This is a genomic window from Saccharothrix tamanrassetensis (genome assembly GCF_014203665.1).
GTDB lineage: Bacteria > Actinomycetota > Actinomycetes > Mycobacteriales > Pseudonocardiaceae > Actinosynnema > Actinosynnema tamanrassetense.
In genome coordinates this window covers 170,612-351,941 of sequence record NZ_JACHJN010000010.1, presented here as the reverse complement: position 1 = coordinate 351,941, position 181,330 = coordinate 170,612, and the positions used below count along the sequence as shown (strand labels likewise).

Annotated in this window: 168 protein-coding genes, 1 rRNA gene, 2 pseudogenes and 1 riboswitch (1 of these 172 only partly in view); of the genes and pseudogenes, 101 read left to right on the top strand and 70 right to left on the bottom strand. The window is 72.0% G+C overall.

Translation table 11 applies throughout. The features are described from left to right. Positions 1 to 91: ribosomal RNA gene (gene rrf, locus FHS29_RS29345) — 5S ribosomal RNA — on the top strand; the annotation flags it as partial. A gap of 51 nt (positions 92 to 142) precedes the next feature. Here the strand turns inward: rrf and FHS29_RS29340 are convergent. After that, positions 143 to 2,101, bottom strand: coding sequence for a hypothetical protein (locus FHS29_RS29340; RefSeq protein ID WP_184696127.1), 1,959 nt, complete (start codon positions 2,099 to 2,101; stop codon positions 143 to 145). Positions 2,102 to 2,146: 45 nt separating this feature from the next. Here FHS29_RS29340 and FHS29_RS29335 point away from each other — a divergent pair, with 45 nt between their 5' ends. The 14 genes from FHS29_RS29335 to FHS29_RS29270 all read left to right on the top strand — a co-directional run bounded on the left by FHS29_RS29335 (position 2,147) and on the right by FHS29_RS29270 (position 15,768). Further along, a complete protein-coding gene (locus tag FHS29_RS29335) occupies positions 2,147 to 2,887 on the top strand; it encodes a tetratricopeptide repeat protein (protein WP_184696125.1) in 741 nt (246 codons plus the stop codon). Between the two features lie 166 nt (positions 2,888 to 3,053). Then, positions 3,054 to 3,863 carry an HAD-IIA family hydrolase gene (locus tag FHS29_RS29330; RefSeq protein WP_312865149.1) on the top strand — a complete coding sequence of 270 codons (810 nt, stop codon included), beginning with the start codon at positions 3,054 to 3,056 and terminating at the stop codon, positions 3,861 to 3,863. A gap of 4 nt (positions 3,864 to 3,867) precedes the next feature. Continuing rightward, positions 3,868 to 4,041 carry a hypothetical protein gene (locus tag FHS29_RS29325; RefSeq protein WP_184696123.1) on the top strand — a complete coding sequence of 58 codons (174 nt, stop codon included), beginning with the start codon at positions 3,868 to 3,870 and terminating at the stop codon, positions 4,039 to 4,041. Between the two features lie 4 nt (positions 4,042 to 4,045). Continuing rightward, positions 4,046 to 4,852: a TlyA family RNA methyltransferase gene (locus FHS29_RS29320; protein WP_184696121.1), complete on the top strand. Its 807-nt coding sequence runs from the start codon at positions 4,046 to 4,048 to the stop codon at positions 4,850 to 4,852. An 11-nt stretch (positions 4,853 to 4,863) separates the two neighbouring features. Next, entirely contained in the window at positions 4,864 to 5,757 is an 894-nt protein-coding gene (locus FHS29_RS29315) for an NAD kinase (RefSeq protein ID WP_184696119.1), read from the top strand. Between the two features lie 69 nt (positions 5,758 to 5,826). Continuing rightward, positions 5,827 to 7,605: a DNA repair protein RecN gene (gene recN / locus FHS29_RS29310; RefSeq protein ID WP_184696117.1), complete on the top strand. Its 1,779-nt coding sequence runs from the start codon at positions 5,827 to 5,829 to the stop codon at positions 7,603 to 7,605. Continuing rightward, positions 7,602 to 8,369 carry a hypothetical protein gene (locus tag FHS29_RS29305; protein ID WP_184696116.1) on the top strand — a complete coding sequence of 256 codons (768 nt, stop codon included), beginning with the start codon at positions 7,602 to 7,604 and terminating at the stop codon, positions 8,367 to 8,369. Before recN ends, FHS29_RS29305 begins: the two co-directional genes overlap by 4 nt. After that, positions 8,366 to 9,019 (top strand): hypothetical protein, encoded by a 654-nt coding sequence (locus FHS29_RS29300; protein ID WP_184696113.1) that lies wholly within the window; start codon positions 8,366 to 8,368, stop codon positions 9,017 to 9,019. The genes FHS29_RS29305 and FHS29_RS29300 overlap by 4 nt, the downstream gene beginning before the upstream one ends. Next, complete coding sequence (locus FHS29_RS29295; RefSeq protein WP_184696111.1) at positions 9,016 to 9,705, top strand: hypothetical protein; 690 nt, start codon at positions 9,016 to 9,018, stop codon at positions 9,703 to 9,705. The genes FHS29_RS29300 and FHS29_RS29295 overlap by 4 nt, the downstream gene beginning before the upstream one ends. Before the next feature lie 71 nt (positions 9,706 to 9,776). After that, the gene (gene steA, locus FHS29_RS29290; RefSeq protein WP_184696109.1) at positions 9,777 to 10,961 is read left to right on the top strand and encodes a putative cytokinetic ring protein SteA; all 1,185 of its coding nucleotides are present in this window, start codon (positions 9,777 to 9,779) and stop codon (positions 10,959 to 10,961) included. Then, entirely contained in the window at positions 10,958 to 11,896 is a 939-nt protein-coding gene (locus tag FHS29_RS29285; protein ID WP_184696107.1) for a copper transporter, read from the top strand. Before steA ends, FHS29_RS29285 begins: the two co-directional genes overlap by 4 nt. 830 nt (positions 11,897 to 12,726) lie before the next feature. Beyond that, entirely contained in the window at positions 12,727 to 14,427 is a 1,701-nt protein-coding gene (gene pyrG, locus FHS29_RS29280) for a CTP synthase (protein WP_184696105.1), read from the top strand. Beyond that, on the top strand, positions 14,424 to 15,041 hold the full coding sequence (locus tag FHS29_RS29275) for an NUDIX domain-containing protein (RefSeq protein WP_184696103.1): 618 nt from the start codon (positions 14,424 to 14,426) through the stop codon (positions 15,039 to 15,041). The genes pyrG and FHS29_RS29275 overlap by 4 nt, the downstream gene beginning before the upstream one ends. A gap of 355 nt (positions 15,042 to 15,396) precedes the next feature. Beyond that, positions 15,397 to 15,768 carry a DUF2752 domain-containing protein gene (locus tag FHS29_RS29270; protein WP_184696101.1) on the top strand — a complete coding sequence of 124 codons (372 nt, stop codon included), beginning with the start codon at positions 15,397 to 15,399 and terminating at the stop codon, positions 15,766 to 15,768. On the opposite strand, the gene FHS29_RS29265 is transcribed toward FHS29_RS29270, so the two are convergent. Next, positions 15,757 to 16,335 carry a DUF1707 domain-containing protein gene (locus FHS29_RS29265; RefSeq protein ID WP_184696099.1) on the bottom strand — a complete coding sequence of 193 codons (579 nt, stop codon included), beginning with the start codon at positions 16,333 to 16,335 and terminating at the stop codon, positions 15,757 to 15,759. The two genes, FHS29_RS29270 and FHS29_RS29265, sit on opposite strands and share 12 nt — an antisense overlap. 69 nt (positions 16,336 to 16,404) lie before the next feature. On the opposite strand from FHS29_RS29265, the gene FHS29_RS29260 reads away from it, so the two are divergent. The 12 genes from FHS29_RS29260 (at position 16,405) to FHS29_RS29205 (ending at position 29,092) form a co-directional block, all read left to right on the top strand. Beyond that, complete coding sequence (locus FHS29_RS29260) at positions 16,405 to 17,193, top strand: alanine dehydrogenase (protein WP_184696097.1); 789 nt, start codon at positions 16,405 to 16,407, stop codon at positions 17,191 to 17,193. Between the two features lie 5 nt (positions 17,194 to 17,198). After that, positions 17,199 to 18,071, top strand: coding sequence for a site-specific tyrosine recombinase XerD (xerD, locus tag FHS29_RS29255; RefSeq protein WP_446689071.1), 873 nt, complete (start codon positions 17,199 to 17,201; stop codon positions 18,069 to 18,071). Between the two features lie 138 nt (positions 18,072 to 18,209). Further along, on the top strand, positions 18,210 to 18,530 hold the full coding sequence (locus tag FHS29_RS29250; protein WP_184696093.1) for an ArsR/SmtB family transcription factor: 321 nt from the start codon (positions 18,210 to 18,212) through the stop codon (positions 18,528 to 18,530). 94 nt (positions 18,531 to 18,624) lie between these two features. After that, positions 18,625 to 19,599: a ParA family protein gene (locus tag FHS29_RS29245; protein WP_221456760.1), complete on the top strand. Its 975-nt coding sequence runs from the start codon at positions 18,625 to 18,627 to the stop codon at positions 19,597 to 19,599. Further along, entirely contained in the window at positions 19,596 to 20,042 is a 447-nt protein-coding gene (locus FHS29_RS29240; RefSeq protein WP_184696090.1) for a hypothetical protein, read from the top strand. The genes FHS29_RS29245 and FHS29_RS29240 overlap by 4 nt, the downstream gene beginning before the upstream one ends. Beyond that, the gene (locus FHS29_RS29235; protein ID WP_184696088.1) at positions 20,039 to 20,872 is read left to right on the top strand and encodes a segregation and condensation protein A; all 834 of its coding nucleotides are present in this window, start codon (positions 20,039 to 20,041) and stop codon (positions 20,870 to 20,872) included. The genes FHS29_RS29240 and FHS29_RS29235 overlap by 4 nt, the downstream gene beginning before the upstream one ends. Next, positions 20,869 to 21,573: an SMC-Scp complex subunit ScpB gene (gene scpB / locus FHS29_RS29230; protein WP_184696086.1), complete on the top strand. Its 705-nt coding sequence runs from the start codon at positions 20,869 to 20,871 to the stop codon at positions 21,571 to 21,573. The genes FHS29_RS29235 and scpB overlap by 4 nt, the downstream gene beginning before the upstream one ends. Next, on the top strand, positions 21,566 to 22,306 hold the full coding sequence (locus FHS29_RS29225) for a pseudouridine synthase (protein ID WP_184696084.1): 741 nt from the start codon (positions 21,566 to 21,568) through the stop codon (positions 22,304 to 22,306). The genes scpB and FHS29_RS29225 overlap by 8 nt, the downstream gene beginning before the upstream one ends. A gap of 362 nt (positions 22,307 to 22,668) precedes the next feature. Continuing rightward, entirely contained in the window at positions 22,669 to 26,403 is a 3,735-nt protein-coding gene (locus FHS29_RS29220) for an nSTAND1 domain-containing NTPase (protein WP_184696082.1), read from the top strand. 241 nt (positions 26,404 to 26,644) lie between these two features. Beyond that, positions 26,645 to 27,412: an ABC transporter permease gene (locus FHS29_RS29215; RefSeq protein ID WP_184696080.1), complete on the top strand. Its 768-nt coding sequence runs from the start codon at positions 26,645 to 26,647 to the stop codon at positions 27,410 to 27,412. Further along, complete coding sequence (locus FHS29_RS29210; protein ID WP_184696078.1) at positions 27,409 to 28,206, top strand: ABC transporter permease; 798 nt, start codon at positions 27,409 to 27,411, stop codon at positions 28,204 to 28,206. The genes FHS29_RS29215 and FHS29_RS29210 overlap by 4 nt, the downstream gene beginning before the upstream one ends. A 1-nt stretch (position 28,207) precedes the next feature. Continuing rightward, positions 28,208 to 29,092, top strand: coding sequence for an ABC transporter ATP-binding protein (locus tag FHS29_RS29205; protein ID WP_184696076.1), 885 nt, complete (start codon positions 28,208 to 28,210; stop codon positions 29,090 to 29,092). A gap of 109 nt (positions 29,093 to 29,201) precedes the next feature. Here the strand turns inward: FHS29_RS29205 and FHS29_RS29200 are convergent, their stop codons facing one another. Continuing rightward, a complete protein-coding gene (locus FHS29_RS29200) occupies positions 29,202 to 30,356 on the bottom strand; it encodes a 4-hydroxybenzoate 3-monooxygenase (protein ID WP_312865148.1) in 1,155 nt (384 codons plus the stop codon). Between the two features lie 233 nt (positions 30,357 to 30,589). Here FHS29_RS29200 and FHS29_RS29195 point away from each other — a divergent pair, with 233 nt between their 5' ends. The 4 genes from FHS29_RS29195 to FHS29_RS29180 all read left to right on the top strand — a co-directional run bounded on the left by FHS29_RS29195 (position 30,590) and on the right by FHS29_RS29180 (position 36,094). Then, positions 30,590 to 31,615: an ABC transporter substrate-binding protein gene (locus FHS29_RS29195; RefSeq protein ID WP_184696071.1), complete on the top strand. Its 1,026-nt coding sequence runs from the start codon at positions 30,590 to 30,592 to the stop codon at positions 31,613 to 31,615. Positions 31,616 to 31,863: 248 nt separating this feature from the next. Continuing rightward, entirely contained in the window at positions 31,864 to 35,025 is a 3,162-nt protein-coding gene (locus FHS29_RS29190; RefSeq protein WP_184696069.1) for a sensor histidine kinase, read from the top strand. Beyond that, positions 35,022 to 35,444: a roadblock/LC7 domain-containing protein gene (locus FHS29_RS29185; protein WP_184696067.1), complete on the top strand. Its 423-nt coding sequence runs from the start codon at positions 35,022 to 35,024 to the stop codon at positions 35,442 to 35,444. Before FHS29_RS29190 ends, FHS29_RS29185 begins: the two co-directional genes overlap by 4 nt. Positions 35,445 to 35,503: 59 nt before the next feature. Further along, the gene (locus FHS29_RS29180) at positions 35,504 to 36,094 is read left to right on the top strand and encodes a GTP-binding protein (RefSeq protein WP_184696065.1); all 591 of its coding nucleotides are present in this window, start codon (positions 35,504 to 35,506) and stop codon (positions 36,092 to 36,094) included. 186 nt (positions 36,095 to 36,280) lie between these two features. Here FHS29_RS29180 and FHS29_RS29175 read toward each other — a convergent pair whose 3' ends face one another. The 6 genes from FHS29_RS29175 to FHS29_RS29150 all read right to left on the bottom strand — a co-directional run bounded on the left by FHS29_RS29175 (position 36,281) and on the right by FHS29_RS29150 (position 43,672). Then, positions 36,281 to 38,386, bottom strand: a complete 2,106-nt coding sequence (locus FHS29_RS29175) for a diguanylate cyclase domain-containing protein (protein ID WP_184696063.1) — start codon at positions 38,384 to 38,386, stop codon at positions 36,281 to 36,283. Positions 38,387 to 38,514: 128 nt separating this feature from the next. After that, positions 38,515 to 39,321: an SAM-dependent methyltransferase gene (locus FHS29_RS29170; protein ID WP_184696061.1), complete on the bottom strand. Its 807-nt coding sequence runs from the start codon at positions 39,319 to 39,321 to the stop codon at positions 38,515 to 38,517. Between the two features lie 286 nt (positions 39,322 to 39,607). Continuing rightward, a complete protein-coding gene (locus tag FHS29_RS29165) occupies positions 39,608 to 40,807 on the bottom strand; it encodes a S8 family peptidase (RefSeq protein ID WP_184696059.1) in 1,200 nt (399 codons plus the stop codon). A gap of 533 nt (positions 40,808 to 41,340) precedes the next feature. Continuing rightward, positions 41,341 to 41,799 carry a hypothetical protein gene (locus FHS29_RS29160; RefSeq protein ID WP_184696057.1) on the bottom strand — a complete coding sequence of 153 codons (459 nt, stop codon included), beginning with the start codon at positions 41,797 to 41,799 and terminating at the stop codon, positions 41,341 to 41,343. Beyond that, positions 41,771 to 42,397 carry an RNA polymerase sigma factor gene (locus FHS29_RS29155; protein WP_184696054.1) on the bottom strand — a complete coding sequence of 209 codons (627 nt, stop codon included), beginning with the start codon at positions 42,395 to 42,397 and terminating at the stop codon, positions 41,771 to 41,773. The genes FHS29_RS29160 and FHS29_RS29155 overlap by 29 nt, the downstream gene beginning before the upstream one ends. A gap of 72 nt (positions 42,398 to 42,469) precedes the next feature. Further along, on the bottom strand, positions 42,470 to 43,672 hold the full coding sequence (locus tag FHS29_RS29150) for a S8 family peptidase (protein ID WP_184696052.1): 1,203 nt from the start codon (positions 43,670 to 43,672) through the stop codon (positions 42,470 to 42,472). A gap of 76 nt (positions 43,673 to 43,748) precedes the next feature. Between FHS29_RS29150 and FHS29_RS29145 the strand changes: the two genes are divergently transcribed. Beyond that, positions 43,749 to 46,361, top strand: coding sequence for a CHAT domain-containing protein (locus tag FHS29_RS29145; protein WP_184696050.1), 2,613 nt, complete (start codon positions 43,749 to 43,751; stop codon positions 46,359 to 46,361). 65 nt (positions 46,362 to 46,426) lie between these two features. After that, the gene (locus tag FHS29_RS29140) at positions 46,427 to 46,855 is read left to right on the top strand and encodes a nucleoside deaminase (RefSeq protein ID WP_184696174.1); all 429 of its coding nucleotides are present in this window, start codon (positions 46,427 to 46,429) and stop codon (positions 46,853 to 46,855) included. A gap of 183 nt (positions 46,856 to 47,038) precedes the next feature. Here FHS29_RS29140 and FHS29_RS29135 read toward each other — a convergent pair whose 3' ends face one another. Together FHS29_RS29135 and FHS29_RS29130 are read right to left on the bottom strand one after the other, a co-directional pair. Beyond that, positions 47,039 to 47,398, bottom strand: coding sequence for an STAS domain-containing protein (locus tag FHS29_RS29135; protein WP_184696048.1), 360 nt, complete (start codon positions 47,396 to 47,398; stop codon positions 47,039 to 47,041). 14 nt (positions 47,399 to 47,412) lie between these two features. Continuing rightward, positions 47,413 to 48,546, bottom strand: a complete 1,134-nt coding sequence (locus tag FHS29_RS29130) for a carboxylate-amine ligase (protein ID WP_184696046.1) — start codon at positions 48,544 to 48,546, stop codon at positions 47,413 to 47,415. A gap of 76 nt (positions 48,547 to 48,622) precedes the next feature. Between FHS29_RS29130 and FHS29_RS29125 the strand changes: the two genes are divergently transcribed. Further along, positions 48,623 to 49,585 carry a DNA topoisomerase IB gene (locus FHS29_RS29125; protein ID WP_184696044.1) on the top strand — a complete coding sequence of 321 codons (963 nt, stop codon included), beginning with the start codon at positions 48,623 to 48,625 and terminating at the stop codon, positions 49,583 to 49,585. A 151-nt stretch (positions 49,586 to 49,736) separates the two neighbouring features. Here the strand turns inward: FHS29_RS29125 and FHS29_RS29120 are convergent, their stop codons facing one another. The 5 genes from FHS29_RS29120 to FHS29_RS37865 all read right to left on the bottom strand — a co-directional run bounded on the left by FHS29_RS29120 (position 49,737) and on the right by FHS29_RS37865 (position 53,173). Continuing rightward, positions 49,737 to 50,603: a baeRF2 domain-containing protein gene (locus FHS29_RS29120; RefSeq protein WP_312865147.1), complete on the bottom strand. Its 867-nt coding sequence runs from the start codon at positions 50,601 to 50,603 to the stop codon at positions 49,737 to 49,739. Between the two features lie 100 nt (positions 50,604 to 50,703). Continuing rightward, complete coding sequence (locus tag FHS29_RS29115) at positions 50,704 to 51,075, bottom strand: hypothetical protein (protein WP_184696040.1); 372 nt, start codon at positions 51,073 to 51,075, stop codon at positions 50,704 to 50,706. A gap of 20 nt (positions 51,076 to 51,095) precedes the next feature. After that, positions 51,096 to 51,839: a SigB/SigF/SigG family RNA polymerase sigma factor gene (locus tag FHS29_RS29110; RefSeq protein ID WP_184696038.1), complete on the bottom strand. Its 744-nt coding sequence runs from the start codon at positions 51,837 to 51,839 to the stop codon at positions 51,096 to 51,098. Further along, positions 51,836 to 52,168: an ATP-binding protein gene (locus FHS29_RS29105; protein ID WP_246440934.1), complete on the bottom strand. Its 333-nt coding sequence runs from the start codon at positions 52,166 to 52,168 to the stop codon at positions 51,836 to 51,838. The genes FHS29_RS29110 and FHS29_RS29105 overlap by 4 nt, the downstream gene beginning before the upstream one ends. Positions 52,169 to 52,420: 252 nt before the next feature. Next, positions 52,421 to 53,173 carry an NPCBM/NEW2 domain-containing protein gene (locus FHS29_RS37865; RefSeq protein ID WP_184696034.1) on the bottom strand — a complete coding sequence of 251 codons (753 nt, stop codon included), beginning with the start codon at positions 53,171 to 53,173 and terminating at the stop codon, positions 52,421 to 52,423. Between the two features lie 338 nt (positions 53,174 to 53,511). Between FHS29_RS37865 and FHS29_RS29095 the strand changes: the two genes are divergently transcribed. The 19 genes and pseudogenes from FHS29_RS29095 (at position 53,512) to FHS29_RS29010 (ending at position 74,033) form a co-directional block, all read left to right on the top strand. Next, a complete protein-coding gene (locus FHS29_RS29095) occupies positions 53,512 to 54,120 on the top strand; it encodes a Pvc16 family protein (RefSeq protein WP_184696032.1) in 609 nt (202 codons plus the stop codon). Continuing rightward, positions 54,117 to 56,108, top strand: coding sequence for an ATP-binding protein (locus FHS29_RS29090; protein WP_184696030.1), 1,992 nt, complete (start codon positions 54,117 to 54,119; stop codon positions 56,106 to 56,108). Before FHS29_RS29095 ends, FHS29_RS29090 begins: the two co-directional genes overlap by 4 nt. Positions 56,109 to 56,258: 150 nt before the next feature. Beyond that, positions 56,259 to 56,975 (top strand): eCIS core domain-containing protein, encoded by a 717-nt coding sequence (locus FHS29_RS29085; RefSeq protein ID WP_184696028.1) that lies wholly within the window; start codon positions 56,259 to 56,261, stop codon positions 56,973 to 56,975. Between the two features lie 391 nt (positions 56,976 to 57,366). Then, the gene (locus FHS29_RS29080) at positions 57,367 to 58,881 is read left to right on the top strand and encodes a phage tail sheath family protein (protein ID WP_184696026.1); all 1,515 of its coding nucleotides are present in this window, start codon (positions 57,367 to 57,369) and stop codon (positions 58,879 to 58,881) included. Positions 58,882 to 58,894: 13 nt separating this feature from the next. After that, the gene (locus tag FHS29_RS29075) at positions 58,895 to 59,338 is read left to right on the top strand and encodes a contractile injection system inner tube protein (RefSeq protein ID WP_184696024.1); all 444 of its coding nucleotides are present in this window, start codon (positions 58,895 to 58,897) and stop codon (positions 59,336 to 59,338) included. A 4-nt stretch (positions 59,339 to 59,342) separates the two neighbouring features. Beyond that, a complete protein-coding gene (locus FHS29_RS29070; protein WP_184696022.1) occupies positions 59,343 to 59,777 on the top strand; it encodes a hypothetical protein in 435 nt (144 codons plus the stop codon). Beyond that, positions 59,774 to 59,932, top strand: coding sequence for a DUF6760 family protein (locus tag FHS29_RS29065; protein ID WP_184696020.1), 159 nt, complete (start codon positions 59,774 to 59,776; stop codon positions 59,930 to 59,932). Before FHS29_RS29070 ends, FHS29_RS29065 begins: the two co-directional genes overlap by 4 nt. A gap of 1,812 nt (positions 59,933 to 61,744) precedes the next feature. Beyond that, on the top strand, positions 61,745 to 62,092 hold the full coding sequence (locus tag FHS29_RS29060) for a hypothetical protein (RefSeq protein ID WP_184696018.1): 348 nt from the start codon (positions 61,745 to 61,747) through the stop codon (positions 62,090 to 62,092). Between the two features lie 12 nt (positions 62,093 to 62,104). Then, positions 62,105 to 62,536: a phage tail protein gene (locus tag FHS29_RS29055; RefSeq protein ID WP_184696016.1), complete on the top strand. Its 432-nt coding sequence runs from the start codon at positions 62,105 to 62,107 to the stop codon at positions 62,534 to 62,536. Positions 62,537 to 62,540: 4 nt separating this feature from the next. Further along, positions 62,541 to 63,299: a CIS tube protein gene (locus FHS29_RS29050; RefSeq protein ID WP_184696015.1), complete on the top strand. Its 759-nt coding sequence runs from the start codon at positions 62,541 to 62,543 to the stop codon at positions 63,297 to 63,299. After that, the gene (locus tag FHS29_RS29045; protein WP_184696013.1) at positions 63,289 to 65,106 is read left to right on the top strand and encodes a VgrG-related protein; all 1,818 of its coding nucleotides are present in this window, start codon (positions 63,289 to 63,291) and stop codon (positions 65,104 to 65,106) included. The genes FHS29_RS29050 and FHS29_RS29045 overlap by 11 nt, the downstream gene beginning before the upstream one ends. A gap of 12 nt (positions 65,107 to 65,118) precedes the next feature. Beyond that, positions 65,119 to 65,400 (top strand): PAAR domain-containing contractile injection system baseplate protein, encoded by a 282-nt coding sequence (locus FHS29_RS29040; RefSeq protein WP_184696011.1) that lies wholly within the window; start codon positions 65,119 to 65,121, stop codon positions 65,398 to 65,400. 1 nt (position 65,401) lies between these two features. Beyond that, positions 65,402 to 65,812 (top strand): gp25 family contractile injection system sheath assembly initiator, encoded by a 411-nt coding sequence (locus FHS29_RS29035; protein WP_184696009.1) that lies wholly within the window; start codon positions 65,402 to 65,404, stop codon positions 65,810 to 65,812. Further along, positions 65,812 to 67,752 carry a putative baseplate assembly protein gene (locus tag FHS29_RS29030; RefSeq protein WP_184696007.1) on the top strand — a complete coding sequence of 647 codons (1,941 nt, stop codon included), beginning with the start codon at positions 65,812 to 65,814 and terminating at the stop codon, positions 67,750 to 67,752. Before FHS29_RS29035 ends, FHS29_RS29030 begins: the two co-directional genes overlap by 1 nt. After that, the gene (locus FHS29_RS29025) at positions 67,749 to 68,288 is read left to right on the top strand and encodes a phage tail protein (protein ID WP_184696005.1); all 540 of its coding nucleotides are present in this window, start codon (positions 67,749 to 67,751) and stop codon (positions 68,286 to 68,288) included. Before FHS29_RS29030 ends, FHS29_RS29025 begins: the two co-directional genes overlap by 4 nt. After that, positions 68,285 to 68,350 (top strand): annotated as a pseudogene (locus FHS29_RS38540) (zinc-ribbon domain-containing protein); the annotation flags it as partial. The gene FHS29_RS29025 and the pseudogene FHS29_RS38540, both read left to right, overlap by 4 nt. Positions 68,351 to 68,563: 213 nt before the next feature. Beyond that, complete coding sequence (locus tag FHS29_RS29020) at positions 68,564 to 69,379, top strand: zinc ribbon domain-containing protein (protein ID WP_184696003.1); 816 nt, start codon at positions 68,564 to 68,566, stop codon at positions 69,377 to 69,379. 7 nt (positions 69,380 to 69,386) lie between these two features. Continuing rightward, positions 69,387 to 72,638, top strand: a complete 3,252-nt coding sequence (locus tag FHS29_RS29015; RefSeq protein ID WP_184696001.1) for a DUF11 domain-containing protein — start codon at positions 69,387 to 69,389, stop codon at positions 72,636 to 72,638. Between the two features lie 90 nt (positions 72,639 to 72,728). Next, on the top strand, positions 72,729 to 74,033 hold the full coding sequence (locus tag FHS29_RS29010) for a COG1470 family protein (protein WP_184696000.1): 1,305 nt from the start codon (positions 72,729 to 72,731) through the stop codon (positions 74,031 to 74,033). An 89-nt stretch (positions 74,034 to 74,122) separates the two neighbouring features. Here the strand turns inward: FHS29_RS29010 and FHS29_RS29005 are convergent, their stop codons facing one another. From FHS29_RS29005 to FHS29_RS28995, 3 genes are all read right to left on the bottom strand, one after another. Further along, the gene (locus FHS29_RS29005; RefSeq protein WP_184695998.1) at positions 74,123 to 74,746 is read right to left on the bottom strand and encodes a helix-turn-helix transcriptional regulator; all 624 of its coding nucleotides are present in this window, start codon (positions 74,744 to 74,746) and stop codon (positions 74,123 to 74,125) included. A gap of 65 nt (positions 74,747 to 74,811) precedes the next feature. Beyond that, positions 74,812 to 75,489, bottom strand: a complete 678-nt coding sequence (locus FHS29_RS29000; protein ID WP_184695996.1) for a response regulator — start codon at positions 75,487 to 75,489, stop codon at positions 74,812 to 74,814. 7 nt (positions 75,490 to 75,496) lie between these two features. Then, complete coding sequence (locus FHS29_RS28995) at positions 75,497 to 76,135, bottom strand: sensor histidine kinase (RefSeq protein WP_184695994.1); 639 nt, start codon at positions 76,133 to 76,135, stop codon at positions 75,497 to 75,499. 194 nt (positions 76,136 to 76,329) lie between these two features. On the opposite strand from FHS29_RS28995, the gene FHS29_RS28990 reads away from it, so the two are divergent. Continuing rightward, the gene (locus FHS29_RS28990; RefSeq protein WP_184695992.1) at positions 76,330 to 77,334 is read left to right on the top strand and encodes a radical SAM protein; all 1,005 of its coding nucleotides are present in this window, start codon (positions 76,330 to 76,332) and stop codon (positions 77,332 to 77,334) included. A 55-nt stretch (positions 77,335 to 77,389) separates the two neighbouring features. Here the strand turns inward: FHS29_RS28990 and FHS29_RS28985 are convergent, their stop codons facing one another. The 4 genes from FHS29_RS28985 to FHS29_RS28970 form a co-directional block, all read right to left on the bottom strand. Continuing rightward, positions 77,390 to 78,385, bottom strand: coding sequence for a PHP domain-containing protein (locus tag FHS29_RS28985; protein WP_184695990.1), 996 nt, complete (start codon positions 78,383 to 78,385; stop codon positions 77,390 to 77,392). Between the two features lie 328 nt (positions 78,386 to 78,713). After that, positions 78,714 to 79,301, bottom strand: a complete 588-nt coding sequence (locus tag FHS29_RS28980) for a nucleotidyl cyclase domain-containing protein (RefSeq protein ID WP_184695988.1) — start codon at positions 79,299 to 79,301, stop codon at positions 78,714 to 78,716. Continuing rightward, positions 79,298 to 79,762, bottom strand: a complete 465-nt coding sequence (locus tag FHS29_RS28975) for a hypothetical protein (RefSeq protein WP_184695986.1) — start codon at positions 79,760 to 79,762, stop codon at positions 79,298 to 79,300. Before FHS29_RS28975 ends, FHS29_RS28980 begins: the two co-directional genes overlap by 4 nt. After that, positions 79,759 to 80,073 carry a PadR family transcriptional regulator gene (locus FHS29_RS28970; protein ID WP_184695984.1) on the bottom strand — a complete coding sequence of 105 codons (315 nt, stop codon included), beginning with the start codon at positions 80,071 to 80,073 and terminating at the stop codon, positions 79,759 to 79,761. Before FHS29_RS28970 ends, FHS29_RS28975 begins: the two co-directional genes overlap by 4 nt. A gap of 404 nt (positions 80,074 to 80,477) precedes the next feature. Between FHS29_RS28970 and FHS29_RS28965 the strand changes: the two genes are divergently transcribed. The 3 genes from FHS29_RS28965 (at position 80,478) to FHS29_RS28955 (ending at position 82,744) form a co-directional block, all read left to right on the top strand. Continuing rightward, positions 80,478 to 81,389 (top strand): DUF1996 domain-containing protein, encoded by a 912-nt coding sequence (locus FHS29_RS28965; protein ID WP_312865146.1) that lies wholly within the window; start codon positions 80,478 to 80,480, stop codon positions 81,387 to 81,389. A gap of 114 nt (positions 81,390 to 81,503) precedes the next feature. Continuing rightward, positions 81,504 to 82,055, top strand: a complete 552-nt coding sequence (locus FHS29_RS28960) for a sigma-70 family RNA polymerase sigma factor (RefSeq protein ID WP_184695979.1) — start codon at positions 81,504 to 81,506, stop codon at positions 82,053 to 82,055. Beyond that, positions 82,052 to 82,744 (top strand): anti-sigma factor family protein, encoded by a 693-nt coding sequence (locus tag FHS29_RS28955; protein ID WP_184695977.1) that lies wholly within the window; start codon positions 82,052 to 82,054, stop codon positions 82,742 to 82,744. The genes FHS29_RS28960 and FHS29_RS28955 overlap by 4 nt, the downstream gene beginning before the upstream one ends. Before the next feature lie 165 nt (positions 82,745 to 82,909). On the opposite strand, the gene FHS29_RS28950 is transcribed toward FHS29_RS28955, so the two are convergent. The 3 genes from FHS29_RS28950 to FHS29_RS28940 all read right to left on the bottom strand — a co-directional run bounded on the left by FHS29_RS28950 (position 82,910) and on the right by FHS29_RS28940 (position 85,636). Further along, on the bottom strand, positions 82,910 to 83,878 hold the full coding sequence (locus FHS29_RS28950; RefSeq protein WP_184695975.1) for a zinc-binding dehydrogenase: 969 nt from the start codon (positions 83,876 to 83,878) through the stop codon (positions 82,910 to 82,912). A gap of 188 nt (positions 83,879 to 84,066) precedes the next feature. Next, the gene (locus FHS29_RS28945; RefSeq protein ID WP_184695972.1) at positions 84,067 to 84,447 is read right to left on the bottom strand and encodes a hypothetical protein; all 381 of its coding nucleotides are present in this window, start codon (positions 84,445 to 84,447) and stop codon (positions 84,067 to 84,069) included. Between the two features lie 142 nt (positions 84,448 to 84,589). Beyond that, positions 84,590 to 85,636, bottom strand: a complete 1,047-nt coding sequence (locus tag FHS29_RS28940) for a polysaccharide deacetylase family protein (RefSeq protein WP_312865145.1) — start codon at positions 85,634 to 85,636, stop codon at positions 84,590 to 84,592. A 391-nt stretch (positions 85,637 to 86,027) separates the two neighbouring features. On the opposite strand from FHS29_RS28940, the gene FHS29_RS28935 reads away from it, so the two are divergent. The 4 genes from FHS29_RS28935 (at position 86,028) to FHS29_RS28920 (ending at position 90,692) form a co-directional block, all read left to right on the top strand. After that, positions 86,028 to 87,332: a putative glycoside hydrolase gene (locus FHS29_RS28935; protein ID WP_246440933.1), complete on the top strand. Its 1,305-nt coding sequence runs from the start codon at positions 86,028 to 86,030 to the stop codon at positions 87,330 to 87,332. A gap of 63 nt (positions 87,333 to 87,395) precedes the next feature. Then, positions 87,396 to 88,460 carry a DivIVA domain-containing protein gene (locus FHS29_RS28930; RefSeq protein ID WP_184695966.1) on the top strand — a complete coding sequence of 355 codons (1,065 nt, stop codon included), beginning with the start codon at positions 87,396 to 87,398 and terminating at the stop codon, positions 88,458 to 88,460. Then, positions 88,457 to 89,302 (top strand): DUF3152 domain-containing protein, encoded by an 846-nt coding sequence (locus FHS29_RS28925; protein WP_184695964.1) that lies wholly within the window; start codon positions 88,457 to 88,459, stop codon positions 89,300 to 89,302. Before FHS29_RS28930 ends, FHS29_RS28925 begins: the two co-directional genes overlap by 4 nt. A gap of 673 nt (positions 89,303 to 89,975) precedes the next feature. Next, on the top strand, positions 89,976 to 90,692 hold the full coding sequence (locus tag FHS29_RS28920) for a DUF4383 domain-containing protein (RefSeq protein WP_184695962.1): 717 nt from the start codon (positions 89,976 to 89,978) through the stop codon (positions 90,690 to 90,692). 99 nt (positions 90,693 to 90,791) lie between these two features. Here FHS29_RS28920 and FHS29_RS28915 read toward each other — a convergent pair whose 3' ends face one another. Next, entirely contained in the window at positions 90,792 to 91,736 is a 945-nt protein-coding gene (locus FHS29_RS28915; RefSeq protein ID WP_312865144.1) for an aldo/keto reductase, read from the bottom strand. Between the two features lie 58 nt (positions 91,737 to 91,794). Between FHS29_RS28915 and FHS29_RS28910 the strand changes: the two genes are divergently transcribed. From FHS29_RS28910 to FHS29_RS28895, 4 genes are all read left to right on the top strand, one after another. Beyond that, positions 91,795 to 92,451 carry a M50 family metallopeptidase gene (locus tag FHS29_RS28910; RefSeq protein ID WP_184695957.1) on the top strand — a complete coding sequence of 219 codons (657 nt, stop codon included), beginning with the start codon at positions 91,795 to 91,797 and terminating at the stop codon, positions 92,449 to 92,451. 173 nt (positions 92,452 to 92,624) lie between these two features. Further along, positions 92,625 to 93,593: a TIGR03557 family F420-dependent LLM class oxidoreductase gene (locus FHS29_RS28905; protein WP_184695956.1), complete on the top strand. Its 969-nt coding sequence runs from the start codon at positions 92,625 to 92,627 to the stop codon at positions 93,591 to 93,593. Then, entirely contained in the window at positions 93,590 to 93,802 is a 213-nt protein-coding gene (locus FHS29_RS28900; RefSeq protein ID WP_184695954.1) for a hypothetical protein, read from the top strand. The genes FHS29_RS28905 and FHS29_RS28900 overlap by 4 nt, the downstream gene beginning before the upstream one ends. 92 nt (positions 93,803 to 93,894) lie before the next feature. Beyond that, positions 93,895 to 94,188 carry a WhiB family transcriptional regulator gene (locus FHS29_RS28895; RefSeq protein WP_184695952.1) on the top strand — a complete coding sequence of 98 codons (294 nt, stop codon included), beginning with the start codon at positions 93,895 to 93,897 and terminating at the stop codon, positions 94,186 to 94,188. Positions 94,189 to 94,505: 317 nt separating this feature from the next. Here FHS29_RS28895 and FHS29_RS28890 read toward each other — a convergent pair whose 3' ends face one another. Together FHS29_RS28890 and FHS29_RS28885 are read right to left on the bottom strand one after the other, a co-directional pair. After that, the gene (locus FHS29_RS28890; RefSeq protein WP_184695950.1) at positions 94,506 to 95,294 is read right to left on the bottom strand and encodes a SigB/SigF/SigG family RNA polymerase sigma factor; all 789 of its coding nucleotides are present in this window, start codon (positions 95,292 to 95,294) and stop codon (positions 94,506 to 94,508) included. Then, positions 95,291 to 95,716, bottom strand: a complete 426-nt coding sequence (locus FHS29_RS28885; RefSeq protein WP_312865143.1) for an ATP-binding protein — start codon at positions 95,714 to 95,716, stop codon at positions 95,291 to 95,293. Before FHS29_RS28885 ends, FHS29_RS28890 begins: the two co-directional genes overlap by 4 nt. 127 nt (positions 95,717 to 95,843) lie before the next feature. On the opposite strand from FHS29_RS28885, the gene FHS29_RS28880 reads away from it, so the two are divergent. Then, positions 95,844 to 96,653 (top strand): ATP-binding protein, encoded by an 810-nt coding sequence (locus tag FHS29_RS28880; RefSeq protein ID WP_184695947.1) that lies wholly within the window; start codon positions 95,844 to 95,846, stop codon positions 96,651 to 96,653. Here FHS29_RS28880 and FHS29_RS37860 read toward each other — a convergent pair. Then, positions 96,589 to 97,017, bottom strand: coding sequence for an STAS domain-containing protein (locus tag FHS29_RS37860; protein WP_184695945.1), 429 nt, complete (start codon positions 97,015 to 97,017; stop codon positions 96,589 to 96,591). The two genes, FHS29_RS28880 and FHS29_RS37860, sit on opposite strands and share 65 nt — an antisense overlap. Before the next feature lie 438 nt (positions 97,018 to 97,455). On the opposite strand from FHS29_RS37860, the gene FHS29_RS28870 reads away from it, so the two are divergent. From FHS29_RS28870 to gcvP, 8 genes are all read left to right on the top strand, one after another. Then, entirely contained in the window at positions 97,456 to 97,695 is a 240-nt protein-coding gene (locus tag FHS29_RS28870; RefSeq protein ID WP_184695943.1) for a hypothetical protein, read from the top strand. Positions 97,696 to 97,984: 289 nt separating this feature from the next. Continuing rightward, entirely contained in the window at positions 97,985 to 98,569 is a 585-nt protein-coding gene (gene clsA / locus FHS29_RS28865; RefSeq protein WP_184695941.1) for a cardiolipin synthase ClsA, read from the top strand. A 39-nt stretch (positions 98,570 to 98,608) separates the two neighbouring features. Beyond that, positions 98,609 to 99,010: a glycine cleavage system protein GcvH gene (gene gcvH, locus FHS29_RS28860; protein WP_184695939.1), complete on the top strand. Its 402-nt coding sequence runs from the start codon at positions 98,609 to 98,611 to the stop codon at positions 99,008 to 99,010. Between the two features lie 113 nt (positions 99,011 to 99,123). After that, complete coding sequence (gene garA / locus FHS29_RS28855; protein ID WP_184695937.1) at positions 99,124 to 99,588, top strand: glycogen accumulation regulator GarA; 465 nt, start codon at positions 99,124 to 99,126, stop codon at positions 99,586 to 99,588. After that, positions 99,585 to 100,400, top strand: a complete 816-nt coding sequence (gene ftsR, locus FHS29_RS28850) for a transcriptional regulator FtsR (RefSeq protein WP_184695935.1) — start codon at positions 99,585 to 99,587, stop codon at positions 100,398 to 100,400. The genes garA and ftsR overlap by 4 nt, the downstream gene beginning before the upstream one ends. Before the next feature lie 143 nt (positions 100,401 to 100,543). After that, entirely contained in the window at positions 100,544 to 101,017 is a 474-nt protein-coding gene (locus tag FHS29_RS28845; protein ID WP_033427967.1) for a bifunctional nuclease family protein, read from the top strand. A 776-nt stretch (positions 101,018 to 101,793) separates the two neighbouring features. Then, positions 101,794 to 102,360 (top strand): MerR family transcriptional regulator, encoded by a 567-nt coding sequence (locus FHS29_RS28840; protein WP_184695933.1) that lies wholly within the window; start codon positions 101,794 to 101,796, stop codon positions 102,358 to 102,360. A 110-nt stretch (positions 102,361 to 102,470) separates the two neighbouring features. After that, positions 102,471 to 102,563, top strand: a riboswitch (glycine riboswitch). Between the two features lie 153 nt (positions 102,564 to 102,716). Next, complete coding sequence (gene gcvP, locus FHS29_RS28835; RefSeq protein ID WP_184695931.1) at positions 102,717 to 105,605, top strand: aminomethyl-transferring glycine dehydrogenase; 2,889 nt, start codon at positions 102,717 to 102,719, stop codon at positions 105,603 to 105,605. 39 nt (positions 105,606 to 105,644) lie between these two features. On the opposite strand, the gene FHS29_RS28830 is transcribed toward gcvP, so the two are convergent. The 4 genes from FHS29_RS28830 to FHS29_RS28815 all read right to left on the bottom strand — a co-directional run bounded on the left by FHS29_RS28830 (position 105,645) and on the right by FHS29_RS28815 (position 112,740). Next, positions 105,645 to 108,923 (bottom strand): hypothetical protein, encoded by a 3,279-nt coding sequence (locus FHS29_RS28830; RefSeq protein ID WP_184695929.1) that lies wholly within the window; start codon positions 108,921 to 108,923, stop codon positions 105,645 to 105,647. A gap of 150 nt (positions 108,924 to 109,073) precedes the next feature. Continuing rightward, complete coding sequence (locus tag FHS29_RS28825; protein ID WP_184695927.1) at positions 109,074 to 110,852, bottom strand: VWA domain-containing protein; 1,779 nt, start codon at positions 110,850 to 110,852, stop codon at positions 109,074 to 109,076. A gap of 93 nt (positions 110,853 to 110,945) precedes the next feature. After that, a complete protein-coding gene (locus FHS29_RS28820) occupies positions 110,946 to 111,821 on the bottom strand; it encodes a 3-methyladenine DNA glycosylase (protein WP_184695925.1) in 876 nt (291 codons plus the stop codon). A gap of 4 nt (positions 111,822 to 111,825) precedes the next feature. After that, positions 111,826 to 112,740, bottom strand: coding sequence for an ArsR/SmtB family transcription factor (locus FHS29_RS28815; RefSeq protein WP_184695923.1), 915 nt, complete (start codon positions 112,738 to 112,740; stop codon positions 111,826 to 111,828). A 57-nt stretch (positions 112,741 to 112,797) separates the two neighbouring features. On the opposite strand from FHS29_RS28815, the gene FHS29_RS28810 reads away from it, so the two are divergent. Further along, positions 112,798 to 114,090, top strand: coding sequence for an MFS transporter (locus FHS29_RS28810; RefSeq protein ID WP_184695921.1), 1,293 nt, complete (start codon positions 112,798 to 112,800; stop codon positions 114,088 to 114,090). Between the two features lie 42 nt (positions 114,091 to 114,132). On the opposite strand, the gene FHS29_RS28805 is transcribed toward FHS29_RS28810, so the two are convergent. From FHS29_RS28805 to FHS29_RS28755, 12 genes are all read right to left on the bottom strand, one after another. Next, a complete protein-coding gene (locus FHS29_RS28805) occupies positions 114,133 to 114,393 on the bottom strand; it encodes a hypothetical protein (RefSeq protein WP_184696180.1) in 261 nt (86 codons plus the stop codon). Positions 114,394 to 114,475: 82 nt separating this feature from the next. Then, positions 114,476 to 115,252 (bottom strand): ABC transporter permease, encoded by a 777-nt coding sequence (locus tag FHS29_RS28800; protein ID WP_184695919.1) that lies wholly within the window; start codon positions 115,250 to 115,252, stop codon positions 114,476 to 114,478. Next, positions 115,249 to 116,187 (bottom strand): ATP-binding cassette domain-containing protein, encoded by a 939-nt coding sequence (locus FHS29_RS28795; protein ID WP_184695917.1) that lies wholly within the window; start codon positions 116,185 to 116,187, stop codon positions 115,249 to 115,251. Before FHS29_RS28795 ends, FHS29_RS28800 begins: the two co-directional genes overlap by 4 nt. Positions 116,188 to 116,219: 32 nt before the next feature. Further along, positions 116,220 to 117,416 carry a cytochrome P450 gene (locus FHS29_RS28790; RefSeq protein ID WP_184695915.1) on the bottom strand — a complete coding sequence of 399 codons (1,197 nt, stop codon included), beginning with the start codon at positions 117,414 to 117,416 and terminating at the stop codon, positions 116,220 to 116,222. After that, a complete protein-coding gene (locus FHS29_RS28785) occupies positions 117,413 to 118,279 on the bottom strand; it encodes a DUF4097 family beta strand repeat-containing protein (protein WP_184695913.1) in 867 nt (288 codons plus the stop codon). The genes FHS29_RS28790 and FHS29_RS28785 overlap by 4 nt, the downstream gene beginning before the upstream one ends. A 49-nt stretch (positions 118,280 to 118,328) precedes the next feature. Beyond that, positions 118,329 to 118,820 carry a toxin-antitoxin system HicB family antitoxin gene (locus tag FHS29_RS28780; RefSeq protein ID WP_184695911.1) on the bottom strand — a complete coding sequence of 164 codons (492 nt, stop codon included), beginning with the start codon at positions 118,818 to 118,820 and terminating at the stop codon, positions 118,329 to 118,331. A 126-nt stretch (positions 118,821 to 118,946) separates the two neighbouring features. Then, positions 118,947 to 119,981 carry a hemolysin family protein gene (locus tag FHS29_RS28775; protein WP_184695909.1) on the bottom strand — a complete coding sequence of 345 codons (1,035 nt, stop codon included), beginning with the start codon at positions 119,979 to 119,981 and terminating at the stop codon, positions 118,947 to 118,949. Continuing rightward, positions 119,978 to 121,300: a hemolysin family protein gene (locus FHS29_RS28770; RefSeq protein ID WP_184695906.1), complete on the bottom strand. Its 1,323-nt coding sequence runs from the start codon at positions 121,298 to 121,300 to the stop codon at positions 119,978 to 119,980. Before FHS29_RS28770 ends, FHS29_RS28775 begins: the two co-directional genes overlap by 4 nt. A gap of 270 nt (positions 121,301 to 121,570) precedes the next feature. After that, a complete protein-coding gene (locus FHS29_RS38685; protein WP_221456753.1) occupies positions 121,571 to 121,738 on the bottom strand; it encodes a substrate-binding domain-containing protein in 168 nt (55 codons plus the stop codon). Further along, positions 121,726 to 122,022: a hypothetical protein gene (locus FHS29_RS38680; protein WP_512700870.1), complete on the bottom strand. Its 297-nt coding sequence runs from the start codon at positions 122,020 to 122,022 to the stop codon at positions 121,726 to 121,728. Before FHS29_RS38680 ends, FHS29_RS38685 begins: the two co-directional genes overlap by 13 nt. Positions 122,023 to 122,380: 358 nt before the next feature. Further along, complete coding sequence (locus tag FHS29_RS28760) at positions 122,381 to 123,802, bottom strand: Dyp-type peroxidase (protein ID WP_184695904.1); 1,422 nt, start codon at positions 123,800 to 123,802, stop codon at positions 122,381 to 122,383. Between the two features lie 784 nt (positions 123,803 to 124,586). Beyond that, the gene (locus FHS29_RS28755) at positions 124,587 to 125,384 is read right to left on the bottom strand and encodes a serine hydrolase (protein WP_312865142.1); all 798 of its coding nucleotides are present in this window, start codon (positions 125,382 to 125,384) and stop codon (positions 124,587 to 124,589) included. 229 nt (positions 125,385 to 125,613) lie between these two features. On the opposite strand from FHS29_RS28755, the gene FHS29_RS28750 reads away from it, so the two are divergent. Further along, positions 125,614 to 126,321, top strand: a complete 708-nt coding sequence (locus FHS29_RS28750) for an SDR family oxidoreductase (protein WP_184695900.1) — start codon at positions 125,614 to 125,616, stop codon at positions 126,319 to 126,321. Here FHS29_RS28750 and FHS29_RS28745 read toward each other — a convergent pair. Continuing rightward, complete coding sequence (locus FHS29_RS28745; protein ID WP_184695898.1) at positions 126,275 to 127,234, bottom strand: helix-turn-helix transcriptional regulator; 960 nt, start codon at positions 127,232 to 127,234, stop codon at positions 126,275 to 126,277. The two genes, FHS29_RS28750 and FHS29_RS28745, sit on opposite strands and share 47 nt — an antisense overlap. Before the next feature lie 42 nt (positions 127,235 to 127,276). Here FHS29_RS28745 and FHS29_RS28740 point away from each other — a divergent pair, with 42 nt between their 5' ends. The 6 genes from FHS29_RS28740 (at position 127,277) to FHS29_RS28715 (ending at position 132,825) form a co-directional block, all read left to right on the top strand. Continuing rightward, positions 127,277 to 127,915 (top strand): alpha/beta fold hydrolase, encoded by a 639-nt coding sequence (locus FHS29_RS28740; RefSeq protein WP_184695896.1) that lies wholly within the window; start codon positions 127,277 to 127,279, stop codon positions 127,913 to 127,915. 158 nt (positions 127,916 to 128,073) lie between these two features. After that, a complete protein-coding gene (locus FHS29_RS28735; protein WP_184695894.1) occupies positions 128,074 to 129,021 on the top strand; it encodes a zinc-binding dehydrogenase in 948 nt (315 codons plus the stop codon). Further along, entirely contained in the window at positions 129,021 to 129,947 is a 927-nt protein-coding gene (locus tag FHS29_RS28730; protein WP_184695892.1) for an LLM class flavin-dependent oxidoreductase, read from the top strand. Before FHS29_RS28735 ends, FHS29_RS28730 begins: the two co-directional genes overlap by 1 nt. 60 nt (positions 129,948 to 130,007) lie before the next feature. Beyond that, on the top strand, positions 130,008 to 130,853 hold the full coding sequence (locus FHS29_RS28725) for an alpha/beta fold hydrolase (RefSeq protein ID WP_184695890.1): 846 nt from the start codon (positions 130,008 to 130,010) through the stop codon (positions 130,851 to 130,853). A gap of 131 nt (positions 130,854 to 130,984) precedes the next feature. Further along, positions 130,985 to 131,716: a nucleotide exchange factor GrpE gene (locus FHS29_RS28720; RefSeq protein WP_184695888.1), complete on the top strand. Its 732-nt coding sequence runs from the start codon at positions 130,985 to 130,987 to the stop codon at positions 131,714 to 131,716. A gap of 197 nt (positions 131,717 to 131,913) precedes the next feature. Beyond that, complete coding sequence (locus FHS29_RS28715) at positions 131,914 to 132,825, top strand: glycoside hydrolase family 19 protein (RefSeq protein ID WP_184695886.1); 912 nt, start codon at positions 131,914 to 131,916, stop codon at positions 132,823 to 132,825. Between the two features lie 73 nt (positions 132,826 to 132,898). On the opposite strand, the gene FHS29_RS28710 is transcribed toward FHS29_RS28715, so the two are convergent. After that, complete coding sequence (locus tag FHS29_RS28710) at positions 132,899 to 133,975, bottom strand: C40 family peptidase (protein ID WP_184695884.1); 1,077 nt, start codon at positions 133,973 to 133,975, stop codon at positions 132,899 to 132,901. Between the two features lie 136 nt (positions 133,976 to 134,111). Between FHS29_RS28710 and FHS29_RS28705 the strand changes: the two genes are divergently transcribed. Both FHS29_RS28705 and FHS29_RS28700 read left to right on the top strand, forming a co-directional pair. Then, on the top strand, positions 134,112 to 134,870 hold the full coding sequence (locus tag FHS29_RS28705; protein WP_184695882.1) for a lytic polysaccharide monooxygenase: 759 nt from the start codon (positions 134,112 to 134,114) through the stop codon (positions 134,868 to 134,870). 81 nt (positions 134,871 to 134,951) lie between these two features. Continuing rightward, the gene (locus FHS29_RS28700) at positions 134,952 to 135,530 is read left to right on the top strand and encodes a DUF305 domain-containing protein (protein WP_246440931.1); all 579 of its coding nucleotides are present in this window, start codon (positions 134,952 to 134,954) and stop codon (positions 135,528 to 135,530) included. Here FHS29_RS28700 and FHS29_RS28695 read toward each other — a convergent pair. From FHS29_RS28695 to FHS29_RS28680, 4 genes are all read right to left on the bottom strand, one after another. Next, the gene (locus FHS29_RS28695) at positions 135,518 to 136,423 is read right to left on the bottom strand and encodes a pseudouridine synthase (protein WP_184695880.1); all 906 of its coding nucleotides are present in this window, start codon (positions 136,421 to 136,423) and stop codon (positions 135,518 to 135,520) included. The two genes, FHS29_RS28700 and FHS29_RS28695, sit on opposite strands and share 13 nt — an antisense overlap. A gap of 12 nt (positions 136,424 to 136,435) precedes the next feature. Next, on the bottom strand, positions 136,436 to 137,038 hold the full coding sequence (locus tag FHS29_RS28690; RefSeq protein ID WP_184695878.1) for a DUF4230 domain-containing protein: 603 nt from the start codon (positions 137,036 to 137,038) through the stop codon (positions 136,436 to 136,438). Between the two features lie 186 nt (positions 137,039 to 137,224). Next, positions 137,225 to 137,437, bottom strand: coding sequence for a helix-hairpin-helix domain-containing protein (locus FHS29_RS28685; protein ID WP_184696170.1), 213 nt, complete (start codon positions 137,435 to 137,437; stop codon positions 137,225 to 137,227). Positions 137,438 to 137,470: 33 nt separating this feature from the next. Continuing rightward, positions 137,471 to 138,013 (bottom strand): hypothetical protein, encoded by a 543-nt coding sequence (locus tag FHS29_RS28680; RefSeq protein ID WP_184695876.1) that lies wholly within the window; start codon positions 138,011 to 138,013, stop codon positions 137,471 to 137,473. Positions 138,014 to 138,147: 134 nt separating this feature from the next. Between FHS29_RS28680 and FHS29_RS28675 the strand changes: the two genes are divergently transcribed. The 3 genes from FHS29_RS28675 to FHS29_RS28665 are packed head-to-tail and all read left to right on the top strand — an operon-like array spanning position 138,148 to position 140,148. Beyond that, complete coding sequence (locus tag FHS29_RS28675) at positions 138,148 to 139,275, top strand: M20 family metallopeptidase (protein ID WP_184695874.1); 1,128 nt, start codon at positions 138,148 to 138,150, stop codon at positions 139,273 to 139,275. Between the two features lie 28 nt (positions 139,276 to 139,303). Beyond that, positions 139,304 to 139,654: a metalloregulator ArsR/SmtB family transcription factor gene (locus FHS29_RS28670; RefSeq protein ID WP_184695872.1), complete on the top strand. Its 351-nt coding sequence runs from the start codon at positions 139,304 to 139,306 to the stop codon at positions 139,652 to 139,654. Then, the gene (locus FHS29_RS28665) at positions 139,651 to 140,148 is read left to right on the top strand and encodes an SRPBCC family protein (protein ID WP_184695870.1); all 498 of its coding nucleotides are present in this window, start codon (positions 139,651 to 139,653) and stop codon (positions 140,146 to 140,148) included. Before FHS29_RS28670 ends, FHS29_RS28665 begins: the two co-directional genes overlap by 4 nt. Positions 140,149 to 140,317: 169 nt before the next feature. Here FHS29_RS28665 and FHS29_RS28660 read toward each other — a convergent pair whose 3' ends face one another. Then, positions 140,318 to 142,168 (bottom strand): ABC transporter ATP-binding protein, encoded by a 1,851-nt coding sequence (locus FHS29_RS28660; RefSeq protein ID WP_246440963.1) that lies wholly within the window; start codon positions 142,166 to 142,168, stop codon positions 140,318 to 140,320. A gap of 146 nt (positions 142,169 to 142,314) precedes the next feature. Continuing rightward, entirely contained in the window at positions 142,315 to 143,514 is a 1,200-nt protein-coding gene (locus FHS29_RS28655; RefSeq protein WP_246440930.1) for an FAD-dependent monooxygenase, read from the bottom strand. 89 nt (positions 143,515 to 143,603) lie between these two features. Here FHS29_RS28655 and FHS29_RS28650 point away from each other — a divergent pair, with 89 nt between their 5' ends. Together FHS29_RS28650 and FHS29_RS28645 are read left to right on the top strand one after the other, a co-directional pair. Further along, a complete protein-coding gene (locus tag FHS29_RS28650; protein ID WP_184695864.1) occupies positions 143,604 to 144,605 on the top strand; it encodes a TetR/AcrR family transcriptional regulator C-terminal domain-containing protein in 1,002 nt (333 codons plus the stop codon). Between the two features lie 24 nt (positions 144,606 to 144,629). Further along, positions 144,630 to 145,529, top strand: a complete 900-nt coding sequence (locus FHS29_RS28645; protein ID WP_184695862.1) for a proteasome assembly chaperone family protein — start codon at positions 144,630 to 144,632, stop codon at positions 145,527 to 145,529. An 85-nt stretch (positions 145,530 to 145,614) separates the two neighbouring features. Here the strand turns inward: FHS29_RS28645 and FHS29_RS28640 are convergent, their stop codons facing one another. Continuing rightward, positions 145,615 to 146,586 (bottom strand): LLM class flavin-dependent oxidoreductase, encoded by a 972-nt coding sequence (locus tag FHS29_RS28640; RefSeq protein WP_184695860.1) that lies wholly within the window; start codon positions 146,584 to 146,586, stop codon positions 145,615 to 145,617. 275 nt (positions 146,587 to 146,861) lie between these two features. On the opposite strand from FHS29_RS28640, the gene paaZ reads away from it, so the two are divergent. Further along, positions 146,862 to 148,886, top strand: coding sequence for a phenylacetic acid degradation bifunctional protein PaaZ (gene paaZ, locus FHS29_RS28635; RefSeq protein ID WP_184695858.1), 2,025 nt, complete (start codon positions 146,862 to 146,864; stop codon positions 148,884 to 148,886). Between the two features lie 92 nt (positions 148,887 to 148,978). Continuing rightward, positions 148,979 to 149,818: an aldo/keto reductase gene (locus FHS29_RS28630; protein ID WP_184695856.1), complete on the top strand. Its 840-nt coding sequence runs from the start codon at positions 148,979 to 148,981 to the stop codon at positions 149,816 to 149,818. Between the two features lie 111 nt (positions 149,819 to 149,929). Here FHS29_RS28630 and FHS29_RS28625 read toward each other — a convergent pair whose 3' ends face one another. Then, the gene (locus tag FHS29_RS28625; protein ID WP_184695854.1) at positions 149,930 to 150,583 is read right to left on the bottom strand and encodes an MOSC domain-containing protein; all 654 of its coding nucleotides are present in this window, start codon (positions 150,581 to 150,583) and stop codon (positions 149,930 to 149,932) included. 96 nt (positions 150,584 to 150,679) lie between these two features. On the opposite strand from FHS29_RS28625, the gene FHS29_RS28620 reads away from it, so the two are divergent. After that, entirely contained in the window at positions 150,680 to 151,408 is a 729-nt protein-coding gene (locus FHS29_RS28620; RefSeq protein ID WP_184695852.1) for a hypothetical protein, read from the top strand. Positions 151,409 to 151,784: 376 nt separating this feature from the next. Here FHS29_RS28620 and FHS29_RS28615 read toward each other — a convergent pair whose 3' ends face one another. The 6 genes and pseudogenes from FHS29_RS28615 to FHS29_RS28595 all read right to left on the bottom strand — a co-directional run bounded on the left by FHS29_RS28615 (position 151,785) and on the right by FHS29_RS28595 (position 159,374). After that, positions 151,785 to 152,486, bottom strand: coding sequence for a peptidylprolyl isomerase (locus FHS29_RS28615; RefSeq protein ID WP_184696168.1), 702 nt, complete (start codon positions 152,484 to 152,486; stop codon positions 151,785 to 151,787). A 27-nt stretch (positions 152,487 to 152,513) separates the two neighbouring features. Then, positions 152,514 to 155,459, bottom strand: coding sequence for a helix-turn-helix transcriptional regulator (locus tag FHS29_RS28610; protein WP_184695850.1), 2,946 nt, complete (start codon positions 155,457 to 155,459; stop codon positions 152,514 to 152,516). Between the two features lie 85 nt (positions 155,460 to 155,544). Beyond that, positions 155,545 to 155,754 carry a hypothetical protein gene (locus FHS29_RS28605; RefSeq protein WP_184695848.1) on the bottom strand — a complete coding sequence of 70 codons (210 nt, stop codon included), beginning with the start codon at positions 155,752 to 155,754 and terminating at the stop codon, positions 155,545 to 155,547. Further along, positions 155,751 to 157,325: a type 2 lanthipeptide synthetase LanM gene (gene lanM, locus FHS29_RS37855; protein ID WP_312865141.1), complete on the bottom strand. Its 1,575-nt coding sequence runs from the start codon at positions 157,323 to 157,325 to the stop codon at positions 155,751 to 155,753. Before lanM (FHS29_RS37855) ends, FHS29_RS28605 begins: the two co-directional genes overlap by 4 nt. A gap of 115 nt (positions 157,326 to 157,440) precedes the next feature. Further along, positions 157,441 to 158,679 (bottom strand): annotated as a pseudogene (gene lanM, locus FHS29_RS37850) (type 2 lanthipeptide synthetase LanM); the annotation flags it as partial. Between the two features lie 131 nt (positions 158,680 to 158,810). Continuing rightward, complete coding sequence (locus tag FHS29_RS28595) at positions 158,811 to 159,374, bottom strand: hypothetical protein (protein WP_184695846.1); 564 nt, start codon at positions 159,372 to 159,374, stop codon at positions 158,811 to 158,813. 65 nt (positions 159,375 to 159,439) lie between these two features. Here FHS29_RS28595 and FHS29_RS28590 point away from each other — a divergent pair, with 65 nt between their 5' ends. Next, a complete protein-coding gene (locus FHS29_RS28590; RefSeq protein ID WP_184695844.1) occupies positions 159,440 to 159,970 on the top strand; it encodes an enoyl-CoA hydratase/isomerase family protein in 531 nt (176 codons plus the stop codon). A gap of 115 nt (positions 159,971 to 160,085) precedes the next feature. Here FHS29_RS28590 and FHS29_RS37845 read toward each other — a convergent pair whose 3' ends face one another. After that, a complete protein-coding gene (locus FHS29_RS37845; RefSeq protein ID WP_184695841.1) occupies positions 160,086 to 160,586 on the bottom strand; it encodes a MarR family winged helix-turn-helix transcriptional regulator in 501 nt (166 codons plus the stop codon). A 48-nt stretch (positions 160,587 to 160,634) separates the two neighbouring features. On the opposite strand from FHS29_RS37845, the gene FHS29_RS28580 reads away from it, so the two are divergent. After that, entirely contained in the window at positions 160,635 to 161,768 is a 1,134-nt protein-coding gene (locus tag FHS29_RS28580; protein ID WP_246440929.1) for an alkene reductase, read from the top strand. 69 nt (positions 161,769 to 161,837) lie between these two features. Here the strand turns inward: FHS29_RS28580 and FHS29_RS28575 are convergent, their stop codons facing one another. Beyond that, entirely contained in the window at positions 161,838 to 162,470 is a 633-nt protein-coding gene (locus tag FHS29_RS28575; RefSeq protein ID WP_184695839.1) for an LAVTG motif-containing sortase-dependent surface protein, read from the bottom strand. A gap of 570 nt (positions 162,471 to 163,040) precedes the next feature. Here FHS29_RS28575 and FHS29_RS28570 point away from each other — a divergent pair. The 3 genes from FHS29_RS28570 to FHS29_RS28560 are packed head-to-tail and all read left to right on the top strand — an operon-like array spanning position 163,041 to position 165,666. After that, positions 163,041 to 163,949 (top strand): amino acid ABC transporter permease, encoded by a 909-nt coding sequence (locus FHS29_RS28570; protein ID WP_184695837.1) that lies wholly within the window; start codon positions 163,041 to 163,043, stop codon positions 163,947 to 163,949. Beyond that, entirely contained in the window at positions 163,949 to 164,701 is a 753-nt protein-coding gene (locus FHS29_RS28565) for an amino acid ABC transporter ATP-binding protein (protein WP_184696164.1), read from the top strand. The genes FHS29_RS28570 and FHS29_RS28565 overlap by 1 nt, the downstream gene beginning before the upstream one ends. Before the next feature lie 11 nt (positions 164,702 to 164,712). Continuing rightward, positions 164,713 to 165,666, top strand: coding sequence for an ABC transporter substrate-binding protein (locus FHS29_RS28560; protein WP_184695835.1), 954 nt, complete (start codon positions 164,713 to 164,715; stop codon positions 165,664 to 165,666). A 286-nt stretch (positions 165,667 to 165,952) separates the two neighbouring features. Here the strand turns inward: FHS29_RS28560 and FHS29_RS28555 are convergent, their stop codons facing one another. The 4 genes from FHS29_RS28555 to FHS29_RS28540 all read right to left on the bottom strand — a co-directional run bounded on the left by FHS29_RS28555 (position 165,953) and on the right by FHS29_RS28540 (position 172,379). Then, the gene (locus FHS29_RS28555) at positions 165,953 to 166,501 is read right to left on the bottom strand and encodes a snapalysin family zinc-dependent metalloprotease (protein ID WP_184695833.1); all 549 of its coding nucleotides are present in this window, start codon (positions 166,499 to 166,501) and stop codon (positions 165,953 to 165,955) included. Positions 166,502 to 166,605: 104 nt separating this feature from the next. Continuing rightward, positions 166,606 to 170,037 (bottom strand): TM0106 family RecB-like putative nuclease, encoded by a 3,432-nt coding sequence (locus tag FHS29_RS28550; RefSeq protein ID WP_221456752.1) that lies wholly within the window; start codon positions 170,035 to 170,037, stop codon positions 166,606 to 166,608. Positions 170,038 to 170,118: 81 nt separating this feature from the next. Further along, positions 170,119 to 171,261, bottom strand: coding sequence for an aKG-HExxH-type peptide beta-hydroxylase (locus tag FHS29_RS37840; RefSeq protein ID WP_184695831.1), 1,143 nt, complete (start codon positions 171,259 to 171,261; stop codon positions 170,119 to 170,121). Next, entirely contained in the window at positions 171,258 to 172,379 is a 1,122-nt protein-coding gene (locus tag FHS29_RS28540; RefSeq protein WP_184695828.1) for an FxsB family cyclophane-forming radical SAM/SPASM peptide maturase, read from the bottom strand. The genes FHS29_RS37840 and FHS29_RS28540 overlap by 4 nt, the downstream gene beginning before the upstream one ends. Before the next feature lie 162 nt (positions 172,380 to 172,541). On the opposite strand from FHS29_RS28540, the gene fxsA reads away from it, so the two are divergent. The 4 genes from fxsA (at position 172,542) to FHS29_RS28520 (ending at position 178,658) form a co-directional block, all read left to right on the top strand. Next, positions 172,542 to 172,709, top strand: a complete 168-nt coding sequence (gene fxsA / locus FHS29_RS28535; RefSeq protein WP_184695825.1) for an FxSxx-COOH cyclophane-containing RiPP peptide — start codon at positions 172,542 to 172,544, stop codon at positions 172,707 to 172,709. A 64-nt stretch (positions 172,710 to 172,773) separates the two neighbouring features. Then, the gene (gene fxsT / locus FHS29_RS28530; protein WP_184695823.1) at positions 172,774 to 176,475 is read left to right on the top strand and encodes an FxSxx-COOH system tetratricopeptide repeat protein; all 3,702 of its coding nucleotides are present in this window, start codon (positions 172,774 to 172,776) and stop codon (positions 176,473 to 176,475) included. Positions 176,476 to 176,494: 19 nt separating this feature from the next. Beyond that, complete coding sequence (locus FHS29_RS28525) at positions 176,495 to 177,457, top strand: hypothetical protein (RefSeq protein ID WP_184695821.1); 963 nt, start codon at positions 176,495 to 176,497, stop codon at positions 177,455 to 177,457. A gap of 31 nt (positions 177,458 to 177,488) precedes the next feature. Continuing rightward, the gene (locus FHS29_RS28520) at positions 177,489 to 178,658 is read left to right on the top strand and encodes a hypothetical protein (RefSeq protein WP_184695819.1); all 1,170 of its coding nucleotides are present in this window, start codon (positions 177,489 to 177,491) and stop codon (positions 178,656 to 178,658) included. A 130-nt stretch (positions 178,659 to 178,788) separates the two neighbouring features. Here the strand turns inward: FHS29_RS28520 and FHS29_RS28515 are convergent, their stop codons facing one another. Together FHS29_RS28515 and FHS29_RS28510 are read right to left on the bottom strand one after the other, a co-directional pair. Next, the gene (locus tag FHS29_RS28515) at positions 178,789 to 181,059 is read right to left on the bottom strand and encodes an ATP-binding protein (protein ID WP_184695817.1); all 2,271 of its coding nucleotides are present in this window, start codon (positions 181,057 to 181,059) and stop codon (positions 178,789 to 178,791) included. Next, positions 181,056 to 181,330, bottom strand: the final stretch of a protein-coding gene (locus FHS29_RS28510) for an ATP-binding protein (protein ID WP_184695815.1). Its footprint extends 664 nt past the window's final position; only the last 275 of its 939 coding nucleotides appear in the window; its start codon lies off the right edge, out of view; it ends in the stop codon at positions 181,056 to 181,058. Before FHS29_RS28510 ends, FHS29_RS28515 begins: the two co-directional genes overlap by 4 nt.

Genomic DNA, 181,330 nt, shown 5'->3' with positions numbered 1-181,330 from the left:
ACCCGGTCCCATTCCGAACCCGGTAGTTAAGCCTTCCAGCGCCGATGGTACTGCACTCGTGAGGGTGTGGGAGAGTAGGACGCCGCCGAACATTCTTTCCCTGAAAGGGCTTGTGATGGGGGCACATCGAGATGTGCTCAACTCACAAGCCCTTTCGGCGTGCGTGTCCACAGTAGGAGGAGTACAGGTGTCGAGGTTCGGAGACCGGCCGGGCGACCGTCAGCGAGGCCAGGGAGACCGACCGCGCCGATCCGACGGTGGCCGCGCCGATGGAGGCCGCAAGCAGGGCAGCGCGGGACGCGACGACCGTGGCGGCTACCCGCGCCGTGACGATCGGCCCAGCCACGACCGTGGTCGCGACGACCGCGGCGGCCCGCGCAGGGACGACAACCGCTCGGAACGTCCTCGCTACGACAAGCCGCGCGACGACCGCGGCGGCTACCCGCGTCGTGACGACCGCCCCGGCTACAACCGTGACGATCGCGGCTCCAGCTCCCGCACCGGTGAGCGCCGCGAATTCCGCCCGCGCGATGACCGCAGCGGCGAGAAGCGCGAGTACCGCCCGCGCGACGATCGTGGCGGTGAGCGTCGCGAGTTCCGACCCCGCGACGATCGCGGTGGTGAGAAGCGTGAGTTCCGTCCGCGTGACGACCGTGCCGGTGAACGGCGTGAGTACCGTCCGCGCGATGACCGCAGTGGCGAGCGCCGCGAGTTCCGGCCCCGCGACGACCGTGGCGGCTACCAGTCCCGCGAAAGTCGTAGCGGTGAGCGCCGTGAGTTCCGCCCTCGCGACGACCGTGGTGGCGACCGTGGTGGATTCCGGTCCCGCGACGATCGCGGCGGTGACCGCCGGGACTTCAAGCCGCGCGATGACCGCAGCGGTGACCGGCGTGACTTCCGCCCGCGTGACGATCGCGGTGGTGAGAAGCGTGAGTATCGTCCGCGTGACGACCGTGCCGGTGAACGACGTGAGTTCCGTCCTCGCGATGATCGCGGTGGCGACCGCCGGGACTTCAAGCCTCGTGACGATCGCGGTGGGGATCGGCGGGACTTCAAGCCGCGCGATGACCGGGGCGGGGACCGTGGTGGTTTCCGTTCGCGTGATGACCGGGGCGGCTCGCCGTCTCGCGATTCCCGTGGTGGCGACCGTCGCGACTTCAAGCCTCGTGACGACCGTGGTGGGGATCGGCGGGACTTCAAGCCCCGCAACGATCGTGGCGGCGAGCGCCGGGACTTCAAGCCGCGCGATGACCGCAGCGGCGAGAAGCGCGAGTACCGCCCGCGCGACGATCGCGGTGGCGAGCGTCGTGAGTTCCGCCCCCGTGATGACCGTGGCGGTCACCAGTCCCGCCAGGGGACTACTGGCGAGCGCCGTGAGTTCCGGCCGCGTGATGACCGTGGTGGCGAGCGCCGCGAATACCGGCCGCGTGATGACCGGGGCGGGGACCGTGGTGGTTTCCGTTCGCGTGATGACCGGGGCGGCTCGCCGTCTCGCGATTCGCGCGGTGGCGACCGTCGCGACTTCAAGTCTCGTGATGACCGTGGCGGCTACCCGCGTCGTGACGACCGTGGGCGCGACGACCGTCCCCGTGACGACCGCGCCCCGCGTCGGGACGACCGGCGGGACGAGCGCAGTCGTGAGCGTGCCGCGCGGTTCCAGGACCGGGCCGTTGAGGGTGACTCGGTGCAGCACGACTCGGTGCAGCGCAGCCAGGTATCGGGCGACCAGGTGTCGGGCGACCAGGTGTCGGGCGGCGAGGCCGTTGAGCAGGCGACGGGGTCGGTCGGTGCTGTCGAGTCGGTGACGCCGCAGGCTGCCGGCTCTGAGGCTGTTCGTTCCGAGGAGGCCGGCACTGCTGGTGTCGTGGCCGAGGACGGCGCCGAGGACGTCACGGCCGACACCGGCGATGCTGCCATCGGCGACATCGACACCGACACCAAAGCCGCTGGGGCCGACAACACTGCGGCTGACGACGCTGCCGCTGATGGTGGTGTCAAGGCGGGCGAGGTCGCTGCGGTTCGGGATGGCGCCGAGGCGGTTGCCGACGACGTTGCCGACGAGTCCGAGGTCGAGTCCGACCAAGACGACGCCAATGACCACGAACGCGACGACGTTCCCGCCGGCCGTGCGGCCGACGAGACCTCGGTGCGACGGGATGACCGGCGTGACGACCGTCGGGACGACCGGCGTGACGACAGCGGCGAGTTCGCTCGGGTCCGGGCGCCTGAACTGCCCGACGACGCGGACATCTCGATCCTCGACCCCGAGGTGAAGCAGGAGCTGCGCGGATTGCCCAAGGGGCTGGCCGAGATCGTCGGACGGCACCTGGCCGCTGCGGGCATCCTGATCGACAGCGAGCCGGAGCAGGCCCTGGAGCACGCCCGCTACGCCCGCACCAAGGCCGCTCGGGTCGGTGTGGTGCGCGAAGCGGCCGGGCTGGCGGCCTACCACGCCGGTGAGTGGGCCGAGGCGTTGTCGGAGCTGCGTGCGGCTCGGCGGATGACGCACGGCGCCGGTCACGTCGCCGTGATGGCGGACTGCGAGCGGGCGCTGGGCCGGCCGGAGCGGGCCATCGAGCTCGCCCGGGAGTCGCAGGGTCTTACGCTGTCGCCGGACGAGGCGGTGGAGCTGCGGATCGTCGCGGCGGGTGCTCGTCGGGACATGGGGCAGCTGGACGCGGCGGTCGTCGCGTTGCAGGGGCCCGACCTGGAGCCGAAGCGCCGCGACCCGTGGAGTGCGCGGCTGTTCTACGCCTACGCGGACAACCTGGCCGCGGCCGGGCGCACGGACGAGGCCGTCAAGTGGTTCCTCAACGCCGCCCAGGCCGATGACGACAACGAGACCGATGCCGCCGAGCGGGCGTTCGACCTGAGCCCGCAGGAGTAATCCCGCAGGCCTGAACCCGCGGACTGGACCGCAGACCCTGGACCCGCAGGACTCTGCCGCAGGACTGAGCCCGCTGGGCTGAGTCCTGCGCGGCGGGCCGCCAGGTCCGACCCCCGGGCTGGGCACGGGAGTGGGTCCGGCAGGATCGGGTCGGCAGAACCGAGGCGTGAGAGCACTGAAACGAGGGGCCGTGCTGCTGGACCGCTACGACGCACTGCTGCTGGACCTCGACGGCACGGTGTACCGGGGTCGGGAGGTCGTGCCCGGCGCGGTGGAGGCGGTCGCCTCCGCTCGCGGGCACGGCATCGGCATCCGGTTCGTCACGAACAACGCGTCGCGGTCGCCGGAGGACGTGGCGGACCACCTCACCGAGCTCGGCTTCCACGCCGCGCTGGACGAGGTGAGCACGAGCGCCCAAGCGGCGGCGGCGATGCTGCTCGACCTGGTCCCCCAGCGGGCCGAGGTGCTCGTGCTCGGCACGGCGGCGCTGGCCGAGGAAGTGCGGCTGCGCGGGTTCACGCCCACCACCGGAGCCGAAGGGGCCGAGGCGGTCGTGCAGGGCCTGTCGCAGGACCTCGGCTGGCGGGAGCTGGCCGAGGCCGCCGTCGCGATCCGGGCGGGTGCCCGCTGGGTGGCGTGCAACGTGGACGCCACCCTGCCCACCGAACGCGGCCTGCTGCCCGGCAACGGTGCGCTGGTCGCCGCACTCCGGACCGCCACCGGGGCGCAGCCGCTGGTGGCCGGCAAGCCCGCGACGCCGCTGCTGGAGCAGGCCGCGAAGTCGCTGGGCGCACAGCGCCCGCTGGTCGTCGGCGACCGGCTGGACACCGACATCCTGGGCGCGGTGAACGCGGGCATGGACTCGCTGCTCGTGCTCACCGGGGTGTCGACGCGGGCCGAGGTCGACGGACTGCGGGAGGAGCTTCGGCCCACGTACGTCGCGGCGGACCTGTCGGTCCTCGATCGGCTAACGTGAAACCGTGAGCTTCGAGGTTCCCCTCCCCGGCCCGCCGCGTGATCCGGTGGCCGGGATCGACGACGCGCTGACCGGGCTGGACGGCCTGGAGCAGCTCGACGTCGCCGAGCACGTGGCCCGGTTCGACGACGCGCACACGGCGTTGACCGCCGCGCTGTCGAGCATCGACAAGGTGTGACCCGGTGCCACGCAGGGCTCGGCTGGACGCCGAACTGGTCCGTCGCGGTCTGGCCCGGTCGCGGGAGCACGCCAGTGAGCTGGTCGCCGAAGGACGGGTGACGGTCCGCGGCACGGTCGCGACCAAACCCGCCACCGCCGTCGAACTGGACACCGCGCTCGTGGTGCGCGACACCGACGACCCGAACTGGGCGTCGCGCGGCGCGCACAAGCTGGTCGGCGCGCTCGAAGCGTTCCCCGCGATCGAGGTCGACGGCAGGCGCTGCCTGGACGCCGGCGCGTCCACCGGTGGGTTCACGGACGTGCTGCTGCGCAACGGGGCACGTCAGGTGGTCGCCGCCGACGTCGGGCGGGGCCTGCTGGACTGGCGGCTGCGCACCGACGACCGGGTCGTGGTGAAGGACAAGACCAACGTGCGGTCGTTGACGCCGGAGGACGTCGGCGGTCCGGTCGAACTCGTCGTGGCCGATCTCTCGTTCATCTCGTTGAGGCTGGTGCTCCCCGCACTCGCCGCGTGCCTCGACGAGGAGGGCGATTTGCTGCCGATGGTGAAGCCGCAGTTCGAAGTCGGCAAGGAGCGCCTGGGGTCCGGCGGTGTGGTCCGCGACCCCGGGCTGCGCGCCGAGGCCGTGCTGGACGTCGTCGGCGCCGCCGCCGGGATCGGCCTGCGGCTGCACGGCGTCACCGCCAGCCCGCTGCCCGGGCCGTCGGGCAACGTCGAGTTCTTCGTCTGGCTGCGTCGAGGCGAGCCCTTGGACGCGGAAGCCGCCGCCGCGCTCGTGCGCACCGCCGTAGCGGAAGGACCCCAGTGACCGGGGACGCTGTGACAAGGGAGATCCTGCTCGTCGTCCACACCGGGCGGCGCAGCAACGTGCGGGTCGCCCAGGAGGTGGCGCGGCGCTTCGCCTCGGCGGGCGTGCGGCTGCGGGTGCTCAAGGACGAGGCGCCGGACCTGGACCCGTCCTGCTACGCGCGGGTGGTGACCGCCGACGACCGCGCCGCCGAGGGCACCGAGCTGGTGTTCGTGCTCGGCGGCGACGGCACGCTGCTGCGCGCGGCGGAACTGGCCCGTGCGGCGGGCGTGCCGGTGCTCGGCGTGAACCTGGGCCGGGTCGGGTTCCTCGCCGAGGCCGACTCGGACAAGCTGTCCGAGGCCATCAACCACGTCATCGAGCGCAGCTACGAGGTCGAGGAGCGGATGACGGTGGACATCACCGCGTCCGTGGACGGCCGGGTGCTGGAGAGCACCTGGGCGCTCAACGAGGCCAGCGTGGAGAAGAGCTCGCGGGAACGCATCCTGGACGTGGTGGTGGAGGTCGACGGGCGGCCGGTGTCGGCGTTCGGCTGCGACGGCGTGCTGGTCGCGACCCCGACCGGGTCCACCGCGTACGCGTTCTCCGCCGGCGGGCCGGTGGTGTGGCCGGACGTGCAGGCGTTGCTGGTGGTGCCGTCGAACGCGCACGCGCTGTTCGCCCGGCCGCTGGTGGTGTCGCCCGCGTCCGTGGTGGCGCTGGAGGTCGACCCGGGCGGGCACCCGGCGGTGCTGTGCGCGGACGGCAGGCGCAGCGTGCAGCTGCCGGCGGGCGCGCGGGTGGAGGTCGTGGGCGGTTCGACGCCGCTGCGACTGGTCCGGCTGCGCGAGGGACCGTTCACCGACCGGCTGGTGGAGAAGTTCTCGCTGCCGGTCCAGGGGTGGCGGGGTCCGTCGGCCGGTTAGAACATTTGTTCGCCCGACACTCCCACCCGAAGACACCTCCCGAAGTCCCCGCCCAGTAGTGTTCGCGCTGTGCTGGCCGAGATGCGCATCCAGGGCCTCGGTGTGATCGACGAGGCCACCCTTGAACTCGCCGAGGGCTTCACCGTCGTGACGGGGGAGACCGGCGCCGGCAAGACGATGGTCGTCACGGGTCTCCACCTGCTCGGTGGCGGTCGCGCCGAAGCGTCCCGCGTGCGCAACGGCGCGGACAAGGCGGTCGTCGAAGGGCGGTTCCAGGCACCCGCCGGAAGCCCTGCCGCGAAGGTCGCCGAGGAGGTCGGCGGCGAACCCGACGAGGACGGCAGCGTGATCGCCATCCGCACCGTCGGGTCCGACGGGCGGTCCCGCGCCCACCTGGGCGGGCGTTCCGTGCCGGTGGGCGTGCTGTCCGAGCTGGCCGAGCAGCTGCTGGCGGTGCACGGGCAGAACGACCAGCTGCGGCTGCTGCGCCCCACCGAGCAGCGCGCGGTGCTGGACCGGTTCGCGGCCGACGACGTGGGCGCGCCGCTGCGCAAGTACCAGCAGCTCCGCGACCAGTGGCTCAAGGTCGCCGCCGAGCTGACCGAGCGCACCGAACGGGCCCGGGAGCTGGCCCGCGAGGCGGACCTGCTGCGGCACGGCCTGGCCGAGATCACCGCCGTCGACCCGAAGAGCGGCGAGGACGTCGAGCTGCACGACGAGGCCCGCCGGCTGGCCGACGTCGACCAGCTGCGGGAAACCGCGTCCGGCGTGCAGTACGCGGTCGCCGGTTCGCCCGACGGCGACCCGGACAACCCCGGCGCGCTCGGCCTGATCGGCGAGGCCCGCCGCCGGCTGGGCACCTCCGAGGACCCGAAGCTGCGCGACCTCGAGTCCCGGCTGGTGGAGGCGGAGACGCTGCTGGCCGACGTGGGCGCGGAGATCGCGTCCTACCTGGAACACCTCGACGCGGACCCGGCGCGGCTGGAGCAGGTCCTCGCCCGCCAGGCCGAGCTGAAGGCGCTGACCCGCAAGTACGCCGCCGACGTGGACGGTGTGATCGCGTGGGCCGACGACGCGTCGTCCCGGCTGGCCGGCCTGGACACCTCGGACGAGGCGCTGGCCGCGCTGGCCGCCCGCCGCGACGCGCTGGCCGCCGAGCTGGCCGGGTACGCCGAGCAGATCACCGCGGAACGCGTCGCCGCCGCCGCGGAGCTGGGCAAGGCGGTGTCCGAGGAGCTGACCGGGCTGGCCATGCCGCACGCGAACGTGGAGGTGGCGGTCCGGCCGCGGGTCGCCGAAGCCGGTGACCCGCAGGCGCTGGAGGTCGGTGGGCGGTTGCTGCACGCCGGCGCGTCCGGCGTGGACGACGTGGAGCTGCGGCTCATCGCGCACCCCGGCGCGCCCGCGCTGCCCGTGCACAAGGGCGCCTCCGGCGGCGAGCTGTCCCGGGTGATGCTGGCGCTGGAGGTCGTGCTGTCGCACTCCGACCCGGTGCCCACGCTGGTGTTCGACGAGGTCGACGCCGGCGTCGGCGGTCGGGCGGCGGTGGAGGTCGGCCGCCGGCTGGCCCGGTTGGCGCGCAGCCACCAGGTCATCGTGGTCACGCACCTGCCGCAGGTCGCCGCGTTCGCCGACCGGCACCTCGTGGTGGACAAGACCGCCGACGGCGTGCTGACCCGGAGCGGGGTGCGGGTCCTGGACGACGCGCAGCGCGTGGTCGAGCTCGCGCGGATGCTGGCGGGCATGGACTCCACGGACACCGGCCGTGCGCACGCCGAGGAACTGCTGGCGGCCGCCAAGGCGGACAAGGACAGCGTCCCGGTGGTGCGGCGAAAGAAGAAGAAGTGAACCGACGGGCGGCGGGGGTCGCCCTGGCGGTCGCTTCGGCGGTGACGGCGGTCGTGGCGACGTTCCTGCCGCTGGGCCGGATGGGTATCGGGCGGGGTGACTCCCGGTTCGGGTACACCACCACCGGCTGGAGCGTCACCACCGAACCGATCAGTCTGGCCGGGTTCGCGCCCACCGCGCAGTTCGGCGTGCCGATCGTGATCGCCGCCGTGCTGCTGGTGGTCGCGGCGGCACTGGTGTTCCTGCCGGAGCACCAGAAGCAGGCCGCCCGGTACACCGCCATCGGCGCGACCGGGGTGCTGGTCGGATCGGTGTGGACGACGTTCATGGTGGTCTCGGCGTGGCTGTCGCCCTCGTTCCGCGGCGAGCGCACACCGCTGGAGTCCGAGTACGGCGCGGGGCTGTGGTTGTTGGTCGCCGCCGGGGTCGTGGCAGTCGTGGCCACGGTGCTCCTGCACGCCAAGCCTCGGCAGCCGGCTCCGGAAGGGCCGATCGTGCACCGGTTGGTGGACGACGCGGATACGGACACGGACACCCCGCCGTTCGGCACGTCGGTGCCCGTGCTGCCCGCGGGCTACCTGGAGCAGCCGCGCGAGTCCCACGGGCAGCCGGCCGACCTCCACGGGCAGTCGCCCGAACCGCACGGGCAACCGGCCGAGCCCCCAGGGCGACCGAGCGAGACTTCGGGGCCGTCGCGGGAAACGCCGGGGCAGCCGCGCGAGCCTTCGCGGCAGTCACGCGGACCCGAGGACCACAAACCGTGAGCCGGCGCGTCGCGGGTGTGGTCGCGCTGGTGATCAGCGCGCCGTTGGTGCTGGTCGCGACGTTCCTGCCGCTGTACGAGCAGCGGTGGGAGTTCACCTACGGCCACACCATGACGGTCGTGCAGACCGGCTGGGAGGTGACCAGCGACAGCGGCGACGGCGACGGCCTGTTCGGCCGGGAAGCCCTGTACGGGATGCCGATGGTGGTCGCCGCCCTGCTGCTGGTGCTCGGCGCGGTGCGTGCGGGTGCGATGTGGGGTCGGCTGGTGGCGGCGTGCGGCGCGATGCTGCTGCTCGGCAGCGCCTGGACGGTCGGGCACTTCGTGCTCGCGACGTACTTGCTGGAGCAGCCCGGCGGCGGGCTGGTCATCACCACGGACTTCGGACTCGCCCTGGCGGTGCTCGGGTTGGCGTCCGTGCTGGCCGTCGGCGGTGCGCTGATGGTGCAGGACTGGCCGTCGCGCGTGCCCGGGACGGAAGCGCCGCTCGTGTACCGGGTCGAGGGGGACGACGACGACACGCCGCCGTTCGGCATCCCGCTACCGGTCGAGCCGGGCACCGGGTCGTCGGGCGCGGCGTCGCCCGGTCACGCCCCGCCGGACTCCACCGGGTCGCCGACCGCCGAGCCCGGGGGGAAGGCCGGGACGTGAGCCGCCGCGGCGCCATCGCGGCCGGCGCGCTGCTCACCGGCGCGCTGCTCACGTTCGCCGGGGTGCTGATGGACCTGTACCGGCTCGAAGTGGCACTCCCCGAGTACCAGGGCTTCCGGCTCACCCCGTGGCAGGTCCACTACCGCCCTCCGATCGATCCGAGCAGCGACCCGCACACCCCGCAGTGGGGCTACCCGATGGTGCTCGCCGGCGTGCTGGCCGTGGTCGCCGCGCTGCTGCTGTTCCGGTCACCCCGGTTCGTCGCGGTGGGGCGGTTCGCCGCCGTGGCCTCCGCCGGACTGTTGGTGGGCACCACCTGGTCCGCTCACGCGACGGTGACCACCCTGTTCGGCCGCGAGAACCTGCCGCCGTCGTCCAGCGCGACCCTCGGGTCGGGCATGTGGACGCTGACCGCCGCGTGCCTCGTGCTGCTGGTCGGCGCGGCACTGGCGCAGGACTGGCCACCCCGCGCGCCGGAACCGACCGGGGTGTCGGTGTACCGGGTGGACGGTGACGACGACGACACGCCGCCGTTCGGCATCGCCATCCCGACCACCGCGCTCGACGTGCCGGAGGTAGCCGACCGTGCGGCCGGGGCAGCCGATGGTGATGGATCCGGGGTAGCCGATCGTGGCGCCGAAAGGCATCCCCCTACCGGGGGTAATCCGTCCACTGTGGAGCACTGACCTGGCTGACCTGCCCCGGACCCTCGGCGTGTTAGCCCGGAACCGGCCGCGGGGTGAGTCACCATCGGGTCATGAAGCTCTCCGGGTTGCTCAGCCGCACGAACCACGAACTGCCAGGTGTCACCGGCGTCGCGCGGGTCGATCGTCGGACGAGTGACCTGCTGCGGCGGCTGAGTCCAGGTGACATCGCCGTCCTGGACCACGTGGACATCGACCGCCGCACCGCCGAAGCCCTGGTCACCGCCGAGGTGGTGGGCGTGGTCAACGCGTCGCCGTCGATCTCCGGCCGGTTCCCCAACCTCGGCCCGGAGCTGCTGGTCGAAGCGGGCATACCGCTGGTCGACGGCGTCGGCACGGGCGTGCTGCGGGAGCTGAAGGACGGCACCAAGCTGCGGCTGCACGACGGCGCGGTGTTCATCGGCGACCGGGAGGTCGCGCGGGGCGTCGAGCAGGGCGCCGAGACGATCGCCGACGCGATGATCGAGGCCAAGGCGGGCATGGCGGCCCAGCTGGAGGCGTTCTCCGCGAACACCATCGAGTTCCTGCGCCGGGAACGCGCCCTGATCCTGGACGGCGTCGGCGTCCCCGAGGTCTTCGTGCCGATCCGCGACCGTCAGGTGCTGGTCGTCGCGGGCGGACCCCGGCACGCCGAGGAACTGCGCGGGCTGCGCAAGTACATCCGCGAGTACCGGCCGGTGCTGATCGGCGTCGACGCGGGCGCGGACACCCTGCACGACGCCGGGTACAAGCCGGACATCATCGTCGGCGACCCGGACGGCATCGGCACCGAGACGTTGAAAGTCGGCTCGGAAGTCGTCGTGCCCGCCCAGACCGACGGCCACGCGCCCGGCCTGGAGCGCATCCAGGACCTCGGCATCGGCGCGGTGACGTTCCCGGCGTCCGGCAACGCCGAGGACCTGGCACTGCTGCTGGCCGAGGCGCACGGCGCGTCCCTGGTGGTGACCGTCGGGTTGCGGGCGGGCCTGCGCGAATTCCTGGACCGGGGCCACTCGGGCTCCAACCCGTCGACGTTCCTGACCAGGCTGAAGCTCGGCAGCAAGCTGGTCGACGGGGAAGCGGTCGCCACCCTGCACCGCAGCCGGGTGTCGTTCGGGGTGATCTTCCTGCTGGTGCTCGCGGCCGTGGTGGCGATGGTGGCGGCGCTGGCGGTGTCCGGGGTGGGGCAGGTGTACGTCGACGTGGCGGTGGACGCGTTCCGCTCCGTCGTCGACTGGTTCAAGGGACTCTTCTCATGATCTCGATGCGGTACCACATCGTCTCCATCACCGCGGTGTTCCTGGCGCTGGCCGTGGGGGTGGTGCTCGGGTCGACGGCGATCAGCAGCCGGTTGTTGTCCGGGTTGACCGACGACAATTCGGCACTGGGCGAGCAGGTCGCCGATCTGCAGGCCGAGCAGAACGGGCTGAACGCGCGGCTGGCGGATGCGGACGAGTTCGCGACGTCGGTCGGGCCGCTGGCGGTGAAGGGATTGTTGGCGGAGCGGACGGTGGTGTTGGTGACCACCACGGACGCGAAGCCGAATGATCGCGATGCGTTGACCGAACTCCTCCGCGCATCGGGTGCGACACTGACGGGTGAATTGCAACTAACGGATTCCTTCACCGATCCGCGCAAAGCCGACCAATTGCGCGACCTGGTGGCGCGCCTGCAACCGGCGGGAACCCAGCTGCCCACCGGAGCGGACCCGGGAACGCGTGCCGGCGGGTTGTTGGGCGCGCTGCTGCTGTTGAACAAGGAGAACAACCAGCCCCAGGCCTCCCCGGACGAGACCGCCGCCGCGCTGGCCGGGTTGGCGTCGGCGGGGTTCGTGAAGCCCGGTCCGGCTTTGCGGCCCGCGCAGCTGGCGGTCGTGCTGACCGGTGGTGCGGTGGACGGGGATTCGGCCGGGGACCGTGCCGCGACGGTGGCCCGATTCGCGACTCAGCTGGACCGGTCGGGGGCCGGCGCTGTGCTGGTGGGTGGTGCGGGGTCGGCGAACGGGACCGGGGCGGTGGGGGTGGTGCGGGCGGACACCGCGGCGACTTCGGTGTTGTCCACCGTCGACAACACCGATTCGGCGGCGGGTCGGGTCGTGGCGGTGTTGGCTTTGCGGGAACAGTTGGAGGGCAAGTCCGGGCGGTACGGCGTTGCCGGCAATGCGGAGGCGCCCGCGCCGGGTACCGTCGGCTGAGCTTCGTACCGTGGCTGGGCGTCGGAAGCGGCTGGGCGTCGGAAGCGAAATGGCGGGGCGCCGATCGGTTGTCATGGTGGCGGAGATTCACTCGATTTCGCGAACCCACCCCGAACCGGCCACTATTCGACCCCGCCGTTCGTTGCCGTAAACAAACTGACGCCCCACGGCACCCGCCGCCTCGCCTGCGCCACAGAGCGTGCCTTGCAGATGGTGTTCTGCCGGTCCGGATGGGCGGAGTTCGGATCGGTGAACTGCGAATGGGCGAACTGCGGATCGGCGGACTCCGCATGGGCGGACTCCGATCCGCAGCGGGCCAGCCGACTGCAGGCGGCGTCGGGTCGGGTGGCGTCGGACCGGGTGGCGTCGGTCGGTGGGTTGGGCGGCGTCGGACCGGGCGGCGTCGGACCGGGTGGCGTCGGACCGGGTGGCGTCGGTTGGCGGCCGGGCGGCGTCGGGCGGGCGGCGTCGGGCGGGCTCGGTCGGCGTCGGGCTGCAGATGGCATCGGTCGGCATCGGTCGGTGGTCTGCGGCCCGGGGTTGGCGCTCGTGGGCGGTGCGGGTGGTGCCGGTGGTGCTCGGGCGGTGCTGATGAGTGGTGCTCGGGCGGTGCTGGTGAAGGGTCGCGGTGTCGGTTCGTGGGTTGTGGCGGCGTGGAGCCGTCGAGGGTGCTGATCGGTGGGTGGTGCTGGTCGGCCGGCGAGGGGCTACGCCATCTGAGTGATGCGACACCGGACCACCAGCGCACTCGGTGACTGGTGGCGTGTTAGCGTTAGGGCCCGTGGACAGGGCCGGTTGCCCTGCGGAACTTCAGACCACGGGGAGCTTCCTTGGTGCTTCAGGCACGTACGACCAAGCACGTTTTCGTCACCGGGGGCGTGGCCTCCTCGCTGGGCAAGGGACTCACCGCCTCCAGTCTCGGTCAGCTGCTGACCGCCCGTGGTCTGCGGGTGACCATGCAGAAGCTGGACCCGTACCTCAACGTCGACCCCGGCACGATGAACCCGTTCCAGCACGGCGAGGTGTTCGTCACCGAAGACGGCGCGGAGACCGATCTCGACATCGGCCACTACGAGCGGTTCCTCGCGCGGGACTTGTCGGGGGATGCCAACGTCACCACCGGGCAGGTGTACTCCGAGGTCATCGCCAAGGAGCGGCGCGGGGAATACCTCGGGGACACGGTCCAGGTCATCCCGCACATCACCGACGAGATCAAGCGGCGGATCCGGGCGATGGCGGAGCCCGCCGCCGACGGCGTCGCGCCGGATGTCGTGATCACCGAGGTCGGTGGCACGGTGGGCGACATCGAGTCGTTGCCCTTCCTGGAGGCGGCCCGGCAGGTCCGGCACGACGTGGGCCGGGACAACGTGTTCTTCCTGCACGTCTCCCTGGTGCCCTACCTCGCGCCGTCCGGTGAGCTCAAGACCAAGCCCACGCAGCACTCCGTGGCGGCGCTGCGCAACATCGGCATCCAGCCCGACGCGATCGTGTGCCGGGCGGACCGCGAGATCCCGGACGCGTTGAAGCGCAAGATCGGCCTCATGTGCGACGTCGACACCGACGCCGTGGTGGCGGCCGTGGACGCGCCGTCGATCTACGACATCCCCAAGGTCCTGCACGGTGAAGGGCTCGACGCGTACGTGGTGCGCCGGCTCGGGCTGCCGTTCCGCGACGTCGACTGGACGGTGTGGGGCGACCTGCTCGACCGCGTGCACAACCCGTCCGAGAGGGTGCGGATCGCGCTGGTCGGCAAGTACGTCGACCTGCCCGACGCGTACCTCTCCGTCACGGAGGCGCTGCGCGCCGGCGGGTTCGCGCACCACGCCAAGGTCGAGGTCGTGTGGGTGCCGTCCGACGAGTGCCAGACGCCGTCCGGTGCGGCGCACGCGTTGGCCGGGCTCGACGCGGTGCTCATCCCCGGCGGGTTCGGGGTGCGGGGCATCGAGGGCAAGATCGGCGCGATCACCTACGCGCGGACGCGGGGCATCCCGCTGCTCGGGCTGTGCCTGGGGTTGCAGTGCATGGTGATCGAGGTGGCTCGCAACCTCGCCGGGATCGGGGACGCCAACTCGTCCGAGTTCGACGAGACCGGGTCGCCGGTGATCAGCACCATGGCCGACCAGGAGGACGTGGTGTCCGGGCAGCGCGACATGGGCGGCACCATGCGGCTCGGCTCGTACGCGGCGAAGCTCGTGCCCGGTTCGCAGGTGGCGTCGGCGTACGGCGCGACCGAGGTCTCCGAGCGGCACCGGCACCGGTACGAGGTGAACAACGCCTACCGGGACGAACTGGCCAAGGCCGGCCTGGTGTTCTCCGGGACGTCGCCGGACGGGCGGCTGGTGGAGTACGTCGAACTGCCCGCCGACGTGCACCCGTTCTTCGTCGCCACGCAGGCGCACCCGGAGCTCAAGAGCCGCCCGACGAAGCCGCACCCGCTGTTCGCGGCGTTCGTGAAGGCGGCGCTGGACTACCGGCTGGCCGACCGGCTGCCGCTGCCCGAGCCCGAGACGGCGGGGGCGGCTGCGAAATGACGAGGCACGAGTTCGAGACCGTGTCGTCGCGCGACGTGCACGTCGGTCGGATCGTCGCGCTGCGGGTCGACGAGGTCGCGATGCCTGGTGGCGGGACGGCGCGGCGCGAGGTCGTCGAGCACCTGGGTGCGGTGGCGGTGGCCGCGGTGGACGGCGACGGGATGGTGACGTTGATCCACCAGTACCGGCACCCGCTGGGCAAGCGGATCTGGGAGCTGCCGGCGGGGTTGCTGGACTCGGCTTCGGAGGAGCCGGTGGAGGCCGCTCGGCGGGAGCTGATGGAGGAGGTCGGGCTGGCGGCGTCGGAGTGGGCGACGCTGGTCGACGTCGCCGCTTCGCCGGGGTTCACCGACGAGGTGGTGCGGGTGTTCCTCGCCCGTGGGCTCTCGGAGGTCGAGCGGGAGCAGATGGGGGACGAGGAAGCCGATCTCGAAGCGCGGCGGTTCCCGCTGGACGAGGCGGTGGGCATGGCGCTGGCCGGGGAGATCGTCAACGGCGCGGCGGTGGCCGGGCTGCTCGCGGCCCAGGCCGTGTTGGCGGGGAGGGCTCAGCCGCGCCCTGCCGACGCGCCGTTCGCCGACCGTCCCACGCGGTTCGCGGCTCGGGGCGACTGAGTCTCGGGACCGGCCGGAAGGTCGCGCGAAGCGTAAGGGTGGCTTGAAGGTGGCTTGAAACGGCTCGCCGCCCGCGAGGAATCGCGGGCGGCGAGCCGTGGCTCGTGCGGGACCGGGTGGGCGGTTCGCGTGGGACGAGGAACTCGCCGGACTGCGTGCGTGGCTTGCCCCCGACACGGGCGTGGGGTGGTGAGGCCCGGGTCGTGGTCGTCACGGGCGTGGGTGGCGAGCGCAGGTCGTGGTCGACACGGGCGCGGGCGGCGAGCGCAGGTCGTGGTCGACACGGGCGTGGGTGGTGAGGCCCGGGTCGTGGTCGACCGGTGGGCGGGACCGGCCGGCGGGCACAATGGCACGCATGGGTGTGCGTGGGCCGGTTGCTGTCGCGGTGGGGGCGGTGGCGGGCTGCGTCGGGCTGCTGGTGGTCGATCCGAACGGGCCGTCGTCGCTGTGGCCGCCGTGCCCCCTGTTCGCCCTGACCGGGATCCAGTGCCCGGCCTGCGGGTCCACTCGGATGGTGCACGCCCTGCTGCACGGGGACTTCGTCGCCGCCTGGCACCTGAACGCCGTGATGCTGGTCGCCGGGTTGCCGTTGCTCGCCTGGCTGTGGCTCCGCTGGTTCCGCGCCGCCCGCCGCAGCGAGCCGACACCCCGGCTGTCGTCGAAGGTCGGTGTTCCGGTGGTCGCCCTCGCCGCCACCTGGATGCTGGTGCGCAACCTAGTCGCGTAGCTTGCGACCCTGGCTGTCCGTACCCCCGTTGACCAGCAGGATGATGCCGTCGATCAGCGACCACACCCCGCACCCGCCGCACGTCAGCAGCTGTGCGATGCCGATCCCGGTGTCCCCGATGTAGAACCGCCCGATGCCGAACGGCAGCACCAGTTGCAGCACGCCCGCCGCGATGCGCGACTTGTCGGACAGCGGCTGACCGGTCAACGGATCCACGCCGTAGGGCGCGTTGGGGTTGAACGGGGGCTGTCCGGGCGGGATGTAGCCCGGCACGTAGCCGCCGTAGTCCGGCGTGACGCCGGGCGGGGTGAATCCCGGTGGCGGGGTGGCGTAGTCGGTCGGCGGCGCGTAGTAGGTCTGCGGTGGCGGCAGGAACTGCGGGTGGGGTTGTGGCAGGTCCTGGAACAGGGCTGACAGTTCCGCCGCGGTCTGGGCCGCCGTCGCGTAGCCGACTCGCTGCTCGTACTCGCCGATCTCCAGGCGGCCCGCCGCGAAGTGGTCGTTGAGCGCGCTGATGGCCGCTTCGCGCTGCTGGTTGCCGATGCGCACCTGGTGGGGTTCCGACACAGCCCGGAACGCTAACAGCACCTCGCCGCCCGTTCAGCCGGAACGCGCCGGCCGACCTACGCTGACCTGGTGCTGGTCGGGATTCCGGGAGAGGTCGAGAACCACGAGTACCGGGTGGCGATCACGCCCGCGGGTGTGGTCGAGCTGGTGCGGCGCGGGCACCGGGTGCCGATCGAGTCCGGTGCCGGGGACGGCAGCTCGATCCCGGACGCCGAGTACCAGGCCGCCGGGGCGCGCATCGTGCCCGATGCGGACGACGTGTGGTCGGACGCGGAACTGGTGCTGAAGGTCAAGGAGCCGGTCGCCGAGGAGTTCCACCGGATGCGGCCCGCGCAGACCTTGTTCACCTACCTCCACCTCGCCGCGAACGCGGAGTGCACGCGCGCGGTCGTCGCGTCCGGCATCGACGCCATCGCCTACGAGACGGTGCAGCTCGCCGACGGTTCGCTGCCGCTGCCGGCCCCGATGAGCGAGGTCGCCGGGCGGATGGCCGCGCAGGTCGGGGCGTACTGCCTGGAACGCACGCAGGGCGGGCGCGGTGTGCTGCTGGGCGGGGTGCCGGGCGTGCCGGCGGGCAAGGTGGTGGTGCTCGGCGCCGGGGTGGGGACGTTCCAGGTGCACGGCTCGGTGTTCTACTGCGTCGCGAACATGCCCGGGGCGGTGCCGCACACCTCGACGTGGGCGCTCACGAACGTCACACTGCCCTACGTGACTGCGTTGGCGGACAAGGGTTTTCGGCAGGCCGTGGCGGACGACCCGGCGCCGGCGAGGGGTGTGAACGCGGTGCGCGGCACCGTCGTGCGGGTCGAGGTGGCCAAGGCGCACAACCTGCCGCACGTCCCCGTGGCCCGGCTGTGAGGGACGTGATCACCGCGTTCCTGGACCACCTCGCGGTCGAGCGCGGTACCTCCCGCAACACCCTGGACTCCTACACCCGCGACCTGCGCCGCTACGCCGAGCACCTGGACGCCCGGAAGATCACCAGTCTGGATGACGTCACCGAACCCCTGGTCGGGGACTTCCTGGCGAGCCTGCGGGAGTCCGGGCTGGCCGAGTCGTCCGCCGCGCGGACCCTGGTCGCGGTGCGCGGCCTGCACAGGTTCGCCCACCTGGAAGGGCTCACCCGGCACGACCCGGCGCGCGACGTGCACCCGCCGACCCCGCCGCGCCGGCTGCCCAAGGCCCTGCCGGTGGACGACGTGCTGCGGCTGCTGGAGGTGCCCGCGAACCTGCGCGACCGCGCCCTGCTGGAGCTGCTGTACTCCAGCGGCGCGCGGATCTCCGAGGTGGTGGGTCTGGACGTGGACGACGTGGACACCGCCGAGCGGACCGTGCTGCTCGACGGCAAGGGCGGCAAGCAGCGCCTGGTGCCGGTGGGTCGCCCGGCGCTGGCCGCGCTGGAGGCCTACCTGGTGCGGGTCCGCCCCACCCTGGTCAAGCGCGGCACCCCGGCGCTGTTCCTGAACGCGCGCGGCGGGCGGCTGTCGCGGCAGACGGCGTGGCAGGTGCTCAAGACCGCGGCGGAACGGGCGGGCATCACCGCGAAGGTCTCGCCGCACACGCTGCGTCACTCCTTCGCCACCCACCTGCTGGAGGGCGGCGCGGACGTCCGAGTGGTGCAGGAGCTGCTCGGACACGCATCGGTGACCACGACCCAGGTGTACACGCTGGTCACCGTGAACACGTTGCGTGAGGTCTACGCGACGGCTCATCCGCGCGCGACCGGTGGAACATGAGCCTCCCGCAGGTACTGTGTGCCAACCCACTTGGGTGTCAGCCTTTCGGGTGACATCCCAAAGGGGGGACACCTCACTGGCCGACCACGTAGAACAACAAGCCCCACCCGGACGCGACAAGCTGGAGGAGCCGTGCCGGTGCCGAACATCGACGAGCCGGAACCCGCCGACATCGAGCTCGGTGCCGTGCTGCACGCGCTGAGCGACCCCACCCGGCTGGCCGTCGTCCTCCAGATCGAGGCCGACGGGGAGCGCTGCTGCGGCGCGCTGGCCGTGGACGTGGCCAAGTCGACGCTGTCCCAGCACCTGCGCGTGCTGCGGGAGGCCGGCATCACCCGGACCAGGGCGTGCGGCAACCAGCGGTGGGTCTCGCTGCGCCGCGACGACCTGGACGCCCTGTTCCCCGGGCTGCTCGACGTGGTGCTCAAGGCGGCCGATCGGACCGCCGCCGTCCGGTGAGAACTGCCCGCCACCGGTACGGCGGGGCGCGTTGCTGGTACTGGCCGGTGTGCCTAGGCTGCGCCCAGGCAGAGGACTAGGAATCGGGAAGGCGATGTCGACACCGGAGCACGCGGGTCGGGCGTGGGTCACCCCACCGCCGCCCACGCCACAGTCCGGTGTGCCGCGCGCGTCGGTCGAGCTGAGCCTCGCCCCGCACGCCGCGCCGGCCGACGAGGACGCCGCCGAGCAGACGGTGGGTGAGATAGGCCCCACCGGACGCCCCCTCCGCTACGTGACCGACCCGCCGCTGGTCGCCCACCACGGCCCCGCGAAGATCCTCGCGATCTGCAACCAGAAGGGCGGGGTCGGCAAGACCACGTCCACCATCAACCTGGGCGCGGCGCTGACCGAGTACGGCCGGCGCGTGCTGCTGGTCGACTTCGACCCGCAGGGCGCGCTGTCGGTGGGTCTCGGCGTGCACCCGCACCAGCTCGACCAGACCATCTACAACGTGATCATGGAACGCGACGTGACGGTCCGCGACGTGATCATGCACACCCCGGTCGAGGGCATGGACCTGCTGCCCAGCAACATCGACCTGTCCGCGGCGGAGATCCAGCTGGTGTCCGAGGTGGGCCGCGAGCACACCCTGGTCCGCACCCTGCGCCCGGTGATCGACCTCTACGACTACGTGCTGGTCGACTGCCAGCCGTCGCTCGGCTTGCTCACGGTCAACGCCCTCGCGGCGGCCGACGGCGTGCTCATCCCGCTGGAGTGCGAGTTCTTCAGCCTGCGCGGGGTCGCCCTGTTGATAGACACCATCGAGAAGGTCAGGGAGCGGTTGAACCCGAAGCTGGAGATCACCGGGATACTCGCCACCATGTACGACCCGCGCACCCTGCACTCCCGCGAGGTGATGGCGCGGGTCGTGGAGGCGTTCGGCGACGTCGTGTTCGACACGGTGATCAACCGCACCGTCCGGTTCCCGGAGACGACCGTCGCCGGCGAGCCGATCACCCGGTGGGCGCCCCGCTCGGCGGGCGCGAAGGCCTACCGCGCACTGGCGCGCGAGGTGATCGCCCGGTGACCCGACGCCCATCACTGCCGGGCGCGTCCGAGCTGTTCCGCCTCACCAGCCCCTCGGTCCTCGATGCCGCCGTGCCCGCCCAACAGGACTCGGCGCAGCAGAATTCGGCGCAGCAGAACTCGGCACAGCAGAATCCGGCGCAGCAGACCTCCGCTCAGCAGCCGTCAGCACAGCAGGCGTCCGGGAAGCAGGCACCGGCTGCCGACGAGACGCCGGGTCCGCGCCGGGGCACCGGCCGGCAGAAGCACTCCACGAAGATCACCGTGTACGTGTCGGACGAGGAGCTGCTGGCCCTGGAGCACGCCCGGCTGGAGCTGCGCGGCGGGCACGGCCTCGCGGTGGACCGGGGCCGGGTGGTGCGCGAGGCCATCGCGATAGTCCTGGACGACCTGGAGGAGCACGGCCACGACTCTCTGCTCGTGCGTAGGTTGCGCGAGCAGTGAGCGGTGACGCCCCCGCGGACGAGATCGCGCCGGAAGCGGTCTCCGACGGCCGCTTCAAGGTCAAGCTCACCAACTTCGAAGGCCCGTTCGACCTGCTGCTCCAGCTGATCTCGCAGCACACCCTGGACGTGACCGAGGTGGCGCTGCACCAGGTCACCGACGACTTCATCGCGCACATCCGGGCCCTGGGCGACAGCTGGGACCTGGACGAGACGACCGAGTTCCTGGTCATCGCGGCGACCCTGCTCGACCTCAAGGCGGCCCGGCTGCTGCCGCAGGGCGACGTGGAGGACGAGGAGGACCTGGCGCTGCTGGAGGCGCGCGACCTGCTGTTCGCGCGGCTGCTGCAGTACCGGGCCTACAAGCAGGTGGCCGCGCTGTTCGCCGAGCTGGAACAGGGCGCGTACCGGCGTTACCCCAGGTCGGTGGCGCTGGAGGTGCGGTACGAGGGCCTGCTGCCCGAGGTGATGCTCGGGGTGGACGCCCGGCGGTTCTCCGAGATCGCCGCCGCGGTGTTCCGGCCCAGGCCACCCCGCACGGTGTCCACCGCGCACGTCCACCAGCACCGGATCTCGGTGCGGGAGCACGCCGGGGTGCTGCGCGAGCTGCTGGCGGCACGGGGCACGGCGACGTTCGCCGAGATCGTGGCCGGGTGCACCGAGACGATGGAGATCGTCGCCCGGTTCCTGGCCCTGCTGGAGCTGTACCGGGAGAGGGCGCTGGCGTTCGAGCAGCCCGACCCGCTGGGCGAGCTGCGCATCACGTGGGTCGGCGGCACGGTGGAAGAGGCCGAGGCGCAGGCACGTGACGAGGACGAGGAGTACGGGTGACCGAGCCTGAGCCCACCACCGGACCGGACGGGCTGTTCCCCGAGCCCGCCGCTCCCGCGGCCGACCCCGTGATCGACCCCGCCGGCGACGCGGTCGGCGACCCCGCCGGCAGTGCCGCGGGAGGCGGGGAGGCCGCCGAGGAGTCGGGCCTGCCGGACCTCACCGACGACCGGGAGTTCGAGGGCGCGTTGGAGTCCGTGCTGCTCGTCGTGGACACCCCGATCGACGAGAAGCAGCTCGCCGGCGTGTTCGAGCAGCCGGTGAGACGCGTCACCCGGGCCCTCCGCACGATGGCCGCCCGCTACACCGAGCAGGGCAGCGGCATCGACCTGCGTAGAATCGGGGACGGCTGGCGGTTCTACACGCGGGACCGCTTCGCGCCATTCGTGGAGAAGCTGCTGCTGGACGGGCAGCGGGCCAAGCTCACCAGGGCCGCCCTGGAAACCCTCGCCGTCATCGCCTACCGGCAGCCCGTCACGCGGGCCCGGATCGCGGCGGTGCGCGGGGTGAACGTCGACGGGGTGATCCGCACGCTGGTGGCGCGCGGGCTCATCGCCGAGACGGGCACGGACTCCGACACGGGTGGCATCCTTTACCGCACGACCGAACTGTTCCTGGAGCGGTTGGGGCTGTCGTCGCTGGACGACCTGCCGCCGATCGCTCCCCTGCTGCCCGAAGTGGATGCGATCGACGATGTCTGACCAAGGACCCGAAGGGATTCGGCTCCAGAAGGTGCTCGCCAAGGCGGGCATCGCCTCACGACGCGTGGCCGAGGAGCTCATCGAGCTCGGCCGCGTCCAGGTCGACGGCGAGGTCGTGCGCGAGCAGGGCCGCCGGATCGACCCCGAGACCGCCGTCGTGCACGTGGACGGCGTGCGGGTGGTGCTCAAGGACGACGTGGTCACGCTGGTGCTGAACAAGCCGCGTGGCGTGCTGTCCACCATGCACGACGACGCGCACCGGCCGTGCGTCGGCGACTACCTGCACAACCGCAAGGAACGCCTGTTCCACGTCGGCCGGCTGGACGCGGACACCGAGGGCCTGCTGCTGCTGACCAACGACGGCGACCTCGCGCACCGCCTGATGCACCCCTCGTACGGGGTGTCCAAGACCTACCTGGCCGAGGTGCCCGGCCCGGTGGCGCGGGACGTCGGCAAGCGGCTGCGCGCGGGCATCGAGCTGGAGGACGGGCCGGTCCAGGTCGACTCGTTCAAGCTGGTGTCCTCGGCTCCCGGCCGGGCGCTGGTGGAGGTCGTGATCCACGAGGGCCGCAAGCACATCGTGCGCCGGTTGCTGGAGGCGGTCGGCCACCCGGTGCAGAGCCTGGTGCGCACGGCGGTCGGCGAGGTGCGGCTGGGCAACCAGCGGCCGGGGTCGATGCGGGTGCTCAACCGCCAGGAGGTCGGCTCCCTCTACAAGGCGGTCGGGCTCTAGCACGCCCGGCCCCGGGCGGTCCGCACTCCGGTGGCCCGCACTCCGGTGGCCCGCCCCTCGGCGTCCGGCTCCGGGCTGCGCACTCCGGCACCCGGGCTCCGCGTTCCCCGGCTTCCGTGCGCCGGGTCTGGCGGCCTCCGGCAGCCCGCGCTCTCCGCTCCCGGCCTCGTGCTCCGGAGTCCCGGGGTGGGAGGCGCCTGGTGGAATCCCCCGATTCCCGCACCAAGCGCCTCCCGATCCCCCCGTGGGAGAGCCCCTCCGGCTCACGCCCCCATTGCTACGGCACCGGGGTTGTTCAGTGTCAGCACGTGGACGCTGAACAGGCTTCTCTGAACAATCGGGCCCCGACCTGAGGGGGCGCGATGACCAGACGGGAAAGCCCGTTGCGCGAGGACGCGGGTGCGCTGGGCGAATTCGCGCAGCAGCTGCGCAGGCTGCGCGAGCAGGCGGGCAGCCCCACCTACCGGCAGTTGAGCAGGCACGCGCACTACTCGGCGGCGGCGCTGTCGGAGGCGGCGAACGGGCGCAAGCTGCCCAGCCTCGCGGTGACGCTGGCCTACGTGCGGGCGTGCGGGGGAGACGTCGCCGGGTGGGAAGCCCGGTGGCGGGAGCTGGCCGCCGCGGTGAACCCGCCCGCCGAACCGTCCGGCACCCCGCCGTACGCGGGGCTGGCCGCGTTCCAGGTCGACGACGCCGACCGGTTCTTCGGCCGGGACCGGCTGGTGAACGAGCTGACCGGGCTGGTGGCGCGGCGGCGGTTCGTCGGGGTGTTCGGGGCTTCCGGTTCGGGCAAGTCGTCGGTGCTGCGGGCCGGTCTGGTGGCCCGCGCGCGGCGGCCGGCGGTGGTGTTCACGCCCGGCGCGCGACCGGTGGAGGAACTGGCCGTGCACCTGGCCGCGTTCACCGGGAAGACCGCCGGGGCGCTGGCCGACGAGTTCGCCGCCTACCCGGAGAACCTGCACCTGCGGGTCCGGCAGCAGCTGGTCGGCTCGGACGACGACCTGCTGCTGGTCGTGGACCAGTTCGAGGAGGTCTTCACGCTGTGCCGGGACACCGCCCGACAGCACGCGTTCGTGGCCGCCCTGACCGGCGCCGCGACCACCCCGACCAGCCGCACCAGGGTCGTGCTGGGCGTGCGGGCCGACTTCCTCGGGCACTGCGGGCGGTACCCGGAGCTGGTGGAGGCGTTGCGCGGCGGGCACGTCCTGGTCGGTCCGATGGACGCCGACGAACTGCGCGAGGCGATCGTCGAGCCGGCCCTCGCGGTCGGCTGCAAGGCCGAAACCGCGCTGGTCACCCGGCTGGTCGCGGACGCGGTCGGTCGGCCCGCCGTGCTGCCGCTGGTGTCGCACGCCCTGCTGGAGACGTGGCGGCGGCGGCGCGGGGTGGCGTTGACGCTGGCCGGCTACCAGGAGGCGGGCGGCGTCGAGCACTCGATCGCGCGCAGCGCCGAGGCCGTCTACCTGGGCATGGGCGACCGGCAGCGGGCCGTCGCCAAGGAGGTGTTCCTGCGGCTGATCGCGGTCGGCGAGGGCACCGAGGACACCAAGCGGCGGGTGGCGCGGGACGAGGTCGACCACCCGGAGGTGCTGGCGGTACTGGCCGACGCCCGGCTGGTGGTGCTCGACCGGGACACCGTGGAACTCGCGCACGAGGCGTTGATCCACCGCTGGCCCCGGCTGCGCGACTGGATCGCCGAGGACCGCGCCGGGCTGCGCGTGCAGCGGCTGCTGACCGAGGCCGCCCGGATGTGGGAGTCGCTGGACCGCGACCCCGGCTCGCTGTACCGGGGGACGCGGCTGGCGCTGGCCCGGGAGTGGGCGGCCGGCGCCGGGGCCCGGATGACGCCCGCCGAGGTGCGGTTCCTGGACGCGAGCATCCGCGCCGAAGCCGCCGTGACGGCCACCGAGTTCCGCCGCACCCGTCGGTTGCGGCAGCTCATCGGGGTGATGGGCGTGCTGCTGCTGTTGGCGTCCGTCTCGACGTTCTTGGCGTTCCAGGCCGAGCGGCGGGCGAACGAGCAGCGCAACATCGCGGTGGCCCGGAAGGTGCTCAACGAGGCCGCGACGCTGCGCGAGACCCACCCGGCGCTCGCGCTCCAGCTCACCCTGGCCGCCCACCGCCTCGCGCCGCTCGACGAGACCCGCGACGCGCTGTTCGACTCGTTCGCCACGCCCTACGCGACCCGGATCGAGGGCGTCCGGAACATCGAGGTCAGCTTGGCGCGCTCGCTGATGGCCGCGGTGGACGCCGACGTGAGGGGCGACGCCCGGCTGTACGACCTGTCCGACCCGCGCCGCCCGGCCCGGCGCGGCGCGCTGACCGGGCACGTCGGCGGTGTGGACGACCTGGCGTTCAGCCCCGACGGCCGGACGATCGCCACCGCCGGCGGCTACTTCGTGCGGGTGTGGGACGCGGCCGACGCCGAACGGCCCGCGGTCGTGCACAAGCTGACCCACCCCACGATCACGGACAACCCCGTCTCGGTGACGTTCAGCCCGAGCGGCCGGTACCTCGCGGTCGGCTACCAGGACCACCCGCCCGTGCTGTGGGACCTCGCCGCCGCGCCGCAACCCGTCCTGACCGCGCCCTTCACCGGTGGACGTTCCCGGGCGGTCGCGTTCCTCACCGACGACGTGCTCCTCGCCGCCGACGGCACGCACGCGCGGGCGTGGCGGCTCGCCGAACGGGACGCGCCGGTCGAGTTCACCCCGTCCGGCGGCCGGGTGCACACGATCGCGGTCAGCGACGACCGCAGGACCGTCGCCACGGTCGACGCGGAGCGCGCGGTCGACGTGTGGGACCTCACCGACCCGGGCCGCCCGGTCCGACTCGCCACCGTCGAGCACACCGACGCGGTGATGTCGGCCGCGTTCGGAGCCGGCGGGCGCACCCTGATCACCGGCGGCGCCGACCGGACCGCCAAGCTCTGGGACCTCGCCGACCGGAACGCGCCGGTGGCGCTCTCCACCCTGAACGGCCACCTCGGCGGGGTGATGGCGGTGGCGTTCGCCGGAGACGGTCGGGTCGTCGCCACGGTCGGCACGGACGGCATCGCGCGCCTGGTGGACGTCACCGACCTGCCGTTGACGCAGCCCACGAAGGTGCGTTCGACGGCGGTCAGCTCCGACCGCGGCATCATGGCCACCGTCGACGTGGAAGGCGTGCTGCGGCTGCTGGACATCTCCGAGCCCCGCGTCCCGCGCACCGCGTGGCCGCTGCGGCACCCCGGTCGCGTCCGCACCGCCGCGCTCAGCCCCGACGGCGAGCACCTGGTCACCGTCGGGGAGGACGACTCGGTGGTCCGGGTGTGGCGGACCACCAACCCGGCTGCGCCGGACCTGGTCGGCGAGTTCCCCGACGGCTGGTCGGTGGCGTTCGCCCCGACCGGCGCGTTCTTCGCGGTGGGCGGCGCGACCGGCGGCATCCACCTGCGCGACACGACCACCCTGGAGGTCCTGGCCACCCTGCGGGAGCCCGGCGCGACGGGCAACCCGCAGGTCTTCACCAGCCCGGTCGGCGCCCTCGCCTTCCGCCACGACGGCGCCCGCCTCGCGGTCGCCAGGTGGAACGGCCGGGTCGAGGAGTGGGACGTGTCCGACCCGGCCCGGCCGGTCGACCGGTCCGGCCTCTACCCGCCGAGCGTGCAGGTCGCGTCGCTGGCCATCGGGCCCGCCGGGGAGCTGCTGACCGTGGAGGAGCAGGGCGGCGCGGTGCTGTGGCGGCAGCGGGCGGGCGCGTCCGACGCCGAGATGCCGCCGGTGCGGCTGGTGACGGACGCGCGGTCGGTCGCGGTGAGCGGTCGGTACGCGGCCGTCGCGGGCGCGGACGGGAAGGTGCGGCTGTTCGACGTCTCCGACGCGGTGGCGCCCCGGGAGCGGGCGGTGTTCTCCGGGCACGCGGGGGAGTCGGCCACGGCGGCGTTCGCGGCGGACGGTCACACGCTGGTCAGCGCGGGCGGTTCGGTGGTCCGGTTCTGGGAGACCGACGCGGACCGGGTGGAGGCGCGGATCTGCGCCACCGCCTACCCCCGGCTCACCGCCGAGGCCTGGCGGCACTACTTCCAGGACCTGCCGTTCACGCCGCCGTGCCCCTAGCGGGGTGCGGCGCCGGCGGCACGCGGCCGGACCGGCTTCGGCCCGCCGTACCGCCGACCCGGGGCCGCCGGGCAGGCCCACGGCGTTCCCGGTGACTGCAGCTGCAGGTGCGGACCGCAAGCCCCCGACCGGTGAAGATTCGTGACAGTGATTTGTCGTGCACGCATTGTCGCGATGGGGGATGACTCTCTAGATTGAGCCGGGTTGGCTGGGGTTGATCAACTGGAAGTAGGCGTTGCGCGTGCGTGCGCTCACCCGAGGACTGCTCGGTGTGGCCGGGTTCCTCGTCATCTGGGAGCTGTTCGGCCGGTCCGGGCTGGTTCCCGCGGAATACCTGCCACCGCCCTCGGTGGTGGGGGTGGAGCTGATCGGGCTGCTGGGCGACGAGGCGTTCCTGCGCGACGTCGTCGCCACGGTGCTGGCGCTGCTGATCGCGGTTGGACTGTCCATCGGCATCGCCGTCCCCTTGGGACTGGTGCTCGGCAGTGTCCCGGCCGTGCGGCACGCCACCCGCGCCGTGGTGGAGTTCCTGCGGCCGATCCCGTCGGTCGCGCTGATCCCGCTGGCGATCCTGGTGCTGGGCGTCGGGCCGGAGATGAAGATCAGCCTCGCCGTGTACGCGGCGGTGTGGCCGATCCTGTTCAACACCATCTACGCCCTCGACGAGCTGGACCCCCTGCTGGTCGAGACGGCCCGGGTGTTCGGCACCGGCCGGGTGCGGGTGCTGTTCGCGGTGGCGCTGCCCAGCGCGTTGCCGTTCGTGCTGACCGGGATCCGGCTCGCCGCGACGACCTGCCTGGTCGTGCTGGTGAGCGTGGAGCTGCTCGCGGGAGGCTCGGGCGGGCTCGGGCAGTTCATCATGGAGGCGCGCAGCGGCGCCGGCCGCATGGACCTGGTCCTCGCCGGGACCGTGGTCGCGGGCGTCATCGGGTTCGCGGTGAACGAGGGCCTGGAACGCGCGCAACGTCGTTGGGTCGCGTGGAGTTCGGTCACCGGAGGACGGTCATGACGCGGTTCCTCCAGCGCTGGGGGGTGTTCGCGGGCCTCGTCGTGGTCTGGGAACTGCTGACCTGGCTGGCCGACGACACGTTCTTCCCGCGTCCCACCGCGATCGCCGAGGCCGCCCGGGCGTTGTGGCTGTCCGGTCCGGCAGATCGGCTGTTCCTCACCGACACCGTGTTCGAGCACGTGTTCCCGAGCGTCGGCAGGCTGCTCGCCGGCTGGGGCATCGCCGCCCTGATCGGCGTCTCGCTCGGCGTGGCGCTCGGCCGTTCCGCGACGGCCATGCAGTTCGCCGGGCCCCTGCTGACGTTCCTGCGCTCCATCCCCCCGCCGGCGCTGGTGCCGGTGTTCCTGCTGGTGTTCAACATCGGTACGCAGATGCAGCTGGCCACGATCGTGTTCGGCGTGCTGTGGCCGATCCTGCTCAACAGCGTCGACGGTGCGCGCAGCGTCGACGCGACCAAGTACGAGACCTCGGCGGTGTTCCGCATCCCCAAGCCGCAGTGGGTCCTCGGTGTCGTCCTGCCGGCCGCCGCACCGAAGATCTTCGCCGGGCTGCGGGTCAGCTTGTCGCTGTCCCTGGTGCTCATGGTCGTCTCGGAACTGGTCGGCACCGACAACGGGATCGGGTCGCAACTCCTCGTCGCCCAGCGGGAGTTCGACTTCCCCGACATGTGGGCCGGGATCGTCCTCCTGGGAGTCCTCGGCTACGCCCTCAACACCGTGCTCCTCGCGTTCGAGCGCCGGGCCCTCGCCTGGCAGCCCAAGCAGGAGCGCACCCCCGCGACGGTGGAGGATTGACATGACCGCGATGCTCTCGGTGGCCGAGCTCGGCCATACCTACCAGGCGAAGGACGGTGCGCACACCGCCATCGCCGACCTCTCGTTCACCGTCGGCGCAGGCGAGCTGGTCTGCGTCGTCGGTCCGTCCGGCTGCGGCAAGTCCACGCTGCTGCGCACCATCTCCGGCCTGATCCGGCCGACGCACGGCGCCATCTCCCTGCACGGCAACGCGGTCCAGGGCGTGCCGGACGACCTGGCCGTGGTGTTCCAGGACTACAGCCGCTCGCTGTTCCCGTGGCTGTCGGTGCAGAAGAACGTGGAGTTCCCGCTGCGCCGCTCGCTGGGCCGCGCCGCGCGCCGGGCCAGGGCCGCCGAGGCGCTGGAGTGGGTGGGCCTGTCCGGGGCGACCCGCAAGTACCCGTGGCAGCTCTCCGGCGGCATGCAGCAGCGGGTGGCGATCGCGCGGGCCCTGGCCTACCGGCCCGCCCTGCTGCTCATGGACGAGCCGTTCGCGTCGGTGGACGCGCAGACCCGGTTCGAGCTGGAAGACCTGCTGCTGAAGGTCAAGCGCGAGCACGACACCACCGTCCTGGTGGTCACCCACGACATCGACGAGAGCGTGTACCTGGGTGACCGGATCCTGGTGCTGTCCGGCTCCCCGGCGTCCGTGGTGGCGGACCTGGCGGTCGACCTGCCCGCGCAGCGCGACCAGATCACCACGCGCGAGTCCGAGGCCTTCGTGGCGCTGCGCGCGGAGGTGGCGCGGCTGTTGAACGTCGGCAAGAGCACGAAGGCGCTGCGGGCCAAGCGAAAGGCGAATGAGCAGTCCGCCGCGAAATGGGCGGAAGCCGAACGCGCCGAGGTGTCCCGCGCGGAAGCGGAGGACCGCGCGACCACTTCCTGACCGCGCACCGGATCGAATCGGGGCGGGCGGTTCCCGGCTCATCGGACACCATTGTCCCGATGAGCCGGGAACCGCCCGCCCCCGCTTTTCCGGCGGGTCCGACGGCGGTTCAGGGGCCGACGTAGTTTTGCGCGAAATACCCGGCGGACGCGCCGGACCCGATGAGGTGTTCGAGCCGCGCCTGCCCCAACCGGCTCAGGAACGGCTCCGGCGACCGGTGGAGCATGAAGACCATCCACTGCGAGAACTCCTGGGCACGCCACACCCGCCGCAGGCACACCTCCGAGTACGACCGCAGCCCGCTGTCGTCACCCGTTCGGTGGTACTCGGTCAGGGCGGCGGCGAGCACCTCGGCGTCGTGCAAGGCGAGGTTCATTCCCTTCGCGCCGACCGGCGTGATGATGTGCGCGGCGTCGCCGAGCAGGAACAGGTTGCCGTGGTTCATCGGTTCCACCACGTGGCTGCGCATGTCCAGGATGCGCTTCTCGATGATCCGGCCCTCGGTCAGCGACCAGTCCGAGTCGCGCAGCGCGAACCGCTTGTGCAGTTCGGCCCACACCCGTTCGTCCGGCCAGTTGTCCACCGTGTCGTCCACCGGGACCTGGAGGTAGTAGCGGGAAACCGTCGCGCTGCGCAGCATGTGCCCGGCGAAACCGTCCGGGTGCAGCGCGTAGATCACCTTGTGGGTGGACGGCGGCGCCTCGGCCAGGATGGACAGCCACTCGATGCCGTGCTGGTGGGAGAACTCCTGGATGGCGCCCGCCGGGATGCTGCGCCGCGTCACGCCGTGGAAGCCGTCCGCCCCGCCGATGAACGAGCAGTCAAGCCGCTCCGCCGTGCCGTCGGGGGAGGTCCAGGTCAGCGCGGGCGCGGGGCCCTCGATGTCGTGCAGCTCGACGTCCGAGACGCCGAACCGGACGTCGCCGCCGCCGTCCACGAACGCGCCCACGAGGTCCCTCACGACCTCCTGCTGGGGGTAGACGTAGTGCGTCTGCCCGTCGTAGAGCGACGAGTAGTCCACCTCGTGGGCTTGCCCGTTCACCCGGAATTCGCACACCCCGTGGCGATCCGCCTCCCGGAGCAACCGGTCCGCCAACCCGTGCCGGGTCAGCATCTGCACGGCCCGGTGCTCGATGACGCCCGCGCGCGGACGGGTCTCGATGTACTCGCGGGTGCCGCGTTCCAGTACCACACAAGGGACTCCGGCCTGTTGGAGCAGGTTTCCCAGCGTCAGGCCGGCCGGTCCCGCACCGACGATTCCCACCGGACGCAGGTTGCTCTGTCCGGCCCATTGCCCATCAAGATCGCTCACCGAGTACCCCAACCTCTGGACAGCCTGTGCAAAGATGCTCACCGAAGGTAGTGGATCAGCCTTCGAGTGTCGGTCGACTGGGGTCTTGTCGAACCACCAAAGTCACTTTGAGTGGTTCCGCAGCGGCCCTGTCGCCCGTGCATCCTGCCCCCGCAATGTCGCCACTCCAACAGGAGATGCCCCCCATGACTCGTAGAGTCGGCCTCTCGGCAAGAAGGATCATCGGCGGTCTGTCCGCGATCGCGATGCTCGCCGTGGTCTCCGGCTGTGGTTTGCTCGGCGGTTCCGAGGACAAGCCCACCGACGCCGCAGCAACTCCGGGCAAGGTCGAAAAGACCAGGATCAAGCTTGGTCTGCTGCCGATCCTCGACGTGGCATCGGTGCACGTCGCGATCAAGAAGAACTACTTCAAGGACGAAGGTCTGGAGGTCGAGCCGGTGAGCATCCAGGGTGGCGCCGCGGCCATCCCGGGCCTGATCAACGGCGACATCGACATCACCTTCGGCAACTGGGTCTCGTTCTTCGCCGCGCAGGCCAAGGACGCGGCCAAGAGCGTGGACGGCCTGAAGCTGATCAACGACGGCTACCAGGCCAAGCCCGAGATGTTCCTGATCCTCACCGGCCCGGACTCCTCGATCAAGTCGCCGAAGGACCTGGCCGGCAAGACGATCGCGATCAACACGTTCAAGAACATCGCCGAGCTGACCGCGAAGGCGACCCTGGAAGCGAACGACGTGGACCCGAAGTCCGTGACGTTCAAGGAGTTCTCCTTCCCGGACATGCAGGCCGCGGTGCAGAACAAGACCGTCGACGCCGCCTTCATGGTGGAGCCGTTCATCAGCAAGGCGCAGCGCGCGATCGGCGCGGTCAGCGTGCTGGACGCCGCGTCCGGCCCGACCGACGGCATCCCGGTCGCCGGCTACGGCACGACCGGCAAGTTCGCCAAGGAGAACCCGAACACCGTCGCCGCGTTCCAGCGCGCGATGGCCAAGGGCCAGCGCGACGCCGCCGACCGCCCCACGGTCGAGCCGCTGCTGGTGGAATACGCCAAGGTCGACAAGGAAACCGCGAGCCTGGTCCACTTCGGCGAGTTCCCCACCACGCTGGACGCGACCCGGTTGCAGCGGGTCGCCACGCTGATGAAGACCTACGGCCTGCTGGAGAAGGACTTCGACGTCAAGCCCATGCTGGTCCCCGCTCCGGGCAGTTGAGCCGACGCGGCGGGGAGCCCGGCGACGGGCTCCCCGCGCGGCGTCCGGGTCGGGCGGCGGGAAAACGCGAACACGCGTTAGCGATCGTTTAGCCCGACCCGGACGGCGGTGACGACAATGGTTGATTTGCAAAATACCGCGTTCCTCGTCCGAACGGCGGTATGACGACCGGGGTTTTTCCACCAAGATCCACCCGGTTTGTAGGGAAGTGTCGTTTACTGGCTGGGGGGCTGGGGAGTGTGCTGACGGTGCGCGGTCACGATGACCACGCCTCCGGAGGAGATCCGGAGCGGACTGAGCTCGACAAGGCCGCGGACGCAGTTCCGCCCGACTCGGGTCCGGGCACAGGCACCACCGCGCCCGCCGACCGGGGCATCTCCCGGTGGCGCCTGCGCAACTGGAGGCTGCGCAGCAAGCTCGCCGTGGTGCTCCTGGTGCCCGCGCTGAGCACGCTCGCCCTCGCGGGCCTGCGGCTCGACACCCAGCTCGACGAGGTCGAGCTGTTCGGCAAGGTGCGGCAGGAGCTCCAGCTGTCCGCCCAGGCCGCCGCCGTCTCCGACGCGCTGCAACTGGAGCGCGACGCCGCGGTCTGGTTCGTCGCCGGCGGCCGGTCCGACAACAGCGCCGAGCTGGTGGCGCGGTCGGCGACGGTCGACCAGGAGGTCGGCCGGTACCGCGACGTCTCCACCCGCACCTCGGGCATCGACGAGAGCGTGCGCGGGTCGTTCGAGAAGTCGTTGCAGTCGCTGGACGGCCTGCCCTCGCTGCGCAACACCACGCTGACCACCAAGTACCCGGACATGTCGGTGTCCAGCGCGTACACCCAGATCCTCAGCGCGCTCGCCCAGGTGCACCGCGCCACGGCGAGCAGCCTGAGCAACGAGACGATCACCCCGCTCTCGGGCGCCAACCTCGCGCTGTACGGCGCGAAGGAGCAGCTGTTCCAGCAGAACGCGATCCTGCTGTCCACCGCGAAGCGCGGCGAGTTCGCGCCGGGCCAGGTCAACGCGCTGCGCGCGGCCCAGTCCCGGCTGGACGCCGCGCTCACCGACTTCGCCAACACCGCGAGCCAGGAAAACCGCCAGCGGTACTCCGACGTGGTGTCCGGCGCCTCGGTGGACGCCCGCAACCGGCTGGTGCAGCTGGCCCTGGTGCAGCAGGACGAGTCCGGCGAGGTGTCCATCTCGGACGCCGAGGTGATGCGGGTCGGCGAGGAGACCGCCGGTCTCATCCGGACGGTCGCGCTGGACATCGAGCAGCAGGCGGACCAGGCCGCGGTGGACCTCGCCGAGATCGCGCGCGGGTCGGCGTGGCGGGACGCGGCGCTGGTCGCGGTCGCGCTGCTGATCGCGTTCGCCCTGATGGCGTTCGTGGCGCGGTCGATGCTGACGCCGCTGCGGGTGCTGCGCCGCTCCGCGATGGACGTGGCCCGCAACCGGCTGCCGGAGGCGATCAAGCGCATCCGGACGCACCGCGACCCGGCCCGCGCCGCGGAGGAGTCGCTGGTGCCGGTGCCGATCCACACCACCGAGGAGGTCGGCCAGGTGGCGCGGGCGTTCGACGCCGTGCAGCGCGAAGCCGTGCGCCTCGCGGTCGAGCAGGTGGCGCTGCGCGCGAACGTCAACGACATGTTCATCAACCTCTCGCGCCGCTCGCAGGCCCTGGTCGAACGGCAGATCACCGTCATCGACCGGCTGGAGCAGGACGAGCAGGACCCCGACCAGCTGGCCAGCCTGTTCGAGCTGGACCACCTGGCCACCCAGATGCGCCGCAACAGCGAGAACCTGCTGGTGCTCTCCGGCACCACGGTCAACCGCCGGGTCACCCGGCCGGTGCCGATCTCCGAGGTGCTCGGCGCGGCCGTGTCCGAGGTCGAGAAGTACGCCCGCGTGCAGGTCGCGCCCGCGCCGGAGCTGCGGATCCAGGGCCGGGTGGTCAACGACCTCGCGCACCTCATCGCCGAGCTGCTGGACAACGCGACCGCGTTCTCCAAGCCCACCACCAAGGTCACCGTGCGGGCCATCGAGACCCGGCGCGGCGAGGTGTCCATCCGCATCCACGACCGCGGTGTCGGCATGCAGGAGCAGGACATCGTCGACGCGAACAAGAAGCTCGCCGAGCCGCCCGAGGTCGACGTGTCGGTGGCCCGCGAGATGGGCCTGTACGTGGTCGGCCAGCTGGCCAAGCGGCATGAGATCCGGGTGACGCTGACCAACAACGACGACATAGAGGGTGGGGTCACCGCCCAAGTCGTGCTGCCGGTGTCGCTGCTGCACCGCGGCCCCGAGCCGTTGCCGGGCAGGCCCGCCGCACCGGCCCTGGCGCCGCGCCAGGCGCCCCTGGAGCTGGAGGCCGGCGTGCTCGCCGGCGTGCCGAAGTGGACGCCGGACCAGCCGCCCGCGCTGCCGGCCCGCCCGGACGTGACGCCCGCGCCGTTCCCGTCGGCCGCCGAGACCACGCCCGCGCCGTTCCCGCAGCTGGTGTCCACCCCGGCGGAGGAGGGCACGAACTTCTTCGAGGTCGAGCAGACCCCGGCGGCGGACCTGTTCACCGCCACCGTGGCCGAGACCGTGCCGCCGCCCGAGGGTGCGCCCGACTACACCTACCCCGGCTCGCCGAAACCGCCGCCGGTGGTCGTGGTGGAGGAGGACGACGCGTCCACCCAGCGGCTGCCGATCTACGAGGACGTGCTGTCGCGCTGGTTCCAGGGCGGCGAGGGAGCGGACGCGGCGGTGCGGGGCGAGCCGGCCGACGACGTGCCGCCGGAGTCCCCGGCCGAGCGGACCATGTTCGCCGACCGGGTGGACCTGGTCGGCCCGGACGGCCACGACAGGCCGGCCGGTGGGGACAGGCCGGACCACGACAGGCCGGCCGGTGGGGACAGGCCCGACAGCTCGGCGGAGCAGACCGTGTACGCGGACCGGGTGGACCTGGTCGGCGACGACCAGCGGGTCGACCCGCTGCCCACGTCGGCCGGACTGCCCAAGCGGTCGCCCGCGCCGTCCCCGGTGCCCGCCGCGAACGCCGAGCCCGCACCGGGCTGGGGCCCGGCCGACGACGGCTGGGCCGCCGCCGGCAGCGTGCTCAAGTCCACTGTGGACGACACCACGACCGCGGGCCTGCCCAAGCGCAAGCCCAAGGCTCGCCTGATGCCCGGCTCGCTGAGCGCTCCGTCGCAGCGCCCGACGTCCGCCCCGCCGTCCACCAACGGCAACTCCGCCACCGCCGCCGGAGTCGGCACCACCGCCCCGCCCCGCCGGTCCGCCGACCGGCTGCGGCAGCGGTTCGCCACCTACCAGCGCGGCGTGCAACTGGGCCGCGAATCCGCCGACGACAACGGGATGCCCTGGGAGGGGCTGCCGTTCGGCAACGGAGACAACCCCGGCAACCAGACCAAGGAGCAGAAGTGACCACCGCAGCCGAAGAACTCGACAACTTCAGTTGGCTGGTCGACGACTTCGTGAGCCGGGTCGCGGGCGTGGCGCACGCGATCGTGGTGTCCGCGGACGGACTGTTGCTCGCCTCCTCGGAACGCCTCCCGATCGACCGCGCCGAGCAGCTCGCGGCGGTGGCGTCCGGGTTGGTCAGCCTGAACCTCGGCGCGGCGCGCTGCTTCGAGGCGGGCGACGTGAAGCAGACCGTGGTGGAGATGGAGCGGGGCTACCTGTTCCTGATGTCCATCAGCGACGGGTCGTGCCTGGCCGTGCTGGCCGCGCCGAACTGCGACATCGGGCTCATCGGCTACGCGATGACCCGGTTGGTGGAACGGGTCGGCGTGCAGCTCACGCCGGAGATCCGCTCGCGGCTGCACGTGGCGATGCGCGGTTAACTGTGTGCGGTGCACCTGTCGGTGCACTTTCTGGGCAACACTAGGGAAACGGAAGCAACATGAGCGGTGGTGCTCCCGAACGGCCGGGGACACCGAGCCTGTCGGTCATGTCGACCAAGATCGTGGTCGCAGGTGGCTTCGGCGTCGGCAAGACCACGTTCGTCGGCTCGGTGTCGGAGATCGTGCCGTTGACCACCGAGGCGGTGATGACCGAGGCGAGCGTCGGGGTGGACGACCTGACCAGCACGCCGAACAAGATGACCACCACGGTGGCCATGGACTTCGGCCGGGTGACGCTGGACGAGGACCTCATCCTGTACCTGTTCGGAACCCCCGGCCAGCACCGCTTCTGGTTCATGTGGGACGACCTGGTGCGCGGTGCGATCGGCGCGGTCGTCCTGGTGGACACGCGGCGGCTGTCCGACGCGTTCGCCTCGATCGACTTCTTCGAGGACCGCGAACTCCCTTACGTGGTGGGCGTGAACTGCTTCGACGGTCTGCTGCACCACCGCATCGAGGACATCCGGGAGGCGCTGACGATCGACCAGTCGGTGCCGATCGTGCCGTGCGACGCGCGGAACCGGCAGTCCACGAAGCAGACGTTGATCACGTTGGTGCAGCACGCGATGAGGCTGCCGACGTTCGCCTGAGAGCGGTGCGCGGACGGGGTCGCGGGTAGTTCCCGCGACCCCGTCCTGTGCTGGTCGGAATCGGCGGGTTGCCGGCCGGTCGTTGATGGGTCGTAGATGGGTTGTCGGCGGGCAACGGGTTCGTGGTCCGCGAGCGGTTCGGCGACCGGGATCGCAGTGCGTTCGGCGACGACAGCCGCGAGGTCGTCACCGTCGCACGGTCAGGTCCGCTCCCGGCACCTCGCTGATCACCAGCGTGCCGATCGAGCGCAGCAACGGGATCACGGTGGCCAGGGCGGTGCGTGCGATCGGCTCGTCCGGCGGCGCGTCCACCTCCACGCCGTGCAGTGCCTGTCGTTGCACCAGCGCGAGTTCGCGCAGGCCCCCGGTGAAGCTGTGCAGCAGTCGGCGCACGCCCATGTCCGCCAGGGTGGTGAGGTTGTCCTCGACCACCTCCTGGCAACCCGCCAGGCAGCCCGAGTGCAGGCTCAGCCAGAGGTGTTGCGGGGCGAGGCCGGAGGTGCGCAGCGCTTCCGCGACCACGGCGGACAGGTCGGGATCGCGGGACTGGTCGGCGGACAGCCGCACGATCACCGGCAGCTCCTCGGCCGCCGCGAAGGCGCACGCCTCCTCCAGCAGCCATGCGCCGAGCTGGTCGCTCAGGCCCAGGGTGTCGGCGAAGTCCAGGCACTCCTCGTGGTCGACGACGCCGAATTCGGGTTCGTCCCAGCGGAGGCGGGCGGTGACGGCGGTGTGTGGTGTGACTGGGTGGGGCGTGGCTGGTTGGGGTGTGGCGGAGTGGGTGTGTGGTGTGGCTGGGTGTGGTGTGGCTGGGTCGGGTGCGGCGACGGGGCGGTAGTCGATGGCGATCTCGCCGTTCTCCAGGGCACCGGGCATGGTCGCGATCAGCGCCAGCCGGGTGCGGTCGCGGGCGTCCTGGCCGGCGTCGTAGATGCCCCACTGGCCCTTGCCGCCGCTCTCCGCCCGCCGCAGCGTGCTGTGTGCCTGACGCAGCAACGACATCGCGTCCAGACCGGTGGCGGAGGTGCGCACGAAGCCCATGCCCGCCGACACCCCGACGCCGTGGCCGGACAGGTAGACCGGCTCGGACAGCTCGGTGTCGATCGCCTCGGCCAACGCGGAGATGCTGGGGGTGTCGGCGGAATCCTCGATCAGCACGACGAACTCGTCACCGCCGATCCGGGCCACCGTCGCGTCCTCCCCGGCGAACACGGCGGTCAGCCGCTGCGCCACCACCTTCAGCAGCTCGTCACCCGCCTCGTAGCCGATGCCGTCGTTGACGATCGCCACGCTGTCCACGTCCAGGTAGCACAACGTGATCGAGCCCGGCCGGTTGAGCGCCTGCTCCAGCCGGGGCAGGAAGCTCTGCCGGTTCGGCAACCCGGTCAACACGTCGTGCAGCGCCTGGTGCCGCAGGTAGTCGCGCAGCACCCGCTGCTCGGTGACGTCCTCGAACACGGCGACGCGGTACTTGGGCTGCCCGTCCGCGTCGCGCACCACGGACAGCGCCACGTTGGTCCACATCGGATCGCCCACCGGTCCGGCGAACTGCTGCTCGATCCTCGCGCTGTCCCCGGACTCCCACGCGGACCGCAGCGCTACCAGGTCACCCGGCTCGAAAAGCTTCTCCGGGTCGAGGCCGGGGTTCTCCGCGTCGTCCTCGGCGTGCCCATCGTGCCCGGCGTGCCCGTCGTCCCCGGTGTGCCCGTCGTCCCCGGTGTGCCCGGTGTGCCCGAGCATCCGCACCAGCGCGGGGTTCGCCTCGACCACCGCGCCGTCCAAGTCGAAGATCGCGATGCCCACGGACGTGGAGGAGAAGACCTGGCGGAACCGCGCCTCGCTGTCGTGCAGCTCCCGCCGGGTCTGTTCCAACGTCAGCATGAGTGCGGTGCGCACCTTCTCCTGCTCGGCGAAGATCTGCCGCCGCACGGCGTTCGCGTAGCCGGCGGCGACGGCGGCGAGCACCGCCGTGACCCGTTCCGCCGGGGCGCCCACCAGCGCGGGCAGCGCGGTGCCGAGCACCTCGATGCTGCGCTGGAGACTGGTCTGGCCGGTGAACCGGGCGGTCACCAGCCACTCGCCGACCGGTGCCGCCTCGTCCGGGCGGAACTCGTGCGCGGTCAGCAACGCGGAGAGGAGGGCGAGGTGGCGTTCGAGCGCGGCCCGGATCGCCGGACGGGCCATCGGCGCGTACGCGCCGGCGACGAGTTCCCCGGTCCACGCCTCGGCGCGCGCGGCAACGGCCTCGGAAGGCTCTTCCGAGGCTCGCACTTCCGGCGGCGTGTCGGTCATCGAAGAGTGGTCGTGCTGGATGCAGCGAAAGCTGGTCGTGCGGGGTGTGTCGAAGAGTGGTGGTGCGGAGTGAAACGGCGGAACGAATGATCAGATCCGCAAATCTTGCGTACCCGGCACGGTCCTAGTCAAGGCTTTCGGCCCACAACGGCGTACAGATTGGCGCACCCCGGGTCGGACGGCACGTCCTCGGGCGCCTCGGGGCGCCACTCGGGCGTGAACACCAGCCCCGGTGCGACGATCTCGAAACCGTCCATCATGCTCAGCACCTGCGCACGGGTGCGCGGCGTGATCGGTTCGGCGGCGCGCTCGAAGATGTCCGCGCCCGCAGCCATCTCCCGCGGCATCCGGTCGGACGTGAAGTGCGAGATCGCCAGGTGGCTGCCCGACGCGAGGAGGTCCCGGTAGCGGGCGAGCACGCCCCACGGGTCGTCGAAGTCCGGGAGGAAGTGCAGCACGCCCACCGCGAGCAACCCCACGGGGCGGCTGAAGTCCAGCAGTGACCGGCTTTCCGGCGCGTCGACCACGGCGTCGGGCTTGCGCAGGTCGGCCAGGATCGCGGTCGCGTCGGGGTTGTCCGCGAGCAGCAGCGCGGAGTGCGTGACGGCGATCGGCTCGATGTCCACGTACACCACGCGGCACGCCGGGTTCGCGAACTGCGCCACCTCGTGCACGTTGCCCACGGTGGGGATGCCCGAACCCAGGTCCAGGAACTGGGTGATGCCCGCCTCCACCATCGCGAGCACGGCGCGGCGCAGGTACGACCGGTTGAACCGGACCATGTCGCGCACCGGCAGCACGCGGGCGAGCTGTTCGCCGGTGTCCCGGTCGACGGCGAAGTTGTGACCGCCGCCGAGCAGGTAGTCGTAGACGCGGGCGGAGCTGGGCAGCGCCACGTCGACTCCGTCCGGGGACCAGCCGGTCCGTCCGGCCAACGCACACCCCCTGTTGGACGAGGGAAATTCGAATCACCCTACTGGCGCAACGGTGGGCCTGGGCGGTCGCTGAGAGCGGATCACCCGACTGGGCAAGGGGTGGCGGGTGTGTTCGCTCTGACGGCGGACGCCCCGCTGCGGAGTGTTCGCAGCGGGGCGTCCGGGTGAATCGATCGGGGGTCGCCGACCTGTGTGAATTCGAAGGGCGTCGACCCGGGTGGCATCGGGGTCGCCGATCTGTGTCATGCCACGAGCACGTCGACCAACGTCGCGGCAGGAGCCGGTGTCACGCTATGAATACACCGTAACCGGGGTGGAACTCGGCGTTGGTGAGCAGTTGGTCCCGTGCTTCCAAGGCGGACAGGCCCTGCCCGACCATCGTCGCGATCCGCCCGGCCACGTGCGGCGCGGCGAACGACGTGCCCAGCCAGTAGGCGAACCCGTCGTGGGTCTCCACCGCGGGATCGCCCTCCAGTTGCCACCGGCCCCGGAGGAACGTGCTGGTGCGGTTGCCCACCGCGCACGCGTCCACCCAGTGCCCGTGGTTGGAGTAGCACGCGGGCGCGTGGGAACCGTCCCGTTCCTCCGCGACCGCGGCCACCGCCAGCACGCGGGGCAGCGCGGCGGGCCAGCAGGGCCGGTTGGTGCCCTGGTTGCCCACCGACGCGACCACCACCACCGATTCCGGCAGCGCGGCCACCGCCCGCCGGACCGGTTCGGAGGCCACGTCGTCCTGCGTGAAGCAGCCCAGCGACAGGCTCACCACCTGCATGTGCTCGCCGAACCACGACAGCGCCCGGACGAAGTCCTCCTCGGTGCCCAGACCGTTGGGGTCCAAGGCTTTCTCCACGTCGAACCGGACGCCCGGCGCGGCCTGCCGGAGCACGCCGGCGACGAACGTCCCGTGTCCGCCTTCCAGCGCGAACACGTCGTCGTGCGCGTAGGCCGGGTCCACCTTGTCCTCGTGCGGGACGAACGCGCCGCCCAGCCGGCGCGGGTGGTCGGTCTCCGCGGCGCGGGAGATGCCGGTGTCCGCCAAGCCCACCAGCACGCCCTTGCCGTCGCCCGCCGCGTCCGGCGACGGGTCGGGCAGGGGTGGTGCGGGTTTCGGCGGCTGCACCGAGTTGCCGTGCATGTTGCCGCCGTGGCCGACGAGGACGTGGTGCGGTTGCACGAAGGGAACCCGTTCTCCCGGCCACTGCGCGGGGGTGCGCAGCAGGCGGACGATGGCGGGGATCCCGTCGTGGTGCAGTGGTAACCGCAAGCGGGCCATGCCGGCGAAGTCCTCGCCGCGCTCGTTGTCGATGTGGCTCTGGGTCAGCTTCCCGCGGACCCGGTCGACCTCCTCCGGGATGGTGAGCAGTTCTCCTGCCACGTAAAGGAATTCGCGCCCCGACTCGGCGTGCAGTCGGATGTCGGGGCGGTGTTGCACCGCGCGGGCGAACGCCTGTTGGTAGAGCTCGGCCCGGCTTGGTGGTTCGGACATGGAACACCTCTCCACAGCAGTCGTGAAACTGTCGGGGTGAGGGGGGTTCGTTCAACCTAGCAGGGTGGGAGGGGGTGGGGCTCGCTTGAAAAGCGTGCTTGCCGGAGGGGGCCTTGCTGAAGGGTGTCCTGCCGGAAGGGGTCTCGTCTGAAGGGCGTAAGGGCGTCCTCGCCGGACGGGCTGGCCGCCAAGGATCTCCACAAGAGCCCTGCAAAGCTCTTCGAGCTTTGAGGGCGGTGGGTCTGCGTGTCATCCCCGTATGGCCAGGTCAAAGACAACCACATGCGTCAAGGGCAGATCGATCATGGGTGTGCGGTGGTCGCGCGACCGATCTGCCCTTGACACATGCGGTTCCCTGCGGGCAGGCCATACGGGGATGACACGCAGAGGCAGAGGTGTGCGCGGGGCGCGCAGGCCGTGGGTGGGGCGCGGCCGAACGGCAGGTGTGCGCGGGGCGCGCAGGCCGTGGGCGGGGGTGTGCGTGGTGTGGGCAGGGAAGTGCCCCGTCGCGAACGAAGGTCGCCGCGACGGGGCTAGACGCAGACCCAGTCGGTTACCACGGTGGTGTTGTCGGTCTCGATGCGGAAGCGCACGGGGCCGGGGGGTGGTGGGCCGAGCAGGAAGCAGCCGAGCTCGTCCAGGTCGGTGTCCTCCACCGGGCCGTTCGCGGTGAGCAGCACGACGCGTCCGGGGAAGGTGGGGAGCACCTGGCCCGCCACGCCGGCTTCGGTGACCTCCACCTGTACGGAGATGCCCTCGGCGTCGAAGACGAGTTGGCGGGCGGTCAGCGCGGCTCGGGCACGGGCGGCCAGGTCGGTGTCCAGGATCGAGTCGTAGCTGGTCAGCAGCATCAGTTCGGCGTCGACGGTGCGCCACGTGTAGGCCGCGCGGCCCGCTTCGGCGAACTCCGGCGGGAGGTCGCGTGCCTCGGCCAGTGCCTCGGTCAGCTCCCTCAGCAGCACCTCATCGCTTTCCCACCCCGGACCGCTCACCGAGCACACCTCCTCCGCCGACCGGCCGCGGGTTCAGGAAACCCATCACCGCGGGTGTTTTGCGCAGCTTCTCCAGGCACCTGATGCGGGTCGGGCCGATGCTGCCGACCGGCATCGCCAGTTGTTCGCTGACGGCCGCGTAGCTGGGCGGCGGGTCGGCCATCAGCTTGGCCAGCAGTTCCCGGCACTGCTCGGAGAGCAGCCGGAAGCCGTCCCGCAGCGCCTGCCGCCGCTGCGCCGCCTCCAGCTCCTCGTCCAGGTCCGCCACCGCGTCCACCGGGCTGGCCGGCTCGTCGTCGGACATCGGGTCGTACGGCTGGACGCGCTGCTGGATGCGCAGCATCCGCAGGCACTCGTTGCGGGTGGTCGTGGAGATCCAGCCGGGTAGTGCTTCGGGATCGCGCAGCCGCCCGATCTGCTCCACCAGGCGCAGCCACAGGGTCTGGTTCACGTCGGCGGCGTCCGCGGGGCGCAGCCGGTGCTTGTAGATCACCGAGAGCACCAGCGGCGTGTAGCGGTCGACGATCTCGTTCCAGGCCCGCTGGTCGCCCTGCGCCGCCGCGCTGACCAGCGCGGCGATGGGGGGTGCAGGGGTCACGGCCCCTCCTGGGCTCAGGTCTCCTCGTTGCTTCCACACACTACGGAGGGCGGACGTGCCCGCCGGATACGTCTAATCCACGAGAATTCCGTAGCCGGGGAAGAAGGGTGCTCCGGTGAGCAGCTTGTCGCGGGCTGCGGTCGCGGACAGGCCGTGCGTGGTCATGGTCTCCGCGATGCGGCCGGCCACGTGGGGTGCGGCGAACGAGGTGCCCAGCCAGTACGCCCACCGGTCGTAGACGTCCACCGCCGGGTCGCCCGGCAGCACCCACCTGCCCTTGAGGTAGGTGCTGGTGCGGTTGCCGATCGCGCACGCCTTCACCCAGTGCCCGAAGTTCGAGTAGCACGCCGGGGCGCGGGTGCCGTCGAGCTCCTCGGCGATCGCCGCCACGCCGACCACGTCGGGCAGCGCGGCGGGCCAGCTCGGCCGGTTGGTGCCCTGGTTGCCCGCCGACGCGACCACCACGACCGACTTCGGCAGCTTCAGCAGCGCCCGGCGGATCGGCTCGGAGGCCACGTCGTCCTGGGTGAAGCAGCCCAGCGAGACGTTCACGATGTGCACCTGCTCGTCGAACGACGACAGCGCCCGCGCGAAGTCCTCTTCGGTGCCCAGCCCGGACGGGTCCAGCACCTTCTCCGGGTCGAACCGGACGCCCGGCGCGGCCTGCCGCACGACTCCCGCGACGAACGTGCCGTGCCCGCCCTCCAGGGCGAACACGTCGTCGTGCGCGTAGGCGGCGTCCACCTCGTCGGGCTTGGGCACGAACGCGCCGCCCAGCCACGCCGGGTGGTCGGTGGCGGCGGTCTTCGAGATGCCGGTGTCCAGGATGCCGACGACCACGCCCTTGCCGCGGCCCTCGGAGCCCTTCGGCGGGTCCGCGAGCGGCGTGCCGACGTGCGGCGGCTGACCGGGGTGGCCGTGCATGTTGCCGCCGTGGCCGACGACCGCGTGGTGCGGCTGCACGAACGGCACCCGCTCGCCGGGCCACTGCCGGGGATCGCGCAGCAGGCGCACGATGTTCGGGATCTCGTCCGGGTTGCGCGGCAGGACCAGCCGGACCATGCCCGCGAAATCGCGGCCCCGCTCGTTGTCGACGCGGTTGTCCCGCAGCTTCCGGCTCACCCGGTCGACGTCCTCGGGGATGGTCAGCAGCTCGCGCGCGACGAACAGGAACTCGCGACCGCGCTCGGCGTGCAGCCGGAGGTCCTTGTGCTCCCTGATCGCCTGCTCGAACGCTCTCTCGTACAGCTCGGGGCGGTTCGACGATTCGGACACGAAGGCCTCACAGCAGCGTCGACGGGTGCTGAGCTTGATCAAGCTACCACAGGGCTTCCGGTAATAAGGTGTGTCCGTGGCCGGGGTTTCCGCCGCCGCTGCCCTGGAAGCCCGGCAACGGGATCCGCACGCGGCGATCGTGATGGGCCGTTCGGCGCTGCGGGCCGCGCGGTCGGTCGGCGACGCCGGGGAAGCGTCGGTGGCGGAACGCGCGATCGGTCTTTCGTTGCGCGAACTGCACGATTTCGACGGGGCGTTGAGACACCTGCGCAGGGCGGTTCGGATCGCCGAACAAGCCGGTTCCGGACGGCTCGCCGCACTGGCGCGAGTGAGCCTCGCGTTCGTCCTGTCCAACACCGGGCGGCACGCGGAGGCGCTGCGCACGGTGAACGCGGCACTGCCCGAGCTGCGCGGCGTGGACGCGGACTACGCGCGGATGCAACGCGGGCTGGTGCTGCACTACCTGTGCCGCTACGACGAGGCGCAACGGGAGTACAACTGGGCGATCGACGCGGCCCGCCGGGACGGCGACAAGCTGGGCGAGGCCCGTGCCCGAAACAACCGCGGCCTGCTGCGCGCCTACACCGGAGGCCTGCGGGCGGCCGACGAGGACTTCGACCGCGCCGCCGCCCTGTACCGGGACCTGGACCAGGAGCTGGCCGTCGCGGACGTGCGGTGGAACGCGGGCATCTCCGCGTCCCGCGCCGGCGACGTGCCGCGGGCGCTGACCATGTTCGCCGAGGCCGAGCGCGAGTACCGACGCCTGGAGGTGCCCCGCCCCGCGCTGCTGATCAACCGGCTGGAGCTGCTGGTGTCCGTGCCGCTGCTGGAAGAGGCGCGGGCGGCGGCCGACCGGGCGTTGGCGGAACTGGGCAAGAGCCTGGTGCTGGCCCGGTCCGAGGCGCTGTTCTACCGGGCGCGGATCGCGTTGATGGAGGACGACTTGGAGCTGGCCGTGCGGCTGGCCGTGTTGGCGCGCAAGGGTTTCCGGCGCGAGAAGCGCGAGGTGTGGGAGGTCGGCGCACGGCACCTGGAGCTGCGCGCGGCGTACCTGAGCGGTGACCGTTCGCGCGGGTTGTGCACGGCGATGGCACGGGTGGCGTCCAGGTTGGACGAACTGGGTTGGCGCATGGCGGGCCTGGAGGCCCGCGTGGACGCCGCGCTGATCGCCCGCGAGCTGGGCGACGAGCGGCGCGCCCTGGTGGAGCTGACGGCGGCCGGCGCCGCCCGCCGGGGCGGCCCGGCGGCGCACCGCGTGCAGGGCTGGTACGCCGAGGCGCTGCGGCGTGACCTGGAGGGCAACGCTCGGGGCGCGCAGCTCGCGTTGCGCCGCGGGCTCGTGCTGCTCGACGAGTACCGGGTGTCGCTGGGTGCGGCGGAGCTGCGGGCGTTGAGCGGGGCGCAGGGCAAGGCGCTGGCGTTGGAGGGATTGCGGTCGGCCGTGGCGAGCGGGCACGCCGGGAGGGTGCTGAGCTGGGCGGAGAGTTGGCGCGCCGGGGCACTGCGCATGACGCCCGCGCGTCCGCCGGAGGACTCGGGCCTGGCCGACGCGCTGGCCGAGTTGCGCGCGGTGACGTCGGACATCGACGTGGCGCTGTCGGCCGGGAAGCCGACGGCGGCTCTGCGGCAGCGGCAACTGCGCGGCGAGCAACGGGTGCGCGAGCTGACCCGGCAGACCAGCGGCGGCGGCGCGGTGGACCGGGTGCCGGCGGTGCGTGACCTGGCGTGGGCGCTGGAGGACGCGGCGCTCGTGGAGTACCTCGACTTCGAGGGCGCGCTGCTGGCCGTGGTGGTGGCCGGCGGTCGCGCCAGCCTGCACCGGCTGGGGCCGGTCGAGGGGGCGGTGCGCGAGATCCGGCTCCTGCGCTTCGCGCTGCACCGCCTGGTGACCCTGCCCGAGCAGGTGGACAAGACCGCTGTGCGAGCGGGTGCGGAACACGCGGCGTCCCTTCTGGACCGCCGGTTGCTCGTGCCGCTGCGCGGACGTCTCGACGGCCGGGCCCTGGTGCTGGCGCCCACCGGGATGCTCGGCGGTCTGCCGTGGGCGGCGCTGCCCGGTTGCCGGGGACGTTCGGTGACCGTCGTGCCGTCCGCGACGGTGTGGCTGCGCGCGGCTTCGTCCTCCCGGGTGCCCCACGACCGGGCGGTGTTGGCAGCCGGACCCCGGTTGCCCGCCGCGCCGACGGAGATCGCCGCCATCAGGCCGCTCGCGGGTGAGGCGTCGGTGTTGGTGGGGGATGCCGCGACGGTCGACGCGGTGGCGTCGGCCATGGACGGCGCGCCTTTGGCGCACGTCGCGGCACACGGCTCGTTCCGCGCGGACAACCCGTTGTTCTCGGCCTTGGAACTGGCTGATGGGCCGTTGACGGTCTACGACCTGGAGCGGCTGCGCACGCCGCCTGCCCGGGTCGTGCTGTCGGCGTGCGATTCGGGGTTGTCGGCGGTTCGGCCCGGGGATGAGCTGATGGGCTTCACGGCGGCTTTGCTGGGCCTGGGCACGCGGACCCTGGTCGCGCCCGTGGTGCCGGTGCCGGCTGAGACGACCACGCCGTTGATGGTGGACCTGCATCGGCGGTTGGGCGAGGGGCAGACGCCGGCGGTCGCTCTGGCGGGGGCGCAGGAGGCGTATGCGGGCGATGGGGATTTGGCCTTCGCGGCGAGCGTGGGCTTTCTCTGTTTCGGTGCTTGACGGCCGTCCGTGGTCGACGGGGCGACCGGTGGCGACGGTAGGTTGAGGCCGTGGACGCACGAGACATGCTCGCCGTTGCCGTGGAGGAGGCCCGTGCCGGGCTGGCCGAGGGCGGGATCCCGATCGGCGCCGCGTTGTTCACCTCGGACGGGACGCTGCTCGGCCGCGGGCGCAACCGCCGCGTGCAGGACGGGGACGCGTCCACGCACGCCGAGACCGCCGCCTTCCGCAACGCCGGCCGGCGGAAGGGCTACCGGGACACGATCATGGTCACCACGTTGTCACCGTGCTGGTACTGCAGCGGCCTCGTCCGTCAGTTCGGGATCCCCCGAGTGGTGATCGGTGAGGCGCGGACGTTCCACGGTGGTCACGACTGGCTGGCCGAGCACGGTGTCGGCATCACCGTGCTCGATGACACCGCGTGCGTCGAGCTGATGGGCGACTTCACCGCCGCCCACCCCGAGCTGTGGTTCGAGGACATCGGCCGGGACTGAGCGCCACCGGTCGGGAAGACCGACACCGGTCAGGGCGACGCACGTCGGCCAGGGCTGGTCGGCGGCGGGCGCACTGCCCCCGTGGGAGCCCCTGTCGGGGGCAGTGCGCCGCGCCGTCCGCGCAGTCCGTCGAGCCCTCTGGCGTCCACCGGGCTCTCACGAGCCGGGCGAGGACGACTTCGGTCAGACCTTCGCCAAGGCCTCGTCGACAGTCGCCACGATGGTGAACACCGAGGCCAGGCCGGTCGCCTCGATCGGGCGCAGCACCGCCCGACCGGCCGCCACGACGATCAGCGGCACACCGAGCTCGTCGGCCCGCTTGCTACCCGTCACGAGCGACTCCAGGCCCGCCGAACCGAGGAACCGCACCTGGAGCAGGTCCACCACCACGGCCCGCACACCCGTCACCAGGTTGCTCTTCAACGGACTGGCCAGCTCGTCCGCGCTGCTCGTGTCCAGTTCACCCGACACGTGCAGCACCACCACGCCGTCCGACGGCTGATCGACCCGAACGGACGCGAGCGTTGCCGCGGGTTCTGGCACGCCGGTCTCCTCTCTCATCGCACACCGCCGGTGCGGTGCGTTGTCCACGGTAGTCCGGCGTGGCCTTCGGCGACGGTTTCGGCCAGCGCCAGGTCGACCAGGTCACGCGCGTCGGGCGAGGCACCGAACGCCCGGCGTTGCCGGGCCGCCCCGCTCCCGTTCGAACGCAACCATTCCAGGTGATGTTCCACGACGGACAGTGAGCCCGCATCGCTCAGCGCGTCGGCGCTGAGCGCGACCAGCTCGGCGGCCAGGTCCCGGGCCGGCAGCAGGTGCCCGGTGCGCGGGTCGACCGCCAGACCGTCCACGCCGTCGCGCGCGGCACGCCAGTAGGCGGCCCGCAGCAGCACGTCGTCCACCCGATCGGGCGGTTCGGCGGAGGAGCCGGCGGTGCGGGCGAAGGCCCGGATGAGTTCGGCGATGACGACGGCGTCCTGGGTGGTCAGCGGGATGTCCGCGACCCGCACCTCCACCGTCGGGACGTGCGACGACGGCCGCACGTCCCAGTAGACCATCTTCTCGTCGAGCACGACCTCGGTGTGCACGAGGGTCCGCACCAGGCGGTCGTAGTGCTCGGCCGAGTCCACGTGCGGCGGCGGTCCGCCGACCGGCCAGCGCGACCAGACGATCGACCGCCAGCTCGCGTACCCGGTGTCCGCGGCCTGTTCGACCGGGGAGTTCGCGCTCAGCGCGAGCAGCGTCGGCAGCCACGGTCTCAGCGCGTTCGAGACGCGGACGGCGGTCGCCCGATCCGGTACGCCGACGTGGACGTGCATCCCGCACACGCCCTGCCCGCCGAGCAGCCTGCGGTGCGAGTACTCCATCAACCGGTAGCGCGGGTCGTCGGTGCCCGGCGGGGGCCCGGCCGTGCCGACCGGCGGCACGGCCGACGCGAGCAGCCGGCAACCGACGGCCTGCGCGGCCTCGGCCAGGTGCTTGCGGCCGAGCAGGACCTGTTCGGCCAGCTCGGCGGTGGTGTGGCAGACCGGCGTCGCCACCTCGATCTGGAACGGCGTGAGCTCCCGCTGCACGTCGAACTGCTCGCCCGCGTACTGGGCGACTGCCTCGGCCTTGGGCACGGGTCGGCGCGACTCCGGGTCGACGAGCAGGAACTCCTGCTCGACGCCGACGGTCCACGGCTGCGTCATGGGCGTCCCATACCCAATCGGGGCGGCTCTCAACCCAGGAAGTTTCACCCTTCTCGGGCCTGGGCACCACGCGGGGGTGAGACTGCGCCGCAGCAACCCGCACGGTCCCGGCTGGCGCCGACAGCGCCGAGGCCGGGGCTTCAGCTACACCGATGCCGACGGCGCGGTGCCGGACGCGGAGGAGCTGGCCCGGATCAAGTCCCTGGTCATCCCGCCCGCCTGGCGCGACGTGTGGGTGTGCCCGCACGCGAACGGCCACCTCCAGGCGGTGGGCACGGACTCGGCCGGCCGCCGCCAGTACCTGTACCACGACCGGTGGCGGCAGGAGCGGGACGAGGAGAAGCACGACCGGGTGCTGACGCTGGCCCCGGCCCTGCCGGCGTTCCGGACGGAGGTGGCCCGTGCGCTGCGCGGCCGGGGGCGGAGCCACGAGCGGGTGGTCGCGGCGGCGCTGGCGATGCTGGATCGCGGCGTGTTCCGGGTCGGCGGCGAGTCTTACGCGGAGGACAACGGGACGCACGGCGTGGCGACGCTGCTGTGCTCCCACGTCCGGGTCCGCGGATCCACCCTGGACTTCTGCTACCCGGCCAAGGGCGGTATCCAGTTCACCACGAGGGTGGTCGACGGGGATCTGGCGCGGGCGGTGAAGTCGTTGCAGCGCAACAGGTCCGACGACGAGCGGCTGTTGGTGGACCAGAGCGGGCGCGGGGTGACCGCGGAGGACGTGAACGAGCGGTTCAAGCAACTGGTCGGGGACGAGTTCTCGGTCAAGGACCTGCGCACCTGGCACGCGACGGTGTTGGCGGCGGTGGCGCTGGCGCGGGAGGAGCGGCCGGGGTCACAGCGCGGTCGCAAGCGGGTGGAGGCGGCCGTGATGCGGGAGGTGTCCGAGCACCTGGGCAACACGCCGGCCGTGGCCCGGAAGTCCTATGTGGACCCTCGGGTGGTCACGTTGTTCAACAAGGGCACTGTTCTCGCCGACGTCGACGGTGATCGGGAGACCGTCGAGAAGGCTGTGGTGGAGCTGTTGACCAAGTAGGCCGACGGGTCCGGGCGCCCGCGCGGGTTTTCGCGCTCGGCCGCACTCCGGTCCGGGTGCGGCGAGACGTGCGCCGGACAGGGCGCACGCCGCCGGACGGTCCGAGCCCTCAACCGGCGAGCAATGCGCCGGGCTGGGCGCGTCCGAGTCCTCAACCGGCGAGCAGTGCGCCGACGTCCTCGTGCAGTCGCAGCGCCCCGCCCACCAAAGCGATCTCCGCGCCGTGGACCGCCGCCAGCAACGGCAGGACCTCGTCCGCCCGACCGCCGTCGGCTGCCATCCGGGATCCCACCAACGGGTCGGTCAACAGCAGCGTCTCCACCGCTCCGGCTTCCAGCGCCGCCTGCACCGCGATGACCCCGTGCACGGCCCGCCCGGTCAGCCGCGAGGACTCGTCGCGGAACCGCTGCACGACAGCCCGCCGGGCATCCTGGTTCGCCCGCCCCGCCAGGTGCAGCACGGTCCGGTCCGGCGCACCCTCGACCTCCACCACCAGGTGGTGGTACCGATCGGGCAGCGCCACCCGCAAGGACCGCCGCGAGGACAACGGCCCGGCGAGCACCAGTAAGGGGGCCTGCAACCGGTCGACCAGGGAGGTGGCTTCGTGGGCCACGTCGGCGAGTTCCAGTGCGTCGAGTCGTCGGTTCGTCCGCCGCGCCCCCACCGAGGCGACGGCCACCGGCCGGCCGCTCGGGTCCACGCCCCGCAGTTCCGCCTCGTACTCGGCAACCTGCACGACGACATGAGGCAGCAGGGGTTCCGACAAGTCCACCAGCGGCAACAGGTAGGGCAACGCGCCGAACCGCACGGTGTAGCCCGTGGGCGGCAACGGCAGGTCACGGTCGATCAGCACCCGCCCGTCGGCTGCGACCAACCCGCGCCCCACGGCGTTCGACCGGGAGTCCGATATCGCCGAACCGACTGCCTCCAGCAGTTCCGGGGCCGCCCCGGCGCCCTCCAACTGGTCGCGGATCGCACGCCACCGCAGGCCTACGTGATCACTCACATCGAGGTACACCGACACGAATGGTCCATCGATACCGACGACCTCGTGCCAGCCCGTGGTGTGCATTGGGGACCTCCCGGTTGACGACACGGGGGAAATACCCGCTAACCCGCTAGGGCAACCGTCCCGCGCGGCGGCGGTGGAGGCCCTTGGCGCGCTGTTCGCACCACACGCAGCTCTCCGCGATCGCCACCGACGCGAAGCCGAGCAGCAGGTGCGCGCCGTTGCCGAGCACGCCCGCGTCCATCGGGCCGCCCGGATCACCCATGCCGTACGCGAACACGACCAGGTACACCAGGCCGAACAGCGCGCCCGCGTGGCGGATCGCCCGCACGCGGGACGACACCGCCAACACCGCGACACCGGAGATCAGGTGCAGCACACCGAGCGGAGTCCGCCCCGCGACCAGGTCGACCAAGGCCCACACCACGAGCAGCGCGCCGAGCACCAGCGCCGCGCGCTGCGGCCACGACAGGTTCGCCACGGCGATCACCTCTCCCGCTTTCAGACGTCATCGAGCAGTGCGCGCAACCGGGCCAGTGAGCGGCTCAGCAGCCTGGACACGTGCATCTGCGACACTCCGACCGAGTCCGCGATCTGGCTCTGCGTCATGCCCCGGAAGAACCGGAGCACGACGATCCGCCGTTCCCGCCTGGGCAGGCCGCGCAGCATCGGGTCGAGGGCGTGTTGCAGCTCGACCACCTCCAGCGCGGGGTCGTCGCCGACCAGGCCGTCGGTGGTGTCCAGTTCGCCGCCGGTCATCTCGTCCAGCGACAGCAGGTGGTGCGCGGAGGTGGCGTGCAGGCCCTCGTAGACCTCGTCCACGCTGATGCCGAGGTGCCGCGCGACCTCGGTGGGCTTGGGGGAGCGGCCGGTGCGGCGGGCCAGGTCGACGCGGGCCGAGTCGATCGACGTGCACAGCTCCTTGAGCCGCCGGGGCACCCGCACCGCCCAGCCCTGGTCCCGCAGGTAGCGCCGGACCTCGCCGGTGATGGTGGGCACCGCGAACGCCAGGAAGTCGATGCCGCGGGCCGCGTCGAACCGGTCGACGGCGTGGATCAGGCCCAGTGCGGCGACCTGCCGCAGGTCCTCCACCGACTCGCCGCGCTCGGCGAACCGGTCGGCGATGTGCCTGGCCAGCGGCAGGTGCTCGGTGACCAGGCGGTCGCGCAGCTCGGCATAGCGCATCCCGTCACGCTGGGTGTTCGCCATCTCGGCGAACATCGGCTGGTAGTCGACCGCGTTCATGCCCGGCACCTCAACTCGACGTGCAACAGGCCGTCTCCGTCCACCCAGGTGGCAACCGTGTCGGTCACCGAGCTGACGACCCGCCAGTACAACGAGCGCTGGTCGGGGACGGTGACGGCCGATGAGCGGACCTGTGCGCGAAACCGCACGGAGTCGCCGTCACGGATGAACCGGCAGGCCAGCTCGGCGTGTCGGCCGGCCTTGGCGACCAGCGTGGTGCACGCCTCGTCCACTGCGATGACCAGGTCTATGGCGAGTTCGGGTGTCGATCGGGCGATCGCGCCGGCCACCGCGCGGACGGTGGACAGGCAGGCGGGAAGCGCAGCCAACCGGAGCTCTACCTCGCCGCCGTTCATGGTTGGCACATACCCGAGCCGTGAGCCGGCTACACCACGTCCACACAGGACCGCCCATCAGAATCGTGAAAGCCGGCCGGGCGGCGAACGGCCGAACATCACGGTTTGTGAACGCCGGTAGTTAACATGTGACGCGCGTCATACCGACCGCTTTCCGGGACTCGAAGTCACCGGGAGCACACATCCCGGTTCGGACTGACCGGGGAGGAGCGCCGGCCGGGACGATCACCTGGCCGGGGTCAGCAGCGGGTCGGCCCACATGCCGACGCGTTCCGGGCCGGGGCACGTGCTCGCGTCGCCGTCCGGCGGCTCGACGCCGATGGTCAGCCGCAGCGCGCCGGCCACCGGTACGGTGGCCAGTTGCGGCACTTTGCCGACCGCCGGGAAGTCCCCGACGCGATGGCCGTCGGTGAGCACGTAGAAGTCGAGTGGTTTGGTCTCGGCGGATTCGTCGGCGATCCCGATCAGCGCGGAGAACCGGTCGTATTTCCCGTCCAGAGCGAATTCGACCTCGGTGGAACCGCACCACGCCCCGGTGGCGGCGATCGCCTGGTCGTGGGTGACGCCTTTCAACCGCATCGTGCCGGTGGTCCAGAGGTTTTCGCTCGCCTCGTTCTTCACCGGCCGTAAAGTCGTCAGCGAGGTGGCATTCGGCGGTGTCGGAGGAACCGACCGGGCGGTGCCGATCGCGTCCGTCGTGGTCGCGGGGCCACTGGACGGGGATGGCCCGCCCGCCGTGTGCGCGGGGGTTGCGGGGGCCGGTATGCCCTGGTTGCTCAGCACGATGACCAGCGCCAACGTGGCGACACTGGCCGTGGACAGGAGCGCGAGCAGACCGGCCGGGGGTCTGTCCCGGTCGCGGGCGGCGGCCAGCACGGTCGCGCCGATGATGGCGCAGACCAGTGCCCCGACGATTTTCAACAGCGGGGTCGGAAAGGTCAGCACCGCGACGAGGGCGCCGGTCAGACCGGTGGCCACGCCACCCCACCGGGCCACCGCAATAGTCGTCCTGGAGGTAGTCGGCTCACTTTCGGGGTTGTCGGCGGTCCTGCGAGCCCGTTGGTGCCGACCATCCATTGCTCCCGGATCCTTTCGGAGTGCCCTGGTTGGCGCCGCACCCTAGCACCGATCAGGTCGTGATCAATACGCGCGAAACGTGCTGCCGGCAGGGCGTTTTCCGTATTAATGCGGTGGTTGTATTCGGAATCATGCACTTCGTGCGATTGCCGCCGCTGCCCTCGCGGGCAGCCGGTGCTGCCCCAAGGTCCGTCGCCGCGTCGCTGCCCCACGACCGGTCGCGACCCCATGGTGGAAGCGTGATTCACGAGGTGGACGAGGCTCTTCGCCGACTGGTCCGGGACGACGCGCTGCGCGGCACGGACGTCGAGGTCGCGTTCGACGCGCCGACCAAGGACTGGGCGGCGCGGCGCAACGCGCCCACCGTCAACGTCTACCTCTACGACATCCGCGAGGACATGCGCCGCCGGCAGCGCGGCCTGCTCAACGACTACGAGAGCGGCCAGGTCGTCTCGCGCCGCCTGCCGCCGCGCTACATCAAGCTGTCCTACCTCGTCACGGCGTGGACCCAGCGCTCGGAGGACGAGCACCGGTTGCTGTCCGAGCTGCTGGTCGGCTTCCTCCGGCACGAGGCGGTGCCCACCACGCTGCTCACCGGAACCCTTGCCGCGCTCGAACTCCCGGTGCCGATGACGGTCGCGCTGCCACCGCCGGAGGACCGCGCGTTCGCCGACGTGTGGACCGCGCTGGGCGGCGAGCTCAAGCCGTCCCTGGACGTCGTGGTGTCCTCGCCGGTCGACGCGGGCCGCGTGTTCCCGGCCGGCCCGCCGGTGGAGGACGGGATGCGCCTGGCGATGGGCGGCGACTCGGTCGCCCACCGGCCCGCCATGACACGCAGGCACCCGTGAACACCGGCAGCCTGCCGCACCTGTTCGGCCGGCTGGCCGCGCTGGAGCGGCGCATCCGGGACGCGGTCGCGGCGCGCCGCCAGGCCGACCCGAACCCGGACGACCCGTTCCGCGGCCTCTACCTGTCCGACGAGGCGGTCGAAACCCTCCTGGCGTCCCGGCGGGAACCGTTCGTGCCGTTCCAGTCCTCGGCCGCCGCCGGTCGGCTCGGCCGGCTGGCGGAGGTGGCCGGACTGTCCGGCCTGGACGTCGAACTCCTGCTGGTGGCCCTGGCCCCGGACGTGGACAGCCGGTTCGAGCAGTTCTACGGCTACCTCAACGACGACGTGACCCGGCGGCGGGCCACGGCGGGCCTGGCGCTGCGGCTCTGCGGGCTGCCCGAGGCGTCCGCCGCCGGCCGGTCGCGGCTCGACCCGTCGTCACCGCTGCTCGCCGCCGGCCTGCTGGTGGTGGAGGACCGGGAACGGCCGTTCCTGTCCCGGTCGCTGCGGGTGCCGGACCGGGTGGTCGACCACCTGCTCGGCGACGACCGTCCCGACGCGGCGCTGTCCGGCGTGGCGCGCGTGGTCGACGAACCGGTGCTGACGGCCGACGTCGGGCGGCTGGTGCAGGCGCTGCGGGCGAAGGTCCGGCTGGTGTACCTGAGGGAACGGCCCGGAGGTGGCGCGCGCGAGCTGGCGGCGGCGGCCTTGACGCACGCCGGGTTCACCGTGCTGGAGGTGGATGCCGCGCGGCTGCGCGCCGAGCCCGACCACACCGAGTTGGCGACGGCCGTGCTGCGGGAAGCGGTACTGCTCGGTGCGGGTGTGGTGCTGGGTCCGGTGGAGGACGAGCCTCTGCTGCGAACGCTCGCACACCCGTCGGTTCCGCTGCTGGTGCACGGCGTCGACGTGTGGAATCCACAGTGGAGTGTCGATCCGCCGCTGTTGCACGACGCCCTCACGTTGGCCGCGACCTCTCGCGCCGACCTGTGGCGGGAACGGCTGGACGGCAAGCTGGCGCCCGGCGTCGACCCGGCGGCGGCCACCGCGCACTTCGTGCTCGGCCCCGGCCAGATCGCCCGCGCCGCGCGGGCCGCGTCGGTCTCGGCGCTGGTGGACGGCGGTGCGGTCACCACGGCGCACCTGCGGGCCGGTGCGCGCAGCCAGAACGCGGCCGGTCTGCAACGCCTGGCGCGGCGCATCGAGCCCGCCGTGACGTGGGACGACCTGGTGCTGCCGGTCGGCGTCGTCGGCCTGCTGCACGAACTCGCCGCGCGGGCCCGGCACCGCGACCGGGTGATCGACGAGTGGCGGATGCGCCCAGGCGGAGGCCGTGGCCGGGGCGTGACGGGACTGTTCGCGGGCGATTCGGGCACCGGCAAGACGATGTCGGCGGAGGTGATCGCCGCGTCGCTGGGGCTGGACCTCTACACGGTGAACCTCGCGACCGTGGTCGACAAGTACGTCGGTGAGACGGAGAAGAACCTGGAGCGGATCTTCACCGAGGCCTCGGGCGTGAACGGCGTGCTGCTGTTCGACGAGGCCGACGCGATCTTCGGGAAGCGATCGGAAGTCCGCGACGCGCACGACCGCTATGCCAACATCGAGAGCGCGTACCTGTTGCAGCGCATGGAGACCTTCGACGGCATCGCGGTGCTGGCGACGAACCTGCGCGCCAACCTGGACGACGCGTTCACCCGGCGGCTCGACGTGGTGGTCGACTTCCCGGTGCCGGACGAGCACCTGCGGCGCGTGCTGTGGGACAAGTGCCTGGGCGACACCGCTCCGCGCACCGAGGTGGACCTGGGCTTCCTGTCGTCCGCGTTCGAGCTGGCGGGTGGGCACATCCGTTCTGCCGCGGTGACCGCCGCGTACCTGGCCGCGGAGGCCGGGCGGCCGGTCGGGATGGCCGAGGTGGTCGGCGCGGTGGCCCGGGAGTACCGCAAGCTGGGGCGACTCGTCGGCGCCCGCGAGTTCGGCCCGTACATGGACCTCGTGCTGTCGTGACCACCGGATCCGGGCGCGGGTGGTGACCGTTCCTCGTGAACTGCCCTTTCGGGCAGCCGAGACTGCCCGGACGGCGTGCGACCGAGGCTGGTTTTCGCTGCGCGCCGGGACCATGCTCTGGAGCGACACCTCTGGTATGTGGGGGCGAACATGCGCGGACACGAGCACGAGGGCGAGAGTGCGTTCCGCCCCAAGGGCGATCGGGTGGAACGCGAGGAGCACGACCTGCTGGGTCGCGCGGCGGCGGCCGGCCGGACCGACGTGCTCGGTCCGGCCGGGATGCTGGGCCTGCAACGGGTCGTCGGCAACGCGGGCACGAGCGCCTTGGTGGAGGACGAGTCCCCGGTGCACAGCGTGGTGCGCTCCAGCGGCTCGCCGTTGGACACGGGCGTGCGCGAGGACATGGAACCCCGCTTCGGACAGGACTTCTCCGGTGTCCGCGTGCACACCGACGGCGCCGCGCACGAGTCGGCCAAGTCCGTCAACGCCCAGGCTTACACGGTCGGCGAGAACATCGTTTTCCAGAACGACAAGTACGACCCGTCGTCCGACGCCGGCAAGCACATGCTGGCCCACGAGCTGACCCACGTCGTGCAGCAACGCAGCGGTCCGGTCGACGGCACGGAAGCCGGCGGCGGCGTCAAGGTGAGCGATCCTTCCGACCGCTTCGAACGCGAGGCCGGCGCCAACGCCGACCACATCATGTCGGCTCCGGCCGCCACGCCCGCCGTTCAACGGCACGAGGACCACGACCACGGTGCCGAAGCCGCTTTGCAGCGCGAGGAAGCGCCCGCCGAGGAAGAGGAAGAAGCGCCGGCGGCACAGACCTACGTGCAGCGGGAGGAAGAGGAAGAGGCCGCCGAGTAGGTCGGTCGGCCCACGTCACGGGCCCACGTCTCGGCCCCTGCGGCCGGCCCGTCGTGCCGGCCGCACGGCCGCCTCCGTCAATTCGGTCGGAGCGCGCGGCGGCAGTGCCGGCGTGCGCGGTGCGGTCGACGCGGTGCGGTCGACGCTGTGCCCACGTCGACTGCTTCCGGGCGGATGCGTAGTGCGCCCTGCGCTGTACTCCTACTGTCCGGTGATCGGAGTGCCGACGGCAACGATCACACGGGTAGTCCCCGCTGCCCCAACGGGCAGTTGCACCTTCGGGCAGCTATCGGTTCCCCCTGGCACAGCCTCGTGGTCGTTTCGCCACACCACTCACGGGCCGGAGCATCTTGCCCACAGCCGGTTCCGCACGACTCTGGGAGGCAACGCAATGCCCACCTATCTCTCGCCGGGGGTGTACGTCGAAGAGGTGGAGGCGGGTGCGCGGCCCATTGAGGGCGTGGGCACCGCCGTCGCCGCCTTCGTGGGGTTCTCCGCCCGCGGCCCCTTCAACACGCCGACCCTGGTCTCCAACTGGGCCCAGTACACGCAGACGTTCGGCGACTTCGTCGAGAACTGCTACCTGGCCCAGTCGGTCTACGGGTACTTCCTCAACGGCGGCACCAACTGCTACGTGGTGCGCATCGGCGGGGAACGCGGCAACGGCGCCGAGCCGACCGGACCGCAGGCCGCGCTCGGCAACTACCGCATCCGCGCCAAGGAGCTCGGCGCGGCGGACATCACCGTGGAGGTGGCCGACGCCACCGGGGAGAACCCGCCGGACGACCGCTTCACGCTGCTGGTCAAGCAGAACGGCAAGGTGGTCGAGACGCACAACGTGACCACCAAGCGCACCAAGGAGAACGTCGTCACGGTCGTCCAGGAGAAGTCCAACCTGATCACGATCGAGGAGACCACCTCCACCGCGTTGGCGAAGCCCGACAAGGGCGCGGTCACGCTGAAGGACACGCCCGCCGCACCGCCCGCACCGCGCAAGATCGGTGCCGACGACTACGTGGGCGACGTCGCGGACCGCACCGGGTTCGGTGGCCTGGAAGCGATCGAAGAGATCACCATGGTCTCGGTGCCCGATCTGATGAGCTCGCTGGAGCGCGACCTGATCACGTCGGAGTCGGTGAAAGCCGTGCAGCTGGCGATGATCGCCCACTGCGAGCTGATGGGCAACCGGATCGCCATCCTGGACCCGCCGCCCGCCCTCAACCCGCAGCAGGTCCGCGACTGGCGGCAGAACGAGGCGGGCTACGACTCGAAGTACGCGGCGCTGTACTACCCGTGGATCAAGGTCTTCGACCCGGCCAGTGACGAGCACGTGTTCGTGCCGCCGAGCGGGCACATGGCGGGCGTCTGGGCGCGCACCGACGGCACGCGCGGCGTGCACAAGGCCCCCGCCAACGAGGTCGTGCGCGGCGCGGTGGCGTTGGAGACGCAGTTGACCAAGGCGGAGCAGGAGCTGCTCAACCCGATCGGCGTGAACTGCGTGCGGTCGTTCCCCGGCCGGGGCATCCGGGTGTGGGGCGCGCGGACGCTGTCCTCCGACCCGGCGTGGCGGTACCTGAACGTGCGGCGGCTGTTCAACTACCTCGAAGAGTCCATCCTGAACGGCACCCAGTGGGTCGTGTTCGAACCGAACGACGACGCCCTGTGGGCCCGCATCCGGCGCACCATCAGCGCGTTCCTGGTGACCGAGTGGCGCAAGGGCGCGTTGTTCGGGCTCACCCCGGACGAGGCGTTCTACGTCAAGTGCGACCGCGAGACCAACTCCGCCGAGAGCATCGACCTCGGCCAGGTGATCTGCGAGGTGGGCATCGCGCCGGTGAAGCCCGCCGAGTTCGTGATCTTCCGGTTGGCGCAGATCTCCGGCGGCACCAGCCTCGTCAACGAGTAAAGGCGGTTGAGTCATGGCCCTTCCCGACCTCGACACCTCGGTCGGCCATTCGTTCGGGCTCGAAGTCGACGGCGTCGCGATCAAGCAGATCTCCGAGGTCTCCGGCTTGAAGATGGAGCAGGACGTCATCGAGCTGAAGCAGAACACCAACGACGGCAAGTACATGATCAAGAAGCTGCCCGGCAGGCCGAAGGCCGGCGAGGTGACGCTGACCCGCGGTCTGACCTCCGACAACAGCTTCGAGAAGTGGGTCAAGGACTCGCACTTCGGCAAGATGACCACCGCCCGCAAGGGAGGCGCGATCATCGTCTACGACTACGAGGGCCAGCCGATCAAGCGCTACAAGCTGACCAACGCGTGGCCGAAGTCGTTGGAGATCGGCACCTTGAAGGCCGGTGACACCTCCGTGCTGACCGAGAAGCTGGTCATCACCTACGAACAGCTCGAAATCGAGTGACGCCATGCGCAGGATGATGGCCGCGGTGCCGGCACCCGCTCCCGAACCGCCGTCCGCGCCGGTGGTGGAGATGCGGACGGAGTTCGCCTTCGAACTCCCGCGCGGCTACGTCGACGACGCGGGAGTCGTGCACCGGTCGGGCGTGATGCGCCTGGCCACCGCACGGGACGAACTGGTGCCGCTGCGCGACGACCGGGTGCGGGAGAACGCGGCCTACCTGACGGTGGTGCTGCTGGCCAGGGTCGTCGTGCGGATCGGCACGGTGACCGACGTGCACGCGGGTGTCGTGGAGAACCTGTTCGCGTCGGACCTGGCCTTCCTGCAGGACATGTACCGGCGGATCAACAGCGAGGGCCACACCCGCGCGGCGGTGGCCTGTCCCGAGTGCGGCCACGGGTTCAGCGTGGACGTCGCGGGCGGGCGCCTGGGGGAATCGTGACGTACGCGGCCGACCGCCTCCACGAGGAGGTCGCGTACGTGGCGTACCACTTCCACTGGTCGTGGGAGTCCATCTTGGATCTGGAACACCCGGACCGGCTGCGGTACGTGGCCGAGATCGCGCGCATCAACACACGGATAAGCCAGGGGCGGTGAACCGCGATGTGGCCATGGCGGAAGCAACCGCGTGCCGAGCCTGCGGCGCGCGCCGAACCCGTGCTGCGCGGCGAGTGGCGGACGCTGCCGCCGATCCGGCGCGTGCTGCCCGAGCACCCGTTGGTGAACCCGGTGCAGCGGTTCTCGGGGTCATTGACCTCGTGGCAGTCCCCGGCCTACCTGGCTCCGCTGGCGCACCTGGTGGAGGCGGGGGAGCCGTCGGGCGTGATCGGCGACCTGGCCCGGCCCGTCGGTGTGCCGGGTCCGTCGGTCGACATGTCGTTGGCCACGCCGCCGGCCAAGCCTCGGGCGTCGGCGGTGCAGCGCCTGCTGGGGTCGGTGCTGTCCTGGTCGGGTGAGGGGGCGGATGCGGGTGCGAATGCGGGTGCGCGGGCTTCGGCGGTGCCTGCGCCTGCGCCTGTGGATGCGACTGTGCCCGTGGATGGGGCTGTGCCTGTGGATGGGGCTGGGGCTGGGATGGCGGGGCCTGGCACTCAGGAGTCCGAGGTTCGGAGGCCTGAGGTGGAGCGGGCTCCGGTACAGCGAGCGACGGTGCAGCGGGCCGAGGAAGGGCGGCCTGCGGTAGAGCGGCCTGCGGTGGACCGAGTTGTGGTGCAGCGGGCTGACCGACCTGTGGTGCAGCGGGCTTCGGAACGACCGGCCTCGGTGCAACAGGCCTCGGTGAAACCAGTTCTGGTGAACCCGGTCCCGGTGCAACAGGCTCCGGTACAGCGGGCGTCGGTACGAGCCTCGGTGCAGCGGACCGAGTTGGCTGGTGGTCCCGAGGTGGCCGGCAATCCTGAGCTGGTGGCTGGGCCCGCTGCGGCCGAGGTTCGGCCGGCGGCAGAGGCGGCGGTGCCCGAGGTCGGCCCTGAGCCTCAGGTCGGCGCGACTCCTCTGGTCGGTGCGACTCCCGATGCCCAGGTGGCCGTTCCCGAGGAGGAGTCGCCTTCCGAGGTTTCGACGCTCGGGGTCGAGACAGAAGCCGACACGGTTCTCGCGGTGGCGGCTGATGGGCCGCCGGATGTTGCCGGGCCTCGGCCGGAATCGGATAACACCGGTTCCCTGGTGGTTTCGCGGATCGAATCGAGTCGGCCCGCTGGACTTCCGACGACCGCAACCAGTTCCTCTGGGACCGGTCCGGCTGAGCTGTGGGCCGAGCCCGGTGGCCGCGAAGGGCTCGCACAGGCTACGGACTCCGGGTTGGAGTCCCGACCGACACTGGGTGATGCCTTGGTCCAGCGGATTCCGGAAACCGCACCTGAGTCGGAACCCGACACCCCACGATCACTTGATGCAGTGGTGCCGCGTTCCGATCCGGTTGTGGCCCGCGTGACGGAATCGACGCCCGCGCCAACACTCACGCCAACGCCAACACTCACGCCAACACTCATGCCGATGCCGATGCCGATGCCGACATCAACGCCTACGCCGAAGCCAACGCCTCGGCTCGGGTTGGGTGCGCCTCGGCTCGGAGACGCTCCGAGCGTGCAGCGGGTCGTGTCCTCTGCAGCTCCGGAAACCGTTGCGCCACTGGTGGGTGCCGACTCGCCGATGACCGCGCCGGGCGATGGGTCTGATGACGTCGGGCTCGTCCACGAAGATTCCGGACCGGTGCCGGGAGCGGCATCGGTTTTGCCCGTGTTGGAAGATCTGCCGTCCGTCAGTGATTCCTGGCGCGCTGACAGCGATTCTCGGCGCACGTTGGGGGCGACGCCCATCGGTGCGACCGGCGGGGTTGTGCAGCGGGTGGTGGGGAAGGGCTCCGGGGCAGCGGCGGACGGGCCGCGGCTGGGCTTGGGTTCACCGGTGATGGCTCCGGCCCACTTCGTGCAGCGGACCGAGGTGGCACCGGGGCGGGATTGGGCGACGCAGGTCGTCGTCGCGCGTAAGCCCGACCTGGCACCGGCGGCCGACCCTCTGTCGGTGGCCGGTTCTCCACCGGCGGCCGGTCCGGCACCCGCGGCCGACCTCCCGGCGGCGGCCGAGCCCGCACCACCGGCCCAGGCGGCTCCCGCACGAGCCGGCGCCCCCGCCCCGGCCGGCCAGGAGCCGGAGGAGTTGCTCAAGAAGCTCTACGACCCGTTGCTGCGGCGGCTCAAGGCCGAACTCTGGTTGGACCGCGAGCGGCGCGGGGTGTTGACGGACCGGTGGCACTGAGAGGACTTGGCGATGGCTGAGGTGGAAGAGGCGGTTGCCGTGTGCTTCGTGGTGCGCATCGACGACGAGAGCCTCGGGTCGTTCAACAGCTGTGACGGGCTGGGTGTGGAGTTCACCGTCGAGCAGCGGGAAGAGGGTGGCAACAACGGCATGGTGTGGCAGCTGCCGACCCGGATCAAGTACTCCAACGTCAAGCTGTCCCGGCCGGTGACGAAGGAGTCCGACAAGATCATCGGGTGGATCGCCGGCATGGCGGCCGGGATCTCGCGCAAGACCGCCGTCATCGAGGCGCGCACGCTGCAGGGCACGGTGATCGCGAGTTGGGCGCTGTCGGGGGTCGTGCCGGTGCGGTGGAGCGGCCCGCAGCTGTCCGCCGACTCGCCCAAGGTCGCCACCGAGACCCTCGAACTCGCCCACCACGGCTTCCTGACGTCGGCGAGGTGACGACGTGGCCTCCCCGATCACCTTCACGTCCGCCGGTGCTTCCAAGGCCGCCAGTCATGCCGCGCCGAGCAACCTCCAGAAGGCCGTGCTCGCCGTGCACAGCCCGCCGAAAGCCGGTGGTGCGGCCAAGCCCGGCGGGATGCTGCACGAGATCACCTTCCAGTTCAACCCCAAGGAGCTCTCGCTCACCAAGAACGCCAAGTGGGAGCGCAGCCGCCAGCCCAACAACGCCAAGAGCGGGCCGCCCGAGTTCAAGGGCTCGGACCCGTCGAAGCTCGCCCTCGAACTCTTCCTGGACGCCACCGAGAAGATGGACGACAGCGTGGTGAAGAAGGTCGAGCAGCTGTTCGCCTGCTGCGTGCCCACCGAGGACAGCCGCCGGCACGGCAAGGGCTCGCCGCCGTGGGTGATCTTCAAGTGGGGCGGCATGACCGGGTTCCCGTCCTACGTCTCCAGCGTCAGCGCGAAGTACACCCTGTTCACCCCGGCGGGCACGCCGGTCCGTGCGGTCTGCACGGTCAACCTGGAGGAGATCTCCGGTGAGCAGGGCGGCCAGAACCCGACCTCCGGCGCGCTGGCCGCCCGCGACTCGCACGTGCTGGTGGCCGGGGACACGTTGCAGTCGTTGGCGTACAAGGCGTACGGCAACGCCGAGCTGTGGCGGGAGATCGCGCGGGCCAACGACATCGACGACCCCATGCGGCTGCGGCCCGGTGCGCGGCTGTTGGTGCCGGCGTTGGAGGAGATCCGCGATGGCCAATGAGAGCTTCGCGAACTCCCTCGTGGTGGAGGTGGCGGGCCGCCCGCTGCCGGAGGACGTCAAACCGCTGCTGACGCACGCCTACGTGGACGACAGCCGCAACCTGCCGGACGTGTTCGTGCTGCGCTTCCGCGACCCCGGTCACGTCGTGCTCGCCAAGGGGGGCTTCAGGATCGGTGCCGAAGTCGCGCTGAAGGTGCAGACGTCCGACCCCGGTGGGCCGCGGCCGTTGATGAGCGGCGAGGTCACCGCCGTGGGCGTGGAGCTGGACAGCAGCGGCACGTTCACCGAAGTGCGCGGCTACGACCTGGCGCACCGGCTGTTCCGGGGCCGCCGCACCGCCGCCTACCCGAACATGACCATCGCCGACGTCGTCCGGAAGGTCGCGCGGCGGGCGGGCATCCCGACCGGGGCGGTCGACGACGTGAAGGGCTTCGGCGGCAAGCCGAACACCCAGATCAGCCAGGACAACCTCAGCGACTGGGAGTTCCTGTCCCGGCTCGCCGGCGCGGTCGGCGCGCAGATCGCGGTGGTGGGCGGGAAGCTGGACTTCCGGCTGCCGGAGAGGCCCGCCGGCGCACCGGAGAAGTCGGCCAAGGCCAAGAGCAACCCGCTGGTGCTGGAGGTGCACCGCACGCTGCTGTCGCTGCGCGCCGCGATCACCGCCGCCGAACAGGTGCCGGAGGTCCAGGTGCGCGGCTGGGACTACGAGAACAAGAAGGAGGTCACCGCCGTCAAGCCGCCGAACACGCTCGGCACCAAGATCAGCGGCGTCGACCCGGTCGACCTGGCCGGGAAGTTCGGCAGCCCGCCGTTCCTGGCCACCGGGCCGTACCGGGGGCAGGCCGAGGTGAACGCGGTGGCGGCGGCGCTGGGCACGCAGCTCGGCGGGGCGTGCGCGGAACTGGCCGGGGTCGCGCGCGGCAACCCCGAGCTGCGCGCGGGCACGGCCGTGGCGCTGACCAACATCGGCGACCCGTTCGCGGGCAAGTACACGCTCACCAGCACCCGTCACCTGTTCGCCGAACAGGTCGGCTACACCACGGAGTTCACCGTGTCCGGACGGCAGGAGCGCTCGCTCTACGGTCTGGCCCACGGCGGTGGCGGTAGCGGAGGGCGCTCCGGCCTGGTGCCCGCCCAGGTCACCGACATCAGGGATCCGGCCGAGCTCGGTCGGGTCAAGGTCAGGTACCCGTGGCTGTCCGACGACTTCACCAGCGGGTGGGCGCGCACCGTGCACACCGGGGCCGGCGCGAATCGGGGTTCGCTGGTGCTGCCCGAAGTCGGCGACGAGGTGCTGGTGGGTTTCGAGCACGGCGACTTCGACGCGGCCTACGTGCTCGGCGGGCTGCACAACGGCAAGGACGCCCCGCCGAAGCTGACCAGGAAGCCGGTGGACGGCAACACCGGCGAGGTGACCACGCGCGGGTTCGTGTCCCGGAAGGGGCACAAGGTCGAGTTCGTGGAGGACGAGGGGATCCTGATCTCCAGCGGCGACGGCAAGTTCGTGGTCAAGCTCGACCAGAAGGCACAGGTCGTCGAGGTGACCAGCGGCAAGGCCGTGGTGGTCAAGGCGCAGAACGGGATCACCATCGACTCCGGCACCGGACCGCTGGAGCTCAAGGGGCAGAAGATCACCGCGCAGGCCCAGACCGACTTCGAGGTCGAGGCGGGCGCGCGGCTCAGGATGAACGGCACGGCGGGCGTGAAGGTCGAAGGCGCCACGGTCTCCGTTGCCGGCCAAGGACAGACCGAGGTCACCGCGAGCGGTGTGCTCACCGTGCGCGGCAGCCTGGTCAAGATCAACTGAGGGGAGGCGGACATGCCGCCAGCGGCCAGGGTGGGCGATCCCACCGGGCATCCCGGCGTGGTCGGGCCACCGGGCGTGCCGACGGTGCTCGTCGGCGGGATGCCCGCCGCCGTCGTGGGCAACCCGCACATCTGCTCCTTCCCGGGTCTGCCACCGCACCCGCCGACCGCGCTGATCCCGCCCGGCTGCCCGACGGTGCTGATCGGCGGGCGTCCCGCGGCGCGGATGGGCGACCTGTCCGCGTGCGGCGCGCCGATCGTCCTGGGCTGCCCGACCGTCACGATCGGAGGGTGACGTGGACTTCGTCGGACGGGGCCTGGCTTTCCCGGTCCACACCGACGCCACCGGCTCGGTGGCGCTGGTCGGCGGCGAGCGGGAGGTCGTGGAGAGCATCCGGCTGATCCTGGCCACCGCGCCGGGCGAGCGCCCGATGCGGCCGGAGTTCGGCTGCGCCATCCACGACCTGGTGTTCGCGCCCGCCGACGCCGCCACGGCGGGCCGGATCGCCTACGAGGTCAGGCTCTCCCTGGAGCGGTGGGAACCCCGGATCACCCTGGCGGACGTCTCGGTCGGGTTCGACGAGGTCGACCAGGGCACGCTGCTCATCGACATCCGGTACGCGCTGCGCGGCACGAACGACCCGCGCAACCTGGTGTTCCCCTTCTACGTCATCCCGCCGCACGAGGCCGACGAGGAGGGCGCCTGATGTCGCTGCCCGCACCGAACCTGGACGACCGCCGCTTCCAGGACCTGGTGGACGAGGCCAAGCGCCGGGTCCAGCAGCACTGTCCGGAGTGGACGGACCACAACGTGTCCGACCCCGGCGTGACGCTGATCGAGGCGTTCGCGCACATGGTGGACGAGCTGCTGTACCGGCTCAACCGCGTGCCCGACCTGCACTACCTGCGGTTCCTGGAGCTCATCGGGGTCAAGCTGTTCCCTCCCACCGCCGCCCGCGCGGAGGTCACGTTCTGGCTGTCCGCCCCGCGCGAGGTGCCGGTCGTGGTGCCGAGCGGCGCGCAGGTCGCCACCGAGCGCAGTGAGGTCGAGGACGCGGTGGTGTTCACCGTCGACCGCGAGCTGTCCATCGTGCCGTGCGCGCTGGCGCACCTGGTGACCGCGACCGGCGACCCGAACATCCCGCCCGCCGACCGCACCGACGAACTCGAGGACGGCAAGGCCCCGGAGTGCTTCGCCGACCCGCCGGCGCCCGGTGACGCCGTCCTGTTCGGACTGTCGAGCGCGGTGCCGGGCTGCGCGGTGCTGTTCCGCGTCGAAGCGCAGGCCGAGGGGCGCGGTGTCGACCCGCGCGACCCGCCGTGGGTGTGGGAGGCGTGGAACGGCGGTGGCTGGACCGGGTGCGAGGTCGACCGCGACTCCACGGGTGGTTTCAACAAGGCCGGTGACGTCGTCGTGCACGTCCCCCGCACGCATGCCGTTTCGGTCATCGCCCGTCAGCGCGCGGGCTGGTTGCGGTGCCGAGCCGTCGAACCCGCGCCGGGCCGGCCGTTCTACCAGAAGCCGCCGAAACTGCTGTCCGCGTCCGCCGCGACCATCGGCGGCACGACGGACGCCACGCACGCCGACATCGTGCGGGGCGAGACCATCGGTGTGTCGGAAGGCGTTCCGGGGCAACGGTTCGCGCTGACCCGGACGCCCGTCGTGGTGGACGACGGCACGTTGGTGGTCGAGGTGGCCACGCCGGACGGTTGGGAGCGGTGGACCGAGGTGCGGACGTTCGCCGAGTCCGGCCCGCAGGACCGGCACGTGGTACTGGACCGCGTCGGCGGTGAGGTGATCTTCGGCCCGGCGATCCGCCAACCCGACGGCAGCGTGCGCAACTACGGTGCGGTGCCGGGGAAGTCGGCCGCCATCCGGGTGCCGGAGTACCGGACCGGCGGCGGGCTGCGCGGCAACGTCGCGCGCGGTCTGCTCCAGGTGCAGCGCGACCCGGTGCCGTTCGTCAGCTCGGTGACGAACCGCGAGCCCGCGAGCGGTGGGGTGGCGGGGGAGTCGGTGAAGGACGCGGCGCTGCGCGGGCCGCTGGTGCTGCGCACCCGTGACCGCGCGGTCACCGCCGAGGACTACGAACTGCTCACCCGCGAGGCCGCGCCGGAGATCGCCCGGGTGCGGTGCGTACCCGCCGGGCCGGGCTCACCCGCCGTGCGGGTGCTCGTGGTCCCGGCGGTCGCCGCCAACGAGGAATCGGACTTCGGTGCTCTGCAACCGAGTGCGGAGGCGCGTCAGCGGATCGAGCGGTTCCTGGACGAACGCAGGTGCGTCGGCGCGCGGGTGTCCGTGGAACCACCGTTCTACCAGGGCGTCACGGTCGTCGCGCAGCTCCTGGCCCGTGCCGGCACACCGGAGGACGTGTTGCGCACGCGGTCCGTCCAGGCGCTGTACGACTACTTCAACCCGATCAGCGGCGGCCCGGACGGGGACGGCTGGCCGTTCGGCCGTCCCGTGCAGTCCGGCGAGGTCTTCGCGGTGCTGCAACGGCTCTCCGGCGTCGAGCTGGTGGAGGAGATCAAGCTGTTCGGCGCGAACCCGGTGACCGGCGAGCGCGGCAACGCGGTGGCGCGGCTGGACCTGCCGCCGAACGGGCTGGCGTTCTCCTACGGCCACCAGGTGCGGGTGGCGCGATGAGGATCGGCGGACCGACCCTGCCCACTCCGCACCCGCTGGCGGAGCGGCTGCCGGCGGTGTACCTGGAAGACCGGTTCACCCAGCGGTTCCTCACCGCGCTGGACGAGGTGCTGGCCCCGGTGTTCACCGCGCTGGACGGGTTCGCGGGCTACCTGGACCCGCGGGTCGCGCCGGAGGACTTCCTGGACTGGCTGTCGCACTGGGTGGCGCTGGACGTCGGCGAGGGCTGGTCGCCCGAGCACCGCCGGCTGCTGGTGGCGACGGCCGTGCGGCTGCACCGCCGGCGCGGCACCCGGCGCGGCCTGGTGGAGCACGTGAGCCTGTTGACCGGCGGCCGGGTGGAGGTGTTCGACAGCGGCGGCTGCACGTCCACCGAACGGCCGGGCGTGCCGCTGCCGGACGCCGGGCCGGCGCGGGTCACCGTCCGGGTGGGGGTCGCCGACCCGTCCACAGTGGACAGGGTGCGGCTGGCCGCCGCGATCGCCGACGCCGTGCCCGCGCACGTCTCGGTGGAACTGGAGGTTGGGGGATCATGATCGTCTGCGCGCAGTGCGGCGAGCGCAACGCCGATGGCGCCGAGTTCTGCGGCTCGTGCGGCACCTACCTGGAATGGGAACCGAAACCGGCCGCGCAGCCGGTGCCCGGAGCCGCCCAGGGCCCGCCGGGGTGGCCGGGTCAGGCTGCGCAAGGTCAACCGCCTCCGGCACAGCAGCCCCACGCACAACAGCCCCACGCACAACAGCCCCACGCACAACAGCTCCACGCACAACAGCCCCAGGCGCAGCAGCCGCGACCGCAGCAACCGGGTGCGATGCGGCCGACCGACGAACGGCAGGCCCCGCCCGGCCACCGGCCCCGGCTGACCGAACGCCGCGTCCCGCAGCCCGGGGACCTGATCTGCGGCCAGTGCGGCGAGGCGAACCCACCCACCCGCAAGTTCTGCGCCCGCTGCGGCACCGGGCTGGTGGAGGCGCGGGTCGTCCCGGAGAAGTGGTGGCGCAGGTTCCTCCCCCGCCGGGAACCGGCGAAGGCGGGCACCCGGCGCCGCAGGCGCGGCGGGCCGGGCAAGGTGGTCGGCCGGGTGGTCCGCTGGGCGCTGGCCGTCCTGCTGCTGGCGGGCGTTGGCCTCTACGGCCTGGTCGGCCCGTTCCGGCAGGCGGTGAACAACCAGGCCACGTCGGCGGCGCGGGACGTCGAGGACTGGTTCTCCAAGGACCCCAGGCCGGTGCGGCCGACCGGGATCACGGCGACCGCGGAGAGTCCCGGCCACGAGGCGGCCTTGGCCGCCGACAACGCCAGGAACACCTACTGGGCCGCGCCGGTCGAACCGGAACTGCCCACGCTGGTGTTGGAGTTCGACGGCCAGGTGGAGTTGGAGCGGGCCATCTTCCAGGTCGGCATCGGCGACCGGTTCCAGACCGCGCACCGGCCGGAGAAGGTGCACCTGGTGTATTCGACCGGCCGCACGTACGACCTGACGCTCGCCGACGACCCGGACCCGCAGACCGTGGAGATCGAGAACAGCGCGGGCGCGGAGTCGGTGGAGGTGTTCGTCAAGTCCCTGCACAGGTCTTTGCAGGGCAACGAGGTCGCCATCTCGGAGATCGAGTTCTTCACGGTGGAATGAGGCAGCGGTGAGCGGACGGACGGGCCGGGCGACCGCGGTGGCGGTGGTCGGCGTGCTGCTGGGCGGACTGCTGCTCGCCGACCGGCCGTCGACGGCCGAGGCGCAGGCGGAACCGCTGGAGCCGTACCGGATCGGGGCGAGCCGGGGCGGGCCCGGCGACATCTGGAGCACCGACTCGCGCGGCGGCGACCAGCGGGCCGTGACGCGGGGCGACGATCCGCACGAGAGCGACCCCGCCTACTCGCCGGACGGCACGCGGATCGCGTGGACGGAGTACCCCGGCGCGGAGGAACCCACCCGGGTCTGGGTCGCGAACGCGGACGGCTCCGACGCCCGGCGCCTCAGCACCCGCGAGGGGGAGTCGGAACCGTCGTGGTCGCCGGACGGCACCCGGCTCGCGGTGACCGACGGGGACTCGATCGGCATCGTGCGCGCCTCCGACGGCGTGCTGCTGTCGACGATCCCCCGGCCGGACCACCTGCGCAGCCAGGACAGCACGCCGGCCTGGTCGCCGGACGGCGACACGATCGCGTTCAGCCGCGACAGCCAGGGCCTGGACACCCCGCTGGTGACACCGCGCTCGGTCGGCGCGTCCACCCCGCTCGGCGGGTCCTTCACGACGTCCGCGACCCTGCGCACGCCGGCCGTGCCGAGGCTGCCGGAGATCATGTTCCTGTTGGACACCACCGGTTCCATGGGCACCGCGCTGGCGAACTTCAAGCTCCAGATCCCGGAGGTCATGAAGGCGATCACCGCCCGCGACCCCGGTGCCCGCTTCGGTCTGGCTTCGTACAAGGACACCCCGGACGGGGACCTGCGCTACGAACTGGTGGAGAACCTGACCACGCCGGACCGGATCGAAGAGGTGCTGGCAGACAAGGACAAGCTCATCGCGTCCGGCGGAGGCGGCTCCGTGGAGGAGGACTGGTTCAACGCCCTGCACCGCATCGCCCGCGACTTGGACACCTCCACCGATCACGCGGCGCACAAGGTGTTCAGAACACCCGGAGCGAGTCGGATCGTCGTGCTCGCCGGTGACGCCAGCAGCAAGAAGGCGGGTGACGCCTGCGACCCGCCGCCGGGCACCTACCCACCGGGCAGGATCCCTCCGACGTGCCCGCCGCCGTACTGGTCGTTGGACGAGATCAAGTACGACCTGACCGGCACGTACCCGCCGGTCTCGGAGCCGAGGGGCATCAAGCTCGTCGCGGTGCCGATCCTCGGCGGGGGCGACGGGCTGGACGAGTACGGCCAGGCCGGGCAACTCGTCGAGCACACCGGGGGCAAGCTGGTCGAACAGGGCGCGAAGCCGGAGGAGATCGCCGCCGCGATCGACGGTGGCATCAAGAGCCTGCCGGTGACCGTCACGCCGGTCGCGTCCTGCCCGGAGGGCGTCTCCGTCACGTTCACACCGCCGACCACGACCGTCTCCGGTGACACCGAGGTGACGTTCCAGGAGACCGTTCGACTGGACCCGCCGGGGCCGCGCGTCGGCGCGGTCGGGGACGTCTCCGGCTGCACGGTCCGGTTCCTGTTCGACGGCAGGGAACCCACCGACCGCCGCGAGCAGACGATCCGGGTCACCGAGGCCGCCGCCGGGCTGCCGACCGTGGTGGTGAACGGAGCCGCGGTGCCCAGCCCGCAGGGGGTGCCGGTACCGGTCACGTTCACCGCGACCGCCACGGCGGTGACCGGCGCGCCGCTCACCCCGGTCTGCGACGCCACGTCCGGCGCGTTGTTCCCGGTCGGCATCACGACCGTCACGTGCACCGCGAGCAGCCTCGGCCGGACCGGGCGGGCGAGTTCCACCGTGGCCGTGTTCACACCGGAGAACGTGCCGTACCGGGACCTCTGGCTGGCGACCGTCGAGGGCGGCCCGGTCGTGCAGACCGACCTGTCGGTCAGGTTCGCCCGCGGCTGCGGACGGGCGGACGCCCACCCCGACTGGTCGCCGGACGGCAACCGGCTGGTGTTCCGGCACGAGGACGGGCTGTGCCTGGCGGACGCGGACGGCACGAACGCGACCGTGCTCGTCCCGCCGGGCACCGACGCGGACGAACCGGCCTGGTCGCCGGACGGTGCGCTCATCGCGTTCTCCCGGAGCGCGGTCGACGACGGTCCGCGGCGCATCTTCACCGTGCCGCCCGGCGGCGGCACGCCGAGGCAGCTGGTGTCGTTCGGTGACCTGGACGCCCGCAGCCCCACGTTCCAGCGGCTGTCCGACCTCGTGGTCACCGGATCCGTGGTGCCCGGACGGATCGCGTTCGGGGGCAGCACGACCGCGCGGTTCCTGGTGACCAACACCGGTCACACGCTGACGCCGCAGGCCGCGACCGTGACGCTGACCGTGCCGCCGGGTCTGCGCGTCGACAGCCTCACCACCACCGTCGGTTCCTGCGACGCGGCTACGGCGAGGTGCTCGCTCGGCCGGATCCCACCGAGGACGCGGGCGGAGATCCGGCTCACCGCCACCGGGACCACGGCCGGCAACCAGGTGGTACGGGCCGAGACCGGCCCGGACGTCAACCCGGCCGACAACCGGGCCGAGGTGACGATCACGGTGGACGAGGAGATCAAGCCCCCGGTGACGCCGGGCTCGCTGTCGCTCGCGGTGGCCGTGCTGCCGACCGAGAGCTTCGTCGGCGGCGACGACATCACCGTGGTCTACAAGATGCGCAACGGCGCGGGAACGCCGATGACGGACGTCCGGGTCGTCACGTCGTTGCCGCCGCAACTGCCGGCGCCCACGGCCGTCTCGCCCGGTTGTGCGGCGGACGGCACCGTGTGCCGGATCGGTGCCCTGCAACCACTCCAGGAGGCCGAGGTGCGGATCACGTTGCCCGCCAAGGCCGCCGTGGACACCACCGCGGGCGGTTCGGTGCTGGGCACCGGCTTGGACGACGACGCCGCCGACAACACCGCCGTCGGGAAAGTCGTGGTGCGGCAACCGAGGATCACCGTCGAGCCGCTGGTCGGGCCGACCGGTTTCGTGCCGCGGGTGACCGGCAGCGGCTTCCCGCCCGGCGGCACGGTGAAGCTGACCTGGACGCTCGGCATCTCGGCCGAGCCGGGCACGGCCCCGGTGCGCGCCGACGGCACGATCGACGCCCAGGTCCTGGTGTTCGAGAACGACCTGATCGGGCCGCGCGAGCTGGCGGCGACGGCCGTCGCCGGACCCGGGTTCGGCGCGGTGCGGTCGAACCCGTTCCTCGTCGTGCCCAGAACCCTGCAACCACCCGACTTCGCGGCACGTGGCTGATCGGCTGCCCGTTGGGGCAGTGGGGAACGCACCGCACCCCACCCCTCCGCCTCGTGCCACCCAGGACCGCCAGACCGGAGGATTCACCACATGGGCGCTACCGCGACGCTGTCCGCCACGGGATTGGCCGTGGAGCCGGGATCTGAGGTCACCTGCACGGTCGTCGTGCGCAACACCGGCGAGCTGGTCGACCAGTTCGCCGTCGACGTGGTGGGCGACGCCGCCGGTTGGGCGGTGGCCGAGCCGCCGTCGGTGAACCTGGTGCCGCAGGCGTCCGCCGAGGTGGTCGTGCGGTTCGCGCCGCCGCGTGCCGCCGAGGTGGCGGCCGGGCCGGTGCACTTCGGTGTGCGGGTGACCTCCCGGGAGGACCCGTACGGCTCGGTGGTCGAGGAGGGCGTGGTCGAGGTCGGGTCGTTCACCGACCTGAGCGCGGAACTGGTGCCCTCCAAGGTGGAGGCGGGCCGCAAGGGCAAGTACGAGTTGGCCGTGGACAACGTGGGCAACCACCCGATCGGCCTGCGGTTCACACCGGGCGACCCGGACGACGAACTGGACTTCAAGCTGGACCGCACCGAGCTCGTGCTGGCGCCGGGCACCGCCGCGTTCGTCGAGCTGCTCGTCAAGCCGCGCGACACGTTCCTGCGCGGGCAGCCGCAGACCAGGCCGTTCCGGGTGGAGGTGCTGCCGGACGTCGGCAACCCGCTGGTCGCCGACGGCACGTTCGTGCAGCGCCAACTGCTGCCGAAGTGGCTGCTGCCCGCGCTGATCGCGCTGGCGGCGCTGGCGGCCGTGCTGGCGGCCCTGTGGTTCACCGTGTTGCAGCCCGCCGTGAAGTCCGCCGCGCGGGACGCCGCGACGCAGCAGGCCGGTGAGGTCAAGGAGGCCGTGCAGCGGGCCGAGGAGAGCGCGGGCCAGGCCAAGACGGACTCCGCGCAGGCCAAGGGGAACTCCGAGGCGGCGATGGAGGCGGTGGGCTTGGACCCCGGCGCGCCCCCCGGTTCGCAGCCGACCCCGAACCGCCCGCCCGCCGGTCAGGGCGGCGAGCTGACCGACTTCCGGGTGGCCACCGATGCGGCGATCGTGACCGACGCGGACGTGTTCGCGGACTTCACGTTCACGCCGCCGGACGACAAGAAGACGCTGCTGATCACCGACATCGTGCTCCAGAACCCGCGCGGCGACAGCGGGACGATCCGCGTCGTGCGCGATTCCAGCGGAACCCGCAACACGATCCTCGAAGTGGGCCTGGCCAACTTCCGCGACTCGGACCGGCACTACGTGCAGCCGCTGAGGTTCAAGCCGGGCGAGAAGATCGTGCTCGCGGTGAACTGCCAGAACCCCGAGGACAAGGGCAACTGCACGCCGTCGGTGTCCTTCTCGGGCCGGGCCGAGTGATCGACGGCCGGCCGTGTCGAGTGGACCGAACCGGGTGACCGGGCCGAACCGGGTGACCGGGCCGAGTGGACACCGACGGCGTGCGGATCTCAGATGAGGCCTTCGCGCAACGCGAACGCCACGGCGTGCGCGCGGTTGCGCAGCTGGAACCGGTTGGTGATGTCGTGCAGGATGCTCTTGACCGTCCGCTGCGAGTAGCACAGCTTGTCGGCGATCTCCTTGGTCTCGAAGCCGTCCGCGATGAGCCGCAGCACCTCGGTCTCCCGGTCGGACATGCCGGCCATTGTCCAGCCGTTCGGGTTCAGCACGTTGCGCTGCAACCGGGACACCCGGTCCAGCAGCCGGCCGAGCAGGTCCGGCGGCAGCGCGCCCTGGCCCGCCGCGGTGGCTTTCACCAGGCGCACCAACGTGTCCGGCGTGGCGTCGGAGCGGCGGATCACCGCGGACACCCCGCTGCCGACGATGTTGAGCAGCTCGGGGTCGGCGATGTCCCCGGCCACCAGGACGATGTTCGGACTGCCCTGCACCTGCAGCCTGCGCAGCAGCTGCTGCGCGGTCCCGTCCAGCTTCTCCAGCACCACCAGCGCGACCGGCGCGGGCTCGTCCGGCTCCACCAGGCGGATCTCCGGCCGCGACCGCAGCGCCGCGGTCACCCCCGCCCTGGTGATCGAGTCCGCCGCGTGCAGGACTACCGCGATCTGCTCACCGTTCACGACTTGCTCCCCGCCTCGTCACCGATGTCCCCCTGACCATCGTCGCGACCCGGTGCGTCCCGGCACTATGGGCCCGTCGTCCCGATGTGTCCCGACTCCTCGCCCAGACCGGCCTGCTTGGCCCGGGACACCGCCTGGGCGCGGTCGGCCACGTGCAGCTTGCGCAGGATGTTCGACACGTGGTTGCGCACCGTCTTGGGGCTGAGCACCAGGACGCGCGCGATCGCGGCGTTGCCCCGGCCGTCCGCCATCAGCCGCAGCACCTCGCGCTCCCGCGCGGTCAGCTCCGGGAACGCCTCCACCTCGGACTTGGCCGCCGTGCCGAAGTAGGCGAGCAGCCGCACCGCGACACCAGGGCTGAAGATGGCCTCGCCCTCGGCCACCGCCCGCACCGCGCGCACGATCTGCTGCGGCCGGGCCGCCTTGAGCAGGTAGCCCAGGGCGCCCGCGCGCATCGCGGCGAACACCGAGTCGTCGTCGTCGAACATGGTCAGCACCAGCACGCGCACGGACGGGTCGTGCGCCACGATCCGGCGGGTGGCCTCGACGCCACCCAGGTCCGGCATGTTGAGGTCCATCACGACCACGTCCGGGTGCAGCGCGGCGGCCATCTCGACCGCCGTCGTGCCGCCGGACGCCTCGCCGATCACCTCCAGGTCGGGCGCGGCGGCCAGCGCCGCCGCCACGCCGTAGCGGAACAGCGGGTGGTCGTCCACCACGAGCGCCCGCAGCGCAGGCGGCATGTCCCGCTCACACCCCACCCGCGACCGGCAGGTCGACGGCGATCCGGGTGCCGCCCGCGGCGGCGTCCTCCATCGCCCACGTCCCGCCGACCTCGCGGGCGCGTTCCCGCATCGAGTTCAGCCCCACACCGCTCCCTCCGGACTCGCCCGCGCCGCACCCGTCGTCCACGACCTCCACGTGCAGGCCGTCCGCACACCACAGCCGCACCACGCAGGTGCGCGCGCCGGCGTGCCGGACCACGTTGGTCAGCGCCTCGCAGATGATCCGGTAGGCCGCCACCTGGACCGCGATCGGCAGTTCCGGCAGCGCCTCGTCGACCTGCACGAACACCCGCACCGGGTGCCGGTCGGCCAGCGTCGCCACGTGCGCCCGGACCGCGCCGGCCAACCCCAGCCCGGCCAGTTCCGCCGGGTATGCCCCGGCCGCCAGCCGGCGGATCTCGCCGACCGCGTTGCGCATCTCGTCCTCCAGCCTCGCCAGCAGCGACCCGGCCGCCGCCGGGTCGCGGGCCACCAGGTGCCGCGCCGCGCGCAGGCCGAGCGCGATCGCGGCGAGGGACGGCCCCAGGCCGTCGTGCAGGTCGCGCAGCACCCGGCGCCGGGCTTCGTCGGCCGCATCGGTGCACACTGCGAATCTGCGGCGCACGTCCCCTCCCCCAGGCGGGCGCTCAGGCATCGCCGCCCTCGTCATCAAAGTCGCAGATCTGTCAGCCCCTGTTTCAAGAAACCGGGCAGATTCCCACGTTCGAGGGAATTGATCTCGTCATCGGTGACGCAATGACGTATCACAGCTGCGGTTGCCTGCTCCATACGGATATCAGGCACCACGGGAGGGTGGAAATGCGGCAAACGGGCGGCAGGGCGGTCGTGCAGGTCCACCCGACCAGGCTGTGCAACCTCAGATGCCTGCACTGCTACTCCAGCTCAGGGCCCGACGTCGCCGAGTCCGTGCCCATCGGGGTGCTGTCCCACGTGGTCCGGGACGCGGCGACGCTCGGCTACGACGTGATGAGCGTGTCCGGCGGCGAACCGTTCCTCTACCCGGAACTGCCCACGTTGCTGAGGAACGCTCGCGAGGCGGGAATGCGAACGACCGTCACGACGAATGCGGTCGCGCTGACCCAGCGCCGCATCGGCATGGTGCGCGGATTCGTCGACCTGGTGGCCGTGTCGCTGGACGGCGACCAGCTCACCCACGACCGCATCCGGGACCGGCAGGGGTGCTTCGACAAGGCGCTCGCGGGCATCCGGCGGCTCACCGAGGCGGGCATCCCGGTGGGTGTCGTCACCACCCTCACCCAGGGCAACGCCACCCAGCTCGGCGAGGTCGCGCTGGCGGCGGCCCGGTCCGGCGCGCTGCTGCTCCAGGTGCACCCGCTGGAGCCGGAGGGCGCGGCGAGCCGGCTGATGGCGGGGGAGCGGCCGGACGCGGTGGAACTCGCCTACGCGGCCGTCGAGTTGGGACGGATCGCCGAGGAGCACGGCCTGGCCGTGCAGCTCGACGCCGTGCCGCGCACCATGCTGGCCCGCAAGCCGGAGGCGTTCATGGCCGCGCCCGTGCCGTCCGAGCAGCCGTTGGGCAAGTGGCTCACCCCGCTGGTGATCGAGGCGAACGGGTCGGCCGTGCCGGTGTCCTACGGCTTCGACCGCCGCTACGGCCTCGGCAACGTCCACGACCGACCGCTGGCCGAACTCGCCGCGGGCTGGGACGCGGGTCCGTTCCTGGACCTGTGCCGCGGCACGTGGCGGCGGCTGGTGGACGGCCGCACCGGCCCCCTGATCCCGTGGTACGGGCACCTGGTGCGCGCTTCGCGGGCCAGTCGTGCCGCCACCGCCGGTCGCTGAGTCGGTCTCCGATGTCGGCCGCCGAGGTCGTCGTCGGTGGCCGGGCCGGCCGGGGCTAGTGCCGCCCGACGAGGTCGAGCAGGTCCTTGGCGCTGCGCGTGTTGATCACCTGCTCCGGCTGGACGCCGCACTCCTCGGCGCGTTCGCAGCCGTACGACAGCCAGTCGAGCTGGCCGGGCGCGTGCGCGTCGCTGTCGATGGAGAACGCGCAGCCGAGCTCCACGGCCAGCCGCAGCAGCCGTCCCGGCGGGTCTCGCCGCTCCGGGCGGGAGTTGATCTCCACGGCGGTGCCGTTGTCCCGGCACGCGGTGAACACCGCCTCCGCGTCGAACTCGGACTCCGGCCGGCCCTTGCCGGTGACCAGCCGGCCGGTGCAGTGCCCGAGGACGTCGATGTTCGGGTCGGCCACGGCGGTGAGCAGCCGCTCGGTCATCAGTGGCGCCGGCATCCGGAGCTTGGAGTGCACGCTGCCGACCACGACGTCCAGCTGCGCCAACAGGTCCGGGTCCTGGTCGAGCGAGCCGTCGTCCAGGATGTCCACCTCGATCCCGGTCAGCACCAGGAACGGCGCGAGTTCGGTGTTCAGCTCCGCCACCACCTCCAGCTGCGCGCGCAGCCGGTCGGCGGACAGCCCGTTGGCCACGGTCAGCCGGGGCGAGTGGTCGGTGAGCACCATCCACTCGTGACCGAGGTCCCTGGCCGCCTCGGCCATCTCCCGGATCGGACTGCCGCCGTCCGACCAGTCGGAATGCGTGTGGCAGTCGCCCTTCAGCCGCGCCCGCAGCGCCTGCCCGCCGACCACCGGTTCGCGGAACCTGGCCAGGTAGGCCGGTTCGCGCCCTTCCACGGCGTCCACGATCACGCCGGCGGTCGCCTTGCCGATGCCGTTCAGCCCGGTCAGGGTGCCGTCCGCGACCCGTCGCGCCAGGTCGCCGGGCGGCAGCGCGGCGACCACCTCGGCGGCCCGCCGGAACGCCCGCACCCGGTACGTGGGCTCGCCCGCTCGTTCGAGCTGGAACGCCACCTGCCGCAATGCCCAGAGGGGATCCACCCTGTCCTGTCTACTCCGGTCGGGTCGGAAACGCGCGCCAACCGCCGGACGCCTCGGTGACGCGCCGCCCCTCGCACTCCCCGCCGGTCCGGTGCGTGTCGCCCGGCGGACCGGCAGGGGTCTCGAGGGCCACCGCCGACGCGTCGCCGTTCGGGGCGTCTTGGGCTTTGTGCCGGATCGGTCCCGAATCCCGGAGTGGCGGACCCACGGACCTGTACTGCGCGCCGCCGCCCGCCCCCCCGCGACACCGACCCGCTGATGCGCGAGTTCCGGAGCCGGAGCAGGGCGGTGCCGGTGTTGCTGTCCACAATGGACTCTGCGTGCGCCGTCAGGACATCTGCGCGACCCACGCCGGTGCGCGGACTTCCTTCTCCGCGATCTCGACCCGGCTGAACGCGGCCGGGTCGACCCGGCGGTACCCGTGCCGGACCACGCTCTGGTAGAGCACGTCCGAGACGACCAGCACGGCGTCACCGGCCAGCTTCGCGCGCACCGGATCGGCGTCGGCGAGCCGGCACGCGGTGTTCAGGTCGCTGCCGACCCAGCCGTGCGCGTCCCGGTGCACCTCGCCCGCGTGCAGGCTGAGCCGGACCCGGATGCGTGGCGCGGCGGTCTCGTTGTGCCGCCGGAGCCGGGCGGTGAGCCGCGGCAGGAACGGGTCGAGTATGTCCACTTTGGACACTTGGCCGGGGATGAGCACCATCATGCCGTCACCCCGGTCCTGCACGCCGAGGTCGTTCCAGCGGATGCCCGCGACCCGGAACGCATCCCGCACGGCGTTGGTCAGCACGTCCCGCGCCACGATCTGGAGCGGGTTGGACCACCTGCCGAACCCGGCGATGTCCACGACGAAGATGGACCGGTACTCGGGAACGGGGGTGTGCCGGAACCGGCGCCACGGCAGCTCGACGGTCATCGCCCGACCACCTGCAACGCGCGGCGCAACGTCCACGACCGGCTCAGCAGTCGCAAGGCGTGCGGAACCCGCCGGGACGGCGGCAGGTCGGCCAGCTCCGCGCGGAACTCCTCCTGGTAGCGGGCCTGGTGACTCGGCGGCAGCACCGCTACCGCGAGGCCCAGCAACCGGCTGTCCGGATGGGGCTCCAGCTCCAGCCGGATGATCCGGGCGGCGGCCACCATGGGCTCGAAGCTGGCCGTGGCGAGGTAATTCCGCTCCACCGCGAACTCCAGCCACAGCACCCGTTCGTAGACTTCGCGCAGCCGCACGTCCTTATTGCGCTCCAACGCCCGCCGCAGTTCCAGTGCGAGGTGGTGCGCGAGCTTGCGGTCCAGTATCCGGTCGAGCTTGCCGTCCAGCACGGCTTCGAGGTCGTGGGCCAGCAACCTGATGCGCGCCAACCGATCCCGCCGAGTCATATGCCACCTGCCGCGTGAGGTCGCAACAGGCCGAGCCGCCCGACGGCACCCCGAGCCCGTGCCATCGCCGCCCGGGCCACCGCGATGCTGTCCGGATCAACCCGGTAGTACCGGCGCCGCGGCCGACCGCGCTCACGGGGATCGGCGTCCTCCCACCGGCTCCGCACCCACCCGCACTGCTCCAGCCGGGCGAGGATCGGGTGCACCGTCCCGCTGGGCAACCCGGCGACCTGACCGATCTCCAACCCGTACCGCTCCAGGGCCGGGTCTTCCAACAGCACACCCAGCACCAACTGGGTGGGCAACGTCATCTTCGGACCCTTCCGCGCCGCAACCATGGTCTAACTCTACCTAGGGTCGGTGGTCGGCGGCCCGCCGAAGAGCGGGAATCACCCGGTCGGCGGTGGGCAACCGGGTTCCGCAGCTGTGCCGGACCCCGTTGAACCGATCGCCCGAGGGGTCCGTGTCAGGGGTGCCCACCTGCAACGAGAGGTCGTCCCCGATGAACCGTCCCCGCCGCAACCCGTCCCCGCTGGGCACCCGGCGCGCAGCCTGACCGGACCCCGAGGCGCAGAACGAGCACAGGCGGAACCAGGACAGGCAGAACTAGGACAAGCACCCTGGCCGCCGCCGGGTGGCCCGCGCACCGCACGTTCACCGCGCCGAGCCCGGACGGATGCACCTGCGCCGCACCGGGAATGGCAAGCTTGTGCCCGTGACGCGGTTGCTCCCACTGCTTCTCGTCGTCCTCCTCGCCGGGTGCGACGCCGACGAGCGGTTCGTGGCCATCGACGAGGTACCGGTCCCGGCGGACGCGGTGGCCGTCGGCGAAGGCGCGTCGACCGGCACGTTCACCGTCGACTGCGGCCGCAACGAGACCAGGCACCTCAACGCCGACAACATGGTGATCGCGCCGGGCAAGCCGTTCGGCGCGCACCACACCCACGAATACGTGGGCAACGTGAGCACCGACCACACCAGCACCGACCAGTCGCTCGCCGCCGCGCCGACCACCTGCGCGGGCGGCGACCTGTCCACCTACTACTGGCCCGTGCTGCGGCTGACCGACCGCGGCGGCCACGACGCGCACGCCCCCGGCGGCGGCGCGCACGGCAACACCGGCGAGGTGCTCGCACCGGCCACCGTGGCGGTCTCGTTCACCGGCAGCCCGGTCGGCAAGGTCGTGCCGATGCCCCGGTTCCTGCGCATGATCACCGGTGACCCGGCCGCGCTGACGTCCGGCAGCGGCACCGCGAAGTGGAGCTGCACCGGGTACGAGGACCGGCACACCGACCGGTACCCGATGTGCGGGGACGGCCGCCGAGTGCTGCGCACCTACGACTTCCCGAGCTGCTGGGACGGCCGCAACACCGACAGCGCCTCGCACCGCGCGCACACCGCGTTCCCGGCCGCCAACGGCGCCTGCCCGCAGGGCACGTTCCCGATCCCGCGGCTGCGGGTCCGGGTGGCCTACGACGTGCCGTCCGGACGGCCGTTCGCGCTGGACAGCTTCCCGGAGCAGAACCGCGACCCGCGCACCGACCACGCGATGTTCGTCAACGTCATGCCGGACGCGCTGATGGCGCGGATCGCGGCGTGCCTCAACCAGGGCGGGACCTGCTCGTAGTCGGCAGTCGCCACCCCGGCCGCCCCTCCGGCCGACTTTTTTCGCCCCGCTTTGAACCGGAGCCGGCCGGGAGCCGTGTCTGCGGTGGGGGAGTTGACGAGAGGAGTGGGGTGGATGGCGGCTTTGTGGTCCCGGAAACGGGAGACCGCAGCCGACGAGGCGCTGATCCGGTCGCTCTACGAGGAGCACGGCCGGGCGCTGCTCGCCTACGCCACCAGGCTCACCGGGGACCGCGCGGCGGCGGAGGACGTCGTCCAGGAAACCCTGGTGCGCGCGTGGCGACACCCGGACGCCCTGGTCAACGGCAGGGGCTCGGTGCGCGGCTGGCTGCTCACGGTGACGCGCAACATCGTCACCGACCGGATCAGGGCGCGGGCGGCGCGGCCCCGGGAGGTGGCGGAGACGCCCGCGACGCCGCCGGTGGAGCGGGACCACGCGGACTCGGTGGTGAACTCGGTCGTGGTGCTGGAGGCGCTCGACCGGCTGTCGTCGGACCACCGCGACGTGCTGGTGGAGATCTACTTCCGCGGCCGGACGGTGACCGAGGCGGCCCAGGCGTTGGGCGTGCCGCCCGGCACGGTCAAATCGAGATCGCACTACGCGTTGCGGGCCCTGCGGGAGACGTTCGTCGGACAACAGGTCGCGCTGAAGGGGGTGGCCGGATGACCACGAACCACGATCCACAGCTACTGGGCGCCTACGTACTGGGCGTTCTGGAGGAGCAGGAGGTGCGCGCGGTGGAGGAGCACCTGGTGGCCTGCCCGCAGTGCCGCACCGAGTTGGCCGGGCTTCGGGCCGTGGAAGACGCCATGGGTGACGTGCCGCCCGAGATGCTGCTGGACGGGCCGCCCGAGGGCGGGGACCTGGTGTTGCAGCGGACGTTGCGGCGGGTGCGCGCGGAGCGCGGCGGTCAGGTGCGGCGCCGGCGGGTCGGGCTGGGGCTGGTCGCGGCGGCCGTCGTGGCGGTCGTGCTGGGTGGCGGCTTCGCGGTCGGCCGGAGCACCGCGCCGACCGATGTCGGGGCGGTGGTGACGCCGACGGTCGACCCGAGGACCGTGGTCGCGACCGGGGTCGACCCGGAGACCGGCGCGCGGATGACCGTGCAGATCAGGCCCGCCGCCGGGTGGGTGCGGGTGAACGCGGCCGTGGCGGGCATCGCGAAGAACGAGAAGTGCAAGCTCGTCGTGGTCGCCAAGGACGGCACGCGGCAGGAAGCCGGCAGCTGGCTGGTGTCGGCGCTCGGCGAGAAGGAGGGCACCAACCTGGACGGCTCGGCGCTGGTCGCGCCGGAGGACGTGGCGGCCGTGGAGATCCGCGACTTCGACGGCGACCACATCGTCACCGTCCGGGTCTGAAGCTCGCAGGTTGACCGGGGAGGCCGTGCGCCCCGCCTTCGGGCGGGGCGCACGGTGTTGCCACCGATCAGCCGGGCTCGCGGTGCCGTTGAGCGGTCGGCCGGTTTCGCGGTGTTGCGCCACCAGTCGGCCGGTTTCGCGGTGTCGCCCGGCGGTCGGCCGGGATCAGGGCTTGAGCACGACCTTGCCGGTGGTCGCCCGGTTCTCCAGCGCGGTGTGCGCCCCGGCCGCGTCCGCCAGCGGGAACGACGTGGTCAGCGGCACCAACCGCCCGTCCGCGAGGGCCTTGAGCGCCGACGTCTCCAGCTCCCGCAGGTTCATCCTCTTGAGGATCCTCGGGCCCACCGCCACGGACGCGGTCAGGCCGCGCGAGTACAGGTCGGCGGTCTCGATCCGGGTCGGCTCGCCGGACGACCAGCCGAACAGCACGATCCGACCGCCGATCCCGAGCAGTTCCAGCGCCTGCCGCCCCGGAACGCCGCCGACGCCGTCGAGCACCACGCTCACCTCGCCGAACCCGTCCCGCACCCGGTCCGCCCAGTCGTCGCGGGTGTAGTCCACCACCAGGTCGGCCCCGAGCTCCCGCACCACGTCCAGCTTGCCGGTGCTGACCGCGCCGACCACCTTCGCGCCGACCGCCCTGGCCTCCTGGACGAGCAGCGCGCCGAGCCCACCGGCCGCCGCCGGGACCAGCACCACGTCGTCGCCGGTCAGCTCGGCGACGTTCAGCACGCCGCGGCTGGTGCGCCCGGTGCCGATCATGGCGACCGCCGACTCGTCGGAGACGTGGTCGGGCAGCTCGTGCAGCGAGGCGACGTTCGCGACGGCGAGTTCGGCGTAGCCGCCGTGCGCCGCGCCGAGGTGCCCGACGACCCGCCTGCCCAGCCAAGCCGGGTCGACGCCGTCCCCGAGTGCGCTCACCACCCCGGCGACCTCCCGCCCCGGCGTCATGGGCAGGTCGGGCAACGGGAACGGCCCCCCGGCCTCACCCCGGCGCAGCGAGGTGTCCAGCAGGTGCACCCCGGCGGCCCGGACGGTGACCCGCACCTGGCCCGTTCGCGGGACCGGGTCGGGTGTCTCCTCGTAGCGCAGCGTCTCGGCCGGGCCGAACTCGTGCTGACGGATGGCGCGCATCCTGTCGTCCCCCTCTGGTCGGTTGTGGACGCGACCGTAGGAGTTCGACTTAACTGGAGGTCAAGGGATCCCGCGGTGCGGGATCCCCTCGACCTGCCGGTGCTCGGGCCGATGCGCGAACGCTCGGGACCGGCGCGCAGACGCAGTGCCCGGGACCGGTGCGCAGGCGTGGCACGCGGTCCCGGTGCTCAGGCGCAGCGCCGGTAGACCTCGCTGGCCAGGTCGGCGGCGTGCCGCATGGCCTGGGCTTGCAGCGCGGTCAGGGACAGCACGTCGGCCTGCTCGTCCGGGTCGCCGTCGTCCTGCTCCAGGCGGGACTCGGCGGTGGTGTACACGACCGACTCGGCGGCGACGCTCAGCCTGCGGGCCAGGAACGCCACGGCGGTCATCAGGTGCTCGGCCTCGGCCGCGGTGATCGGCACGACCCGGCGGGGCGCCTGGTCGCCCAACTCCTCCTCGGCGGTGCCGAGGTCGGGGGGCTCGGCGCACCACGCCAGCCCGCGGTCCCAGAGACCGGCGGCCTCGTGCAGCGACTCGATGAACGGCTCCCAATCGATGTTGCGGTCCATGGTGCCCACTCTCCTCGCGGCTGCCAACCCGGCTTCCACCTGGGAGTGCCCGCACGTCACCCGTGTCATGCCGATGTCTCCCATACCGGGTGGAATCCGCTCACGGGCCGTTAAAGCAGGTCGGAGAACGGGTACCACCGGATCAGTACGCGAGTGCCCGGTCGGCGAACCGCTGGGCCGGCGCGTTGCCGCCCGCCGCGGGGTAGGAGACCCGGTCGGGCACCCCGTCGGAGGTGTAGCGGGTCTGCGGGGCGGCGGCCAGCTTGTCCAGCCACACCGCGGAACCGAAGGCGGAGTCCTCCCCGCTCGCGTCCTGGGACCGGATGCGCGGCGTGTTGAGCGGGTCGAAGTCGGCGGCGTACGGCGACGGGGCCGGGTTCGAGCCGACCAGCAGGACGCACGAGTACTCGTAGGACATGCCGTCGGACGCGCCGCGCATCGCCAGCGCGGTGTTGCCGGGGATCGCGCCGAACGGCAGCGCGAGGCTGGACACCTGGTAGCCGGGCACGGCCTGGACGATCTCCCGGTTGCCCGATGCGATCGCCTGCTGCACCTCCTGGTCCGACGCCGCGCCGAGGTTGGTGTGGTACTGGGTGTGGTTGCCGATCTCGAAGCCGTTGTCGCGCAGCCAGGGCAGCACACCGGTGCCGTCCGGCGACCCGAACGGCGCCGCGTTGACGTACAGGCTCGCCACCGGCCGGAAGCCGGGGTGCCGCTCGGCCACCTCGCGCAGGATGGCGATCGCGGTGCCGGGCACCGGCTGCCCCGCGCCGTCCAGCGCGAACTGGGTCGGGTCGCCGTCGTCGAAGGTGAGCACCACAGGGTGTTTGCCCGCCGGGATGTCGATGCGGCCGGACGCGTACTCGGCGGTCGTCACCGGCACGTAGTCCTCGGCGGCCAGCCGTTCCAGCTCGGCGCGGAACCCCTCCGGCGTCCGGTCGTAGACCGACGTCGGCTGCGCCACCAGCCGGTGGTACATCAGGATCGGCACCTGCCCCAGTTCGTTCGCGCGCACGGCGGCCGGGTCGGGCGGGGCGGACGAGGCCGCGAGCGTCGCGGACACCGCGGAACCCGCCGCCGGGGTGGCGGCCGGCTGCTGCGCGGGAGCGTCGGCGCAGGCGCACGTGGCCGCGACGAGCGCGACGGCGGCGGCGAGGCTCAGCTTCGGTGACACCACAGTGTTGTTCACGGTCGGCAAGGTACGCCGGTCCGACGCGATTGCCCGCTGTGTGACACATTTGGACGAATTCGGGTTTGCCCGATCGCCGGCGAGGTACATGCCGCATTGGGTAGTGGTTAGCAGATCGGAGTCCACGATGACGGATAAGCCGGCCAAGGTGAAGCGCGTTTTGATACCGGTGGCCGCCGTGCTGGCGTTGCTGCTGGTCGCGGGGGTGGCCGCGACTTTCGTCCAGAGCCGGTCCATCGGGCTCGCGGTGGGTGAGCTGGCCGACGGGACGATTGTCACCCAATCGGGTTTCAAGCGCGTTTCCATTACTACCGCAGACCCCCGTGAACTCGAACGGGTGACAGTCACGGTGGATGGTCGCTCAATCGAAACACAAAAGGGTGAAAATGGGATGACGCTGGCCGCTCCCGAGTTGGCCGAGGGGCCGCACACCCTGACGGTCCGGGCCGCCAACCCGCTGCCCTGGCTGCCCGACGTGCTGCTGGAGCGCCGCTTCACCGTGGACAACACCCCGCCGAAGGTGTCCGTCGACCACGTGGAGGCCAAGTCGCCGCGCGGTCCGCTGACCGTGCGCGGCACCGCCGACGGGGCGTCCACCGTCCTCGTCGGCGACCAGGAGGTGCAGGTCAAGGACGGCCGGTTCGAGGCGTCGCTGTCCTCCGTGCCCACCCGGCTCCGGCTCCAGGCCAACGACGCCGCGGGCAACGCCGGCCACCACGACGTCGCGGTGAAGGTGCCGCACCCCGGCATGCGCGCGGTGCACATGAGCGCCACCGCCTGGGCCACCCCCGAACTGCGCGACCCGGTGCTGGCGCTGGCCCGCGAAGGCCGGATCGACACCGTGCAGCTCGACGTCAAGGACGAGAGCGGCGAGATCGGCTACGACTCGCAGGTGCCGCTGGCCCGGGAGATCGGCGCCAACCGCAACTACTACGACGCCAAGGCGACCGTGGACGAGCTGCACAAGCTCGGGCTGCGGGTGGTCGGCCGGCTGGTGGCGTTCCGCGACCCGGTGCTGGGCAAGGCGTCCTGGCAGTCCGGCGCGCAGGACCGGGTCGTCCGCAACCAGGGCGGTGCCCCGTGGACCGGGCACTACGGCGAGTACGCGTTCACCAACTTCGCCAACACCGAGGTCCGCGAGTACAACATCGCGATCGCCAAGGAGGCGGTCACCCTGGGCTTCGACGACATCCTGTACGACTACGTGCGCCGACCGGACGGCCCGATGGGGCAGATGCTGTTCGCCGGCCTGGCGGTCAGCCCCGAGCAGTCCATCGTGGACTTCCTGCGGGACTCGCGGGACGCCGTGCGCCCGCTCGGCGCGTACCTCGGTGCCTCGGTGTTCGGCATCGCCGCGCACAGCGGCACGGACATCGCCCAGGACATCCCGGCCATGTCGCCGTACGTGGACTACGTCGCGCCGATGGTCTACCCGTCGCACTGGGGGCCCGGCGAGTACGGCGTGGACCACCCGGAGGGCAAGCCCTACGACATCGTGCGCGCCTCGGTCGCGGACTTCATGAACCTGACCAAGGACACCGGGGCGACGGTCATCCCGTGGCTCCAGGCCTTCTCCATGGCGCACTCGTACGGACCGGCCGAGGTGCAGTCGCAGGTGAAGGCGTCGGCCGACGCGGGCGCGCCGTCGTTCCTGCTGTGGAACGCGGCCTGCCGCTACGACACGGCCGGGCTGTAACCGGCGACGACCGAGCGGGCCTGACCGGAGCAGTGCCGTCGCGAGTGGCAGGAGGGCAACGACATGACCAGCGGAGATCCCGAGCCGGGCGCGCGGCCGCACTTCAACCGGCAGTGGAACGGCTACGACCGGCGTGAGGTGGACGCGGCGATCAAACACCTCACCGACCAGCTGGAGCTGCTGCGCACCGACCGGGACGCGGCCATCGAGACCGCGGAGGACGTCAACCGGGAGCTCGACGCCGCCCGGTCCGAGCTCAGCGAGTACCGGATGCTGCACGCGGGCTACTCGAAGGAGAACACCGTCTCCGGTGCGATCCGCTACCTGATGCACGTCGCGCGGCAGAAGGCGGAGAAGGAGGAGCAGGAAGCGCGGGAGCGCAGCGAGGCCCTCCTGCGGCAGGCCGACCAGTACGCCGAGCGGCAGGCGGTGCTGCTGGACGAGACCGAGCAGGAGACCCAGCGGCGGCTGGCCGAGGCGGACCGGATGGCGCGGGAGATCGTCGGCAGCGCGACGGCCGAGGCGCAGGCCGTCCTGGCGGACCTGGTGGAGCGCCGGAAGCTGCTCGACCGGTGGTGCGCGGAACTCGACGTCCCGCTGCCCCGGGACGCCTCCGGTCCGATCCCCACGCCGGCCGACGACCAGTCCGCCACAGCGGACGACGACCGGTCTGCCGGCGGTCGACCGGTGGGTGATCAGCCGGTGGTTGCCCAAGCGGTCGGTGCCCGAGCGGCGGGTGGCGAGCCGGTGGGTGATCAGCCGGTCGACGGCCTGCCGGTCGGATCGGTCGGCGACACGCCGGTGGGTTCGACCGACGACCGGTCGGCCGGGTCGGCCGGGTCGGCCGGGTCGGTCGGTGGCCGGTCGGTGGAGTCGGTCGAAGGCGAGCCCGGCGACGGCGGGTCGGTGGGGTCGGGTGCGGCGCAGCCGGCGGCGTCGGCGGCGTCGGCTGCGTCGGGGGAGGACGAGCCGGCCGGGTCGGGTGACGGTCGGCTCGTCGTCTCGGTGGACGGCCGGCCCGCCGCGCCGGTCGACGGCCAGCTCGTGGTGTCGGTCGACGGTGGGTCCGCCGCCCCGGTCCTGCTGGAGGACGGCGCGCCGGCGCGGCCCGCGGCGGAGCGCTCATGAGACACCCTGCCCGGCGGCGCCCGCCGTCCGGTGGAGCCCGCACGCGCCTGCCGCACTACCTGGTCGGCATCTGCCTGGCCGCCGCGACGGTGATGGCGCTGGACGCGCGCATGGCGTCGTGGGAGGTCGTCGCCCACGGGCGGACCCCCGCCGACGCCGGCGCGGCGACCCGGCCGGCCGACCCGCCCGAGCCGCCGCCCGGCCTCCGCCGGTCCAGTGCCGAACTGCCGCCGGGCGAGCCGTTCCCGCAACGCGGGACCGGCACCTGGCGGACCGTGCCGGGCACGACCCGCACCGTGGGGACCGGAACGGTGCGGACCTACGCGGTGGAGGTGGAAGCGGGGGTCGCCCTACCCCAGGGCGACGACGCCTTCGCCGCGCGGGTGGGCCACGCGCTGGCCCACCCGCGCGGCTGGACCAGCGGCGGGCGGTTCGCGTTCCGGCGGGTGGATCGCGAGGAGCCGGATTTCCGGGTCAGGCTGGCCGCGCAGGAGACCGCCCGCGCGCTGTGCGGCTTCGAGCTGCCGTACGACACCTCGTGCCGGGTGGGCGCGACCGTGTACGTCAGTGCGGCGCGGTGGTTCCGGGGCGCCTACGCCTTCGGGGACGACCTCAGGGGCTATCAGGCATATGCCGTCAACCACGAGGTCGGGCACTTCCTGGGCTTCGGGCACGAGCCCTGCCCGGAGGACGGCGGACCCGCGCCGGTGATGATGCAGCAGACGCTGAGCACCGGCAACGACGAGTTGGCGACCATCATCGCGGGCAGCGACCAGGGGATCGCGGTCGCGCCGGACGGCAAGTGGTGCACCCCCAACCCGTGGCCCGATCCGCCCCGGTGATCGACCCAGCCGCCCGGTGACCGATCGGCCGTGCTGATGATCGGCCCTCGTGAGCGATCGGCCGTGCTGATGATCGGCCCTCGTGAGCGATCGGCCGTGGTGATCGATCGGCCCTCGTGAGCGGTCGACCGCGGTGACCGCCCGGCCCTGGTGGACGATCAACTCGACGCCGGCATCCGGGTGCGCCCCACCGATCACCGCGCCCGGCCGGGCAACGGCCTTCAATTCGGTTAATGCTTTGACGGCAGCCCGTTGCGGGAGACATAGTCTTGGCAGCCACAGGAAAGGAGGAGCTTCGTGAATGGCAATGAGACCGAGTGGACCGGCGCGGCGACGTGTGTGCTTCGTGAAGCAGTCCTTCCGCTGCTGACCTGCGCTTAGGTTGCCCGCAGGCGGTCGTCCGGCCTCTGCCGGCCGTGTTGTCCGCTATTGCCGCAGTCCTATTGCGCAATTTGTCGATGAATCGCGCGGTATATCCCGCGACGCGACGCCCCGGCCTTCATGGGGTGGGTCGGGACGAAACCTCGGCACGGCGAGGTGGTGACTCCTGTCCGGTCGGGGGCGGGTCCGTGCGCCCGCTTCCACCCGTGGTTTGCCCTTCCCGGCGGTCGGGTAGTCGAGGGTCGTCCGGAGCCCGGCTGGCGGGCTCCCGCTGTCCTCGTGGGAGGGCGTGATGACCCACTCGACCGTCGGTCGCGTCAAGGTCGCGGGACTCCAGCCCGCCCAGGTGCTGGCCGGCCTGCTCGGCTTGGCGTTCCTCGTCGCCGGCATCGCCGGCTTCGTGCGTACCGGGTTCGGCGACTTCGCGGGCGAACAGCACTCGATGCTGCTCGGCTTCGCGGTCAACCCGCTCCACAACGTGATCCACCTGGCGTTCGGCGTGCTGGGTCTGCTGATGGCCACCGGCTCGGGCCTGGCCCGGCTGTACGGCTGGATCGTGTTCCTGGTCTACGGCGCCGTGCTGGTGTGGGGCCTGATGCTGACCGGTGTGGTGGCGGCGAACCCGATCGAGCGGCTCGGGAACCCGTTGGCGCTCAACATCGCCGACAACTGGCTGCACCTCGGTCTGGCGGCGGTCGGCCTGCTGATCGCCGTGCTGCCCGCGCGGCGGAAGGTCGTCGTGCCGGAGCAGGAGGTGGAACCGGTCGCCGAGCCGGTTCGCGACGAGAGCATCCGCGATCGGGAGATGCCGGTCCAGCGCGACCGGGAAGCGTTGCCCGACCAGGGCGTCCGGGCGCACGACGGGCGCACCGACCGGCCGCTCGACGAGCACACCGACCGGCCGCACGACGCGCGCGTCGAGTCCGCGGACCCGACCGTGTCGCCGCGGCCGGTCCAGCCGATCGACCCGGCCATCGCCGAGCAGCAGAAGGCGCGCCACTACCGCTGACAGGTCGACCGACAAAGCCGACGAGGAGGGGCACCGTCCACTGCGGACGGTGCCCCTCCTCTCGCTGTGCGCCCCTTCCCGTCGTGCGGTCGCCTTCCGCTACGCGGCCCCGTCCAGGCGGGCGACCTGGTCGTCGTCGAGTTCCAGGTCGAACGCACCGAGCGACTCGTCCAGCTGGGCCACCGAACTGGCACCCACGATCGGCGTGACGCCCTGCCGCACCAGCCAGGCCAGCACCACCTGGTTCACCGTCGCGCCCAGCTCCGCCGCGATCTCGTGCAGCACGGCCAGCCGCCGCGTGGTGCCGGGGTGGTGGTAGCCCTCGCCCAACGGCTTGTCCCGGTACGCGCCGGACAGCAGCGGCGAGTACGCCAGCAGCGCCACGTCGCCCTCGGTCTTCGCGTAGTCGAACAGCTCCTCGGTCATGTGCACGTGCGCCCACTCGGGCAGCTTCACGTGCGGCCGGGGTCGCAGGTAGCTGTACCGCTGCTGCACGGCCGTGTACAGCGGCCAGCCGTTCGCCCGTGACACGGCACGTGCCCGCTCCAGCCGCCAGGTGGCGTGGTTGCTCGCCCCGATCTCACGGACCGCCCCGGCCTCCACGAGTGCGGCGAACCCGCCCAGGGTGTCCTCCAGCGGAACCGACCGGTCCTCGACGTGGCTGTAGTACAGGTCGATCCGGTCCGTGCCCAGCCGCTTCAGGCTGTCCTCGGCGGCACGGCGCACGGTCGCGCCGGACAGGCCCTCCGCGTCCTCCAGGCCCGCGCCCGGCGTGCGCGGCCGGGCCCCCAGCTTGGTCGCGATGACCACGTCGTCCCGGTTGCCGCGCGCGGCCAGCCAGCGGCCGATGGTCTCCTCGCTCTCGTCGCCCGTGCCGCCGTCCCAGAACACGTAGTTGTTCGCGGTGTCCAGGAAGGTCCCGCCGGCCGCGACGAACCGGTCGAGGATCGCGAACGACGTCCGCTCGTCCACGTGCTTGCCGAACGGCAGCGTGCCCAGGCACAGGGCGCTGACCCGGAGAGAACCGATGTGCTGTGGTTTCACGGCCCTGAGCCTGGATGCTGGACCGCGCTCCAGGTCAAGCCTGGCATCCTGGACGGCGATGTCGACACTCACGCAGTGGGCGCCCGCCGTGCTCGCCCTGGTCCTGGTGGCCAGTCCCGGTATCTGGCGGTTCAGCCGCAACACGATCACCATCGCGCACGAGGGCGGCCACGCCCTGGTCGCGCTGCTCACCGGCCGCCGGCTGGAGGGCATCAAGCTGAACGCGGACACGTCCGGCGTGACCGTGTCGCGCGGCAGGCCGACCGGACTCGCCGTGGTGCTCATGTACGTCGCCGGGTACGTGACCCCGTCGCTGCTCGGCCTCGGTGCGGCGGCGCTGGTCACCGCCGAGCAGGTGCGCCCGCTGCTGTGGGCGACGGTGGTGCTGCTGGCCGGGATGCTGATCATGATCCGCAACCTGTTCGGCGTGCTGTCGGTGGTGCTGACCGGCGCGGTGATGTTCGCCGTGTCCTGGTACGCCACGGCGGAGTGGCAGGCGGCGTTCGCGCTGTTCGTGGCGTGGTTCCTGCTGCTGGGCGGGGTGCGGCCGGTGGGGGAGCTGCAGAGCCGCCGGCTGCGCGGGCGGGCACCGCACTCCGACGCCGACCAGCTGGCCCGGATCACCCGCGTGCCGGGCCTGCTCTGGGTGCTGCTGTTCGCCGTGGTCACCATCGGCGCGCTGCTGCTCGGCGGTCGGATGCTGCTACCGCTGTGACCTCCCGGGCACCCGGTGTGCCGGTGCTCCGATCCGGGACGGACCGCTGCCCGGGCCGCCGTCATTCGACCAGGTGAAAGCCACCGCCGAAGGCGTGCCCGAACGCGTGGGACGTGGTGCGCGGAGCCGTCCGCACCGAGGTTCAGGAGGCCCTGCGCGGGTAACCGACGCCCATGGTCAGCATCGGTTACTTCCTGTCGTGCGAGGAGCACGGACCACGTGAACTCGTCCGGCAGGCCCGCCGGGCGCAGGACGCCGGTTTCGAACGGCTGTGGATCTCCGACCACTACCACCCGTGGAACGACGAACAGGGCGAGAGCCCGTTCGTGTGGTCGGTGATCGGCGCGCTGTCCGAGGCGACGACCCTGCCCGTCACCACCGGCGTCACGTGTCCCACGGTACGCATCCACCCGGCCGTCATCGCCCAGGCCGCCGCCACCGCCGCCGTGCAGCTCGAAGGCCGGTTCGTGCTCGGCGTCGGCTCGGGCGAGGCCCTCAACGAGCACATCCTCGGCGACCCCTGGCCCTCCGCGCCGCGCAGGCTGGAGATGCTGGAGGAGGCCGTCGAGGTGATCCGCAAGCTGCACACCGGCGAGGACGTCGAGCACCGCGGCAAGCACTACACCGTCGAGAACGCGCGGATCTACACGCTGCCCGACGAGCCGGTGCCGATCTACGTCTCCGCGTTCGGCCCGAAGGCCGCCACGCTGGCCGGGCGGATCGGCGACGGCCTGTGCAGCACCATGCCGGACGAGTCGCTGGTCAACAAGTTCCACGAGACCGGCGGCCACGGCAAGCCCACCCAGGCGGGCTTCAAGGTGTGCTACGCCCCGACCGCCGACGAGGGCGTCGAGACGGCACACCGGCTGTGGCCCAACGAGCACCTGCCCGGCGAACTCGCCCAGGTGCTGCCCACGCCGCGGCACTTCGAGCAGGCGTCGACCCTGGTCACCAAGGAGATGGTGGCGCAGGCCCCGCTGCCGGTCGGCCCCGACCCGGAGCCGTACGTCAAGGCCGTGCGGGAGTACGCCGACGCGGGCTACGACGAGGTGTACGTGCAGCAGATCGGTCCCCTCCAGGACGAGTTCTTCGAGTTCTGGGTCCGCGAGGTCGCCCCGCAGATCGACGGGCGCGCGCGATGACCGACCTCGACGAGCGACCCCTCGGCGAGGTCGGGCAGTCGGACGGGGACCAACCCGGCGTGGACCCGCCGGAGGAAGGCGTCGACCCGGTCGGGCACCGGAGCGCCGCAGACCGCCGCACGACGCCCCGTGAGCAGCGGGAAGGCGGGGCGTCGGACGGGCGGCCGGCCCGGGAGAACCCGGAGCGTGAGCCGGGTGAGCCGGGGTAACCCGATTGGGTTCCGACACGTTTGTCCGCCCCATCCGCCGGGGTACGCAGTGATCAGCGACTGAACCGACTCCAGCAGGGGGTACGTCCGAAATGACCAGCACCGCACGCCTGCCCAAGCCCGTGACCGATGTCTGGGACTGGCAGAAGGAAGGCCTCTGCCGGGGCCGGGACAGTGCCGTCTTCTTCCACCCGGACAACGAGCGCGGCTCCGCCCGCGCGGCACGCGAGGAGCGTGCCAAGCAGCTGTGCGGGCGCTGCCCGGTGCTGCTCCAGTGCCGTGAGCACGCCCTGGCCGTCCAGGAGCCCTACGGCGTCTGGGGCGGCATGGGCGAGGACGAGCGGCGGCGCATCATCGCCGCGGCACGCCGTCGAGTCGCCGCCTGACACCCGACCACGTGCACCCGGCGGCCGAAACCCCCTCGGCGGACCAGGCGCTCGAAGCGACAAGCGTTGGCAGCCACCAGCCGCCCGGAGTGTCCGGGCGCACGGTGCGACCGGAGCGGTCGAAGCGGAGCGTTCGAAGCGAAGAAGCGGAGCGTTCGAAGCGAACAGGCCCCGGACTGCGATTGCGAGCAGTCCGAGGCCTTTCCACACCGGGCGCAGGCAGGCCCGGACAGCAGAAAGCCGCGCGCGACCAGGAACCCGTCGCGCGCGGCCGGTCAGCCCGACCACCGCGCGGTCAGGCCTCCACGAAGCCACGCCTACTCGGTCAGCCCGTCACGCAACTGCCGCAGCGTCTTGGCCAGCAGCCGTGACACGTGCATCTGCGAGATGCCGACCTTCTGCGCGATCTGAGTCTGCGTCATGTTCCCGAAGAACCGCATGACGACGATCTTGCGCTCCCGCTCGGGCAGCTTCTCCAGCAGCGGGTGCAGTGCCTCCCGCTGCTCGATCGCCTCCAGCTCGGGGTCCTCCTCGCCCAGCGTGCTGCCCAGCGAGATGGAGCTGTCGTCGGCCACCAGCAGGTCGTCCAGCGACGCGCTGTGGTAGGCGTTGCCCGCCGCGAGGCCCTCGTGGATCTCGTCGCGCGACAACCCCAGGTGCTCGGCCAGCTCCGAGGGCGTGGGAGCCCGCCCCAGCTGCTGCGACAGCCGGGCCGACCCGGCGTTGATGGCCAGGTGCAGCTCCTTGAGCCGGCGCGGCATCCGCACCGACCAGCTGGAGTCGCGGAAGTACTTCCGCACCTCGCCCATGATCGTCGGCACGGCGAACGACAGGAAGTCGCTGCCCCGCTCCGGATCGAACCGGTCGACCGCGTTGATCAGGCCGACCGTCGCCACCTGCACCAGGTCGTCGTAGGGCTCGCCGCGGTGGCCGAACCGGCGGGCGATGTGCCGCGCCACCGGCAGGTGCTCGGTGACCAGCTCGTCGCGCAGCCGCTCCCGCTGGGGGTCGCCCTCGGCCGTCGCGGCCAGCCGGACGAACAGCGGCGCCAGGTGGTCGTAGTCCCCCTGCGAACGAGTGGTGCCCCCGTTTTCGGATGCCGTCACGCGGTCCCCTGCGAACGCTTGACGAGGTCGATGTGCACTTCGTAGGCATCCGACCGGGGTGCCACCCACGTGGTCACCGAGTCCACCAGGGCGCTGAGCACCCGCCAGCCGAAGCTGTCCCGGTCCGGCGGCGCCGAACGCTTCGACCCGACCGCGGTGAATACCTGGACGGCCCCGTTCACCACGATGAACCGCGCGCTCAGCACGGTGCTCGGGGCGGCCAGCGAGATAAGCGTGGAGCACGCCTCGTCCACCGCCAGCTTCAAGTCCTCGATCGAGTCGAGGTCGAAGTCCTGGCGCATGGCGATGTCCGCCGCCACCGCCCGGACGATCGACAACTGCGTGGGGTCGGCGGCCATCCGCAGTTCCACCCCGGCCAAGGGGTCATCCGACTCGCCGCTCAGCGGCTCCGTGTGCGACACGCTCACCTCATCGTCCGTTCCTGTTTCGCTGGTGCTGAAGCTATCGATACCCGAACTGATCCAACCTCACACGTGTAAGGCCCGCCCGTGCCGGGAAGACTGGTTGGTGCGCCATGGGGAGGGCCTCTTGACCGATCGACTCGCGGACCACCACTGGCGAGTGGAGATCCCGGCGGACGCCGGGCGGCTCGCGGTGGTCCGATCGCGACTGGACACGTGGTTGCTCGAACTGGGGGTGTCCGAAGACGACCGGTACGACCTGATCATCGCGGTCAACGAGGCCGTGAGCAATGCCGTCGAGCACGCGTACCAGGACAACGACCCCGGTGTCGTGCGCATCGAGGGCGAGGTGCGCCCGGACGGCAGGGTGAGCGTCCGGGTGGCCGACGACGGCCGCTGGCGCGTGCCGCCGGTCGAGCTGTCCGACCGGGGCCGCGGCCTGCTGCTCATGCGGGAGAACGTGGACGAGGTGCACGTCGAGCGCACGCCCACCGGGACGAGCGTCACCCTCGTGTTCGCGCCACGGCACGCCGCGCGGGGCATTCCCACCCATGCACCGACCGATCAGGTCCTGGTCTCCGCGCACGACGGGTGGGTGGAGGTCGTGGTGGTCGGCGACGTCCCGGTCCGCGCGGGGCCCGCCGTCCGGCGCCGCATCCTCACCGCCGCTCGCGGTGGGACCGTGCCGATCGTGGTGGACCTGCGCGGCCTGGGGGACCGCAACGAGGGGCTGGTGCGCAGCCTGCGCGCGGTGGCCGAGGCGGCCGCCGCGGCGGACAACCGGGTGGTGGTGCGCGCCCCGGACGAGGGTTCCGTGCTCACCGCGCTCGTCGCCGCGGGCATCGACCAGGTCGTCGACCTGGTGACGCACGCTAGCCCACCGACGAACCGCCGCCGTCCGCCGCCAGTGCCTCCGCCACCGAGCCGTACACGCTGAACACCTCGCCCAGACCGGTCGCCGCCAGCGGTCGGATCACCGCCCGCTTCACCGCCACCACGCGGAACGCCGTGCCCCGGCGCTTCGCGTGCTGGGAGGCCTCCACCAGCACCGCGAGGCCGGCCGAGCCGAGGAAGCTGACGCCGGAGAGGTCCAGCACCAGCGTGCTGCCGTCGTCCAGCCTGCTCAGCACGTCCGCCCGCAGCTCGGGCGCGGTCAGCATGTCGATCTCCCCGGTGGCGGCCACCACGGTGACGCCGTCGGCGGGGCTCTCGACCGAGCGGACGACCTGCCCGGTCCGCGCGTTCTCCGAGGCGGACCCGGCTCCGCTCGTCGCCACGACGTTCGGATCCTGAACCGTCACGAGGGTCTCCTCTTCACCTGGTACCTCTGGGGAGGGAAGCCCAGGCGTGCGGACGCGCCGAGCACGTAAAAACGCAGCGTGGCGGCACTTCATGGCCCGTAAGCCGGAGCTTCCCCGGCGCGGCTGTTGGCTCAACCGCTGCGCCACCCACCGTACGGAGCCCTTCCGGGCACCACAAGCGGGCAGATGGCGCCTTGATCAGTACCAGTGTAATCGCGCGTTCGGCGTGCGGCCGGTGGCGCACGGTGAACGGTTTGGACACGGGGTCGCCGGCTACACCTCAGGGGAAGGTTCTCGCGCAACTCGGCGACCGAACCGCCCGATAAACGAGACCTGCCGCTGATCGGAGGTGGCGGACGCCACAGTTCGCGCAGAATCCTGAGCGGGGGATAACGCCGCGAAGGCCGCAGGCGACTCCCTACATGGAGGGGATTGACGATGAGCACCGGAACGGAAACCGAGTCCGAGCCCGCGAAGCGCAGGGCGGCGCGCGCCGGCTCCAGCGGCGCGGGATCGCTGCCCACCGCCCCGTGCAGCGTGGTCTGGAGCAAGGGCCACGCCTACGTGCTCGAAGGTTTCCGCGCCCGCTGGGTGGGCGTGGACGACCGCGGTCGCCCGCAGGCCCTCAGCGGCGAGCAGTTGCAGCGCCGCGGCTGGAGCCGCACCCGATCCCACTGAAAAGGGGGGTCGACCCGGGGCGAACGCTCGGGCTCCCCGCGCGTGACGCGTCGGATCCCCCGAGTCCCGAGGTTCGTCGATTCGGTGAGAGTTCCTCGATCCCCGTGAAAAAGTTTCGTGGAGATCGTTGATCCGGGCACTGCCGTGTGACTGAATGGTTTGCCCTGCTTACGCACGGCAACCAGGCGAGGGTTCGTCGGGATTTCCCGGACGACGGATTCGAGCCGGAAGCGCGGTGTTCGTCGGCTCCTCCCGACACGGGGGACGGCAGCCTCTACAGTTCCCGGTTGTGCAGGATCCCGCCGACCGGCTGCTCACCATCCCGAACGCGCTCAGCGTGCTGCGCCTGCTCGGCGTGCCGCTGTTCCTGTACCTGCTGCTCGGTCCGCACGCCGACGGCTGGGCGCTGGTCGTGCTGATCGCGGCCGGGCTGTCGGACTGGCTGGACGGCAAGGTCGCGCGCTGGCTGAACCAGATGAGCAAGCTCGGCGCGCTGCTCGACCCGGCCGCCGACCGGCTGTACATCCTGGCCACCCTGGTGGCGTTCGTGGTGCGCGACATCGTCCCGCTGTGGGTGGCGGTGGTGCTGGTGAGCCGCGAGATCGTGGTCGGCGCGTGCCTGCCGGTGCTGCGCGCCCGCGGGTACGGGCCGTTCGAGGTCAGCTACCTGGGCAAGGGCGCCACGTTCAACCTGCTGTACGCGTTCCCCATGCTGCTGCTCGCGCAGGGCACGTCGACCGCCGCGCAGATCGCCCGCCCGGTCGCCTACGCGTTCATGGTGTGGGGCGGCGCGCTGTACCTGTGGTCCGGGGCCTTGTACGTCTACCAGTTCTTCCTCGCACTACGGAGACCGCCGGGGGTCGCGCCGGTCTGAACCGGTCGTGGGAAGATCCGGCAGCGAAGATCCACCGTCATGAAGGAGCACACCGCGGTGATTCCCGAGGAGCTCAAGTACACCGAGGAACATGAGTGGGTGCTGCGCACCGGTGAGGACACCGTGCGCGTCGGCATCACCGACTACGCCCAAGAACAACTTGGTGACGTCGTGTTCGTCCAGCTCCCGGAGCTCGGTGAGCAGGTGAGCGCAGGTCAGACGCTTGGTGAGGTGGAGTCCACGAAGAGCGTGTCCGACATCTACGCGCCGCTCGCGGGCGAGGTCGTCACCCGCAACGACGCGCTGGACCAGCAGCCCGACCTGGTCAACACCGACCCGTACGGCGAGGGGTGGATGGTGGAGCTGCGGTTGACCGACCCCACCGCGGTCGACGACCTGCTCGACGCCGCCGCGTACCAGGAGCTGGCGGCCTCGGAGTGACGTCGATCTTCCGGCGGCTCTTCGGTCGGTGGGGGAGCCGCTCCTCAGACCAGGGTTCGGGCACGATAGGTTCTAGCGGTCTCGACGGTTCCAGCAGCAGGAGGAGAGCTCAGGTGAGCACGAACGACGGGCCAGGCGTTCCGCCCGAGCAGTCCCCGGAGCGGACCTCCGTTTTCCGGGCCGACTTCCTCGCCGAGGTCGAGGGCGCCGAGGCGCCCGCCCAGGAGCCGGCCGTCGCCGGCGTCGACGCACTTCCCTCCGGGTCCGCCCTGCTCGTGGTCAAGCGCGGTCCGAACGCGGGATCGAGGTTCCTGCTGGACCGCGACACCACCAGCGCGGGTCGGCACCCCGACAGCGACATCTTCCTCGACGACGTGACGGTGTCCCGCCGGCACGCCGAGTTCCGTCGCGAGGGCGGCGAGTTCGTGGTGATCGACGTGGGCAGCCTCAACGGCACCTACGTCAACCGCGAGCCCGTCGACCAGGCGGTCCTCGCCAACGGCGACGAGGTGCAGATCGGCAAGTTCCGCCTCGTGTTCCTGACCGGTCCGGGCGCCGGGGGTCAGGGGGCGCAGTGACGGCGGCCGGGCGGCCACAGCGCGGGGGGTCGAGCATCGGCGCGGTGCTCGCGCAGTTGCGATCGGAATTCCCCGACGTCACGATCTCCAAGATCCGTTTCCTGGAGTCGGAGGGCTTGGTCCGCCCGGCCCGCACCGCCTCGGGGTACCGCCAGTTCACCTCGGCGGACGTCGAGCGGTTGAGGTACGTCCTGGCGGCCCAGCGCGATCGGTACCTGCCGCTGAAGGTCATCAGGGAGCAGTTGGACGCGGCGGACGCCGGGGTGCCGGTCCGGGCGCTGAGGGCGGTGGACGGGGCTTCTCCGGGTGTTGCCGGGGGAGCCTCCGGTAGTGGCTCCGCGAGTGCTGCCGGTGTTGGAGCTGCCGGTGTTGGAGCTGCTGGGGCTGCCGGGAGCGGGCCGGGGATGCCCGCGGCGGAGCAGTTCGGCGGGCCGGTGCACCGGATGACGCGGGACGAGCTGCTGGTCCGGACCGGGCTGGAGCCGTCGGTGCTGGCCGAGCTGGAGCAGAACGGCCTGATCCGGGCGGGTGTGTACGACCAGGATTCGGTCCAGGTCGCGGCGACCGTGCGAGCCATGGCCGAGTACGGCCTGGACCCCCGTCAGCTGCGCGGGTTCCGGGCGGCGGCCGACCGCGAGGTCGGCCTGGTGGAGCAGGTGGTCACCCCGCTGTACCGGCAGCGCGACCCGCGCGCGCGTGGCAGGGCCGACGAAGCGGTCCGCGAGCTGGCGGCGCTTTCCGTAACGCTGCACACACTGCTGGTGAAGGCCGGCCTCCGCGACGTCGCAGGTAACCGCGTTTCACCCAGGTGACCACGTGTCCGCATCGTGATCCGGGATCCGCGGGCGGTTGCGCACAAGGCCCGCTTGGCGGGTAGCGTCGAAAGGGTAGGTGGGGGATCCTCGTTCGTAGCGGGGACGCCAGAATTTCAGCGCGCTGAGGGAGGCGAGACCCGATGAGCGAGATGCGCGTCGTGGGCGTGCGGGTGGAACTGCCCGCCAACCAGCCGATCCTGTTGCTGCGCGAGACCGAGGGCGAGCGCTACCTGCCGATCTGGATCGGCTCTGTCGAAGCCACTGCCATCGCCCTGGAGCAGCAGGGTGTGCGGCCGGCGCGTCCGTTGACGCACGACCTGCTCAAGGACGTGATCGGGGCGTTGGGGCGGCAGCTCGAACAGGTCCGGATCACGGATCTCCAGGAGGGCACGTACTTCGCGGAGCTGGTGTTCGACGGTGACGTGCGGGTGTCGGCGCGGCCGAGTGACTCGGTGGCGCTGGCGCTGCGGATCGGGGTGCCGATCCACGCGGAGGAGTCGGTGCTGGCCGAGGCCGGGCTGATCATTCCGGACGAGCAGGAGGACGAGGTGGAGAAGTTCCGCGAGTTCCTCGACTCGGTGTCGCCGGAGGACTTCCGGGGCGCGGATACGTAAGGGCGGGCTCGGCGGAGGTACGTCGGGCGGGCCCGGCGGAAGCCGCGCCGTTGTGCTGCTGCGGCTCGCGTGCTGTTGCCGTTCTGGGTTTGATGGGCTTTGAGCTGCGGTTGCGCGCTCGGCGAGTGGATCGCGGATGGGTGAGGTCTGAAGAGCGTCCTCGCCGGACGGGCAGACCGCCAAGGATCTCCACAAGAGCCCTGCAAAGCTCTTCGAGCTTTGGGGCGTGGGTTTGCGTGTCATCCCCGTATGGCCAGGTCAAAGACAACCACATGCGTCAAGGGCAGATCGTGAAGCGGGTGCGGTGGTCGCGGGTGTCGATCTGCCCTTGACACATGCGGTTCGCTGCGCGCAGGCCATACGGGGATGACACGCAGAGGGACTGGTGTGCGCCGGCGCGCCGAGGCTGCCCCGCATCGCATTGGGGTGGCCACGAGGGGCCGGTGTCCAGCCGCGAGTTGGAGCGGCCCCTCGTGGTGTTTGCGGTGCGTTGTGGATCTGCGCCGCGTGCCACCCCCCGGTGTCACACCATTGGATTACACAACGTCAGGGCTGATCGGCTAAACGATCACTAAACGTCGCCCGAATGGCTTACGTCGGGCGACTCTCTCAACGTCAGGTTGAGGTTTAGGTGCGACACGCTCAGCGCGTCGCGTTGACCTGCCCCCTAGGCGGTCTTACCGTCGAACTCAGGTGAATTGCCACGGTGTGATTCAGCGCCGAGGCGGCTTCACGTTGGTCGCCGGCTGTCGTGGCCGGACCGAGGGGAGGCAGGCGTGGTCGAGGAAGCGCCCATCCGGGCCGGAACCGGTGAACAGGGTGAGCTGTTCCCGGACTCCTCGCTGCCGGACGAGCTCGTCGGCTATCGCGGGCCCGCCGCGTGCCAGATCGCCGGCATCACCTACCGCCAGCTCGACTACTGGGCGCGCACCGGACTGGTCGACCCGACCATAAGGAGTGCCCAGGGCTCCGGTAGTCAGCGGCTCTACTCGTTCAAGGACATCCTCGTCCTCAAGGTCGTCAAGCGGCTGCTGGACACCGGGGTCTCGTTGCAGAACATCCGGGTGGCGGTCGACCACCTGCGGCGGCGGGGGGTGCAGGACCTGGCCCGGATCACGTTGTTCAGCGACGGGACGACGGTCTACGAGTGCACCTCGCCGGAGGAGGTCGTGGACCTGCTCCAGGGCGGGCAGGGGGTGTTCGGGATCGCGGTCAGCGGGGCGATGCGGGAGATCAGCGGGACGATCCACGAGTTCCCGGCCGAGCGGGCGGACGGGCTGGAGATCGACGAGACGCCGAACGACGAGTTGTCGCGCCGGCGGCGCACGCGGGCGATCGGGTGAGCCGGCCGGGCGGGTACGGCGGTGCACGGGTGCGTCCGGGGTGTTGAGATCCGTGTCGCGTCCGTGAGTGGGTTCCAGTGCCTGCCGGGTACCATTCGCGGGTAGTCGCTTTATCCCGTGCGGGAGAGTCCGAGACCTGGTCTCGGCGCCGAAGGAGCAAATCCTCCCCGGAACCTCTCAGGCGCAAGGACCGCGCGGGTGAGACGCCTCTGGAAAGCGGGTCGGTTCGCCGACCCCGCCGACGGTGCAAGCCCGGTCCCGAAAAGGCCGGGTGAAGCTCTCAGGCGCCCGGTTCGGGCGGAAGACAGAGGGGGAGGCAACGGCAGAAGTGTGTCCGTAGCCCCGGAGGCGTATCTATGTCGCAGGACCGCATCCCCCTCGCCGCTCTCGAGCACGGCACGCCCTTCGCCGACCGCCACGTCGGTCCGCGCCCGGCCGAGTTGGCCCGCATCCTCGACGTCATCGGCGTCGGCTCGCTGGAGGAACTGGCCCAGCGGGCGGTGCCCGAGTCGATCCGGGAGCGCGACCTGGTGCTGGACCTGCCCGCGCCGGCCACGGAGACCGAGGCGCTGGCCGAGCTGCGCGCCCTGGCGGGCCGGAACCGGCCGCGCAAGCAGATGATCGGCCTCGGCTACTACGGCACCATCACGCCACCGGTGATCCGCCGCAACGTGCTGGAGAGCCCGGCCTGGTACACCGCGTACACGCCGTACCAGCCGGAGATCTCGCAGGGGCGGCTGGAGGCGCTGCTGAACTTCCAGACCGCGGTGTCCGACCTGACCGGGCTGGCGCTGGCCAACGCGTCGATGCTGGACGAGTCCACGGCCGCCGCCGAGGCGATGACGCTGGTCCGCCGGGCCGGGCGGAACAAGTCGAACCGGTTCGTGGTGGACGCGGACACGCTGCCGCAGACGCTGGCGGTGATCGAGACCCGCGCCGAGCCGCTGGGCATCGAGGTCGTCACGGCCGACCTGTCGCAGGGGCTGGAGGGGCTGGGCCTCGGCGGCGACTTCTTCGGCGTGCTGCTGTCCTACCCCGGCGCGTCCGGCGTGGTGCGGGACCAGCAGGCGCTGGTCGAGGAGATCCACGCGGCCGGTGCGCAGGCGGTGGTCGCGGCCGACCTGCTGGCGTTGACGCTGCTGCGCCCGCCCGGCGAGATCGGCGTGGACGTCGTGGTCGGCACGACCCAGCGGTTCGGGGTGCCGGTCGGGTTCGGCGGTCCGCACGCCGGCTACATGGCGGTGCGGCAGGGACTGGAGCGGCAGCTGCCGGGGCGCCTGGTGGGCGTGTCCGTGGACGCGGACGGCAACCCGGCCTACCGGTTGGCGTTGCAGACGCGCGAGCAGCACATCCGGCGGGAGAAGGCGACCAGCAACATCTGCACCGCGCAGGTCCTGCTGGCGGTGATCGCGTCGATGTACGCGGTCTACCACGGCCCCGAGGGGCTCAAGGCGATCGCGACCCGGGCGCACCGGATGGCCACGGTGCTGGCCGCCGGGCTGTGCGAGAACGGTGTGGAGGTCGTGCACGGCGAGTTCTTCGACACCGTGCGGGCCCGCGTCGAAGGGCGGGCGGCCGAGGTCGTCGCCACCGCGCGCGACCTGGGCGTGAACCTGTGGCAGGTGGACGCGGACACGGTGTCCGTCGCCTGTGACGAGACCACCACCCGCGAGGACCTGTCCGCGGTGTGGAAGGCGTTCGGCGTCACGGTGGCCGACGTCGACGGCCTGGACGCGGACACCGCCGACGGCATCCCCGCCGACCTGCGCCGCACCACCGACTACCTGACCCACCCGGTCTTCCACGCGCACCGCTCCGAGACCGCGCTGCTGCGCTACCTCCGCCGGCTGTCGGACAAGGACGTCGCGCTGGACCGCAGCATGATCCCGCTCGGCTCGTGCACCATGAAGCTCAACGCCACCGCCGAGATGGAGCCGATCACCTGGCCGGAGTTCGCCGAGCTGCACCCGTTCGCGCCCGCCGAGGACGCCGAGGGCCTGCTGTCCGTGGTCGGAGACCTGGAGGCGTGGCTGGCCGAGGTCACCGGGTACGACGCGGTGTCGTTGCAGCCGAACGCGGGCAGCCAGGGCGAGTTCGCGGGCCTGCTGGCGATCCGCGCCTACCACCGCTCGCGGGACGAGGCGCACCGCGACGTGTGCCTGATCCCGTCGTCCGCGCACGGCACGAACGCCGCGTCCGCCGTCATGGCCGGTATGCGCGTGGTCGTGGTGAAGTGCGACGACAAGGGCAACATCGACCTGGACCACCTGCGGACCACGGTCCACGAGCACCGCGACGACCTCGCCGCGATCATGCTCACCTACCCGTCGACGCACGGCGTGTACGAGGACACCGTGCGCGAGGTGTGCGGCCTGGTGCACGACGCGGGCGGCCAGGTGTACGTGGACGGCGCGAACCTCAACGCGCTGATCGGCCTCGCCCGGTACGGCAAGTTCGGCTCGGACGTCTCGCACCTGAACCTGCACAAGACGTTCTGCATCCCGCACGGCGGCGGTGGCCCCGGTGTCGGCCCGATCGGCGTGCGGTCGCACCTCGCGCCGTTCCTGCCCAACCACCCGCTCCAGCCGTCGGCCGGTCCGGAGACCGGTGTGGGCCCGATCAGCGGCGCGCCCTGGGGCTCGGCGTCGATCCTGCCGATCTCGTGGGCGTACGTGCGGATGATGGGCGGCGACGGCCTGCGCCGGGCGACCCTGACCGCGGTCGCGGCGGCCAACTACGTGGCCCGCAGGCTGGACGAGCACTTCCCGGTCCTCTACACGGGCGAAGGCGGCTTCGTCGCCCACGAGTGCATCCTGGACCTGCGACCCATCACCAAGGCGACCGGCGTGACCGTGGACGACGTGGCCAAGCGGCTGGCGGACTACGGCCTGCACGCGCCGACCATGTCGTTCCCGGTGGCGGGCACGCTGATGGTGGAGCCGACGGAGAGCGAGGACCTCGCCGAGATCGACCGGTTCATCGACGCGATGATCGCGATCAAGGGCGAGATCGACCGGGTCGGCTCGGGCGAGTGGCCGGCCGACGACAACCCGCTGCGCAACGCCCCGCACACGGCCGCGGCCGTCACCGGCGAGTGGGACCACCCGTACAGCCGGGAGGTGGCGGTGTTCCCGGTGGGCACGTCCGCGCCGAAGGCCTGGCCCCCGGTGCGCCGCATCGACGGTGCCAAGGGCGACCGCAACCTGGTCTGCTCCTGCCCGCCGGTCTCCGCCTACGGGAGCTGACCTCGGAGTGGGGCCGGCGGGTGCTCGCGCGCCCGCCGGCTACCGGTGCGGTCGTCGGCAGAGGTCGAGCGTCTGACGGGCGAGCAGGGCCTCCCCGGTGAACACGTCGGGCGCTTCGTCCTCCAGCTCGGTGAACAGCCCGACGGCTTCGTCCGCCGCCGCGCCCGCCTCGTCCAGCTCGGTGCCGGCGGCGAGCCGCACCGCCGCGTAGATCCGCAGCGCCTGCGCGAGGGACGACCGGACGCGCAGCTCCGCCCGGCCGAACCGGCGCAACAGGGCGACGGCCGCGGCGGTGTGCGCCAGGGCCGGTTCGGACTGCCGCAGGCGGCCGTGCAGCGAGCCCATGCGGGTGAACGCGCCGGCGAGGTGGAACGTGATGGTGCCCGCGACCCGCGGGCTCGGCGGGACGACGTCGCCGCCCAGCAGTCTGAGGTAGCCGTTCGCCTCCTCGCGGTAGACCTCGATCGCCCCGGCCAGGTCGCCCGCCTCCACCAGCTCGCCGGTGCGCTGGTCGAGGAGCGCGGCGGCCAGGTCGAACGCCCCGTCGGCGCTGAAGTCGAACGTCGGGATGTCCAGCCGCCGTGCCTCGCGGGTCAGCGGGTGCTGGTCGGGCGGACCCGACGGAGGGCCTCCGGCGAGCCGTTCCCCGGCTTCGGCGTGGCCCACGACGGCGGCTCGCCGGTACCAGTCGCGCGCGGTCCGGTGGTCGCCCCCGCGTGCTTTGAGGTCGCCGAGCCGGACCATCGCGTCCAGGTGACCGGACTCGGCGGCCCTGGTGAGGCTCGGTTCGGCCTTGTCCGGGGTGCCCTGGTCGTCGAGCAGCGCGCCGAGACCGTAGTCGCCCTCGACGTCGCCCAGTCCGGCGACTTCGCGGTACCACTCCTCGGCCGCGTGCTCGTCGCCCTGCCGGACGAGCAGGCCGGCCAGGCGGATCATCGCGTTCGGCGCACCCGCCAGCGCGCCCCGGTGGTACCAGTCCTTCGCCTCGGCGAGCCGGCCCTGCCGTTCGCACAGCGCGCCGAGGTCGAACAGGGCGGCCGTGACGCCGTGGTCGACGGCTTCGCGCCACCGGCGTTCCGCTTCCGCCGGACGTGACCCGACGACCAGCCGGCCGAGGTCGACCATGGCGTAGGCGTGCCCCGACCGGGCGGCCTTCCGGTAGTGGCGCCTGGCTTTGCGGTGCTTGCCCTCCTCGGCGTACCGGACGCCGCGCCGGAACAGCGCGTCGGTGTCGACGGACCGCCCGGTGCGCCGGTACCACCGCTGTGAACCGGGTTTCAGGGCCTCCAGCCGGGCCACGGCCGAGGCGAGTTCCCGTTCGTGGGTGAGCGGGTCGACGGCGGCGAGCCGCCGGTAGATCGCCACCGCCTCCTCCAGCGGCTGGGCGTCGCCGGTCAGGTGGCCGAGGTTGGCCAGGGCGTCGGCGAGCGCCGGCCGGTGCGCCTTGGGGTGCTCCGAGACCAGTTCGCGGTACCGGACGACGGCTTCTTCGGCCGCTGCCCGGTCGTGGGCCAACGCGCTGAACGTGACCAGCGAGCGGGCCAGTGCGGGGCGGTGGGCGCGGGAGTTGCGGCGGACGAGGTCCTGGTTGACCGCGACCGCTTCCCGGGCGGCGGCCAGTGCCTGCTGCGGTCCGGCTCCGGTCGGGTGGACCGTCGGCGTGGTCGGGGCACGCCCCGGTCCGGCGGTGGCCTCGGCGCGGCGGGTGCAGGCCAGTCCTTGTTCGCGGTGGCCCAGCGCGGTCAGCCACCGGCCGAGGTCGGCGAGGGCTTCGGTGGGGTCGCCCAGGTCCGGGAGCGCCCGCCAGGCGGCCCGCACGGCGTCTTCGAGGCGGCCGGCGTTGGCGAGTCGCCTGCCGAGGACCTGTAGCCGGAGGGGGTCGTCGGTCGTGACGCGTTCGGTGACGGCGGCCATGCCGACGTCCAGGTCCACGTCGGAACCGGGTGGGAAGGTCGACTCCACGGCTCGCAGTGCGGCGTCGTCGACCGGCGTCGCGGCCAGGGCTTCGAGTGCGGCGCCGCCCTCGCGGACGGCGACCTCGGGGTGGGCGTGCAGCAGGTCGGCGATCCGGGGCACGACGTGCGGCCAGCGCTCGGCGGCGGCGGTGAGCACGGTGAGGGTGCGGCGGTTGGCCGGTGTGCCGTCCAGTTCGAGCGCCGCCAGGGCGGTGAGCAGGGTCGGGGTCCACGGTTCGGCGTCGAAGCCGCGGGCCCGGTGGCCGGGCAGCAGCAGGGCCAGGAAGTCCTCCGCGAGCCGGTCGGGGTAGAGCGGTTCGAGGACCTCGGTCGGGTTGTGCGGCGGGTAGCACGAGCGGTGGTCGCGCAGGGTGCTCGCGGACGAGGGGAGTCGCAGGCCGTCGAGCAGCGCCTCGCCCCGGTGCCCCGGGACGGGGCCGGCCAGGACCGCGGCGGCCACCACGCGCTGCAGGTCGGCCGGGTCGGTCCGGAAGCCGTCCCGCTCGGCCAGTTCGCGCCAGCCGCGGTGTTCGCGGCGCAGCAGGTAGGCGGCCATGCCCTCGGGGTCGGTGGGCACGCCGGTCGTGCGCTCGCGGGCCTCCATGACGGTGACCAGCGCGGCCATGTGCAGGGTGAGCACGGAACCGAAGGCGCGGCCGGACAGCGACGTCGGGGGCCCGTCGGACGTCGGCGCGCCCAGCACCTCGCCGAAGCGGTCGCGGGCCGTGGTGAAGGCCGGTGCGCGGTCGTGCTCGGCGAGGGCGTCCAGGGGGAGCGCGTCGACCTGCCAGCCCAGGTTCTCCGCCTTGCCCGCGACGGCCTGCCACCAGCCGGCCGTGCGGGCGATCAGCAGCACGCGGGCGCGGCCGTCCCGGTCCGCCAGGCCCTCCAGCAGCGCGGCCAGGTGCCGGTACGGCCAGCGGTCGGCGTAGTCCACCAGCACCAGCACGTCTCCGGCGGGCTTCGCCGCCGAGCCGGGGGAGTCGCGGGCCGCGAACACCGCCCACCCGGCGTCGCCGGACAGCTCGGCGAACCGGGCGGCGAGCCGGGTCTTGCCCTGCCCGCCCGGCCCGTGCAGCAGGAGCACCGACAGCCTCGGGTTGGCGTCCCGCCACGAGGCCAGCTCGCGCAGCTCACCGGCCCGCCCGCCGAACGGCACCACCCGCCCGGCCGCGTTCAGCAGCAGGCTGGGCTGCCGGTGGGGGACGGCGGGCAGCGGGGTCGGGACGGCCGACCACGGCTCGATCCGGAACGGCGGTGGTGGTCCGAAGTGGACGTCGCCGTAGATGTCGCGGGCCTGCACGACGTTGCCGTGGACGTCTTGGACGTGGTTGACGACCGGTCCGTCTGGTACTTCCCCCAACCCCGCACCTCCCGCAGCAGTACACCTGCCGCGGCTTCGGCTCTCAATAGCCCGGGTGGCTGCATCCGGGCAGGCCGGAGGCGGTCGTGCACCGCGTGTGCCGCACCGGTCGGCGCCACCGCGGCGACTCCGTGGCCGACCGGACGGGCTTCAGGCCGACAGCAGCTGCGCCAGCGCCGCGTCCACCCCGCGCCCGTCGTCCACCACCGACAGCGTCCCGCCCGTCGACCGGGTGAGTTCGCCCAGCGGCTGCCGCTCCGGGGCCGGGCCGATGGCCAGCACGCTGATCGCGATGTCCTTGCCCTCCTGCTTGAGCCCCTTCAGCTCCGCCTTCAGCTGGTCGAACGTCAGCCCGCCGTCGTTGGCCCCGTCGGTGAGCACGATGATCCGGTTCCGCTTGCCCGGCTGGTAGTTCTCCAGCGTCTTCGAGTACAGCGCCACCAGGCTGGTGTAGAGCTGGGTCGCGCTCTGCGGGCGCAGGGCGCCCACCCCGTCCAGCAGCTGCTGCTTCTGCCCGGTGACCGGTCCGGTGGCCACCAGCTGCCGGTAGGGCTTCTCGCCGTCCAGCGACCGGGAGAACTCCCACAGCCCCAGCGAGCCCGACACCGACCGGTTGACCTGACCGGACAGCGCGTCCTTCACCCAGGTCATGCGCGACTTGCCGTCGCCGCCGGGCTCCTCCATCGACTTGGACGTGTCCACCAGCACGGTGACCACCTGGCCGTCGTCGGCGGTCGCCCACGCGGCGGAGATCTGCTGGGTGGTGTTGGCGTCGGCGGGCACCAGCTTGTCGGTCATGGTCGCCCAGCGGATGCCCGGCGACGGCTTGGGCCGCTCGGTGGTCGCGTCCACCCGCAGGCCCGCCACGGCCAGCGCCTTCTGCTGCTCGGCCTCCAGCAGGAACTCCCGGAACTCCTGCGACGCCCGCACCTGCGCCTCGCCCACCCAGTCGCCCGCGAGCGGCACGAACGGGAAGTCCGCGACCGGGGACGGACCGCCCGGCGCCACCCCGTAGAGCGGCTGCAACGGCGGCGTGCCGCTGTCCTTCCCGGTGTTGTGCCGGTACAGGTCGACCTCGAACACCGGCACCGCGCTGAAGCCCGGCCCGTTGACCGCCGGCTTGTCGGCCAGCAGCGACAACGCGCCCCACGTGGTGGCGGGTGTCTGCGCGGGCTTGGACGCGGTGAGCCTGCCCAGGGTGGCCTTGACCGGGTCCAGCGCCAGCACGTCGGTGGTCACCGGGCCCTTGCCGTCCGGGCTCGCACCGGCCAGCGCGGACTGGATCGCCATCGCGGTCGCCGCGTTCGTGGCCGGGTCGGGCATGGCGACCTTGAAGTCGCCCCACTCCGGCTTGCCGAGCCGGGTCCAGCCGCCCGCCGCCGACGTCACCTCCGGCAGGTCCGTCCAGCGGAACCCGACGCCCGCCTGCAACGCCTGCGCGCCCTCCTGGGGCAGCGCCAGCAGCACCGGGCTGGCCGCGATGGACACCGGCTGCGCGCCCAGCAGCGCGCGGTTCTGCGCGGCGAGCCGGTTCGCCCACAGCATCGAGTCGGTGACCCACGCGTGCGGGCGTTCGCCGATCTTGGCCTCGTCCCAGCCCTGGGTCAGGCCCTGGAGCACGACCTCGGAGTCGATGGACTGCACCTCGACCCGGATGCAGTGGTCGTAGACGACCGGGCGCTGCTCGCTCCACGACTCGGCGACGTGCCGCACCGCTTCGGCGACACTGGGCGTCGCGGCGATCCGCAGCAGCGCTTCGCCCTCCCGGCAGTCACCGGCCTGGGCTTCCGCCCGGCGTTCCACGACACCGCCCACCCACGTCCAGGCGAGGTACCCGAGGACCAGCAGGGCGACCACGCCGACGATCGCGACGGGCCACGTGGCGATTCCGCGCCGCACCTTCGTCCGCAGCGCGCGATGTCGAGACATCGTCTTCCCTCTCAACGTCGACTACGGCTGGCGAATCCCGACCGGCGTCACGCTAACAGGTGAAGTCTGGGGAACGGGTGAAGTGACGTTGTGTTATCCGAAGGTGACGGGAGGCGCGAGAAAAGTCCGGGTGAGCTCGATTAGCGCAATCCGCAGCGGTGCGGCGGCTTCGGCGAACGCGCTCTGTCGCCGCACGTATTCGGCGCGTCCATCGGCGGTCTCGATCGGCACCGGCGGGTAACCGAGTGCGCGCAAATCGTAAGGGCTGGCGCGCATGTCGAGTTCGCGGACCGCGAGAGCGAGTTCGAAGCAGTCCGCCATCAGGTCCGACGGCGTGGCCGGATCGAGCTTGTAGCACCACTTGAACAGGTCCATGGACACGTGCAGGCAGCCCGGCTGCTCCATGCGGACCTGCGTCTCCCGGGTGGGCTGGACGACGTTCAGCGGACGCGCCTCGGGCGTGAAGAACCTGAACGCGTCGAAGTGGCTGCACTGGACCTTCTGCGCTTCCACCACGGCGTCCGTGCCCGCACCACCCAGCCGCAACGGCCACGCCTCGTGCCGCACCCGGTCGGACCGGTAGACCATCGCCCACTCGTGCAGGCCGAAGCAGCCCAGGCGCGGGGCGCGGGAGGCGGTGGCGGTGAGCAGCCGGTGCACGAACTCGACGGTGCTCGCGCGTTCCCGGGCGAAGGCCTCGACGTCCAGCGTCACACCGTCGTCGGTCTGCTTGTACGCGGGCCGGCGCAGGTACTCCTTCGCGGCGTCGCCGGCGAGGACGACGTTCGGCCCGGGGTGCCAGCGCTCCAGCCGCGACGGGCGGTGCGAGTAGTACGAGAACAGGAAGTCCAGCACCGGGTGCTTCTCTCCGCGCGCCCTGCGCTCGTGGTGCGGGACCGTCCAGGCGCGGACGCGCTCGGTGTGGGCGTCCCGGAGCGCGGTCCACTCGGCTTCGGGCAGGACACGCACCCCCCTACCGTACTTCCCCCCGCACCAGCGCCAACCCGAGGCCGGTGCGCAGCGAGACCACCTCGCGGCCCTCGCGGCGGCTCACCGCCAGGCCGGTGGCGCGCAGGACGTTCAGGTGCTGGGAGACCGCGCCGACCGTGACGCCCAGGCGGGTGGCCAGTTCGGAGACCGTGCTGGGGCGTTCGAGCTCGCGCAGCAGGCGGGCGCGGGTCGGGCCGATCAAGCGGGCGAGGGCGTTGTCGACGGGGGTGGCCGAGCGTTCCCACAGCGAGCCGAAGCCGTGCGCGGGGTAGCAGAGCGCGAGGCGGACGGGGCTGTTGCGCAGGTAGACGTCCGGCCAGATGAAGGCGGAGGGGATCAGCACCAGGTCCCGCTTGCCGACGGGCACGTGGTCGCCGTGCACGTCGAGGCCGGCGTCGCCGTAGCCGACGTCCTGGTGCAGCTCGGCGAGCACGGTGGGTCCGCCCGCTTCCACCAGCCGGCGGCCCCGGCGTTCGATGTCGCCCTGCAGGACGCCTTCGAGCCGCGACCAGACCGGGGCGATGATCGCGTCGTGGACGGCGGCGAGGCGGTCGCAGATCCGCGCCAGGGCTTCGGCGTGGTTCTCCAGCAGCGGGCGGAAGCGCGGCACGTCGGGCAGCGCGGCGGCGATGCGGGCGGGCTTGGCGACCCTGGGCAGCCAGCGCAGCTCCTCGTCCATGCCGATCGACCGGATGCCGGGCGTGGGGATCAGGAACTCGGGCACCACCGGCATGGTGACCAGGGCGGTCAGCAGCGTGGGGTCCTCGCCGAGGTCGGTCGTCCTGCGCTCGGCCCAGGCGGCCCAGCGCTGGTGGACCGGGAAGTAGCCGGGAGCGGCGAGCACGCGCAGGGCGGCCACGGTCTCCCACAGCGGCGATACGGCGAACCGGAGAGCCATGCTTTATCCCACACTAAAAAGTTCGCGCTCGCCAACCGGATTGGCAGGGTTGCGGGCATGTCCAGGGGGTGGGTGCGGCTGCAGGCCGTCGCGGTGTCGGGTTCGGTTGCCGAGGGGTTGATGCTGACGGCGTTGCCGTTGGTGGCGCTGTCGATCACGAATGATCCGGTGCAGGTGTCGTTGGTCAACATCGTCGGGCAGGCGCCGTGGCTGCTGTTCTCGTTGTTCGCCGGTGTGCTGATCGACCGGGTGCGGCGCACGACCGTGCTCGGGGTGGCCTACGTGGTGCAGGCGGGTGCGGCGCTGGTGCTGGCCGTGGCTGGGGTGGCGGGCGCGGTGAGCCTGCCGCTGCTGCTGGTGGTGGCGTTCTGCGTGACGTCGGCGCAGGTGCTCGGCGACGGGACCACCGGGGCGCTGGTGACCGATGTGGTGCCGCCGGACCGGTTCGCGGCGGCCAACACGCGGCTGATGCTCATCGACCGGGGCGCGGTCCAGTTCGTGGTGCCGCCGGCGGCCGGGTTCCTGGTGGGCGTCGGGTCCGGCGCGCCCATCGCGGCGGTGGCGGCGGCGCTGCTGGCGGTGGTGCTGACCAGGGGCCTGCCCGGCAAGGTGGTGGTCCGGCCGCGGTCGCACCCGCTGCGGGACATCGCGGACGGGCTGCGGTTCCTGGTGAGGACGCGGCTGCTGCTGTCGATCACGGTCGCGGTGGCGTTGGGTTCGTTCTCGGCCAGCGCGGGCATGGCGCTGTTCGCCCTCTACAGCTTGGAGATCCTGCACCTGGGGACGGTCCAGTACGGCGTGCTGCTCACCTGCATGGCGGCGGGGTGGGTGGCGTCGGCGTTCTTCGTGCACCGGGTGGTGGCGAGGATCGGGTACTCGTGGTCCATGCGGATCGCCCAGATCGGCATGGTGGTGACGCAGGCGATGATCGCGGTGCTGCCGCCGTGGGCGGCGGCCATCGGGTTCGTGGTGTTCGCGCAGTCGGCGATCGTGATGCTGTGGAACGTGTGCTCGCAGTCCAGCCGCCAGCGGTTCACCCCGGCCGGGCTGCTGGGGCGGGTGCTGACCAGTCACCGGGCGCTGGCGTGGGGGATGAACCCGCTCGGCGCGTTGACGGGAGGTCTGGTGGCCTCCGCGTTCGGGCTGCGGGCGGTGTGGGTGGCGGCCACCGCGATCCAGATCGGCGCGCTGACCGTCGCCTGGCTCGGCCTGTCGCCGCGCGCCTTCGCGGACGCGGAGCGGGTCGTCGCCGAGCGTCCCGACGACTCCGCGGCCGGCACCGCAGACGAAACCGCGGCCGACACCGCAGGCGACGCGGTCGGCGAGCCGACCGCCGGGAAGAGCCGCTGAACGTTCGGTTGGGGGCAGTCGTCCGGCGGGTGGACCGGGGTCCTACAGGGGCGGGACGAGGCCGGGGAACTTGCGGGCGCCGCGGCAGTGCGGGCACTCGCGCCCGTTGTCCACGGTCCGGGGCACCCCGCCGATGACGGCGGACGTCGGGTGCGCCACGAAGCCCGCGCCACCGCACAGGTGGCAGATCGTGCGGGGCTCCGAGGTCACGCCGAACAGGTCGTCCTCGTCCTCTTCCTCGTCGTCCTCGAAGTCTTCGTCTTCGGGGTCGAAGTCGTCCTCTTCGTCCTCACGCGGGTCCACGGGGGACACCGTAGCCCGGTGTCCCCCGTGCCGGCCGGTCAGGGCCGTCGACCCCTCTCGTCCACAGTGGACCGCGGACCGGTCAGCGCGACGGGTCGCGGTTGTAGAGCTTGCGGGCCCAGAAGTAGCCGCCCAGCGTGGCGAGCAGGCACCAGCCGACGGCGAGCCACCCGCTGTTCCCGATCGGCGTGCCGGTGAGCACCCCGCGCAGGGTGTCGATGATCGGCGTGAACGGCTGGTGCTGCGCGAACCAGGCCAGGCCCGGCGCCATCGAGTCGGTCGGCACGAACGCGCTGCTGATGAACGGCAGGAACTGGAACGGCAGCGAGAACCCGTTCGCGCCCTCCGGCTTGTTCGCGGCCAGCCCGCCCGCCACGGCCAGCCAGGTCAGCGCCAGCGTCAGCATGAGCAGCACGGCGATCGCGAGCAGCCAGTCGCCGAACGTCGCCCGCGGCCGGAACCCGATCAGCAGCGCAACCCCGACGACCAGCGCGAGGCTGACCGCGGTGCGGATCATGCTGCCCACCACCTGCCCGGTCAGCACGGACACCCGGGCGATGGCCATGGTGCGGAACCGGGCGATGACGCCCTCGGTCATGTCGACGTTGACGTTCACCGCCGTCCCGGCCGACCCCGCGCCGACCGCCATCACCAGGATGCCGGGCACCAGGTAGTCGACGTAGCTGCCGCCGCCGACGGTGGTGAGCATCGCGCCGCCGAACACGTAGACGAACAGCAGCATCATGAAGACCGGCATGATCAGACCGCTGATGGCCATCACCGGGTAGCGCTGGAGGTGTCGGAAGTCGCGACGCAGCATCGTCAGCGAGTCCGACACCGTGTGGGTGATCGCGGTCATCGCGGGGATCCCTCCAGGGTGGGGCGCCCGGTCAGGGCGAAGAACACGTCGTCCAGGTCGGGGGTGTGCACGGTCAGGCCGTCCGGCTCGATGGCGGCCCGGTCCAGCTCGTCCAGCAGGGTGCGCAGCGACCGCACGCCACCGTCGCCGGGCACCTGCAACGTCAGCGCGTCGTCGTCCCGGTTGGTCGAGCCGAGCGCACGGGCGGCCACGTCCAGGGCGTGCGCGTCGCTGAACCGGAGGCTGACGTGCCCGCCCGGCACCATGCGCTTGAGCTCGGCGGCGGTGCCCTCGGCGACCAGCTTCCCGCCGTCGAGCACCGCGATCCGGTCGGCGAGGCGGTCGGCCTCCTCCAGGTACTGGGTGGTGAGGAAGATGGTCACGCCCTCGGCGGCGACCAGTTCGCGGATGATCTGCCACAGCCCGTGCCGGCTGCGCGGGTCGAGCCCGGTGGTGGGCTCGTCCAGGAAGATCACCCGCGGCCCGCCGACCAGCGTCATGGCCAGGTCCAGCCGTCGCCGCATACCGCCGGAGTAGGTGGACGCGGGCTTGCGCGCCGCCTCCTCCAGGTCGAACCGCTCGAGCAGCCCGGCGGTGATCCGCCTGCCCTCCCGGCGGGGCAGGTGCCGCAGGTCGGCCATCAGCAGCAGGTTCTCCTCGCCGGTGAGCAGGCTGTCGACGGCGGAGAACTGGCCGGTCACGCCGATCACCGAACGCACCCCGTCCGGATCGGTCCGCAGGTCGTGGCCGCCGATCCGGGCCTCGCCGCCGTCCGGGGTGATCAGCGTGGACAGGATCTGCACGGCGGTGGTCTTGCCCGCCCCGTTCGGGCCGAGCAGCGAGAACACCGAACCCTGCGGGACCGCCAGGTCGATGCCGTCCAGCACGACGTGGTCGCCGAAGTTCTTGCGCAGCCCAAAGGCCGAGATGGTCATGGATTGCCCCTCAGAGGATGTGGTGGCGGAGATCAGGCGACGCGCATCGGCAGCGAGCGCACGCCCGTCATCATCGGCGACGGCATGAACGTCGGCGCCCGCTCCGGGTCGACGCGCAGGTCCGGGAACCGGTCGAGCAGGATGTCGACGGCGATCCGGCCTTCCAGCCGGGCCAGCGGCGCGCCGACGCAGAAGTGGATGCCGCGGCCGAAGCCGAGGTGCGGGTTGGGGTCGCGGGTGGCGTCGAACCGGTCGGCGTCGGCGAACCGCCGCGGATCCCGGTTGGCCGCCGAGAGCCAGACCATCACCATCCGGTCGGGCGGGATCCGCTTCCCGCCGAGCTCCACCTCCCGGGTCGTGGCGCGTGCCAGCGCCGAGAACGGGGTGAGGAACCGCAGCGACTCGTCGATCGCCACGGGCACCGCCGACGGGTCGGCGCGCAGCCGCGCCCGCTGGTCGGGATGGGCGTCCAGGCACAGCGCGGTGTTGCCCAGCAGCATGGTCGTGGTGACGTGCCCGGCGACCAGCAGCACCGTGGAGAAGTTGACGACCTCGTCGTCGTTGAGCCGTTCCCCGTCGACCTCGGCCCGCACCAGGCCGCTGATCAGGTCCTCGCGCGGGTTCTTCCGGCGTTCGACGGCGTGCGCCCGAAGGTAGTCGAGCATCGGGGCCATGCCCTCCACCTGGGCGGCGAACTCGGTCTCCAGCGTCTCCTTGTCGTCGTTCATGGAGACCCGGTCGTTCTCCGAGAACATGACGTCCACCCAGCCCCGGAACAGGTCCCGGTCGCCGACGGGCAGACCCAGCAGCTCCGCGATGACGATCACCGGTAACGGGTAGGCCAGGCCGTCGACCAGTTCGAGCCGGTCGCCGTCCACCGCCGCGTCGAGCAGTTCGTGGGTGAGCGCGGTGATCCGGGGCTCCAGGTCGGCCACCACCTTCGCGGAGAACGCCTTGCTCACCAGGTTGCGCAGCTTGCGGTGGTCGGGCGGGTCCATGTCGAGCAGGTTGCCCGCGCGCATCGACTCGTCCACCTGGACCGGGAAGATCTCGTTCACGTGCGCGGAGGAGAACGTCTTCGGGTCGCCCAGGACCGCGCACGCCTCCTCGTGCCCGTAGACGGTCCACGTCCCGGTCTCCTCGTCGAACCGGACCGGTTCGGCCGGGCGTTCGCCGCGCAGCCAGAAGTGCTCGGGGTGGATGCCCCACCGCTCGGCCAGGCTGGTCATGAGTCGTCCTCCTCGGTCGGGGTGGCGCGGCGGATCACGATGTCGCCGACGCCGGTGCGCGCGCGGACCTCTGCGGTGTCCACGGCGGAATCGGGAGCCGAAGCGGCCTCCAGGTCGTTCTGCACGGCGCCCAGCGCGGAGCGCACGTCCAGCCACGCGGCGGTGCCCGCGCGGATGCCGACCTCCAGCCGGCCGGCGCCGGTCTCCAGCACCACGGTGCCGCGCACCACCTCGTCCAACCGGACGCTGCCGTTGGCGGTCTTGGCGGTGACGTCGGCCAGCGCCAGGGTGACCGCGATGTCCCCGTTGGCGTTCTGCGCCCGCAGGTCTCCGGTGACGGTGCCGACCCGGATGTTGCCGTTGGAGTTGCGCACCACGGCGGTGCCGTCGACGCGCTCGACGTGCAACTGGCCGGACCCGGTCAGCACGTCGGTGTGCCCGGTGGCGTGGATGAGGTTCACGTTGCCCATGGCGGTGTGCAGGTGCGTCGACCCGGCCCGGTCCAGCGAGATGTCGCCGGTGGCGCTCCTGAACCGGAAGTCGCCGAACGTCCCTTGGGCGTACACGCTGCCCAGCGCGGTGTCGCCGCGCACGCTGGAGCCGGTGGGCAGCTCGATGGTGATGTCGACCGCGCCGCCCTTGAAGCTGAACATGCCGCGCAGCTTGTTCGTCTTGATGACCAGCCGGCCGTCCTGGAAGTCGACGCGGGTCTGCTCGGCGGCCTTCACGTCACCGGTGCGGTCCGGGTTGGCGGGGCGGACGTCGACCACGGTGTCGGTGCGGTCGCCGGCGGTGATCCGGGTCTCGCCCATCACCAGTTCGAGCGTGGCGGTGATCGGGCCGGGCGTGGCGAAAACGGGCATGGCTGTCCCCTGGTAGTGGGCGTGTCGGGTGTCGGTGCTGGTAGGAGGGTTAGCGCACCCAGCCGGTGTAGCGCTGGCCGACGTTGGGGGTGGGCTGGCGCGCGCCCGCGTCGAGCGCGGCGGACGCGGCCCGGACGAGCCACGCGTTGACCGAGATGCCGGTCTTGCCGGCGGCTTCCTCGACCCGCAGCTTCAGGTGCTCGGGGAGGCGGAGGTTGATGCGCGTCATGGCGCTGTCGTCGTCGACGGGCGGTGGCGGCGGCGTGGGGTCGGGCCGCTCCTGGAACGCCGGCTCGGCGGGCGGGGTCAGCACGACGAACTCGGGGTCGCGGCCGCGCAGCCGCACGTCGACCGAGCCGGGGGCCAGGTCGCGGGTGATCTCGGACGCCGCCGCGGACAGGGCTTCCAGCAGCGTCAGCCGGGTGGCGGACTCGACCTGGGTGGTCAGCCGCTGGGCGAGCGTGCCGGCGTCCTCGCCGATGGCCTCGGCGGCCATCGCGAGCTCGCGGCGGAGGTTGTCGACGAAGGGCGTCAGATCCATGGCATCACTATGGCAGTGTCGTGATGCCATGGCAAGCGTTCCGTGGTGCCAAGTTGTGCCACAGTGGCTCAGGGGGTGGCCTCGGTGGCGTTCGCCCAGGTCAAGCCTCCTGTGCGGCCAGTATCACTACAGCTCCCGTCGCACGTGAGTGCCGTCGCGCACGGTTCCCACGTACTCCTCCACCAAGTCCTCCAGCGCCACCACGCCGAGCACCGACCCGTCCGCCGCCACCGCCCGCGCCAGGTGGCTCTGGGCCCGGCGCAAGGCCGCCATCGCCTCGTCCAGCCGCGCGTTCACCGGCACCTCCGGCAGCCCCCGGATCCGACTGCCCGGCACCTGCGTGGACGGGTCGGCGTCCGCCAGGTCCAGCACGTCCTTCACGTGCAGGTACCCGACCAGTCGCCCGTCGTCGGCCACCGGGAACCGGGAGAACCCGGTCGCCGACACGGCGTCCTCCACCTCGCCCATGGTGGGCCGCGCGGACACCGACCTGATCCGGTCCAGCGGCACCAGCACGTCCGCCACGGTCCGCTCGGTGGACGACAGCGTCTGCGCCAGCCGCCGGTGCTCGGAGTCCTCCAGCAGGCCTTCCTGCCGGGACTGCGCGATCAGCAGCGCCAGCTCGTCCCGGGTGTACGCCGACTCCAGCTCCTCCTTCGGCGTCACGCCCATCAGCCGCAGCACGGCCGTCGCGACCACGGTGAACCCGCGCAGCAGCGGCGCGACCAGCCGGCAGAACCAGTAGTGCGCGGGCACCAGCCACAGCGCGGTGCGCTCCGGCCCGGCGATGGCCAGGTTCTTCGGCACCATCTCGCCCAGCACGGTGTGCAGCGCCACCACGATCACCAGCGCCAGCGCGAACGCCACCCCGTGCAGCACGGCCTCCGGCAGCCCCAGCACCTTGAACGGCCCCTCCAGGATCGAGGCCACGGCCGGTTCGCCCAGCGCGCCCAGGCCCAGCGAGCACAGCGTGATGCCGAGCTGGGCACCCGCGATGAGCAACGGCAGCTCACGGCCCGCCCGGATCACCACGCGCGCCCGGGAGCTGCCCTGGTCGGCCAACCCCTCCAGGCGGTCGCGCCGGGCGGTGATGATGGCGAACTCGGCGCCGACGAAGAACGCGTTGCCCGCCAGCAGCAGGAAGATCACCAGGATGCTCACCGCGCCACCGCCGACGGGGACTCGACCCGCAGCTCGGCCACCCGGTGCCGGTCCATCATCATCACCGTGATCCGCCAGTCGTCGACCCTGATCTCGTCACCCACGTCCGGGATGCGCCCCAGCCGGGCCAGCACCAGGCCGGCCAGCGTCTCGTAGTCGCCCGACGGCATCCGGAACCCGGTCGCCTCGAACACCTCGTCGTCGCGCAGCAGACCGGACATGATCCACCGGTCCCGGCCGAGCTGCCGGACCGGCGCGCCCTCCCGCCGGTCGTGCTCGTCGCGCACGTCGCCGACGATCTCCTCGACCAGGTCCTCCAGGGTGACCAGGCCGGCGGTGCCGCCGTACTCGTCCACCACCAGCGCGGTCTGCAACCCGGACGCGCGCAGCCGGTCCAGCAGCGCGTCGCCCTCCAGCGTCTCCGGCACGGTCTGCACCGGCCGGGTCAGCGCCGAGACCGGCGTGGTCGCGCGTTGCGAGCGGGGCACGTTGAACGCCTGCTTCACGTGCACGATGCCGCGCACCTCGTCCAGGTCGCCGTTGTAGACCGGGAACCGGGAGAACCCGGTCTCCCGGGCCTTGGCCAGCAGGTCCAGCACGGTCGCGTCCGCGGGCAGCGACTCGACCTGCACGCGCGGCGTCATCAGCTCGTCGGCGGTGCGGTCGCCGAACCGCAGCGAGCGGTCCAGCAGGGTCGCCGTGCCCGCGTCGATGGTGCCGTGCTCGGCGCTGGAGCGGACCAGCGCGCCCAGCTCCTGCGGCGACCGCGCGGACGCCAGCTCCTCGGCCGGCTCCACGCCCAGCCGGCGCACCAGCCAGTTCGCCGCGCCGTTGAGGCCGGTGATCAGCCAGCGGAACACCGCGGAGAACCCGGCCTGGATGCCCGCGACGGCCCGCGCGGTCTCCAGCGGCTTGGCGATGGCCAGGTTCTTCGGCACCAGCTCGCCGAACACCATGGACAGCGCGGTCGCCACGGCCAGCGCGATGATCAGCGCCACCGGGTCCACCGCGGGCTCCGGCACCCCGAGCCCGGACAGCGCGGGGGAGACCAGTTCGGCGATCGCGGGTTCGGCGATGTAGCCGGTGATCAGCGTGGTGAACGTGATCGCCAGCTGCGAGCCGGACAGCTGGAACGACAGCGACCGGTGCGCCTTCTGGACGGTGTGCGCCTTCGCGTCACCGACCGCGGCGACGTGCGACTCGACCGTGCTGCGCTCCAGCGCGGTCAGCGAGAACTCGGCCGCGACCGCGATGAACGTGCCGATGGTCAGCGCCACGACGGCGACCAGGCCCAGCAGGCTGAGCAGGATTCCGGTCACCGGGCACCCCGTTCGGGGGCCGGGTCTTGAGGGGAGCCGGGTGTCGGACCCGGCTCGGTACTGTGACCAGGCGATCGCGCGTCGCGCACGGAAGGGCTCACTCCTCGACGGGGTGGTCGGACTGCGGGTCCAGTTTAGAGAGTCGACGCGGGTCGGCGCAGGCCGGTTCCGCTCGGTGACGAAGTGCTCGCCCTGAGTACCACCTCGCCGGTCACCCGGACCGTGCGCGGTGCGCGCCCCACCTCGTCCAGCACCAGCCGCGCGGCCCGTTCACCCATCTCCCAGCGGCAGCCGGACCGTGCTCAGACCGGGTGTGAGGTCGCACAGCGTCGGGATGTCGTCGAAGCCCGCGAGGGACACGTCGTCGGGCACCCGCACGCCGTGCTCCCGCAGCGCCGCCACCGCGCCCGGGGCCATCACGTCGTTCACGACGAACACGCAGGTGGTCCGGTCTCGGCGGCGAGCAGGTCGGCCACGGACGCGTGCCCGCCGTCCCTGGTGAACCCGCCGTGCACCACGTTGGCGTCGGGCAGCGCCACGCCCGCGTCGGCCAGGCCCGCCTTGAACCCGGCCGGCCGGTCGCGTGCCGCCAGCAGGTCCGGCGGACCGGCCAGCACGGCGAACCGTTCGTGGCCGAGCCCGGCGAGCGCGCGGGCCGGCGCCCGCGCACCGGCCCGGTTGGCGGGCACCACGGTGTCCACGCCGAGCTTGGCCCGGGACACGCACGCCACCCGTCCGCCTGACCTGTGAACGCGGCGATCTCCTCGGCGAGCCTGCCCGCGGCGTTCCGGTCGGTGGTGCGGCTGCCCGCGATGACCAGGGCCCGTGCCCGGTGCGCGCGCAGCGCGTCGACCAGCTGCACCTTGAAAGCGCTCTCCGGACCTCCGGCACCCAGCCGCCTACTCCGGCACGGCCCGAAGAGTTACGGCATGGCAGTGCCTTGGAACGTCGGCGCATCCGGGAGGCAAGGGCAACAGTCGGCTGTCGGGCGTGGAGACCGGTCGTGGACGGCGGCCACGGCCGGCCTCCTACCCGCCCCTGACAGCGCCACCCACCCCTGCGGACCGGGGCGAGCAGGGCTCAGCGGGGCAACTCCCGTCCCGCTGCCAGCAGCCGGAGCGTGCTGACCGACGGGACGAGGGCGTACAGCGCGCCCGTCGTGCGGACGTACCTCTCGAACGTCAGCGTGGCCTTGACGTCCGACGTCTCGAACCGTGCCTCACCGGCACCGCCGATCACCGGGTCGGTGCCGGTGGGTGCGCCGTCCTCGCCACCGGCGAAGTGCGGGTTCCCGGCCCAGACCCGTTGCTGGAACTCGAACTGCTCGCGGATCGACGTGCAGTGGGCCACGAACAGCAGCCCGCGCTCGGCCCGCGGGTCCTGCTCGTACGGCGGACCGAACGGGATACCCCGCCGCAGGATCCGCCGCTGACGGGGGTTGCGGAACGTGAACGACCGGGGGTTGGTCTTCCGGACGTGGGCCGGGCAGGGCGTCAGCAGGCCGCGCGGGTCGTCCGCGTAGTCGAAGTCGTTGCGATCCGGCCCCAGCCCCGCCGCCTCGTCGACCGGCGAGGCCAACGGCCGCCCGTCCTTGTGCCGTCCGATCAGCATCGCCCCCATCGAGTCGGAGGTGACGCCGAGGACGCGGGCGTGCTCCTCGACGGCCTCCTCCCACCCCCGCACGTCCTGGGTGAGCCGACGGATGACCTGGATCGACCCGTCCCGCAACCACCGGGCGGTCCGCCCGTCCTCGTCGCCGCGCTCGGTCTGGTAGCCGAACACGAACTCGCCGGGGTTGACCAACAACGCCCCCGCGTGCCCGAACCGGTGCCCTTTCCGGTCCGGGTCCTCTTCGTGGAAGCCGCGGATCCCGGGCTGCGAGATCCCGTCCTTGTACCCGAAGTGCTCCCGCCCCCGGTGCGCTCCGGGCAGCGTCCCGGCGTTCTCCTGGTAGACCTTCGTGACCCCGAGCAGGTCGTCCAGCAGGTCGAGCAACGTGTCGACGGCCTGCAACCGCTCCTCGGTGTCCGACGCCAACGTCACCACGGCGTGGATCTGCTGCGCGTCCCGCCCGAACCGCCACTCCTCCGGGTCGTCCCCGTTGACCGCGCAGCGAGCCTCGGCACCCTGGACCAACTCCGCATCCCGAACCCGCAGGTCCCGCTCGACCGCCTCGGGGTTCACCGCCAGCTTGGCGAACCCGGCGGGTGTCAGCGAGAGGTTCGTCCAGGTGGCTTTCAGGCTCTGCGGATCAGCCCCGAACATCGCCCGGCCCAACGAGAACGCCTCGTTGAAGTCCTCGACGTCAGCGGTGACCGAGATGTGCCCCAACATCGCAGCCAACCACGTCCGCCCCAACCGCCCGTCGGTGAACCGGACGAACCGGAACTGCTGGTGGTCCTTGTTGAAGGCGGCCAGCACATTCCCCTGGATCTCCCGCGACCCCCGCAACGGCGGCCGGACACCCCGCCGCTCAGCGTGCAGGTGCAGCAGTTCGGTCATCCCGCGACCCCATTCCCCCGAATGTCGTCACCACAGAAGACCACACAGAGTCCTGCGAGATACACGGATCGTGGTGATCTCCCGCACAACCCCCGTTCGTACCAGCGCAGCCCAAGCAGAGCGTCGGCCAGCGCGCCCAATCACGCGACGTCGCCTCCCACACACCCCGCCCACGGCTCGTACCCCCACGCACACCCCGCCGGCCGGCTGCGCCTTACGAGCACCTTGCTAGTCGGCCGCGCGCCCCGCGCTGTTCCGCAGGCCGCGCACCCCGCGCTCTTCTGCGGGCCGCGCGCCCCGCGCACACCTCTGCCCTGCGTGTCATCCCCGTATGGCCTGCGCGCCAGCGAACCGCATGTGTCAAGGGCAGATCGGTCGCGCGACCACGGCACCCGCCTTCACGATCTGCCCTTGACGCATGTGGTTGTCTCCGACCAGGCCATACGGGGAGGACACGCAGACCACCGCCCTCCAAAGCTCGAAGAGCTTTGAAGGGCTTTTGGAGAGATCCTTGGCGGTCTGCCCGTCCGGCGAGGACGCCCTTCAAGCAGGCAAATCCCCACCACCGCGCGCTTCGCAGGCGTCCCCCCAATCAGAACGCCCCCCGACAACCACCCAACCACACAGGTACGACATCCTCAGCCCCCACTGAAACCCCGATAACCCGCCGCCTCATCCACCCAGCCCACGACGCGCTAATCTCCAACACCCAGCCCACGACGCGCTAATCTCCAACACCCAGACCCGCCACGCGCTAATCTCCAACACCCAGACCCGCCACGCGCTAATCCTCACCCGCCCAAGGCCGCGACGTGCCAATCCTCAACACCGAGTCATACAACGTCCGTCCCAACCCAGCCCGAGCCCGCAAAGCCGGGTGCGTAGCGCTGTAATTCTCGGCGTTCCCCGCCTGATCCCCCCTGAACCGCCCTGAAGCGAACAACGCGTAAGTGATCACCGCCCGCCCCGAGGCATCGAACACGATCCCGGCCTCATTGCGCCCATCCGCGAACCACCCGGCCTTGGTGGCAACGTTCAACCGCTCCGCCGAAGACAGGTTCAACCGAATTCCGTCCGTGAACGACGTCAACGACCGCAACACCGTCAACAGATGAGTCGTAGACGTCTCCGACAGCAACTCACCCTTCACCAACTCCTGCAACAACGCGAACGTCTCACGAGCCGTCGTCGTCCCCAAGAAGAACCGGTTCGGATTCGCCACCGGCACGACCTGCGTGTGCGCGAAACCCTTCCCGCGCAGGATCTCGTTCAGCTCCGACGCCGGACAAACCAGCCCGCACAACCGCACCGCCGTGTTGTCCGACACCGTCAGCAACGCGGCCAGCGCATGTCCCACGGTCACCGACGACGGATAAGCCCCGTCCAGCGCGAAAATCCCGTCCGTGTCCCGGATGACGGTCGACGCCGTCACATCCACCCGCTGATCCAGCGTGACCAACCCGCGGTCGACCTTGTCCAGCACCGCGACCGCCACCGCGACCTTGTTGACGCTGTACGCCTCGACCACGCGATCGGGCTCGTCCTCCACCGCCGGCTCCACCACGCCGTCCGCGTCGGCCACGCCGATGTAGGACGACCACCTGCCACCCGCCCACCACGTCTCGCGCTGGTACTTCCGCGCGATCTTCCGCGCGATCTTCCGCCGGGCCGGCCCGGCGGTGGCCGGGATCAGCGCCATGTGTTCCCCAATCAGCAGAGATGCCCGCGGCTACTACGCCGCTGATCGCCTCCACGCTGCCTCTGACCGGTGTAACGCAGTGCGCCGATCCAACCAGCAGTAACCTGCCGACATGGGCGAAGGGGTATTCCTCATCACGGGGGCTTCCCGCGGGATCGGGCTGGCCACCGCGCAGCTGGCGGCCGAGGCGGGATATCGGCTGGTCTTGACCGCGCGGGACGTCGACAAGCTGGCCGAACCGGCTGCCCGGCTGGGCGGACCGGACCGGGTGTGGGTGGCGGCCTGCGACGTGCGGGCGTGGGAACAGCTCGCCGCGCTGGTCGGCCGGGTCGAGGAGGAGTGGGGGCGGTTGGACGTGGTGTTCGCCAACGCGGGCACCAGCGTCGTCACCTCGTTCACGTCCTCGCAGGGCGCGCCGCCCTCGCAGTGGACCGACATGGTCCTCACCAACGTCTGCGGGCCGGCCTTCACCGCGCGGGCCGCGCTGCCCGCGCTGATGCGCAGCGGCGGCCACCTGGTGCTGACCGGCTCGGCGGCCGGCCGGGGCGTCCGGCCGGGCAACCTGTACGCGGCCACCAAGTGGGCCGTCACCGGACTCGCCCAGGCGATCCGCGCCGAGTGCGTCGGAACGGGCGTCCGCGTGACACTGGTCCAGCCCGGCCTGACCGACACGGGCGGCATCCCGGCATCCAGGCTCGGCGACCCGAAGCTGGCTCCCGCCGACGTGGCGAGGGCCGTGCTGTACGCGGTGTCCCAGCCGTCCACTGTGGACGTCAACGAGATCCTGGTGCGCCCGGCGGGTCAGGACGCGTACCGGTGAGCTTCCCGGCGACCGCGGCCAGCGCCTCCCGCACTCCACCGGACGCGTCCAGCGTGTAGTCGGCCGCCACCAACAGCAGGTCGGCCGCGATGGGCTCGATGGTGTTCGCGCGCAGGTGCACCCGGCACGTGCGCGCGGACACCGGCTCCACCTTCCCCGGCAACGCCACCATCAACCGCGCCTCCACGACGTCCGCCGGAGCCCGCACCAACGCCGTGGCCGTGAACCGGTACGGCGCACTCGCCAACGCCCGTGCCACGAACGCGGCCGGCTCCTCCGGCAGCTCCCGCGCCGGAAACCGGAGACCGATCGGCACCGGCATCCCGATCCGGTCCAGCCGGAACGTCCGCCAGTCCTGCCTGGACGGGTCGAACGCCAGCAGGTACCACTGCCGGAACGCCGTGACGAGGTTGCGCGGCTCCACCTTCCGCTCGACGCCGCGATGGGTGAACCGCACCATCTCCCGGTCCCGGCACGCCGCCGCCAGCACGCCCAGCGCCGCCGGGTCGGACACCGGCCCGCCGCCCAGCGAGATCCGCGCGATGGCCGTGCCCACCGCCCTGATCCGCCGCCGCAACCGGTCCGGCAGCACCTGTTCCAGCTTCGCCAGCGCCCGGACCGCGCTCTCGTCGATGCCGGCCACCCCGGCGGCCGTGCGCAGCCCCACCGCGACGGCCACCGCCTCGTCGTCCTCCAGCAGCAGCGGCGGCAGGTCCGTCCCGGACGACAACCGGTAGCCCCCGGCCGTCCCGGTGGTGCCCGCGACCGGATAACCCAGCTCCCGCAACCGTTCGATGTCGCGCCGCACCGTCCGGTCGGTCACCCCGAGCCGGTCCGCCAGCTCGCCGCCGGTCCACTCCCGCCGGCCCTGGAGGAGTGACAGCAGTCGCAACATCCGCGCGGGCATGTTCATTGCGGACATCCTAAGTCCTAAAGGTCGCCTACCGTCGGCCGCATGACGACATACGTGCTGATCCCCGGCGCCTGCCACGGCGGCTGGTACTACGACCCGATCGCGGCGGACCTGCGCGCCCTCGGTCACGAGGTGCACGCCCCGACGCTCTCCCGGGACGGCAACCTGGAGGACCACACCACCGAGGTCCTCGCGCTCCTCGACGACCTGGACGACGTGGTCCTGGCCGGCCACAGCTACGGCGGCATGGTGATCACCACCGTCGCCGACCGCGTGCCGGAGAAGGTCGCCGGCCTGGTCTACGCGGACGCCCTGGTGCCCGGCGACGGCCAGTCCGTGTGGGACCTGGTGAACGACCACTGGCGCGACTGGTACATCAGCGGTTCCGCCCACGACGGCCGCTCGATCGCCCCGCTGCCGTTCTTCGACAGCCGCGCCTTCGCCCACCCGCTGGCGTCCCTGATCCAACGGCCGCGCATCACCGGTGCCGTCGACAAGATCACCAACCGCTGGTACCTGCTCGCCAAGGGCACCGAGTTCAGCCCGTTCACCCAGTTCCGCGACGCCTACCAGGACGACCCGACGTGGCACGTCGTGGAAGTCGACGCCCCGCACAACATCCTCGACGGTGGCGAGGCCGCACTCCTCGAAGCCCTGAAGTCCGCCGCTTCCGCCTCGTAGTGCACCCTCGCCCCGACCCCGCAACCGTCCTCGCCCCCGACAGGCGGCCCCCGGAGCACCACGTGACCCGCCGCACATCCACCCCACCCGCGGTTGACCTCCACATAAGTCGAGGTCGCAAGCTGACCGGACAGTCGGAACGGCGTTCGGGGGATGCGATGCGTGCGGTGTGGTTGACCGGGTTCGGTGGCCCGGAGGTACTCGTGCCGGGGGACGCGCCGGATCCGGAAGCCGGTCCCGGCCAGGCGGTCGTGGAGGTCGCCTACGCCAACATCACCTTCGTGGAGACGCAGTACCGCCGCACCGGGCGGGGGCCGTTCGACCTCCGCCCGCCCGCCATCCCGGGCAACGGCGTGGGCGGCGTGGTGACCAGGGTCGGCCCCGGAGCGGACCCCGGTCTGGTCGGCCAACGGGTCGTCTCGGCCACCGGGGGCCGGGGCGGGTACGCCGAACGGGCGGCCGTGGACGCGGCGGGCGTGGTGGTCGTGCCGGACGGAGTGCCGCTGGACACCGCGGTCGCCCTGATGGCCGACGGTCGCACCGCCCTGCTGAACCTCCGCACGGTCGGCCAGGTCGCCGGGCAGCGCGTCCTGGTGCTCGCGGCGGCGGGCGGCGTCGGCACGCTGCTCGTGCAGCTGGCCAAGGCCGAAGGGGCGGTCGTCGTCGGCGCGGCCGGCGGTCGGGACAAGGGGGAGGTCGTCCGGGGGCTGGGCGCGGACGAGGTGGTCGACTACCGCGCCGCCGACTGGGCGTCGAAGGTCGACCCGGTGGATGTGGTGTTCGACGGTGTCGGCGGCGAAGCCGGGCGCACCGCGTTCGACCTGCTCGCGCCGGGCGGCCGGATGCTCAGCTACGGCCTGGCGAGCGGCGAGTGGGCGGGCATCGAGCCGGCGCGGGCCGCCGAGCGGGACGTGACGCTGGTCCAGGGTGCCCGACCGACGCCGGAGCGGCTGCGGGAACTCGTGGGCAGCGTGCTGCACCAGGCCGCGGAAGGCGCGCTGCGGCCCGTGATCGGTCAGCGGTTCCCGCTGGCGAAGGCGGCCGACGCGCACGCCGCCATCGAATCCCGTGCCACGGTCGGGAAGACGCTGCTGGAGGTGCGGTGATGGACATCGGCATCACGCTGCCCGGCCACGGCCACGACATCGTCGCCTACGCCCAGCACGCGGAAGGGCTCGGCCTGGAGTCGTTGTGGCACGGCGACCACCTGATCCCGGTGAACCCCTACCTGGACAGCACCCTGGTGCACGCCACCGCCGCCGCCGTGACCACCCGGATCAAGCTCGGCTTCGGCGTGATGGTCGTGGCACTGCGCCAACCGGCCTGGACCGCCAAGCAGATCGCCACCCTGCAGCACCTCTCCGCCGACCGGGTGCTGCTCGGCGTGGGCAGCGGCGGCGAGGCGCACGGCGAGGCCGCGTGGCACGCGGTCGACGTGCCGTTCGCCGAACGGGGCAGGCGCACCGACGCCGTCCTCGAAGTCCTGCCCGGACTGGTGCGAGGGGAGCGGGTTCCCCTGCACGGCCACGAAATCGCCCTCTCGCCCGGTGCGACCATGCCGCCCGTGCTGGTCGGCGGCGGCGGCAAGGCCGCGCTGCGCCGGGCAGCGCGGTTCGGTGACCACTGGTACCCGGCGTTCGTGCCGCACCGGGCCGTGGTCTCCGGTCTCGGGCAACTCGGGCGACTCGCCGCCGAGTACGGCCGACCCCGGCCCGGGGTGACGGTCGGCGTGGGCGTGGCGCTCGGTGACGTGCCCGCATCCGTGATCGACGCCCGGATCAAGGGGATGACCGACTACGGGCTGCCGGCGGAGCAAGCGCGCGAGGTGCTGGTCACCGGCACGCCCGCCCAGGCCGCCGAGCGGTTCGCCGAGCTGGCCGAGGCGGGCGCGGACCGGGTCATCGCCATGCCGTTCACCGAGGACCGGTTCCGCCAGGCGGAACTCGTCGCGGCGGCCGGCGTGGCGGTGATGGATCAGCTTGGCGGCCAACGCGGCGGTGACAAGTCAGCGTGGCGGCCGGCGTGGCGGTGACGGATCAGGTCGGCGGCCGGCGCGGCGGTGACAAGTCAGGGTGGCGGCTAACGTGACGGTGTGACGGAACAGATCCTGCGTGTCAACGGTGTCGACCTCTGCGCCGAGACCTTCGGCTCGCCCGCCGACCCGGCGGTGCTGCTGATCATGGGCTCGACCGGGTCGATGGACCTGTGGGAGGACGACTTCTGCGACCGGCTCGCCGCGCACGGCCGCTTCGTCATCCGCTACGACCACCGCGACACCGGCCGCTCCGTCGCCTACCCGCCGGGCGAACCCGGTTACACGTTCCCGGATCTGGTCGAAGACGCGGTCGGCGTCCTGGACGCCCACGACGTCGACCGGGCGCACGTGGTCGGCCTGTCCATGGGCGGCGGCATCGCCCAACTGCTCGCCGTGGACCACCCGGACCGCGTCGCCACGCTGACGTTGATCTCCACCAGTCCCTCCGGCCCCAACGACCCCACTCTGCCGCCCATGCACCCCTCGCTGTCGGCGCACTTCGCCGCCGGCGGCACGCCGGAGCCGGACTGGACGTCCCGCGACTCGGTGATCGACTACCTGGTGGCGGCCAACCGCCCGTTCCAGGGCCCGCGCCCGGTGGACGAGGACGCCGCCCGCGCGTTGGCCGGCCGGGTGTTCGACCGCTCACCGCACATCGCCTCGTCCGCCAACCACTTCCGGGTCGGCGGTGGCGAGCCGTGGCGGGCGAGGCTCGGCGGGATCGGGGTACCAACCCTGGTCGTGCACGGCGACGTGGACCCGCTGCTACCACCGGGGCACGCCGAGGCGCTGGTGGCGGAGATCCCCGGCGCGAGACTGCTCGTGCTGCCGGAGACCGGGCACGAACTCCCGGCCGGTGTCCGGGACCTGTTCATCGAGCACTTGGTCGCCCACACCGGCTGACACGCTCGGTAACCGCGGCGATCGCACCCCGCTGATTCACCCGGACGGCCCGCTCAGCTCTGGTCGGAACGGGTCGACGGTGTGGTGTGCCTCGAACACGACGAACCACCATCGCCAGCGCCCTCGTCGCCGTGGGGGCACTGGCGACGTTCACCGCCCTGGGCATCGTCCTCGCCCCCGGCGCGCCGTCCGTGGACACGCACGCACTGGCGGCGCACGCGCTGAACGTCGCCCGCCAAGCCGAACCGGCGTCGATCGCCGACGCCGTCGCCCGTGAACTCCCCACCGGTGGACGTGCGGTGGTGGTGCGGCCGGCGCGGGCCAACGAGCCGTCGTCACGGTCCGGCACGTCGCAGGTCGCCGTGCTGGTGGGCGAGGTCGACCAGGCCGCGGTGTCCCTCCTCGTGTCCACGACGGGTGTCGTCGGCGCCCACGCCACCCCGGACGGCTGGTGGACGTCGATAGCCGTGCCCGCGCTGGTGCCGCCGCCGGTCGGTGCCGCGTTGGCGCTGCTGATCGGGGCGGTGCTGCTGGGAGCGGCGGCCACCGAGGTCCCCCGGCGCCGGGCGCCCCCGATTCCGACGCGGCAGAAGGACGTTCTCGTGCGGGGTCTGTCCGACCTGATGCCGAAGCTGCCGGAAGGGGTGGCGTGGCAGGCGGAGAACCTGCTGACGGCGGCCGGGATCCGCCTCGTCGTGCCGGACGGCGAACCGGTCGACCCGCGCGGCCACCTCGTGATCGGCACCGAGCCGACCGAGGACGACGACCTGGTCGACACCGTGGCCCGCACCGTGCGCCCCGGCTATGCCGACGGTAGCCGCATCGTCGTGCACCCGTCGGTCGTCATGTACGTGCGCGACTGACCCGCGTTCGCCCGTGCCGCGCCGTGCTGTCGCGGTAGCGAGCGTCTTGACCTGGCCTGACTCGCCCCGCGGAGGTCGTCGGGCGCAGCGGGCAAGACGTGTAGAAGCCTCGCGGTTCACTCTTGACTGGTGTAGACCAATCCTGTTGAGTTGGCCCCCGTCACGTCCGAGGGCGCTCGAACGGAAGAAGAGAACACGTGTCGAGATTCCGCGTAGTGGCGGCCATCGCCACCGTCGTGGTCGGGGCGGCGCTGACCGTCGCGGTGGCCACGACCACGGCCAGCGCCGCCGCCTGTGCGACCGCGTGGAGCCCGTCCACCGTCTACACCGGCGGTCAGGCGGCCTCCCACAACGGCCGCAACTGGTCGGCCAAGTGGTGGACCCGGAACGAGACGCCGGGTTCGGCGGCGGTCTGGGCCGACCAGGGTGTCTGCGGCGGGACCACCACGCCGCCGACCACGACCACGACGTCCAACCCGCCCAACCCCGGCGGCTTCGTGGTGACCGAAGCCCAGTTCAAGCAGATGTTCCCGAGCCGGAACCCCTTCTACACCTACAGCGGCCTGACCGCCGCGCTCAGCGCGTACCCCGGATTCGCGAACACCGGCAGTGACACCGTCAAGAAGCAGGAGGCCGCGGCCTTCCTGGCCAACGTCAACCACGAGACCGGCGGCCTGGTGCACATCGTGGAGCAGAACCAGGCTAACTACCCGCACTACTGCGACGCGAGCCAGCCCTACGGCTGCCCGGCCGGGCAGGCGGCGTACTACGGTCGCGGGCCGATCCAGCTGAGCTGGAACTTCAACTACAAGGCGGCCGGCGACGCGCTGGGCCTGCCGCTGCTCACCAACCCGTCGCTGGTGCAGCAGGACGCGTCCGTGGCCTGGCGGACCGGCCTCTGGTACTGGAACACCCAGAACGGCCCCGGCACCATGACCCCGCACAACGCGATGGTCAACGGCCACGGGTTCGGCCAGACGATCCGCAGCATCAACGGCGCGCTGGAGTGCGACGGCCGCAACCCGGCGCAGGTCCAGAGCCGGGTGAACGCCTACCAGCGGTTCGTGGGCATCCTGGGAGTTCCGGCGGGCAACAACCTGAGCTGCTGAGAACGACCGGGAGCGGGGCCTGCCGACCACGGCGGGCCCCGCTTCCCGTTGTCCGGCCTTGGGCTCCGGAGGATCAGCCGACCACGCGGCGGATGACGCTGACGGGGCCGATGGAGTCGATGTCGGCGATCTTCACCGGCACGCCCTCGGTCGACGCGTGCACCGCCCGCACTCCGTCCACGGCCATCGCCACGTGCGACTGGCCGGAGTAGTAGATGATCAGGTCGCCCGGCTGGACCTGCGCACGCGTCACCGCACGGCCGACGGCGGCCTGCGCGTACGTGGTGCGGGGGATGGACACGCCCGCCGCCCGGTACGCGGCCTGGGTGAGGCTGGAGCAGTCCCACGAGTCCGGACCGTTGGAGCCGAACACGTAAGGCTTCCCGCGCTGGCCCAGGGCGAACTCCAGCGCCGAGCCGGCCGCACCCGCCGGCACGTCCACCGCCGACGTGTCGCCGGGAGCCGCCAGCACCGCCTTGTCGGCCGCCGACAACGACCGGTACTGCGCCCGCGCGTCCGAGACCTGCCGGTCCACGGCCGTCTGGCGGTCGGCGATGTCGTCGACCAGCTCCTGCGCCTCGTCGGTAGCCCGCGAGGCGCGCTGTTGGGCGTCCTGGGCGCCGGCCCTGGCCCGTTCGGCGGTGTCGACGGCGGCCGAAAGGCGGTCCAGAGCCTCGCCGCTGTCCGCCGCCAGCACGTCGAGGGCGCTCATCCGGTTGAGGAAGTCCTGCTGTGAATCCGACACCAGCAGTGCCGAGAGTCGCGTGAACGTGGCACCCTCGAAGGAGGCCTCGGTGAGCAGGTCGACCTGGCCGCGGAACTGCTCCTGGTCCGCCTTCGCCTGGTCGCCGAGCCCGGCCGCCCCGACCAGGTCGGCGTTGGCCCGGTCCAGTTCGCCCCGCTTGGCGGCGAGGTCGTCCTGCGCCTTGAGGTGCTCCTCGTGCAGGCGTTCGGCCTCGCGGGACAGGTCCTCGTAGCGCCGGAGCGCGTCCGAGGCCGCGGGCTGGGCGTGTGCCGTCGCGGGCACGGTGAGCGCCGCGACGACGACCGCCGCCAGCGCGACCGCCCGACTGCCGGGGTGTGGGGTCACACCGGGGGTTACGGGCCGCTCCACCAGTCGGTTCAGATCCTTGACCCGGATGACGTTCACGATTATGGTCTAGACCACATCGCCGAGTGTGCCGGCCCACCTGCGGGCTGTCACGCCCGGCGTCGTAATCCGGCCGCCGCGGATTTGGACCCTGCCCAGGGAAACCTCTCGGGGTTTCCTCCGAAGGAGCTGGACAATGAGCCTGAAACGCAAGCTCGCGGCGGTTCTCGCCGGCGTGGGCATCGCCCCGTTCATCGTCGTGGTGTCAGCGGGATCGGCGAGTGCGCACGGCTACATCTCCTCGCCGCCCAGCCGGCAGGCGATGTGCGCACAAGGCCGCGTCTCCAACTGCGGCCCTGTCGTCTACGAGCCGCAGAGCGTGGAGGGCCCGAAGGGCCAGCAGAACTGCCACGCCGGTGACAGCCGGTGGGCACCGCTCAGCGACGACAGCAAGGCCTGGCCCGCCACCTCGGTGGGCAACAACGTGCCGTTCAACTGGACCATCACCGCCCGCCACGCCACCACCACGTGGCAGTACTTCGTCGGCGGCAGCAAGATCGCCGAGTTCAACGACGGCGGGCGCCAGCCCGGCTCGTCGGTCACGCACAACGTGAGCCTCGGCGGACGCACGGGCCGGGTGAAGGTCCTGGCCGTGTGGAACATCGCGGACACCCCGATGGCGTTCTACGCGTGCGTCGACCTGCAGGTCGGCTCCGGTGGCCCCGGCCCGACGACCACCACCACTCCGACGACCACCACCACGCGCCCGACGACGACCACCACGCGCCCGACGACCACCACCCCGCCCGTGGGCGGCACGTGGGCGACCGGTGTCGCGTACTCGGTGGGCACGCAGGTGACCTACGGCGGCGCGTCCTACCGCTGCATCCAGTCGCACACCTCGCTGGCCGGCTGGGAACCGCCGAACACCGCTTCCCTGTGGCAGCGGCTGTAACGGCCTGAGGAAGCCCGTCCGCGCCGCGCCCTGTCACCGCGCGGGCGGGCTCTTCCCCTGCTCTCCCCGAGGAGGACGACCTTGCGACGCCTCATGGCAGTGCTGACCGGTCTGCTGGTGCTCTCCGGCTGTGGTCTCGGCGGCGGCGGTGACGTGGCCGCGCCCACCGGACCGGTGTCGGCGGTGGTGGAGACCAACGAGTTCAACGCGGTCGACGTGATGTTCCTGCAGATGTCCGTGCCCCACCACCGGACGGCGCTGGAGATCGTGAAACTGGCCGAGGACCACCCCGTGCGGGCGGAGGTGAAGAACCTGGCCTCCGCCATAGAGGTCACCCAGCTCGCCGAAGTGGACTCGATGCTCAAGTGGCTGTCCGACTGGAAGCAGCCGGAGAGCGCCGGGGACAACCCGCAGCTGCACGCGGGTCACGGCGGTGACCACTCCACCAGCCCGGAGTCCATCGCGGCGGTGGCCGCCACCGCCTCCGGCGAGTTCGAGAAGGCGTTCCTGAACCTGCTCATCGCCCACCAGCACAACGCGGTGGAGATGGCCAAGCTGGAACGCGAAGGCGGGGTCAACCCGCAGGCGAAAGCCTTGGCGGAACGGATCTTCCAGTCCCGGACCGGGCAGATCTCGCAGATGCTCGGCTACCTGGAGTGAAGCCGGAGCCGGCTTTCGAACCGGTGGCGCACGCCGGTCACCGGGTCGGTGAACGCGAGGACCTTCGCCAGTAGCTGCAGCGGATCGGTGAAGTCGTCCAACGGCTTCTCGCGCAGCACCGGGTAGAAGTCGTCGTGGCGGATCGGCACGCCCAGCGCGGCCATGTGCAGCCGCAGCTGGTGCGTGCGGCCCGTCGCGGGCGTGAGCCGGTACCGGCCCCAGCCGTCGGCGTGCTCCACGAGCTCCACCAGCGTCTCGGCGTTGGGCGGACCCTCGACCTCCTGCGCGGTGATGACGCCCTTGACCTTCACGATCCGGCTGAGCACCGTCCGGGGCAGCTCCAGCTCCGGGTCGTAGCGGGCGAACGCCTCGTACTCCTTGTGCACCAACCGGTCCCGGAACAGCGTCTGGTACCGGCCGCGCAGCTTCGGGTCGATCACGAACATCACCAGCCCGGCGGTGACCCGGTCCAGCCGGTGCGCGGGGCTGAGGTCGGGCAGCCCGAGGTCGCGGCGCAGCCGGACCAGCGCGGTCTGCACGACGTGCCTGCCGCGCGGGATGGTGGCCAGGAAGTGCGGCTTGTCCACCACCAGGATGGCGTCGTCGCGGTGCACGACGCCGATCTCGAACGGGACCGGCGTCTCGTCCGGCAGGTCCCGGTGGAACCACACCGACGTGCCGGGGGCGAACGGCGCGTCCGCCGCGACGGGGCCGGCCAGGTCGTGGATCCGGCCCTCGGCGAGCATCCCGTCGATCCGCTCCGGGGCGACCCTCGGCAGCCGCGCCACCAGGTGGTCCCGGATGGTGGCCCACGGCCCTTCGTCGGGCAGCCGCAGGCGGGCGGGGTCGAGGCCGTGGCGCTGGGGGAGGGGCGGCCGGAGCTTGCGTCTCATCAGGCGGTCAGCCTAGTCGGTCGCGCTGAACCGCACCTCGTACCCCAACCCGCCGAGCATCCCGGTGAGCATCTTGCGGGTGCTCTCCTCGGCTCGCGCGACCAGCCCGGAGTCCCGCGCCGCGTCGGCGATCTTCTGCTCGGCGGCCACGTAGAACGGCTGCTGGTCCCGCGTCTCCACGATCGCCGCGAGCCGGTCCACCAGCCCCCGCTCCTGGGCGAACACGTAGCACCGCTCCTGGTGCAGGTTCGGCTTGTCCAGCACGGGCTTCGGCAGGTCGACCCGGACCGCCTTACCGTCCGGCGACACCTCCAGCGCGCCCTCGCCGAGCTCCCCGAACTCGACGTAGGCGTTGACCGAGCCGGCCGCCACGAACAGGGTCCGTTGCCCGGCAAGGACGTCCGGCACGTAGCGCACGTCGTGCTCGATGTCGAGCACCACCTGGTACTCGCCGGCCGCCGCGTGGAACTGGCTCAGGTCCCGCAACGACTGCAGCACGGCCGGCTGACTCCGGTCCACCGTGTCCGTGCCGAACCTCGGGACCACCACGAACGCCGCCACCAACGCCACCACGGCGACCATCACCGCCACCAGGACCCCGATGCGCCACTTCATGCCGCTGGGGTACCCGCTCCGGCCACCGGGGAACCGGACCGCCGCCGAACCGGACCCCGGTGGTGTGCCGGGCGTCATCGGAGGAGGTGGGACCACGTGCGTCCCGGTCGTCGTGGGTATCCCGGCGTCGGCCTGGCAGCCGACACGGGCGCCTCCACCGACGTCCGCACGCCGGCTGGGAGAGGCTCACGAAGCGGCGAACGACAGGCCTCTCGCGCTCAGTTCCTCGCCCAGGATCCGGATCGCCTTGGGGCCGACGCCGTGGATCTTCAGCAGTTCCGCGGAGGTCACACCCGTCAGTTGGTCGTACCGCGTGCAGCCGTTGAGCGCCGGCACACGACGAGCGGTCTTGCCGATGCCGACCGGGAACTCGGTCGGCACCGCGGCGTCCTCGGCCACGACCTCCACCCCTGTCACCGACCGCCTGCGGTCCTAGTCCTCCTGCTTCTCCTCGCCGCGCTTGCGCAGGAAGGTGAAACCGGGAATGCCCAGGATGGCCTGGCGCACGTCGTTGGTGACGTCCAACAGCTGGTGGATGTCCGGTCCGACCCGGTCCAAAGTGGTCAGGATGGGCAGGACGTCCTCCATCAGGTGCTTGGTCAGCACCGGGAGCTGGTCGACCAACTGGATCGCCGCGTCGATCTCGTGCGGGGACAGGTCGTCCACGAACCGTTGGGCCAACGGGTGCGCCCGCTGTGCGAGTGGCGCGTAGCTGTCCATCAGCTCGCGCGACGTGCGGGCGGTCTGGCCGGCGTCGGTGGTGACGGCTTCGGCGGCGGCCGTGACGACCTGCGCCCGTGCCACCAGGGCCTCGGTCTCGTCCAGTACGCGACCGGTGCGGGCCACCAGGTCGTCGGCCCGGCGCACGACGTTCTCGGCGGCCTCCAGCAGGCCGAGCACGCGGCCGGGCACGGAGACGGCCGTGTCGACGGTCGAACGGGCCAGGTCGAAGAACGCGCGTGGAGTGAGATCCATGCCTCCACTGTGCCGTACCGGTCGCCGGCGGGCCTCGCGAATCCTGGGTGTGATCGGCCGACTCCGCACAGCTACCACCAGGCGATGGTCCGCAAGAGCGGTTGCTCCGATCGTTCCTGCGGCACGATGGGCCCGTGGATGACTTCCTGGCATTGGCGGACGAACTGCTGCGCATCCCGTCGACGGCGGACCGGCCCGCGGACTTGGCGCGGGCGTTGGACTTCGTGCTCGACGTGGTGGGCCCGGACTTCACCGTGGAGCGGTTCGAGTCGGGTGGCAAGCCGAGTGCGCTGGTCTACCGGGGAGCTTCCCGCCGTCCGTTCCGGGTGATCTTCAACGCGCACCTGGACGTCGTGCCGGGATCGCCGGAGCAGTTCGTGCCCAGGCGGGAGGGATCCCGGCTCTACGCGCGCGGCGCGCAGGACATGAAGCTGTCGGCGCTGGTCCTCGCGTCGGTGTTCCGGGACGTCCCGACGTCGTTCCCGGTGGCGTTGCAGCTGGTCACGGACGAGGAGGTGGGCGGCCGGGACGGCACGCGGCACCAGCTCGACCAGGGCGTGACCGGGCGGTTCGTGGTGATCGGGGAGCACAGCGCGTTGCGGCTGGTCACGGAGTCGAAGGGGCTGGTCGGCGCGCGGATCGACGCCCCGGGCCGGGCCGCGCACAGCGCGTACCCGTGGCTGGGGGACAACGCGCTGGTCAAGCTCGTGCGCGGGATCGACGCGCTGCTGGCGGCGTACCCGCCGCCGACCTCGGAGGCGTGGCGGACCACGGTCAACGTGGCCCGGGTCGAGACGTCGAACACCGCGACGAACCAGATCCCGGCGGACGCGTCGGCGTGGTTGGACATCCGGTACCCGCCGGAGGACTCCGCGTTCGACGGGCGTTCCGCCGACGAGATCGCCGCCCACCTGTCGGAGGTGTGCTCGCTGCCGGTCACGGTGAACCACGTCGAGCCGCCGCACCGGGCCGACCCGTCGAGCGTCGACGTGGCGGCGTTGCGGGCGGCGGCCCGTGAGCAGGGGTTCTCCGGGGACTTCCTGCGCAAGCACGGCGCGGCCGACTCGCGGTTCTACTACCAGCGCGGGGTGGACGCGGTGATCTTCGGTGTCGGCGGGGACGGGCAGCACGGGCCGGACGAGTACGCCGACCTGGACACGGTGGAGCCGTACCGCCGGGCGTTGAGCGCCTACCTGCGGTCGTTGCCCGACTCCGCGGTCGACTCCCGATCCGGTCGTCCGGTTCCGCCGGGCGTTGCGTGATGTGTAACCCATCGGTTACGCTTCAGCGGTGGACGAGGTGGCCGGAGCGATCGCGGACCCCGTGCGGCGGGAGATCCTGCTGATGCTGCGCGCGTCCCGGCTGCCCGCCGGGGAGATCGCCGCCCGGTTCGACATCAGCCGGCCCGCCGTGAGCAGGCACCTGCGGGTGCTCCGGGAGAGCGGCCTGGTGCGCGACGAACTCGTTGGCAGGCAACGGTTCTACTCGCTCGACCCGACACCGCTGGACGGGCTCGCCGACTGGCTGGCCCAGTTCGCCCGGCCGACCGGCTGGGAGCACCGCCTCGACGCGCTGGAAACCGAGGTCTACCGGACCCGTCGCGAACACCGCGCGGACCGGCGAGAGGAGAACACCGCATGACCCGTCCACCCTCCGGCCGGCTGATCCCGGTCGGTTCAGGCCCTGCCCACGACCTCGTGCTGATCCGCACGTTCCGCGCGCACGCGGAGGACGTGTGGGCCAGTGTCACCGAACCCGCCCGCACCGCCCGCTGGTTCGGCTCCTGGGAAGGCGACGCCGCACCCGGTCGGACCATCAAGATCCAGATGGCCTACGAGGAACAGCAGCCGTGGATGGAGGCGCGCATCGAGGCGTGCGAACCGCCCATGCGGCTGGCCGTGTCCACCATCGACGACCAGGGCACGTGGCGGCTGGAGATCTTACTGTCCGAAGTGGACGGGATCACCGAGCTGAAGTTCGTGCACCACTTGGACTCCGCCGAAGGTGCCGGCGATATCGGGCCGGGCTGGGAGTACTACCTGGACATGCTCGTCGCGTCCCGCGAGGGCAGGTCGCTGCCGGACTTCGACTCGTACTACCCGTCGATGAAACCTCACTTCGAAGCGCAGGTCTGAACGCGCCGGACCGCTCGCGCCCCGGCGCGTCCGGCGAACAGGCTCGTCCAGGTCCGCATCGCGCTGGGCGAGCCGCCGAGTCGGCCGCCGCGACGGCCCTCCCGGCCGCGTCGGAGGTGTGGGGGCCGGGAGGGCGAGCCGGGAAGTCGGGGCGGCGGGGGCGAGGAAGTCAGGAGACCGTTGCCTCCTCGGCGAACTGGGTGCGGTAGAGCTCTTCGTAACGGCCGCCGGCGGCGAGCAGGTCGGTGTGCGTGCCGCGCTCCACCACCCGGCCGTCCTCCACCACCAGGATCAGGTCGGCGGCGCGGATCGTGGACAGCCGGTGCGCGATCACCACGGCCGTGCGGCCGTCCAGGGCTTCGGCGAGCGCGGCCTGGACGGCGGCTTCGGACGTGGAGTCCAGGTGCGCGGTGGCCTCGTCCAGGATCACCACCCTCGGCTTGGCCAGCAGCAGGCGGGCGATGGTGAGGCGCTGGCGCTCGCCGCCGGAGAGCCGGTAGCCCCGCTCACCGACGACGGTGTCCAGACCGTCCGGCAGGGCTCGGACCAGGTCGAGCAGCCGGGCGCGCCGGAGCACGTCCCAGAGTTCGTCCTCGGTGGCACCCGGTTGTGCCAGCAGGAGGTTCGACCGGATCGACTCGTGGAACAGGTGACCGTCCTGGGTCACCATGCCGAGGGTGTCGCGCAGGCTCTGGGCGGACAGGTCGCGGACGTCCACACCGGACAGCGTGACCGAGCCTTCGTCCACGTCGTAGAGGCGGGGGAGCAGCGAGGCGATCGTCGACTTGCCCGCGCCCGACGAGCCGACCAGCGCCACCACCTGGCCGGGTTCGGCGCGGAACGACACGTCGTGCAGCACCTGCACACCGCCCCGGTTGTCCAGCACCGCGACCTCTTCGAGCGAGGCGAGCGAGACCTTGTCGGCCGACGGGTAGGTGAACCGCACGTTCTCGAACTCCACCGCGACCGGTCCGTCCGGAACCGTGGTGGCGTCCGACTTCTCGGTGATCAGCGGCTTGAGGTCGAGCACCTCGAACACCCGCTCGAAGCTCACCAGGGCGCTCATCACCTCGACCCGTGCGCCGGCGAGCGCCGTCAGCGGGGCGTACAGGCGGGTGAGGAGCAGGGCCAGCGCGACCACCGAACCGGCGTCGAGCCGGCCGGTGAGCGCGTAGAAGCCACCGAGCCCGTAGACGAGGGACAGGGCCAGCGCGGAGACCAGGGTGAGCGCGGTGAGGAACACCGTCTGCACCATCGCCGAGCGGACCCCGATGTCCCGCACGCGGCGGGCGCGGGTCGCGAACTCGGCCGACTCCTGTTCGGGGCGGCCGAACAGCTTGACCAGCGTCGCGCCGGGCGCGGAGAACCGCTCGGTCATCTGCGTGCTCATGGTGGCGTTGTGGTTCGCGGCCTCCCGTTCCAGTCGGGCCAGCCGGGAGCCCATGCGGCGGGCGGGCAGGACGAAGACGGGGAGGAGGACCAGTGCCAGCAACGTGATCTGCCAGGAGAGGCCGATCATGACCACCAGGGTCAGGACCAACGTCACGAGGTTGCCGACCACGCCGGACAGCGTGTCGCTGAACGCGCGCTGGGCACCGATCACGTCGTTGTTCAACCGACTGACCAGCGCGCCCGTGCGGGTGCGCGTGAAGAACGCGATCGGCATCCGTTGGACGTGGTCGAACACGGTGGTGCGGAGCCCGAGGATGAGGTCCTCCCCGATGCTCGACGACAACCACCGCGACACCAGCCCCAGCGCGGCTTCGACCACGGCGATCCCGGCGATGAGCCCGGCGAGCCCGAGCACCACGTCGAACGACGAGCCGCTGACGATCGCGTCCACGATCCGCCCGGCGAGGACCGGGGTGGCCACCGCCAACACCGCCACCACCACGCTGATCACCAGGTACTGCGTGAGCCGGGTTTTGTGCGGTCTGGCGAACGACCAGATCCGCCGCAGCGTGGCCTTGGAGAACGGCCGCTTGTCGTCGTGGGCGTTGGTCACGTGGTAGAGCGACATCCACGCGGTGACTTCCATGTCCATGGCGCGAACGTAGGACCTCGATCGAGCTGGAGGTCAAGGTTCGCCCACATCCACCACTCACCGACCGTCCACCGATCGCCCACTCGCCACCCACTTCGCGGCGGAGCGGGGCGGGCGGTGGGTCAAGGGGTTCGCACGGGGTAGTCGGGCAGGGTCACGGTGTTGGCGATCTTCTGGAGGTCGCCGCCGAACAGCTTCGCCGCACCCGGGATGTGGGGGATCACGCGCAAGGTGAAGTCGCGCATCCTGATGAACCACCGCGAATCCGGCAGCAGCCCGGCCATCCCGCCGAGCGCGAACTCCTGGCACTGCGTCACGTACTCGCGCATCGCCTCCTCGTACCGCCGGAACGCCGTGGTGTGGTCACGCGAGGAAGCCAGCTCGCCCGCCAGCAGGTACGCGCCGACCAGGGCCATGCTGGTGCCGTTGCCCGCCATGGGCGACGCGCAGAACGCGGCGTCCCCCAACAGCACGACCCGACCGCGCGACCACGTGTCCATCCGGATCTGGCACAGGCGGTCGAAGTAGAAGTCGGGGCTCGTCTTCAGGTCCGTCAACAGGCGCGGCACCTGCCAGCCGTCGGACGCGAACGTCCGGGCGATCAGGTCGCGTTGGAAGGCGTCGTCCCGGCGGTCGTGGGGGACCTCCGGGGACTTGAAGACGAACATCGCCTTCGCCTGCCCGCCGGGCGTCGGGTAGATGCCGGCCGTCCGGCCGGGAACGGTGTGCATGAGCATCCAGCCGTCCAGGTCCTCGCGCCGCGTGGTGCTGAAGATCGACGTGTACGCGCCCATGTCGTGCACGAACGACGACTCCGGGCCGAACGCGAGCGCGCGCACCTTCGAGTGCAGGCCGTCCGCCCCCACCACGAGGTCGAAGCGGCGCGGCGCGGACCTCTCGAAGGTCACGTCCACGCCGTCCGGGGTTTCGGTCAGGGACGTGATGGTGTCGTCGAAGAGGTACTCGACGTCGTCCGCCGTCTGGTCGTGCAGGATGCGCACGAGGTCGCCGCGCAGGATCTCGATCTCCGCGATCGCGCCGCCCGAGTCGCCCATCGTGTCGGACGCCATGGTCGCCGTGCGCTTCCCCGACGCGTTGACGAACGCCATGCCGCGCGCCCCGGTGTGGGCGGCGCGGACCTCGTCCAGGACGCCCATCCGCTCGATCACCTGGCGCGCCGTGCCGCGCACGTCCACGGCTTGGCCGCCGGGCCGGGGCGCGGGTGCGCGTTCGACGACGGTGGGGGTCAGGCCGTGGTGGCGCAGCCAGTGGGCGAGGGCGGGGCCGGCGATGCTGGCGCCGGAGATCAGTACGCTACTCATGCGTACACCGTACATGCGCGCACTACGTCGTCAATTAGTCTCGTGTGCACTAGTGCACTACGGTAGTGCACTAGTGCGGAGGTGGGTCGATGACGGGCGCGGTGTACCAGCGGATCGCGCGGGACATCCGGCAGCGGATCGAACGGGGCGAGTTGCGCCCCGGTGAGCGGGTGCCGTCCACCCGGGAGATCACCGCGGCCTACGGGGTGGCGATGGCCACGGCGACCAGGGTTCTGGCCGCCTTGCGGGAGGACGGGCTGGTGCGGCCGGTCGCCGGGGTGGGAACGGTCGTCGCGGTGACGGCGGGCGAAGGGGTGGGGAGAACCGCTGCCGAAGGGGTGGGTGGAACAGCGGTCGAGAATGCGGGCAAGAAGGCGGTCGAGGAGTCGGTCGAGAAGACGGGCAGGAAGGGTGAGCCGGAGCTGACCGGTGAACGGCTGGTCGCCGCCGCCGTGGACCTCGCCGACCGGGAGGGGATCGCGAGCCTCTCCATGCGTCGCGTCGCGGCTCGGCTCGGAGCCGCTACCATGTCGCTCTACCGGCACGTGCCGGGCAAGGACGACCTGGTCCTGCGGATGATCGACACCGTGATGGCGGGTCGGCCGCTGCCGGACCCGGCACCGGAGGTCGGCTGGCGGGTCCGGTTGGAAACGGTCGCCCGCCTCCAGTGGGAGCTGTTCCGGGAGCACCCGTGGCTGGCCGGCGCGATGTCCATGACCCGCCCGCAACTGCTGCCCAGCGCCATCGCGCACACCGAGTGGATGCTCCGGTCCCTGGACGGCCACGGCCTTACGATGGAGGAGATGCTGCACGCCTCGGTGACGCTGTTCGGTTTCGTGCGCGGCATCGCGGTGAGCCTCGAACCGGAGGCCGAGCAGCGGCAGCACACCGGGATCACCGACGACGAGTGGCTCGCCCGGCAGGCCGACGTGATGGCGGGCATCGCGACGTCCGGGCGGTTCCCGATGTTCGCCCGGGTGATCGGGACCGAGGTCGACCTGGAGCTCGGCACGCTGTTCGAGTTCGGTCTCGCCCGGATGCTGGACGGGATCGGGGAATGGATCAGCGCCCGCGCTGCGTTGAACGGCTAGAGGACTACCTGAGGGAGGCACGAGGTGGCGCTGGACCCGGAGGATCTGTTCGAGGTCGACTCCGACGTCCCGGACCTGGGCGGAGCGGTGCTGCTGCACCACTTCGACGGCTTCATGGACGCCGGCGCGGCGGGCTCGGCCCTGGTGGACCACCTGCTCGCGGTGCACGAGCACCGGGTGGTGGCCCGGTTCGACGTGGACGACCTGATCGACTACCGGGCCCGTCGGCCCACGATGACCTACGCCGCCGACCGGTGGGAGCACTACGACGCTCCCGAGCTGGTGGTGCGCCTGCTGCACGACTCGGTCGGCACGCCGTTCCTGCTGATGACCGGCCCCGAGCCGGACCGCCGCTGGGAAGCGCTGGTGGCGGCGGTGCGCTCGCTGGTCGACCGGTGGGGCGTGCGGCTCGCGGTGAGCTTCCACGGCATCCCGATGGGCGTTCCGCACACGCGGAAGCTGTCGGTGATCTCGCACGCCACGCGGCCGGAGCTGGTCGTCGAGTCGTCGCCGTTCAGCCGGGTGCAGGTGCCGGGCAACCTGTCGGCGCTGCTGGAGTACCGGCTGGGCCAGGCCGGGCACGACGCGATGGGATTCGCCGCGTACGTGCCGCACTACCTGGCGCAGGGCACGTACCCGGCGGCGGCGGTGGGTCTGCTGGAGTCGCTGACGAAGGCGACCGGTCTGGTGATCCCGTCCGCCGCGCTGCAGGAGGCGGCGCGTCGCACGGACGCCGAGATCGCCCGGCAGGTCGGGGAGTCGGAGGAGGTGGCGCAGGTCGTGGAGGCGTTGGAGCGGCAGTACGACGCGTTCACCGAGGCTTCGGAGAACCTGCTGGTGGGCGAGGACGAGTCGCTGCCCAGCGCGGACGAGCTGGGTGCGGAGTTCGAGCGCTTCCTCGCGGAGCAGCAGCGGGACCGCTGACGGTTCACCCGGCTCGGTTTCAGGCCTCGGTGTCGGGCTTCGGTGTCGGGCTTCGGGCGAGGTGCGCCGGCTCCGGGGCCGTGGTTCACCCGAGGTAGAGGGCGGCCAGTCGCTCGTAGGACGCGAGCATGGCCGCCCTTTCGTACGTGCTGGTGGTGACCAGCACTTCGTCGGCACCGGTTCGCCGGACGAGGCCGTCCAACGCCTTGGCCGTCTCGGACGGGGTGCCGAAGACGTGGCCCCGCAACGACTCCTCGAAGTACTTGCGCTCCCGCGCGGACATGTCCAGGGCCAGGACGTCCTCCGGCGGACGCAGGGCCGGGAACTCGCCGCGGGTCCGCGAGTAGGCCATCGCCCACGCCTCGGGCAGCAGCAACCGCCACGCGTCCTCGGTGGTGTCGGCCACCGCGACGGTCGACGAGACGACCACGTACGGCTCGGCCGCCCACGCCGACGGCCGGAACCGCGCCCGGTAGCCGTCGATCGCCCGCAGCATGGCCTCTTCGCCCCGGATGGCGGCGATGACCAGCGGCAGGCCGTGGGAGGCCGCTACTTCCGCGCCGGCCCCGGTGGCCAGCACGAACGCGGGCACGCGCAGCCCGGTCGCGGGATAGCCGGAGACGGCGGCGTCGCCGGTGAAGTACGACAGCAGTTCGTCCAGTCGGACGCCGAACTCGTCGGCGTCGCGCTTGTCGTGGCCCAGTGCCCGGCGGACGGGCTCGGTGAAGCCGACCGAACGGCCCAGGCCCATGTCGATCCGGCCGGGGAACAGGGAAGCCAGCACGCCGAACTGCTCGGCCACCACCAGCGGCTGGTGGTTGGGCAGCATCACGCCGCCGGTGCCGACGCGGATGCGCGAGGTCGCCGAGGCGATCGCCGACGCCAGCACGGTGGGCGCGGACCCGGCGACACCGGGCACGCCGTGGTGCTCCGACACCCAGAAACGGTGGTAGCCCAACGCTTCCGCCTGCCGGGCGAACTCCACGGTGTCACGCAGGGCGTCCGCGTGGGACGCGCCCGCGCGGGTGCGCGACCGGTCCAGGACGGAGAGCTTCACACCTGGTGCAACAGCCGGGCGTGAGCCGGGATTCCGATCACCGGCGGCTGGTGTCGGTGGCCACGCCCGGCCGCGTCATCGCTCCCTGGCCGGGGCGTCGCGGCCGTCGGCTCTGATCGGCTCGTGCATCCGGTGGTCGTGCCGCAGTGGGCGCCGGTCGTGCAGGCCTCGCGCGCAGTGCCCGGAGTTGCTGTACACCCTCCGGGCGGGACACGATGATTACTCTCCGGTAGGCCGGAACACCCACCGGCACTCGACAGGGAGGTCGACACCCGATGGCCATGTTGCGCAGCTACGTGTCCGGTCACTGGCACACCTCGTCCGCCGAGGGCGCGCCGTTGCACGACGCGGTGACCGGTGAGGAGATCACCCGCATCTCGTCGGCGGGGGTCGACATGGCGGCGGCGTTGGACCACGGCCGCCGGGTCGGTGGGCCGGCGTTGCGGGAGCTGACGTTCCACCAGCGGGCGGCGCTGCTCAAGGCACTCGCTTCCTACCTGCGGGAACACCGGGACGAGCTGTACGCGCTGTCGGCGCGGTCGGGGGCGACGCGGACGGATTCGCTGATCGACGTCGACGGCGGCATCGGCGTGCTGTTCGGGTACGCGAGCAAGGCCAAGCGCGAGTTGCCCAACGACACCGTGTACGTGGACGGGGCCGTCGAACCGCTGAGCCGGGGCGGCACGTTCGTCGGTCAGCACATCGGGACGCCGTTGCGCGGCGTTGCGGTGCAGATCAACGCGTTCAACTTCCCGATGTGGGGACCGCTGGAGAAGTTCGCGCCCGCGTTCATCGCCGGTGTGCCGTCGCTGATCAAGCCCGCCTCGCAGACCGCGTACATCACGGAGAAGCTGGTCGCGCTGATGGTGGCTTCGGAGCTGCTGCCGGAGGGATCGGTGCAGCTCGTGTCGGGTGGCGCGGAGGACCTGCTCGACCACTTGACGGCTCAGGACCTGGTGGGTTTCACGGGATCGGCGTCGACCGCGCAGCTGCTGCGGACGCACCCGGCGGTGGTGCGGTCGTCGGTGCGGTTCAACGCCGAGGCCGACTCGTTGAACTGCTCGATCCTGGGACCGGACGCGGTGGCCGGGACGCCGGAGTTCGACCTCTTCGTGAAGCAGCTGGTCAGTGAGATGACCACGAAGGCCGGGCAGAAGTGCACGGCCATCCGGCGGGCGCTGGTCCCGGCGTCGTCGCTGGACGAGGTGGCGGAGGCGGCTCGGGAGCGGCTGGCGAAGGTCGTGATCGGGAACCCGGCGAACGAGTCGGTGCGGATGGGCGCGCTGGCCGGGCTGGAGCAGCGGGAAGAGGTCCGGCGGTCGCTCAAGGCGTTGCTGGAGGCGGGGGAGGTCGTCTTCGGGTCGCCGGATCGGGTGGAGGTCGTCGACGCGGACGCGGAGCGCGGGGCGTTCCTGTCGCCGGTGCTGCTGAAGGCCGACCCGGACCAGCCCCAGCCGCACGAGGTGGAGGCGTTCGGGCCGGTGTCCACGTTGCTGCCCTACGACGGGGTGGCGCACGCCGTGGAGCTGGCGGCCCGGGGTGCGGGGAGCCTGGTGGGGTCGGTGGTGAGCTACGACGCCGACTTCGTGCGCGAGGTGGTCCTGGGGGTCGCGCCCTGGCACGGGCGGTTGCTGGTGCTGGACCGGGATGACGCCAAGGAGTCGACCGGGCACGGGTCGCCGCTGCCGGCGTTGGTGCACGGCGGACCGGGGCGCGCCGGTGGCGGGGAGGAGATGGGCGGTGTCCGAGGGGTGCTGCACCACCTCCAGCGGACGGCCGTGCAGGGGAGCCCCAGGGTGCTGAGCGCGGTTACCGGGCGGTGGGTGACGGGTGCTTCGCGGCGCGAGTCGGAGGTGCACCCGTTCCGGAAGTCGTTGGCGGAACTGCGGATCGGGGACTCGGTGGTGGCCGGGCCCCGGGTGGTGACGATGGCGGACATCGAGCACTTCGCGTCGTTCACGGGGGACACGTTCTACGCGCACATGGACGAGGAAGCGGCGGCGGCGAACCCGTTCTTCGGGGGACGGGTCGCGCACGGGTACCTGGTGGTGTCGTTCGCGGCCGGGTTGTTCGTGTCCCCCGAACCGGGGCCGGTGCTGGCCAACTACGGGCTGGACAACCTGCGGTTCCTGACGCCGACGTTCCCGGGCGACGAGCTGACGGTGACGTTGACGGCCAAGCAGATCACGCCTCGGGAGGACCAGGAGTACGGCGAGGTGCGGTGGGACGCCGACCTGGTGAACCAGAAGGGCGAGTCGGTGGCGAAGTACGACGTGCTGACGCTGGTGGCGAAGGCGTAGGGCGGAGCGGGAACAAGCTGCCCGGTTCGGTGGGTTGGGCCTGGTGGAGCAGTCGTGCCGGATGTGAACCGAACAACGAAGGAGCACCTGAGGTGTCCGATACCTTTGTGCTGGGTGGAGACCTGACCGTCAACCGCTTGGGCTACGGCGCCATGCGGTTGACCGGCGAGGGCATCTGGGGCTACCCGGCCGACCGGGACAACGCGATCGCCGTGCTGCGGCGCGCGGTGGAGCTGGGGATCGACTTCATCGACACGGCGGACTCGTACGGCCCGCACGTCAACGAGGAGCTGATCCGCGAGGCGCTGCACCCGTACGCGGACGACCTGGTCATCGCCACCAAGGCGGGGCTGCTGCGGACCGGTCCGAACGTGTGGCCGATCCTCGGCAAGCCCGACTACCTGCGGCACGCGCTGGAGGGCAGCCTGCGCCGGCTCGGCGTGGAGCGCATCGACCTGTTCCAGCTGCACCGGATCGACCCCGAGGTGCCGCTGGAGGACCAGATCGGTGAGCTGAAGAAGTTCCAGGAGGAGGGCAAGATCCGGCACATCGGACTGTCCGAAGTGGACGTCGAGCAGCTGGAGGCGGCGCGGGCCATCGCGCCGATCGCGAGCGTGCAGAACCTCTACAACCTGGCGAACCGGCAGCACGAGGCGGTGCTGGACTACGCCACGGAGAACGGGATCGCGTTCATCCCGTGGTTCCCGGTGGCGACCGGTGAGCTGGCCCGGCCGGGCGGGGTGCTGGACTCGGCGGCGAAGGACCACTCGGCCACGCCCGCGCAGCTGGCGTTGGCGTGGTTGCTGCGGCGGTCGCCGGTGGTGCTGCCGATCCCGGGCACGTCGTCGTTGGCGCACCTGGAGGAGAACACGGCGGCCCGGTCGATCGAGTTGACGGACGAGGAGTTCGAGAAGCTGTCGGCGTTGAGCTGAGGGTGGGGCGGGTGGTCGGCCGTGCTGTGAGGTCGACCCCACTCCGGGGTCGACCGTGCGCTGAGCTTGACCGTGCTCTGAGGTCAACCGTGCTGTGCGGTCGACCGTGCGCTAGGCGGGGTCGGGCGTCAACCGGCGCTCGGCCCGGCTGCGGACCACGTCCGTGAGGAGGTCGCCGGCGTCGAGCAGGCGGGGCAGCAGTTCGGGCTCCAGGGTCAGCGCGCGGAAGGCGAGCCGGATGGTCACGTCGTGGTCGGGGCGCTCGACGAGTTCCGCCGGGTCGCCGGCGGTGATGGTGCCGGCTTCGAGGACGCGGAAGTACGCGCCGGGCACGGCCTTGCGGGTGAAGGTCTTGACCCAGCCGCTCTCCTCCATGACACCGGCGAACGTGCGGCACGGGATGCGCGGGTTGGTGACCTGGAGCACGGCGGTGCCGATCCTCCAGCGTTCTCCGATCAGCACGTCGGACAGGTCGATGCCGGCGGTCGTGAGGTTCTCGCCGAACAGTCCGGGTGTGAGGTCGCGGCCGAGTTCCGCGGCCCAGTCGTCCAGGTCCTCGCGGGCGTAGGCGTAGACGGCCTGGTCGGGGCCGCCGTGGTTGCGGCTGTCCGAGATGTGGTCGCCTGCCAGGCCGCTGCCGACCTCGATCGGGGCGCTGACCTGTACGGGGCCGGTCACCGGGCGCTTGCCGATGCCGGTGTGGCCCAGCGCGGCCGGGTCGAAGTCGGTGCGGGTGCCGATGTTGACCGAAAGCACGTGAGGCATGCTGCAACGGTAGCCGAGGTAGTTTGCGGGTTCGCACTCCTTATCCCGCGCCGGTGCGCGAGGATGGGCGCCGTTCACCGTTTCGTGGGGGAAGTCATGCGCAGGTCCGTGGTCCCGTTGCTGCTGTGCGTCGGCGTGTTGACGGGGTGTGCGGCAGAGCGGACACCGCTTCCCGCGCCGACGTTGGAGCCGGTGGCGCGGGACACGGCCGGGCTGGTGAAGGCGCTGGTGTCGCGCGCCGACGAGCAGTACTCGGTGCGGTTCGACGCGGAGACGACCATGTCCGGGCGGCGGGTGCGGGTGGACGGCGGGCTGCTGCGTGCCCGCGAAGGCCGGTTGCTCACCTTGCGCGAGGACGCGGTGGACGTGGTGGTCGTCGCCGACGCCGGGTACGCGCGGACCAACGGCGGTTCCTGGAAGCGGTTGAACCGGGCGGATCGGGCGCCGTTGAAGTCCGGGTCGACGGTCGAGGGGATCGTGGACGAGGTCGATCCGCGATCGGTGGTGGCGAGCCTGCGCGGGGCGCTGATAGTGGAGAACGCCGACGAGACGGTGGACGGCGTGCCGACCCGGCGGTACACGATGCTGGTGGATCTCCGGTCGCAGGCGGAGCAGACGCCGGAGCTGGCCCACCGGGCGCAGTTGTTGGCGGCTTACGAGTCGGGGTTCACGGCCACCGCGGTGGTGTGGGTGGGACCGGGGAACCTGCCGGTGCGGGTGGAGCAGACGATGAAGACGTTGGAGGACAACGTGTTTCAGCGGACGGTGCATCGGTACGCGGATTGGAACGCGGATATTCGGGTTGTGGCGCCGGCGGTGGGGTGATGGCGTGTCGGGGGTGGCAGGGGTGAAGGGCGAAAAGCGTCCTCGCCGGATGGGCGTCCTCGCCGGTCGGGCAGGCCGCTAAGGGTCTCCGAAGGGCGGAAAGCGTCCTCGCCGGACGGGCAGGCCGCCAAGGATGCCCTCCAAAGCTCTGCGAGCCTTCGCGCTCTGCGAGCGTGAAGACTCTTGAGCGTTGGTGGGTGGCTGCGTGTCATCCCCGTATGGCCTGTCGAAGACGACCACGCTTGTCCAGGCAGGTCAAGCGAAGGGCGTGCTTGACCTGCCTGGACAAGCGTGGTTGCCCTGCGGGCAGGCCATACGGGGATGACACGCAGCGGGTGTGGGGTGTGCGCTTGGCGCGCAGCTCGGGGGTCTGTGGTCAGCAGCCCTTCTTGGCTCGGCTGATGTCCACGGGTCGGGCTGGGCGGCCGTCCAGTGGGGCGGGGTTGTCCGGGGTGGGGGCGATGCCGGTGGCGGCGATCTTGTCGAGGGTGGTCAGGCCTTCGGGCTTGATGGTGCCGAAGACGGTGTAGTTCGGGCGGAGGATGGAGTCCGAGGTGACCAGGAAGAACTGGCTGCCGTTGGTGTCGGGACCGGCGTTGGCCATGGCCAGGGTGCCCCGGGGGTAGATGCGGCGTTCGCCGGTGGGGTCGTTCGGGGCCGGCTTGAGGTCGGTGGGCAGTTCGTCCTTGTACTTGTAGCCGGGCCCTCGTTCGCCGGTGCCGGTGGGGTCGCCGCATTGCAGGACCTTGAGGGTCGGGTAGGCGGTGAGGCGGTGGCAGGTGGTGGCGTCGTAGAACTTCTTCGTCACCAGGTGCAGGAAGCTCTGGACGGTGCAGGGGGCCTTGGCCCGGTCCAGGACCAGGGGGATGTTGCCCTGGTTGGTCTTCAGCAGCACGTCCGCCTTGCCCTTGGACGGGGTGCGCCTGGGGTCCGGTGGGAGCTTCACCGGGCGGGCCGCGGGGTCGTCGGGGGTCTTCGTGTAGGCGCACGGGCCTTTCGTCACGTCTGGGTCGTGGGTTGTTTCCGGGTTGCCGGACGCTTGGGCCACACCGCTGCCCATGACCACCATCAGCACCATTGCCAGGAGGATCCTCACGGACCAGTCCTAGCGAACGCGGGTGTCGTCCTGGTAGGGCCGGTCGGAGGGTCCGAGGTCGGCGGCCAGGCTGCTCAGCGACTCGCGGTCCGGTTGGGCGGTCTTGGTGATGAGGCTGGCCACGTGTTTCTCCACGGTGCGGGGGGAGATGTGCAGGCGGGTCGCGATGGCCTTGTTGCCCAGGCGGCGCGCCAGGAGCCTGAAGACTTCGAACTCCCGCACGGTGACGCCCAGCGCCCGCAGTTCGCGGGGCACCTGGTCGGAGCCGGTCCGGCGTTGCGGGATCGAGGCTCCCAGGCTCCTCAGCAGGCCCCGGCAGGCGCTGGCCACGGCGGTGCCCCCGGACTGGTGGAAGTACTCCTCGGCGGTGCGCAGCCAGCCGATGGGTTCGCCCCAACCGTCGGCCACCGCGGCTTCGGCCACCAGGCGCAGGCCCAGGTGCCGTGCCAGCGGGTAGATGGACGCGGCCTCGCGTGCTGTTCGGACCGCTGCCGCGGCTTCCGCTTCCCTGCCCTCCCGACCCAGCAGGACGGCTTGGGCGAACTGGCCGAAGACCCGGTTCCAGCGCATGCCTGCCGCTGCGGAGCGGGTGATGTCGTCGTACGCCGTGCGGTCCAGGGCTCCGGAGAGGACGCCCAGGAGCAGGCGCAGGCCGTGGGTGCCGGAGAGGTGGAACGTGGTGGGCGTTTCGGCTTCGTAGGCCATCGCCTTGGCGACGTCCTGGGCGGCCTGGTCGCGGTCCTCTTCGAGCAGGGCGCAGAACGCCCTGGCCAGACCGAAGCACAGTGGGCGTTCCTGGGAGCCGATGCCGCCCAAGGCGTGGAAATCGGCCACCGCACTGTCCACTTCGGACCGCTTGCCCTGGTGCGCGGCGGCGGTCGCCTGGGCCATCAGGACGTAGAGGGTCATGGACTTGAGCTGCAGGCGCCTGGTGCCTTCGCCGCAGCGGGCCAGCTTCTCCTCGGCGACGGCGTATTGGCCGCGCAGCACGGCGTCGAGGCCGAGGATCGCGTCGACGTTGTAGGCCACCGTGATCGCACCCACCCGCAGCGCCTCCTCGCGGGCTTCGGCCAGTTCGGTGGGCGAGCCGTCGGCCAGCCAGTCGATGCCCGCGAGGCGTACCACCGCGTACGTGCGCTGGATGGGCAGGTGGTGCTCCTCGGCGAGCTGCCGGGCCCTGGTGAAGTGGTCGACGGCCTCTCCCAGGTCCCGGTCGCGGGCCAGGATGCCGAGCAGCTGCCAGGCCTCGCAGCCCACTTCGGGCAGCGCTGCGCGGCGGGCGGCCTCGGCGGCTCGGCGGGCCAGCGCCTCGGCGGACGCGATCCGGTCCGGGCGCTGGGCCTCCAGGGTGAGGAACGCCGCCGTCGAGTCGACGCGGGCCGCGTGGGCGTCGTCGGGGGCCGGACCCAGGAGGGCGCGGGCTGCCTCGACCTGGGCCATGCCGTCCACCGAGCGGCCGGCCAGCCAGGCGACCCGGGCCAGGGCGGTGTGCAGTTCGGCTCGGCGGATGCGGGTTAGGCCGGCGGTGGCCAGTTCGGCCACGGCGTCGGTGAGGGCGAAGGCTCGTTCGAACTGCCCCGCTTCGCCGAGTGCGGGCAGCAGGGAGCCCAGTACGTCGGCTCGGATGCCCACGTCCACCTGGCTCGCCAGGAGGCGGTGCGCGTGGTCCAGCAGGCGGACCGCCGAGCCCGCCGCGCCGTCGGCCAGGGCGCGTCGGCCCGCTTCGGCCAGCAGGGCGCCCGCCTCGGCGGTCTGGCCCGCGTCCAGCCGCAGGGACGCGACCAGCGGGCACCACTCGCCGGGCAGGTCGGGGTGCAGCTTCCGGATGGCGTCGGCGGTCCGCCCGGAAACGTCGGCGCGGTGGGTCGGGGTCAGTTGCGCCAGCAGGGCCTCGGCGGTCAGCGGGTGGCGGAACGCGTACCAGTCGGGCACGGGTTCGTCCGGGGTCACCAGTTGCGCCGCCACGCCCGCGTGCAGGTGCGACAGCAGGGTCCGGTCGTCCATGCCGGTGACCTCGCGCAGCACGGAGAGCGGGAACCGGTGGCCCAGGACGGCGGCCACCGAGAGCAGTTCGCGGCCTTGCGGCCCCAGCCGGTCGGTGCGGTGGGCGATGGAGCGGACCAGGGCGGTCGGGACGTCGATGCGCAGTTCGCCCAACGCCTGCCAGCCGTCCGGGCCGCGCACCAGCAGGCCGCCGACGACCAGGCTGTGCAGCATCTCCTCCACCACGAACGGGATGCCGGCGCTGTCCGACCAGATGCGTGCGACGACCGCCTCGGGTACCTCGGCGACGCCGACCTCCAGGCAGGACGCGACCATCCGGCGCACCTGCCCCTCGTCCAACCGGCGCAGCTCCAGCAGGGTGCCCGCGTCCCGTTGCGCGGCGAGCCGGATCACGTCGAGGGTCGGACCCGGGTCGGCTCTGGTGGTGACCAGCAGCACGGCCGGTACCTGGTCCAGGTTGTCCACCAGGTAGTCGATCACGGCCAGGGTCTCCGCGTCGGAGTCGTGCAGGTCCTCCAGGACCAGCAGGCACGGGCGGGTGCGGCCGATGAGGGCCAGCAGGCGCAGCACGGCCTCGGCCAGCACGACGATCGAGTGCCCCGCCTGGGGCTCGGTGCCCCACTCGGGCACCAGGCGGCCCAGGACCGGCTGGTAGGGGCCCAGTTCCCGCAGGTCCGGGCCGTCGCCGCCGCGCAGCAGCGACATCAGGGCCTCGGCCAGCGGGCGGAACGGCACCATCGGCCCGATGGTCGAGCCGCGGCCTCGCAGCACCCGCAGGCCCCGGTCGAACGCCGCGCCAGCAGTCACCCTGGCCAGTCGGGTCTTGCCGATGCCCGGCTCGCCGACCAGGAACACGGCACGCCCGTGGTGGGCGGTGGCGTCGGCCAGGGCCTGGTCCAACACCCGGAGTTCGGCGTCGCGGCCGACCACGACCGGCGCGCGGGTCTGCATGGGTGCCGACCTTAGTCAAGCGCGCGCCGGACTGCCCGCACCCCCAGTCTGGGCGGGCAGTCCGGCCGGTCCCACGAAGGGGGTGTCACATGATCGTGGGCGCGCTCACCGAGGTGCTGTCGGCCAGGCCCGCGGCGACCACCGCGTACGCGCCGACGGCGAGGGTCAGACCGGCCAGCGCGCGGGCGCGCGCACCGGTCCTGGACTTGCGGGACAGCGCCATCTCCCCGGCGGGGTGGTCGCCGTCCTGGTCGTCGGGCCAGGTGCCGACCTCGTCGCGGTTGGCGTTGCTCATCGGGTTCTCTCCTCGCGAGGGTTGGGATTTGCAGGGGTTTCGAGCAGCAGCACGGACGGCACCCGCTCGGGGAGGCCCAGGCGCAGCAGGGCGTACCCGATGCCGGACAGCCCGGTGAGCAGCCCCGCCGACGGCACGCCACCGGGTGTGCCGCACCGCGCCCCGTACTGCTCCAGCGCACCGAGTACGAGACCGGCGCGCCGGGACAGCATTGCGGTCGCCAGGTCGTGCCCGCGTTCGGCGAGCACGGCCAGCGATTCCAGCACGCCGAGTTCACCATGGCACAGGCTGAGGTCGCGCAGCGGCTCGTGCACCGCCAGGGCGTTCAGGCACCGGTCGAGGTGCATGGTGTAGGTGTCGACCGGCTGGTCCGGGTGGGCGGAGTGGGCGAGGACCGCGCCGGACAGGCCGGAGCACCAGCTGTGGTCCGCCTCGCCCACGTCCAGCAGCCGTTGCCGCAGCGCGTGGTCCGCGCGCAGGTGGGCGCGCCCGGCGACGCCGTAGCGGTGGTCCTGACTGGCTCGCGCGTGGCGCAGCAGCGCCCAACCGACGCCCGCCCGGCCACGGGCGAAACCGTCGCCGGCCGGGTTCGCGGCGAGCAGCCGGTCGGCGTAGCGGCGGGCCAGCCGGCGGGCCGCCGGGAGACCGCTTTCCGTGTGCACGGCCAGCATCGCGGCCAGCCCGCCCGCCCAGCCCTCCACGAGGTTCGCCGGATCTTCACCGACCGCTTCGACGGCCGCCGCGATGTCGACGGCTTCCCGCAACCAACCCTGGATGTCGTCGTCACCGAGCAGGTTCGCCAGGCGTGCCAGCGCGTAGCAGATGCCGCCCAGTCCGTGGAACGCGCCGCTGCCCACGGCGACCGCCAGCTCGCCGTCGGCGGCGAACGACCGCAGCAGACCGGGCACCGGGGCGAGCGCGTCGCGGGCGAACTTGGTGTAGCGGGACGCCCCGGTCAACGCGCCGAGCTGAGCCAGGAACAGCGCGACGCCGGTGTAGCCGTTGGACAGGCCCGCGCCCATCCCGGCCACCGCCCAGTGCCGGTCGTCCACCAGCTCCAGCCCCACCCAGTTGACCCGCCGGCCGTCGACCGTCGCACGGGCCAGCACCTCGTCGGCGATGCCGCACGCCGCGACCAGCAGCCGCTGCGGGTCCGGCACGCCCGCCTCCAGCGGGGCCGGCACGGCGGCGCCGGTGCGGTGGTCCACCGGCCGGGGGCGGCTGGCCAGCGCGGCGCTGATCAGCCACTGCTGGTCGTGCCGGTCCACCTCGTCGAGCGCGGCGACCTTGGCCGCCACGGCGTCCAGGCCGGACACCGGCAGCAGGTCCGCGATCTTCTCGCCGCTCGCCGACCACACGTCCCGGCTGCCCGGTCGGGTGGTGAACAGCGGCACGTCGCCCGCCCACAGGTCGGTCAGCTCGTGCGGCACCAGGGCCCGCAGCACGTCCTCCGCGACGGACTCGTCCCACAGCAGGTCCAGCGCCAGATCGCGGTCCGGTGCGCCGCACAGCGCGTCCGGGTGCGTCGACTCGTCCAGCAGCGTCGCGTACAGCTGGGTCATCCGCGGCACGAACCGCACCGGCAGGTCGGCGAACCGGCTCAGCAGGCCCGTGGTCGCCGAGCAGCTCGTCGCGGTGGTCGTAGAGGGCGTCGTAGCCGGTGCGGAACCCGGCCAGCAGCGCGCCCTGGTAGTCGGCGGGCTCGGCCTCGGTCCCGTTCACGGTGGGCCGGTTGAGCGCGGGCGGCAGCGGGGCGGGCCGGCGCACCAGCCGCATCCGGTCGGTGCCGGGGTGCAGCCACGCCACGCCGTCCGCCGGGAACAGCTCGCCGTGGTCGCCGCCCATGCCGCCGATGTCCAGCGCGCCGTGCTCGCCGAGCAGCACGCGTGGCAGCACCGCCGTCCGGTGCACGGAGCGGGCCAGCGCCTTCACCGCCGGGTCGGACGGGATGCCGACGGTGGGGTGGAACAGCGTCTCGACGTCCACCAGCACCGGCTGGTCGCCGCACGCGATCAGGTTCTCGTAGTGCATGTCGGTGCCGTCGACCGCGTAGAGCAGGGCGATCAGCGCGCCCAGCCGGTGGTAGAACCGGCCGACGCCGGCCACGTCCGCGCACGGGGCGTGCGAGACGAACTCCAGCCAGCCGTGGGTCGGCCGGGACAGCGACCGGGGCACCCGCAGGCCCAGGTCCGTGTGGCCGTCGAACCAGACCAGCAGCTCGCCGAAGGCGGCGTGCAGGGCGACCGGGCGCGGCTTGTAGACGACCTTGCGGCCGTCCTCGAACGTCAGCACGGCCACCGAGCGGCCACGCTGGTGGGCGTCGCCCCGGCCGGTGTCGACGGTGACCACCGGGCCGGGGTCGCGGCCGTCCAGCAGCTCCCGCACGATCGCGGCACGATCCTGCGCGAGCCGGTCCAGCAGCTCCCGGTGCGCCTCCACGGCGTGCAGGCAGGTCTGCCCGAGCAGCCGGGCCAGCACCGGGTACTTGGCGAACAGCTCCGCCAGGTCCAGGTGGCCCACGAAGTGCGCGAACCGCTCCTGGGGCGTCTCGCCGTCCAGTTCGTGCGCCAGGCGCTTGAGGTTGAGCTCCAGCACCAGCGCGCGGGCGGCGATCCGGGCCAGCCGGTGCCCCAGGCGGCGGGCGAAGTCGTCGTCCAGCCGGGCGTCCTGCGCCTTGGCCGTGCGCACCAGGGGGCGCAGCGCGAACGCGAACGCCTCGTCCCAGTCGACGCCGCCGCGGAACTGAGCATGGGCCGCGGTCGCGGTGGCGCGTTCCACGAACGCGGCCCATGCCGGCCGCCCACGGGGGGCGACCAACTCGTGGGTGCTCCCGCGCACGCCGCTGTGCCACCAGGTGGCGGGGAGCCGGTCGACGGCGGACGGGATCACGTTGCACAACGTGTCACGTGACGAGTCCTCGCACATGGGGGGTGTGCCCCCAGATTTGCCCACTGTCCGCCGGGATGCGGAAACCGCAGGTGGACGGCAAGTGCCCGGCACCTCACGAGGACAGGTCCGGTGCTCGGCCCACGAGGTGTCGTCCGGGTCTGCGGCTACTACTTCTTGCAGTTCTCGGCCTGCGCCGCGGCGGTGGCGAACTCGTCGGGCAGGGAGACGACGGACATCTTCTCCACGGCCTCGTTCATCACGGACACGGCCTCGGTCATGTTCTGCATGACCGACGAGAACACGTCGGTGGTCATCTCGGGCGCGCCGTCCACGGTGGACTTGGCGGAGACGAACTTGTCCCGCGCCTTGGACAGCGGCTCGACGATCACCTCGATGGAGGCGTCCGCGGCGGCCACCGGGGCCGGGGTCAGCTCCTCCAGGTCGTGGACGGCGACGTTGAGCACGTCCACCACCCGGCCCAGGGCGTCGCTGATGGCCTTCTTCGCGGCGGCCGGGTCGGGCGGCGGCTGGTCGAACTGCACCCCGCCGGACGCGATCATGTAGTTGGCGACACCGCAGAAGTTGTTCATCCACCGCACGACCTCGGGCGACGACGCCTGGACCGTGACCGGTGCCGCCACCGGCCTGCCGGCGACCGGCGTCGCGCACCCGGCCGTCGCCAGCACCAACGCGATCACCGCGAACCGTTTCACCGACACTTTGTACCTCACGCGTCACCCGATAGTGGTCACGGACATGACAACCGGGCGACAAGTCGGCCACGATGGGCTACCTGATGCCGGTCACAGTTGAAGTCTCGAGTGGTGTCGCGGTCATCCGGGTGGACCAGCCGCCGATCACCGCGCTGGCGCGGGTGCGCGCGCTGCTGTCCGCGCTGGCCGACGTGGAGGCGCTGGTCCTGCACGGGTGCGAGCGCGCGACGGCGACGGCGGACCTGAAGGGCGTGGTCCGGGTCGCGCCCGCCGAGCGGCGGGCCCACCTCCGGGAGCTGCACGCCCTGCGGGACGAGCTGGCCGCCCTGCCGGTGCCCGTGGTGGCGGCGATCGGCGGTTGCGCGTTCGGCGACCTGGCGGAGCTGGCCATGGCGTGCGACCACCGGGTGCTGGCGGAGGGTGGGGAGCTGATCAGCGTGACCGGCGGGCAGGTGCTGATGGGGCGCCGGGTGACCGCCGCGGAGGCGTTGCGCACCGGGCTGGTGGACCAGGTGGTGGCGCCGGCCGCCGTGGTGTCGGCCGCGGTGGAGCTGGCGAACCAGTGCCGGTCGGCGCCGGCGGGTGGGAAGTCCTGTCGTACGGCGGTTCGGTGACGTGGCGGCGGGTGGGCGCGACGGGCGAGCCGGGGCGCGGTAGGGCGGGGCGCGGCGAGGTGGGGCGGGTAGGGCGCGGCAAGGCGGGGGGCAAGGCGGGCGTTGTGGCTCGGGGTCAGGCGTCGGGTGGTGTGGGCCGTCCGGTTCGGTTCAGCAGGTTGCACTCCAGCTGGGTGAGCGCGCGCAGGATGTCCGCGCGTTGCGTCGGGTCGCAGCCGTCCGTGGTGGCCTCTTCGAGCTCCTGCCAGATCCGTTCCACCTCGTGCCGCAAGGCCTGACTGGCAGCCGTCGGCTCGATGATGGTGGCGCGCCGGTCGGTCGGGTCGGGCACCCGGCGGACGAACCCGGCGCGCTCCAGCCGTTGGACGGTGCGGGCCATGGTGGCCGAGTCGGATTCCAGCACGCACACCAGGTCGGCTTGGCGCTGCGGGCCGTCGCAGTCCCACAGGTGCATCATCACCAGCTCCTGCCCGGGGTGCAGGCCCGCCCGGCGCAGCAGCCGGCCCGCGAGCATCCGGTGCAGTCGCGCGATGCGGAAGACGGCGTGGCTGATCGGCCCGCTCCGCGCCGTCGTCGGCACGGGCACGCTCGTCGGGTTCGCTGCCTGACCAGCCATGGGCGTTATTGTACGGCCGTACCAGCCGTGATCGGCATCACGAGTGGAATGATCCAGCGGGTTTACCTGTTCGGACAGGTGAACCCGCTGGAGGACACGATGACCACCGCCTTCGACCCGCTGGACCTCGCCGGCACCCGTCTGGCCAACCGCGTCGTGATGGCGCCGATGACCCGCAGCCGCGCTCACGGCACGATCCCCACGCCGGCGATGGCCGAGTACTACGCCCAACGGGCGTCCGCCGGCCTGATCATCACCGAGGGCACCCAGCCGTCCGTGGTGGGCCAGGGCTACCCGGACACACCCGGTCTGCACTCCGCCGAGCAGGTCCGGGCGTGGCGGCAGGTCACCGACGCCGTGCACGCCGCCGGCGGCGTGATCTTCGCGCAGGTGATGCACACCGGCCGCATCGGCCACCCGAGCCTCCTGCCCGACGACCTGCACCCGGTGGGCGTGTCGGCCGTGCGCGCGGACGGCCGGGTGTTCACCGGCGAGGGAATGCTCGACTTCGTGACGCCGGTCGAGCTGACACCGGCGGACATCGAGTCCACCATCGCCGACTTCGCCGCCGCCGCCCGCAACGCCGTGGACGCGGGCTTCGACGGCGTGGAACTGCACGGTGCGAACGGCTACCTGATCCACCAGTTCCTCGCACCGAACAGCAACCGGCGCACCGACGAGTGGGGCGGCTCCGTCGAAGGGCGCATCAGGTTCGCCGTGGAGGTGGTGAAGGCGGTCGCCGACGCCATCGGCGCACACCGCGTCGGCCTGCGCATCTCGCCGGCCAACGAGTACAACGACATCCGCGAGACCGACCACCGCGAGGTCTACCCGGCGCTGGTGGACGCCGTCGGACCGCTGGGGTTGGCCTACCTGCACATCGCCGAGCAGGACGACCGCGAACTCACCCTGGCGCTGCGCAAGCGCTTCACGTCCACGCTGATCCTGAACCCGTACACGCCGGACGGCGTCACCGGCCCGGCGGAACTGGACCTGATCGCGGACGGCACGGCGGACGCGATCGCGTTCGGTGCCATGTTCCTGGCCAACCCCGACCTGCCCGCACGTCTCGCCGCCAACGGTCCGTTCAACACGCCGGACCCGACGACGTTCTTCGGTGGCGACGAGCGCGGCTACACCGACTACCCGGCGTCGGATGAGGAGCTGCTGCCTGCGAAGTGAGGTGCGGAAGTGCCGCAGCCCCCGTCCACCGGACTGATGGACGGGGGCTGCGGCCGGTCTGGAGGAGGGTCAGGCCTTCGCGCGACGGCGCTGCACCAGCAGGACGGCCGCGCCGCCGCCGAGCAGGACCAGGCCGATCACCAGCGGGATGGCGATGCTCGCGCCGGTGTTGGCCAGGCCGCCTTCGGCCGGGACGGCGGCGGCGCTGGTGGTGGTCACCGTCGGGGCGACGTCGGAGGAGGACGGCGCGCTGCTGGGCGTGCTGGTCTCGGACGTCGGGCTGGTGGTCGTGGTCGTCGTGGTCTGGGACGACGAGGACGAGGAGGTCGGAACGCTCTCGACGCACGCGGGGACGTCCAGTTCACCGTTGTTGCCCTTGGTGAACGAGTAGGTGTCGCTGTCGGAAGCCTTCACGACGACCTTGAACGAGTGCGGCACGGTGGCGTCGCCGCCGTCGTACTGCCTGGAGTAGTCGGCGCCGAAGGTCCGCTGCTCCAGCTCCTTGCCGTCGACGGTGACCGTCAGCTGGTTGCCCTCGCTGGCGTAGGCGGTCAGGTCGACGTGCAGCACGGCCTTCTCGTCCACGCACTTGGCCCACACCGTCTTGTTGTGCGCCGAGGCGGGGAGGGTGGTGATCAGGCCGGTGGCCACGATGGCCGCCGCGACGCTGATGACCGCGCCGACGGTCCGTGCGAACTGCATGGGTACTCCTGGTGTGCAGGGATGCGGAAGGCCGTCACCCTATCGAGTGACAAGGGTCCTCTTGATCAAAAGCCCAGGCCGGCTGTTCGGGTGAAACCAGGCTGTTGTCGAACTGTGATCAGATGGGCACGGTGAGTTGCAGGACGGTCAGGCGGTGATCGACGCGTTCTGTGTTGGGAACGGGCCCGCTGTTCCCGCTGCGCGTCACTGGCCGTGCGGGTGGCGGGAGGCCTTGTCAACCGGCGATCCACGGTGGTTCAGCAGGTGGGCGCTCTTGTTCGGGAGCCGGCGAAGTGGCTACTTTGCCGCCAGTCGTGTGGACCAACCGCCGTTCACAGCCTGAAGAGGGAGAGTGCGATGGCCGTCCTCTGCTCCCGTAGGCACATCGACTTCGGCCGCGTCTCCAGCGCCATCTGTCGAAGCTCCTGACCTGACGGCGCCGCTTCGGCGCCGCAGTCCCGGTCCAGGAGCCGAGTGCACGTCACGTCCTCCGCTCCCGCCCCGTTCCCGCCGCGTCCCCCGGCCGCCTTCGCAACGGCCGGTATGGCGGGCTTCCCGAAGGACTCCACCATGAGCGTGTCCGCACAACCACGCCTGCGCGCACCCGACGACGGCGGCGACGACCTGTCGAAGCTCAGAGTCGTGCCCGCCCGCCACCCGTGGCGGTGGGTGGGCATCGTCGCCGTGCTCGTACTGCTGGCGCAGTTCGTCAACGGCCTGGCCACGAACCCCGGCTGGGACTGGCCGACGTTCGCCCGCTACTTCACCGCCGAGTCGATCCTGCGCGCGGTCGGCCTGACCCTGGAACTCACCGCATACGGCACCGCGATCGGCTTCGCGCTGGGCATCGTGCTGGCGCTGATGCGCTTGTCGCACAGCCGGTTCCTGTCCGGGGTGTCCTGGGCCTACATCTGGGCGTTCCGGTCCATCCCGCTGATCGTGCAGCTGCTGTTCTGGTTCAACATCTCGTACCTGTACCAGGAGCTGGACTTCGGGATCCCGTTCGGCCCGTCGTTCTTCGGCATCGACACCAAGGACCTGATCAGCCCGATGGGCGCGGCGGTGCTGGGGCTGGGGCTGCACCAGGCGGCGTACGCGGCCGAGATCGTGCGCTCCGGCATCATCTCGGTGGACCACGGGCAACTGGAAGCGGCGGCGGCCCTCGGCATCCCGAAGTCCCGCCAGCTGCGCAGGATCATCCTGCCGCAGGCGATGCGCTCGATCCTGCCGAACGCGGCCAACGAGGTCATCAGCCTGTTCAAGGGCACGTCGATCGTGTCCGTGGTGGCCATCGGCGAGCTGTTCTACCAGGTGCAGGTGATCTACGGGCGCAACGCGCGGGTGGTCGCGCTGCTCATGGTCGCGACCGTCTGGTACATCGTGCTGACCACCCTCCTGTCGATCGTGCAGCACTACGTGGAGAAGCACTACGCCAAGGGCGCGACGCGCGACAAGGGGGGCTGGAAGTGGGCGAGGTGATGGTGGACCTGCGGGGAATCCACAAGAGCTTCGGTACCAACGAAGTGCTGCGCGGGGTCGACCTGGAGGTGCGCGCCGGCGAGGTCGTGGTGATCCTCGGCCCGTCCGGCTCGGGCAAGTCGACCCTGCTGCGCACCATCAACCACCTGGAGAAGGTGGACCGGGGCTACGTGAGCATCGACGGCGACCTGGTCGGGTACCGGCGGGTGGGGGACAAGCTGCACGAGTTGCGCGAGCGGGAAGTCCTCAAGCAGCGCACGCACATCGGCTTCGTGTTCCAGAACTTCAACCTCTTCCCGCGCCTGACGGTGCTGGAGAACGTCGTGGAGGCCCCGATCTCGGCGCGCCGCAAGGCTGCTCCGGTGGCACGGGCGGAAGGGCGCGCCCTGCTGGCGCGGGTCGGCTTGGCGGACAAGGAGGACGCGTACCCGCGCCACCTGTCCGGAGGGCAGCAGCAGAGGGTGGCGATCGCCCGGGCGCTCGCGTTGGAACCCAAGGTGCTGCTGTTCGACGAGCCGACGTCCGCGCTGGACCCGGAACTGGTCGGCGAGGTGCTGGACGTGGTCAAAGACCTGGCCCGCAGCGGAACCACGATGGTCGTGGTGACGCACGAGGTCGGTTTCGCCCGCGAAGTCGCCGACACCGTGGTGTTCATGGACGGCGGCCTGGTGGTCGAACAGGGTCCGCCGGGCCAGGTGCTCGACGACCCGCAACACCCGCGCACCCGCGCGTTCCTGTCCAAAGTGCTCTGAGAGGAAGACCGTTGTCTCGTGGGAAGATCGCAGGTCTGGTCGCGGTGGTGGCGCTGGCCCTGGTGGCGTGCGGGGGCGCCGACGGCGCGGTGACCGAGGACAAGGTGGTGGCGGCCGGCAGGACCGTCAACCTGGGCCCGGAGCAGAACCGGGTGACCGCGGCGAAGGTGGACGCGATCGCGGCGAAGGTGCCGGAGGCGATCCGGGCCTCGGGGAAGCTGGTGATCGGCGGATCGTCGAACTCGGCTCCGCCGTTGCGCTTCTACGCCAGTGACGACAAGACGATCATCGGGGTGGAGACGGACGTCGCGGTGCTGATCGCCGGGGTGCTCGGGCTGGAGCCGCAGTTGGAGGTGACGTCCTGGGAGAACCTGTTCGTGAGCCTGGACAGCGGGGCGTACCCGTTGGGGCTGTCCAACATCACGGTGACCGAGGCCCGCAAGGAGAAGTACGACTTCGCCACCTACCGGTTGGACACGCTGGCGTTCGAGGCGCGCAAGGGTGGCACGTGGCGGGTGGCGAAGCCCGCGGACGTGGCGGGGAAGGTGATCGCGGTCGGGTCCGGGACGAACCAGGAGAAGATCCTGGTGGACTGGAGCCGGCAGAACCAGGAGGCCGGGCTGAAGGCCACGGACATCAAGTACTTCCAGAACGTCGCGGACTACTACCTGGCGCTGGAGTCGGGGCGCATCGACGCGTTCCTGGGGCCCAACCCCACTTCGGCCTACCACGTGGCGACGTCCGCGAAGACCGAGGTGATCGGGACCTTCTCGGGAGGTGGCGACCTGCAGGGGAAGATCGCCGCCACGACGAAGAAGGGGAGCGGGTTGGTCGAGCCGGTGGCGGAGGCGTTGGACCACCTGATCGCGAGCGGGAAGTACGGCGAGGTGCTGGATCGGTGGGGGTTGAAGGGTGAGGCGGTAGAGAAGTCGGAGATCAATCCGGCTGGGTTGCCGAAGTCTTGATGGGGTGTGGGTTGGGTGTGAGCCCCTGAAGGGGTGAAGGGCGAAAAGCGTCCTCGCCGGACACGCAGCGGGTGTGGGGTGTGCGCTTGCGCGCGGGCCGAGTGTGTGCGCTTGGGGTGGTGTGAGTGTGCAAAAGCAGGGCAGGTGGGAGGCCTGCCCTGCTCTTGCGATCCGGCCGTTTCGTCTACGGCCCCGGCCGCCGAGCGTCAGCCGTGACGGGAACGGGTCGGATCAGTGGGGGTGGTGAGGGGGAGTGCGATCCGTCGGCCACCACCTCCACCTGGGCTCAGCTCCTCACGTAGACGTCGGGGGCGCCTGCGGCGGAGGACTGGTAGCCGCCGGCGAAGAGCTGGTTCACCCGGTTCGCCTCCTGGGCGTTCGGGTACACGTTGCGGCAGGACGTGCCCGCGCTGCCGCCCGACATCAGGTAGGAGCAGATGCCGTTGTACGTGTCGGGCAGTCCCAGGCCGTGCCCGATCTCGTGTGCCACGATCCGCAGTGCGTAGTTGCCCGCCGCAACGTCGCGGTTGTCGATGTAGATCGTGGCGCACCCGCGCCCGCAGGGGTAGGCCCGGGAGCCGCCTCCGTTGGTCGCGGCGATCCGGATGGTGGCGCTGCCGCCGCGGACCAGCCGCAGGTTGGGCACCCTGGAGTTCCAGATCTGTGCGGCCTGGTCGGCTTCCGCCGAGTAGCCGGAGGCGCTGTAGTAGACGGTCCTGGCCAGTGCCGACGGCGCGGCGGGCGCCGCCGTTGCCGCACTGGTCAGGCTGGTTCCCACGAGGGCGAGGGAGGTGAGCAGCGCCCCGACAGCGAGGCGCAGGAACTTGCTGGTCACACGATCTCCTTCGGTGCAGGGTGGAAGGTTCTCGCGTTTATTCACATTAAGAGCTGGTGACCGGATGGCGTCATAGCTCTTGGGCATAGATGCCGTCGATGGCTCTAGCTGGCCTCCGCCGGCCAGGGGCGGGCGTCCTCCAGCAGGCCGATCATCCCGGACACCAGGCGCAGCTGGTCCACTCCGCGAATGTCCGCTTCGACCAGTCGCGGCGAACAGACGACGACCGCTGCGCCCTGCGCGCGGGACAGCGCCACGTTCAACCTGTTGCGGGACAGCAGGAAGTCCAGGCCGCGAGGCAGGTCCACGGCGGCGGAAGAGGTCATGGTGGTGATGACCACCGGGGCTTCCTGGCCCTGGAAGCGGTCCACGGTGCCGACTCGGACGTGTTCGCAGCCGACGCGTTCCAGTTCTCGCCGCACCAGACGGACCTGCATGTTGTACGGGGCGACCACGAGCATGTCGGAGTCGTCCAGCGGCCGTGCGTCGGAGCCGTCCGTCCACATGCGACCCATGAGTGAGCGGACGATGTCCACTACCGCCAACGCTTCTTCCAGCGAGCTGGTGGTGTTGTGGCGGTGTTCGACCTCTCGCACGTACACACCGGACCTGAGGCCGGAGATGCCGCGGGATGCGGTGCTGGGATGGGCGTGCAGGAGGCCGGCGTACGACAGCCGTGACACCGGCTCGCAGACGTCGGGGTGCATTCGTCGGGTCTGGTCGAGGAAGTAGCCGAGTCCGGGCGGGATCACGTCGGCGTCGCCGATGAGGTGCCCGAGGGCCGACGCGTCCGCGCCGGCCGGGTGCGTCCCCTGCACCACCTGGGGCAGCTGCTGGGGATCTCCCAGCAGGACGAGGTTCTTCGCGCACGTGGACACCGCGAGCGCGTCGGCCAGGGCGAACTGGCCGGCCTCGTCCACGATCAGCACGTCGAACGGCTGCTCGCGCAGTGCGGCGTTGGCGAAGGTCCAGGCGGTCCCGCCGACCAGGTGGCCGGCGCCCTGGTCGTTCCGCCAGCGGACCAGTGCCGGGTTGTCCCTCGGCTGCTCCCAGGTGCAGTCCTTCGCGGGAGTGCCCTTGGGTCGTTTGGCGGTCGGGATCGGCACGGCCAGTTCACGTCCGGCGGCCTGTGCCGCGCTGAGCACGTTCTCGACGGCCTTGTGGCTGTTCGACGTCACGCCGACGCTGCGACCGCCGCGCACGAGGTGCGCGATGAGCCGTCCCGCGAGGTAGGTCTTGCCCGCGCCGGGCGGTCCCTGGACGGCCAGCGTGGACCCGTTCAAGGCGTCCACTGCCGCGATCACGTCGGCGATGAGGTCGTCACCGTGCGGCAACGAGCCGCGCACCCGTGGCGGGGTCCGCCGCACGAGGTCGACGCCGGGGTGCGCGGGCAGGTCCGGTAGCGAGTCGACGACGAGGCGTGCCAGTTCGTAGACGGCCTCGTCCTTGGGCGACGGCCGTACCGGGCTGCCGGGCAGGACGGCCACCGGGCGGTCGCCGTCGACCTCGTCCGGCGACACGCTCTCGACCAGGACGATGTCCTCGGCCGACTCGCCCACCACGACGGCGTCCCGGGTCCGGTTCGGGGTGCCGGGGTACAGCAGTCGGACCTGCTCGTTCGGGGTGAACGGGTGCGGTCGGTCCGGGTCGCAGCGGACCCGCACCTCGCGCTTCGCCTTGCGCACCCGGCCGGACGGCATCGTCCAGTCCTCCGCCCGGACCGAGACCGGCACGGTGCAGGCGCTGTCCGCCTCCAGCTCCGACAGGGGCGCGGCCACCTGGCGGAAGAAGTCCCACCAGGCCGGGTTGGTCTCGCGGCGGTGGTAGCCGACGGCCGCCGCGAGGAGGGCTCGCGCGCGTTGGTCGGGGGTGAAGTCGGCGGGGTTGTCGGGCAGGCCTTCGAGCAGCGGGTCGACCACCGCGGCCATCCGCTCGGCGCGCTCGGCCCGGCGCTGGGCGGCCATCTCGTCGTCGATCTCGTCCACGAACGACTTCTCGGGGACGTGGGGCTCGATCCCGGCCTCGGCCCTCACTTCCAGCAGGAACCGGTAGAGGCGGCGCGTGGAGACGCAGTCGTAGGCGTTGTAGTCCGCGATGCCGTCGAGCACTTCCTCGGCGCGCGCCACGTCGTCGAGTTCGTTGAGGGTCAGGAACTCCTCGTACGCCTCGATGCTCGACACGGCGTTCGTCACGTCGCCGTCGCGCGTCGAAGGCATGTAGAGCGGCTCGAGGTACTTGATCGAGTAGGAGCGCTGTGAAACCCGCAGCGCCTTGCGCACCACGGCGTACAGGTCCACCAACGCGCCGGACCGCAGCAGGTGGTCGACGGCCTCCTCACGTGTCCCGTGCAGCGCCGCGAGCCGCTTGAGCGCACTGACCTCGTAAGGCGCGTAGTGGTAGACGTGCGCGCCGGGGTGCTCCTGGAGCCGCTGCGTGGCGAAGTCCACGAAACGCTCGAACGCGGCTTTCTCCTGCGGCCGGGTGTGCGCCCAGAACGGTGTGAACTCCTCCTCCGGGGTGACGACGCCGAACAGGTACTCCAAGCCTTCACCGGCCAGCGCGAACGGGTCGCCCTCCATGTCGAAGAACAGGTCGCCGGGGCTCGGCGCGGGCAACTCGGCCAGCGCCTCGGGCGCGACGACCTCGTAGGCGACCTTGCCGATCGGGTCGTCGGTCGTCCGGGAGTCGTCCTGGATGACCTGGAGGGCCGCCTGCGCCCGCAGTCCGGTGAACGTCGCGGCGGACATGGTCGCCGGCCGGTCCTCGCGAGTGGCGTTGGCGAGCGCGTCGATCGTGCCGAGCCCGGCGGCGACCAGCTTGCGCCGCTGGTCCGCGCGGATGCCGGCGACCAGCGAGAGGTCCCGGTCGCGGTCCCGGCCGCTCGCGCAGTGCCGGGAGAACCGGCAGGTCGCGCACGCGGGCCGTTCGTCGTCCCACAGCCGCTCCGGCAGCGTCACCGATCCGGTTCGCTCGTGCAGCCGCTGTTCGAGACTGCGCACCAGCGGCAGGAAGTCGGCGACCCGGAACGTGCGGACGCTGTCGTCGCCCAGCAGCAGGTGCATCCCCGGCCCGGCGTCCGACCCCAGCGCGTTCGCGTACGCGGTCAGCTGCACGACGGCCGCCGGGGTCGCGTGCCGGGCGAGCTTGGCGTCGTGCGGCTCGTAGCCGTGCTCGCCGCGGACCAGGAAGTCGGCCCGGCCCTGGAACCCGTCGGCGTAGAAGACGCCCTGGTAGACGACCGGCGCACCGGCCCGGATCGCGGCCCGGGTCTGCGCTGCGGCCTCGCTCAGCGCTTCGTGCGTCGGCGCCGGCTGGGCGATCTCGACCACGTCGCAGCGCGCCTTGAACCGCTCCAGCACCGCCTGCTCGTGCGCGATCCCGTGCTTGGCCGCCAACACGTCACGCCGGTCGTCCGGCTGCGGGGCGCCGGGCAGCCCCAGCGCCGAAGCCAACGCCAGCCGGCTGCGGTGCCCGCACTCCAACAGGTCCACCAAATCCGCCGGGGAGTGCACCAGTCGGCCGTCGGCGGTGAGCATGGCGCGCAGTATCGCGGCCGAACAGCCCAGTCCCGTGGACCACGCCCGGCGCGTCGCGGGAGTGTCGGGTCGGACACCCGGTCAGCCGTGCTCGGCGACCCGCGCCTGCCAGCGTGAGCGGTGGGCGGCGGCCTCGGCGGTGGCCCGGTCGAGCGCCGCCGGGTGCACCGGCTCGGCGCACCACTGCCGCAGCACGCAAGCCATCCCGGTCACGAAGGTGTGGCCGGTGGGGGTGAGCCTCCCGCTGGTGAGCAGGGTCTCGGCGGCGCTCAGCGCGGCGGAGCGCCAGCGGGCGTACTCGGTCTGCGCGGCCACGCCCGGCCGGGTGCGCCAGAACGCGGCCACGCCCAGGTGCGCGTAGGTGCCGTGCAGCAGGCCGGCGAGGGGCCTGGGGTCCTCGCGCCACGGCGCGTAGAAGACCTCCCGCCGATCGGGCACCAGCAGCGGGAACAGGTCCATCAGGGCCACCAGCTTGGTGTGCTGGGCCTCGTGCGTCAGGGTGACCGCGATGGTCTCCGCGTCCGGGGCCGGCGACAGGAACACGCAGCCGAACGCGTCCGCGACCGTCGCGCTGGTCGTGCCCGAACGCGACTCGGGCATCGGTGTCAGCACGGTGATCAGTTCGGCGAACTCCTCGGCCATCGCCGGGTGGTCACGCGCCAGCAGGTCCCACGCACCGACCAGCGCCGGCCGCCACCGCGCCAGGTCCACCTCGGCGGCGACGGCCAGACCGGACGGCACGCCACCACCCGCCCACACGTCGAGCTGCACCACGTGCGGACCCAGCGCCACCTCGGGCAACGGCTCGTAGGCCAGCGTGCGCGGGTCGGCGACACCCAGGGACGGCAGCGAGAACACCTCGGCCGGCGGGAAGTCGACGCGGGGTTCGATCCCGGCGCGGATGGCCGCCGCCGCCGCGACGAAAGCCAGCTCGGCGGGGCAGGCGGGCGAACCGCGGTGCAGGGCCAGCGCGGTGCGGGTGGCCCACGCACCCACCGACGGGTGGTCCAGCACCCGGGCCACGGCCTCCGGCGACGCGCGGTCGGCGTCCACCAGCAGCCGGTACGCCGGACGTGCCGCCGGTGCCGCCGCGATCATGCGGACCAGCAACGACGTCCGGCTGCGCCGCGCCAACCGCAGGGCGCGGACGGCCCGCGGCCCGCCCCCACCCCGGGACAGGGCGGTGAAATCCTCGGCGGACAGCCGCCACGGCCGAACCGTCACGCCAGCGCCGCCAGGTCCGCCGCCACGCGGTCGCGGATGTGGGTGATCAGCCGGTACAGGTCGGGGCAGTACACCGAGGGGTGGTCGAACCCGTCGGCCGCGAAGCGGTGGGCGCGCAGGCCGCCGCCGCACGCCGACACCACCGCGCACGACCGGCAGGTCGCCGACAGCCCGGCCAGGCCCGATTGTGCGGCAACGACTTCCGGCGAGACCGACACCCGGTCGAAGTCGTCGCGGGCCACGTGCAACCCGGTGAACGCGGCGGCGGGGGAGGAGGACGCCAGGATGTCCGACGCGGAGATGGCGCCGTCGGTCTCCACCACCACCTGCGCGGTCGGTGTCAACCCGACGCCTTCCACGCGGGATCGGCCGCCCAGCACCACGTTCAGCAACTCCTCGAACAGCCGCACCCGTGTTTCCGGTCGGACATACCAGCGGTCGAACAACGCGATCAGCCAATCCGCGTAGGGCGTGTCCGATGAACCGCTGATCCGGTCTTGTGGCGGTGTGGACCAGTTCCCGTGCGGCAGCAGGAAATCGATGACGGGCGGCGCGAATTCCAGCAGCGACTCGTAGACCCGGAACGGATCGGTCCGCACGTCCACGACGCACAGCAGGCCGCCGTAAACCGAGCGGAACTCGCCCGCCAGCAACCGCAACGCCGAGCGCACGGCCGCCCAGCTGCCGGTTCCGTCGGGGCGGACGCGGTGCCGGTCGTGGGCTTCCGGGTCGCCGTCCACGCTCACGCCGACCCGCACGTCCAGCGCCGCGAGCAGGTCCAGGAAATCGCGGTCGAGCAGCGTTCCGTTGGTCTGCACGGAGAAGCGCACCCGGGCGGGCACCGCGGACCGGAACCGGCGCACCAGCGACTTCACCGGGGCACGTCCGAAGAGCAGCGGTTCACCGCCGTGCAGCACGACTTCCACCTCGGAGAGCCGGTGCGCGCGCACGTGCTCCGCCACCCGTTCGGCGGTGCGCGCGACCACTTCCGGCGACATCGCGCGCGGTCGGGAACGCCAGCCCTGGTCGGCGAGTTCGTAGACGTAGCAGTAGTCGCAGGCGAGGTTGCAGCGGCTGTGCACCTTCACCACGAACTGGCGGAACGGCCGCGCTTCCATGCACCCCCCGATCCATCAGCCCCCGAACAAACCAAACACATCGCGCCGGCCGCGACTTCCGCCAATCGGAGGATTCCCCGCATTGCCCGTTGCCGCGCACTAGGATGGGGTTGTGCGCACTGCGGACAACCCCGCAGCTTTGCGGTGAGGGGGTATGGCGTGATGGCTGAGGAACCCGTCCTGGAGTCCGAGCTCCTCGACGTCACGGGGATCGACCTGGCCCGGCTGGCCGAGCTGCCGGACACCGCGCTGCGCGCCGCCCTGCACCGGATCCTGGCCGAGAACGCCGAGATGCCCAACCGGTTCGCGGCCTTCGAGAGTTCCCTGTAGCCGCCGTCCGAGTGGGGGGACGATCGCCGCGGTTCCCTTCCACACCGCCGATCTGGAGCAGTCGATGAGCAGCCCTGCGGTCCACGGCCACACCGGTGTGACGGCGTTCCTGTCCGCGACCGGCGGCACCGGGCGCACCAGCGCGGTGGCGAACCTCGCCTGGGTGCTGTCCGCTGCGGGCCAACGGGTGCTGGTGGTGGACTGGGGCTCGGAGGTGCCGCGCGTGCGCGAGTACCTGGAGCCGTTCCTGGTGTCCCGCCAGGCTTTGCCGGACGCGCTGGGCCGCGCGCTGCTCGCCGCCTACCTCGCCGACCCGGCCCGCGAGGAGGACCCGCCGCCGGTCGTGGAGCGGTTCGCGCTGCCCGTGCCGGACGCGGTCGGCCACATCGACGTGGTGGCCGCGATGCCGACCGACGCGGCGGGCCGGCCGCGCCCCGAGTCCCGGCACGGGGACGCGGGCGCGATCGCCGAGCTGCGGGCGCGGCTGGCCGAGTCGGAGTACGACCAGGTGCTGATCGACGCGCCCACCGGGATGGCGGACGAGTCGCTGACGCTGATCGCCACGCTGTGCGAGCTGGCCGTGGTGTGCTTCCGGCCGCGCCCGAGGGCGATCGCGGACGCCGCGGAGCTGGCCGCACAGGTGCGCAAGCGCGCGCCGATCCGGATCGACGTGGTGCCGGTGGCCACGCTGTTCGACGACGCCGAGCAGTCCCGCGCGCAGCGCATCCGCTCGCAGATCCACGCCGCGTTCGCGGAACTGCTCGCCGGGCAGGCGAAGCGCGTGCCGGACGGCGGCACGGTGGAGATCCCGTACCGGCCGTTCGACGCCTTCGACCCGCTGCTGGCGATCCTCGCCGAGGAACCCAGCGGCGGCGGCGGTCTGGAGGCCCAGTACGGCCGGCTCGCGGCGGCGGTCAGCGGTGGCACGGTCGGCGTGTGCGCGCCCGTCCCGCCCCTGCTGCGCGCCCGCTACCGGCGGGTGTTCGGCCTGGACGCCGCCGCCGACCCGGACCGGGTGGCGATCGTCTACGCGCCGCACGACCGTGCCTGGGCCGACTGGGTGCGCGGCCAGCTGGAGCGCGCGGGCGCGCAGGTCGTGCCGCCGGCCGAGGTCGCGAGCGGGGACGGTTTCGGCGTGGTGGTGCTGGTGTCGTCGCACCTGGGCGAGGTCGAGCCGCCGCCGGGCGGCACCGTGCTGCGGCTGCTGCTGGAGGAGGGCGACGCGGGCGGCCTGTCGGTGCACGAGCACCTGCCGGAGACGCTGAGCGCCAAGCTGCTCGGTCACTTCGGCCTGATCGACCGGCCCGGCACCGCGCACGACGCGCCGATGCGCATCCCCGGTTCGGACCCGGTGGTGTTCCGGCTGCCGCCGCGCCACCAGGCGTTCGTCGGGCGGGACGCGGACATCGAGGCGCTGCGCGACGAGCTGACCGACGCGGGCGACGAGCGCGCGGTGGTGACGCTCAACGGCGAGCCCGGCGTGGGCAAGAGCGAGCTGGCCCTGGAGTACGCGTACCGGTTCTCCGCCGACTACGACGCCGTGTGGTGGCTGTCCGCCCAGGACCGGCAGTCCCTGCAGGTGGGGCTGGCGGAGCTGGCCGTGCGGCTGCGGCTGCCCGGCTCCACCGACTTCGGCTCGCTGAGCGTGCTGGACCGGCTGGCCACCGACCCGTCCTACGCGCGGTTCCTGCTCGTCTACGACAACGCCGACGACCTGGACGCGATCGCCGACCTCCTGCCGCCGGGCACCACCGGCCACGTGCTGATCACCTCGAACGCCGCCGCCGCGCCGTCGGTCGAGCTGGTGCCGATGGTCGCGGCGGACAGCGTGGCGCTGCTGCTGGACCGGGTGCGCGGGCTGGGTGTCGAGGACGCCCGGCGGGTCGCGGCGGAGGTGCGGCACCTGCCGCTCGCGCTGGACCTGGCCGGCTCCTGGCTCGCCGAGGCGGTGCGGGTCGAGCGCGGCGCGGGCTCCTCGGACGCGGATTCCGCCGCGTGGGCGGTGCGCACGTTCTTCGACCGGCTGGCCCGGTCCGAAGCGGACGGTGTCGACCGGGTGGTCGACGTGGTGACCGGGTCGCTGCGGGAGAACGGGATCGGCCGGGTCTGCGTGCTGCTCGCCCGGCTGTGCGCGTTCCTGTCCCCGCAGGGCGTGGCGCTCGGCCTGGTGCGCTCGCCCGCGTTCCTGGACCGGCTGGTCGCCGTCGGCGGGGTGGACGCCGCGCCGCTGGAGCTGGACGCGGGCGAGGTCGACCGGGTGCTGTGGGCCGGCGCGCGGCACGGGCTGTTCCGCGTCGACTGGGGCGACCAGTACTCGCTGCGGCTGCACCGGGTCGTGCAGCGGGCGCTGCGCGCCGGGATGGCGCCCGCCGAACGGGAAGCCCGGCAGGCCGACGTGCTGGCCGCGCTCGCCGCCTACGCGCCGACCGAGGTGGAGGACAAGTCCGAGACCCGGCGGGTCCGGTTCCAGGAGCTGCAGCAGCACGTGTTCCCGTCCGGCGCGGTGCGCAGCGGCGACCCGAAGGTGCGCCGCTGGCTGGTCAACCAGGTGCGGTTCCTGTTCACCGACGGCGGCGCGGGCGTGCGCCGGGCCGCCCTGGAGCCCGGCCGCGAGCTGCTGGAGTCGTGGACCCACCGGTTCGGCGCGGACGACCCGCTGCGCAACCGGCTCGCCGCCCAGCTGGCCAACGTGCACCGGGTGCTCGGCGAAGCGGCCGAGGCGCTGCGGCTGGACGACCTGGCACTGGCCCGGCAGCGCCGCGCGCTCGACCTCACCCACCCGCAGCCGCTGATCACCGCGCGCGGCCGGGGCGGCGACCTGCGCGGCCTCGGCCTGTTCACCGAGGCGCTGGTGGAGGACCAGGCCACCTGGGAGGGCCTGCGGTCGGTGCTCGGCGAGGACCACCCGGACACCCGGCGCGCGGCCAACAACCTGGCGGCGTCGATGTTCCTGTCCGGGGACGCGGCGGGCGCGCTGGCGCTGGAGGAGGACAACTTCCGCCGGCGCAAGCGGCTGTTCGGCGAACGCGACGAGTTCACCTGGGTCACGCTCGCCCAGATCGGGCTCTACCAGCGCGAGCTCGGCCGCTACCCGGAGGCGCTGGAAGCGCTGCTCGGGGCGTCGCAGAAGCTGCAGAGCCTGCGGCCGGAGCTGAACCGGACGCAGATCGGCGTGTACTGGAACTACGCCATCGCGCTGCGGCTGGCCGGCCGGACGCGGGCGGCGAAGGAACGCACCGGCAAGGCGTTGCGGGACTACCGCGAGGTCATCGGGCCCGACCACCCGTACACGCTGGGCTGCGCGCTGAGCTTCGCCGCCGACCACCGGCGGGTGGGCGGCGACCCGGAGCTGGCCGTGGAGCTGGCGCGCACCGCGCTGACCGGGTTCCAGGGGCTGGAGGGCATCCTGGAGCACCACCCGTTCATCGCGCTGTGCCGGTTGGGGCTGGGCTTGGCGCTGCGCGCGGCCGGCGACCACACCGGAGCGGTCGACTGCGTCGCGGTGGCCGCGGAGACCCTCCGGACGCGGCTGGGCGACACGCACCCGTGGACGCTGGCCGCCGCCGTCGACGAGGCGCGGGTCCGCGCGGCGGCGGGCGAGACCGACCGGGCGGCGGTGCTGATCGCCGAGGCGCACGCCGACTGCGTCGAGTTCCTGGGCACCGACCACCCGCACACCGCCGTGGCCGCGCACAACCTGCGCATCGCGGCGCACCCGGCCGAGCAGGACTGGCGGGAGTGCGATGTCGACATCCCGCACACCTGAGCGCGCAGGAGGGAGCAGCGTGGAGCTGTACGAGGAGGAGGCCGAGCACTTGGGCCCCGAGTTCGACACCACCCGGCACGCCTGCCGCGCGGCGATCGTGAAGAGCCCCGCGCTGCACTACCTCGCGCACTACAGCAACGGGGTGTTCGACTTCGGCGTGGACGCGCTGGGCGAGCCGCCGACCGCGCCCGACGCGCTGCCCGGCGGCACCCGGCGCGAGGAGCTCAAGCGGCTGGGCCGGCACCTGACGTTCCAGGCCACCGCCCTGGACCGGGCGCTGCAGGAGGCGCGCACCGGCCGGCTGATCCGGACCGTGCTGCACACCGAGGAAGGCGCGCTGTTCTGCGACTCCGTGGTGCCCACCGAGCACGTCGTCGGCCTGGTGCTCGACCACGCGGGCGCGGGCCCGCTGTTCGGCCACCCGGCGGTGGACGAGGCCGACCGGGCGGTGGCGGAACTGGCCACCGCGCTGCGCGCCGACCTGAGCCTGGGCTCGCTCAACCCCGGCGGCTGGGCCACCTTCGGCGCTCCCCGGCCACTGACCGGCACGGAGCCGGGCGAGCCGCACGTGACGGTCGCGGTGGGCGCGCCGGCGTCGTGCGCGGACGCCGTGCGGGCGCAGGACCTGCACCTGGTGGCGCACGTGGCGGGTGGCGAGGTGCAGACCATGGCCGACCGGTTCGACGACCCCGCGCTGGGACCGTTCTTCAAGCAGATCACGGTGGACGCGCGGCGGCGGTTCTACCTCGGGTTCGCGCGCGAGCTGGGCGGGCTGGCCACCCGGCTCAACCGGGCGGTGCGGCCGGTGGTCGGCGGGCTGCTGGTGCGGGCGGTGCTGGACGTGGAGATGGGCGCGATCTACTACTACCGGCTCGGACCCGGGGAATACGTCGTCGGGGTGACCATCGACCAGTCGCGGGTCGGCGAGGCGGATGATCGAATGTCCGCTTTGGCCGCACGGCTCACTCCATTCGGGCCTTGATACCGGTACGGCGGTTACCTACCGTGGAATGGTGACGCCTGCTGTCCGTTCGGTCGCCCTGTTGGCCGCCCTCGGTGTGGGCTGGTTCGTAGCCGCGCAATGGGGGCTCCGGGGCGTCGACGAATCCGCGGCGTATGGATTCTTCATCACCGCACTGCTCGGCTTCGGCCTCTATGCGAGTACGAGCGGGATCGAAATCGCCGAATTCCGCAGGCAGTTCCGGACCGTGGTGATAGCGGTCACCCTCGGTGTGCTGGCGAAGGTCGTGCTGATCTTCGGTGTGATGTACCTGGTGTACCGCGAGCCGTGGCACCTGATCCTGGCGGTGGCGGTGGCGCAGATCGACCCGCTGTCGGTGGCGGCGATGCGGGCCAAGTCGCGGATGTCGGCGTCGGCGAAGGCGCTGCTGTCGGCGTGGGCGTCGTTCGACGACCCGATCACCGTGCTGCTGACGGTCTACATCACGTCGTTCGCGTTGCAGGGCGGGGCGGTCGGCGGGTTCGGGGCGTTCTCGGTCAACTTCCTGCTGAACCTCGCGCTGGCCGGCGGGGCGTTCGTGGTGTGGCGGGTGGTCCGGCGCCACGTCGCCGGCGACCGGGGCCGGCTCGGGCGGGTGCTGGTGCGGACCGCGCTGGTGCTCGCGGTGCTGGCCGTCGGGTTCGTCGCGGTGCAGTTCTCGCTGCTGCTGGCGCTGGCGTTGATCGGGCTGTTCTTCCGGCCGGACCTCGGGCGGTGCGTGGACGGGCTGGCCGAGGTCGGGTTGTTCGCCGCCACGGTGGCCGTGGGGCTGGTCCTGGCGGCGGAGTTCTCGTGGGCCCTGGCCGTGGTGGGCGCGCTGCTCGGGGCCGCGGCGTTCCTGTCGCAGGGAGTGGTGGCCCTGGTGCTGACGGTGCCCCGGCGGTGGCGCGGGGACCGGGTGCGACTGTGCCTGGGGCAGCAGAACGGGCTGACGGCGATCATCCTGGCCCTGCTGCTGGAGCCGAAGTTCCCCGGCGCGATCGCCGTGGTGGCTCCGGCGGTCGTGGTGGTGAACCTGCTGCACGCCCTGGCCAACGGCGCCTACGACCGGTTGCAGCCGCCAGGGGTGCGGGTCGGCGGGCTCGCCGCGGCCGGCAAGCCGTCGGTGCCGGTGTCGAGCAGGCCGCGGGTGCCGGCTCCGTTGGCGCCCGCCGCGTTCCGGCGGGTGGAGCGGGCTCGGTAGCCGGTCGCCGGTCGCCGCGACCCCCGGCCGCAACGCCCGACAGCGGACTTCGTCGCCATCCCCGCCGGCACGCCCCTGGGAGCGACCTCGCTGTCCTGTGAGCGAACCTCGGCAGCGAACCCCACCGGCGTCAGTTGGTGTGCGAAGCCTTCAGCACCGCTCGCCGGACCCGCGGGCTCAGGTTGCGCAGTGCCTCGTGCACCCGGTTCCGCCGAGCGACCTGGTTGACGTCGGCCACCAGCCCCCCGCCGCTCCGCGCGCTCCACGGCGGCAACCCGAACAGCGGGTCGAGGTCGAACAACGGCAGGAACTCCACGATGTCGTCGTAGATCCCGCACAGCCGCTCCAGCCGGTCCTCGGCCTCCGCCGAGTCGTCCCCCGCCCGGTACCACTCGGCGACCGCTCCCCGGAAGGCCAGCACGGTCTTCTGGATGAAGATCGCCTTGCCCGCGGCGTCGGTGAACTCCTGGGTGCGCAACCGCCGGTGCACGGCCTCCTGCGTCTGCGCGGGAGCGAAGTCGAACGCCTCGTCCAGCATCATGTCGACCTGGGTCAGGCCCTCCAGCGCGTCCACCGCGTCCCGGAACAGCCGCTCCACCTCGCCCGGCAACCGGCTGTCCGCCGCCGCACGGGCCGGGGCCGAGCCGATGAGCAGCGCCAACTGCCGGCCGATCATCCCGAACTGGCGGTCCGACGACGTGCGCACGCCGTCCACGTGCTCGGTCAGCTGCTCGATGAACCCGTAGATGCTCGACTGCTGCCGCGACAGCTGCCCCATCCGCTGCTGCAACGCCGACATCGGATCCCGCTCCACGGGCCGGCCGGTCGCCCCGACCAGGGCCTTGAAGTCGTCCGCGAACGTCCGCTCCGAGTACACCAGCGGCTCGCGCCCCAGCGGCTCCCGCAACTGGATCGCGACACCGTCCGTCAGCACCCCGTTGACCAGCAGGACGATCTCGGCGTCCGACTCGGCCTCGCGCACCGCCGACACCCGCCGCATCACCGTCGTCACGTCGGCGTTGTCCAGCAGCGACCCGGTCAGCAGCACGGCACACCCGCCGTCCCGGTCCGGGAAGGTCACCCAGTAGTCCGCCAGCGACTCCTCGCCCGGTCCCAGCAGGTGGTTGTGCCAGTACTCCCAGCCGTTGGCGTCCAACAACCGGCGCACCGCGCCGTCCAGGTCGTCCGCGCTCAACGACCCGAACAGGTCGCGGGCCGCCTGCCGCACCATCTCGTCGGTCGCCGTCACGTCCTGGTCGCCGGTCTCCCGCACCCGGTCGTCGACCAGCCGGAACACCCGGTGGCACAGGCGGACCACGTTGCGGGTGTTGCCGCCGGCCACGTCGCGCAGGTACCGGACGGTCTCCGGGGTGAACGGCGCGAGCGTCTTCGTGCCGGTGACGGCCTGCTGGGCGCGCAGTATGAACTCGCGCACCTGCGCGTGGCTCAACCCGGACATCCCGACCGTGTACGGGATGCGCTGCCGCACGGCCGGCGACAGCACGGCCTTGAACTCCGGCAGCCCGCACAGCACCAGGCACGCGCCGGCCTTCGCGAACACCTGCAACATCGTCTGGAACGCGGCCATGGTCCGGGCCTGCGGCTGGTTGTCCGCGGAGAAGATCTTGTCCAGCTCGTCCACGGCCAGCACGAACCGCCGCTGCCTGCCGCCGAACAGCAGGGCGAACACGCCCATCGCCTCCAGCGCCGCCACCTCGGTGTCGATCGGCGTGGTGATGCCGCGTTCCACCAGCACCTGGTCCGGTGCGCCGCCCAGCAGCCACGACCACACCGCGTGCTCGAAACCCGGTCGCAGCAGGAGGGTCAGCGCGGTGCCGAAGTCCTTGTTGTTGGTGACCTCGCGCAGGGTGTCCTGGACCTTGCGCAGCAGCGCGCTCTCCATCAGGCCGAGCCGCTCCACGACCTCCTGCGGCTCCAACTGCCTGCTGCCCAGCCACTCCAGCGTGTCGGCGGTCAGCCCGGTGCTCTGCAGCGAGTCGGCGACGATGTCCGCGTAGTAGTCGCTGACCTGCGCCCGCACGCCCTCCCGGCCCAGCCGCCGCATGAACCGCCGGTAGAGCTCGACGAAGCTCTCCGCGGTCGCCTCCAGGTACAGCGCGCGCGTCGGGTCGTCCAGCACGCGCCGGGCGTGCCGCACCAGCCGCACCGCGAGGTGCGTCTTGCCCGTCCCGTAGTCGCCCAGGATCGCCAGCACGGTGCCCGTGCCCGGCTCGGCCTCCAGGTAGGTGTCCAGGTGCGCGACGGCCTGCCGGCCGGCGTCGGTGGCGATGGTGACGTCCGCCGAGTCGAAGTCGTCCTGGAAGTCCTCGATGATCAGGGCGACCGCCATCGGCGAGAAGGGGTTCTTCCGCGGGGGCGGGAGTTCGTCGCTGCCGCTCATGGGTGCATCCCCAGTCCGTTCAGGTACGCCCGGATGTCGTCCACGGTCACCAGGTCGGCTTCGGTGTAGCTTAGGCCGGCTTCGAGCTTTCGCTCGTACGTCCCGTGCAGTATTCGTTGCAGCATGGCGACCGATTGACAGATTTTGCTCAGCAATTCGACCGCCTCATCACTCAGTTGTGGATAAATTCCCACTTCGGTGTGACGGACGAGCCGGTCGTCCGCGAACCGTTCCGGATCTCCGTCGTCCAGTTTTCCGACCAGCAACGTGA

Excerpts from the sequence above, each read along its gene's own strand:
- FHS29_RS29060 (WP_184696018.1), top strand. The coding sequence starts at position 61,745 with ATGGCTCCGGCCCACTTCGTGCAGCGGACCGAGGTGGCACCGGGGCGG.
- gcvH (WP_184695939.1), top strand. The coding sequence starts at position 98,609 with ATGAAGGAGCACACCGCGGTGATTCCCGAGGAGCTCAAGTACACCGAG.
- FHS29_RS28615 (WP_184696168.1), bottom strand. The coding sequence starts at position 152,486 with ATGGTGCTGATGGTGGTCATGGGCAGCGGTGTGGCCCAAGCGTCCGGC.
- FHS29_RS29205 (WP_184696076.1), top strand. The coding sequence starts at position 28,208 with ATGACCGCGATGCTCTCGGTGGCCGAGCTCGGCCATACCTACCAGGCG.
- FHS29_RS29110 (WP_184696038.1), bottom strand. The coding sequence starts at position 51,839 with ATGAACGCGGTCGACTACCAGCCGATGTTCGCCGAGATGGCGAACACC.
- FHS29_RS28905 (WP_184695956.1), top strand. The coding sequence starts at position 92,625 with ATGGTCAGCATCGGTTACTTCCTGTCGTGCGAGGAGCACGGACCACGT.
- FHS29_RS28580 (WP_246440929.1), top strand. The coding sequence starts at position 160,635 with ATGATCCAGCGGGTTTACCTGTTCGGACAGGTGAACCCGCTGGAGGAC.
- FHS29_RS29275 (WP_184696103.1), top strand. The coding sequence starts at position 14,424 with ATGACGAGGCACGAGTTCGAGACCGTGTCGTCGCGCGACGTGCACGTC.
- fxsA (WP_184695825.1), top strand. The coding sequence starts at position 172,542 with ATGGCTGAGGAACCCGTCCTGGAGTCCGAGCTCCTCGACGTCACGGGG.
- FHS29_RS28780 (WP_184695911.1), bottom strand. The coding sequence starts at position 118,820 with ATGGATCTGACGCCCTTCGTCGACAACCTCCGCCGCGAGCTCGCGATG.
- FHS29_RS28970 (WP_184695984.1), bottom strand. The coding sequence starts at position 80,073 with ATGACGTTGCCCACCCAGTTGGTGCTGGGTGTGCTGTTGGAAGACCCG.
- FHS29_RS29025 (WP_184696005.1), top strand. The coding sequence starts at position 67,749 with ATGAGGATCGGCGGACCGACCCTGCCCACTCCGCACCCGCTGGCGGAG.
- FHS29_RS29140 (WP_184696174.1), top strand. The coding sequence starts at position 46,427 with ATGCTCGCCGTTGCCGTGGAGGAGGCCCGTGCCGGGCTGGCCGAGGGC.
- FHS29_RS28800 (WP_184695919.1), bottom strand. The coding sequence starts at position 115,252 with ATGACCGCGATCACCCACACGGTGTCGGACTCGCTGACGATGCTGCGT.
- FHS29_RS28665 (WP_184695870.1), top strand. The coding sequence starts at position 139,651 with ATGACCCGTCCACCCTCCGGCCGGCTGATCCCGGTCGGTTCAGGCCCT.
- FHS29_RS28980 (WP_184695988.1), bottom strand. The coding sequence starts at position 79,301 with ATGACCGTCGAGCTGCCGTGGCGCCGGTTCCGGCACACCCCCGTTCCC.
- FHS29_RS28740 (WP_184695896.1), top strand. The coding sequence starts at position 127,277 with ATGACGACATACGTGCTGATCCCCGGCGCCTGCCACGGCGGCTGGTAC.
- FHS29_RS29010 (WP_184696000.1), top strand. The coding sequence starts at position 72,729 with ATGGGCGCTACCGCGACGCTGTCCGCCACGGGATTGGCCGTGGAGCCG.
- FHS29_RS28760 (WP_184695904.1), bottom strand. The coding sequence starts at position 123,802 with ATGACCGAACTGCTGCACCTGCACGCTGAGCGGCGGGGTGTCCGGCCG.
- FHS29_RS29175 (WP_184696063.1), bottom strand. The coding sequence starts at position 38,386 with ATGACCGACACGCCGCCGGAAGTGCGAGCCTCGGAAGAGCCTTCCGAG.
- FHS29_RS28590 (WP_184695844.1), top strand. The coding sequence starts at position 159,440 with ATGCCGGTCACAGTTGAAGTCTCGAGTGGTGTCGCGGTCATCCGGGTG.
- FHS29_RS28695 (WP_184695880.1), bottom strand. The coding sequence starts at position 136,423 with ATGAGACGCAAGCTCCGGCCGCCCCTCCCCCAGCGCCACGGCCTCGAC.
- FHS29_RS28745 (WP_184695898.1), bottom strand. The coding sequence starts at position 127,234 with ATGAACATGCCCGCGCGGATGTTGCGACTGCTGTCACTCCTCCAGGGC.
- FHS29_RS29030 (WP_184696007.1), top strand. The coding sequence starts at position 65,812 with ATGTCGCTGCCCGCACCGAACCTGGACGACCGCCGCTTCCAGGACCTG.
- FHS29_RS28870 (WP_184695943.1), top strand. The coding sequence starts at position 97,456 with ATGAGCACCGGAACGGAAACCGAGTCCGAGCCCGCGAAGCGCAGGGCG.
- FHS29_RS28945 (WP_184695972.1), bottom strand. The coding sequence starts at position 84,447 with ATGGACCGCAACATCGATTGGGAGCCGTTCATCGAGTCGCTGCACGAG.
- FHS29_RS29130 (WP_184696046.1), bottom strand. The coding sequence starts at position 48,546 with ATGACGCAGCCGTGGACCGTCGGCGTCGAGCAGGAGTTCCTGCTCGTC.
- FHS29_RS29020 (WP_184696003.1), top strand. The coding sequence starts at position 68,564 with ATGCGGCCGACCGACGAACGGCAGGCCCCGCCCGGCCACCGGCCCCGG.
- FHS29_RS28565 (WP_184696164.1), top strand. The coding sequence starts at position 163,949 with ATGGTGGACCTGCGGGGAATCCACAAGAGCTTCGGTACCAACGAAGTG.
- FHS29_RS28960 (WP_184695979.1), top strand. The coding sequence starts at position 81,504 with ATGGCGGCTTTGTGGTCCCGGAAACGGGAGACCGCAGCCGACGAGGCG.
- FHS29_RS28540 (WP_184695828.1), bottom strand. The coding sequence starts at position 172,379 with ATGGAAGCGCGGCCGTTCCGCCAGTTCGTGGTGAAGGTGCACAGCCGC.
- FHS29_RS28975 (WP_184695986.1), bottom strand. The coding sequence starts at position 79,762 with ATGACTCGGCGGGATCGGTTGGCGCGCATCAGGTTGCTGGCCCACGAC.
- FHS29_RS28790 (WP_184695915.1), bottom strand. The coding sequence starts at position 117,416 with ATGACCAGCCTGGCCGAGCGGTGGGGCATCCACCCCGAGCACTTCTGG.
- FHS29_RS28930 (WP_184695966.1), top strand. The coding sequence starts at position 87,396 with ATGACCAGCGGAGATCCCGAGCCGGGCGCGCGGCCGCACTTCAACCGG.
- FHS29_RS29070 (WP_184696022.1), top strand. The coding sequence starts at position 59,343 with ATGCGCAGGATGATGGCCGCGGTGCCGGCACCCGCTCCCGAACCGCCG.
- FHS29_RS28910 (WP_184695957.1), top strand. The coding sequence starts at position 91,795 with ATGTCGACACTCACGCAGTGGGCGCCCGCCGTGCTCGCCCTGGTCCTG.
- FHS29_RS29285 (WP_184696107.1), top strand. The coding sequence starts at position 10,958 with ATGATCTCGATGCGGTACCACATCGTCTCCATCACCGCGGTGTTCCTG.
- FHS29_RS28660 (WP_246440963.1), bottom strand. The coding sequence starts at position 142,168 with ATGTCGCTCTACCACGTGACCAACGCCCACGACGACAAGCGGCCGTTC.
- FHS29_RS29225 (WP_184696084.1), top strand. The coding sequence starts at position 21,566 with ATGTCTGACCAAGGACCCGAAGGGATTCGGCTCCAGAAGGTGCTCGCC.
- FHS29_RS37845 (WP_184695841.1), bottom strand. The coding sequence starts at position 160,586 with ATGGCTGGTCAGGCAGCGAACCCGACGAGCGTGCCCGTGCCGACGACG.
- FHS29_RS28895 (WP_184695952.1), top strand. The coding sequence starts at position 93,895 with ATGACCAGCACCGCACGCCTGCCCAAGCCCGTGACCGATGTCTGGGAC.
- FHS29_RS28825 (WP_184695927.1), bottom strand. The coding sequence starts at position 110,852 with ATGTCTCGACATCGCGCGCTGCGGACGAAGGTGCGGCGCGGAATCGCC.
- FHS29_RS28815 (WP_184695923.1), bottom strand. The coding sequence starts at position 112,740 with ATGGCTCTCCGGTTCGCCGTATCGCCGCTGTGGGAGACCGTGGCCGCC.
- FHS29_RS29085 (WP_184696028.1), top strand. The coding sequence starts at position 56,259 with ATGCGCGGACACGAGCACGAGGGCGAGAGTGCGTTCCGCCCCAAGGGC.
- steA (WP_184696109.1), top strand. The coding sequence starts at position 9,777 with ATGAAGCTCTCCGGGTTGCTCAGCCGCACGAACCACGAACTGCCAGGT.
- FHS29_RS29040 (WP_184696011.1), top strand. The coding sequence starts at position 65,119 with ATGCCGCCAGCGGCCAGGGTGGGCGATCCCACCGGGCATCCCGGCGTG.
- FHS29_RS28900 (WP_184695954.1), top strand. The coding sequence starts at position 93,590 with ATGACCGACCTCGACGAGCGACCCCTCGGCGAGGTCGGGCAGTCGGAC.
- FHS29_RS28735 (WP_184695894.1), top strand. The coding sequence starts at position 128,074 with ATGCGTGCGGTGTGGTTGACCGGGTTCGGTGGCCCGGAGGTACTCGTG.
- FHS29_RS28990 (WP_184695992.1), top strand. The coding sequence starts at position 76,330 with ATGCGGCAAACGGGCGGCAGGGCGGTCGTGCAGGTCCACCCGACCAGG.
- FHS29_RS28550 (WP_221456752.1), bottom strand. The coding sequence starts at position 170,037 with ATGCTCACCGCCGACGGCCGACTGGTGCACTCCCCGGCGGATTTGGTG.
- FHS29_RS29245 (WP_221456760.1), top strand. The coding sequence starts at position 18,625 with ATGTCGACACCGGAGCACGCGGGTCGGGCGTGGGTCACCCCACCGCCG.
- FHS29_RS28680 (WP_184695876.1), bottom strand. The coding sequence starts at position 138,013 with ATGGATCTCACTCCACGCGCGTTCTTCGACCTGGCCCGTTCGACCGTC.
- FHS29_RS29045 (WP_184696013.1), top strand. The coding sequence starts at position 63,289 with ATGGCCAATGAGAGCTTCGCGAACTCCCTCGTGGTGGAGGTGGCGGGC.
- FHS29_RS28515 (WP_184695817.1), bottom strand. The coding sequence starts at position 181,059 with ATGAGCGGCAGCGACGAACTCCCGCCCCCGCGGAAGAACCCCTTCTCG.
- FHS29_RS28730 (WP_184695892.1), top strand. The coding sequence starts at position 129,021 with ATGGACATCGGCATCACGCTGCCCGGCCACGGCCACGACATCGTCGCC.
- FHS29_RS28650 (WP_184695864.1), top strand. The coding sequence starts at position 143,604 with ATGACGGGCGCGGTGTACCAGCGGATCGCGCGGGACATCCGGCAGCGG.
- FHS29_RS28610 (WP_184695850.1), bottom strand. The coding sequence starts at position 155,459 with ATGCAGACCCGCGCGCCGGTCGTGGTCGGCCGCGACGCCGAACTCCGG.
- FHS29_RS28785 (WP_184695913.1), bottom strand. The coding sequence starts at position 118,279 with ATGCCCGTTTTCGCCACGCCCGGCCCGATCACCGCCACGCTCGAACTG.
- gcvP (WP_184695931.1), top strand. The coding sequence starts at position 102,717 with ATGTCGCAGGACCGCATCCCCCTCGCCGCTCTCGAGCACGGCACGCCC.
- FHS29_RS28705 (WP_184695882.1), top strand. The coding sequence starts at position 134,112 with ATGAGCCTGAAACGCAAGCTCGCGGCGGTTCTCGCCGGCGTGGGCATC.
- FHS29_RS28575 (WP_184695839.1), bottom strand. The coding sequence starts at position 162,470 with ATGCAGTTCGCACGGACCGTCGGCGCGGTCATCAGCGTCGCGGCGGCC.
- FHS29_RS29075 (WP_184696024.1), top strand. The coding sequence starts at position 58,895 with ATGGCCCTTCCCGACCTCGACACCTCGGTCGGCCATTCGTTCGGGCTC.
- FHS29_RS29220 (WP_184696082.1), top strand. The coding sequence starts at position 22,669 with ATGACCAGACGGGAAAGCCCGTTGCGCGAGGACGCGGGTGCGCTGGGC.
- FHS29_RS28655 (WP_246440930.1), bottom strand. The coding sequence starts at position 143,514 with ATGAGTAGCGTACTGATCTCCGGCGCCAGCATCGCCGGCCCCGCCCTC.
- FHS29_RS28810 (WP_184695921.1), top strand. The coding sequence starts at position 112,798 with ATGTCCAGGGGGTGGGTGCGGCTGCAGGCCGTCGCGGTGTCGGGTTCG.
- FHS29_RS29055 (WP_184696016.1), top strand. The coding sequence starts at position 62,105 with ATGGCTGAGGTGGAAGAGGCGGTTGCCGTGTGCTTCGTGGTGCGCATC.
- FHS29_RS28955 (WP_184695977.1), top strand. The coding sequence starts at position 82,052 with ATGACCACGAACCACGATCCACAGCTACTGGGCGCCTACGTACTGGGC.
- FHS29_RS28845 (WP_033427967.1), top strand. The coding sequence starts at position 100,544 with ATGAGCGAGATGCGCGTCGTGGGCGTGCGGGTGGAACTGCCCGCCAAC.
- FHS29_RS28795 (WP_184695917.1), bottom strand. The coding sequence starts at position 116,187 with ATGACCATCTCGGCCTTTGGGCTGCGCAAGAACTTCGGCGACCACGTC.
- FHS29_RS29000 (WP_184695996.1), bottom strand. The coding sequence starts at position 75,489 with ATGCCGCCTGCGCTGCGGGCGCTCGTGGTGGACGACCACCCGCTGTTC.
- FHS29_RS28750 (WP_184695900.1), top strand. The coding sequence starts at position 125,614 with ATGGGCGAAGGGGTATTCCTCATCACGGGGGCTTCCCGCGGGATCGGG.
- FHS29_RS29210 (WP_184696078.1), top strand. The coding sequence starts at position 27,409 with ATGACGCGGTTCCTCCAGCGCTGGGGGGTGTTCGCGGGCCTCGTCGTG.
- FHS29_RS28935 (WP_246440933.1), top strand. The coding sequence starts at position 86,028 with ATGACGCTGGCCGCTCCCGAGTTGGCCGAGGGGCCGCACACCCTGACG.
- FHS29_RS28690 (WP_184695878.1), bottom strand. The coding sequence starts at position 137,038 with ATGAAGTGGCGCATCGGGGTCCTGGTGGCGGTGATGGTCGCCGTGGTG.
- FHS29_RS29270 (WP_184696101.1), top strand. The coding sequence starts at position 15,397 with ATGGGTGTGCGTGGGCCGGTTGCTGTCGCGGTGGGGGCGGTGGCGGGC.
- paaZ (WP_184695858.1), top strand. The coding sequence starts at position 146,862 with ATGGCCATGTTGCGCAGCTACGTGTCCGGTCACTGGCACACCTCGTCC.
- FHS29_RS29180 (WP_184696065.1), top strand. The coding sequence starts at position 35,504 with ATGAGCGGTGGTGCTCCCGAACGGCCGGGGACACCGAGCCTGTCGGTC.
- FHS29_RS28925 (WP_184695964.1), top strand. The coding sequence starts at position 88,457 with ATGAGACACCCTGCCCGGCGGCGCCCGCCGTCCGGTGGAGCCCGCACG.
- fxsT (WP_184695823.1), top strand. The coding sequence starts at position 172,774 with ATGAGCAGCCCTGCGGTCCACGGCCACACCGGTGTGACGGCGTTCCTG.
- FHS29_RS28605 (WP_184695848.1), bottom strand. The coding sequence starts at position 155,754 with ATGAGCAACGCCAACCGCGACGAGGTCGGCACCTGGCCCGACGACCAG.
- FHS29_RS28620 (WP_184695852.1), top strand. The coding sequence starts at position 150,680 with ATGCGCAGGTCCGTGGTCCCGTTGCTGCTGTGCGTCGGCGTGTTGACG.
- FHS29_RS29195 (WP_184696071.1), top strand. The coding sequence starts at position 30,590 with ATGACTCGTAGAGTCGGCCTCTCGGCAAGAAGGATCATCGGCGGTCTG.
- FHS29_RS28570 (WP_184695837.1), top strand. The coding sequence starts at position 163,041 with ATGAGCGTGTCCGCACAACCACGCCTGCGCGCACCCGACGACGGCGGC.
- FHS29_RS29080 (WP_184696026.1), top strand. The coding sequence starts at position 57,367 with ATGCCCACCTATCTCTCGCCGGGGGTGTACGTCGAAGAGGTGGAGGCG.
- FHS29_RS28950 (WP_184695975.1), bottom strand. The coding sequence starts at position 83,878 with ATGCGCGCCATCCGTCAGCACGAGTTCGGCCCGGCCGAGACGCTGCGC.
- FHS29_RS28920 (WP_184695962.1), top strand. The coding sequence starts at position 89,976 with ATGACCCACTCGACCGTCGGTCGCGTCAAGGTCGCGGGACTCCAGCCC.
- FHS29_RS29165 (WP_184696059.1), bottom strand. The coding sequence starts at position 40,807 with ATGTCCGAACCACCAAGCCGGGCCGAGCTCTACCAACAGGCGTTCGCC.
- FHS29_RS28625 (WP_184695854.1), bottom strand. The coding sequence starts at position 150,583 with ATGCCTCACGTGCTTTCGGTCAACATCGGCACCCGCACCGACTTCGAC.